We start from the raw sequence: 225,990 nt of genomic DNA on the forward strand, positions 1-225,990 counted from the left end.
CTGGTCGACGCCTCACGCGAGCGTGCGCGTCAACTAGGGCAGAAATCGGACATTTCTAATGAGCCAGAACCGGACATTTCAAAAAAGCCATAACAGCCATAAGTTCGATAATGTTAATTATGTCAAATAACGACTGAATCAAGAGCCAACCATCAAGCCCCACGCCGTCCATCTTTCGTGATAACGCTTCTCATTTACTTCTATCTCAATGACGTGTACCCTGCGAAGCTTGCTGTGAGAAAGCCATTCTTGTCCGAACCAGACTCGCGTATGTCGCGTATGACAGCCCTCCCGTCCGCCATCCACCTCGAAGTCGAAGCGCTTTATCGGGCGCACCACGGGTGGCTGCACGGCTGGTTGCGTCGCAAGCTCGGTTGTGCGCATTACGCGAGTGATCTTGCACACGATACGTTTGCGCGGTTGCTCGATCGCGAAGAACCGATCGAGGCGCGCGAGCCGCGAGCGTTCCTCACGACGGTCGCGCAGCGCGTGCTCTACAACCACTGGCGTCGCGAAGAGGTCGAGCGCGCGTATCTCGAAGCGCTGGCTCAGGTGCCCGAAGCGCTCGCGCCGTCGCCGGAAGAACAGACGGTGCTGCTCGAAACGCTCTGCGAAATCGACAAGCGGCTCGACGGTCTGCCCGTCATCGTCAAACGCGCGTTTCTGCTCGCGCAACTCGATGGCGCCACGCATGCCGAAATTGCGGCGACGCTCGATATTTCACTGGCCACCACGAAACGCTATCTGGTGAAAGCCGCGGCGCAGTGCTTTTTCGCGCTCTGAGCGGGCGGCGCCGTGAATTTCGTTCCGCCCAACGTGGCACCCGAAGTCGCCCATCGCGCCGTGGAATGGTGGCTCGATCTGAGTAGCGGCAGCGTGACGCCCACGCAGCGCGCAGCCTTCGAGGCGTGGCGCGCCGCGCACGCCGATCACGAGCGCGCCTGGCAGCATATCCAGGACGTCTCGGGCCGCTTTCAGTCGATTGGCGATAGCGCCTCCGCGAACGCCGCACGCTCGGCCCTCACGCGGTCGGGACGCGGCGTGTCACGCAGTCGCCGCGCCGGCATCAAGGCGTTTGCGCTGCTGCTTTTCGCAGGCGGCGCGACATGGAGCACGCGCCATCGCTCGGCATGGCCGGGCTGGGCCTCGGATCTGCACACGGCAACGGGCGAAGTCCGAACGGTCACGCTCGCCGACGACACCACGCTGACACTCGATACCGCTACCGCTGTCGACGTGCGCTTCACGCAGGATGAACGCCGCATCGTGCTTCGCCGCGGCGCGATCATGGTCGCCACGGGGCATCGCGACGGCCTCGCGCCGCGGCCCTTCGTGGTGCAAACCGCGCAAGGCACGGCGACCCCCATCGGCACGCGTTTTTCGGTGCGTCAGGCGCAAGACGACACGCGCATCGCCGTGTTCGAAGGCGCCGTGTGCGTCGTGCCGGGCGCCGCGCCCTCCGCCACGCAGACGCTGCGCGCCGGCGAACGCGCGCAATTCACGGAGAACGCGGTACTCGAAAAAGCGCCAGTCTCGAACGACGCCTCCGCGTGGACCAAAGGCATGCTGGTTGCAAACAATATGCGTCTCGCCGATCTGCTCGACGAACTCTCGCGCTATCGCGAAGGTCTGCTGCGGTGCGATCCGCGCGTGGCCTCGCTGCGAGTTTCCGGCACCTATCTGCTCGCCGATACCGATCTCGTGCTCGAAACGCTCACGCGCGCCCTGCCACTACGTGTGGACTATCTCACGCGATTCTGGGTCACTGTCGGGCCCGCTCGCACGTGATGGCGTGAGCGTTGAGACCTGCGTTTAACCGCCGCCTGGTAGCCCCGCCCGGTAGCCCCTTTACGGCTCGATAAAAAAATTCAGAAAAAAGTGAGCTGTTTTCGATTCTCGCGGGACAAGCCAGATGAGAGCAGCACTTCATCCGACTTTTTCCTGCCTTTTCGAACATGCATTCATCTGCCCACGGCGTGGCGTCGCGCGCGTCGCACCCTGCCGCTCCCTCTTTGCGCCAACGCCACTGGATCAGCATCGCGGCGCTCGCCCTCTTCGCCATCAGTGCGACGACGCCCGCCTTCGCCGGCCCGGATGCGCGCGCGACGCGGGAATTGGCATCGGCGCGCCAGCAATACGACATCGCCGCCGGGCCGCTCGAATCCGCGTTGAACCAGTTCGGCCAGCGGGCCGGCGTCATGATTTCATTTCCGGGCGAACTCGCAGCGAGGCGCACGAGCGCGGGATTGCACGGCGAATATGGCGTAGCGGACGGCCTCGCGCACATTCTGCGCAACACGGGACTCGCGGCGAATGCGCAGGCGAACGGCAGTTTCACGCTGATCGAAGACCCGGCCAACGTCGAACCCGATAATCGCGCCGTATTGCCCGCCGTGAAAGTCGGCGCATCGTCGATCAAGGCGGGCAGCTATCGCGCCCCCGCCGAAGCGAACGTCACGCGCTCCGACACGCCCGTGCTCGACACGCCGCAGGCCGTCAACGTGGTGCCCGCCCAGGTGCTGCGCGATCAGCGGCCCCGCAATCTCGACGACGCGCTCGCGAACGTGAGCGGCATCGTGCAAGGCAATACGCTCGCGGGCACGCAGGACACGCTGCTCAAGCGCGGCTTCGGCGGCAATCGCGACGGCTCCATCATGGAAAACGGCATGCCGCTCGTGCAGGGTCGCGCGCTCAACGATGCCGTCGATAGCGTGGAAGTGCTCAAGGGCCCCACGTCGCTGCTCTACGGCATCATGGACCCCGGCGGCGTGGTCAACGTGGTCAGCAAGCAGCCCATGCTTACGCCCTATCACGCGATTTCGGTGCTCGGCTCCACCTATGGCCACGGCCGCAACGGCGGCGGCGTAGCGCTCGACACCACGGGCCCGATCGGCGACACGGGGCTCGCTTACCGGCTCGTGCTCGATCAGGTGAACGAGCAGTATTGGCGCAATTATGGCGAACATCGCGAGACCCTGGTCGCGCCTTCCGTCGCATGGTATGGGAGCGACACGCAGGTGGTGCTCTCGTATCAGTACCGTAAATTTCTCTATCCGTTTGATCGCGGCACGGCACTCGATCCCAAGACGAACGAGCCCCTGGCGATTCCCGCGCGCGAACGTCTCGATGAGCCGTTTAACAACATGACTGGCGAGTCGCATCTCGTGCAGTTGCTCGTCGATCATCAGATCAACGCGAACTGGAAGGCGCATTTCGGCTATAGCTATAACCGCGAGACCTACGATGCGAACCAGTTGCGCGTGCAAGGCGTGAACAGCACGACGGGCGTGCTCTCGCGCAGCAACGACGCGACGCACGGCGCGGTGAGCACGGACAGCTACGCGATTGCCTATGTCGATGGCCACTTCGATATCGCGGGCCTGCGCAACGATCTCCAGATCGGCGTGGACGATGAATACCGTCGCATCTATCGCGCCGATCTCCTGCGCCAGGCCACGCAATATACGTTCAATTATTTCAATCCGGTGTATGGGCGAGAAAGTCCGTCGAGTACGGTGTCGGCGAGCGACAGCGATCAGACCGACACGCTGCACGACACGTCCGTGTTTCTCCAGGACAGCCTGCATCTGACCGACAAATGGATTCTCGTGGGCGGTGCGCGCTTCATTTCATACAACCAGATTGCTGGAAAAGGCCGGCCTTTTGTGGCGAACACCGACCTGAGCGGCAATAAATGGCTGCCGCGTGCGGGTGTGATTTACAAATGGAACGATCGCGTCTCGCTCTACGGCAGCTACACCCAGTCGCTCAAGCCCACCTCGTCAATCGCGCCGCTCAGCACGGGCGTCGTGATCGACTCTTCGGTTCGACCGGAAGAAGCCACGTCGTGGGAACTCGGTGCGAAGATCGCGATGCCGGCGGGTCTCACGGGCACGCTCGCGCTTTTCAACATCGACAAGTCAAATGTGCTCGTTTCTCAGTACAACGACACGACCAAGGAAACCGACTGGCGGACCTCGGGCAAGGCTCGATCGCGCGGCGTGGAGCTTGACGTTTCCGGCCAGATCGGCCAGCACGTGAGTGTCATTGCGAGCTACGCGTATATCGACGCCAAAACGACCGAGGACCCGGAATATGCGGGCAACCGGCTCTGGAACGTCGCGCAGAATACGGCGTCGCTCGCGGCCGTGTACGACTTCGGCACCGTGTTCGGCGGTGACCAGTTGCGCGTGGGCGCGGGTGCGCATTACGTGGGCTCGCGTCCGGGCGACTCGGCCAACAGTTTCACGCTGCCTGCCTACACCGTCGCCGACGCGTTCGCGACCTACGAAACGAAATGGGGCGAGCGCCGCGTCTCGTTCCAGTTGAACGTCAAGAACCTCTTCAACAAGACCTATTACCCGTCGAGCGCGAACCGCTACTTCGTCGCGGTAGGCGACGCGCGCCAGGTCTCACTGCTCTCCACTTTCGAATTCTGATGCGCACACGCACTCTCATGAAACAGCGTCCCTCCTCTTCGGCTCCCCGCACCCTTTCGCGCCGCAATGCGCTATTCGCGCTCGGCGCCATTGCCGCGTCCTTCGCCGCACGCGGCGCGAGTGCACAGGGACCTGACACATCGGGCACCGTCCTGATGGTGGTCCAGCTCAATGGACCGAATCTCGCCGTCGACCAGAAAATTGCGGCGCATCTGCAAGCGCGCGGCTACACCGTGCGGCTCGTCAATCAGGATGTCGACCCCGCGCTCGCGCGCGATGCGCGGCTCGTTGTCATTTCATCGACCGTCTCCGCGAAGGACGTGCCCGCCGGCTGGCGCAACGCGCCGGTGCCGCTGCTCACGTGGGAGAACGACCTGCTCGACGACCTCGCCATGAGCGGCAAGCGGCACGATACCGACTTCGGCGAAGTGGACAAGGAGCGCTATCTGTGGCTCACGAACGCGCCGCATGCCGCGTCGGGGGGATTGCCGGCGGGCGTGTCCAACGTATTTCGCAAGCAGGCGCCCATGAGTTGGGGCAAGCCCGGACTCGGCGCGTCGATCATCGCCACGATCTACGGCCAGCCGGAGAAGGCCGCGATTTTCACCTACGAAAAAGGCGCGACGATGGACTACGAGGCTCTTGCGCCCGCACGTCGCACCATGTTCTTCATGGACAACGATTCGTTTCCCAATCTCTCGGAGGCGGGAATCCGGCTGTTTGACGCGGCGGTGGATTGGACCGCGGCGCGCGCGGCTGGCTAACCTGAGCACTGGCGGGTCTGGGTTCGCTCCCGCCACACCGCGTTCACTTCGCACGCCCCTGAAAAGCACTTGGCGGTCAGTTCGGGATCGCGGCCGCTTGAAAAGCCGATGCCGGGATCACCAATTCGAAGGTGGATCCACCTTGACTGTTTTCCCGGTAGCCTGCTGTCCCGCCGTGCGCCAGTGCAATCGCCCGCACAACCGAAAGCCCGAGGCCGGAGCCGCCGAACTTGCGCGAGCGGGACGCGTCCGCGCGCGCGAACGGCTCGAACATCTGCGCCTCGAATCCAGGCGTAACCCCCGGCCCTTCGTCTTCCACAGACAGCCGCACGTTGTCGGCGTCACCGTCGGCACGAACCACGAGTGTGCCCGGCACGGCGTATCGTCGAGCGTTGTCGAGCAGCGCCAGCAAGGCCTGACGAATTCGCGTGCCGTCGCAATGCACCACGACCGGTGCCAGCATGAGTTCGACCATGATCCCCGCCTCGGACAGTTCCTCGACGATCGAGTCGACGGCGCGGCGGATTTCCACGTCGATGCGCGTGGGCTCCATGCGCATTTCCAGGCGCCCGATGTCCTGAAGCGTAACGATATGCAGGTCGTCCACGAGACGCGTGAGGCCTTCCACCTGAAACAGCAGCCCGCGAATCTGCGCTTCGTCCGACTTGAATACGCCGTCCTTCATGCCCTGCAACCGGCCACGCAGGATCGTGAGCGGCGTGCGCAGTTCATGCGCGATCGCCGCATTCCAGGCGCTCATGTCGGCCGTCATGCGTTGCAGGCGAACGGCCATGGCGTTGAAGTCGTCCACCAGCAGCGCTGTCTCGCCGAGTGAGCGGTCGCCCGGCAGCGCACGCGCCGCGAGGTCGCCCGCCGCGATGCTGCGGGCGCTTTCCGCGAGCGAATTGAGCGGCGCGAGAATGCGCCGCGCGAGCCGCGACGCCATGATCACCGCGACCACGAGCCCGAACAGCAGGAGAATCGCGAAGATCAGATAGTCGCGCGGGTCGGGAATGAAAAGCTCTTTGCCAGTGGGCGGATACGGCGGCGGAGAGAACAGAAAGAGCAGCCCGTAGATGACGATCGACCCGACAAACGCAATGAGCATAGTGATGCAGGACACGAGCCCCATCGACAGGACGATCTGGCGGACGAGCCGCCCGCGATGCTCCACGGACCCGTTCATTCGGCGTCACCCAGGCGGTAGCCCACGCCGCGCACGACCGCGATCACTTCGGATGCGCCCGCCTTGTCGAGCTTCTTGCGCAGATTGCTCACGTGACTGTCGACGGTGCGCTCGAGCGCGTCGCCGCCCGGAAGGCACGCGTCAACGAGTTCGCCGCGCGTGAAAACGCGATTGGGCGACTTCGCCATGTGCGCGAGCATGCGGAATTCGGTGAGGGTCAGCGCAAGCTGCACGCCGCCCTTTTCCGCGCCGCCGACGCCGGGAGCCGAACGCACGCTCGCCATATAGCTTTGCGTGTCGATTTCGAGGCGTCCCACGCGCAACACCGGCTCCGTGCGTGACCCCCCCGTGCGCCGTAACACGGCGCCGACGCGCGCCACCACCTCCACGGGATTGAACGGCTTCGCCACGTAGTCGTCCGCGCCGATGCGCAAACCTTGCAAGCGGTCGATGTCCTGATCGAGCGCCGTCACGATCACCACGGGGGTATCGCCGCGCCGGCGTAATTCGGAGAGCACTTCCCAGCCGTCCTTGCCGGGCATCTTGATGTCGAGCAGCACGAGATCGGGTTTCAGGACCGGCTGCACATCGAGCGCCGACTGGCCGTTAGCGACCTGGTAGGTCCGATAGCCTTCCCGGGTGAGATAGGCGTCGAGTATTTCGGCAATTTCAGGTTCGTCTTCGGCGATCAGGATCAGCGCGTTCATGGTTCATCGCGTGCGTCTGGGCGGGCGTGTCGTCAAGCGGGAGCTCCATCGTGACCGCTTGCGCGTTGCGCCGCAATTTGCTCCATCGAGTCTCCATCATATCTCAACAATTCGCCGCGCCCGCTGCGCATTCCGTCGCGCATTTCCTTGCGATTCGCGCAGCCTGCGCGGCTCGCTCGACACAATCTCCACACGATCTCCATCCTCCCCGAACGGCCGCATGCCAGCATCCAGCCTCCGCCATCGCGCCGCACGCATGCACCGCACACCATGAATACCCACTCGATGAGAACAACCACGCGAACGGCCACGGCCGTGGTTGCCCTGCTGCTCGCGCTCGCAGCGTGCCGCGGCGAACACGACGCCGCCGCGTCGCAGAGCATGCCCAAACCGCAGGTCAGTGTGGTCACGCTCCACCCGCAGACCGTGCAGGTCAGCACGGAGCTGCCGGGCCGCGTTGTCGCGTTTCTAGAAGCCGAAGTGCGCCCGCAGGTCGGCGGCATCATCCAGCAGCGTCTTTTCGTGGAAGGCGCGCAAGTGAAGGCCGGCCAGCCGCTTTACCAGATCGATCCGGCAAGCTACAAAGCCGCGCGTGACAGCGCCGAAGCCGCGCTGCAACGCGCGCTGGCCGCCGTCCCCGCCGCGCAGGCCAGGGCCGATCGCAACAAGGATCTCATCAAGCAAAATGCGATCAGCCGGCAGGACTACGAAGAATCCATGGACACGCTCGCGCAGGCGCGCGCCAACGTATCCGCCGCCAGGGCCGCACTGGAAGCCGCGCGTATCGATCTCGAGCGCACCACGATACGCGCGCCCATCTCGGGGCGTATCGACCGCTCGACGCTCACGCCCGGCGCGCTCGTGAGCGCGAGCCAGAGCGTGGCGCTCACGACGATCCATCAAATCGACCGTGTGAATGTCGATATCACGCAGTCGAGCGCGAGCCTGCTCGACCTGCACGAGGCCATCGACGCGGGCCGCGTGATCACTGCGGGCGGCGCGGTGCCACTGAAGCTCAAGCTCGAGAACGGCTCGCTCTATCCGCTCGAAGGCAGGCTCGAATTCGGCGAATCGAGCGTCGCCACGGCAACGGGCACCTATACGCTGCGCGCGAGCGTGCCCAATCCGCGCCGCCTGCTGTTGCCCGGCATGTACGTGCGCGCGATCGTCGCGGAAGGCACGACGCCCGGCGCCTATCTGCTGCCGCAGCGCGCCGTGAGCCGCAACGCGCGTGGCGAGGCGACCGCACTGTTCGTGCGCGGCGGCAAGCTCGAGGAAGTCGTGCTCGGCCACGCGCGCGAGCACGGCAACGACTGGCTCGTCACCCACGGCGTGCGTGACGGCGACGCGCTCGTCGTGGAGGGCAGCCAGCAGGCGCGCGCGGGCGACGCCGTCGCAAGCACCGAGGTCACGATAGACGCCGCGACGGGCACCGTGCGCAAGTTGCCTGAGCGCGCCGCCGCGCCGTCCGCGAATTCGGCCCAGGCCGCCGCGCCCGGCAACCGCACCTGAGGAACGACATGTCGGCATTTTTCATCAGACGCCCCGTCTTCGCGTGGGTGCTCGCCATCGTCGTGATGCTCGCCGGGCTGCTCGCGCTCAAGCGCCTGCCGGTCGCGCAGTATCCCGAGATCGCGCCCACCACGATCTCGATCTCGGCGAACTACGCCGGCGCCGATGCGCAGACCATCGAGAACTCGGTCACGCGCGTGATCGAGCAAGGGCTCACGGGCCTCGACAATCTGCTCTACATGGCGGCCAGTTCGGACGCCTCGGGCGAGGTCGAGATCCGCCTCACCTTCAGCAACGCCGCCAATCCCGACGTCGCCCAGATGCAGGTGCAGAACAAGCTCCAGCTCGTCACCGCGCAGCTTCCCTCGGTCGTGCAGAGCACCGGGCTCACGGTGACGAAGTCGTCGGCGAGCTTTTTGATGGTGGTGGGCTTCGTCTCCACGGACGGCAAGCTCAGCTCCGTCGATCTCGACGATTACGTGGGCAGCACGTTGCAGGACCAGATTCGCCGCGTGCCGGGCGTCGGCAACACGCAGCTTTTCGGTTCGAGCTACGCGATGCGCGTTTGGCTCGATCCCAACCGGCTCGCCAAGTACGCGCTCATGCCCGGCGATGTGGAAGCCGCGCTGCGCGCGCAGAACGCGCAAGTGTCGGCGGGCCAGTTGGGCGCGCAGCCCGCGCGCGCCGGCCAGCAACTCAATGCGACCGTGACCGCGCAAAGCCGCCTGCAAACGGCGGCGCAATTCGCCGACGTCATCGTCAAGAGCGGCTCGGACGGTGCCATCGTGCGGTTGAAGGACGTGGCGCGCGTGGAAATCGGCGCGGAGAACTACACCTACGCGTCCACCTACAACGGCATGCCCGCTTCCTCGCTGGGCGTGAATCTCGCGACCGGCGCCAACGCGATAGACACCGCGAAGCGCATCAAGGGACTCATCGCTTCGCTCAAGGGCACACTGCCCGCGGGCGTGGAGGTGGTCTATCCGTACGACACCACGCCGTTCGTCACGCTCTCCATTCATGAGGTCGTGAAAACGCTGGTCGAAGCCATCGTGCTCGTGTTCATCGTGATGCTGGTGTTCTTGCAGAACATGCGCGCCACACTGATTCCCACGCTGGCGATTCCCGTCGTGCTGCTCGGCACGTTCGGCGTGCTCGCCGTGTTCGGCTATTCGATCAACACGCTGACGATGTTTGCGATGGTGCTCGCGATCGGCCTGCTGGTGGACGACGCCATTGTGGTGGTGGAGAACGTCGAGCGCGTGATGGCAGAGGAGGGACTCTCCCCGCGCGAAGCTACGCTCAAGTCGATGCGAGAGATTACCGGCGCGCTGATCGGCATTGCCACCGTGCTTTCGGCCGTTTTCGTGCCGATGGCATTTTCATCGGGCTCCACGGGCACGATCTACCGGCAGTTTTCGGTCACGATCGTCACGGCGATGCTGCTCTCCGTGGCGGTGGCGTTGATCCTCACGCCCGCGCTGTGCGCGACGATCCTGCGCAAGCCCGCCGCGCACGGCGCGCAGCGTGGCTTCGCCGCGTGGTTCAACCGTGCCTTCGATCGCGGCTCACTCGCCTATCGCGCGGGCGTGGAAGGCATCCTCACGCGCGGCAAGCGCTTTCTCGCGATCTTTCTGGCGATCGTGGTGGCGATGGGCTGGATGTTCATGCGTCTGCCCAGTTCGTTTCTGCCCGTCGAGGATCAGGGCATTTTGCTGACCGCCGTGCAGTTGCCCGCCGGCGCCATGAATGCGCGCACGCGCGACGTGCTCAAAACCGTTACGGACTACTACCTGACCAAAGAGAAGGATGCCGTGGAAGGCGTCATGGCCATCGAGGGCTACGGCTTCGGCGGCTCGGGCCAGAACGCAGGCATGGTGTTCGTGCGCCTGAAGGACTTCGAAGCGCGCAAGTCCGCCAATCTCTCCGCGCAGGAAGTCGCGCAGCGCGCGAGCGCCGCGTTCGCCGCCATCGGCGACGCGCAGGTCTACGCGCTCCTGCCGCCGGCAATCGACGGCATGGGCACCTCCAACGGCTTCGACTTCTACCTGGAGGACACCAATGGCACAGGACGTGAACAGCTCACGCAGGTCCGCGACGCGTTGCTCGGCTCGGCGGCGCGCAGCGCCCGGCTCGCCAATACGCGCCCCACGGGGCAAGAGCCGACGCCGCAGTTCGCCGTGGACATCGACCAGGCCAAGGCGAGCGCACTAGGCCTGAATCTCGCCGACATCAACAACACGCTGTCGGTGGCCTGGGGCAGCAATTACGTGAACGACTTCGTGGACCGTGGCCGCGTGAAGCGCGTCTATGTGCAGTCCGACGCCGACTTCCGCATGCAGCCAAGCGATCTCGACGGCTGGCATGTGCGCAACGCTAGCGCCGAAATGGTGCCGTTCGCCTCGTTCGCGCATGGCCGCTGGACCTTCGGCCCCACACGGCTCGAACGCTATAACGGTGTCCCGGCACTCGAAATCCAGGGCGAGGCCGCGCCGGGTGTCAGCTCCGGGGCGGCGATGAGCGAGATCGACAAGCTGGTGGCCCGACTGCCGCCGGGCTTCCGGCATGAATGGACCGGCCTCTCCTACGAGGAACGTCTCGCGGGCGACCAGGCGGCAGCGCTCTACGCGATCTCGGTGCTCGTGGTGTTTCTGTGCCTCGCCGCACTCTATGAAAGCTGGTCCGTTCCGCTCGCCGTCATGCTCACCGTGCCGCTGGGCATGGCGGGCGCGCTGCTGGCCGCGATGCTGTGCGCTCAGACCAACGACGTCTACTTCAAGGTGGGCTTGCTGACGACGATCGGTCTCGCGGCGAAAAACGCGATCCTCATCGTCGAGTTCGCGCTGGAGCGCGAGGCACGTGGCGCGACGCTGCTCGAAGCGACGCTCGACGCCGCGCGCCAGCGCCTGCGGCCGATTCTCATGACCTCGTTCGCCTTCATTCTCGGCGTCGCGCCGCTCGCGGTCGCGACCGGCGCGGGCTCGGGGGCACAGAACGCCATCGGTATCGGCGTGATGGGCGGCATGGTCGCGGCCACCGTGCTCGGCATTTTCTTCGCGCCGCTCCTCTACGTGGCGGTACGGCAAACCTTCGGCCGGGGCAAGCGCGAACGCACATGAACGCACTTCAACGCACCAACATGAAACGGCAGCTCAATCGCACATCGCTCTCGAATCGCAAGGCCGGCGTTGCGTCCCTGCTCACGGCCCTGCTGCTCTCAGGCTGTGCCGTGGGGCCCGACTACCGTGCGCCGCACGCGGACGTGCCCGCTCAATGGAGCGGCGGAAAATCGGCGCCCGGGACGAACGGCGCGCAGGCCGCCGAGCGTCCCGACCTGCGCCAGTGGTGGGTACACCTGAGCGATCCGCTCCTCGACACGCTGATCGAAGAGGCTGTCAGCGGCAACCTCGACGTGGCGACCGCCGCCGCTCGCGTGCGCGAGGCGCGCGCAGTGGTGCGTCAGGCCGGCGGCGCGCTTTATCCGTCGCTCAACGGCACGGCTGCGTTCACGCGCTCGGGTGCGGGCTCGCACGCCGTCACCACAACGTCTTCCAGCGCGGGCGGCAGCACGTCCGTACTCGGCGTGGGCAGCCCCGCCAACCTCTTCCAGGCGGGCTTCGACGCCAGTTGGGAGATCGATATCTTCGGCGGAAACCGGCGCTCGCTGGAAGCCGCGCAAGGCGGACTCGACGCTGCGCAGTGGGATCTGCGTTCAACACTGCTTACGCTGGTGGGCGACGTGGCCACGCACTATGTCGAAGCGCGCGGCTATCAGGCGCGCCTTGCGCTGGCGCGCGCGACGGCCGACTCACAGCAGGAAACCGCGCGCCTCACGCGCATACGCTTCGTGGCCGGCTCGAACTCGGGCCTCGACGCGGCGAACGCATCGGGCGAAGCGCAGTCGACGCTCGCCACCATCCCCGCGCTGGAGGCCGCTTATGCGCAAAGCGTGCACAGCCTGGCCGTGCTTCTGGGCCGGGCGCCGGGCGCGCTGCTCGCGAGTATGGAGCACGTGCAGGACGTGCCTGCTCCGCCGCTGCCGGTCATGCTCGGTGTGCCCGCCGACGTGCTGCTCGCCCGCCCCGATGTTCGTGCTGCGGAACGGCGCTACGCACAGAGCACGGCGCGCGTGGGTCAGGCAGAGGCCGCGCGTTATCCGCGCGTCACGCTCACCGGCACGCTCAGCACGTCGGGCACGCAGTTCGGCGACCTTGCGCGGCATTCGTCTATCGGCTGGTCGATCGGACCCGCGGTCACGATTCCCCTTTTCGACGCAGGTCGCCTGAAGGCCGCGGTGGAGATTGCCGATGCGCAACGCGACCAGTCTTTCATCGCGTATCGTTCGGCGGTGTTGACTGCACTGCAAGACGTGGAAAACGCCAGCGTATCGCTCTCGCGCGAAACCGAGCGCGTGCAGAACCTGAAGCGTTCCGCCGATGCCTATGGCGACGCGGCGGCGATGGCGCAATCGCTCTATCGCTCGGGATCGACGGGTTTTCTCGAAGTGCTGACGGCCGAGCGTTCGTTGTATGCGGCGCAAGACACGCTGATTCAGAGCCGCGTGCTCATTGCTACGGATTTCATTGCGCTGAACAAGGCGCTGGGAGGCGGATGGGATGGCACGGAAGCCAATTAGATCTTAACTTTCCGCGCTTACCTCACCACATGGCGCTGTTCACCCAGGCCGGTTATCGCCATATCGATGACATCACCGGCAGCGAGGTACACAGGCGGCTTCATACCCAGCCCCACGCCGGCGGGCGTGCCGGTGATGATCAGATCGCCGGGCCGCAGCGTCATGAACTGGCTACAGTAGCTCACGATCTGCGCCACGCTGAAAATCATGTCCTGCGTGTGACCCCGTTGCCTTGCCTGGCCATTGACGGACAGAGTCAACGCCAGGCCCTGCGGATTCGTGAGTTCGTCCGGCGTCACGATCCACGGGCCGATGGGCGTGTAGGTGTCAAAGCTCTTGCCTTTTCCCCACTGCCCGTTACGCTGCAATTGCCAGTGACGCTCCGAAACGTCATTCACGACGCAATAACCGGCCACGCTTGCCATTGCGTCGTCCTGTCCGAGTTGCGACGCCACGCTGCCGATCACGATACCCAGTTCGATCTCCCAGTCCGTCTGGGCCGATTCCGGCGCGAGCACGATGTCGTCGTTCGGACCGCTTATCGACGAAGTCGATTTGCTGAACACGAGTGGCTCGGCGGGAATCGGCAAATCGGCTTCCAGCGCGTGATCGCGATAGTTGAGCCCAATTGCGATGATTTCGCGCACACGGCGCAAAGGCGGCCCGAGCCGCGGAGCGCCGGGCACGACCGGCAGTTGTGCCACGTCGACGGCAGCAAGGAAGCGGCGGCCCTCGGGCGACAGCACGTCTTCGTCGATGTCGCTCACTATCGGGCGCAGCGCCCGGATGCGGCCTTCACGATCAAGCATGCCGGGCAACTCTTCGCCAGCCGGGCCGTATCGCAGCAGTTTCACAACGCAGTCTCCCTGTTGATGGGTTCATGCGCTCGAATGCCATCCAGCATTCGAGCACCATTGCCTTATCCGGCTTGATGACACGGCGACTACAAGCGCCCTGTCACTGGCCAGCCGACGCGCCCGCCGCCTTCCTTTCGGCGCCCTGCGCGCTTTCCGGATAGTTCGGATCGTATCCACCCGGTTTGTAGCCCGCGCTCTCCAGTTTCTTCAACTCCGCATTCTTCTTCGCGCGGGCCTCCTTGCGAGCGGCCTTGCGCGCGGCTTTCTTCTGGGCTTTCGTCATCGAAGCGGGATTGGCCTGACCCTGCGCCACTGCGTTTGCGGCGTCGCTGGCTTGCTGTCCTTGCGCGAATACGCCTGGTACTCCGAACATCACCGTCATGAGCACTGCCGCCAGGGCGACCTTGAGTGTTTTCACCTGTATTCTCCGTTCTTGTTCGTTGGCAAATTGATTCGCTTGTGATTCGCTTGTGATTCGCTTGTGATTCGCTTGTGATTCGCTTGTGATTCGCTCGAGCGCCCCGCTCGCGAGGCGCGTCAGAAAAACCGTGGTTAAGCCGCCTCGGCGCGGCGTCCCGCGAAATCGCGCTTCGGGTCGCGCATGCCGAACGCCGAGATCAGCAGCCCGAGCACAGCGGAGCCCAGCGCGATCTGCACGATCACCGCTATGCCGACGTGCTGCGCAATGCCGCCCGTGACGGCGGGAGCCACGGCGCCGCCGATGATTTCACCCAGCCCGACGATCATGCCCGTTGCGGTTGCGCCCAACTCCGGCGGCACCGATTCATTCGCGAACGGCCCGACCGTAATGCCGATGACCCCCGCGATGAGAAACGTCACGATAGCGAGCAAAACGAAGAGCCTGACTGGGTCCGCGCCCGTTTGCGTGAGAAACCAGAGGCCGACCACCTCGCATGCAAGCGCAGCCACGATCACGCGCTTGCAGCCGAACCGGTCCGACAACGCGGGCAGCACGACAACGCCAACGCAGCACCCCACGCCGAGTGCGGAAAGCACGAGCCCCATCGAATCCATGCCCAGGTGCAGGTGGTCGGTGAGATAACTGGGCAGGAACGCCGACAGCACCACGAGGCCCGAAAGCGCGCAGAGCATCAGCAGCGTGCCCGACACCACGTTGCGGTAGCGCAGCACCTCGAACCACGACGAGTTTTCCCGCACCTGGGCGTGCGCGGCGGGCGCATCGGCACGCAACGATTTCGCGAGCAGCACTGCGATCACGAAGCCGGGTACGGCGACGATGGCGAAGATCCAGTGCCACGACGGCACGAACTTGAGCATGCCCACGGCGAGCAAGGGGCCGAGGCCAAGCCCCACCAGCGGCGCCGACATCTGCTGAAGCCCCACGTTCAGGCCGATGCGGCTCGGCTTCGACGCCTCGACCGTCGCCACGATGCTCGCGGGTACATAAGCGCCTTCCGCGACGCCCATCAGGGCGCGCAACAGCACCATGCTCATCATGCCAGCAGCGAGGCCGCTGCCGCCCACCAGCAGCGAGAACGCAATCACCGCGGGCACGATCACGCGCTTGCAGCCAACGCGGTCGGTGAGGCGGCCCGTGAGTATCGAGGCGAGGCCCCAACACAGCGAAAGCACGGCGGAAATCAGGCCAAGATCCTGATAATTCATGCCGAGTTCTTTCGCGATCACGGGAAAGAGCGGATAGATGATGTTGCGGTCCAGCCCCACGAGTCCGTAACCCAATGCGAGCAGGAATACCGCCTTGACCTCGTAGCGCAGGTTCCAGTCAGCGCGCCCGCTTGAGGCGGCAGCCGTCGTTTCCATGATGGATGTCTCCAATGTTCTGTAGTGTCCGGGCATTGGCGCGCGGCGTTCGCGAGCCGCGCGCGGGTCTTACCAGGTGTGCATCATCCCGACGCGCACCATGGTCTGGTTGCCCGAAGTCGAGAATGCGCCGGCGCCCGGAATGAGCGCGGGTGCGCCGTCCGAAGCATGCTGGTACACGGCAAACGCATAGACGCTCGTGCGCTTGGACAGGTAGTACGCGAGGTTCAGTCCAACCTGGTGCATCTTCACGTCATTGACAACGTGATTGCCGTCGTTGAACTGATACGCGAAGCCGACGATTGCAGCCGGCGTGAGCGGATACGTGGCGGCGAAGTCGTACACCATCACGCGCGCGTTGTTATAGGTGTTGGTGGCCTGCGCCACCATGGCGGCAACAAAGCCATTGCCAACCGGTATGCGCCCGCCCACGCCCCAGTCGCGCAGACCGCTGTTGCCTTCATTGATGGTGGGGAACTTCGTGTACGTGTATGCGGCATCCACCGCGACCGGGCCGGTGTTGTAGCTCAGGCCAAAGCTCTGCGTGCTGTTCTGGCTGAATGCGCCGGCCACGCCGCCGAAGCCGTACATCGCGCCGAACTTGAAGCCGCCCATGCGCGGGCTTTCATAGGTCACGGCGTTGGGTGTGGAATAGAGGTCGGCTGTGCGCAGAAAGTCCATCGAGCCGAACGCGGGCGCGCCAAGCTGCGGAAACGGGCCGCCCTGGGTGAACGTGGGTTCGAGCGAGGCGAGCATCGGCCCCCAGCGATCGACTGTCATGTAATTGAACATGAAGTCGGTTTGCAGGCCCATCGTCAGGCGTCCCAGGGAATCGTTGTCGAGCCCCACGTATGAGTACCGGAACATCTGGCCGGTGCTATAGAGCGAACCCGTGCCGATGTCGAAGGTGTTGAGCAGCTTTGCGATGGCCCGGGTGCCGCCTCCCAGGTCTTCGATGGCGGAAATGCCGAACCCCGTGTTGTTCGAAATGCCGCCCTGCATGAAGGTATTCGAGTGGCCACCCGCATTCGATACCCAGGTCAGGCCCGCGTCGATGGCGCCGAACAGCGTGACGCTTGTCTGGGCGTGGGCCGTGCCGGCCAGCAACGTGGCCGCCGCGCATGTCATGATTTTCGCTTTCACCGTGTCTCCAAACTATTTTTTCGTATTTGTGATGCGTGTCTCGCAACCAGAAGCGATTCCGGTTGTGGTCTTTCGGTGATGCCGGCGCGCGGGGGCGGCGCAAGACAACGTGACTGCGCCGCCCTTGCGACGCCTTAGTGCTTCAGAAAATCGATGACGAGACGGTTGAACGCTTGCGCGTGCTCCCACTGCGCCCAGTGGCCGCAGCGGTTGAACACGTGGAATTGCGCGTCACGCAGGCCCCAGATCATGCGCAGGCCGTTGTCGAGCGGCACGAAGCGGTCGTCGCGGCCCCAGGTCACGAGGGTCGGCGCGCTGATTTCCGGGAGCCGGCCGCTCAGGTCCGGAAACTGGTTCGGATTCACTTCGAGGCTCTTGACGAAGTTTTCGAGGTGATCGCGGCGCGCCATCATGTTTGCGAAACGGCCTTGAATCAACTCTTCGGTAATCGTCGAAGGATCGAAGACGAACACGTCCAGCATGCGGCGCAGGCTTTCCATCGTCGGGTTCTTGTACGCACCGAACAGCAGCTTGATCCCTTCGAGCGGCATCGGCTGGAAGAGGCTCGGACCTACGCCGCCGCCGCCCATGATGACCATCCTGGCCAGGCGCTCGGGATAGTTCAGCGCAAACGACAGCGCGTTGACGCCGCCCATCGAGTTGCCGAGAATGTGCACGCGGTCGATGTCGAGCACGTCGAGCAGGCCCTTGAGCGCGCGCGCGTTGATTTCAGATCGCGCGCCGCGCGTGACCACAATGGGATCGCTCTTGTTCCAGCCCGGCGAGTCCAGCAGGATCACGCGATAGCCGGCTTCCACGAACGTGTCGATGTTGCGATGAAAGTTGCTCCACCCGGAAGCGCCGGGACCGGAGCCGTGCATCATCACGACGGTTTCGCCCGTACCCGCGTCGTTGTAATGGACCTGCGCGTCGAGGTCACCTTCCTTGATCCGCGCGAATTTGCTCGTTCCTGCTTCGGTCAATGCAGCCATTGCACTCCTCCTTGATCGGATCACTATCCAATGTCACTGTGTTTTCGGCTATCGCGTGATGCCGATAGCCATATGATTAGTATTGCGAATGGTATCGCGTGCGCTATTGCCGAAAAAAGACAGCAAATCCGAACGCTTCATTCGCAAATACCGAAAGCCGTTTCAGGAGGCTTACTCCCATCGACAAAGTCAAACAAAACGGGCCGAGCAATTGCCGATGCCGCCAATCGACACATGAAGGTTGTCGCCCGCCTTCACCGGCACCATCGTTCCAAGCGATCCCGAAAGAATGACTTCACCGGCCTTGAGCGGCACGCCGAGCCTGCCAAGCGTATTGGCCAGCCAGGCAACGGCATTGGCCGGGGAATTGAGCGCCGCGGCGCCCGCCCCCGTTGCGACCACCGCGCCGTTCTTCTCCAGCACCATGCCGCAGGTGCGCAGATCGAGCGAGCGGGGATCGACAAACTGGCTGCCCAGCACGAACAGGCCACAGGAGGCGTTGTCGGCCACCGTGTCCTGAATGCGGATCTTCCAGTCGCGGATGCGTGAATCCACGATCTCGAAGCACACGAGTACGCCTTCCGTGGCGCGCAGCACGTCGGCCACCGAAATGCCCGGCCCCATCAGGTCATGCTTGAGCACGAACGCAATCTCGCCTTCGGCCTTCGGTTGAATGAGCTTCGTGGTATCGATCGGCGCGCCTTCTTCGCGCAACATCGTGTCGAGCAGGTAGCCGAAATCCGGCTGATGCACGTTGAGCAATTGCATGACGGCGTCGCTCGTCACACCGATCTTCTTGCCGACGATGCGCGCACCCGCGCTCACCTGGCGTTCGATCAGTCGCTGCTGGATCCGGTAAGCGTCTTCGACGCTCAGCGTCTCGTGGCGCGAGGTCAGCGGCTCGACGGTGGTCTGGTTGTCGAGCGCGCGCCAGAGTTCGTCGCCGAGGTCCGCAATCAATGAAGGGTCCATTCCGTGGTTCCCGTGTTCCGCATGGGTGATTCAAACCGGCGCGGCTGCAAGCGTGCCGCAGACCGCGCCGTGGATTCGCGCCTTTGCCGGGTTGTGCCCGGATTACGCGGCGGCCTGCCCAGGCAGCGGGTCGCGTGAGTAAAAGAGCGGCGGCAGCGGTTGGCCGAGCAGGTACCCGCCAAGCGTGCCCGCCGTGTCGTCCGCGTTCTGGGTGATGTGATTGGCCGCCGCGATCACGTCGCGCAGAATGCGCTGCAACGGGTTGTCCAGGTAGATGCCGCGCGCGGAAAGCGCCTTGAACAGCAACATCACGGCCTCTTCGCTTTCGCGGCCCACGCGCGCGATGTCGAGCATGGCGGGTACACGGTCGTCGAGCGGCACCAGTTCGCGGCGCTCGGCGTACTGGGTCGTTTCATGCATCATGTGCAGGATGCGGGCGCGTGAAGAACGCACGCGCGCCACCGCATTGCCGAGACGATCCTTCACATACGGGCTGAGCGACGTTTTTGCGCCGCCCGTCGTGTCGCGGCGCGTTTGCATCTGTTCGATGAAGAGGTCGACCGCGCCCTGCGCCATGCCGTTGATCGCCGACGATACCGCCGCGTAAAAGATCTGCGAGAACGGATAGAGATACATGTTGCCGCGATCGCTCATGGTGTAGTCGGCCAGGCTGTGCGTGCGGTAGTCGGGCACGAAGGCGTCCTTGACCACGACGCTCTTGCTGCCCGTTCCGGCGAGACCGAACACATGCCAGTCGTCGAGAATGGTGTAGTCGGTGCGCGGCACGAGAATCGAGAGACGATCCACGGGCTTGCCTTCTTCGTCGAGCAGCATCTGGCCGAGAAACGCCCACTGGCCGTGGTCGGTGCCGCTCGAAGTCGGCCAGCGGCCGTTGATGATGTAGCCGCCTTCCACACGCTTGTACGTGCCGAACGGCGCATACGAGGACGCGATGATCACCGAGTCGTCCTGGCCCCAGACGTCTTCGCAGGCGCGCGGGTCGAGATGGCCGAATTCCCACGTGTGAATGCCGAGGATCATCATGTTCCAGGCACTGCTACAACAGCCGCGGCCCAGTTCCATGAGGACCTTGAAGAACACGGCGGGGTTCATCTCGTAGCCGCCCCAACGGCGCGGCTGGAGAATGCGGAAGAATCCCGCCTCCTTGAACTGCGCGATGATGTCGGCCGGAACCGAGCGGTTCTTTTCGACTTCCGCCGCGCGCTCGCGCAGCATCGGGATCATCGCCCTCGCCCGCTCGACGAGTTCCGCTTCGGTGGGAATGACGCGTTCGACCGACTGTTTCAATACCGTGCTCATGCTGCTCCTCCGTTTGAATTTTCCGAGTCCGCCTGCTCCAGGCGGGCGAATTTCCCGCCGAAATACACGAGCGGCGGCGTCTCCTCTCTCTCACAACTCACTTCGATCACATCGCAAAGAAAAACCGTGTGCGACCCGCCGGGAATTTCTTCGATGACCTGACACCCGAACGACACGATGCTTTGTTCGAGTAGCGGGATGCCGAGCCTGCCCTCACGCCAGTTGCCCGCGCCGAGAAAACGGTCTTCGCCCACCACGTTGATGACCATGCCCGCGAATCGCCGCGCGATGTCTTCCTGATGCTCGCTCAAGACGTTGACGCTCAGGAGTCCCGATTCGCTGATTACCTGGTGGGCGCGCACCGAGCGATTCACGCAAACGAGCAGCCGCGCGGGCTCCGCGCTGACCGAGCAAACGGCGGTCGCGGTCAATCCCGCGCGCAGGTCGCCGCTGCGCGAAGCGATGATCGAGCACGCGCCCGCGAGACGCCGCATGCCCGCGCGAAAGAGCGAAGGGTCTACGCCGTTGATCGGGCATCGGGCCGAAGCGGCCTCGCCCGCGTTGCTTGTGAAAATGGCTGCCATCAGGTTTTCCCCGTCGAAAGAAACGCATGCATGACGGTGTGGAACGCGTCAGGCTGTTTGTACTGCGGCCAATGCGCCGCTGCGATACCGTGAATCATGTTATTCGTAGTCCAGATCATCAGCGCCTCGTTATGTTCGTGCCCGGCTTCGATCGCCGAATCCATCATTCCAGATACTCACTTGCACCCCAGGAAAAAGGGCAAAACTCCTCCCCGCCGGCAACGCGAGCCGGTTCACATCGTCCTGGCGGGGATACGGCGTGGCGGCGTTTCGCGCCGCTACGCTCAGGCGGGTACGGGCGGCGTGCGCTTGTGGCCCCAGTCGCTCATCTTCGAATAGTTGACGACCTTCCACGTCGCGTCGTCGATCACGATGCCGCCGTAGCCGTATTCGAGCGCGAAGCCCGAGGGCGTTTGCACGTAGAACGAGAACATCTGGTCGTTCGGGTGATGGCCGAGATGCAGGAACATCGGCACGCCGGCCGCGGTGCACCGGTCATAGGCGAGACCGACGTCGTCCATCTCCTTGACCTGCACCATGAGGTGATTGAGGCGCTTGGGGCCGGGAATGGCCGCGGTGGCGAGTGAATGGTGGCGGCCCGTTTTCGTGTGCATGAACGTCGCGTCCACGACGATGCCGGGGGCGCGTTCCTCGCGAATGTAGTCGCTCACGCGCAGCCCCATTGCCGAGCGGTAGAAGTCGACGGATTCGCCGTAGTTGTTCGCCGTCGTGAGAATGTGGCCGATGCCGAGCGACCCGGTTTCGAAGCCTGCGCCGCGCATGACGTTCGAGCGGAACGGATTCGTCATCTGCGCAATTTCGGGGCCGAAATAGAACGCGTGGCGATAGCCGTTCGGGTCTTCGCAGTAGTAGAGCTTTTCGACCCGGCGGCGCGCGCGATAATCGCGGTCGCCTTGTGTCACCGTGATACCGCGCTCGCGCAGTTGCGCTGCGTAGCGGTTGAGTTCGTCTTCGGTCTCGAACTCCCAACCGGCTTCCTGAATGTCGTCGGCCTCATTCTTTTCGAGCACGATGCGCTGCATGTACTCGTCCATGCGCAGCGCCAGCGCATTGCCGTCATCGCGAGACGCGATCTGAAACCCCATCAGGTTGTGAGCGAAATCCGCCCATGCACCGAGATCCTTCACCCCCAGCACGACATAGCCAAGGTTAGAAATTGCGGCAGCCGTTTCGGCCATATCTCCTCCGTCCAGCACGTTTTCCGTTAAGAACTTGTCGATTGAGCGAAAGCCAGAAGACTTTCGTGAAGCGCGAGCCCTAATAAGCAAAGGGTATGCCATGCACCTTGGCCATGTGCCCCGTATTCGCGCGCTGCCCTGTCCAGCAAGGCCCCGGCGTGTTTTCAAGCGCGCCCGTCGCACGCGGGCCGTGTGCGCTCGCCCACATTGAAATCCAGAAAATCATGAAATGTCCGTCGCGACGCGAGCCGCCAGTGCGGGATTTCATGAATTTACGGACTGAATGCGCCGCCCGTATCGTTGCGCCTGCATCGATCGTGGCTGGGCAACGAAGGACGAATATGAACACGACCCCCGAACGAAAACAGGCGGAGTGCAATTTGCCCCCTGAATTCGTTTTGCTTGACTCAATGGACTTCAGCGATATCGCTGAGCAACTGCATTTCAATCCGGTTGAAGGACGCATCTGGCTACAGGACCGGCGCATGGCGCTGCTGCCGGTTGAAGTGCTCGGCGCGATGCGGCGCGAAATGATCGATTCGCTCGGGCTCGAAGGCACGCGCCGCCTCATTACGCGTCTGGGCTATACAGCGGGTTCGCGCGACGCCGAACTCGCCTGGAAAGTGCGTGCTCATCGCTCGCAGCTCGACATCATCGTGGCGGGCGCGCAGCTTCATGCCCTGGAAGGCTTCGTGAAAGCCGAACCCGTGCATATCGAAATCGACAATCACCGCGGCTATTGTTATTCGGAATTCTTCTGGAACGACAACTGCGAAGACGAGATCCATATCGCCAACTATGGCGTCGGGCACGAGAGCGCCTGCTGGATGGGGATTGGCTACACGTCCGGTTTTCTCAGCAAGATCATGGGCAAGCGCATCATCGCGCGTGAGGTGGAGTGCCGCGCGATGGGACAAGCCAAGTGCCGTGTGATCGCGCAGCCCGTGGAAAGCTGGGACGACCCCGAGGAAGACCTGCACTACCTGCATGTCGCTCCGCCGCCCGCGCGCGCAATGGTAGGTGCTTCGGGCCTGAAGGCAAGCGTTGCGCCGCCCGAAGCGGCGCCCTCCTCGGCGGCGCAGCCGGAACCCGCCATGCCGATGCTCATCGGCTCGTCGGTCAGCTTCACGGCCATGCTGCACAAGGTGCGGCGCGTGGCGACCACGCGCGCGACCGTGCTGCTGTCGGGCGAAAGCGGCGTGGGCAAGAGCGCGGTCGCGCGCGAAGTGCATCGCTGGAGCAGCCGCGCCGACAAGCCATTCGTGGAAGTCAACTGCGCGGCCATTCCAGAACAACTGCTCGAATCGGAACTCTTCGGCGTGGAGCGCGGCGCGTTCTCGGGCGCGAACGAGTCGCGCGCCGGGCGCTTCGAAACCGCCAACGGCGGCACGCTCTTTCTCGACGAAATCGGCATTCTCAGCTTCAGCGCGCAGGGCAAGCTGTTGCGCGTGCTTCAGAACGGCGAGTTCGAGCGGCTCGGCTCCACCCGCACGATCAAGCTCGATGTGCGCGTCGTCGCCGCCACCAACGAGGATCTGCCCAAGGCCGTGACGGAGGGCCGCTTTCGCGAGGACCTGTTCTACCGCATCAACGTTTTTCCCATTCATATTCCGCCGCTGCGCGACCGTCGCGACGATCTGCCTTTGCTGATCGAGTATTTCACCAAGCGCCTCTCGGCGCTGCATGGCCGCCACGTACCCGGCATCATGCCGCGCGCGTTGCAGGCCGTGCTCAACCATAAGTGGCCCGGCAATATCCGCGAGTTCGAGAACGTGATCGAGCGCGGCATTATTCTTGCCGATGATGGAGAATCGCTCGACCTGCGTCACCTCTTCAGCGTCGATTCGAATTTCGCGCATTCGAGCCTCATGCGCCTCACGGAAGCGGGCACACTCGAAAAGCGCGACGCACTCGCGAGCGCCGCCGCCGAGGCGAATACAGGCGCAAGCGATTCCGGCGGCACGCCGCCCGCTTCATTGGAGGACTGGGCGCGCGCAGCGGTGCGCCAGCAAGGCGCGAATCTGGGCGATGTGGAAGACGCGCTGGTCAACGCGGCGCTCGCGGAGGCGAACGGCAATGTGTCGAAAGCCGCTGCGCTGCTCGGTCTCACGCGCGCGCAACTCGACTATCGCGTGAAGCGTAATGGCAACGCGAACGGCAACGGCGGCGGCCGAAGCCAGACAGTTCACACCGATTAGGGAGCGCATGCGGCGCATCTTTCGTCTTTATCGAAAGGCGAATTCGCCGCCAGGCGCTTTGCCCCGTTGCTCGCGCCCACTATTCTGCGTTCGTGTCTTCACCAGTGAGAGCGAGACGATGGACGAGAATTTTGACGTAGTGGTAGTGGGTTGCGGCGTAGCGGGCCTTTCGGCTGCCGTGAGCGCCGCACAGCGCGGCCTGAACGTGTGTGTGCTCGAACGCGCCACGCGCGCCGAGCGTGGCGGGCAAAGCCGCTTCACGGAAGCTTATTTGCGCATGAAGTCGCTTGACGAAGTCTCCGACGATTTCGAGGAGCATCTCGGGGAAAACGCGAGCCGCTATCCCGACCCGGACCTGATGGCGGAAATGGCGCTCGACCGCTCGTCGTGGTCGCAGACCACGGCATCGCTCGCGCTTGCCGATGCGGACGTGCTCTCCACCTTCGCCGCGCATGTGCCCGGCTCGGTGCAGTGGCTGCGCGACATGGGCGTGCGCTTCGACTTCCTGCCCACGCAGTTCCTCACGCGCTCGCAGCCGCGCCTGTTGCCCGTCGGCGGGGGCGAAGCCATGGTCGAAGCGCTCGCGGCGCAGGCCGAGGCGCTTGGCGTCACCTTCCATTACGAGTGCACGGCGCGCGAACTGATCATCGACACGCAAGGGTCGGTGGCGGGGCTCGCGGCGTGGAAACGCGGTGCGGGCCGCCGCCGCTACGCGGGGGCCGTCGTGCTCGCGAGCGGCGGCTTCGAGGGCAATCCGGAAATGCTCGCCCAGTATCTCGGGCCGCGCTCGGTCTATTTGCGCCCCGTGTGCAAGGGCGGCTATTACAACAAGGGCGAAGGCATCGCCATGGCGCTGCGTGCGGGGGCCGCGCCGTGCGGCGAGTTCGGCAGCTACCACGCGGAGCCTGTGGACCCGCGCTCCGGCGTTTCGGAACCGTCGATCTTCGTATTTCCATACGGCATCCTGATCAACAAGCGCGGGCAGCGCTTCACCGATGAGGCGCCCGGTACGGTCGATGCCTGGTACGAACGCGTGACACGCCGCATCTACGAGCAGGACGAAGGCATTGCTTACGTGATTCTGGATCAGCGCGTGAAGGACATTCCGAACTACCGTCTCGCGATCCGCACGGATCAGCCCGCGATCGAAGCGCCGACACTCGAAGCGCTCGCGGCGAAACTCGGTGTTCCGGCTGATGCGCTGGCCAGCACCGTTGCGGCATACAACGCGGCCTGCCGCGAAGGCCGCTACGATCCGCTCGCTGCCGACGGGCTCGGCACGCACGGGCTCGAACCGCGCAAGTCGAACTGGGCATTGCCGGTGGACCGCGCGCCGTTCTTCGCCTATCCGATCATCTCCGCGAACGTGTTCACGTTCGGCGGTCTGAAGGTGGACGCCGCCGCGCGCGTGCTCAACACGGACGGCGCGCCCATTCCGGGCCTCTATGCCGCGGGAGAAACGATCGGCATGTATTACGGCAACTATACGGGTGCGACGTCGGTGCTCAAGGGTCTCGTGTTCGGCAAACTGGCGGGCGAGACGATCGCCAGCCGTTGCTGAGGGAGGCGCGCGATGACCACACCCGACCTTCTGGTAATCGGCGGCGGCATGGCGGGCTTTTGCGCCGCGCTTGAGGCTGCGAATGCGGGCCTCACCGTCACGCTGCTCGAAAAGCAGCCCGAAACGGGCGGCTCCTCCGCGATGAGCGGGGGGTGCCTCGCCTTCGCGGGCACGGAACTCCAGCGCGAGCACGGCGTGGAGGACAGCGACGCCCTGCTCTTTTCCGACCTGCGCGAAGTCGGCAACTTCGACAACGACGAATCGCTCGTACGCGCCTACGTCGATAACCAGCTCGGCACGTATCACTGGATGCGAGAGCATGGCGTGGTGTTCGGCGCTTCCATCGAGACATCGTCGGGACAGTCGGTGCCGCGCGTGCACTCGGTCGATCCGGCGGACGCCGTGCGACAGCTCGCGCGCGCCTGCGCGGCAACGGGCCGCGTGAGCGTGACGATGAACGCGGCGGCGCGCCGCCTCGTTCGCGCGGCCGATGGCCGCTTCACGGGCGTGCACGCCTTGATTGACGGCGAGCCCGTCACCCTGGAGGCACGGCTTGGCGTGATTCTCGCGAGCGGCGGATTTTGCCGCAATGCGCAGATGGTGCATCACTACGCGCCGCAATACGACGAAGCGGTGTTCATCGGCGGCGACGGCAACGTGGGCGACGGCCTGAAGATGGCGCTGGAATTCGGCGCCGACCTGCGCGACATGGCCTATATCAAGGGCACTTACGGCAAGCACCCGCTCGACGAGACGAATCACCATAGCTGTCTCGCCGTGTACAAGGGCGCGATTGCCGTGAATCAGGACGGCAAGCGCTTTGTCGACGAATCGGTTTCATACAAGCTGCTTGGCGACGCCGCGATTCGCCAGCCCTATGGCGCGACATTCCAGATTCTCGATCAACGCATCATGGAGAGCGGCGACGATCGCGTGCGCATTCTCGACTTCGAGCGACGCCGCGAGGAAGGCCTTTTCATCGAGGCAAACAGTCTTGCCGAACTTGCGCGTCTGATCGAGGTGCCGGAGGAGACGTTGCTCGACACGGTCGCGCGCTATAACGCCGCCGTGGATGCCGGGCATGACGACGCGTTCGGCCGCGCGCATCTCGTCCATCGCCACGGCGAGTTGTGCCGCATCGAGCACGCGCCTTTCTATGCCTACCCTTCCACAGCGGCCGTGTTCGGCACCTATTGCGGCTTGCGCGTGGACGCAAGCATGCGCGTGGTGAATGTATTCGACGAGACGCTCGAAGGGCTCTATGCGGCCGGTGAGATCGTGGGTGGGTTTCACGGCGGCGCGTACATGACGGGCACGGCGCTCGGCAAGGCTGCGATCTTCGGGCGCCTTGCCGCCCGCAGCGCGGCCGGGACGGAGCAATAGCATGCAGATCTGCGTACTGCTCGCGGGCGTGCTCGACCCGAAGTGGCCGCTGCCCAAAGGCGACTGGCTGCATGACGCCGCGTTGCTCGACGGCATCGCGCGCAAGCTCAGTCCGTTCGATGAAGCCGCGCTCGAAGTGGCGCTGCGCCTGCGCGAATCGCTGCCAGACGCCACGCTTGCCGTCTACATGCCCGAGGGCCCCGGCGCGCTCGGCTTGATGCGCGCGGTCGCGGCGCACAAGCCCGAACACGTCGCGCTGCTTGCGGTGGACGACGCGGCGCGCTGGGACCCCGCCGCCTTCGCGCGCGAAGTGGCGGCGGGCGTGCAAGCGGCGAGCGCGGGCACATTGTGGCTCACCGGCCGCGAATTCGGCGATCTCGACGACGGCGCTTTCAGCGCGTGGCTGGCGCGTGAAGCGGGCGCAGCGCTCGTGACGATGGCGGAGGAACTGCGCGTGGAGAGCGACGGCGCGCTGCGGGCCGTGCGCACGCGCAGTCATGTGACCGAACACGTTCGCGTGCCCGCGCACTGCGTTGTGACGCTGACGAACGCGCGCAGCAACCGCTTGCGCCATCCACTCATGAAGAACGTCATGCTCGCAAAGAAGCTGACGATCGACACGATCGCCCGCCAAGGCGGCGGCGAGGTGCGCATTGTGCCGATGCAGCTTGTCGCCGCGACAGGCGTGGAGCGCGCGCGGCGCGCGCCGCTCGACGCCGCCGCCGGACTCGAAGCCCAACTCGACGCCGTTCTCGAACTTCTTGATAGCGCAGGCCCGACGTGACCACGACTTCCCCTTCCCGCCTCGTCGCGTTGCTGCTCGACGAACTCGACGACGTCCAGCAACTCATGCGCCAAGCCACCGACGCGCTGGAATTGGCCCGGCCGCAGGGCCTGGACGTGCACGCCCTATGCGTGACGCGTACGCATCACCCCGATCTCGCGGAGCGTCTGCAACGGTTGCCGCTCGGCAAGATCGTCTGCATCGCCGTCGCGGACTTGCGCGACCCGGTTCAGGCCGCCGATTTCACCAGTGTGCTCATGCGCGCGCTCGAAGCGCAAGCGCTGGATTCCGGCGATTGCGTCTGCGCGCCCGCTGGCGCGCTCGGCGAAGAAGTTGCCGCAAGACTTGCCGCCGCGTTCAATGGTTGCGCGCTCGGGCGCGTGCAAGGCGTGTCGCTCGACGCCAACGGCGTGCACGCCGATCGCGCGGTTTTCGGCGGGCGCAGCACGGTGCGCGTTCGCTCGGAACGCGGCCCCTGGTTTGCGGCGTTGCGCACTTCGGGCGCGGGCAGCGCACCGGTCGCGCCCGCTACGCCTGGTTTGCCGGAATGGCAGGAGGCGTCGAGCGGGCCGCACGACGCCGACGAGATCGTGCTGGTTGCGGGCGACGCCGCGCGAATGCCCGTCGAAACGGCGCGCGTCGTGGTGAGCGGCGGCCGCGGCATGCAGGGGCCGGAGGGCTTCGAGTTGCTCGCGCAACTCGCCTCGCGCCTCGATGCGGCGCTCGGCGGGAGCCTTCCCGCCGTCGACGCCGGGTGGGTGCCCGTCACGCATCAGGTCGGCCAGTCCGGAAAATTCGTGAGTCCTGCTATCTATCTCGCGGTGGGCATCTCCGGCACGCCTCAGCATCTGGCGGGCGTGAGCGCGACGACGCGCATTGTCGCGATCAACAGCGACGAGGAAGCGGACATCTTCCGGGTGGCGGACGTGGGCATCGTGGCCGACTGGGGTGAATTTCTTCCGGCGCTCATCGCGCGCGTGGACGCGAGCCGTAACGCCCGTGCCGACGCGCGCGAGGCAAGCCGGTAAGCGGACAATTTCAACGAGGAAGCATGGACAGACTTTGGGCAATGGAAGTATTCGTGCGCGTGACCGAATGCGGCAGCTTTTCGCGCGCGGCGGAGTCGCTGAATCTAGCGAACGCGACGGTCACGTCGTGCGTGCGCAATCTGGAGAAACATCTGGGCGTCACGCTCTTGCAGCGCAATACGCGGCACCTGCGCCTCACCGACGCCGGCGAGCGCTTTCATTCGCGCTGCCGGGTGCTGCTGGAAGGCGTGCACGCCGCCGAGCAGGAGGCGGCGCAGGCGCAGGCCGAAGTGCGCGGCACGCTCAATGTCGAAGCGCCCATTGCGATCGGTCATGCGCTGCTGTTGCCGGCGCTGCCGTCGTTTCTCGCGCAGTATCCCGGCCTCTCGGTCAATATCAATCTGACCAATCAGCCGCACGCGCTCATCGAGCGCGGACTCGATCTGGCCATCCGTATGGACGCCGTGGAGGATTCGGAACTGGTCGCGCGTCCGCTCTACAGCGCAAGCTATATCGTGTGCGGACGCGCCGATGTCGCGGATGCCGTGCGCGAGCGCTCGCCCGCCGATCTCGATCCGTCACTGTGCCTCGGCCTCCTTCCCGAGGGGCGGCCCGAGCCGCAGCCGTGGCTTTTCGCGCGCGACGGCGAGGAAACCGTTGTTTCGCCGGAAGGCAGGCTCTCGTTCAATAGCTCCGATGCGCTGGTGAGTGCGGCATGCCGGGGTCTTGGCCTCGTTTGCGTGCTCGATATCTTCGTGCGGCAGGAGCTTGCCGATGGCCGCCTCGTTGCCGCCTTCGATGCGTGGGATCACGGCGGCCGCGCGTTTCACCTCGTCTCGGCGAAGGCCAGTTTCGTTTCGCCGAAACTCAAGGCGTTCAGCGATTTCATGCTAGAGGTGATCGGCCCGCAAAGCCGCCCCGATCATCGCGAGCGCATTCCGGTACAGCGCGGGCGGTAGCGTAAGCGCATCAATTACGCCACTCAAAGCACGCCGGCCCATGCTTCGATGCACGGGCGGCGTATTTTTCATTTTGCGTGCAGCTTGTCGAGGCCGTAAAACGCGAGTATTTCCTGTACGCGCGTCGTGTCCGGCTTGCCCGAGAAGTATCCGCGGCGGCAGGTTCCATGCGCGCCCGCCCGGCGCAGATCGACGAGCGTTTCAGCGTCCTTGACCCAGGCGGCCAGCGAATCGACCACGGGCACACCGTCGACTTCGCGCACGCCGTTGCGCGCGAGCAGCACGTTCAAAGGCGCTTCGCCCGGGATGATGACTTCGGCGCCCTGGGCAATGAGGCGGCGCGCGCTTTCCTGAAACGTTGCGATGAGCCGCGAAGGCTCGCTGAATGCTTCGAGCACGTCGCCGAACTGAAAGCCGACATGACGTGCACCGGCGAAGCGCCCGCCAAGTCCGTGGCGCACCGCATTGTCGGCCACGAGTTCCGCGAGTTCGTCGATGAACACGAGCACGCCGAAGCGCCGCCCCAACTGACACGCGCGCAGCATTGCCGATTCGCCATAGCCGACCACCGGAATGTCGAGCAACGCCCGCGTTTCGCGCAACGCGGGCTCCGGCAGCGTGCTGATCGCGTAGGCGTCGAAACCCTCCTCCTGCGCGCGCACGCCGGCCGAGAGAAACTGCAAGCCGTGCAGATACTGGAGCGAGGCATACTTGATGTCGTCGCCGGGATAGTTCGTGCGATACGTCCCCGGCGCCATGCCGTGCATGACGATTTCCGTGCCGGGGCGCGCAATCGCGCGAAAGTGCGCGTCGAGCGCGTCGCTGTACGCGCCGAGGTCGGAGAGGACGGTGAAGCTTTGATGCCAGATACGAAGGCTCATGTTGGCGTTTTCCGTAGGGTGGATCGAAGCCAGCCGGGCGTCCGCTCCCGACCGGCCCGTGGCGCGTTACGCGAACGTCACGCTCTCCGATGTCTCGACGCGGCAAAAGCGCCGGATGCTGTCGATCGAATTCGCGTGCTCCTGCGCGGAATGCGCGGCGCAGCAGTCATCGAGCACCACCACTTCGTAGTCGCGGTCGTGCGCGTCGCGCACGGCGGCCTGCACGACGGCCTGTGTGGAGACGCCCGAGCACACGATGCGCGTGACGCCTTGCGCACGAAGCTGGGCTTCGAGCGTGGTCGAATAGAACGGGCTCACGCGATGCTTGACGATCTGCAAGTCGGTCTCACGCACTTCGATATCCTGATGAATGGCCGTGCCCCACTCCCCGAGCTTGAAAAGGCCCGCGGCGGGCGCGCCGGAAAAGACCGGCGAATTCGGCGGGCATTCATGGTAGTGCGCACTGAAGCCCACTCGCACGAACCCCACCAGAGCGCCGGCGGCACGCGCCTTTTGCAGCGCGAGCGAGGTCCGCGCGATGATCCCGCGTTCGCGCACCTGCTCGCCGAGCGGCCCTTTGCCGCTTGGGCCTTCCGCGTGAATGAGATCGTTCTGCATGTCCAGCACCAGATAAATGGTCTTGCTCACTTCGTATTCCTCTTGGTTAGTCACAGTACATTCCGCCGTTGACGTCGAGTATTTCGCCCGTCACGAAGCCATTGTCCGGCGCGCACAGGAACAGCGCGGCGCGCGCCACGTCTGCGGGCGTTCCCATCCGGCCGGCCGGAATCAGCGCACGCAGCGCGTCGGGAAACCCGCTTGTCATCGAGGTCGCGATCGGGCCCGGTGCGACCGCATTCACGCTCACGCCGTGCGCCGCGAGTTCCTTCGCGAGAAAGAGCGTCAACATGTGCACGCCCGCCTTCGATACGCCATAGGCGACATTGCCCGCCCGCGCCTGTTCGGCCGCGTCGAGCCAGGGCCGCGCGTTGCCCGCGTTCTTGCCCACCACCGAACCGATATTGACGATGCGGCCGAAGCCGTTTGCCTTCATCGGCGCCATCGCCGCCTGGCAGGCGAGAAAAACGCCCTTGAGATTGATGTCGAGCACGCGGTCCCATTCGCTTTCCGCAAGCGTTGCCGCGCTGCCGAACGACACCACGCCCGCCGCGTTCACGAGTATGTCGAGTGCGCCGTGACGCGCGACGATATCGGCGACGAGACGCACGCTATCCTCTTGCGAGGTGACGTCCAACTGCGCCGGGTGAACGCTCGCCTGCTCCGCGTGCGCGGACGGCATTACCTTGTCCGCGCATATGACGGTGGCTCCCGCGCGTGCGAGCGCCTCGGTCACCGCCGCGCCGATTGCGCCCGCGCCGCCCGTCACGAGTGCGACCTTGCCTTCCAGTTCACGCAACATCTTCTCTCCTCGCCGGTTCGTTATGCGTCATGCTCCGGCGGGCCGCATGAGCGCCCGCCGCGCGGCCCACCACCGATCCTGCCGTGAGTCCGATGCCGCCCGCGTATTTCACGTAGTAGAGTCCCCCGACCATCTCGCCTGCCGCATACAGTGCAGGCAACGGTTCGCCGCTTTCGTCGAGCACTTGCCCGTTCACATTCACTTTCACGCCGCCATAGGTGAAGGTGATGCCGCAGGTCACGGCATAGGCGAAGTACGGCCCCGTATCGAGCGCGAGCGCCCAGTTCGACTTGGGCGGGTCGATGCCTTGCGTGCCACGACCGTCACGCTCGGCGGGATTGAACGGCACGCTGTCGTTCACGCCCGCGTTGAACGCGCGCACCGTGTCGAGGAATGCGGGGGCGTCCATGCCGTCCATCTTCGCGGCGAGCGCTTCGAGCGAGTCGGCCGTGATGCGTGTGGCGTGTTTCACGCGATATTCGTCGGGCAGCAGGTCGTGCGTCCTGGCGTCGAACACCTGCCACGCCACTGCGCCGGGTTGTGTCAGCACGTGCGCGCCCATGCCGGAATAGGTGTAGTTGCGAAAATCGCGGCCTTCGTCGACGAAGCGACGCCCTTGCGCATTCACCACGATGCCCAGCGTGAAATAGTTTTTTTGTTGATTGAGCAACGAGATGTCGCCGAACGCGGGCGCGTTCAGGTCGTAGAACACGGCATGACAGCCGCTCCAATTGCCGTGGGCGACGGCGCCCGCGCGCAGCGCCATGTCGATGCCGTCGCCGGTGTTGTAGCGCGAGCCGCGCACGCGCGCCAGGTCCCAGTTGTGCCCCAGATATTGCGCACGCCACGCGAGATTCGCGTGGAATCCGCCGGTGGCGAGCACCACCGCGCCCGCACGCAGTTGCCCTTCGCCTTCGCGCGTGCGCACGCCGACCACCCAGGCATCGTGCTCGCGCGTGAGGCGCGTTGCACGCGTGGCGTAGCGCACTTCCACGCCGGCCGCTTCGGCGCGCGCGAAGAGCGTCTCGACGAGTGCGTAGCCGCCGCCCGACACCTCCACGGTCAGGCCGCCCCAGAAACGATGCTTGCCGCCGACGCGAAACGACTGGCGGCCGTAGATCGGCGCGAAACGCACGCCTTGCTCGCGCAGCCACTTCATGGTCGGCAAGCTTTGGTCGACCACCTGCTCCAGCACGTCGGCGTCGGCGCGATAGCCGCTCATGGTCACCGCTTCTTCGAAGAATTGCGTCGCCGGGTATTCGCCGAAGTCCGCGCTTTCCCGTTCGGCGTCCTGCAAGTCTGGTATGAGTTGTTGTAGATCCTCCACGCCGTCGTAGGCGATGCGAAATGCGCCGCCCGTGAAGGCGGAATTGCCGCCGCGCTGCTCCAATGGCGCGCGTTCGAGCAGCAGCACGCGTGCGCCCTGCTCGCGCGCCGACAAGGCCGCGCACAGCGCCGCGTTGCCGCCGCCCACAACGATCACGTCACAATCATTCACGTCAACGCCCTCCAGGTTGGTGACGATGATCGCGCACGCTCGTTCAGGTCGTACAGGCAGGCAAAGCGAAAAGGATTTTTGAAAATCCTGGTGCGTGTTCGTGGCGTGTTCGTGGCGTGTCCGTAGCGGGTTTGCCCGCTTTGCATGATTGGCGCGGTTTATTCGGCTTTTTCGAATGCGCCGTTCAATGCTGGCGTATCGCGGGCGGCCGTGGCCGCGCATAGAGTGGCATAGCCACACCCGATCAGAACAAGGAGGAGAGACGATGCACGACCCTGCGAAAACAAAACCGGCGGTCAAAGTGGCGCTGGCCACGATGATCGGCACCGCGACCGAGTGGTACGACTATTTCCTTTACGGCACGGCTTCGGCGCTCGTGTTCGAAAAGCTTTTCTTCCCCAACTTCTCGCAGGTAGCGGGATCGATGGCCGTGTTCGCGGTGTTCGGCATCACGCTCGTCGTGCGGCCCGTAGGTGCGGCCATATTCGGCCATTTCGGCGACCGCTTCGGGCGCAAGAGCATGCTTGCGGTATCGATACTCGTGATGGGCGTGGGCACGTTCCTGATCGGGCTGTTGCCCACTTACGCGTCGATCGGCATCGCGGCGCCGCTCGCGCTGGTGTTCCTGCGCGTGCTCCAGGGCTTCGCCGTGGGCGGCGAATACGGGGGCGCAACCACGATGGCCATCGAATACGCCCCGGAAAACCGGCGCGGCCTGTATGCCGCCATTCCGCAAATGGGCAACCCGCTCGGCATGCTGCTCGGCACGATATCGCTCTATCTCTTCGCGAAGCTTCCGCAAGAGCAGTTTCTCGCGTGGGGATGGCGTTTGCCGTTTCTTCTCAGCGCCGTGATGGTCGCCGTCGGCCTGTATATTCGCCTCAACATTGCGGAAACGCCGGCGTTCGAGCGCGCCCAAAAGGCCCAGCACGCCACGCGCGCGCCGCTCGTGACGCTATGGCGCCACTACCGCCGGCCGCTCGTGCTCGTGATCCTCGCGCAGGCGGCGCTCAATGTCGGCTTTTATATCTATTCGACGTGGTCGCTTTCGTATCTCACCCACGAAGTCGGCACGCCGATTCATGTGGCGCTCATTGCTGTGATGGTGGCCGCCGCGATCAATGTGTTCGCCCAGCCGTTCTTCGGCATGTTGTCCGACCGATTCGGCAGAAAGCCGGTGTATGCGGCGGGCGCCGTGTGGCTCGGCGTCGTTTCGTTTCCGTTTTTCTGGCTGCTGCAAACCGGCTCGCCGCTGCTGATCACGCTCGCGATGATCCTCGCCATCACCATCGGGCACGGTGCGACGTACAGCGTGCAAGCAAGCTTTTTCTCGGAAGCGTTCGATACGACGGTGCGCTATAGCGGCTTGTCGATTGCCTACCACTTCTCTGCGGCGTTGTTTTCCGGCCCCGCCACGTTTCTGGCCGCCGCGCTCGTCGCGTGGACGCATAGCACGCTGGCCATTTCGGCGGCGATTTCGTGCGCAACGCTCGTATCGCTCGCGGCGATTGCGGGCCTGAAAGAAACCCGCAATGTGCCGATGGCCGACTCGCCTGAACGCTCCGCAGACGACGCGCAACAACGTTATGCCGGAGAACGCGGACATTCTCCGGCCGCCATCGATGTGAAACTCGATGCCAAGTGAGCCGCACGCTTCGTGAGACGAAGCCCGGCAAATCAATAGCGCATTACTTCGTCGTATACCCGCCGTTGATGAGGATGGTCTGACCCGTCACCCACCATCCGTCGCTCACGAGGTGACGGATGAACGGCACCACGTCTTCGATATCGGTCAGGCCCGTTTTCGAGAACTTCGACAAGGCCGCGGCGGTCTTGTGATAGGCCACCGCGTCCGCGCCCTCGGCCGGATAGAAGAACGGCGTGTCCATCGGGCCCGGTCCCACCGCCGTCACCGAAATGCCCCGCGCGCCGAACTCCTGCGCCGCTGCGCGCGTGAAATGCTCGACGGGCGCCTTGGTGCCCGCATAGGCCGCATAGAACGGTGTGAACGCACCGAGCAGCGACGTCACGAGCGTCAGGATCTTGCCGTTGTCGTTCACATGGCGGCCGGCTCCACGCAGAAAGAAGAATGCGGACTTCGCATTGACGGCGGCCATCTCGTCGTATTCCGCTTCCGTGATCTCGGTGAACGGCTTTTTCAGCACCTTGCCGACCGTGTTGATCGCGATATCGGGTCGCCCCACCGCGTCGATCGTGTCGGCAAACAGTTTCTCGACGGCCGCCGCGCCGGTCAGATCGGCCTGAAACGCGACCGCTTGCGCGCCCGCCGCCTTGACTGCGGCCACGGTTTCTTCCGCATCGGCGCGCGTGCCGGCGCTGTTGTAGTGAATGGCAACCGCGCGCGCGCCGTGGTTCGCCAGATCCCGGGCGATCAGCCCGCCGAGATTCTTCGCCCCACCGGCGATCAGAACGGTCTTGCCTTTGATGCTATGGTCAGACATGGTGCGCTCCAAATATGCCGCGGTCCGGTACGGCCGCAACTCCAGCAATGCTATATTCCGCCCATTGGCGATAGAACCCCTGTTTTCTGACCGCACCTGTCAGCCACGCCGAACAATGACAACGCGCTCGCACGCCACGCATGCGCGATGCGAGCGCCGCACCACCGCTGCACCACCACCGATTGACGCCATGGATCGTATCGATTTGCTGCGCGTATTCGTACGCGTCGTTGAGTGCACGAACTTCACCCGCGCCGCCGACACGATGGGCATGCCACGCTCATCCGTTTCGGCGGCTGTCCAGGAACTGGAAAAGCGGGTCGGCACGCGCCTGCTGAACCGCACGACGCGCACGGTCACGACGACACCGGACGGCGCGGTGTTTTATGAGCGATCCCTGCGGCTGATCGCGGACATGGACGAGACGGAAAACCTCTTCCGCGACTCCGCAACGGCGCCCGGCGGCACCCTGCGCGTTGACGTCCCGGCCCGCATCGGACGCCTGATCGTGGCCCCCGCGCTGCCCGGATTCCTCGAACGCTACCCGCAGATCGACATCGAACTGGGCATGACCGACCGCGCGGTCAACCTGATCGAGGAGCGCGTGGATTGCGCATTGCGCGTGGGTCCGTTGAGCGATTCGCAACTCATCGCGCGCCCGATGTTCGAGTTGCCGCTCATCAATGTCGCGAGTCCCGCTTACCTCGGCGCCCACGGTATCCCGCGCAGCCCAGTCGACCTTGCGCATCATCGGCAGATTGACTATGCGTCGCCGTCCAACGGCCGCGTGGCGCCGTGGGAGTGGTTGCAGGACGGCGAACTGCGGACCCTCGCCGTCGAGGGCCGCGTGACGGTCAACAGCGCCGAAGCGTACATTGCGTGCTGTCTGGCGGGGCTCGGCCTCATCCAGATTCCCGCGTACGACGTTCAGGCGCACCTGAGCGCGGGCGCGCTCGTCGAGGTCATGCCCGCGTACCGTGCGCCGCCCATGCCGATGACTTTGCTCTACCCGCATCGACAGCATGTGTCGCGCCGCATTCTGGTGTTTGCCGACTGGCTCGAACACTTGCTGGCAAGCCACGTTCGGCCAGAAGGTTCACACGCGAAACGCGGAACGCCGCGCGCCGCCACGCGCAAGCGATGAGCGGCATCGGCTTGCGCGAGCCGCTCAGAACTTGTGGCGAATGCCAACGGACACCGCGACCTGCGAAGGGCTCGACGAGGGGCCGCCCGAAGACTGGATATAGGCGAACTTCTGGAGCGTGCTGCCCACGGCGATCGACGCGTCTCCCGCGGCAAGCTGATACTCGGCCGATGCATAGAACTCCGTACGTTTGCTCATCGCATAGTCCACGCCGAGCGTCAATTGGTGCCAGCGCGGTTTCAGATGCTCGCTCGAACCCGCCACGTGGTCGGCGGTGCCGAACGTGAACGTGTAGTCCGCGATCAGGGAAAGCGGCGCGCTCACGCGGTAGCGCAGGTTCGCGTCGAGATTGTTGAGCTTGCGCTGCGCGCCGTCGTTGTAGTCGAGCTGCACGTTGCTGTAGCCAAGGCCAAACTGCGCCGCGCCCACGACATAGCCCACCCCGGTCCCCACCACCTGCTGCCGCGCCACGCCGCCATCCAGGCCATAGAAAAAGGCGGTGCCGTAGTCGTCGCCGTTCGATGACGACGCGCCGCCCAGCGCGCCGCTAGTGTTCGACGTCGAATTCGGGTGATTCATCAGCATGTAGCCCGCGCCGAACGAGAGCGGCCCGTTTGCATAGCTCGCGGCCGCCGACCATTCGCGGTTGTTGGCGAACGCGCCGGCCTGGTTGCTGAAGCCGTAGATGCTGGAGAACTTGAAGCCGGAAATCGTCTCGGTCGTGAGCTTCACCGAGTTGTTGACGCGGAAATACCAGTTCATGTCGTCGTTGTCGCCGATATGCGTCGCCGGGGTCCAGTAGCCCGAGCCGAAGAACGGCGCGACGATATCCGCGAGCGAGTCGGTCTGGCGGCCGAATGTCACCGTGCCCATGCCCTTCTGGCTCAAGCCGACAATCGCGGTGCGCGCGAACATGCGTCCCGCGCTATTGGTGCCGTTGGTCGCGTTGAAGCCGTTTTCCAGATTGAAGAGGGCGCTCAGTCCGTTGCCCAGCGCTTCCTCGCCCTTCACACCCCAACGGCTTCCGCCCAGCTTGCCGGATTGAAGCTGAACCGCCGACGAGCCCTTCTGGTTGCTCGTGTACGTCAAGCCCTCGTCGATGATGCCGTAGAGGATCATGGAGCCTTGTGCGTGCGCCGCTTGCGCGCCGAGTGCCGACACGGCGACACCGCCTGCCAATGCGAACTTCTTCAACATCCTTTTACCCCTTCTTCAGTAGTGGTCTGATTAACAATATTGGTTGTACTAATCAATGCATTGGCTTTTCACACATGGAGTTGCTCTGCGGCGGTGACGTTGCGCGATGCAAGGGACGAGCGTCGCCCGCGCGGTGGTGGTCACCCCGCACATGGATCAGAACCGATGCGTTGGCCGTTCAGGCGCTTTTTTCAGCGTGACCGATGCCGCCGGATTTTCACTGCTTGCGGTGGACGTTCACAGAAGCTTCCCCGTTGTGTGGTTCCGTATTTTGGAACCGTGTTCCAGATTGAAATTTATTCTAAGCGTTAGTTGGCGTCGCAAAAAAACGTTTTGATGCAGCTTCCGGGGTCGTGTGGTTTGGAACACAAATTATTTTTGAAACGCTTTCCGGGTTGCCTCTCCTTCGCTACGATATTCGATAAATTGGAACTCGGTTCCGTAAAATGGAACCGGCGCAAAGAAACAACGACGGTACAGCAGCCAGCGACAAACGACTGAGACACGAATGAGCATTCTCGAAACAGCAACGAGCGTTTTGCGCCTGATGGCGCGCGAGCAGCGCGAAATGTCGATGATCGACCTCGTCGATCAGTTAGGCATGCCAAAAAGCTCCGCCTCGCGGGTGCTCAAGCAGATGAGCGAAGCCGGGCTGCTGGAGCGGGACAAGAAGTCGCTCGCCTACCGGCCCTCTATGCTCCTGCTCGAACTGAGCCATCTCGTGCGCTCGTCCAGCGCGCTGATCGACATGTGCGCGCAGGCGCTCGAAACACTCGGCGAGCGTTTTGGGCATACGGGCTACGTTTCGGTGCTCGAAGGCAACGACGTGGTGGTGCTGCGCGTGCGGCCGGGCTCCCTCGCCTTTCGCGCGATGACGAACCCCGGCCACCGCTCGGCCTCGTGGGCGACCTCCACGGGCCGCGCGCTGCTTGCGCGCGAAACGGATGAACAGATCCGCGCGCGTTTCCCGCAAGGCTTGCGCCCGGAGGGCGCGCAGACGGTGAACGCCAACGCCGCGGATATCGGCGCCGATGCGCCTTTCAGCGACTCGCGCGCCCCGGCGCGCGGACCCGCCACGCTCGACGCCCTGCTCGATGAAGTCGCGCTCACACGCTCGCGCGGCTACGCGCTGGCGCAAAACGAAGCGCTCTACGGCGTGTGCTCCGTGGGCTGCTCGATCGCCGACCCGTCGAGCGGCGAATGCCTGTCGTTCTGCCTGAGCTTCCCCGCGGGCGCACAGGACGATGCGGCACTCGTGGCGCTCGGCGAAGCGGTTCGGGAGCAGGCGCGCACCATTGGCCGCTCGCTCGGCGACCCGTACTGGAGTGCCTTTCCCACGAATTCCACGCCGTAAAACCGGCGCTGAATGCAGTCAATCAGGCGGCGCGCCGCGCGCGCCCGCTCATTCCAATCCGCAGCATCCGCCACCCGCGTCGAGACATCGGCGTGTTTTTGACGAGACCACTCATGCATGCTTCGCACTCGCCTGACCATCAGCCACCCGGCGCGGGAGCGCCCGCGAGCGGCGGCGCCCAGCGCGCGCCGCAGGCGCATCCCATGGCGCTGTCGCCCGCCAATCTGCTGCTGCTCGCCGTGCTTAGCGTGCTTGGCGCGATCATCGGCATTGAACTGCTGGTCAAAGTGGGCGTGACGCCCAACACGGCGATCGTCGGCGCGCTGGCCGCGATGATCTGCGCGCGCGTGCCCCTGCGCTTTTTCCGCGCCTATCGCTCCGTACACGTGCAGAACCTCGCGCAAAGCGCCATCTCCGCCGCGACGTTCGGCGCGGCCAACAGTCTTTTGCTGCCGATCGCCATTCCCTTCCTGTTCGGCCGCGAAGACCTCGTGCTGCCGATGTTCGCGGGCGTCGCGCTCGGCATGCTGCTCGACGGCTACATGCTGTACCGCATGTTCGGCACCAGCGTGTTCCCGGCAACCGGCACGTGGCCGCAAGGCGTCGCGGCGGCGGAGGCGATCAAGGCCGGCGACGAAGGCGGCAAGCAGGCGCGCCTGCTCGGCGTGGGCGTGGGCGTCGGTCTGATCGGCTCGTGGCTCGGCATCCCGATGTCGGCGTTCGGCACGGCCTTCATCGGCAATATCTGGGCGCTCGGCATGCTGGGCCTCGGCTTTCTGATTCGCGGCTATTCCGTGCCGCTCTTTCACTTCGCCATCGACAAGGCCTACATTCCGCACGGCATGATGATCGGCGCGGGACTCGTCGCGCTGATTCAGGTCGGCATCCTCGTGCTGCGCGACCAGAAGGGCAACAAGGCGGCGCGCGGCGGTTCGCGTGACGATTCGCAGCTTGCGGCCGTGCCCACCGTGGCGAGTTCGCTGCGCTTCGGGGCGATCGCCTACATCGGTCTCGCCGCGCTGGTCGCGTTCATGAGCGGCATCTGGGGCGACATGTCGCCGGGCATGCTGGCGGGCTTCATCTTCTATGCGGCGCTCGCGGCCTTCGTGCACGAGTTGATCGTCGGCATCGCGGCCATGCACTCGGGCTGGTTCCCGGCCTTCGCGGTGGCCCTGATCACGCTGCTGATCGGCATGCTGATCGGCTTTCCGACCGTTTCGCTCGTCATGCTGTGCGGCTTTTCCGCCGCCACCGGCCCCGCTTTTGCCGACATGGGTTACGACCTGAAGGCGGGCTTCATTCTGCGCGGGCACGGTGAAGACCCCGAGTTCGAGCTGGCCGGCCGCCGTCAGCAGTTGATCGCGGCGATGCTCGCGTTCGTCGTCGCCATTCCGGTCGTGCTGCTCGCGCACCACGCATTCTTTGCGAACGGCCAGATTCCGCCCGTGGCGAAAGTCTACGTCTCGACGATTCAGGCGGGCGTGGCCCCCGGCATCCTGCATTCCCTGCTGATCTGGGCCGTGGTGGGCGCCGTGTTGCAGTTCGCGGGCGGCCCGAAGCGCCAGCTCGGCGTGCTGTTCGCCACCGGCCTGCTGATCGCGAGCCCGCTCGCCGGCTGGGCCGTGGTGACGGGTATTGCCATCCGGCTCGTGATCGAACGCCGCAACCCCGCCGCGAAAAGCAGCATGGAGGTGTTCGCCGCGGGCGTGATCGCCGCCGACGCGCTCTACAGCTTCTTCGGATCACTAATCAAATCGCGCTGAACATTCCGCCCTCCTGCCCCTGCGCGGCGCGCTGCGTTCAATCGCGGCGCATGCGCCTTCGGGCAGTGGGCTTCCTCACCCGGCATCCTCTTTGCAATCCGAGTTCCATCCTATGAGTCTTGCACAAACCCTACAGGTCTTCGAAGCCTTCGACAGCCGCTACGCCAGCGGCCAAACCGTGGTTGATCTGCTCGCCCCGTTCGCCGACGAAGGCGTGAGCGTCGACGTGACCGAGATCGGGGGCCCGAAGGGCACGACGGATTTCGTCAAGATTGCCATTCCCGGCGACAACGGCAAGCGCCGCGGCGGCACGGCCAAAACGCTCGGCATCGTCGGGCGGCTCGGCGGCATTGGCGCGCGGCCTTCGCGCATCGGTCTCGTGTCGGATGCAGACGGCGCCATCGCCGCCGTCGCAGCCGCGCTCAAGCTCGCGCAAATGCGCCGCAACGGCGACCCGCTGCCCGGCGACGTGTTCCTCACCACGCACGTTTGCCCCACCGCGCCCACGCGCCCGCACGACCCCGTCGACTTCATGGACTCGCCCATCGACACGGAGGACGTCAACGCCCACGAAGTCTGGGACGAGATGGACGCCGTGCTCTCGATCGACACGACCAAGGGCAACCGCATCATCAACCACAGCGGCTACGCGATCTCCCCGACCGTGAAGGATGGCTATATTCTGCGCGTGTCCGAGGATCTCATCCGGATCATGGAGATGACGAGCGGCAAGCCCGCGGTCACCTTCCCCGTGACGACGCAGGACATCACGCCCTACGGCAACGGCGTGCATCACCTGAACAGCATCATGCAGCCGTCCATCGCGACGAGCGCCCCCGTGGTGGGCGTGGCGATCACGACCCAAAGCGTGGTGCCGGGCTGCGGCACGGGCGCGAGCCACGAGGGCGACATCGCGCTCGCAGTCAAGTTCGCGGTGGAGGTCGCCAAGGAATTCGGGCGCGGCACCTGCGCGTTCCACGACGAGAAGGACTACGCGCGCTTGCTCGAACTTTATGGCTCGCTCGCGCATCTGAAGGTGCGTCATCCCGGTCGATGAGGAGGCCCACATGACAACACGAAAGCTCGGCACGTTGACGATCGGCCAGGCGCCGCGCGCCGACATCACGCCCATTCTCGACGCCCACCTGCCCGCCGCGCTGCCGCGCGTGCACATGGGCGTGCTCGACGGCCTCACGCGCGAGGCCATTGAAACGCGCTACGCGCCGCAACCGGGCAACGCCACGCTCGTTTCGCGCCTGCTCGACGGCTCGTCCGTCGTCATCGACAAGCCGGCCGTGCGCGCGGTGTTGCAGGAGAAAATCGATGCGCTCGCCGCGCAAGGCTGCGACGTGGTGCTCGTGCTCTGCACCGGCGAGTTCCACGGTCTCGAAGGCCGCGCCGCGTGGCTCATCGAGCCCGACCGGATCGTGCCGCCCGCGGCCGCCGCGCTCGCGGGCGAGCGGCAGGTAGGCATCGTCGTGCCGCTCGCGAGCCAGATCGACAGCGAGTTCCGCAAGTGGGCGGGGCTGCACCGCGCGCCGATCTGCGCCGCCGCCTCGCCGTACCGGAACGCCGACGAGACCGGCGAGCTGATCGCCGCCGCGCGCCAGTTGCGCGACGAAGGCGCCGACCTGCTGATTCTCGATTGCATGGGTTTCGTCGAGCGCCATCGCCAGATCGTGCAGGAAGCGAGCGGCTTGCCCGTGATCCTTTCCAACGCGCTCATCGCGCGACTGACTGCGGAGGTCCTTCAATGAACGCCCTGCTTCTGAGCAACTCGCGCGGCCCCGACGGCGCTTACCTCGTTCATGCGCTCGACGCGATTCGCGCGCTCACGCCCGGCGGCGGCCGGCAGACCACCGAAGCCCTGTTCGTGCCCTTCGCGGGCGTGACGATGAGCTGGGACGAGTACGCGGCCAAGGTCGCCGCCGCGCTTGCGCCTGCAAACGTGTCGCTGCGCTCGGTGCATACGTTCGCGAGCGCCGCCGAAGCGCAGGCGGCGCTTGCGCAGACGCAACTCATCGTCGTGGGCGGCGGCAACACGTTCCAGTTGCTCGCGCAATGCCGCACGCGCGGCCTGCTCGATCCGATCCGCGAAGCCGTGAAAGGCGGCGCGCGCTACCTCGGCTGGAGTGCGGGCGCGAATCTCGCCTGCCCGACCATCTGCACGACTAACGATATGCCGATCGTCGACCCGAAGGGCTTCGCAGCGCTCGATCTGATCGGCTTCCAGATCAATCCGCATTACACGAACGCGCTGCCCGCCGGGCATCAGGGTGAAACGCGCAACCAGCGGATCGAGGAATATCTCGTGGCCAATCCGCATGCGAGCGTGATCGGGCTGCCCGAGGGCGACTGGCTGCGCGTGGAGCATGATGCCGTCACGCTGCACGGCCCGCACGACGCGGTGCGCTTCGTGCACGGCGCGGCGCCGCAACCGCTTGCGCCCGGCGCGAGCCTTTCGTGAGTGCAACGATGACGCTCGGCATTATTCGCGTGCTGACGACGCAGGACGAGGCGGTGTTGCTGGAGCACGGCCGCCTCATCAAGGCGCAGTACGGCATCGACTCGTTCACGCGCTGTATCGCCGATCAGCCCACCGGCATCTTCGACGCGCACACGGAAGCGCTCGCCGTGCCGAAGATCGTCGCGCTCGGCCGGCAGATGGAAGCCGATGGCGCGCGTGCGCTCTTTCTGAGTTGCGCGGCCGACCCCGGGCTTGCGCTGTTGCGCGAGGCAGTCGGCATTCCGGTGGTGAGCGCGGGCAGCGCGTCGGCGCGCGTCGCGGCGCTCACCGGGCTGCCGGTCGCGGTGCTGGGCATCGGCGCGCAGGCGCCGCTGCCCTTTCGACGGCTGCTCGGCGAGGATGTCGCGTACGCGCGCCCCGAGGGCGTCACGAAAACCAACGACCTGCTCACGCCCGAGGGCCAGGCGGCGGCGCTGCACGCCGTGCGCCGGTTGCACGAGGCGGGTGCGCGGGTGATCGCGTTCTCCTGCACGGGCCTTTCGACGATCGGCTTCGCCGCGACGATCCGCGAGCACATCGGCTGCTTCGCCGTGGACGCCGTGTCGGCGGCGGGCATGTTCGCCGCCGAATTGCTCGGGCCCGCCAGGCTCGCCGCTTAGCTTCGCGGGTCGTCGAGGTAGCGCCATTCAAAGCCGTGCGCTCCCTTGCGCACCGTCCCGGCCGAGGTTTCGGGAAAGTGCGCGGGGAACACGATCGCACCGGTGTTCGCGGCGTGGTCGAGCAACCACTGCCGCGAGGCGCGCGCCTGGGGCAGATCGCGGCAGAACGTCGAATTCCACTCGGGACGATAGACCTGCAACGGGCTATGCATGACGTCCCCGGAGAACAGCGCCGCCTGCCCTGCCGAGCGAATCTCGATCGCCATGTGCGCAATGCTGTGGCCCGGCGTGGGCAGAAAGCGCACGCCGTCCACGAGTTGCGCGCCCGCATCGGGCACGACGCGCGCCTGTCCCGCTTCGATCACGGGCAAGACGCTGTCTTCGAACACCATGCGGCGCGGCTCCCCGGCGGGCGTCGCGAAAAAGTCGCGCTCGCCCTGGCTGAATACATAGGTCGCGTTCGGAAAGACGGGCGTCCAGCGGCCATCTTGCCAGTGCGTGTTCCATCCCACGTGATCGACGTGCAAATGCGTGAGCAGCACGAAGTCCACCTGTTCGCGCCGGAAGCCCGCCGCTTCGAAGCGCGCCAGCACCGGGTTGTCGAGCCGGTCGAACAAGGCGCTGAACGGCCGCGCCTTCGCATTGCCGATGCCCGTATCGACCACGATGGTCAGGCCGTGGACCTGCACGACCCACCAGTGCGTTCGCATCGGCACGCGCTGGCCCGGGAGGTCGAGGCTGGCCGCCGCGAGGCGTTGTTCCAGCGCGCGGCCGGCGTCGGCGTTCCAGTCGGGGAACAGGACGTCGGGCGCCAGCGCGAAGGCGGTTTCGTCGACACGGGTAACGATCGCGTCACCCACGGTCAGGCTAAGGAAAGCGTCTTTCATAACGATGTTCGTGTATTGAAGGCCCTGGAGCGTCTCACTCCGTAGCGAGAGTATGCCGAACCGGCACGCGGCGCATGGCCAGTGCATAGAGTGCGGCGCCGATGAGCGCGGACACGCCGCCGGTCACGGCCAGCGCCACGCCCAGGCTGTTGCCGGTGTGACCCAGGCGCTCGTTCAGGTAGCCGACCGCAAGCGGGCCCACGCCGCCGCTGATCGCGTTGGTCATGAACACGAGCAAGGCAAGCGAGCGGCCGCGCATGCGGTTGGGCACGGCGATCTGCAACGGCACGGGGGCGAGGCCCATGGCGATGCTCGCGGTGAACGCGCAAGCGCCATAGAGCGTGATCGCCACGGTGCTGCTGCCGACGAGCGGCATCGCAATCGCGGCCGGCACCAGCACGGCAACCGCGCCGGCGGAGAAACCGAGCACCTTGCGCAAGGCGCTTTCGTCCGTGACGCGGGTGGCGAGCATGCCCGCGCACGCCACGCCGAGCGTTCCGCCGATCATGTACGCTGGCGCGGCCAACTGGCCCACGGCCTTCGGCGTGAGATGGAAATGCCGCATCAACAAGCTGGGGAACCACGCCGCGTGCGAGTAGAACAACGTGATCAACGCCACATAGGCCGCGAAATACGGCAGGCAAAAGCGATTGCGCACGAACAGTTCGGTCACGACATCGCGCAGCGACGGCATGACATCGTTCGCATGCGCCGCATGCGCATGGGTTTCCCGCCGGGCGGGCTCGCGCACCGTGCAGGCCACGAGCGCCGCCAACAGGAGTCCGGGCAGGCCCACGGCGATGAACACCGCCTGCCACGGCTCGACGCCATGTGCCGCGAGCCACGCGCCGCGCTCGCCGTGCGCGGCGGACAACAGCAGGCCGCCGCCGAACAACGCCACCCCGCCACCGACATAGGGCCCGAGCATGAAGACACTGTTCGCGCGCGTCACGCGGCGTGGCGTGAAGATGTCGCTGAAGATCGATAACGCGGCGGGGCTAAGCGCCGCTTCCGCGATCGCGGTGCCCGCGCGGGCGGCGAGCAGTTCGGGAAAGTTCGAAGCGAAGCCGCATGCCGTGGTCGAGATCGCCCAGATGGCGATGCAGACGGCGATCAGCTTCACGCGATTGCTCCGGTCCACGAGCCGCGCGACGAAAACGCCCGCCGTCGCGTAGCACAGCGTGAACGAGAGACCCTGCAACAGGCCGATCTGCGTATCGGTGAGCGCGAGCGACTGCTTGATCGGCTGCACGAGAATGCTGACGATCTGCCGGTCCAGATACGAAAACGCGAAGCACAGGAAGAACAGCAGCACGACGTAGACCGGATGGCGCACTTCGCCGGAGAGCGGCCGGGAGGCGTGCGCGGGCGGTTCGGTCAACGCAGTCGTGGGCGTCGATGGCGTCGAGGGAGGATAGGGGCTCAAGCGGGGTCTCCTGATGATGAGGCGGCGAGCGGGCAACCTGGTCGGTTGTCTTGTCCGGCGCTCAGTCGACGACGGCGTCGGCGGCGAGCAACGCGATGCAGTCGCCCGGCTCCACGCGTGCGAACGTGCGCAGGCACATGACCTTGGCGTGCGCCTGGAAGCGGAGCTCGCGCGGCGCTTGCCAGGGCTGGTGCGGATCGAACAGGCGTCCGGCCAGTTGACCTTCGCGAACGCGATCGCCCAGTGCGAAAGCCGGTTCGAACACGCCCGCAAGCGGCGCATACACATAGTGGGCCGTGCCTTCCACGCGCAGAAAGCGGGTGTCGCTCGCGGGCGGCGCATCGGGCTCCCGTGTCACGCCGAGCCGGTGCAGCACGCGGCTCAGGCCGCTTTCGACGATCGCGAGATTGGCTGCGTCGCAGCCCGCGTGACCGCCGAACTCGCCGCACAGGAACAGCTTGCCGTGGCGTTCGGCCGCCGCCGCGAACGTGCGGTCTTCGCCGAGCAGATCCATGATCATCGTGTCCGGTGCGCCGAACGCGCGCACGAGGTCGAGATAGAGCGCGCGCTTTTCGCTGGTATTCGCGCCCCGCTCCGGCGGCGAAGCGAGCAGCGTGGGGAGATGGTCGAACGACGCGCCTCCGGCGTGAAGATCGATCACGACGTCGGCGCGCGGCAGCAGTTCCGTTTCGACGTAGTGCGCGATCATTTCGGTCGGCTGGCCGTTGCGCGCGCCTGGGAACAACCGGTTGAGGTTGCCCCGGTCGATGGGCGACGTGCGCGAGCCATTGGCAAAAGCGGGGAAGTTCAGCGCGGGAATCACGATGATGCGCCCGCGGATCTTCATCGACGGCAACCGCTGCAACAGCTTGAACAGGGCGACGGGCCCCTCGTATTCGTCGCCGTGATTGCCGCCCGTGAGCAGAACCGTCGGCCCCGTGTCCGTGCCGGCGTTGAGCACCGCGAGAGGAATGGGAATGTGCCCGTAGGCCGAGCGGTCGTGCGACCAGGGCAGACGGAGGGCGCCGGTCTGGAAACCGGTGCGTTCGAAATCCACATCGGTGGCGATAAGCGAAGCGGGCTGGGTCATGGCGCGATCGGAGAGCAGTGAAAGGCGGGGCAGCGCCCCGGTTGCCTTCACTATCGCCGACGATAAAATGCCTGGCCAATGCCGTTTTCTGCGGCGGGCGATGCCTTGAAGGCATCACCGCGTACGGTTCCTTTTCCCCCGGTGAGCGCGCGACCCTACCGCAGTTGCTCGACGAATCGCTCCAGCGCCACGTTGGCGCCGTTCGCCACGAAGCAGAATTCGAGCGGCAGCGGCACCGAAAGGTCTTGCAACTCGACAAAACGTACGCGCGCGGGCGGCCGGTCGCGATTCGCGGCATTCACGATCGCGGCGCCCATGCCCGCTGAGACGAGCGACAGAATGGCCGTTTCGGTGCTGGCCTCCTGGCGGATATCGAGCGTGAGTCCGCGTTCGGCGCAGGCGGACAGCAGCCGGTCGTAATACGCCGGGTAGACGCGGCGCGGGAACGCGATAAACGGCGTTTGCCGCAGCGTGGCGGCCGCCACGGGCCCCGCCTGGCCGAGCGGCCACGCTTCGGGCACGGCCAGCACGACATTCTGTTCGAGCACGGGCACCCCGGCGATGCCTTCGGGCTGCACGCCCACGCGATAGCAAAAGCCGCCGTCGAGCCGCCCTGCCGCGATGGCTTCGAGTTGCTCGGGCGTGTTCATCGGTTGCAGTTCGAGCGAGACTTGCGGGACGACCCGCTCGAACTCGCGCAGCGCGCGGGAGACCACGCCGCTCCAGGCGGCATTTTCGACGAAGCCGATGCGCAGATGCCCGTGCAAGCCGGAGGCGATTTGCCGGGCGAGGCGATTGGCGGCATCGACGCGCGCGAGGATGTCGCGCGCCTCGGCGAGGTAGGCTTCGCCCGCGGCCGTGAGCGTCAGGCCGCGCGGCGTACGCTCGAACAGCGCCGCGCCGATGGCCTGTTCGAGGTCCTGGATCTGCCTCGATATCGCGGGCTGGGTCACGTGCAGTTGCTCGGAAGCCGCGCGTACGCCGCGCAGTTCGGCGACGGCGATGAAATAGCGGAGATGCCGGAGTTCCATGGGCGATGCGGGACCGGGACGTGGGAGCCTAATGGTAAATCAACGCGTGCGTATCATTCGATCCGCCTGCTTCCTGCCCGCTTTCCGCCCATATCCCGCCCACATCGCGACGACAACCCTCGACAGCCCGCTGCCCCGCTTACGCCGGGAAAATCAGCGACCGGTGCGCGGCCACGCCCGCCATGACGCCCGAGGCGGAGGCGAACGTGGCGTTCGTCATCGCGGACGACATATCGCCTGCGGCGTAGACGCCCGGCACGCTCGTTTCCTTCCAGTCGTTCACGCGAATCACAGGACCGATCGGCCCTTCGTCGATGGCGCAATCCAGTTGAGCGGCCAGATCGCTGGTTAGCTCGGTGCGCGGGCCTACGAACAGCGCGTCGACTGGAACGATGCGCCCGTCGACCAGACGCAGCGCCTCGATACCGGGCGCTTGGCCCAATACCTCGGCCACCGGCGTGCGCTCGATGCTCACGCCGCGCGCCTGCAAGTGCGCGGCCTCAATCGCACCGGGTTCGAGCACGCCCTGCGTGAACCACGTCGTCGGGCCCCAGTCGGGAATCAGCATGGCCTGATGGAGCGAGTGCGCATGCGTGGCCAGCACGCCCAGCCGCCGGCCGCCCACCTCATAGCCGTGACAGTAAGGACAGTGCAGCACGCTCACGCCCCAGCGCTCGGCCAGGCCCGGTATGGCGGGCAGTTGGTCCTTGATGCCCGTGGCGAGAATGAGGCGCGCCGCCGTGCTGCGCGAACCGTCGGCGAGTTCGATCTGAAACGCGCCCTGTTCGCCGGACGCCCGGCGCGCCTCGCCCTTGACCCACGTCACCGTGGGATAGGCGAGCAACTGCTTCGTTGCGGTGGCGGCGATTTCGGCCGGCGGCACACCGTCCTGACCGAGAAAACCGTGTGCATGCGCCGCGAAACGGTTGCGCGGCAAGCCGGCGTCGATCAACAGGACGCGCCGCCGCGCCCGCGCGAGTTGCATGGCGGCCGACAGGCCCGCGAAGCTGCCGCCGACGATCGCGACATCGTAGTGTTCTTGCATGAGTGCTTTTCCGGTTGGGTGGGAGGCACACGTCGCGCGACATGACACCATCATGAAACATCAGGAGTTACATGATAGGTCGAATGGTATCATTCATGCAACTTCAAATGTTTCGAGAGAGAGTGCGTCGATGAGAACGGATAGCCGACTGTCCCGCGTGCTGCACGCGCTGCTGCATATGGAACACGCCGACCACCCCCTGACTTCCGAGGCGATCGCCGAGATGCTGTGCACGAACCCCGTTGTCGTGCGCCGCTTGCTGGCGGGCCTGCGCGAGAGCGGCTACGTCCAGTCGGAAAAGGGGCACGGCGGCGGATGGGCGCTCAGTGTGGCGCTCGACGACATCACGTTGCTCGACGTGTATCGCAGCGCGGGCGAGCCCGCCCTCTTCTCCGATCTCGTGAGCGAGGACGATCCGCAATGTCTCGTCGAGCAGGCGGTGAATGCGCATCTTTCGGCCACCGTGCGCGAAGCCGAAGAAGCCTTGCTCAAGAAGTTCGCCAATGTCACGCTGGGCGACCTGTCACGCGAGATCAGGAAAAAAGGCCGACGCATGCATGCCCCGCGCTAACGCCGCCCGGCGCTCGCTGGTCGCTCATTAGTCGCTCATTGACTGCTCACACGGCGTCCGCGAAATCCGTTGCCACGGCCGCCTCCTTCCAGGCCGCGAGATCCTGCTTCACCGCCGCGATCTTTTGATCGGCCAGGTCCACGGCGATCCTGCCCGCGAACAGGTGCAACGGTGGCGACGCCTCATTGGCGCAATCGACGATCAACGCGGCCAGTTTGTCCGGATCGCCCGGCTGGCGGCCATGCAGCGTGTCGAGGTGCAAATCGAGCGAGGCCTTTGCTTCGGAATATTCATCGATCTGGCGCCTGGCCACCGCGAGCGCACCGTCCGCCAGAAAGTCCGTGCGCACGGGGCCCGGATACACCACGGTCACCTTGATGCCGAGTTCCGCCACGTCGGCCGCGAGTGATTCGCTCAGGCCCGCGAGCGCGAACTTGGTCGCCACATAGCTGCCCCAGCCCGCGTAGCCGCCCTGATAGCCGACGATCGACGCGATATTGATGACGTGCCCGCTGCGCCGGGCTCGCAGGCGCGCGAGCGCATGCCGCAGCACCGTGACCGGCGCGAAGAAGTTCACGTCGAAATTGCGCCGGATTTCATCGTCCGACAGGGCTTCCACGGTGCCTTGCTGCGCGTAGCCCGCGTTGTTGACGATCACGTCGAGCCGGCCAAACGTGGCGAACGCCTGTTCGAGCGCCGCGCGCACGCTGTCGTCCTGGGTCAGATCGACCTCGAGCGGCAAAAATTGCGCCGACGCTTCACCAAACGACTCGACCAGCGATTCGAGCGTTCGCGACGTGGCGGCGACGCAATCGCCACGTTTGAGAAGTTGCGTCACGAGGTGTTGTCCCACGCCCTTCGACGCGCCGGTGACGAACCAGATTTTCGATGTGCTGCCCATGTTCAAGCTCCTGTGCGGGTTTTTCAAGGTGGATGCCGAAGCAGACCGTCTGCTTCCCGCAAAATATAGGCAAGCGACCCGCAACGAACTAGCCCCTGATCGGCGGATTTATAATCACGAAAATCTTGCCAATCGTTTGTGCATCGTTCGTGAGTCGTTTGTGAGTCACACGCTGCCGGACGGGAATCGGGAATCGGAAAAGTGAACGAGATCAGGGCAATCACGGTGTTTCTGCGCGCGGCCACGCTCGGCAGCCTGCGCAAGGCGGCGGCTGATCTGGGCATTGCGCCGCAGGCCGCGAGTCTCGCGCTCGCGCAGCTCGAACAGCATCTGGACCTACGGCTCTTTCATCGCACCACGCGCAGCCTCAGCCTGACCGAAGCGGGCGAACGGTTTCTGGGCGAGGTGCAGCCGGCCCACGAGGGCTTGCTGAAGGCGCTCGCCGACGCCCGGCGCGGCAAGGAAACCATGGCCGGGCCGTTGCGCGTAAGCGCCCCGCAAAGCCTGGGGAAAGCCGTGCTGTGGCCATTCATCCTGCGGTTTCGCGAGCGCTATCCCGAAGTCGCGCTCGACTTGCAGTTCGACGACCGGTTTTCCGACTGGATCGCCGATCGCATCGACGTGGGTTTCCGGGGCGGCCTGCCCGCGGACGGCCGGCTCATCGCCCGAAGGCTGATGCCCGTGCAGCTCATTGTGTGCGCGTCGCCGGACTACGTGGCGCAACGCGGCGCGCCGCAGCATATCGACGAGTTGGCGAACCACGCGTGCACGGGCTACCGGCAGCCGAACACGGGACGCGTCGCGCCGTGGGTGTTCCGCGTCGGCAAGGAGACGGTGTACCGCGACGTGCCTACCGTGCTCTGCACCAACGAACCCGAACTCGAAACGGACGCCGTTGCGAGCGGCGTCGGTATCGGACAACTGGGGAGTTTCAGCGCGGTTCCCCTGATTCGCACCGGTCGTTTGCTGCCCTTGCTGACCCACAACCTGAGCGACGATCTGGGGCTCTACATCTGCTACGCAAGGCGCGCGCAAATGCCCCTGAGGGCGCGCACCTTCATCGATTTCATGGTCGATGCGCTGGCGGGCAACACGGGCTGGGTGCTGACTCGCGAGGAACTTGCGGCGGCGAATTCAGCGAGTGCGGCGAGTGCGGCGAAACGTCGGCCCACTCCCAGGAAAAGCGCCTCGGGAGCGCGCCGTTCGGCGTAGCGGGAACCAGGCGTGATGGCTTTTTGACGGCTACGCGTGCGAGGAGTAGGCAGGCTGTCGCGCCACGCTCTCGCGCGCCATCATGCGCGCATGCCATGCTTGCAGTGCTTCGCATTCCGAAGGAACAGGAAGCTTCACGATCGAGGCAAAGAGCAAACCCGCGATGACCGTGATGTCGGCCATCGAGAATGCCTCTCCGGCGACAAACGGCTGCTGCCTGAGCACACCGTCGAAATAGTGCATGCCCCGCACCGCCTTGTCGCGTTGACGCAAGCCCCACTCGGCGTTCTGGTAAAGCTCCACGTCTGGCCCGAGCCCCGGCGTCGCGTGATGAAAGTACACGCTCACGGCGTCGAGCAACTCCAGCTCGGCGCGCTTGTTCATCATGTGGATCACCCCTCTTTCGCGCGCCGTGCAGCCCGTGAGCACAGGCGCACCGTCGAGCGCATCGAGGTACTCGGTAATCGCCGTGCATTCGGCGATGAGCGTGCCGTCGTCGAGTTCGAGCACCGGCAGCGTGCCCGAATAATTCTTGCGCGCAATGAATTCGGGCCGTTTGTGCTCCCCCTTGTACAAATCGACCATCACGAACCGGACGTGCGATGCCAGGCCCTTCTCCGCCAGCGCAATGCGCACGCGGGTGGGATACGGGCCGCGCGGGAAATCGTAAATCGTCATGGCGGGGTGCCTGGCCGCTGCGCGGTGGGCGGTGCTGGATGTCATTGCCGGCCTCTCTTCGTATGAGCAATGGGTTAGGCGCGGCGATGCGGGAGCCCGCCGCGCTTGCGTAAATTCATCTACCTAACGATCGTTAGGTTAACCATAAAGGCTATAATCGGAGGCGTCAACCACAAATTCGTGTAGGCGGAGGCGAAGGCAGTGAAGAACGACGCGGGCTCAAGTTCCCGGGAGAAGATCCTGCTGGCCGCGACCCGGATCGCGCAGGCGCATGGCTACAACGGGTTGAATGTCCGCGAGCTGGCGGACGAGGTGGGCATCAAGGCCGCGAGCCTCTACCATCACTTCGCGAACAAGGCCGACCTTGGCGCGGCGGTCGCGCGGCGTTACTGGGAGAACACCGCGGCGGCGCTGGAGGCGGAACTCGCCGGGGCCGTGGATGCGCGCGAGTGCCTGCGGCGCTACCCGGCCACGTTTCGCAAGGCGCTTGAGAGCGGCAATCGCATGTGCCTGTGCAGTTTCATGGCCGCCGAATCCGACGACCTGCCCGACGAGGTGATGCAGGAAGTTCGCACCTTCGCCGACGTGAACGTGGCGTGGCTGGCCAAGGTGCTGCGCGCGGCGAACGTGGTCGACGCCGCGCAGAGCGAACAACGGGCGCGCGCCATCTTCGCGGCCATCGCCGGCGCGCAGTTGCTTGCAAGGAGCCGCGCGGACCTATCGCTCTACGATGCGTTGATCGACGGCTATCGCGCGGCGGGCCTGCTGCCGGCCTAGCCGTCGTGCCGTTGCACGCTCACTCGACGGGCGGAACCGCGCCTTCCGACAAGGTCTTGATGAGCCGCGAACGCCGCTTTTCGAGGTCGGCGATCTGGCGATCGATGGCTTCGAGGCGTTGCCGCTGGACATCGGTGATCTGGTCGCAGGAACGCGCGCCGTCGATCAGCAGCATGCAATCGGGAAAGCCGCGAATATCGTCGATGGTGAAGCCGCTCGCGATCATGCGCTGGATCTGCCTGACCTGCGTAAGCGCCTTGGCGGGGAATATGCGGTAGCCATTGCTCGCGCGCACCGAGGCGAGCAAACCGTGCTCGTCGTAGTGGCGGATCGATCGCACGCTGGCGCCGGTGCGTTGTGAAAGCTCGCCAATGGAGAGCATCTCGTTCGAGGGCATCGTGTTCATGAAACGAGACTAGCACAAAGACGCTTGACTCTCACACCAGTGTGAGGGTTGAGACTGGGCGCACTGTCCACTCTTGAGGAACGCACCATGCGCGCCCGAATGCTCACCTCATTGCCGTTTGCCGCGATCACGGCAGCCATGCTGTTCGCCACGCCGCCCGACGCGGCTGCCGCCCCTGCCCCTGCCAGCTACATGGTCACGTCGAACGACGGGGTGAAACTGGCAGTGCAGGAAAGCGGTAACCCTGACGGTCCTCCGGTTATTCTGATTCACGGCCTGCTCGGCAGCCGTCTGAACTGGCAGGCGCAGGTGCAAAGCCCCGAGTTGCGCCAATACCGCATCATTACGTACGATTTGCGCGGCCACGGGCTATCGGACAAACCATCGGGCGCCGAGCCGTACCGCGACGGCCGCCGTTGGGGCGATGACCTCGCGGCGGTCATCAAGGGCTCGCACGCGCGCAAGCCCGTGCTGGTGGGCTGGTCGCTTGGCGGCGTGGTGATATCGAACTACCTGGCGGCGTACGGCGATCGTGAGATTGCCGGGGCCGTGTATGTCGATGGCGTGGTCGAACTCACGCCCGAGCAACTCGTGAGTCACCCGCAGGTCTACGAAGACATGAATTCACCCGACCTGAAAACCCATCTCGACGGCGAGCGCACGTTCGTCGGCCTGTGCTTCAACCGTCAGCCGGAGCCGGACACGTTCGACCGTCTGGTGGCGAACGCGGCGATGGCGTCGTGGGACATGCAGCGCGAAATCCCCACGATGACGGTGTCCGCGGCCGAAGGCATCGGCCAGGCGCGCGTGCCCCTGCTCTTTCTCTACGGCGGCCGCGATGCACTGGTCAATACGCGCGCGACGCTGGAGCGCGCGAGCGCGCTGAATCCGCGCATCGCCACCAAGGTGTACGCCGAGTCGGGGCATGCGCCATTCATTGAGGAATCCGATCGTTTCAATCGCGATCTGGCCGAATTCGTCAGGACGGCGTCCGCGCAATGACGCACGGCGCGACAAGGAGATATTGATGACACCCGAAGCCGAACGCACCACGGTGAAGGACTTCTTTCCAGGCTTCGCCGATCTCGAAGTCGAAACGGACGATGTCTCGTTTCGCGGCAAGATTGGCGGAAGCGGATCGCCGGTGCTGCTGTTGCACGGCTACCCGCAAACCCACGTTGCCTGGCGCCTGATCGCGCCCGCGCTCGCCAGGTCGCACACCGTCGTCGTGCCCGACCTGCCGGGATACGGCGCGAGCCGCACCCGCAACGACACGCCGCGATGGGGCAAACGCCGCGTGGCGGCGGCGCTCACGGCGTTGATGGACACGCTCGGGCACGAGCGCTTCGCAGTCGTCGGGCATGACCGGGGCGCACGCGCGGGGTATCGGCTTGCCCTGGATCACCCCCGGCGCGTCGCCGCGTATGCCTCGCTGACCGTCATCCCGACGATGGATGCGCTCGCCGGCGTGGACAAGGCTTTCGCGCTCAACGCCTGGCACTGGTTCTTTCTGGCTCAACCGGCCGATCTGCCCGAGCGGATGCTGGCGGCCGACCCCGACGCCTATATCGACGCCGCGCTGGCGAAGATGGCGGGAGGGCTCGACCGGATCGATCCGTTGGCGCTTGACGCGTATCGAACCGCGTTCAGGAACCCGGATGTGCGTCATGCGATATGCGAGGACTATCGCGCCGCCGTCACCGAGGATCTCGAACACGACACGAGCGACTTCGCCGCCGGACGCAAGCTCGCCTGCCCGGTGCTCGTGCTATGGAGCGAGCGGGAGCAGAAGGCGCGCAAAACATCGCCGGTCGAAACGTGGTCCAGGTGGGCCGACAACGTGCGGGGCGAGGCCTTGCCTGGCGGTCATCTGCTGCCCGAGGACGCGCCCGGTGAGGTGCTCGCCGCCCTCGGCCGTTTCCTCAGCGACTAAGGCGCGGCGTCACACGCTCAAGTCCACTCGATCGGCGCATCGTGCCGCGCGACGAGTTCCATCCCGCTCGCCGGCAACGGCAGCGCCGTCTTGTAGCGGACCTGCTTGAGCGCGAAGCTCGACCGGATATTCGACACGCCGGGAATTTTCGTGAGCCAGTGCACGATGAAGTGCTCCAGGCTCTGCATGTCGGGCATCACGACGCGCAGCAGGTAATCGGCGTCGCCGGTCATCAGATAGCACTCCATGACCTCGGGCCGTTCCGCGATCGCTTCTTCGAAGCGGTTCAGCGCGTCTTCCACCTGTTTCTCCAGGCTGACCTGGATAAACACATTCAGATGCAGCCCGAGGGCTTCCGCGTCCAGCAGCGTGACCTGCTGGCGGAACAGCCCGAGCCGCTCCAGCGTTCGCACGCGATTGAAGCACGGCGTCGATGAAAGATTGACGGCGCGCGCCAGTTCGGCGTTGGTGATGCGAGCGTCTTTCTGAAGCTGCTGCAAGATCGCGATGTCGATGCGGTCGAGCCGGCGGGGGCCGGACTTCTGTTCTGAAGTCATAGTGCGCAAATTCCTCAAACAAGCCGATTGAAGGAATTTCTACACTATACGGTAACGATTCCGGAGTCAAAAGAGACGCACATTCTGCGGCTCGGCGCGTAAGCTGGCACGACGATCCCAAGCAAGTTCAGACACCCGTTTTCCCCCATCCGGAGTTGTGTCATGACCGATTTATCGAGCGGCGGTGCGTCGCTGCTGGCCCTTACCCAAAGCAAGGAAGACGGTGATCCGCACGAGACCGCCGAGTGGCTCGACGCCCTGGACGGCGTCATCCAGCACGTGGGCCTCGACCGGGCGCAGTACCTGTTCGACCGCCTTGCCGCCCATGCGCTGTCGCGCGGCGTCGCGACGGCCCGCGCTAGCAAGACGCCCTATGTGAACACGATCCCGGTCGAGCAACAGGGCCCGTACCCGGGCGACGTGGAAACGGAAGAACGGCTTGCGGCGGCGTTGCGCTGGAACGCCCTGGCCATGGTGGTTCGCGCGAACCGGGCCTATGGCGAACTCGGCGGACACGTCGCCAGTTACGCGTCGGCGGCCGACCTGTTCGAAGTCGGCTTCAATCACTTCTTTCGCGGTGCGAGCGCCGCGGGCGGAGGCGACCTGGTGTACTTCCAGCCGCATTCGTCGCCGGGTGTCTACGCGCGGGCGTATCTCGAAGGCTTTCTCGACGAAACCCATCTCGAACACTACCGCCGGGAGATCGCGGGGCCGGGCCTGTGTTCGTATCCGCACCCGTGGCTGATGCCGGACTTCTGGCAGTTCCCCACGGGCTCGATGGGGATCGGGCCGATCAATGCCATCTACCAGGCGCGTTTCATGCGCTATCTCCAGAATCGCGGCCTCTCGACCACCGATGAGCGCAGAGTCTGGGGATTTTTCGGCGACGGCGAGATGGACGAGCCCGAATCGATCGGCGCGTTGTCGCTCGCCGCGCGCGAGGGTCTCGACAACCTGGTCTTCGTGATCAACTGCAATCTCCAGCGGCTCGACGGCCCGGTGCGCAGCAACGGCCGCATCATCGACGAACTCGAAGCGCAATTCACGGGTGCGGGCTGGAACGTCATCAAGGTGCTCTGGGGTTCGGACTGGGACGCCCTGTTCGCGCGCGATCGCACCGGTGCGTTGCTGCGCGCCTTTTCCAATACGGTGGACGGCCAGTTCCAGACCTTCTCCGCGAACGACGGCCAGTACAACCGCGAACGATTCTTCAACCAGAATCCCGAGCTTGCGGCACTGGCGGCCCATTTGAGCAACGACGACATCGACCGCCTGCGCCGTGGCGGCCACGACGTTCGCAAGCTCCACGCCGCGTATCACAAGGCGACCGGCCACCGCGGCCAGCCGACCGTCATCCTCGCCAAGACCATGAAGGGTTTCGGCATGGGCCCGATCGGCCAGGGGCGGATGACGACGCACCAGCAGAAAAAGCTCGACGTCGAGCAACTCAAGGCGTTCCGGGACAGGTTCCGCTTGCCCTTGTCGGATGAGGACGTCGAGCAGTTGCGCTTCTACAAGCCCGCCGCCACGAGTGCGGAGATGAAGTACCTCCACGATCGCCGGGCGGCGCTCGGCGGCTACCTGCCCCGGCGGCGACAGGCAGCGTCGTCGGTTCCGGCGGTGCCCGATCTCGCTTCCTGGGCGCAGTTCTCGCTAGATGCCAACGGCCGCGAAATGTCCACGACCATGGCGGTCGTGCGCATGCTGGGCAGTCTCCTGAAGGACCCGACGCTCGGGCCGCGCGTCGTCCCGATCGTCGCTGACGAGGCGCGCACCTTCGGCATGGCCAACCTGTTCCGCCAGGTCGGGATCTATTCGCCGCTTGGTCAGTTGTACGAACCAGAGGACCTCGGCACGATGCTGTACTACCGCGAGGACAGCGGCGGCCAGATCCTCGAGGAAGGCATTTCGGAAGCCGGCGCCATCTCGTCGTGGATCGCCGCGGCGACGTCGTACAGCGTTCACGATCTGCCGATGCTGCCCTGCTACATCTACTACTCGATGTTCGGCTTTCAGCGCATCGGCGACCTGATCTGGGCGGCGGCGGACCAGCGCGCGCGCGGTTTCCTGATTGGCGCCACGGCGGGCAAGACGACGCTCGGCGGAGAAGGACTTCAGCATCAGGACGGCACAAGCCATCTCGCCGCATCGACGGTGCCCAACTGCCGGGCCTACGATCCCGCGTTTGCCTACGAGGTCGCGCTCATCATGGATGAAGGCATGCGGGAGATGGTCGAACGTCAGCGCGACGTGTTTTATTACCTGACCGTCACCAACGAAAACTACGCGCAACCCTCCGCACCGGCCGCCGATCTCGAATCGCTGCGCGCGGGGGTGCTCAAAGGCATCTACCCGCTTCACGACGCACAAGGCACTGAAGCAAGCGTTCAGTTGCTGGGCTCGGGGGCGATCCTCGGCGAAGTGCTCGCGGCCGCGCAACTGCTCAGGCAAGACTGGGGCATCGAGGCGGCGGTGTGGAGTGTCACGAGCTTCACCGAACTGCATCGCGACGGTGTCGCCGCCGAGCGGAATCGGCGCTTCAGTGCGGCGGAGGTTGGAACGCCGCCCTATGTGACGTCGGTGCTCGAAGGCTCCCGTGGCCCGGTCGTCGCGGCGACGGACTATGTGCGCGCCGTGCCCGAACTGATTCGCGCCTACGTGCCACGACGCTATGTCACGCTCGGCACCGACGGCTTTGGCCGCAGCGACACGCGCGCGGCCCTGCGCGAGTTCTTCGAGGTCGATCGAATCGCCATTGCGATTGCGGCGCTCGGCGCGCTCGCGGACGAAGGCGCGATCGAGCGCACTGTGCTCAAGGCGGCGATCGAGCGATATGCAAGGGAAAACACGCCGACGGCGCCGACGTGGGAGCGTTGAACCACCAGGCGAGAGACGGGGCGCAAGGCCCCGCCTTCTGCCAAATCGCGCTGAACAAATCACGATCGCTTGGTTCTAGGCGTGCGCAACAGTCAGTACACTTTTGAGCGTCTTTCCCACCCAGCGGAATCGCAGCGGGCTTCGTGGCATGCGTTCCGCACCCTGCACACTGGAGGAATACGCTGCAATGAGTCGCATCCCCGCCCCCGTACTCGACCACGTCGTCGTCAACGTCAAGGATCAGCTCGACCAGGCGTCGGACATCTATCGCAAGCTGGGCTTTGCCCTGACCGCGCGCGGTCATCACTCGCTCGGATCGAGCAATCACCTCGCGATCTTCGGCGAGAACTATCTGGAACTGCTCGGCTTCGAGCCAGGCAAGCGCGTGAACCGCCCGGACATTGTCGATGCGCCGCCGGGCCTCTCGGGACTCGTGTTCAAGACCGACGATTCGTTCGCGCTGCACGAGGCGATCACCGCGCGCGGCATTGCGGTCGAGCCGCCCGCCGAATTCTTCCGTCCCGTTCAACTGGAAGGCGGCGCACAGGACGCGCGCTTTCGCACCGTGCGTCTTGGCGCGGAACTCGTGCGCAACGGCCGCACGTTTTTCTGCCATCACTTCACGCCGCAGCTCGTATGGCGCGACGAGGACCGGGAGCATCCGAACGGCGTGACCGACATTGTCGGCTTCGTCGTCGCTTCGCCCACGCCGCAACGGATCGCCGATCTCTATGAGCGTCTGTTCGGGCCCGGCGTCATCGAGCCGGTCAGCGAGGATCATTATCGTCTGAAGGCCGGGCGCGCGAGCGTCGAGTTCGTGACGCCGGCCGAGGCCGAGCGCCGATATGGCGCGGTTGCCGTCACCCAGGATGGGAGCGAGCGCTACGTGGCGCTGGATCTGCGCGTGCGTTCGCTCAGCACGTTGCGGCAACTGTTCGCACGCAACGGCGTTGCCTTCGCCACAACTGCGGACGGCGCGCTGCGCGTGGCCGCCGCCGATGCCGCGGGCGTCGCGCTGCGCTTCGTGGAAGGCGGCGCGGCGTGAGGGAAAAGTAATGCGAGGCGGCGCGCGAACGATTTCGCGCGCCGCCTGCTCCCATCGGTTACGACGCCGTTTGTGCCGCGAGCGGGCCGCCCAGGTAGGCGTCGCGAATGCGCTCGTCCGCAAGCAGCGCGGAAGCCTCGCCAGAGAGCACCACACGCCCCGTTTGCAGCACGTAGCCGCGATGCGCGATCTGCAAGGCGAGACTCGCGTTCTGCTCCACCATGAAGAACGTCACGCCCTGGGCGTTGATCGTGCGGATCAGGTCGAGCACCTTGTCGACGTAAAGCGGCGAGAGCCCCATGGTCGGCTCGTCCATGCACACGAGCTTCGGTCGGCTCATCAGCGCGCGCGCCATCGCGAGCATCTGCTGCTCGCCGCCCGAGAGCGTGCCGGCGCGCTGGTTGAGCCGCTCCTTCACACGCGGGAATAAGGTCAGCATACGCTCGTAGTCTTCCGCAATGCCTTCGCGGTCGCGCCGCGTGAAGGCACCCATCAGCAGATTCTCGCGCACGCTCATGTCGCCGAACAGCCGCCGCGCCTCGGGCACGGAGGCAATGCCGCGGCGCACGATCTGTGCGGTATCGAGCCCGTCGAGCGGTGCGCCGTCGAAGCTCACCGTACCGGCGCGCGCCTTGTGCAGGCCGAGAATCACCTTCATGGTGGTCGATTTGCCGCTTGCGTTGCCGCCGAGCAGGCAGACAATCTCGCCGCGCGGCACCGCCACCGTCACGCCGAAATGGACCTGGCTCTGGCCATAGAACGTGTCGATGTGGTCGAGCTTCAGGAGCGGCGTGGTCATGGTGCGGCGTTCGCGGGTCGGGTCGTTGAAAAGTGGAATGACTTGCGCCTCGCTCATACGGCCACCGCGCGCGAAAGGTCGTCGGCGCCCACATGGCGATGGCCGAGATAGGCTTCGATCACGGCGGGGTCGTGGCGCACCTCGTGCGGCGCGCCCTGCGCGATGACGCGGCCCTCGTCGAGCACGAGCACGCGGTCGGACAGCGTCATCACGAGTTCGAGCTTGTGCTCGATGAGCAGAATGGTCAGCCCTTCGCGCTTGAGTTCGAGCAGCAGCGCGAGCATTTCGGCCGTTTCGGATTCGTTCATACCGGCGGTCGGTTCGTCGAGCAGCAGAATGCGCGGGCCGAGCATCAGCGCGCGCGCGATCTCCACGCGCCGCCGGTTCGCATAGGAGAGGCTGTGCGCGGGCTGGTCGACACGCGGCGTGAGCCGCTCGCCAAAGCGCTCGATCACCGCGTGCGCTTCGGCGCGCAGCGCGGCCTCGGCGCGCCGCACGGCGGGCGGCTGAAACAACGCGCGCAGCAGTTCCGCCACCGCGCCCGCAACCGGCCAGCCACGGCGCGCGACTTCGAGGCGCGCATGCGCGCCCATCAAGACGTTGTCGAGCACGCTCAGGTTGCCAAACACGCGGCCATGCTGGAACGTGCGCGCAAGGCCTCGCGCGGCAAGCTGCTCGGGCGCGTAGCCCGTGACGTCCTCGCCGTCGAAGCGGATCACGCCTTCGTTGGGCATGTCGGCGCCCGCGAGCAGATTGAAGAGCGTCGACTTGCCCGCGCCGTTCGGACCGATCACGCTCACGCATTCGCCGCGCGCAATCGAAAAGCTCACCCCCGCTACAGCGGTCAGCCCGTCGAAGCGGCGCGTGACGTTACGCACATCGAAGAGGATTTCGGCATTCGCCGTGGCATTCGTGGACATGGTGTTTCCCCTTCAAACCGAACCGAACAAGCCCTGAGGCCTGAACCGCACGAGCAGCAAAAGCACGACGCCGTACACGAGCATGCGATACTCCGCGGCGAAGCGGAACAGCTCGGGCAGGCTGATGAGCGCCGTCGCGCCGATGATTGCGCCCGCAACATTCCCCAGGCCGCCGAGAATCACCATGGTCAGCCCGAGAATCGAGACCTGCGAGTCGAAGGTCTGGTAGTTGATATAGCTGTACAGGTGCGCGGCGATGCCGCCGCCTATGCCCGCCGCGAATCCGCCCCACGCGAACGCGAGCGCCTTGTAACGGTTCGGTTTGACACCATAGGCGCGCGCGGCCACGTCGTCTTCACGCACCGCGCGCCACGTGCGGCCCAGATGCGAGTGCAGCAGCCGCAGTTGCAGCAGCGCGAGCACGATCAACACGGCGAGCGTGAACCAGTAGACCGAGCGTGCGCTGTCGAGCGTCCAGCCGAACAGCGAGAGCGGCGCGATGCCCGACACGCCGATGGGACCGCGTGTGAGACCATCCCAGTTGAGCACGACGAGCCCCACGATCTCTCCAATGCCGAGCGTCGCGATCGAGACATAATGGCCGCGCAGGCGGAACGACGGATACACGAGCAGCGTGCCGAGCGCCGCCGTCAGCAGCCCCGCGAGCACGATGGTCAACGCGGGCGACCAGCCGAAATCGGCCGAGAGCAGCGCCGAGGCATAGGCGCCGATCAACAGCAGCGCAGCGTGCCCCAGCGAAATCTGCCCTACCGTGCCCGCCACAAGCGTGAGACTCAGCGCAAGCAGGCCGTAGATCCACGCGTTCGTGAGCGTCTGCAATACATAGCCGGAAGAGACCGCGAACGGCAGCGCGGCGGCGATCGCGATGAGGACGGCGATCACAGGTTTGGGCACGTTGATCGCGCGCCGGTTCGAAACGAAGGTGCCCGTAAGCGGCTCGGGCGGCAGGCGCCGGTTCGCGCTGAACAAACCGTTAGGACGCCACACGAGAAACGCCAGCAGCAGCACGAACGCAAACAGGTCGCGGTAGCTCGTGCCAAAGAGCGCCACACCGTAGCTTTCCACGAGGCCGAGAATCAGGCTGCCCGCAATCGCGCCCGGCACGTTGCCGAGGCCGCCTATGAGCAGCGCCACGACGCCCTTGAGGGTGGCCTGGAAGCCCATCGCCGGGTCGATGCTGTTGTAGTACATGCCGACGAGCAAGCCGCTCAGCCCGCCCAGTCCGCACGCGATCGCGAACACCACGCGGTTCACCGCGTTGACGTCCACGCCCATCTGCTGCGCCGCGTCGCGATCCTGCGCCGTCGCGCGCACGGCCCAGCCAAGGCGGCTAAAGCGCAGGAACGCATAGAGCACGGCGGCCGCGCCGATGCCGATCGCCGCGATCAGCACGTCGAGCGAGCCCAGCGTGGCGCCGCCGATCGAGAGCGTCCAGTTCGGCAGCGGTGACGGCACCGGGCGCGGGTCAGGCCCGAACACAAGTTGCGCGAGCTGGTCGAGCACGAAACTGATGCCGATGGTGGCGAGCAACGGTGCGATGCGCGCCGCGCCTTGCAGCGGCCGCAGCCCGATGCGCTCGATCGCCATGCCGAGCACCGCGCAAGCCGCGATGGTGGCGGCGAGCGCGAGCGGCAACGGTAAGCCAAGCCGCGTGAGACACAGCCAGCCGACGAACGCGCCCACCATGTAGACGGAGCCGTGGGCGAAGTTGATGAGATGCGAGACGCCGAAGATCAGCGCCAGCCCCACAGCCAGCAACGCATAGATGTTGCCGACGATCAGGCCGTTGAGAGTGTAGTCAAGCCATGCGCTCATGGTCGCCAGGTTTCCGTTTGGAGGCCTAAGGAGTCGCCACGCTTATTGCGTACGCAGCGCGCTTGCGCCGTCCCAGCGCGCGAACTTGCCGTCCTTCACGACGAGATCCTGATTCTTCGCGCCCGCCACGCGGCGCGTTTGCGCATCGAAGCGGAAGTGCCCGAAAATCACGCTCGGCACATCGTCGATCTTCGCGAGGCCGTCGTGCACGGCGGCGCGCGTCGCGCCGTAGCGGCGCAGCAGTTCGCCCGAGAGAATCATGGCGTCGTAGGCACGCGCGGCGAACGTGTCGGGGTCGGCGCCGTACTTCGCGCGATAGCGCTGCACGAAGCTCTGCACCTCGGGGCGCGGATCGCCGGGGAAGAAGTTCGACTCGGTATAGACGCCGTTCACGGCGTTGCCGCCGAGTTCGAGAAACTTCGGCGAGTACACCGACCCCACTGCCGCGATGGGCAGCGTGACGCCGGCGGTGCGCGCCTGACGCACGATCTGCGCGCCGTCCGAGTAGTACGAGATCAGCACGATCGAATCGGGGTTCGCGCTGCGCACACGCGTGAGCGTGGCGCGAAAGTCCTTTTCGTCGGGCTGGTAGCCTTCGGCGGCCACGATCTGCGCGCCGTTCGAACGCGCGGCCTTCGCGAAGATGTCCTCGCTCGTGCGGCCCCAGTCGGTGTTCAGATAGAGCACCGCAATCTTCTTGAAGCCCAGGCCGCCCGTCACGTACCGCGCGAGCATCGGCTGTTCCTCGGCCTGGCTGATCGCCGTGCTCCACATATAGTCGCCGCCCTTCGTGAAGTCGGGGTGCGAGTTCGTGAAGCCGAACTGCACGAGGCCCGCGCGCTGATAGATGGGCGAAGCCGCCATCGAAGCGCCGCTGGAGAGGTCGCCCAGTTCGAGCAGGATACGGCTGTCGCCCGTGAACTTCTGCGCGATCGCCACGGCCTGGCGCGGGTCGCTGCGGCTGTCCTCGAACTCGTATTGCAACGGATGGCCGTGAATGCCGCCGCTACCGTTGATCTGTTCGAGCGCGAGGTCGAAGCCGCGCTTCCACTGCTCGCCGTACTGCGCGTCCTGGCCGGTGAGCGGCCCGCTCACGCCCACCCAATAGGGATCGGCCGCGTGCGCCGCGTAAGGCAACGCAAACGCGCCGAGGCACGCCAGCGTGCGCAACCACTTGAATGGCGCGAACGCGCCGCCCTCTTTGCCTGACCGGTTCGACATGCTTGATTCCCATACGACGGATTGAAGTGCTGCGATCTAATCACGCGCTAAATACGCGAACCAACCAAGTTTCGAGTTAAAGCTATTAAGTGCGATTGTGAAATGCTTATTCGTTTTGCGGGATTGCGCCGTTGCACGCACTGCGCCCAGGTGTCGCAACGCCTTGCCGTGCGGCACTTTGCGCGCTTTTCGCGCAGCGTGAATGGCGTGCGGAAAACGCGGCTACGTCTCCATCATTTGTCGAACGTTCATTTGGAAAGCTCGATTTATTATAAGAATCGCGCATACAGGCGGCCCTAGAATGCCCACACCACATGAATGGGACGCCGCATGGAGTTGCATCAACTCGAAGCCTTTTCCGCCGTGATTTCAGCCGGCAGCATCACGGGCGCGGGCCGCTTGCTGGGCCGCTCGCAACCCAGCGTGACGCGCGCGATTCAGGATCTCGAACTCGAACTCGGCTACGCCCTGTTCGATCGCAAGGGGCCGCGCGTGACGCCCACGCAACGCGCCTTCCTGCTTTACGCGGAAGTCGAGCGCTCGCTGGTCGGGCTCGACGCGATTCGCGCGAGCGCGCGGGCCATCGGTCTCGACGAAGCGCGGCCGCTGCGCGTGGCAGCCACGCCCGCGCTCGCGGCGGCGCTCGTGCCGCGCGCGCTCGCTCGCAGCGGCCTTGCGATCGACACGCATTTGCGTAGCGCCGCAGCAGAGCAGGTCGTGGACGCGCTGCTCTCGCGTGCCGTCGACATCGGCATAGCCACGCTGCCGCTCGCGCACGGCGATATCGATCTGCATTACGTGATCGAAGCGCCCTGCGTAGCCGTCCTGCGCGAAGACGATCCCCTCGCGCAAGCGGCAACGCTCTCGCTCGCGCAACTCGCCCCGCGCAGCCTCGCGACGGTCGCGAACCGCTATCGCCTGCGGCGCGGCATCGACCGCGCCTTCGAGGCAGCGGGCCAGCGCGCGCACGTCGTGCTCGAAAGCAATGCATCGCTCAACGCGATGATGGCGGCGCAGGCGGGGCTTGCCGTCGCCGTGGTCGATCCCGCCACCGCGTTCGGCACACCGGTCGCGGGCGTGGTGACGCGCGCGCTCGACGTCGACATTCCCTTCTTCTACGGCGTATTCAGCGCGGCGGGCAGACCGCCGCGCGACGATGCGAAGGCGTTCGTGGAAGCCGTGGCGGCCGTCTCGCTCGAACTGCTGCCGGGCGCAACACGCCACGGCGCGCAGCGTCATGACGCGCTGCTCGCCCGCCGCGAGGCGACTGCCTCGCCTCACACCAACGAAGGAGCGACCGTATGAGCGCCACCCTGCACGCCGTCGAGCGTCCAAACGACGCCGATATCACCGCCACCGGTCTTGCCGCGCTCGAAGCCCGCTTGCGCGAAGACCTCGCGTGGCTCGACCTGCCCGCGCCCGCCTGGGTGCCCCCGCGCGAAATCGATGGTCAGCGTGTGCTCGATGTCGCCATTGTCGGCGCGGGCATGGCCGGTCTCGCCATTGCGGCGGAGTTGCGCCTGTTGGGCATCGGCAACGTTCAGGCCTTCGACACCGCGCCTGCCGGTCTTGAAGGACCGTGGCTCACTCACGCGCGCATGCTCACCCTGCGTTCGCCCAAACAACTGGCGGGCCCCGCGCTCCGGTTGCCCGCGCTCACGTTCCGTGCGTGGTACGAGGCGCAGTTCGGGCGCGAGCAGTGGGATGCGCTCTACAAGATTCCGCGCGAGCAATGGATGGCGTATTTGCGCTGGTATCGGAGCGTGCTCGATCTGCCCGTGCGCAACGACGCGCGGCTCGCGCTGCTGCACCCGCGCGCGGACGGGTTGCCCGAACTCGAACTCGCTTCCACGGGCGGCGCGCAGGAGCGCGTGATCGCACGCCATGTGGTGCTGGCCACGGGCCGCGAAGGCACCGGCGGCCCGGCGCTGCCCGCGCTAGCTGCGAACCTGCCGGCCCATCTGCGCGCGCATTCTTCCGATGCCATCGATTTCGCCGCGTTGCGCGGCAAGCGCGTGGGCGTGGTCGGTGCGGGCGCTTCGGCGTTCGACAATGCCGCGTGCGCGCTGGAAGCGGGTGCGGCGCGCGTGGATCTGTTCATTCGGCGCGCCACGCTGCCCGCGATCAACAAGCTCACCGGCATCGGCAGTCCCGGCCTCGTGCATGGCTTCGCCGATCTCGACGACGACTGGAAATGGCGCTTCCTCCACTACGCGGGCCAGTCGCAAACGCCACCGCCGCGTGACAGCGTGCTGCGCGTTTCCCGCCACCCGAACGCGTTCTTTCATCTGTCGAGTCCGCTCGAAACGCTCGGGCTGGAAGGCGAAACGATCATCCTCAGCACGCCGAAAGGTCGCTACGAACTGGACTATGTGACCTTCGCCACGGGCTTTCACACGCACATCGACACGCGCCCCGAGTTCGCAGCCATTGCGCCGCACGTGCGGCGCTGGCGCGAACGCTATTCGCCGCCGGCTTCGCTGCCCGACGACGAACTGGCGAATTCACCCGACCTCGACCGGCGCTTCGCTTTCCAGGAGCGCAAAGCGGGCGCCTGCCCCGCGCTCGCGCGCATTCATTGCTTCAACCATGCGGCGAGTCTCTCGCACGGCAAGGTCGCCGGCGACATTCCGGCGATCAGCGACGGCGCGCAGCGGCTCGCGCGCGCCATCGCCTCGATGCTGTTCGACGCGGACCGCGAACGCCACTACGCGGCGCTGGAAGCGTTCGACAAGGCGGAACTGCTCGGCGACGAATGGACCGACGCCGACGCGCCCGCGCCCACTCCTTCTTTCTGACGCGCTCACCACCATGTCAACCGAATCGACTGAATCCACCATCGCGCGCGACGACCTCGTCGCGCAACTCGCAGGACTCGACGCGCACGGCGAGACCGCCGCCTTGCGCGCGCACCGAGCCGAGGCCACGCGGCACACGCAAGGCAGCCTCGACGCGTTGCTCGACGCCGAGGCCGAGGATCTCCCGCTTGCCGAACGCCTCGCGGCAGCGGCTTATGCCGCCACATTGACGCGCGCCGACGCAACGGCACGCGCTTACCGCGCACGTCTCGCCGCGCTGGGTGCGAGCGGCGTCGAGGCCGCCGCGCTGCTCGACACACTGATGCAATCGACTACAACCGAGGCGAACGCCACATTGAGCGCGCCCCCTGCACGCCTCGCCGCGATTTTCGCCCACGCGGGCGCGGTGACCACCGCACCCGCGCAAACCGCCGAACAGGGCCCCGCCGCCCTCGCGGCGCTGCAAAACGCGGGCCTTTCCACGCGCGCCATCGTCGTGCTGTCACAACTGATCGCTTTCGTCGCATACCAGGTGCGCGTGGTCGCCGCCTTGCGCGCACTGGAGGAACTCGCATGAGCCATACACACGGTTTCACCTCGCAAACGCTCGGCTGGTCGGCATGGCTCGACACGGTCGCGCTCGAAGACGCTTCGCCCGAACAACTCGCCGTGCTCGAAGCCAGTCATCCGCAAGCGAAAACCTCCGATTACTACCTGCTGCTCGTACACGAGCCTGCGGTGCTCGCCGCCCGCTCGGGGGCGTTCAACAGCATCATGTATGCCCCCGGCGGGCTCTCGCGCGCGGAACGCGAACTGGCCAGCACCGTGGTCTCGCGCGTGAACGGCTGCGTTTATTGCGCCTCCGTGCATGCACAGCGTTTCCAGCAACTGGCCAAACGCGACGACGTGATCGAACAGGTTTTCGCCGATCCGCGCACCGCGGGCACCACGCCGCGCGAACGCGCGATCGTGCGCTATGCGATCGACCTGACGCTCGCGCCCGAGGCAGTCAACGGCGCGTCGCTCCACGCGCTGCGCGAAGCGGGGCTCACGAAGGCCGAGATACTCGATCTCAGCCACGCGATCGCCATCTTCGCGTGGGCCAACCGCCTCATGCTCACGCTCGGAGAGCCCGTGTTTCCCGAATGACGCGGCATGCGGCCACGCGCGAGGCGCATATCGATAGCTGAATCGCTTGGTTGTGCAGACGATGGGTGCGTTGGAGACTCGTCACGGCGTCCCTTTCCATTCATTGCGTCACTCAACTCTTACAAGAAGGAAACACAGCGATGACGACATCATTTCGTGCCGTGCGGCGCAAGCTGCTCGCGCGCCTCGCGGCGGCCCTCGTGCTCGCGCCGGCCGGTGCGGGACTGCTCGCGTTCGGTGCGAACGCACACGCGGCGGCGGCGACAGGCGAGCCGGTCTGGTTCGGCGTGAGCGGACCGCTCACGGGACCGAACGCGCAGTACGGCGCGCAATGGCAAGCCGGCTTCGATCTCGCGCTCGACCAGATCAACGCGGAGGGCGGCATCAACGGTCATCCACTGCGCTACGTGTTCGAGGACAGCCAGAGCGACCCGCGCCAGGCCGTGACGATCGCACAGAAGTTCGTCTCCGATCCGCGCATCCTGATCGAACTCGGCGATTTTTCGAGCCCGGCCTCGATGGCGGCGTCGCCGATCTATCAGCGTGCCGGGCTCGTGCAGCTCGGCTTCACGAATTCGCATCCGGACTTCACCAAAGGCGGCGACTATATCTGGAGCCCGTCGGTCAGCCAGGCCGACGCGCAGCCGCTCCTCGCCGATCTCGCCGTGAAGCAAGGCTACAAACGCGTGGCGGTGCTCTATCAGAACACCGATTGGGGCCGCGCGAGCAAGGACGTGTTCGTGAAGGCGGCCAATGCGCGCGGCGCGCAAGTGGTGGCCGCCGAAGGTTATCAGCCCACTGACAAGGACTTTCGCGCGACGCTCGTGCGCGTGCGCGACACGCACCCCGACGCGCTGGTGCTGATCGCCTATTACGCCGACGGTGCGCAAATCGCGCGGCAAGCAAGAGAGAGCGGCATCGGCCTGCCGGTGGTCGCGGCGAGTTCGGTGTATTCGCCGAAGTTTCTCGAACTGGGGGGCGACGCCGTGAACGGCGTGACGACGAACACGAGCTTCTTCCCCGGCGACCCGCGCCCGGAGGTTCAGCGCTTCGTGCAGGGCTTCAAGGCCAAATACCATCGCGAGCCCGACGCATTCAACGCCTTCGCTTACGACGCCGTTGTCATCGCCGCCGATGCCTTGCGCACGGGCGGCACGACCCGCCAGGGCGTGCACGACGCCTTGCCGAAGCTGCACGACGTGCCGAGCGTGGTGTTCGGCAAGGCCACCTTCGATCCGCGCACGCGCCGCATCGATGGCGTGAAGAGCATCGACCTCGTGGTGCGCGAGCGTCAATGGACGCTGCTGCCGACGCAGCAGACCGTTGCCGTCAAGCAGTAAGCGCAAGGACGCGGGGCGTCGCCGCCCCGCGTTGGCCTTACTGGCGCGGCGCGAGCCCGCGCACGACCGACACCAGCGCATCGACCTCGTCGCAGGTGTTGTAGAACGCAAGCGAAGGCCGCACGGTCGCTTCCAGGCCGAAGCGCCGCAAGATCGGCTGGGCGCAGTGATGCCCGGCGCGCACGGCGATGCCTTCCCGGCTCAGCGCCTGCCCCACCTCCTCGGTCGTGTAGCCCTTCAGCACGAACGAGAGCACGCTCGCCTTGTCACGCGCCGTACCCACGAGGCGCACGCCCGGCACGGGCGCGAGCACACTCGTTGCGTACGCAAGCAAATCGTGCTCGTAGCGCGCGATGTTCTCGATGCCGATGCGGCTCACATAATCGAGCGCGGCGCCCAGCCCCACGGCGTCGGCGATATTGCCGGTGCCGGCTTCGAAGCGCGCGGGCGCACCGTGGAACACGGTCTTTTCGAACGTCACGTCCTGGATCATGTTGCCGCCGCCCTGCCATGGCGGCATGGCTTCGAGCACCTCGCGCTTGCCGTACACCACGCCGATGCCGGTCGGGCCATAGATCTTGTGGCCCGAGAACACGAAGAAGTCGGCGTCGAGCGCCTGCACGTCCACACGCATGTGCGAGATCGACTGCGCGCCGTCAACGAGCGCTTTCGCGCCCGCCCGATGTGCGAGTTCCACGATTTCGCGCACCGGCACCACGGTCCCGAGCGCGTTCGACACCTGCGTGACCGAAACGATCTTCGTGCGGTCGTTCAGCAGCTTGCGATACTCGTCGAGCAGCACCTGGCCCGAGTCGTCGACGGGAATCACGCGCAGCTTCGCGCCCTTGAGCGCGGCGAGTTGCTGCCACGGCACGATGTTCGCGTGATGCTCCAGGTGCGAGACGATGATCTCGTCGCCTTCGCCCACGTTCTGCACGCCCCACGTCTTGGCGATCAGATTGATCGCCTCGGTCGTGCCGCGCACGAACACGATTTCCTCGGGCGACGATGCACCGATAAAGCGCTGCACCGTCTTGCGCGCGTGCTCGTAGGCGTCGGTCGCGCGGGCGGCCAGCGCATGCGCGGCGCGGTGGATGTTCGAGTTCTCGTGCGCGTAGAAGTACGCGAGGCGATCGATCACGGCCTGCGGCTTGTGCGTCGTCGCGGCGTTGTCGAACCAGACGAGCGGCTTGCCGTTCACGCGTTCCTGAAGGATCGGGAAGTCGCGGCGCACCGCATTGACGTCGAACGGCGGGTGCGCGCCACCGGCTGGCGTGCGCGGCGCAGCGTTTTCCTTGTCATCGAGGAAATACCGTGCCGAGCTGTCGCGCGTACCGTATTCCGGTCGATTGAGCGTGAGCAGCCCGCGCAGTGCGTCGTCGCCTGGCAGTCCGAATGTCTCGGGGGCGGCGAGGCCGTGCGAGGGCACCACGATCTCCTGCGGTTCGCGCTGCCAGCCGTGTCCGGCCGGTGCCGTGAAATAGTACGGCGAGCGCTCGCTGGCCGATACCGGAGCTTCGCTTGCAGCATGGCCCTGCGGCACGCCGAGCAACGCACCGCCCACGCGCGGCTCCAGCGCGGGGGCGATCGACACCGCATTGTCCGGCAGGCCGTTGGCCGCCGCGGCATGCGGCGCGAGCGCGGGCGCGCGGTTGCCCAGCGCGAGCACGTGCGTGGGCGCGGAAGGCGCGAGGTTCGCGCCCGCCACCTTGCCTTGCGGCGGCGCGAAGCCCGGCACGCCGGTGCCCGTGCCGCCCGGCCCCGCGAGCGGCGAGCCCGCCGGTGCGGGATTGCTGAGCGAGGCGAGGATCGGCGCGGCCGCGGGCAAGGCGGACGGCACGCCGCCCACCGCCCCGCTGCCCGCCGCGACGCCCGGTGCGCCCGCATTGCCCGGCAGCGTGCTGAAGAACTCGTTGGCGAGGCGCGCGAGCGTTGCGGGGTCGGGCAAGCCGCCCGGCAACGGCGTGGGATTAACGGTAGGTGTCAGGGTAGTCATGGTACTTGCCGATCTCCACATCATCGAGAACTGCCAGCGCGTCCGGCGAATGGACCGCGAGCGAGCAATACAGCGAGATCAGATACGACGCGATCGCCTGATTGTTGATCCCCATGAAGCGCACCGAAAGACCCGGCCCCTGCTCGCCCGCCACGCCCGGCTGATAAAGGCCCACCACGCCCTGGCGCTTGTCGCCCACGCGCAGCAGCAGGATCTTGGTCTTGCCGTCGGCAACCGGCACCTTGTCGGACGGGATCAGCGGAATGCCGCGCCACGTGAGGAACTGCGAGCCGAACAGGCTGACCGTGGGCGGCGGCACGCCACGGCGCGTGCATTCGCGGCCAAACGCCGCAATCGCGAGCGGATGCGTGAGGAAAAACGCGGGCTCCTTCCACACCTTCGTGAGCAACTCGTCGAGATCGTCGGGCGTGGGTGCGCCCGTGAGCGGGAAAATGCGCTGATCTTCCTCCACGTTCGCGAGCAGCCCGTAGTCGGGATTGTTGATGAGCTGGCTTTCCTGCAACTCCTTGATCGTCTCGATCGTGAGGCGCAGTTGCTCCTTGATCTGGTCGTGCGGGCTGCTGTAGAGGTCGGAGATGCGCGTGTGCACGTCGAGCACCGTGCTCACCGCGTTGAGGAAATACTCGCGCGGCTGTTCTTCGTAAGGCACGAAGGTCGTGGGCAGCGTGCCTTCGTCTTCACGCGCCGTGCAGGCCGCGCGCACTGCTTCGGGGTCCTTAACGCGGTTCAGACGATAAATGCCCGCTTCGACCGGCACCCATTGCAGCAGATGCGTCAGCCAGCGCGGCGTGATCGTGGAAAGCTGCGGGACGGTCTTGGTGGCGTTCGCCAGTTGCCGCGCGGCGTTATCGCCAAGCGCGGTCTGGCCGCTCAGAGTCGTGGACATGAATGAGGGCTCCGGTTACTTATGAGAAAAACAGCTTTGCTTATGAAGACAACGGATTATGGGAAGCCCTGTTGCGCGGTTCAACCGGCTATAGACGTCAAGGGGCATAAAACGACATGAAGGACAACAAGGACATGCCCTCAGGGATGCAGCGGACTGACCGGCAGCGCCACGGCGTTCGCCACACCCACCGCGCCGCTCACGAGCAGCTCGCCTATGCTCACGCCCAGCGCGTGCGCGAGCTTTTCCACGGTGACGATCGAAGCGATGGCTGTGCCGCGCTCGATTTCACCGACGTAGGTGCGGTTGAGTCCCGCATGTTCGGCGAGGCGTTCCTGCGACCACGCATGCGCCTCGCGCAAACGCCGCACCGTGGCGCCGAAGTCGTGAACGATGGCACTCATCGCGGTGCGCCCGCTGCGATCGCGATCGGCGCAGGCGCATCGGCCTCGGCGGAACGTCCCACCGTGGGCGCGCGCGTTTCGTGGCGCGAGATCGCCTGGGTGATGTGGGCGCCCGGCGGCACGCTTTCGGTCAACCAGACGTTGCCGCCGATGACCGCGCCCCGCCCGAGCGTGACACGCCCGAGTATCGTCGCCCCCGCGTAAATGACCACGTCGTCCTCGACGATCGGATGGCGCGCGAGGCCCTTCTCCAGATTGCCGGCGGCGTCGCGCGGAAAGCGCTTCGCGCCGAGCGTCACGGCCTGATACACGCGAACCCGTTCGCCGATCACGGCCGTCTCGCCGATCACGACGCCCGTGCCGTGGTCGATGAAAAATGCGCTGCCAATGCGCGCACCAGGATGAATGTCGATGCCGGTGGCCGCGTGCGCAAGCTCCGAAATAATGCGCGCGAGCAACGGTAGTCCGAGCAGATAGAGCTCGTGCGCGAGCCGGTGATGCGTGATGGCGAGCACGCCGGGATAGCAGAGCAGCACCTCGTCCACACTGCCTGCGGCGGGGTCGCCATTGAAGGCGGCGAGCACGTCGGTGTCGAGCAGCGCGCGAATCGCGGGCAAACGCTGGGCGAATGCGCGCACCGCGGCGAGCGCGCGCGCATCGATCTCGCCGCGATCGGAGTCGGCGTGCCGGGCCTTGTAGCGCAGTTCGAGCCGCGCTTGTGCGAGCAGGGCATGCAGCGCCGCATCGAGTGCGTGACCCACATAAAAATTCTCGCTCTCCTGGCGCAGATCGGGCGGCCCGAGGCGCATGGGGAACAGCACGCCCTTGAGCGTCTCGATCACGTCGGCCAGCGCCTCGCGCGCGGGCAGGTCGCGCCCGCCCGGCTCCAGCGCGCGCCGCTGCAACTCGCGCCATTGTTGTCGCACGCCCTGGAGCGCGTCGACGATCTCGGCCACATGAAATACGGTCACGCTCGTTCTCTCTTCGTTGTTCGTGTGAATGATCCGGCGCGCGGGATGAACCGTCGCTAGTCCTGCACCCACGGCAGGCCGCGAAAACGCCAGCCGTTGCGCACGCCGCGATGGCCCGCTTCGTCCAGATCGCCTTCGAAGCCTTCGCTGACGTTGAACACGTGCGCGAAGCCCGCCTTGGCAGCGGCCTCGGCGGCCTGTGCCGAGCGGTGTCCGCTGCGGCACAGCAGCACGACCGCCGCGCCCTTGCCGGTCTTTGCCTCCAGCTCGCGCACGAAGCGCGGGTTACGCGTCAAGCTCGTGCCGGTCGCCCAGGCGACATGCAAGGTGTCCGGCACGTGGCCGACGAACTTGCGTTCCTCGCCCGTGCGCACATCGACGATCACCGCCTCGCCCGCCTGGTGCAGCGCCCACGCCTGCTCGGGCGTCACGCTGCCCGCATACGGCAGACCGGCTGCCTGAGCGACGCCGCGCGCGGCTACGAGATCCGCGTGCAGCGGCTTTTCCTGCAATTCCACTGTCATGAGTGTCTCCTTGGCATGTCGGCGGCGCGCATCGGGTTCGTTCGGGCTGCCGCCTTTAGACATCAGGATTCCACTATGCGGGCGCGGCAACGCGCCTCCAACCAATTAAAAATGCTATCCAAATGGGCGCGCGTGTCAGATGCAATTGCAGCTATTTGAAAACCATTGCGGATGGCTGCGACAAAGGCTCATCGCCGGAGCACCCGGTGTCACGATCGGAGGAATTCGCGCGGAGGCAGGACGATTGCCGATGCCGACATCGAAGCCATCGGCACGGAGATTGGGAGGAAGGGAAAGTCGATCGCGAGTGCGATCGTTGGGAGGGCGGCTGGGACGGTGACGTGCGAGGAGCGAGCCGTGTTAATGGCTTACGATCCCCGCTCGCCGCCGCTGGTTGACGTGTTTTCAGGCAACCGCGATTTCGCGCACGAGCGGATACTCGCTCACGAGCGGCGCATCCGCGAAGAACGCCGCGAGATTGCCCCGCACGAGTTCGGCCATCGCGGCGCGTGTTTGCAGGGTCGCACTCGAACGATGCGGTTGCAGCACCACGTTGTCGAGCGAAGCGAAGGCGGGATCGATAGCGGGCTCGTTCCAGAACACGTCGAGCGCCGCGCCGGCAATGCGCCGCTCGCGCAGATAATCGAGCAACACCGGTTCGTCGACAATGCTGCCGCGAGCGACATTCACCAGCATGCCGTCGGGCCCGAGCGCATCGAGCACGCGCGCATCGATCAACGCGCGCGTGCCCTGATCGGCGGCCGCGCAAACGACCAGAAAATCCACCTGCCGGGCGAGATCGACGAGATTCTCGCACCACGCATACGGCACGTCGTCGAAGTGCATGCGGTCGTGGTACATCACCTGCATGTCGAAGCCCGTCGCGCGCCTCGCGAGCGCGCGCCCTACCCGCCCCAATCCGACGATACCCAGCCGCTGGCCGAACACGCGCCGCGTGAGCGCAATCGGCTTGCGGCCCCAGTCGCCGCGCCGCACATAGGCATCGGCTGCGGGAATCTGCCGCGCAAGCGCGAGCAACAGCGCAATGCCCATGTCTGCGACGTCGCCGGTGAGCACGTCGGGCGTATAGGTCACGCGGATGCCCCGCGCCTTCGCGCGTTCGAGGTCGATCGCATCCACGCCCACGCCGTAGCACACGATGATTTCGAGCGCGGGCAGCGCATCGATCAGCGCCGCGCTCGCCCCGCTTTCGCCGTTGGTGGCGAGGGCGCGAATGCGCGGCCCCACTTCGTCGAGCAGACGCGCGGAATCGGCCGCATCGGAAAGAACGTGCAGCGTGTAGTGCTGAGCGAGTGCGTGCATGTCGTCATCGGAATAACGCGTGACGACGAGTAGATCGGGTCGAGTCATGACAATGTGCGCGAGAGAAGGAACGGATGATTGTTGGGATGTCGGGATCAGCGGCTGCTCGCGCCAACGGCGTCGTCAAGGCGCGTGAGGTCGCGACCGCGCGTTTCGGTCGAGAGCAGCGTGCCGATGACGGTGAGCAGCGACAGCGTGGCCATATACACGCCCATCACCCAGAATTTCCCGCCCGAGAGACCGACGAGCCAGAGTCCGAGAATCGGTGCGAGACCGCCTGCCAGCAGCGCGCCGATTTCACGCGAGAGCGCCACGCCGGAATAACGGTAGCGATTGCCGAACAATTCGGCGAAGTGCGCGCACTGCGAACCGAGCATGCTCTGCGCGCCGAACGTGAAGCCGCCCACGAGCGCGACCGTGACGAGGGTGGCGTCGCCGGTGCCGATCATCCACCAGGCCGGCACGGCCCACAGCACCGAGAAAATCGCACCGACGCGATACACGGGAATGCGCCCGACACGGTCGCTAAGCGCGCCAAAGAGCGGCGTGGTGAGGACGCTCAAGAGGCTGGCGATCAAGACGGCGCGCGTACCGACGCCATCGAGTTGAGCGCGCGGCAAATGCTGGTTGAGCGAAACGAAATTCGACAGATAAGCGATGGCGACCGCCGTGTAAATGGTCGACGCCCCCGTTTCACCGAGCCGCATGAGCGACGTCGCCACCAGCGGACGGCGGCCTTGCTTGAGCATCAGGCGCATCGGCGTGCCGATCACTTCGTGCTTTTGTTCGAGCGATTCGAATACGGGGCTTTCCTTGAGCTTGAGGCGAATCCAGATCGCCATGCCGATCAGCACGACGCTGCCGAGAAACGGCAGGCGCCATCCCCATGCGAGCAGGTCGGCTTCGCTCAACGACATTTGCAGGACCTTGAACGTGAGCGTGGCGAGCGCAAGCCCCGTGAAAATGCCGACGAACGGCAACGCCGCGAAATAGCCCCGGCGTTTGACCGGTGCGATTTCCGCCATCAGCGTGGCCGCGCCGGTTTGCTCGGCGCCCGCGCCGAAACCCTGCAACAGGCGCAGCAGGACCAGCATCACCGCGCCGATGGGGCCGGTCGGCAGCGCGCCGATCAGCGTCGTGGCGATACCCATGAGCAGCACGGTTGCGAGCAGCACGAACTTGCGGCCCTTGCGGTCGCCGAGCGAGCCGAAAAACAGGCCGCCGAGCGGGCGCGCGAGAAAGCCCGCGCCGAACGCGCCGAAGCTCGCGAGCAACCCGCCCGTGGCGCCGAAGCTCGCGAAAAAGACGCGATTGAAAACGAGCGCCGACGCGAGACCGTACATCGCGAAGTCGTAGTATTCGAGCGCGCTGCCGACCGCGCCCGTGACGATGGCGCGGCGCAATTGCGCGGCCGAAGGCATGTGCACGGCGTGCGCGCCTTCGGAGCGAGAGAGGTCGCCTGGCGCGACGTTTCCGAGGGGCATTGTCTCCTCCAGTTTGATTCGAAATGGCGGCATGCCGCATGCACCCGCTTTGGGCGCGGATTTGCGCACGCTACCGGTTGTGTGGAACACATTTTGTTATCGGTAACACAGTGCGAAAGATAGCACGTTGAAGTGGATGCCTACAAGGCGTAATGAAGCGGGTTAACCCTGTGGCGTTGCGCACGCGTTGTGCTTGTCGAGCCCGCCGCAGTCTGCGATCCGGCGCGATTGAACGCCTTCGCGACATCATTTTCAATGGCGCAAGCCTATACTCCCTGCCAGTATTGACCTATACTGCCAACCAGTATCCGGAAATCGACCCTGTCATGCCCCATTCCCCCGAAGAAAAGAAGCGTGTCTTGACGCGCGTGCGCAAGGTTCGCGGCCAGCTCGACGCGCTGGAGCGCGCCCTGGTGGAAGGCGCCGAATGCGCACCCGTGCTCCAGCAACTCGCGGCCATACGGGGGGCGATCAACGGTGTGATGGCCGGGGTGCTCGAAAGCCATTTGCGCGAAGAGTTCTCGCATCTCGCGGACTCGGAGCAGACGCCACCCGGATCGATCGACGATGTCGTAACCCTGATTCGAACCTATTTGCGCTAGTTCACCGCGCGGACCCGCAGCGGGTTGTTCGATCTTCTTTTTAACAGGACTGCTATGAAATCACGTGCTGCTGTTGCGTTTGCGCCGGGCAAGCCCCTCGAAATCGTCGAGATCGACGTCGAACCGCCCCGCAAGGGCGAGGTGCTGGTGAAGATCACGCATACCGGCGTGTGTCATACCGATGCCTTCACGCTTTCGGGTGACGACCCCGAAGGCCTCTTCCCCGTCGTGCTCGGCCACGAAGGCGCCGGCATCGTCGTCGAGGTGGGCGAAGGCGTGACGAGCGTCAAGCCCGGCGATCACGTCATCCCCCTCTACACCGCGGAATGCGGCGAGTGCCTGTTCTGCAAGAGCGGCAAGACGAACCTGTGCGTGTCCGTGCGCGCCACCCAGGGCAAGGGCGTCATGCCCGACGGCACGAGCCGCTTCAGCTACAACGGCCAGCCCATTTATCACTACATGGGCTGCTCCACGTTCAGCGAATACACCGTGGTGGCCGAAGTGTCGCTCGCCAAAATCAACCCGCAAGCCAACCCCGAACAGGTGTGCCTGCTCGGCTGCGGCGTGACCACGGGTCTCGGCGCGGTGAAGAACACGGCCAAGGTGCAGGAAGGCGATACCGTCGCGGTGTTCGGGCTGGGCGGCATCGGCCTCGCCGTGATCCAGGGCGCGAAGCTTGCCAAGGCGGGCCGCATCATCGCCGTCGACACCAACCCCGGCAAGTTCGATCTGGCGCGCGCCTTCGGCGCCACCGACTGCGTCAACCCCAAGGATCACGAAAAGCCCATCCAGCAAGTCATCGTCGACATGACGACCTGGGGCGTGGATCACAGCTTCGAATGCATCGGCAACGTCAACGTGATGCGCGCGGCGCTCGAATGCGCGCATCGCGGCTGGGGACAGTCGGTGGTCATCGGCGTGGCGGGCGCGGGTCAGGAAATCTCCACCCGCCCCTTCCAGCTCGTGACCGGACGCCGCTGGCTGGGCACGGCCTTCGGCGGCGTGAAGGGCCGCTCGCAGCTGCCGGGCATGGTGGAAGACGCGATGGAAGGCAAGATCCAGCTCGCACCGTTTGTGACGCACACGAAGCCGCTCGCAGGCATCAATGAAGCGTTCGACTTGATGCACGAAGGCAAATCGATCCGGACAGTCGTTCATTACTGACACTGAAGGAAGGAGAGACACCATGGCCTCAGCTATTCATCCGACGGTTGACCGCGGCATCCAGAAAGGCGCCGAAAACTTCGCGGGCGGCACGTTGCGTTGCCAGTGCGCGCAAGACCCGGTCGAAGTGCGCATCGACTCGCAGGTGGCGTTCAATCACGCCTGCGGGTGCACCAAGTGCTGGAAGCCCGCGGGCGCGCTGTTCTCCGTCGTGGGTGTGGTACCGCGCGACAAGGTGACGGTAACGGCGCACGGAGAAAAGCTGAAGGTCGTGGACGACAAGGCCGTGATCCAGCGGCACGCCTGCACGGCGTGCGGCACGCACCTTTATGGGCGCATCGAGAACAAGGATCACGCGTTTTACGGTCTCGACTTCATTCACACGGAGCTTTCGAAAGATGCCGGCTGGGACGGCCCCGGATTCGCGGCCTTTGTTTCCTCGATCATCGAGAGCGGCACGCCGCCTTCAGCGATGGCCGATGTGCGTCAAACGCTGCGCGATAAGGGCCTGGAGCCGTACGATTGCCTGAGCCCGCCGCTCATGGACCTTCTGGCCGCGCAGGCGGCCAGGGCCAAGGGGACCTATCGGGAAGCTTGATGGCGGTGGCGTACCTTGGCTTTGCCTGTGATGCGGCGCAAGACGGCCGGACTCAGGCGAAGCTGGGGCGCGGTCGTTTCGTTCACTCTGTGTTCCTTCCGCGAATACGCTCAGGCGTTAGCGCCCATCAACCGGGGTTCGAATCTGCATCGCCGCGAAATCGCATTCTTCAAATCGTCTGCATTCCTTCATTTCTATTCCGTCCGTTCGGTCCTTTGACCAGGAATATGGCCGTCCTGTGCCGCCTCGCCTGTCTCATCATGATGGTGCGTTACCTGAACCCGACAACGAAAATCAGGCAGCGTATCAACGGATTCTTTTGAGATCGGATTAGTATCGAGGGCCGCTTACACAGCAGAGGTCAACATGTTCATGAAGGCATGGCGCGGTGAGGAACGGTTATGGAAGGTGTGGTGGCTATTCGGCCTGCCCTATGGCATCGCGGCCGGATTTATCCTGCGTACGTGTGTGCAACGCGAGGTATCCACACTCGCGTTGCTGGCCGTTGTGATGCTCTACGCCGCAGGACTGTTTCTATGGATGGTCTGTGCCTGGCGGTGCGCGCCCAATGTTCGAAAGTCAGTGTGGACCTCCACTTCCCGCGCGCTGATCGTGCTTCAGACGGTTGCGCTGGTCTGGCAGGCAGCCGACGCTTGAAACGCTTGCCGCCTGCTGGCGTTGGCGCTCGCCAGCGCCAGTGGGCGCGCGTGGCGCGACCTTCGATCCGGTTGCCAACCTCGCGCGCGGCCGGCATCGCGATGTGAGGCCTTCTACCGCACTGGGCCCCGCAGCAACACCCGCCTGATCCGTGGCGCCTATCCATGGATGTTCCTGTTCCAGACTGAGCGGAGCCTTACGCTTCGAGGTCAGTTTGAAGCCGCTATCAGCGCTTCGCGCACCCAGCGCTGGCCATTGTGGGTGTGGTTACGCTCGTGCCACACCATACCCACTTCGAATCCTTCCACTGGAAACGGGCATTCGACAATCTGCAACTGACTGGTGCGATCGCGCACCAACCGTTGGGGCACCAGCGCGACGAAGTCCGATTGCGACACGATCTCCGGCAGGAACAGGAACGACGACGCCGATAGCACCACGTTGCGCCGGTGTCCCAGCGTGGCCAGCACGTCGTCTACCGGCGTGACGAAATCACCGCCGCGCAACGAGACAATGACGTGCTCCAGTTGGGCGAACTGCGCCACGGTGATGCTTTCGCGTAGCCCCGGATGGCCGTGTCGACCGATCAGCACATAGCGCTCGTCGAACAGATGTCGCGTGCGCAGACGGGGCGCTGCCGCGCTCTGCGTCATCAGCGCAAGGTCCACTTCGCCACGCGCCATCTGCGCCTCCAACTGCGGGATGTCCAGGCTGCGCAGTGCCACGCGCACGCCGGGTGCCAGTTTGCGCAACCGAAGCACCAGCGGCTGAACCAGCGCAACCTGAAGGTAGTCGGTGCAGGCGATGACCACCGTTAGACTCGCCCGCTCGTGGTCGAAATCACTGTGCCGGGACACCGTGGCGCGGACCTGGTCGAGTGCCTGACGCAGCGGGTCCAACAACTCCAGCGCCTTGGCCGTGGGCGTCATGCCTCGTTGCGCCGGAATCAGCAGCGGGTCGTCGAATAGATCGCGCAAGCGGCTTAGCTGCGCGCTCACCGCCGGCTGACTCAGGTGCAGGCGGCTCGCCGCCCTGGTGACGTTCTGCTCCACCAGCAGGGCTTCCAGCGTGACCAGCAGATTGAGATCCAGACGTGTGGTATCCATAGAACGGATAGTGGGTCAAAAGAATTCCAATTTTACAGATACCCGCCACCGACCGAGACTAGGGGCTGATTCGCGAGCGCGAACTGCTCGCCCATATTCGGAGAAACCGCATGTCCAGCAGCTCACAAAGACCTTTGATCACCGTGGTCGGTGCGTCCAGCAAACAGGGCCGCAGCGTGGCTACGGCTTTGCTGGCCAGTGGACGCTACCGGGTGCGTGCGCTCTCCCGGCGTGCGGACAGCGCACCGATGCGCCACCTGGCCGAGCAAGGCGCCGAGATCGTCACGGTTGCGCTGGAGCTGGGTCGTCAAGCCGAGTTCACCGCGGCGATGCGTGGCTCTCACGGCGCCTTCCTGATGACGCCGCCGACCACACCGATGCCGCCCCCTGGTCAGCCCGAGCTGGCGCTGGGTCGCGAGCTTGCCGATGCGGCGTGCGCCGCAGGCGTGCAACATGTCGTGTGGAGCGGTCTGGAAAACGTCGAGGAACGCACCGGCGGCTGCAAGTGGGCGCCGCATTTTACTGAGAAGGCGCGGGTGGAAGCGCATATCCGCACGCTGTCGCTGCGCAGCACTTTCATCTATCTGGCGTTCTTTTACAGCAACTTCCTGGAGTACTACGTGCCCCGGCGCGGCGCCGATGGCAGCCTGACCTTCGCCATCTACTTGCCGCCGGACGTGCCCATGCCATTCGTGGACCCGCTCACTGCGGCCGGCCCCGCAGTGCTGGAGATATTCGACCATCCGGAGCAATACGCAGGCAAGGCCCTGCCCGTGATCGGCGAGATCCTGACCGCGCGGCAAATGGTGGACACGTTCGCCCGCGTGGCAGGACAGAAGGCGCAGTATGCCTCGGCCTACTCGCGCGACGCGCTGCTGCGGCACTTCCCCGCATTCGGCACCAGTGAATACGTTGTGCGTGAACTGGTGGGGATGGTTGAGTACGCGGTCGAATACGGCTACTACGCCCCCCAGCGCGATCTGGAATGGAGCCGAAAGATCGATCCTGGCGCTTTGACCTGGGCGCAGTTCCTTAAGCGAAGCGAATGGTATGGACAACCAATGAGCTACGGTGCCTGATCCGAGGTGATGTGGCCCGGACGGCTGGCGTACGCGAATAAGACACAAAGGGGCTGAAATCGAGGGAGTCGAGTCTTATGTTCGAAACTGAAACAGTGGAACTGATCCACCGTTCGCCGTTACACGGGATCCTGCTCCCCACCGGATGATTTGACATGCCCGCTGCCGGCCGCGGGAAATGAATCGTGCGCCTGGCGCAGCACCGTCCACAGCGGAATCCAGTTCTCTTCTCGCGGGTCAAGGCAACCAGGGCCATATGAAGCGAAGTCGTCAGCGCGAACCGATAGAACATTGCCAGTACCCCGGTCAAAGAGATACCACTGTTCGACCGTCGGATCATCCCAGTATGGCGATGTCCGCAGCATGCCGCCAGGATCAAAGGAAAACGCCCATGCCCCAACGTGGGTGTCACGCGTCACAGCGACCAGCTTTTGCCCGTCAAGTCGCGAAGCGGCAAAGGCGATACGGCCGTCAGGTGATTCACTATGAGCGGCCAAAGTGCCATTGAGTGTGATTTGCCAATTGCAGCAATATATCCGGAGATGCCAATAGCCCGTCACGGTGACCAGCCTTCGGGCGCATCGCGCTCTTGTTTTTGCGCTGGCGTCGGGCGGCGCGACCACGGGTTCGCGAATGCGAAGCTCAGGCTGACCGAATTCGAGCGTGAGAAAGCTCCCGTGCCCCTGCTTCACTCCCCAGGCTGGATAGTCATGAATCGGGCTCCACAGCCGATCAAATTCGACGGCATCCATTTCGGGCGTTTTGTCATCTGAGCGCATAGGAGGCAACGCGTGTTTGTGGAGTACGTGATTATCGGCGCGGCTATCCTCTACCTATCCCGCAATTGACTGTCCCAGCAATCTCCGGCGCAACCGATAGACCATAGACCTATCGTGCAAGGAATGCCTTCGGCCTCGCCGCTGCCCGCCCAACGCCATATAGCGCGACCAGCCAGAGTCCATGATTCTCCAAAACTCAACGCATAGTGCGTCCATTTAGATAAGCCCGATTATCATAAGGCACTCATTCATGTTGTAAACTATCCACCATGAAATCGCGCCCCATCCCACTGCCCGCCCCCGCCCCGTCCTCCTCGGCCGGTTTTCCCGACGCCGATGAACTCGCCGTGCTGCGTGCCTGGTATGAAGGACTGCCGGTGAGGCGAGCCGTGGCGCGTTATCTGCCCGCCGCGCTCGGCGACGGGAAATCGGCGCGCGGCGTGCTCGGCCGCATCCGGCGGCGCTTGCAAGCCATCGCACGCGCTGCGCATCGCGACGATCTCGCGGCACTGCTCGCGCATCCCGTGGATGAACGCATCCAGCACGCCAAAGCCGTGGCGCAGGCCGTCGAAGCCTTGCGCGGCGCAAAAGCGCCCGAACCGCAAATCGCCGATGAAATTGCGCAGTGGTTCGCCCCGCGCGCCGTACGCGTGCTGCACGCGCACGGCATCACCACCCTCGCCGACCTCACGGTGCGCATCCCGCGCCGCCGCCAATGGTGGAAGGCCGTGCCGGGACTGGGCGCCGCGAGCGCGCGCGCCATCGAGGCGTTCTTCGCCGCCTGGCCCGCGCTCACCGAAAAGGCCCGCGCGCTCGTGGTGGCGAGCCAGCGCGGCGACATCGCGCCGTGGGAAACGCTGAAGCTGCCGCACGAGGTGGACGGCTCCGAAGGCACGTTCCGCGCGCCGCGCGCGACCTGCACGCTCGACGCCTCCAACGACTACGAGGCCGTGCAGACCTGGCTGGCACTCCATGAAACGCCCGCCACGAAGCGCACCTACCGCAAGGAGGCCGAGCGCCTGATTCTCTGGGCGATCGTCGAACGCGGCCGCGCGCTATCCTCGCTCACCACCGAAGATGCGCTCGCCTATCGCGCGTTCCTGCGCCATCCGTCGCCGCGCGGCCGTTGGGTCGGGCCGGTGCGGGCGCGCACGTCGCCGGAATGGCGGCCGTTCAACGGCAGTCTTGCCGCGCGCTCGGTCGCGCATGCGCTGACGGTGCTCGGCGCGCTGTTCCGCTGGCTCGTCGAGCAGCGCTATGTGCTTGCCAATCCGTTCGCAGGCGTGAAGGTGCGCGGCGGCAACGCTGCGTCGGTGCTCGACACCTCGCACGCCTTTACCGAAGGCGAATGGGCGTTGACACGCACCATCGCCGACGGCCTGGAATGGTCGTACGGCTGGGCCGCGCCCGCCGCGCAGCGACTGCGTTTCCTGCTCGACTTCGGCTATGCAACGGGGTTGCGTGCGAGCGAACTGGTGGGCGGCACGCTCGGCCACGTGGAAACGGATGTGCGCGGCGATCACTGGCTGCGCGTGACGGGCAAAGGCGGCAAGGTGGCGCGCGTCGCGCTGCCGCCGCTCGCGTGGGAGGCGCTCGCGCACTATCTGGCCGAGCGTGGGCTGCCGGTCACGCAGGCGCGCTGGCGCCCGGAAACACCGATCATCGGCAACCTCGATGCCGATAGCGGCGCGGCCATCAGCAGCGTGCGGCTATGGGGCGTGTTGCGGCGCTTCTTCCGTCTCGCGGCAGATGCGATCGAGGCCGACCACCCGCCCCTCGCCGAAAAGCTGCGCCGCGCGAGCCCGCACTGGATGCGCCACACGCACGCCACGCACGCGCTGGGTCGCGGCGCGGAGCTGACGACTGTGCGCGACAACCTGCGCCACGCGTCGGTTTCGACGACTTCCATTTACCTGCACAGCGACGAGGTCAAGCGCGCACGGCAGATCGGCGATGCGTTCGCCGCGAAGAAATAGCCTCGCGCGCCGCGCACGCATAAGCTATGCCCGCGATGCCCAGGCACGCAATTCGCTACGCTGGCCCCGGGCAGAACACAGGAGCATTCATGAACCCGCACCGCGCGCGCTTGCGATACGATATTGCCATTGCGCCGCTGCCGTCATCGCCGCCATCGCCGCGGTCATCGCCGGTGGCGCGCGGGCGCAGACTTCCACGCCGATGGCGAAACCGCCGCATTCCGCTTCGGACGCGCTGAGCGCGTCAAACCCGGACCCCATGCCCGTGAAAAAGCCCCGCAAGCCCACCGACGACGATATGCTGCGCCGCGAGCCGGCGAGCGCGGCCACGGCGAAATAGCGCGACGGCATTCGCCCCGCCCCAAGAGCACTTCCAGGGCCAGTTCACGCTGATAGCGGACCCTGGCCATTTGCCAACGAAGCACACGGAGGACCGAGATGAGAATCGAATTTACGAGCCGCCGCCACGCCGTGGCGGCCGCGCGCGTGGCGTTCGAGGCACACGTCGACAACCACCCCGTATGGTGCAGCGTCTCGCTGGACGCGCTGAACGACCGGTTCGGCAACACCGGCACGTCGGCGCGCGCGCTATTGAGCGCCTTCGAGGCCAACCGTCCGAGCATCGAGAAAGCCGCTCGAAACGTGCTGGAGAAAAACGGCGGTCAATCGTTCGAACTGGAGACGCGCGACCTCGAATGACACAGGCGGGCGCAGCCATTGCGCCCGCTTCAACCTCGCCTGAAACGCTACTTGGGGGCACACCCCATCAAGCGAAGCGTTCTAGGCATCACAAATCCCCTCCACACCCGCCTTCCGGAACAGATGCGGTGACGCGCACACCGAGGAAGGATAAGCCGCGAGGCTGGAGCGGAACGCCGGGTGCGAAAACGCCGCCCGAAAGTGCGCCGTCGATTCCCATACCGCGTAATTCAGATACGTCGCGTTCTCACCGAGTGCGCGATGAAGTTGCGCGGAAATAAACCCGGGTTGTTGCTTCATGAACGCCGCGTCGTTTCGCCAGGCGTCGAGGAACTTCGGCTCATCGTCCACGGCCAGCGTGAAGAGGTTCACGAGCACGGCGGGCGCCGCGTCGGTAGCAAGCTGACGTTCGATCGGGAACGACGGATCGAGGGGTCGTAACTGCAACATGATTCGCTCCTTGGTGCGCAGGCCCTATATTCAAACTGAGTTCAACCTGACCTGATCGATTTATAGTAAATTGACATGATGATGTCAATTTGAAATGATCATGACCTATGCGCAAGACAGCGAGAACACCCGCCGGTGAGTACCTCACCGGCATCATCATGGATCTCTTCCGTCTCAACGGGGGGCTGTTGACCTCGGGGGATCGTCTGGTCGCGGGACTCGGGCTCACAAGCGCACGCTGGCAGATGCTCGGCGCCATCGCATCGGCGCAGCAACCGCAACCCGTGGCATGGATCGCGCGGGATCTGGGAGCCAATCGCCAGAACGTGCAGCGGATCGTGAACGACCTGGCGCAGGACGGCCTCGTCCGTTTCGAGGCGAACCCGCACCATCGCCGCGCGCAGCTAGTCGTTTTGACCGACGATGGAAGGCAAGCCTTCAACGCCGCGATGAAACTTCAGGGCCCCTGGGTCAACCGCCTCTCCGATGGGTTGACCGTGAAGGAAATCGAGGCCGCGCATCGCGTCATCATGACATTGCAGGCGAACCTTGAAGGCATGGCGCAAACCGATGACGTGGATTGATCGCCGCCCGGGCATTACTTCGATATCCGAATCAATGGAAAAGATGATGGAATTCAAGGCGTCGCGAGCATGCGCGACAACATCTTCGCCAACTCCTTGACGACCTGATCCGCCGTGGGCCGGTGCAGCAATGCAATGTCCATCGTCTCGATCGCAGGCAGCCCGCTTTCCTGTGTCAGAACGGCGTGCTCGGCGGTCACCGAGCGCGCCGGCAGCAGGCTGATACCAAGGCCGTCGGCCACCGCGGCCTGAATGCCGCTCAGGCTCGAACTGATGAAGCTCATGCGCCAGCGTCGCCCGAGCCCCTCGATCGCATTGGTCATGTCGTCGCGATAGAGCCCGCGCGGCGGGAAGGCGACCAGAGGAACCGGATCGAGCAGGATCGACGGATACTTCGCGCTGTCGATCCAGCGCAGTTGCTCCGGCCAGCTCGCCACCGCTTCGCGGCTGTTGCGCCGCTGCTTCACGAGCGCGATGTCGAGATCGCCGCGGTCGTAGCTGCTGGCGACGTCGCGGCTCAATCCGCTCGTCACTTCGAGCTTCACCTGTGGATGCTTGCGATTGAACGCCGCGAGCATATGCGTCGTCGGTCCGCCAACGAAGTCCTCCGGCACGCCCAGGCGCACCGTCAAGCCCACGCTCGCGCCCGCCAACGATTCGATCATTTCGTCGTTGAGCGCCAGCATGCGCCGCGCGTAGGCGAGCAGCGTCTCGCCCGCGTCGGTCGGCTGCACTTCGCGGCTGCCGCGCTCCAGCAGCTTGTGCCCGGCCATGTCTTCCAGGCGGCGCACTTTCTGGCTCACCGTCGACTGTGTGGAGTGCAGTCGCGCCGAAGCGGCCGTGAACGAACCGCAGTCCGCCACCATGACGATCGCGCGCAGCAGATCCAGATCGAACAGCGGCCTATGTCCTTTCGCGTTGCCTTTCATTGGATGAATTGTCTGTCGAATGCCTATGCCGTCTTCCGTCGCGCGGCATGAATGCGGGCAGTCTCGCCGCCTGCGAAATGCCCCAATGTATTCAATTGTGCACTGGTATGCATTAGAACATTTAACTTCTGCATGCCGCGAGTCGCCGCTAACATGGCACCGTGCCCGCGGCGACCTGTCGTGGCGCGCCTCAACGCTTCTCGGCAGCCGCAAAGCATCGCGCGCTGCGCGACCCCATGATCATTTCAGTGGAACCGGCATGACCTCCGCCACTCGCCCTCTCCTGCTTTCCAATGTCCGCCTGCCCACGGGCGAGGCCGTGTCCGTTTCGATAGCGAACGGTCACATCGAGGCGCTCGGCCCGAACCTGACACCGCCGCCGGGCGCGGCGACCGAAGACGGCGGCGGCGCGCTGCTGCTGCCGGGCTTCGTCGAAGGCCATACCCACCTCGACAAAACCCACTGGGGCCGTGCCTGGTATCGCAACGAAGTCGGCCCCAATCTCGTCGATCGCATCGAGAACGAGCGCGCATGGCGCAAGACCTCGGCGCACGATGCGGGCGTGCAGTCGCTCGCGCTTGCGCGCGCGTTCGTGGCGGCGGGCACCACGCGCCTGCGCACCCATGTGGACATCGACACCGACGCGGGCCTGCGCTACCTCGAAGGCGTGCTCGAAACGCGCCACGCGCTGCGCGACGTGCTGGACATGCAGATCGTCGCGTTTCCGCAGTCGGGCATGCTGGTGCGCCCCGGCACCCAGGAATGGCTTGAGCGCGCGCTCGCGGCCGGCGCCGACGTGCTCGGCGCGCTCGACCCCGCCTTGATCGACGGCGATCCCGTGGCTTCGCTGGACGCCACCTTCGCGCAGGCGGTGCGTCACGGCAAGCCCATCGACATTCATCTTCACGAGCCTGGCGAAGTTGGCGCGTTCACGTTGAAACTGCTGCTCGATCGCGTGGAAGCGACGGGCATGCAAGGGCGGGTCGTGGTAAGCCATGCGTTCTGTCTCGGCGCGCTGCCGCAGCCCGAGCCGCTGCTGGAGCGCCTCGCGCGTCTCGACGTGGCGCTGCTCACGAGCGCGCCGCCTTCGCGCCCCGTTCCGCCGCTCAAGCGCTGCCGCGAACTGGGCGTGACGATCTTCGGCGGCAACGATGGCATCCGCGATACGTGGACGCCGTACGGCACGCCCGACATGCTCGAACGCGCGATGCTGATCGGCATGCGCTACGATCTGCGCCGCGACGACGAGCTGGCGATGGCGTTCGACTGCGTGAGCACGGCCGCCGCGCGCGGCTGCGGTTTCGCCGACTATGGCCTGCACGCGGGCGCGCGCGCCGACCTGGTGCTGGTGGAAGCCGAAACCGTCGCGCATGCCGTGGTCGCACGGCCACCGCGCAAGCTGGTGGTGGCCGGCGGGCGCATCGTTGCCCGCGATGGTGCGTTGGTCGGTGCGTTGATCAGCGCAACGTAACCGCGCCGTGGCTATTTGCCCCGGTTCCCACCCGCCGCACCGAGCGTGAGCTTCATGTGCCGGTTCACATCCTTGTACAGCAGATACCGGAAGCGCGACGGCCCGCCCGCATAGCAGGCCTGCGGGCAGAACGCGCGCAGCCACATGAAATCGCCGGCTTCGACCTCGACCCAGTCCTGGTTGAGCCGATAGACGGCCTTGCCTTCCAGCACGTACAGGCCGTGCTCCATCACATGCGTTTCCGCGAACGGAATCACGCCGCCCGGCTCGAACGTGACGATATTGACGTGCATGTCGTGACGCATGTCGCTCATGTCGACAAAGCGCGTCGTCACCCAACGACCCTCTGTGCCGGGCATGGGAACCGGCTCGACGTCGCGCTCGTTCGTCACGAACGACTCGGGTGCGGGCACGCCCTCCACTTCTTCGTAATGCTTACGAATCCAGTGAAAGCGCGCGCAGTCCGCACCGCGATTACGCAACGACCAGTTCGCGCGCGGCGCGATGTATGCATAGCCGCCAGGCACGAGCCGGTGCTCGACGCCGTCGAGCGTCAGCACGATCTCGCCTTCTACGACGAAAAGCACGCCTTGCGCCGCTTCATCGAGTTCCGGGCGCTCGCTGCCGCCGCCGGGCCCCACTTCCATGATGTACTGCGAAAACGTTTCGGCGAAGCCGGAGAGCGGACGCGCGAGCACCCACAGGCGCGTCTGCTCCCAGAACGGCAGATAGCTCGTGACGATGTCGCGCAGCACGCCTTTCGGAATGACCGCATACGCTTCGGTGAACATGGCGCGATCGGTCAGCAGTTCGGTCTGGGGCGGATGCCCGCCGTGCGGTGCATAGTAGGGACGCGATGACACTCGGTACGCTCCGTGTAGTGGGATGACGCGTTTTCAGAAAGAGCGCCGCGCGTGGGCGGCGCCGGGGATAATCAGCCGTGCTGCGCGCACGCGAGCGTCGCGGGTTCGAATTGCAGACGGGCTGCGTCGCTCTCGAACCGCCCGCGTCGAACGATGACGCGCTCGGCTGGCGCGGCTGCCACAGCCGCCGCCGCGTTCTCAGCCTTCAGGATAACGAACGATGCTTCGTTGCCGGCCTTCAGGCCATAGCCTGGCTTGCCGAGCACGGCCGCGCCGGCCTCGGTCGCCATGTCCAGCGCGACTAGCAGCGCTTCGTCGGTATAGAAGCCGGAGCGATAGCCCACCAGCATGGCGCGCTGGAGCATGTCGCCGTTGCCGTACGGCCACCAGGCGTCCTGGATGTTGTCGTTGCCGGTGAACACGCGCACGCCCGCCGCGCGCAGCGCCAGCACCGGCGGAAAGGCGCGGTCGCCGGGCGCGTTCGTCATGATCGAAACGCCCGCTTCGGCCAGCGCGTCGGCCACGCGCCCAAGCGGCGCGGCGTCGACATCGCCCAACGCGTAGGCGTGGCTCACCGTCACCTTGCCCGCCAAGCCCCCCGCGCGGGTGCGCGCGGCGATGCGATGCAACTGCTCAACGCCCTGCTCGCCCGGCTCATGCAGATGAATGTCGATCTTCACGCCGTGCTTCTGCGCAATGCCAAAGACGATATCGAGCTGGCGCCCGGCGTCGCCGTCGAGCGTGGTCGGGTCGATGCCGCCCACGACCTCGGCGCCCTCGCGCACGGCGGCCTCGAGCAGATCGGCGGTGCCGGGGCACGACACCACGCCCGCCTGCGGAAAGGCAACGAGTTCGATGTCCACGACATCGCGCCATTTTTCGCGCGCTTCCATGACGGCATGGAGATGGGTCAGCCCGGTCGTCGCATCGACATCGACATGACTGCGCATGGCCATGGTGCCGAACGACGCGGCCTGGCGGATCAGCGCTTCGGCGCGCTGCGCGATGGGCGCCGCGCTCGCGAGCGCCTCTTTTTCGGCGGCGAGGCGCTCGCGCAGCGTCGCGGCGGCGTGATGCGCGCGCCAACGATCGCCCACGAAGCTCTTGTCGAGGTGGATATGGCCGTCGACGAAACCCGGCAGCACGAGGCGGCCCTTCAGGTCCACGACCTCTGCGCCGCCCGTCTCAACGCGCTCCGGGCCGATGCTGACGAAGCGCCCGTCGCGCACCGCGAGATTGATGGGCTTGCCGTCAGCGCCCACGGCGTTGACGAATACGCGGTCGATCATGAATGTGCCTCGGCGGGTGGGGGCCACACTGCGCGCCCCTGGGGGAATGGACCTCCATAAGCTATCGGATCCCGCCACCATCCACAAATTAAATGTTGGAATGGGTCACATTCATTTTCCCGATAGGTGCGGCGCCGCCCGCTCAGCCGCCGGGAGGAGCGCCTAGCTTCGCCCGGCTACGCGCCACCGGCGGCAAGAAGCGCCAGATGAGCAGCAGCAACGCCAGCAGCGCGGGACACCAGCGCAGGTCCGTCGGCACGGGTTCGCGGTGGGCGAGGCGCGCGTCCAGCATGGCGTCGCGCAACGAATCCGCCCCCGTCAGCCGGCGGTAGCGAAAGCCGATGTGCCCGGCAACCGACTCCAGGTAGTGGCCCTGCAAAGCCGACAACTCCTCGTGGCTCGGCCCGGTCGTGGCCGCGCGATCCTGCTCCGGCACCTGGATCACGTCCTCGGCGCGCCAGTAGCCCATGCGGCGGCCGTTGTCGTCCGTGCGCGGAATCGGCACGGCCTCGTCGCCGCCCACGCCGATCAGCCAGCCTTTGACGCCGCCCGGATTGATGTCGCGCGCGAGCGTGTCGGCGTGCAGGAGCGGCGGCGCTTCCTGGCCGTCGGTGACGAACAGCACGGCCGCGCCGTGTCCCACGTCCTGCGCCGCGCGCACCGCCGAATAAACGCCGCCCTCGGCAATGCGGCTCCAGTTGGTCCAGCGCATGTGCCCGTCGATGCGCTCAAGCGACGACAGCAGCGCGTCGTAGTTGCCGCAGACTTCGACGGGCGGCAGCAGCAGCATCGTCCGCTGTCCCGTGAACGCGCCCCAGCCGACTTTCGAGCCGCATGGCAATTGCCCCAACGCGTCGCGCATCGCCGCGCGCGCGAAGGCAATGCGGCTCGTCGGCACGCCGTCCATCGCGACGTCCTCGACGCTCATGCTTTGCGTGATGTCGAACGTGACGATGACGCTCGACGTATCGCGCGGCACGGCCACGCTGGGCATGCTCACCGCTGCGGCCAGCAACAGGCACGCGGCCGGAATTTTCCAGTGAGGCCCCGCGAAAAGCCCGCGCACGCGCGCCGCGAAGCTCACGGCAGATCCTTGCTCTGCGGGTCGTGCACCTTCACGTCGTGCTGCTCCGTGATGTTGGGCTTGTCGGCGGCGGTGCGCGTTTCGGGCGCGAGCCACAGCGCGCGTTCGAGGTTATAGCGCGCGTCCCAGTCGTCCGGATCGTCGCGCAGTAACGCGCGATAGCGCGCCTTGGCCTCCTCGATCATCGGGGGCGCGACGATCGTGCCCGGCGTGCCGTGGCCAATTCCTTCGCGCAGATACAGGTTGCCGAGATCGAACAGCGCCGCGCGGCCGGCCGCGTCGAGCGGGCCGTCGCGAACCAGCGATTCGAACAGCGGAGCCGCCGCATCGTACGCGCCCTGCTTCGAGAGCGCGACCGCGTGCGCGAGCCGCACTTCGCGCGCTTCGCCCTGTGCTGCTTCGCCTTGGGCCGCCACGCGCGGCGCGCCCTTCGCCTGCGCGGAATGCGCGGCAGCCGTCACCGCCTCGTTGATCTGCTGCGCGCGCCGCAGGCGCAGCCCGTCGTAGGCCGCCACCCCGGCGCAGGCCAGCGCGAGCGCCGCGAACATGAGGTGAACCGACGCGCGCTTCACGACCAGCCCCGCACCTGAAACACCCGCAGCAAGACGAGCAGCGCGCAGGCCGCGAGCGCCACGGCGAAGCAATACGGACTCAGATCCTGGCGCGGCACATGCTCAACGAACGTGGTCCGCGCATTTTGCTGCCGGTTGATTTCGGCCATGGCGTCCTTCATCGCCTTCGCGTTGCCAGCCTGAAAAAGACGGTAAGGCGTACTCAGGGAGGAAAAGTAGCGATGCAGTTCGGCCTCGGCCGATGCCCCGCTCGCGGGCGCGGCGGCGTTCAGGTCGGGGCTGTACACGCTGCTGCGCAAATAGATGAAATAAAGCGCGATCTGGTCGCGCAGCAGCCCGTCGCGCACGAGCCGTTGCACGCGCTCGTCGAGCCGCGCGCCGCCATCGGACACGAGCACGATCGCGCGGCGGCCCGACGAGTGCCGCCCGTCGAACTCGCCGATGGCCGTGAGGAGCCCGCGATCGAGTTGCGTATCCGGCATGCCGCGCCCCACCGCCGTGCCCGCGATCGCCGCGTCGATCACCGGGTGATCGTAGGTGAACGGCATGACCAGCAGCGCGCTCGTGCCGAACATCATGAAGGCCAACTGGTCGTGCGGGCGCTGGGCGACGAATTGCGTGAGCGAAGCGCGCGCGACATGGCTTTTCGATTCGCCCACGGGCGCGCCCACGCCCTTGCTGTTCATCGTTTCGTCCATGCTCGCACTGCGGTCCATCAGTATCAGGATCTGCGCGCCGCTGCCGGTGCGCAGCACTTGCCGGTGCGGCCGCCCAGGACCGGCAAGCCCGACGATGATCGCCAGCATCGCGATGACCGCGCCGCCCTGTGCGATCCAGCCCATCCAGCACCCGAGGCGATCGGCGGGCAGCCATGCGAGCGAGGGGAACACCAGCGCGTCGCCGCGCCTTGGCAACAGCGGCAGCAACGCGAGCGGCAGCAAGGCCAGCAGCCACGGCAGGGAGAAGTCGGGCAAGAAGCTCATCGCTGCTGACGGCGCTCGGCGCGGTACAACGCCTCGCTTAGCGTGCGCAGCGCGGCGGCGCCCTCAAGCGGCGCGGGTGCGGCCGTCGCTACAGGCGAGGGCGTGAAAAACCGCGCGGCCGAGCGGCCATAGAACTGCTCAAGTTGCGCGCGCAACGGCTTCAGGTACGGCGCGCGCTCGAACAGACCGGGCAGCGAGCCCGCGTGGACAACGCGTCCAGCCGTTTCGTTGAGCGCGCGATGCAGGTGGACCCAGGCATCGGCGGACGTGTCGGCGTTCGCGCCGTCGAGCTTGCGGATACGACGCCACGCGCGTGCGAACGGCAACTTCGCGGCTTCGCGCCGGTTGCGCCAGCGCCACCACCCGGCCCACGACAGCAGCGTGAGCCCCAGCAGCGCGAGTGCGACGCCCGCCCGGCGGCGCAACGGCTCGACAGGCACGGCGGGCGCCAGACGGTCGGCCCGCATCGCTTGCAGGTCGCCGGCATTGAAGGCATCGAAAGTATCGGCGGGCGTCATCGGGCCCACGCTCACGGGCCACTCGGGCACCTGCAAGGTCGCGCCGGACGCCGACGTCAGCGTCAACGCGGGCAACGCGATGCGCGTGAGCGTCGGATCGACGTTGACGACCTGGTACTCGATCGCCATCCACGAGCGGCCTTCGGCGTCACTGTCGATTCGAACGCGCCTGCGATCGAGCCAGGCGCTGGCGCGGCCGATAGAGGGCGGCGCCACCGCATCGCGATCGCCGTCCGGAAGCAAGATGCGCTGCGTGAGGATGTCGCCAAGCTGATAGCCGAACGCGCGCGGCTCCTGCACCGTCGCTTGCGCCGCGCTGTTCGAAGGGGCGGCATCCGCTGGAGTCGTGGCGAACGCCTGCGCAGCGGCAAACGCGAGCGCAAGCGCGAGGCGAAGGCCGCGTGCAGCGCCCGCGCTCATGCGGCCGCCTCCAGAAAGTAGCGCGACATCGCCTCCGGATCGAATTCGTCGTGCAGATAGAACGGCCGGATGCCGCGCGGCGCGAACGCCCGCGCGAGGTCGGTACGCCGTTGCGCGACCGCTTCCAGCCAGCGCTCGCGCACGCCGCGCCGCAGCCACAGCGTGCGGTGCCGCGCCGCTTCCGCATCGCGCACGGCCAGCAGTCGCCCGGCTTCGGGCGGCGTGATCTCGGCGCGGTCCCACACCACCACGGGCACCACATACGCATTGACCAGCAGATCGAGCACCAGCGCCATGCCGGAGAGCGGCCAGTGGAAATCGGAGACGAGAAAAACGAGCGCCTGCCGCCCGGCCAATCTCGACGCGACGCGTTGCAGCCCCGCGATCGTCGCCCCGTGGCCTGGCGCGCCGGCAAGATCCGCCGTATCGGCGTGCTCGCGCAGCATCGTTGCATATACGTTGCCGACGCCGCGCCCGGTTCGCGCCGGCATGAACAGGTCGTCGCGCTTGTCGTGATCGAAAGCAAGCATGCCTAACGGATCGCCCGCGCGAAACGCGCTATACCCCAGCGCCTCCACGAAGTCGGCCGCCACCTGCAATTTCGTGCGGCGCGCGCCGAAGCGCATCGACGCGGAGACGTCCACCAGCGCCTGCACCGGCACGGCGGAGCGTTGCAGGTGCAGCCTCACGAGCCATTCGGAGCGCGCCGCGCGCACGCTCGCGCGCAAATCCAGCCGGCGCGGGTCGGGGTGATCGAACAGGCGCCCGTGCAGCGCGAACGTGTCGCCCGCGCCCACACTCGTTCCCGGATGCGAGCCGGGGCGATGCCCCGAGGCACGCAACGCAAAGCGATAGTGAAATGGCGCCGTCGCGTTCATGGCTCAGGGCACAGCCACCCGGTTCACGATTTGCGCGATCAGCGCTTCGGCCAGTTCCTGGCGGCGCAATTCGTAGATCGGCGTGAAGAACACGCGATGCCCGAGCGCGGGCAACAGCACGCCGTGGATGTCCTCGGGCACGAGGTGCGAGCGGCCGTCGAGCCACGCCACCACGCGCGCCGCGCGCAACAGCGCGCTCATGCCGCGCGGGCTCGCGCCCGCGAGCACGAGCCGCTCCATTTCCACGCCTTCGAGCGCGATGCCGAAGTGCTGCGGCATTTCCGTTGCGCGCCAGATGTCCAGCACGTAGCGCTCGATAGTCGGGCTCGACTGCACGCTCTGCTGAATGATCGCGCCGATGTGATTCAACTGCTCCCACGGCACGACGGCGGGCGAGAGCCTCGCGAGCAGCGTGTCGACGTCGTGGTACGCGGCGTCGAAAATCAGCGCGCGCCTCACCTCGGCGTCGTCCGGCGTGGGCATGCTCAATTCGAACAGAAAGCGGTCGCGCGCCGCCGATGCCAGTTCGAACGTCTCTTCCTGTTCGACCTTGTTGCGATCGGCGAACACCGTCATGTGCGGAAAGTGATGTTCGCGGTCGAAGGCCCAGACCGAACGCTCGGCCATCGCCCGCAGCAGCAGCGACTGCACCTGCGGGCGCGCGCGGTTGATTTCGTTGAAGAAGAACGTGGTGAGGCGTTCACCGTGGCGCAGCAGCGGGCCGGGGTCGATGCGCGGCTTGCCTTCGGCGTCGACATAGGTGTGATAGACGAGGTCGCCCGGCATCATGTCGATCGTGCCTTCCACGCGCTCGAACGCGCCGCCCACCACGCGCGCGAACGCACGCAGCACGGTCGTCTTGCCGACGCCCACGCCGCCTTCGAGCAGCACGTGGCCGCGCGCGAACAGCGCCACCGTGATGAGGCGAATGACCTGCGCCTGACCGATCACGACGCTCGCGACTTCCTCCTCGATCTGCAAGGCACGCAGGCGCCAGTCCTGAAGCGGCTCGCTGGAATCCATCGATACCCTCTCTCCTATCCCGGCAACAGGCAGCGGCATGGCTCAGGCCCACACCTGCGACTTCGCGGGCGACGGCACGAACACCGCATATTCGCTCTCCAGAAACGCGGCGGTGTGTTCGAGCAGATACTGCCGGAACACGCGGCAAGTGGGCGAAAGCTGCTTGGCCCCGAGATGCACGATCTGCCAGGTGCGCTCGATCGGCGTGCCGTTCACCTTGAGGAGCGCGATCTCTTGCGTGCGCAACTCCAGCAACAGCGTATGCAGCGAAATCAGGCTCACGCCCATGCCCGCCATGACCGCCTGCTTGATCGTTTCGTTGCTGCCGAACGTCACGACCTTCGCGGGCGTGAAAAGATGCTGTCTGAACATTTCCTCGGCGGCCATGCGCGTGCCCGAACCCGGCTCGCGCAGCAAGAAGGTGTCGCCGCGCAATTCCTGTAGATCGAAGCCGCTCGCCCCGTGCAGCGGATGGTCGAGCGGGGCGATCAGCACTTGCGGGTGCCACGCGAGCGCCTCGCTCGTGGTGCTCATTTCCGGCGGCGGGCGGCCCATGATGGCGAGGTCGATCGCGTTGTCCTGCAACAGGCGCAGCAGTGCATCGCGATTGCCCACGGACAGATGCACGTCCACCTTCGGGTACAGATGCGAATACATCGCCAGCAGCTTGGGCGCGAAATACGTGGCGGAACTCACGATCCCCACCGAAATCGAGCCGCTGTCGGCCTGCGTGAGCGACGTCATCGCATCTTCGGCATCCTTGATCTCGCCAAGAATGCGGCTCGCGTGGTGCGTGAGCTTTTCGCCGGCCTCGGTCAGCGAGAGCTTGCGCCCGATGCGCTCGAAGAGTTGCAGGCCAACCGCCTCTTCGAGCTGGCGTATCTGCATCGACACGGCGGGCTGGGTCAGATGCAGTTCCTCCGCCGCGCGCGCGAAGCTCGTGTAGCGGCTCGCGACGACGAAGATCTGCAATTGGCGCAAGGTCAGCGAGCGGACAAAATTCACGGCTGGCCCACCCGTTCAACGATTCGCGCGCGGCGCGTTCGGCGACTTCGCGGGACCGTTTTGCGGCGTCGGCAGCTTGCGCACGACGGTGTCGAAGCGCAGGGTTTGCGTTTGCAACGGATGCGCGAAGTCGTCGTTCGCACCGGGCACGTCGGTGCGGATCAGCGCGACCTGACCCGGCACGCTGTCGGCGATCAGGAACGTGTAGCGCTTGCCCGTGTACTGCGCGAAGCGCTCCGCGTTGGGGTCGTTCTTGTATGGCTGGATCACGATCTGCTGGGCCTTGACGGCCTTGCCGTTGATCTGGCTCGTGACCGTCTCGATCTTCGGGTTGGCGGCGAGCGCGAGACGCACGCGCTGCTGGAAGTACCGGCGCTTGCCGCCGGTCGCGCGCTCCATGTCCGCAATGTCGCGTTCGAGAAAATAGATGATGACGGGATTGCACGCCAGGCCCGCGTTCGGCAAGGGCACGGCCCCGCTGTGGTCGGACACCTGCGCGTCGCCCTTGGCGTTGCCGGGGCTCGACACGAGCACGCGCACGGTGTCGGCGCCCTGTTCGGGAGCTTGCGAACCCGCTTGAGAACCCGATTGAGAACTGAGCAGCGCGTAGTCGAGTTCGCTTTGCTGCGCCACGTCGTGCAGATGATCCGTCATGAAGATGAGCCGCTCGGCGGGCGAAATCTCGTCGTTGCCCGTGGCGCGCGCCGGGCTTTGCAGCAGGCACGCGCAGCACGCGAGGCACACGGCGAGCGCCCGCCGCCATGCGCGCGGCGCCCGCATGGCCTGAACACCGGAACCGCGCCTCATTGAGCCGCGTCCGCGGGCTTCGCGGCCGGTGCGTCAATGGGCTTGAGCAGCGGCACCTGGTAGCTCGTGAGGATGCTGTCGATCTTGTCGTGGTTCGCGCCGATCCATTGATCGATCTTGTCCTTCCACGCTTTCTCGCCGTAGCGCACGCCCATCGAGATCGTGTAGTCGAAGCGAATGCCCGGTGTGCTCGGGAACGGCACGAGCTTCACCGTGTCGCCTGAGCGGCTCGCGAAGTAGCCCGCAATCGGCCCCCAGAGAAACACGACGTCGACGTTGCCCGCCTGCAAATCCTTTTCGATCATCTGGCCGGGATACTCCTGCGGATCGCCGCTTTGCACGCGGTACGACACGGCCTGGTCGATCAGGCCGTGGCTGAGGAGCCAGTCGACGGCGGGCGTTTGCGAGAAGATGCCAAAGCGCAGCTTGTGAAGCTGGTCGGGCGGCAGCTTGAGCAGGTCGTCGGGCGTGTTGATGCCGGCGAGCTCGGGCCGCTTCGTGAATACCATCGCATAGGTCGAGCGCAGATAAGGCTGCGTGGTCGACGTCATGTCATAGCCCTTGGGCACGCCGATCACCAGATCGCACTTGTAGCGATCGGAGTCGGGCGCCTTTTCGCGCAGCGTGTGGCGCACGAACCCCATGCGCTGCGGAAAATACGTGTATTCGAGCTTGTAGCCGAAATCACTCGCCATCTGGCTCGCGATGCGGTTCTCGTAGCCCTCGCCCTTGCTGTTGGACAGCGGCATGTTGTTCGGGTCCGCGCACACCCGCAGCACGCCGTCGGCGCCGTCGTTGTTGGGCAGCGCGGCCTCGCCCTGGGCGCGCACCGCGCTAAAGGAGAGTGCCGCGTATCCCAGTGCGGCGGCTACGAGCGCGCCATACACGTGCATTCGGTTGCCATGACGCATCGATCACCTCCTCAGGTCGGCCCGCGGACTTATTTCGGATCCATCGATTGCAGGTCGCCCGGCTTGATCTGGCCGTCCGAGCGCCCCTTTAGATAGGCATACAGATTTTCCCAATTCTTCTGCATCATCTGGCTCGAACTGAAGTCGGGCATACCCTTGGCCACGCGGCCGCCGAACACGGTGCGGTGAAATTCGGTCTTGTCGAGCGTCTTGAACGCGTCGACGAGCGACGGGCCCACCAGCCCCTGTTGCTGCGCGCCGTGGCAGCGTTCGCAGTCGAGCGCGCGCCAGGTTTTCCAGCCCAGGAACGTATTGCCGTCGACCTTGGTGCCGTCGACCACCTTGTACGCCACCTGGGCGATCGCGGGATTGGTCTGGGCGTACGCGACGGGCAGCACGAGAAAAGCCACGGGCAGCGCCGCACGCAACAGGATGGATGGGCATTTCATTTGCAGATGTCTCCCTGAAAATAAGGCTGCGCCGCGATGCGTTGCATCGGCTTCATGCCTGAAACGGCGCAGTGTGCACAAGCTGGACGGCGCATGAACAGGGCGTCCAGGGGAAGGCGCGGCCGACCGCCGTCATGCGACTGGCGGCGAGAGGCTCGCGCGCTTCGGTCCGACCCAGCCGCTTAGCTGTGGCTGTCGGGAATGGCGAAGACAAAGAGCGTGCCGCCGAGCGCTGTGTACTTCGCGAGCTCGCGATACCCGCCCACCGCGCCCAGGCCTTCGGTCGACTTCTGGAGCCCGGCCGCCATGCCGATGCCGGCCCAGCCGCCAATGCCCGAGTAGACGCCGATGAACTGCTTGCCCTGATACTCGTAGGTGAACACGTTGCCGATGATCCCCGAGGGGGTCTTGAAGCGCCACAGTTCCTTGCCGTCGCTGATGCGAACCGCCTTGATGTAGCCTTCGAGCGTGCCGTAGAACGCAATGCCGCCCGCCGTGGCCAGCGCACCCGACCACACCGAGAAGCGTTCCGGCTTGGACCAGACGATCTTGCCCTTCGAAGCGTCCCAGGCGATGAAGTTACCCATCGAGTTGTTGTCGTTCGGACCGGGGTACATCGAGAGCGTCGCGCCCACGTACGGCTGGCCCGACACATAGTCGACATCGAATGGTTCGTAGTCCATGCAAACGTGATTGGTCGGCACGAGGAAGAGATGCGACTTCGGATCGTACGCGGCCGGTTGCTGGTCCTTCGAGCCGAGCGCCGCGGGGCAGATGCCCTTCACGTTGTGGTCCGCGCCCGCGGCCTGGGTCGAATACGCCGCGTTGCGAATCGGCTTGCCGCTGTGCATGTCGATGCGGTCGGCCCAGTTCACCGCCGGATCGAACTTCTGCGCCACCAGCAGTTGCCCGGTCGCGCGGTTGAGCGTGTAGCCGAAACCGTTGCGGTCGAAGTGAACGATGGCGGGCACGTTCTTGCCGTCGATCGACAGATCCGTGAGGATCATTTCGTTCACGCCGTCGTAGTCCCATTCGTCATGCGGCGTCATCTGGTAGACCCACTTCGCCTCGCCGGTGTTGAGATCGCGCGCGAAGATCGAGAGCGACCACTTGTTGTCGCCCGGCCGCTGCGTGGGGTTCCACGTGCCCGGGTTGCCCGTGCCGTAGTAGACAAGGTTCAGCTTCGGGTCCCACGCATACCAGCCCCACGTGGTGCCGCCGCCCAGCTTCCACTGGTCCCCCTTCCACGAGTTCAGCGACGAATTCGCGCCCACGGGCACCATCTTGCCGTCGGCGTAGGTCATCGTCTTGTCGGGGTCCATCAGCATGTCCTTGTCGGGCCCGGTGCTATAGGCCGTCCACGCGGGTTTGCCGGTCTTGATGTCGTAGGCGATGAGACGCCCGCGCACGCCGAACTCGCCGCCCGAGATGCCGGTGAGCACCTTGTCGCCGAAGACGTGCGGCGCGTTGGTGTTGGTTTCACCCGCTTTCGGATCGCCGTTCTGCGCGGTCCACACCACGTCGCCGGTTTTCGCGTTGAGCGCGACGAGCTTGGTGTCGGCCTGTTGCAGGAAGATCTTGCCGTCGCCGTAGGCGAGCCCGCGATTGACCGTGTCGCAGCACATCACGGAAACCACGGCGTCGTCCTGCTTCGGCTGGTACTGCCAGAGGAAGGTCTGGTCCTTCAGGTTGACGGCGATGACCTTGTTGGGAAACGGCGAATGGATGTACATGGTGTCGCCGATCACGAGCGGCGAGCCTTCGTGGCCTCGCAGCACGCCGGTCGACATGGTCCATGCCACCTGTAGTTTGCCGACATTGTTTTCGTTGATCTGCTTGAGCGGACTATAGCGGTGATTCGCGTAGTCGCCCGCTTGCGACGCCCAGTTGGACGGATTTTTCATGGCTCCGTCAAGCTGGGGATCGGCTTGTGCAACGATAGCGCTCAGGGCTGCCGACGCGAGGATCGCGAGCCCAAGAACCGCGGTGCGTAAGTTCATGTCTCCTCCAGAATGGTCTTGCAGTGCAACTCACAAATGACCCACGCTACCTCGTCGCATCGAGCGCGCCTCATCGAATGCAGGGTAACGAACCCGCGCACGTTCCCGATCGTTGTTGTCGGGCTTTATTCGGCGCACGGTGCCCAATGCAGGTTTCATGCCGGAATGGCCGGGCCGTGCGCGTTTGCCGTGAATTCGTCATGCATGGCCAATGGCGGCGCGGGTGTGCGCGCGAGCCGCGCCGCCCTCGCATGGGCCGGGCGGCGCGCGGGCGTGCGCTCGCCGGTGTCACACGTGTGAACCGTCGCGCCGCGGGGTGGGACATACTGTGTCACCGGCCGGAACGAAACGTGCCCGCCGCGAGGCACGACAGCGACCACGGGCACGGCGCTTCGTTGCCGGCGCACCGGCTGCTGGCTCGCCAATTGCAAATCAAATCGGCAACTCACCTGGCGATGCCTCTTCGGCAGCGCAGCATCGCCGACGTCCCTGCAACCCGCGCGGAGCAACGCTCATGGCAAACGCAACCCAGGTTTATACCGACGACGAGGTCCGTCAACGCCTCACCGGCCCTTTGCAGCACTGGTATCTGGAGGACGGCTGGCTGCGCCGCAAGTACCGCACCGAAGGCTGGAAAGGCACGCTGATGGTGGTGAACGCCGTGGGCCACCTTGCCGAGGCGGCGTGGCATCACCCCGATCTCACGGTCTCCTATGCATTCGTGATCGTGAAGCTCAAGACGCATTCCGCAAAGGGCATCACCGATAAAGACTTCGCGCTCGCCGCGAAAATCGAATCGTTCATTCAGTGGCAGCCGGGCGCGGAAGGCGGCCCGCTCGAAGGCACGCCCAGCGACGACCCGCGCTTTCGCTATATCAAGTACGACGCGCCCGGCGGCTGAGGCGCATACGTTGGGCGCGATGGTGCCTGGTGCAGTGCCAGGCGCAGCGCCTGGTACAGCTTTTGCGTCTGCGTTCGCGTGAAACCGTTCGCCGCGTGACGGCACGCGCCGTCGCTGCGGCGGCCCTCCGGCACCCGCCAAGCACGAGGACTCTCGCGATGCAGCTCCACGTTCGCCGCCTTCCCCCCGACGCCAGCGTGAGCGTCGACGCCCCCGCGCGCCTGCACCTGGGCTTCCTCGATCCGAACGCCTCGCTCGGCCGCGCGTTCGGCAGCCTCGGGCTCGTGATCGAGGGCGGCGGCACCCGCATCGAAGCGCGGCTCGCCGAGCGCGACAGCATCGAAGGCGCGGCGAGCGAGGCGGAGCGCGAGCGCATCGCGATCTGTCTCGCGCGGCTGCATGCGGCCTATGACCCGGCACCTGTGGCGATCGAGGTGATCCGCACGCCGCGCGCACACACGGGACTCGGCTCCGGCACGCAGCTCGCGCTCGCCGTGGGCAGCGCCTTCACGCGCCTGCTCGACCACGCGGCGACGAGCGCGGAACTCGCCGCGCTGCTCGGGCGCGGCGCGCGCTCGGGCATCGGCGTGCTCGGCTTCGAAACGGGTGGCCTGCTGGTGGACGGCGGCCCGTCACGCGGCTTGCGCGAGGGCGTGCCGCCGCTGCTCGCGCGCCAGCCGTTCCCGGAGAGCTGGCGCGTGCTGCTCGTGAGCGACAACGCGCGCGAAGGGCTGCATGGCGACGCGGAACGGCGCGGCCTGGCAGCGCTCGCGCCGTTTCCGCAAGCGCTCGCCGCGCATCTGTGCCATCTCGTGCTGATGCAGATCCTGCCGGGCGCGGCCGAAGGCGACATCGCCGCATTCGCGCGCGGCCTCACGCAGTTGCAGCAAACCATCGGCGAATACTTCGCGCCCGTGCAGGGCGGCGTGTTCGCGAGCCCCGACGTCGAGCGCGCGTTGCGCGCCGTGGCGGCACAACGGCCGGCCGGCATCGGCCAGAGTTCGTGGGGCCCCACGGGCTTCGCGATCGTCGCGAGCGAATACGACGCGGCCTGCGCGCTGGCCACGGCGCGCGCCGCCACGCGCGGCATGCCGCATATCGAATGCACGGTCGTCGCGGGACGCAATCGCGGCGCCGACGTGCGGCGCGCCGCCTTGTGCGCGCAGCGGCGCGTCGACGCCGCATGAGCGGCCCTGCGCGCGCCGCGAGGTCTTGAGCCCCGGCAGCGCGCGCCGCGCCCCGACTCTCAACCCTGCCCAGCCATGCGTGGCCACGAGCCCTTCCCTTGCGCAGTCCACGAGATCGCCACCGAAACGAGCCCCCTGCCATGTCGACCAGCCCTGAAAAACCCACCGAAAAGCCCGCCGAGCGGCCCTATATCCTGCACATGTTCACCGCCACGCCGCAGATGAGCCCGTTCGACGTGAACATGGCCGCCGACGCCGGCTACCAGGTCATCGTGCCGTACTGCAACGTCGAAGCCGCGATGGTGGCGAACCTGACCCAGGACGCGATTTTCTCGCGCGGCCCCAAGGGCGTGTCGCGCACCGGCATCTTCATCGGCGGGCGCGACGTCATGCTCGCCGCCGACATGCTCGACGCCGCGCGCAAGGCCATGGTCCCGCCGTTCGAGGTATCGGTATTCGCCGATCCGAGCGGGTCGTACACGACCGCCGCGGCGCTTGTCGCGCTGGTCGAACGGCATCTGGCCAAGGCCTACGGCATGGAGCTGGGCGGCAAGCGCGTGCTGATACTCGGCGGCACCGGCGCGGTCGGGCGCGTGGCGGCGGCGATGGCCGCCTCGCTCGGCGCGGACGTCTCGATTGCGAGCCACGGCGGCCAGGCGCGCGCCGCGCGCGTGAGCGACGAAATCAACGCGCGCTTTCGCATTCCGACCAAGGGCGTGAGCACGGCCACGCCCGCCGAAACCCGCGACGCGCTGGGCGAGGCCGAGATCGTGTTCGCCACGGCGCTCGCGGGCGTACAGGTGGTGAGCGCGCAGGACCTCGCGCACGCGCGGCACCTGCTCATCGCCGCCGATGTCAACGCGGTGCCGCCCGAAGGCATCGCGGGCGTGAACGTGGTCAACAACGGCAAGCCGATCACGGGCCTGGCGAATGCCACAGGCGCGGCCGCGCCGATCGGCATCGGCGCGCTTGCGATCGGCAACGTCAAGTATCAGGTGGAGCACCGGCTTTTTATCCGCATGCGCACCGGCGGCAAGCCGGTCTACCTGGGCTTCCCCGAAGCGTTCGACGAAGCCCGCGCCGTGGCGGCGGGCCTCGATTGACCTCGATTGCCTCGATTGAGCGCGCCGCCTTCGCGACCGGTCATGAAGCGCCCATGAGACCCACCACGCCGGCGCCTTGCATCGCGGTCGCGGGACTGTCCGCGCGCATGCTGGCGCAGTCCGCCGCGCGCTCGGGCCTGCGCGTGTTCGCGCTCGACGCGTTCGGCGATCGGGACACGCGCGCGGCCGCCGCGCAATGGACCGACATCGGCGGCGGCGCGCCGTTGTCGATCGACGGCGAGCGCCTCGCCGAAGCGCTCGCGCGCGCGGCGCAAGCGCCGGGCTTGATCGGCTGGATCGCGGGCAGCGGGCTGGAACCGTTCGTCGCGCGGCTATGCGGTGCACCGGGGCTGCCGCGCTTCATCGGCAATCCTGTTGCGGCGAGCGCGGCGGTGCGCGAGCCACGGCGCTTTTTCCCGCTGCTGGACGCGCTCGCGATCCCTCACCCTCCCGTGCGCTTCGCGCCGCCCGCCGCGCCGCAAGGCTGGCTCATCAAGCGCGCGGAAGGTTGCGGAGGCACCCATATCGAACGCGCGGAAAGCGTCGGCGATCTGCACGCGTTGGCCGGCTTTGGCGAGCACGATCCCTCGCCGGCCTATTTCCAGCGGCACATGCGCGGCCGCCCGCTCTCCGCGCTGATCATCGCCGCGCACGGCACGGCGCGCGTGATCGGCTTCGCGGAGCAACTCGTCTGCGCGATGGGGCGCCTGCCCTTCGTGCACGCGGGTTCGATCGGGCCGATCGACCTCGCGCCCGCTATCGCCGCGCGCGTGTGCGCGGCCATCGCCGCGCTTTGCGCGCAAACCGGCCTCACGGGCATGCATAGCTGCGACTTCCTGCTGGACGGCGACACCTTCGCGCTGCTGGAGATCAACACGCGCCCTTCCGCGACGATGGCGCTCTACGAAACCGCCGCGCCACGCACGTGGCCGCGCGGGCTGCTCGCCTGGCATATCGAAGCCTGCCTGCATGACCGCCTGCCGCCCGCAACCGCGACCTACGCGGCCTGCGCAGCCCCCCACGCGCGCGGGCGAGCGGGTCAGCGCGCGCGCGGCCGAGCGGGTCAGCGCGTGTTGTTCGCGTCGCACGCGTTCGACGTCTCGCCAGCCTTCAGCGACGCCTGCCTGCGCGACCCGCGCTGCCGCGACGTGCCGATGCCCGGCACGCGCATCGAAGCGGGACAGCCCGTCTGCACGCTGCTCGTGCGAGCGCCCTCCGTGAAGGCCGTGCTGCGCTTGCTCGACGCGCAGCAAACGCGCGTTCTGCAACGCATCGAACCCAGCCCGGCGTACCCAACCGGGCAAAAAACCGAGCCCGACCATGACCGACTCTCCTGCAACGCCTGACACCCCGCCGCCCGTCGGCCCCAATGCGCCGAGTGTGAACGCGCTGAGCGAGCGCCTCGTCGCCCGGCTCGTGGACGACGCGCCGCGCTTCGGCGCCGCCGTGAGCCACACGGCGCACGGCACCGTGCTCGTCGACGCCGGCGCGCAAGCGCCGGGCAGCGTCGCGGCAGGCGTGCTGATCGCGCGCATCTGCATGGGCGGGCTTGGCCACGTCACCGTTCGCGAAAGCCTGGACGCGCAGCCGCTGTGGCCGAGCATGATCGAAGTGCGCACCTCGTGGCCGGTGCTCGCGTGCCTGGGCAGCCAGTACGCGGGATGGAGCCTCTCGGCCACGCGCGAGCAGACCGGCGGCAAGAAGTTCTTCTCGCTGGGCTCGGGGCCCGCGCGCGCGCTGGCCGTGAAGGAGCCGCTCTATGCGGAACTGGGTTACCGCGATCGCCACGCGCGCGGCGCGCTGGTGCTCGAAGTCGAGCGCCTGCCGCCCCAGGTGGTGATCGACAAGGTGCTGCACGACTGCGGCCTCACGCCCGCGCAGCTCACGCTCATCGTCACGCCGACGCACTCTGTCGCGGGAACGGTACAGGTGGTGGCGCGCGTGGTCGAAGTCGCGCTGCACAAAACGCATGTGCTCGGCGTGCCGCTCGACGAAGTGGTGGAAGCGGGCGGCTCCGCGCCCTTGCCGCCGCCCGCGCCCGACGGCCTCCAGGCGATGGGCCGCACCAACGACGCGATCCTCTACGGCGGCCGCGTGCATCTCACCGTGAAGCATGACGCCGTGGCGAAGCGCCTCGCGGCCGAACTGCCCGCTTCGACCTCGCGCGACTACGGCCGCCCGTTCGCGGACATCTTCACCGCGTTCAACCACGACTTCTACCAGATCGATCCCGCGCTGTTCGCCCCCGCCGAGGTGTGGGTAAGCAGCCTCGAAAGCGGCGCGACCTGGCACGGCGGACGCGTGGACGCGGCCGTGCTGCACGGCCAGTGGAGCGCCGCGTCATGAGCCTCGATTTGCCCGGCTTGAGCGACTTGAGCGACTTGAGCGCCCCCCGCGCGCAGACGTCGCTGCGCATCGCCATCATGACCGACGAGACCGGCTGGCATACCGCGCGGCTCAAACGGGCCTTTCGCGCGCGCGGTGCGCAGGCGCGCTGCGTCGATCTCGCGCAATGCCGCATCGACACCACGTGGACGCCTCACGGCCTGATGCTGCCCGGCTTCGGCCGCACGCTGCCCGACGCCGTGTTCGTGCGCGGCATTGCCGGCGGCACCTTCGAGCAGGTCACGCTGCGCCTGGGCATTCTGCACGCGCTGCGCGAAGCGGGCGTGCCCGTGTATAACGACGCGCGCGCGATCGAGCGCAGCGTCGACAAGTCGATGACGAGCTTTTTGCTGCATCGCAGCGGCGTGCCGACGCCCGCGACGTGGGTGGGCGAATCGGCGGCCTTTGCGCAGCGCGTGCTGATGCGCGAGGCGGCGGCCGGGCGCAGGGTCGTGCTCAAGCCGCTGTTCGGCTCGCAAGGCCACGGCCTCAGGCGGCTCGGCCCCGCGGGCGCGCGCCCTCGTGCGCTCGCGCCGCTGCCCTCGCTCAAACCGTACCGCGACGTGGCCTATTTGCAGCGTTATGTCGATGCGGGGCGCGCGGGCTTCGACTGGCGCGTGCTCGTGATCGGCGGGCGGGCCGTGGCGGCGATGCGGCGCACGGGCGGCAAGGGCTGGATTCACAACGTCGCGCAAGGCGCGAAGTGCGAAGCGGCCGAACTCGACGCGGCCCTCGCCCGCACGGCGATACGCGCGACCGAAGCGCTCGGACTCGACTACGCTGGCGTGGACCTGATCCCCGATCCGGACGACGCGGCGCGTCCGCTCGTGCTGGAGGTCAACGGCGTGGCGGCGTGGCGCGGCCTGCAATCGGTCACGGCTATCGATATCGCGGCGGCGCTCGTCGACGATCTGCTTGGGCGCAGGCTGCCCGCGCAACGCGAAGCGCTCGCGCGCGCCAGCGACGCGAGCACCGCCGCCGTGGTGCCGCTGCACGAACGCCGTGGCTGAGCCGCCGGGCGACCCGACGCCGGCCGCCATCGCGCGGGCGCGGCAAGCTTTTCTCGACGCCTGCCGGCTCGACGTGGAAACACCCAAGCCGGGCAACGTGAGCGAGCGCAGCGCGGGCCACGGCATGCGCGCGGCGCAGTTCCTGGCCAGCGCCGAAGCCGCCGCGGGCGCGCTGTTCACGCCCGGCGTGCCCGTGGGCAGCCGCGTGCTCGACGCGGTCGCGCGCACGCGCGACGCCGCCGGCTGCAATACGAACCTCGGCATCGTGCTGCTCGTCGCGCCGCTCGCCGCCGCGCTGGAAAACACGGCGCTGCCACTGGCTGAGGGCGCGTGGCGCGAAGCGACCGAAAGCGTGCTGGCGCGGCTCGATCTCGACGACGCGCGCCTCGCCTATCGCGCGATCGCACTCGCCAACCCTGGGGGCCTGGGCGACGCGCCCGAGCAATCGGTGCACGCCGCGCCCACGATCGCGCTGCGCGAGGCGATGACGCTCGCCGCCGCGCGCGACAGCATCGCGCGCCAGTACGCGAACGGCTTTCGCGACGTGTTCGAGACCGGCCTCGCGGCATGGCGCGAGATGCCCGCCGGGGAGCCGCAGCTGGCCACGCTCCACGTCTTTCTCGCCTTCCTCGATCGCTGGCCCGACTCTCACATTGTGCGTAAGCAGGGCGACGCCGTGGCGCACAGTGTCACGCTTGCGGCACGCGAGCGGCACACCCAATGGCTCGCGGCGCTGCGCGGCACGGGCCCGATCACGTTCGATGCGCACGCACCGTTCGACCCGTTCGCCGGGTTCGACGCATGGGATGCCGACCTGAAGGCACGCGGCATCAACCCCGGCACGAGCGCCGACCTCACCGTGGCGACGCTGTTCGTCGCGGGCTGCCTCGCCGCGGCGCGCGCAGCGTGAGTCTGTGCATGCGCTGGCACGGATCCTGTTAGTCAATGCCACCGTGTCACAACCCGCCGCCCGTCGATCGCCGTCCTGCGCCGACCTGGACGGCAACTCAGTCGGCAAGTCCCTAGTCCATTCATCGGAGGAACAGCATGGCCAAGATCAATCGCGTCCTGATAGGAGAGTCGCTCGTCGGCGATGGCAACGAAGTCGCGCACATCGACCTGCTGATCGGACCGCGAGGTTCGGCTGCGGAAACCGCATTTTGCAACGCGCTCACCAACAATAAGGATGGCTTCACATCGCTGCTTGCAGTCGTCGCACCGAACCTGCTCGCCAAGCCGAACACGATCCTGTTCAACAAAGTGACGATCAAGGGCGCGCGCCAGGCCGTGCAGATGTTCGGACCGGCGCAGCACGCGGTCGCGCTCGCGGTGGCGGACAGCGTGGAGGACGGCACGATCCCGCAGGCCGAAGCCGACGACCTGTTCCTGTGCGTGGGCGTGTTCATTCACTGGCAGGCGGAGGACGACAAGAAGATTCAGGAGTACAACTACAAGGCCACGCGCGAGGCGATCCAGCGCGCGGTGAACGGCGAACCGAGCGCGGCCGAAGTGGTGGCGAAGAAAGGCAGCGTGGCGCATCCGTTCGCGCCGAACTGAGCGCGGCGAGAGAGAGCATGGCGGCTTGCGCCTCGCGCGGGCCGCCGCCTGATGCGACTCCATTCATGAAGGCGTGAAATGAACCTACGATGTTTTACGCTGGTGGCTTGTGCCTGTTTCGCGTTCGCTGTGCCGCTCGCCCGCGCGGACGACGACGCGCCTAAATCGCCCGCGCCGGCGAGCGGGTACAACTACCCGACACAAGGGCGCGTGGAATACGTGCTGGGATGCATGGACGATAACGGGCACGATTTTGCAAACGTCTATAAGTGCTCGTGCGTGATCGACAAGATGGCCGCTGTGCTGCCCTATGATGAGTTTGTCGATCAGTCGACGTTTGCCAAGTACGCGACGCTGGGTGGTGAAGGTGGGTCGGAGTTTCGCGTCGATCGCGCGAAGGCGCAGGCCAAGCGGTTTCGGACTTTGCAGACGGAGGCTTATCGGAGTTGTGGGTTGGGGAAGGATAAGACGGCTTCGGCGCCTTGAAGTTTAGAGGGCTTTTTTGTTTTTTCGTGGTTTTTTGTTTTTTCGCGTTTCCTTGTTTTCGTGTCGGTCTGCGAGCGTTGCCCCTGTGCGGGGCGGCACCTACTTTTCTTTGCAGCGGCAAAGAAAAGTAGGCAAAAGAAAGCCGCTCAAACCGCTAGTGCCCGCCACCGTTCACCCCGCACCACGCCAGCTAGTGGCTCCGGAGCGTCTGTCACCTCGCACCTTTTAACTGAGTGACAAAGGGCTCATCCTTCCGGCGGCGCTACGCGCCCCGAAGGGCATAGCCAAAACCACCAACCCCGCGTGACGCAAGGCGGGTTTCCCATGCAGATCTTTCCGCAGCGCGCGAAGCGAGCAGCGGGAAGTATGACTGCCTTGTCACTACGTTCAAAGGTGCGGGGTGCCGGATGCTCCGGAGCCACTACCTGGTGCGGTGCGGGGTGAACCGTGGCAGGCATTGGCGGTTTGAGCGGCTTTCTTTTGCCTACTTTTCTTTGCCGCTGCAAAGAAAAGTAGGTGCCGCCCCGCACAGGGGCAACCCTGGCAGACCGACACGAAAACAAGGAAACGCGAAAAAACAAAAAACCGCGAAAAGCAAAAAAACCACCCCAAAACCTAATTAGGAAAAAGCCCTTCCCCAAGCCCCGCATACCCAGAAATCGCCCCCCCCACCTTCCCCCTACGCCTCTCAATCACCACCCCAACCGCCGCCACATCCTCAAACTTATCCGGCTTGGCAATCGCCACCCGCACCCAGTGCGCACCGAACTCCACAATCAGCAACCGCGCCACCGCTTCAGCAAGCGCTTCAAGCAACCTCACCCCATGCGAAGCGAGCAACGCATGCAGTGCGCCACGCACGGCCGCGTAATTGACGGTGTCTTCGATGCGATCGGTGCTGCACGCCCGAAGCACGGGCACGCCGATGGCAAGGTTCATGCGAACGGGTTGGGCAACGTCCTGCTCGCTGCTGTCGATGCCAATCACCGTCTGTCCAATGAAGTTCTCGATGAACACGATGTCCATGCGCGCAGGCAGCGTCTCGCGAGCGGGCAAATCGGGCCCATCGAGCGCCCCGGCGCCGGCGCAAGCGCTGGAGAAACCATCAAGGCAGGCGTTGTCGATCGGGTTTCGATACATGGTGTCCTCCGCCGCAATGCGGCAAATGGCGAGTTGATGCGAATCGGATCGGCGCAAAGCGGTACACGGTGCCCAGGAAGCGAAGCACTTTGCGCCAAAGCTGCAACACCCGGGTCCGCCGCCGCGTCTATCCGTGTGTTTAAGTACATCGGTCCGTACGCTGCGGCACGGCATGGCGCGAGGAGAAGCAAAAAGCGGGCGCACCCGCGCAAGTTGTTGAGATTGCTTATTGAACGGAACCGGCATCGGGCGTAAAGTTTTAAGCCAACGCCGGATGACAGGGCGGGACACTCAGCGCGCACGCAGCCTCAGAAGTCGCGGCGCCAGGGGAAACAGAAGTTCGATAAAGCGGCGATGATCGTCGCGCATGGTTCAACAGGGTGATGCAACGAAGGGCTGTTCCTTCGTCGCAATGCCTGCCCGTGCGCACGGCATTGACGCAACGGAGACAAACCCCATGTCGTTGCTCACTGACAGCAATTTGCACGTCCGTGAAGTCATGAATGTCGTCAACCGCCAACTGGCGACCCGTCCCACGAGCGAGCCGGTTGCGCAGTCGTGGGCGCGCTGTGTCAACGAGTTCAAGCTCGATCCTTCACGTTTCTCGCCTCCGCCCGTTCTAACGGACTACGAACTCAGCCAGCGCCGCGAAGCCGTGAGCGATCTGATCGCCTGCGCGCGGCTCGAAATGACCACGCTCTATCAGCAACTGGCCGACCCGGAGCTGGCCGTCGCGCTCGTCGATGCGGGCGGGGTCATCGTGCACCAGGTCTCGTCGATGCCGTTCGCCGAAGCGGTCGCCGCCGACGGCTTTCGCGTAGGCGCGATGTGGAGCGAGCGCGAAGCAGGCACCAACGGTATGGGCACATGTCTGGCCGAGCGCGAGTGCATTGCCGTGTGCCAGCACGAGCACTTCTATCCGCGCTATACGTCGCTCACCTGCTCGGCCGCGCCGATTTTCGACGACCGGGGCGAGATCGCCGGCGTGCTCGACGTGACGAGCCGCTCCAAGCTCTTGCAGCAGCATTCGCTCGTGCTCGTGGGCATGTCGCGGCAAATGATCGAGAATCGCCTGCTCGATGCGCGCTACCGGCACGCGAACATGATTCATTTTCATAGCCGCCCGGAATTCGTCGGCACGCTGCATGGCGGCAAGCTGGCCGTGGCCGACGACAGCACGGTGCTCGCCGCCAACCGCAGCGCCCTCTTCCAGCTCGGCTTTCGCGAGCTGAGCGAGTTGCGCGGCCGGCGCATCGAGGAGGCGTTCAACGCGTCGCTCGAAGACATGATCGCGCGCAGCATCCGCGGCTCGTTCCACCCCATCACCGTCTATAGCGCGAATGCGAGCAACCGCTTCTTCCTCGTCGCGCAAACGCCCCAGAACAGCGCGGGCCTGAGCACGCGCATCGCGGTTTCCGCGCCCGTGCCGCGCAGCCGTGCGCCCGAAAAGCGCCCGCCGCCGCGCATCGACGAGATCGCGCACCTCGAATTCGGCGACCCGCTCATGGCTTCGCAAATCCAGCTCGCCGCACGCGTGGTGCAACGCAAGATTCCCATCGTGCTGCGCGGCCAGACGGGCACCGGCAAGGAAGTGTTCGCGCAGGCGCTGCACAGCATCAGCCCGCACGCATCGGGCCCGTTCGTGCCGGTGAATTGCGCCTCGCTGCCCGAAAACCTCATCGAGAGCGAACTGTTCGGCTATCGCGCCGGGGCGTTCACCGGTGCGCAGCGCGAAGGGCGGCGCGGCAAGATCGTGCAGGCCAACGGCGGCACGCTCTTTCTCGACGAGATCGGCGACATGCCGCTCGCGTTGCAGGCGCGCCTGCTGCGCGTGATCGAGGAGCACGAGGTCACGCCGCTCGGCGCGGAAACGACCGTCAAGGTCGATTTCCAGCTCGTGAGCGCGAGCCACCGCAATCTGCTCGAACTCGTGCACGGCGGGCAATTCCGCGAGGATCTCTATTACCGGCTCAAGGGCGTCGAGCTGACGCTGCCGCCGCTGCGCGAGCGCGTCGACAAGCTCGCGCTGATCCACCATCTGCTCGCGAACGAAACCGACAACGATCCGCCCGAGCTCTCGCCCGAAGCGCAGCACGCGCTGCTCACTTACCCGTGGCCCGGCAATATCCGCCAGTTGCGCCACGTCTTGCAGATGGCGATCGCGCTGTGCGACGGGCAACTGATCCGCAGCGAAGACCTGCCCGCCGAAATCACCCAACGCGGGCCGCAGATCGAGGCCCCCGCCGCCGCGCACGCGCCGGCGCAGGCGGCGCTGCAACACCAGGCCGACGACGCGGACCTGTCCGCGCTCAATGCGCTCCAGCTAAAAGAGCGCGAGACGGTGCTCTCGCTGCTCGACGAGCATCGCTGGAACGTGAGCAACGTGGCCAAGGCGCTCAGCATCAGCCGCAACACGCTGTACCGCAAGATGCGCCGGCTGCATATCCGGCTCTCGCACGACAGCGCGGCGCCCGATGACGACGACGCATGATCCACGGGTGATCCACGCATAACGCACGCATAACGCACGCATGAAAAAACCGGCATGACCCAGGCGCCCGCCCGCCGTCTCACGGACTTTCGCGCCGACGCCCGCTTCGCGTGGTGCGTGACCGGCTCCGGGCATCTGCTCGAAGAGTCGCTCGCGCTCGCCCTCGCGTTGCCGTGCGTCGATCTCTTTCTTTCGGCGGCCGCCGAGGAGGTGCTGCCGCTCTATGGCTGGACCCTGGCGAAGCTGCGCAACCACTTTCGCGTGCTGCGCGACAACAGCGCGAGCGGCGTGCCGGTGGGCATGCTCTACCAGGGCATCTATCACACCGTGGTGATCGCGCCCGCCACGAGCAATACCGTGGCCAAATGCGCATTCGGCATCTCCGACACCTTGCCCACCAACATGTACGCCCAAGCCGGCAAGCAATGCATCCCCGGCATCGTTTTTGCGTGCGATACCGAGCCGACCGTGGTCACGCACAGCCCGAACGAATGGGTCGAGCTGCGCCCGCGGCGGATCGAACTCGACAACGTTGAGCGCCTGTCGCGCTTCGAACACACCACGCTCGTGCGTTCGCTCGACGAGCTCAAAACGGCGCTCGACGCCCGCCTGTCGACATTCGGTCTCGCATGGATCACATCGTCTTCCTGACCGGCCGGCTCGCCGAAAAGAGCCTCACGCGCGTGCTGGACAGCATGGCGCCCACACCGTTCAGCTGGGAGATTCGCGAAATCGGCCTTCAGGTCGCCGCGCTGATGACGGCCGACATGATCCGCCGCCGCGTGAGCGCGCCGCTCGCCGCGCAGCGCGTGATCGTGCCGGGCCGCTGCCGGGGCGACCTCGCCGCGCTGAGCGAACACTACGGCGTGCCGTTCGAGCGCGGCCCCGAGGAGGTGAAGGATCTGCCGCAATACTTCGGCCGCGCCGCGAAGCCGTTCGATCTCACGCACTACGAAACAGCCATTTTCGCGGAGATCGTCGATGCGCCGCATCTCGACCCCGACGCCATTGCCGCGCGCGCACGCATATATGCCGCGCAAGGCGCCGATGTGATCGACATCGGCTGCCTGCCCGATACACCGTTCCCGCACCTCGAAGACGCGGTTCGCCGGCTGAAGGAAGAAGGCTTTCGTGTAAGCGTCGATTCGATGCGCAGCGAGGAACTGCTGCGCGGGGGGCGTGCGGGCGCGGACTACCTGATGAGCCTGAACCTCGACACGCTATGGATCGCCGACGAGGTGCCCGCCACGCCCATTCTCGTGGCGCGCCAGCCGGGCGAGCCCGCCACGCTCGACGCGGCGATCGAGCATTGCGCCGCGCGCGGCCGCGCGTTTCTCGCCGACCCGATTCTCGACCCGATCCCGTTTGGCCTTGCCGCCTCCATCGCGCGCTATGTGCAACTGCGCGAACGCCACCCGCAGGCGCCGATCATGATGGGCATCGGCAACGTGACGGAGCTGACCGAGGCCGACACCAGCGGCATCAATGCGGTGCTGCTCGGCATGGCGGCCGAGTTGCGCGTGAGCGCCGTGCTCACCACCTCGGTGAGCCTGCACGCGCGGCGCGCCGTGCGCGAAGCCGACGTGGCGCGGCGCGTGATGCATGCGGCGCGCGAGGCGCAGGTGCTGCCCAAGGGCATCACCGCAGACCTCGCGACCGTGCACGCCAAACGCCCGTTTCCCTACAGCGCCGACGAAATCGACGAACTGGCGAGCCAGGTGCGCGACCCGAACTTCCGCGTGCAGGTCAGCGCCGAGGGCATTCACGTGTACAACCGCGACGGCCATCGCCGCGCCGTCGACCCGTTCGCGCTCTACCCGCAACTGCAACTCGAAGCCGATGGCGGTCACGCCTTTTATATGGGCGTGCAACTCGCGCGCGCGGAGATCGCGTGGCGTCTTGGCAAACGCTTCGATCAGGATCAGCCGCTGGACTGGGGCTGTGCCGTCGAGCGCGATGCGCACGATCTCTCGGCATGGTGCGCTCCCGGCGAGACCATGAAGAAACGTTGAGGGCGCAACGGTGGTGGCGCGCGCAAGATCAGCGCGCCATCGCCGCCCTCTCCTCCGCCACGTGGCCCGCGCGTGACCTGAGCGCGCCGCGCAACGCGCCGATGGCCTGCGCGTAGTCGTTGGCGCCGAACACGGCGGAACCGGCCACGAACACGTCGGCGCCCGCCTCGGCGATCTGCGCGATATTGGCCGCTTTCACGCCGCCGTCCACCTCGATCAGCAAGCGCCGCCCGGTGCGCTGCATCGACGCGTCAACGCGCTCGCGCAAGGCGCGCAGCTTGTCGAGCGTTTCGGGAATGAACGCCTGGCCGCCAAAGCCGGGATTCACCGACATCACGAGCACCACGTCGAGCCGGTCGATCACGTGGTCGAGCACCGCGAGCGGTGTGGCCGGGTTGAGCGCAAGCCCCGCGCGCACGCCGCTCGACTTGATGAGCTCGAGCGTGCGGTGCACGTGCAGCGACGCCTCCGAGTGAAACGTGATCACGCTCGCGCCCGCCTCGGCGAAGCCCGGCACGAGCGCGTCGACCGGCGTCGTCATCAGATGCACGTCGAGCGGCACGCTCGCATGCGGGCGGATCGCCGCGCACACGCACGGTCCGACCGTGAGGTTCGGCACGTAGTGGTTGTCCATCACGTCGAGATGAATCCAGTCCGCGCCCGCCGCCGTGACGTCGCGAACTTCGTCGCCGAGACGGGCGAAATCCGCCGACAACAGCGAGGGGGCAATCAGGGTGTCGCGCATGGCTGTCTCCTTCGCGGCGGCTCAGTGGTAGCGGCGCGCCATCGCCTCCAGCGGCAACGGCTTGATGCGCGGCGCCTGGCCCGCGCAGCCGAACGCCTCGAAGCGCTCCACGCACACGGCGCTCGCCGCCGCCGTGGCCGCCTTCAACGCGGCGCGCGGATCGAACTCGGCGCGCGCGTGCGACATCGACCGGCGCATCGCGCCGCTCATCGCGAGGCGGATATCGGTGTCGATATTGACCTTGCGGACGCCATGCGCAATGCCGCGCCGGATTTCCTCGACCGGCACGCCATAGGTCGTCGGAATCTCGCCGCCGTATTCGCGGATGATCGCCAGCCACTCCTGCGGCACCGACGACGCGCCGTGCATCACGAGATGCGTGTTCGGCACGTGCGCATGAATATCGGCGATGCGGTCGATGGCGAGAATGTCGCCGGTCGGCTGGCGGCTGAACTTGTACGCGCCATGCGAGGTGCCGATGGCGATGGCGAGCGCGTCCACGCCTGTCGCGTCCACGAAACGGCGCGCCTCGTGCGGGTCGGTGAGCAGGCTTTCGCGCGTGAGCAGGCCTTGCGCGCCCACACCGTCCTCCTCGCCCGCCGAGCCGGTTTCGAGCGAGCCGAGGCACCCCAGTTCGCCTTCCACCGAAACGCCCACCGCGTGCGCGGCCTCCACCACGCGGTGGCTCACGTCCACGTTGTAGTCGTACGTGGCGGGCGTTTTCTGGTCGGGCATGAGCGAGCCGTCCATCATCACGGAGGTGAAGCCCGAGCGGATCGCCTGCTGGCACACCGCCGGGCTCGCGCCGTGATCCTGGTGCAGCACGAGCGGAATGTCGGGGTGTGCCTCCAGCGCGGCCAGCACGAGATGCCGCAAGTACGGCTCGCCCGCGTATTTGCGCGCGCCCGCCGACGCTTGCAGGATCACCGGGCTCGCCGTGGATTCGGCGGCCTGCATGATCGCGTGGATCTGCTCCATGTTGTTGACGTTGAACGCGGGCACGCCGTAGCCGTGCTCGGCGGCGTGGTCGAGTAATTGACGCAGTGCCATGAACGCCATTGCAAACTCCTTGAGGTCGAATCGGAAACGGGTTGCCGCGCTCGCCTGGGCTTCAGGGCGCGCGCCGGGTGATGTGCCGGGTCACGCGCCGCGCTTCCTGCACCACCGCGTTCGCATTCAGTTGGAAATGCTCGAACAGCGCGGCGGCGGGCGCGGATTCGCCGAAGCGGTCGATGCCCACCACGCCGCCCTCCAGCCCCACGTATTGCCGCCAGAACGCGCGCACGCCTGCTTCGACCGCCACGCGCGGCACGCCCGGCGGCAGCACCGCATCGCGCCACGCAGGCGGCTGGCGCTCGAACGCGCTGGTGCATGGCATCGATACGACGCGCGCGGCGACTCCCGCTTCGGCGAGCAGCGTGGCGGCTTCGAGCGCCAGCGCGACTTCCGAGCCCGTGGCGATCAACACTACGCGCTCGCCTTCAGCGCGCGGCCAGTCGCGCAGCACGTAGCCGCCGCGCTCGATCGCGTCGATCTGCGCGTCGTCGCGGGCGACGAACGGCAGCGTCTGGCGGCTGAGCAGCAGGCAGGTCGGGCCTTCGCGCTCCACCGCGCTCGCCCACGCGCGCGCGGTCTCGACGGTGTCGCACGGCCGCCAGACGTCGAGGCCCGGAATGAGCCGCAGGCTCGCCGCGTGTTCGACCGGCTGATGCGTCGGGCCATCCTCGCCAAGGCCGATCGAATCGTGCGTGAACACGAACACCGCGCGCGTTTTCATGAGCGCCGCCATGCGCAGGGCGTTGCGCGCGTAGTCGGAAAACGTGAGAAAGGTCCCGCCGAACGGTATGTGTCCGCGATGCAGCGCCACACCGTTCATCACCGCGCTCATGCCGAATTCGCGCACGCCGTAGTGCAGATAGTTGCCGCCTTGCAGGCCGCCATCGTCGGCGTGGATCGCTTGCGCCGCGGGCCAGTCGGTCAGGTTCGAGCCGGTGAGGTCGGCCGAGCCGCCCAGCAGTTCCGGCAATACGCGCGCGAGCACGGCGATGGCCTGCTGCGAAGCCTTGCGCGTGGCGAGCGATTGGGCCGCGCCGTTCGCGTCGCGCAGCATCGCCTGCACGGCGTCGCGCCAATGCGCGGGCAACGTGCCCTCCATCCGGCGCGCGAACTCGGCCGCTTCGTGCGGATAGTGCCGCCGATACGCCGCGAAACGCCGGCTCCAGTCCGCCTCGGCCGCCTCGCCGCGCTCCTGGGCATCCCAGCTCGCGCGAATATCGTCAGGAATGCTGAACGGCGGATACGGCCAATCGAGCGCTTGCCGCGTGGCGGCGACCTCCGCTGCCCCGAGCGGCGCGCCGTGCACGTCGTGCGTGCCCGCCTTCGAAGGCGCGCCCTTGCCGATCACCGTGCGGCAGCAAATGAGCGTCGGGCGACCCGCCGCGCGCGCGCCGCGCAAGGCGCGGTCCACCGCTTCCACGTCGTGGCCGTCCACATCGCGCACCACATGCCAGCCGTAGGCGGCGAAGCGCGCGGGCGTGTCGTCGGCGAACCATTGCGCCACGTGCCCGTCGATCGAAATGCCGTTGTCGTCGTAAAGCACGGTGAGTTTGTCGAGCTTGAGCGTGCCCGCAAGTGAAGCCGCTTCATGCGAGACGCCTTCCATCAGGCAGCCGTCGCCCGCGAAGACATAGGTACGGTGATCGACGATCGTATGCGCGGGCCGGTTGAATTCGCGTGCGAGCAGCGCTTCGGCGAGCGCCATGCCGACCGCATTGGCGAGTCCCTGCCCGAGCGGCCCCGTGGTGGTTTCCACGCCCGGCGTGACGCCCACTTCGGGATGCCCCGGCGTCTTGCTGTGCCACTGGCGAAAGCGCCTGATTTCGTCGATCGGCAGGTCGTAGCCCGTGAGATGCAGCAGCGCGTAGAGCAGCATCGAGCCGTGGCCGTTCGAGAGCACGAAGCGGTCGCGGTCGGGCCACGCGGGGTTGCGCGGGTTGTGCTTCAGATGCCGGTCCCACAGCGCCACGGCAATCTCGGCCATGCCGAGCGGCATGCCCGGATGACCGGACTTCGCGGCTTCGACCGCATCGACGGCCAGCATGCGCAGCGCGTTGGCCATCGGGCGGGTCTCGCACGCGGCGGATGAGGTAACGGCGGAATCAGCGACGTCGCTCATGGCAAGTCTCCTGGTAAGCGATAAGCGGTGTTGCACTGCGCGCTAGAAGCGCCCCAAGCGCGCTAAGCGCTTCAGGCACGCGCGCGCCGGTCGATCAGTTGCAGGATCATGGGCGTGAAAATGAGCTGCATGGCGAGCCCCATCTTGCCGCCCGGCACGACGATCACGTTGGGACGCGACATAAACGAGTCGTGCAGCATGGTCAGCAGATACGGGAAGTCGATGCCCTTGGGCCGCGCGAAACGGATCACGACAAAGCTTTCGTCGGGCTGCGGAATCTCGCGCGCCGTGAACGGATTGGAGGTGTCCACGGTGGGCACGCGCTGGAAATTCACATGCGTGCGCGAGAACTGCGGGCAGATATAGTTCACGTAGTCGGGCATGCGCCGCAGGATCGTGTCCACCACCGCTTCGTGCGAATAGCCGCGCATGGTCTGGTCGCGATGCAGCTTCTGGATCCATTCGAGGTTGATGATCGGCACGACGCCGATCAGCAGGTCCGCGTGCCGCGCGATATCCACGCCTTCGCTCACGGCCGCGCCATGCAGACCCTCGTAGAACAGCAGGTCGGTGTCCGGGCGCACGTCCTCCCAGGGCGTGAAGGTGCCCGCGTCCTGCTTGTAGCGCTGCGTTTCGGCTTCGTCGTGCACGTAGTGGCGCAGCTTCCCCGCGCCGTTTTCCGCGTAACTGGCGAACAGCGTTTCGAGTTCCTCCAGCAGGTTCGCCTCCGGGCCGAAGTGGCTGAAATTCGGCATGCCGTCGCGCTCGTGCTGCTTCATGGCATCGCGCATGCCGTGGCGGTCGTAGCGATGGAACGCGTCACCCTCCACGATCTGCGCATCGATCTTTTCGCGGCGGAAAATATGCGTGAAGCTCTTCATCACGGTCGTGGTGCCGGCGCCGCTCGAGCCGGTCACCGCGATGATCGGGTGCTTGATGGACATGCGCGTGTCTCCTGATATGAGTATTCGAATCGGTCGCGGGGCGAGGCCTTATGCAGAGAACCCCGGCAGGAACAGCGAGCGCCGGCCAAAAAGCGGCGACGTGAAGGGCTGATCCGTGCCGCGGTCGTATTCGTCGTGGTAGCGGCCGATGCGCTCCACCTCGTTGCGCGAGCCGAGAATCACGGGCACGCGGCCGTGCAGCGTGCGCGGCGTGACGTCCAGAATGCGCTCGCGCCCGGTAATCGCCAGTCCTCCCGCCTGCTCGACGAGAAAGCTCATCGGGTTGGCTTCGTAGAGCAGGCGCAGACGCCCTTCCATGACCGGCGTTTTCGAGTCGCGCGGATACATGAACACGCCGCCGCGCATGAGGATGCGATGCACCTCGGCCACCATCGAAGCGATCCAGCGCATGTTGAAGTCGCTCGTGCGGCAGCCGCTGCGGCCGTCCTTGCACTCCTGCACATAGCGGCGCACGGGCGGCTCCCAGAAGCGCTCGTTCGAGGCGTTGATGGCGAACTCGCAGGTATCCTCAGGAATACGAATGTTGGAATGCGTGAGCACGAAGTTGCCGATGTCGCGCTCCAGCGTGAAGCCGTGCGTGCCGTTGCCGACCGAGATCACGAGCATGGTCGCAGGCCCGTAGACGGCGTAGCCCGCCGCGACCTGCTCGCAGCCGGGCCGCAAAAACGCGCTCTCATCCACCGACGTGTCCACCGACCCGTCCTCATGGCGCAGCACCGAAAATATCGAGCCCACCACGCCGTTGATGTCGATGTTCGAGGAGCCGTCGAGCGGATCGAAAGCGAGCAGATAATCGCCGCGCGGGTAGCCCGGCGGAATCGGATAGATGTCCTCCATCTCTTCGGAGGCCATCGCCGCGAGCAGCCCGTCCCACTCGCATTGCTGCACGAAGGTTTCGTTGGTGGTGATGTCGAGCTTCTTTTGTTCCTCGCCGTGCGTGTTGATGCTTTGCGCCGAGCCGTAGTGGCCGCTCAGCGCGCCCTTGGTGAGCATGGCCGAGATCGACTTGATCGCGGCGGCCACGTCGATCAGGAGCGCGGCGAGCCCCGCATTGCGCGCCGGGCCTGCGCCGCCCGGCTGACGATCGAGCGTGTCGATCAGGAATTTGGAAAGGGTCGTGCGGCCGTCTTGCATGGCGATCTCCTGAGATGGGTGTTCGGTCAGCCCGGCGGCGCGCCGGGTTGCTCCGCGCGCGGCGGGGCAAACACGCGGCTCGCGCGTACGTCCACGGCGCCGATCAGCGTGAGCGCGGCGGCGTCGATCGGCGCGCCGTGCTGCATGGCCGTGGCGAACAGGCGATTGGCCTGGCGCAGCCGCGAGCGGTCGAGCGCGTTGCGCACCGAGCGCGCGTTGGCGAAATTCGGTTGGCGGATGCGCAGCGCGAGATAGTCGGCGAAGGCCCGGCGCGAGTCGGCGTCGAAGCGGTAATGCATCGTGGCGAGCATGCGCTCGGCGATCTCGAGCAGTTCCGTTTCGCCGTAGTCGGGAAACGTGAGGTGATGCGCAATCCGCGAGCGAAAGCCCGGATTGCTCTCGAAGAACACCTCCATGCGCTGCTCGTAACCGGCGAGTATCACCACGAGGTCGTCGCGCTGGTTCTCCATGGTCTGGAGCAGGATCTCGATCGCCTCCTGCCCGTAGTCGCGCTCGTTTTCGGGGCGATACAGGTAATACGCTTCGTCGATGAAGAGCACGCCGCCCATGGCGCGCTTGAGCACGTCGCGCGTTTTCGGCGCGGTGTGGCCGATGTACTGGCCAACCAGATCGTCGCGCGTGACCGAAACGAGATGATTGCGCCGGATGTAGCCGAGCCGGTGCAGCACTTCGGCCATGCGCAGCGCCACCGTGGTCTTGCCCGTGCCCGGATTGCCGCTGAAGCACATGTGCAGCGTGGGCGGGCCCGCCGCGAGTCCGAGCGAGGCGCGCGCGCGCTCCACCAGAAGATGCGCGGCGACTTCGCGAATGCGCGTCTTGACGGGCGCAAGCCCGACGAGATCGCGGTCCAGCTCGGCCAGCACCTCGCCGATGCCGGAGTCGCGATAGAGCGCGGCGAGATCGATCTGCCCGGGTTGCGCATCTTGCTCGCGCTCGCGCGGGTTCCCGCTCTCGCTCCCGCGCGCGACGGTGACTGCCTCGGCTTCCATGGTGGTCGCTTCGTTCATGGCCCCTCCCTGGGCGAATGTCGCCGGATGTCCCGATCCGGCTATGCGGGCTCAATCTCCCCTGGTCAGCGCTCGCCGCCGTAGCGCTCGCCGGCGGGCCGCTCGCTCGCATAGCCCGCAAGCCCGTAGCGCTGCGCGCGTCCCGGCCCGTCCTCGCGGGTCAGGCGAAAGCCCGGTTCGTGGTCGGGACGGTTGACGATGAACGACAGGCGCATCGTCTCGAAGCCGCGCACCGAATCGAACGCGTTGACCTTGATGTAGTGCTGCGCGCGCGCCGCGCGGCATGCCCGCACCTCCTGGAGCACGCCCGCCGCGTCGTGCAGGTCGAACATCGGCAGCCCCCACATTTCCCAGTAGGTGTTGCGCGGATGCGGGTCGTCGGTGAACTCGACCGAACAGGCCCAGCCCTGGCCGAGCGCGTAGTCGATCTGCAAACGGATTTCCTCGTCGGTCAGATCGGGCAGAAAGGAAAACGTACCTTGGGTAAGACGCATGACGCACCTCGTCGGTAAGGGCGGCGCTCAGGCCGGGGTGGGCGTAACGGCAAAATCGGGCGTATCGGTCGAGGCGTAGTTGAACGTCACGTCGCGCCAGGTGTCGAGCGCCTGCTTGAGCGGCGTGCAATGGCGCGCGGCGGCATCGAGAATGTCGGGACCTTCGTGCACGATGTCGCGGCCTTCGTTGCGCGCCTTCACCATCGCTTCGAGCGCGACGCGGTTGGCCTGCGCGCCCGCCTGAATGCCGCCGGGGTGGCCGATCGTGCCGCCGCCGAACTGAAGAATCGCGTCGTCGCCGAAAAGGTCGAGCAACTGGTGCATCTGCCCCGCGTGAATGCCGCCCGAGGCCACCGGCATCACCTTGCGCAACCCGGCCCACGGCTGGTCGAAGAAGATGCCGCGCGAGAGATCGACTTCGTTGTGCGCCTCGCGGCACACGTTGTAATAGCCCTGCACTGAGAGCGGATCGCCTTCGAGCTTGCCCACCGCCGTGCCCGCGTGCGCATGATCGACGCCTGCCATACGCAGCCACTTGGCGATCACGCGAAACGAAATGCCGTGATTGCGCTGGCGCGTGTAGGTGCTGTGCCCCGCGCGATGCAGGTGCAGAATCATGTCGTTCCTGCGCGCCCAGCGCGCCATCGACTGGATCGCGGTCCAGCCGATCACGAGGTCGATCATGACGATGCACGAGCCCAGCTCCTTCGCGAATTCCGCGCGCTCGTACATGTCCTCCATCGTGCCCGCCGTGACGTTCAGGTAGTGGCCCTTGACCTCGCCGGTTTCCGCCTGGGCACGGTTCACGGCCTCCATCGAGAACAGATAGCGGTCGCGCCAGTGCATGAACGCCTGCGAGTTGATGTTCTCGTCGTCCTTGAGAAAGTCGAGCCCGCCGCGCAAGCCCTCGTACACCACGCGCCCATAGTTCTTGCCCGAGAGGCCGAGCTTGGGCTTGACCGTCGCGCCAAGCAGCGGACGTCCATACTTGTCGAGACGCTCGCGCTCCACGACGATGCCCGTGGGCGGCCCCTGAAACGTCTTGAGATAGGCAACGGGAATGCGCATGTCTTCGAGGCGCAGCGCCTTGAGCGGCTTGAAGCCGAACACATTGCCGATGATCGACGCCGTGAGGTTGGCGACCGAGCCTTCTTCGAACAGATCGAGTTCATAGGCGATGTACGCGAAATACTGCGGCTCGCTCGCGCTCGATGCCGGCACCGGCTCCACGCGATACGCCTTTGCGCGGTACATGTCGCACGCGGTGAGGCGGTCGGTCCACACCACGGTCCAGGTGGCCGTGGACGATTCGCCCGCCACCGCCGCCGCCGCTTCCTCGGGATCGACGCCGGGCTGCGGCGTGATGCGAAAGAGCGCGATGATGTCGGTTTCCTTAGGCGTGTAATCGGGCTGCCAGTAGCCCATCTCGCGGTACTTCATGACCCCCGCGGCATAGCGCTCGCGCGGGTTGGCCGCATTGCGCTGCGGGGCAAGAGAGTCGATCACCGGCTGGCTGAAGTCGTTCATGACGTTTCCTCGTAGGTGGACTGGCGCGCTACCGGAAGAACGAAGCGCTTGTGTTGCACTCTAGGCAAGGACGTCCCCCTTGAAAATTCACGATTTCATTTGGGAGAGTTAACCGATCCCTTATCGATCGATCGTGCTGTCACACGCGTGGGCGGTGCGCGAGGCACGCATGGAACACTTTGCTGCGTTCCGGGCACAGTGACGGCATGGCGCGGCGGCCGCGACCCTCGCGAGACGAGGCCGCGCGCCCGGCATGGAGCTTGCATGGCAAGCCGGGCCCATGCAGCCAGGCGCCACGCCGGGCCGAAGGCACCATGCCGTATCAACTTATGGAGGATGCATCTATGCAGTGGACGACTCCGAGCTACACCGATATGCGTTTTGGTTTTGAAATCACGATGTATATCGCTACGCGGTAAGCCCCGCGTGGGCCGCGCCATGCGGCCCTTCCGTTGAAGCTGCGTTACCCATGGACATGCGCGCTCACCCATGATTCACGAAACGATCGTCACGACGGCGGCGGCCGACGGCCGGGTTCATATCGCGCCAATGGGCGTCCGTTACGAGGACGACTTCGTGATCCTTGCGCCGTTTCGTCCATCGGTCACGCTCGACAATATCGTCGCGTCGCGTGCGGCCGTGCTGAACTTCACCACGGACGTGCGCGTCTTCGCGGGTTGCGTCACGCACTGCGCCACCGACTGGCCCACGCTCGCGGCCACGCGCGTGGCGAGCGTGCGGCTTGCCGGTTCTCTTGCGCACGCCGAACTGGAACTGCACGAACTGCGCGACGACGAGGAACGCCCCGTGCTGCGCATGCAATGCGTACACCGCGAAAACCATGCGCCGTTCACCGGCTTCAATCGCGCCCAGGCGGCGGTGGTGGAAGGCGCGATACTCGTGAGCCGCCTCTTCATGCTGCCGGCCGACAAGGTCGACCGGGAAATGGCGTATCTCCAGATCGCCATCGACAAAACCGCGGGCGACGCCGAGCGCACGGCCTGGCAGTGGCTCACCACCGCCATCGAGCGCCATCGCGCCGGCGCGCAAACGCCGGGGCACGCCGCGTGCGCGCCCACACCGCGCTGAACCTGACTTTCCTCTGTTGCGCCCGCAATTTTTCGGAGAACATCGATGACCGCATTGCTCGCGAGCGTTCGCTCGCATGACGAAGCGCTCGACGCCGTCGCGGCCGGCGCCGAACTGATCGACCTGAAGGAGCCGGACGCGGGGGCGCTTGGCGGCCTGGCGATCAACGACATCGCGCACATTGTCCGGACGCTGCGCGCGCGCTATCCGGTCAAGCCGATCAGCGCGACGATCGGCGACGTGCCCGCGCATGCGCTGGACGAGATCGCCGCGCGCGTGATCGAGGTGGGCGATGCCGGGGTGGACTATGTGAAGGTGGGCGTGTCGCCAGGACCTGCGGCACGGCGCTGTCTCGACATGCTGGCGAGCCTTCCCGCCGCGGTGGTGCCCGTGTGGCTGTGCGACGGCGAGATGAACGCGGAGTTGGTCGAGCATGCGCTGGAGCTGGGGTTCGTGGGCATGATGTTCGATACCGGCGGCAAGGACGGCAGCACGCTGTTCGATCACGTGGAGGCGCAGACGCTCGCGCAGTGGCTGCGGCTCGCTCGCGAGCATGGCGTGATGGGTGGGATTGCGGGGTCGCTGGGGTGGGAGCAGCTTGAGCAGATTCGTGCGCTCGCGCCTGATGTGGCTGGGTTTCGGACGGCGCTTTGTGTTGATGGGCGGCGGTCGAGGATTGATCCTCAGCGGGTTGCGCAGTGGGTGGGGGCGTTGCACTCTGGGAGTCGTGATGGTGGGTATGCCGGTGGGCGTGCTGGGGTGAGTTTGCAGTCGGCGGCGGGGCTTGGGGCGCGGGGTTGATTGGCTGGTTTTTTTGCTTTTCGCGGTTTTTTGTTTTTTCGCGTTTTCTTGTTTTCGCGTCGGTCTGCCAGGGTTGCCCCTGTGCGGGGCGGCACCTACTTTTCTTTGCAGCGGCAAAGAAAAGTAGGCAAAAGAAAGCCGCTCACACCGCCAGTGCCTGCCACGGTTCACCCCGCACCGCATCAGGTAGTGGCTCCGGAGCATCCGTCACTCCGCACCTTCGAACTGAGTGACAAGGCAGTCATACTTCCCGCTGCTCGCTTCGCGCGCCGCGGAAAGGTCTGCAAGGGAAACCCGCCTTGCGTCACGCGGGGTTGGTGGTTTTGGCTATGCCCTTCGGGGCGCGTAGCGCCGCCGGAAGGATGAGCCCTTTGTCACTCAGTTAAAAGGTGCGAGGTGACAGACGCTCCGGAGCCACTAGCTGGCGTGGTGCGGGGTGAACGGTGGCGGGCACTAGCGGTTTGAGCGGCTTTCTTTTGCCTACTTTTCTTTGCCGCTGCAAAGAAAAGTAGGTGCCGCCCCGCACAGGGGCAACCCTGGCAGACCGACACGAAAACAAGAAAACGCGAAAAAAAAGAAAGCACGAAAAACAAAAAAATCAAGCCACAGGCGCATTAAGCAACCGATCCCGCATCAACTCCACATGATCCTTATTAAACAGCTCAACCACATAATTAGCCTCCCTAACATAATCGACAAACCGCCGATCCACCACCCCCGAAGCGGCAAGCGCCTCCAGCCCCTCATCCCCATCCAGCGGACAAGACTTCACCACAATCAACCGCTCGGCATTGAGCATGGTAGAAAGCCAGGCGGCGAGGCTATCCGACGTGGTATCCCAGTTGCTCATCGCATCGGGCGTCTCGCGCATGAGCGCGGTCGGCACCCACACTGCCACATGCCCATCGCGCAACGCACGCCGGATCTTCGCCTCACTCGTGGCGAGCACCAGCTCGGGCAACAGCCCTTGCATAAGCAGCGCGTACTGCGCCATGGCAAGCAGACACATGTTGTGCGCAGCCAGATCGTCGAAGCGCCACTCGCTCTGATATTGCCGCACCCTGTCCGCGAAATCGCCCCCGCCGGGCACAATGACGATACGTCCGCCCCCCACTTCGCACAGTTCGGTGAGCCACTGGCGTAGCATCGGCTCGTGACTCAGGCTGCCCCCGATCTTGACCACCCACATGATCGTTGTCCTCATTTCCGGTTAACCGCGGATGGCCCGCGTTTGCCTGCCTGCTTGTCCGTATCCTCATGCGGCCCGCGACGGCGCAGCGCCACTCGCGTGTCGATCTTGCACCGCAAGCAGCGCAACAGCCACGCTCGGCGCGCACGTCGCGGCCCACTGCGCTTCGTCCGCGCGCTCGCCCGCTCCCACGGCAAGCGCGCCGAAATCCACATAGCCGCGCGCCGCCTCGCGCGCCAGCGCCGCCGCGAGATAGCGTCCGCAACCCGCGCCGACCAACGGCGCGTGCACCAGCGCCGGATGCTCCGCCGTCACGCGCGCGAGATTCGCGCCGATCTCGCGCATCTGCTGCTCGCGCCAGCGCTGCGCGAACGCGCGCCATTGAATGTCGCTCGCCTCGTCGGCGTCGCGCCCGATCATGCGCGCGATGCGCGTGCGGCTCGCGGCCTGCGTCTTCGCTCCGTTGTCGGCGGCCGGGTACTGATCGTAGTGCGCGGCCAGTTCGCCCGTGAGCCGGTAGACGTCGGCCGTGGTCGCGAACCATTCGTTCATCACGTTCACCTGCGCCCCCGCGAATTCGATGCGCTGCGCGAGCGCGCACAACGGCGTGCGCACCACGCCCTGGTAGACGAGTTCGCCGCTGGCGAGCCGCCCGGCGTCGGTCGCGGCGCGCGCGGCCACGCGGCCGTCCACGATCGGAATGAGGTCGGTCGTCGTGCTGCCGATGTCGACCAGCAGCGCGTCGGGCACGCGCGTCGCGACCCAGCACGCGGTGGCGAGCCAGTTCGCCGAGGCAACACTGCGCCAGCCGGCCGCGCAGGCGCTCGCGCCGAGCCAGCCCGCCTCGCCCGCGTAGAACGAGAGGTTTGGGCCGAGCCGCTGCGCGAGCGTCGCAACGATTTCGCGCACGCCCTGCGCGCGGCTCTCGAACAGATCGACCATCTCGCCCGTCATCGTCACCGCGTGCCGCGCGCCGCGCGAGCGTGCGGCGGGCCAGCGCGCAAGCACGAGGTCGATGGTGTGCGCGAGATGATCGAGTCCCTGCCACAGTGGACACGCCCATTGCGCGACGTCGAGCACGCCGCCGCCGGCGTCGGTCATCGCCACTTTCACATGCGCGCCGCCCACGTCCCAGCCGAACGTCGCCGCGGCGGTCCCGGTCTCCATGCTCGCCTCGCCCGTCTCGACCGACGCGCTCATGGCCGCGCTCCACACATCGGCTGCGCGACGGCGCAGGCGTGCGCGTCGTCGCGGGCATTGAGGCGCACCCCGTGCGTCGCCAGCAGGACGGGCGCGAGATTCGTGCCGAGCGTCGCCGAAAGCCCCGCATAGGCCACCGTCAAGCGCGGATTCACCTCGATCACCACCGGCCCGCGCGCCGGATGCCACACCACGTCGATCCCGGCGAAGCCGCGCAGGCCCGGCAACGCCTGCGCCACGCGTTGCGCGAGCGCGGCAAGCGCGCGTCCCTTGTCGCTCGACACCGCGATCTCGTTCAGGCTCACGCCGTCGAACTCCACCACCGAAGCGGCGCGCGAGCCCGGTTCACCCGATCCACCCGCTTCGCCTGCGTCGCACATCGGGCTCACGCCGATCTGCTGCCGGTTGATGCTCACGACTTCCGCGCGCCCGTTCCCGCAGATCAGCGAGAGACTGAGCGGCTCGCCATCCACCCAGGCCTGAAGCACGGGGTTGCGCGCGGCCGCGGCGCGCGCTTCGTATTCGGCGCAGGCGTCGGCGAAGTCGTCGAAAACGAAGGTGTCGAGGCCGCCCGCGCCGTCGTCGGGCTTCACCACCCAGCGCCCGCCCTGGTTCGCCGCGTGCTCGACGGGTTCGCCGGGCTCGCCGGGCTCGACGGCGGGCGTCGTCGCAATGCCATGCGCCGCGAGGCACGCGGCCGTGGCGCTCTTGCTCGACGCCACGCGAATCGCCTCCTTCGCGCAGCCAAGCCAGCGCGCCGCGCCCACGGCGTCGTGCAGGCGCAGCAGCAAGCCGTCGCATTCGGGGGCGATGACCCAGGCATAATCGTGCTCGCGCGCCGCGCGGGCGACGAAGGCGGTCATCGACTCGCCCGGCGCCGCCTTGCAGTGCGCAAGCGCGGGGGCGAGCGTTTCGAAGCGCGAGCTCGCCACGCTCACCGTCACGCCGTCGAGCGCGCGCAGGTCGTTCGCGAGCGCGTCGCGCATCACCCGCCCCTCGACGATCAGCGCGCTCAGGTCGGCGAGGCTGCCCGCGCCCGCGTGCGCCGGGTCGATGCCGCCGCCGGTGAGATACTCGAACACAAAGATCTTGGTCAAAGGATGCGTCCTCATGCAGGTGATACCGGTTCTCGATCTGCTCGACGGCCACGTCGTGCGCGCGGTGCGCGGCGAGCGCACGCGCTATCTGCCCGTGCGCTCGGCGCTCGCGGCCACCAGCGCGCCGCTTCCCGTCGCCCGCGCGCTCCTTGCCGCAAGCGGCGCGCGCACGCTCTATGTCGCCGACCTCGGCGCAATCCTCCTGCGCGGCGCGCACGTCGAAGCGCTCGCCGCACTGCGCGCCGCCCTGCCCGGCGGCGAAATCTGGCTCGACGCGGGCTATGCCGATTACGCGTCGATGCAGGCGCTGTTCGAGCGCATCGAGCAGCACGTCCAGCCCATCCGGCGCGATCGCGACAACTCGCACGACGACCCGCGAACCGCCGATCCCGCCACGCTCGTCCCGGTGTTCGGCACCGAGTCGCTGCGCGACGCGCAAGCGCTGCGTAGCGCCGAAGCCGCCGGTCTCGCGCCCATCCTCTCGCTCGACCATCGCGCGGGCCGGCGCCTAGACGCCGGCGTCGAACTCGCGCCCGCCGCGTGGCCGGGCCGGGTCATCGCCATGACGCTCGACCAGGTCGGCAGCTACGACGGTCCCGACTTCGCCACCTTCGAACGCATTCGCGCCGCCGCGCCCGCGCATACCGGCGTGATCGGCGCGGGCGGCGTGCGCCATCGCGACGACGTGGCCGCGGCGGTGCAAGCGGGCGCATCGGCCTGGCTCGTGGCTTCCGCGCTGCACGACGGCCGCCTCGGCGCGTCGCTCGCCGGTTTCGCCTAGCCGATCCATACAAATTCCATGCCACTCTTGCAGCACCTTGCTTGTGTAAGCCTGTAGCAAGCCGCTGTGACACTCTGTTGCAGAACGGCACACACGCGTTGTGGAGTGCAACACCTCGCGCGAGGTCGCACCGTGCAAAAGCGCGCGCTCGTGCGGATTCGATAAGGGACGCGGCGGGCTAACGGCACGGCCGCCTGCGGGCCGGGTGCGAAGCACAATTCGCCCGCGCGTCTTGTGTCATCGCCCGCGAGCGAGGCACAACGTCCCGCCCGGCGCGCCTCGCGTGCGGGCCGCCTCGCTCGCGGCAGCGAGCGCCGCATCGGCATGGAGCTTGCTTGAAGGGCCCCATGCATCTCTCGCCCACCGCCCCTTCGTCCACGCGCCTATCGGATGCCGCCAGACCCGCCGCGTCGATCACGCGCGACTGGACCTGCCCGTTCTGCGCGCTGCTGTGCGACGACCTCGCGATCGAGTCGCACGAGGGCGGCAGGCTCGCCGCGCCCGCCGCGAACTGCCCGCGTCTCGCGCAGGCGCTCGCGTGCTACGGCGAGGCGGACGCGCGCGGCCGCTGTAGCGTGGGCGCGAACGACACCGATCTCGACACCGCGCTCACGCACGCCGCCCAACTGCTCGCCAGGGCCCGGCGGCCCCTGTTCGGCTCGCTCGCGACCGACGTGGCGGGCGCGCGCTCGCTCTACACGCTGGCCGCCGGATGCGGCGCCATCCTGGACCATCTGCACGGCGACGCGCTGAGCGCGGCCACCCTCGCGTTGCAGGATCGCGGCGCCTTCTTCACGACGCTCTCCGAAGTGCGCACGCGCGCGGACCTGGTCGTGTTTTTCGGTTGCCAGCCTTCGCGGCGCTATCCGCGTTTCTTCGAGCGCACGCTGGCGGCAAGCCCGATGGCGCGCGATCTCGTGTTCGTCGGCTGCGAGCCGGACGTGGCGGCGCTCCGCCTTGCGCAGGCACGCGTCGAAGCGATCCTGCCCGGCGCCGATCCCTTCGATACGCTCGCGCTCTGGTCCGCGCTCAGCGAAGGGCGCGCGCCGGGTGCGCTGCGCGGCGCGCATCCGGCCGACGCCGCCGGCACGCTCGCCGCGTTGCAGGCGCGCATCGCGGCGGCGCGTTACACCGTGCTCGTGTACGAGCCCGCCGCGCTGCCCGGCCCGCATGCGGCGCTGTTGATCGAGGGCTTGCACCGTATCGTCAAGGCGGCCAATCGCACGGTGCGCGCGGGCTGTCTCGCGCTCGGCGGCGACGACGGCGCACTGAGCGTGAACCAGACCGTGACCTGGCTCTCGGGCCTGCCGCTGCGCACGCACGTAGCGGCGCCGCTGGATCACAACCCTCACCGCTATCGCACCGCGCGGCTGCTCACGAACGGCGAGATCGACGCGCTGCTGTGGGTGGCGAGCTTCGCGCCGCCCGCCGCGCTGCCCGAGATATCCGGCGACCTTCCCGCGATCGTGCTCGGCCATCCCGCGCTGGCGCAAGCGGCGAAGGCGCGCGGCGGCCCCACCGTCTTCATTCCGGTCGCCACGCCCGGCATCGACTGCGGCGGCCATCTGTTTCGCACCGACGGCCCGGTCGTCACGCCGCTCGCCGCCGCGCGCCGCGCCCCGCTCCCCTCGGTGGCCACGGTCGTCGCGCAACTCACGGCGAGGCTGAACGCAGAGCGCCCCGCTCAGGAGCAGCCATGAGTCTCGTGCGACTCAAGGGCGGCACGCTCTACGACCCCGCCAACGGCGTGAACGGCGAACGCCGCGACCTCGCGTTTCGCGACGGCCGCATCGTCGATGTCCCCGCCGCCATGCCCGCCGCGCGCGAATTCGACGCCACCGGCATGATCGTGATGGCGGGCGGCATCGACATGCATTCGCACATCGGCGGCGGCAAGACCAATCTCTCGCGGCTGCTGCTGCCCGAGGATCATCGCGACAGTGCCTCGCGCGAAGCGGGCGACACAAGCGGCCGCTATCTCAAGCTGCCCTCGTGCGGCACCTGCGCGCCGGGCACGCTCGCGACCGGCTACCGCTATGCGGAAATGGGCTACACGGCCGCGTTCGAGCCCGCGATGATGCCCTCCAACGCGCGCCACACGCACCTCGAAATGGGCGACACGCCGATCATCGATCACGGCGCTTACGTGATGCTCGGCAACGACGAACTGTTCCTGCAACTGCTCGCCACACGCGACAGCTTCGAGCGCCTGCGCGACTACGTGGGCTGGACGATGCACGCGAGCAAGGCGCTCGGCGTGAAGGTGGTCAATCCGGGCGGCATCTCGGCGTTCAAGTTCAACCAGCGCTCGCTGAACGTGGACGAGCCGCACGTGCACTACGGCGTCACGCCGCGCGACGTGCTGTTCACGCTCTCCCGCGCGCTCACCGAACTGCGCGTGCCGCATCCGCTGCACGTGCACGCGAGCAACCTGGGCGTGCCCGGCAATATCGATTCGACCATCGCGACCATGGACGCCGCCGACGGTCTGCCGATCCACCTCACGCACATCCAGTTTCACAGCTACGGCACGGAAGGTCCGCGACAGTTTTCGTCGGGCGCGCAGCGCATTGCCGAGGCCGTGAATGCGCGGCCGAACGTGTCGATCGACGTGGGGCAGATCATCTTCGGGCAAACCGTCACGGCCTCGGGTGACACCATGATGCAGTTCCGCAACACGCCGCTCGCCCGGCCGCACAAGTGGGTGGTGGGCGATATCGAGTGCGACGCGGGCTGCGGCGTGGTGCCGTTCCAGTATCGCGAGCAGAGCTACGTCAATGCGCTGCAATGGATCATCGGCCTCGAAATCTTCCTGCTGGTGGACGACCCGTGGCGCGTGGCGATGACCACCGATCATCCGAACGGCGGCCCGTTCACGAGCTACCCGCACCTCATTCGTCTGTTGATGGACAAGACGTTTCGCGACGAGCAGCTCGCGCGCCTGCACGCCGACGCGCAGGTCGCGAGCGCGCTGCCGCAACTGCAACGCGAGTTCTCGCTCTACGAGATCGCCATCATCACGCGCGCGGGCCCCGCGCGCCTGCTCGGCCTGCGCGATCGCGGCCATCTCGGCGGGGGCGCGGCGGCGGACATCGCCGTCTATCGCGACGAAGCGGACCGCGAACGCATGTTCACGTCGCCCGCCTATGTGTTCAAGGACGGCGAACTGGTCGCGCGCGACGGCGAACTGGTCGCCGCGCCCACGGGCGGCCTCCACTACGTGAAGCCCGAGTTCGACAGCGGCATCGAAAAGACGCTGCGCGCGTATGGCGAGGCCAATCTCACGAGCAATTTCGCGCATGCCGCCATCAGCGACGACGAAGTCTGCGACTGCTGCCGTGGCGGACGGCTGCTGCCCGTCGCCTGTTTTTCGCGCTGACACGAGACCGGAACCCGACACGATGAGCGACCCGGCCACCTTGCAGATCAACGGCACCCTGATCGACGCCACCTTCGCGGAAGCCTTTCCGATGAAGGCCACGCGCCTCGTCATCACGGCGCGCACGGCGGCGTGGGCCATGCATGCGGCCCACTCGCTCACGGGCTTCGCGACCTCGGTGATCGGTTGCGGCTGCGAGGCGGGCGTGGAGCGCGCGCTGGCGGCCGAGGAAACGCCGGACGGGCGGCCAGGCGTCGCCGTGCTGCTGTTCGCGGTGTCGTCGAAGGAATTGGCCAAACAAATCGAGCGGCGCGTCGGGCAATGCGTGCTCACCTGCCCGACCAGCGCCGTGTATGGCGGCATTGATCCGCACACGAGCCAGGCGCCGCTTTCGGATCGCGCGCCGCTTGGCAGCGGACTGCGCTTTTTCGGCGACGGCTGGCAGATCTCCAAGATGCTCGGCACGACACGCTACTGGCGCGTGCCGGTGATGGACGGCGAGTTCGTCTGCGAGGAAGCGACGCAGACCGTGAAGGCCGTGGGCGGCGGCAACCTGATCCTGCTCGCGCGCGACGCCGACGCCGCGCTCGACGCCGCCGAAGCCGCCGTTGCCTCCATGCGCAAGCTGCCCAATGTGATCATGCCGTTCCCCGGCGGCGTGGTGCGCTCCGGATCGAAGGTCGGCTCGAAATACAAAGGCGCCGGCGCCTCCACCAACGACGCGTTCTGCCCCACGCTCATCGGCCTTTCGGCGCGCAGCGAATTGAGCGAGGACGTGGGCTGCGTGCTCGAAATCGTGATCGACGGGCTCACGGACGCGGACGTGGGCGCGGCCATGAGCGCGGGCATCGCGGCGGCGGCCGGGCTCGGCAAGGCGGCGGGCCTGCTGCGCATTTCAGCGGGCAATTACGGCGGCAAGCTCGGGCCGTACCACTTTCATCTGCATGCGCTCGCGAACGGAATCGGGCTCGGGCTCGACGGAGGCCGCGCATGAGCCTCATCACCACCTTGCGCGTGAAGGCGGCCCCTGGTCCGCGCGTGGACGCTGGCGCTTTGTTGCCCGCGCAACTTTGCGCACTGCCGGTGGCCGCGATCGAGCGCATGACGCTGCCCGCCGGCAACGAGCGGTGCATGGTGGGTGACCTGTTCGAGGTCTCGCAATCGTCGCGCGCTCCGGACGTCACTGGAGGCACGGACGCCTCGAACGACGAAGCCACGCTGGTGATCGACGGCGACGCCCCGTGGCTCGACCACGTCGGCGCGCGCATGACGCACGGGAACCTGCTTGTGCGCGGCTCGGCGGGCGACGCGAGCGGCTTCCAGATGACCGGGGGCGCGTTGCGCATAGAAGGCAATGCGGGGCACTTCACCGCATGCGAAATGCGCGGCGGCCGGTTGACGGTGCGCGGCCACAGCGGCGACTTCGCCGCCGGTGCGCGCGCGGGCGAAATGGAAGGCATGACGGGCGGCGCGCTGACGATTCACGGCAACGCGGGCGCGCGCCTGGCCGACCGCATGCGGCGCGGCCTCGTGCTGGTGGGCGGCGACGCGGGCGAGTTCGCCGCGTCCCGGCTCGTGGCGGGCACCGTGGGCGTGGCCGGGCGGCTGGGCGCGCACTACGCGTACGGCATGCGGCGCGGCACGCTGTTGCTCGCGCAACGGCCCGATCGCCTGCCACCCACCTTCACCGAAGGCGGGCGTGGTTTCGAGGTGTTCTGGGCGCTGCTCGTGCGCAGCCTCGCCAACGAAATCGCGCCGTTTTCGCAGTGGCGCGCGGCCCGCCCGCCCACGCGATACACCGGCGACCTCGCGGTCGACGGGCGAGGAGAAATACTGCTCGCCGGTTAGCAAACCGGAGTTGCACAGAAGTACGAAACAAACACCAATAGAAAGGAGACAAGCATGACGATGGCGCATTCCCGCACGGCGGCGCGCTACACCGGCTCGATGATCGCGCTGCACTGGCTGATTGCGCTCGGCATTGTCGGCCTGCTCGCGCTCGGCCTGTATATGGTCTCGCTGCCCAAAGGGCTGCCGCTCAAGTCAACGCTCATCAATCTGCACAAGTCGCTGGGACTGACGATTTTCCTGCTCGTGCTTCTACGCATCATGGCGCGGGCGGCGCACACATCGCCGCCCCTGCCGCCGATGCGTGCGTGGCAACGCGCCGCCGCGCGCACTACGCAGGGCCTTTTATATCTGGCCATGGTCGCGATGCCGCTGAGCGGCTACCTCGGCTCGTCGTTCAACCGCTTCGGCACGCGCTTCTGGGGCATCGCGCTGCCGAAGTGGGGCTGGGACGACGCGGGCTTGCGCGAGCGCTTCTTCGGTCTGCACGAAGTGCTCGCCTGGGTGCTGATCGCGTTGATCGTTCTACACGTGGCCGGTGCGCTCAAACATCAATGGATCGACCGCGACAATCTGCTTGCAAGGATGCTGCCATGACGGGCCAACACACGCGACGCAACATGAAGATCAAGGTGCTCGGCTCCGCCGCGGGCGGCGGCTTTCCGCAATGGAACTGCAATTGCCGCAACTGCGACGGCGTGCGCCGCGGCACGGTGAAGGCGACGCGGCGCACGCAGTCGTCGATCGCGGTGAGCGCGAACGGCGAGGACTGGCTGCTCGTCAACGCTTCGCCCGACCTGCTCGCGCAGATCGCGGCCAACCCGGAGTTGCAGCCCGCGCGGCGCGTGCGTGACAGCGGCATTGCCGCCGCGCTCGTGATCGACGCGCAGATCGACCACGTGACCGGCCTGCTGATGCTGCGCGAGCGCGACACGCCCCTGCCGCTCTACGCCACCGACGCGGTCTGGCAAGACCTGTCGAGCGGCTTTCCGGTGACGAAGATGCTGTCGCACTATTGCGGCGTGGCGCATCGCCGCATCGCACTCGACGGCGCGCCGCTCGCCGTTGCGGGGCTGGAAGGCATACGCATCGACGCGTTGCCGCTGTCGAGCAAGGCGCCGCCCTACTCGCCGCATCGCCACGCGCCGGAGCGCGGCGACAACATCGGCCTGCTTTTCACGAACCTGCACACGGGCAAGCGCGTGTTCTACGCGCCGGGACTCGGTGAGGTCGAGGACCATGTGCTCGCGGCCATGCGCGAGGCGGATTTGCTGCTCGTGGACGGCACGATGTGGACCGGCGACGAAATGATCCGGCTCGGCCTGTCGAGCAAGACCGCGGCCGAAATGGGGCATCTCGCGCAAAGCGGCCCCAACGGCATGATCGAGGTGCTCGATTCGATCGGCGGACGTGATGGACGTGATGGACGTGACGTGCGCAAGGTGCTCATTCATATCAACAACACCAATCCGATACTCGTCGAGGACAGCCCGGAGCGCCGCGTGCTGATCGAGCACCGTATCGAGGTAGCCCATGACGGCATGACATTCGAGCTTTGAGGCGCGAAAGATGAAGTGATGTAGTTCGGTATACGAAGTTTATTCATGAAAAGAATCGGAGACGGCATGAACGCAAAAGACATCCTGCACGCGGCAACACCGGGCGAAGCGCAGGCGACGGAACACGACAGCGGGTCCGCATGGACGCGCGAAGCGTTCGAAGACCGCCTGCGCGCAAAGGGCGTGGCGTACCACATTCACCATCCGTTCAACGTGAAGATGAATAGCGGCGGCTGCTCGCCCGAGCAGATCCGCGGCTGGGTGGCCAACCGCTTCTACTACCAGATCAACATTCCGCTCAAGGACGCCGCGGTCCTCTCCAACTGCCCCGATCGCGAAACGCGCCGCCGCTGGGTGCAGCGCATTCTCGACCACGACGGCTACGGCGACGAGGAAGGCGGCATCGAAACCTGGGCGCGTCTCGGCGACGCGGTCGGCCTCTCGCGCGACGATCTCTGGTCGCTCAAGCTCGTGACGCCCGGCGTGCGCTTCGCCGTGGACGCCTACGTGAATTTCGCGCGCCGCGCGCCGTGGCAGGAGGCCGTGTGTTCGTCACTCACGGAGATGTTCGCGCCGCAGGTGCACCGCGACCGGCTGGCGAGCTGGCCCGGGCACTACCCGTGGATCGAACCCGCCGGACTCGCGTATTTCCGCTCGCGCATCACCCTCGCGCAGCGCGACGTGGAGCACGGGCTCGAAGTCACGCTCGCGCATTTCGTGCGCCGCGAGCAGCAGGAGCGCGCGCTGGAGATCCTCCAGTTCAAGCTCGACATCCTGTGGACCATGCTGGACTCGATCGAGAAGGCCTTTCCGCAATGAACCTCACGCTCAGCAAGCGCTTTCGCCTGCAATGGGAACCGGCGCAGAACGCCCACGTCCTGCTCTACCCCGAAGGCATGGTGCAACTCAACCCGAGCGCCGCGCAAATCCTCCTGCGCTGCGACGGCTCGCGCGAGATCGACGCGCTGATCGACGACCTGGAACGCGCCTTCGAGACGACCGGCATCGGCCCCGAAGTGCGCGCGTTCGTGAGCCACGCCCAGCAGCGCGGCTGGCTGGAGTAACACCATGACCGACCTCTCGCATCCCATGACTGTGGCCGGGACCGCACCCGCAACCGCGCCCGCCGTGGCGCCCCCGCTCTGGCTGCTCGCGGAGCTGACTTACCGCTGCCCGCTGCACTGCGCGTTCTGCTACAACCCGCTCGACTACACCTCGCACAACCGCGAACTGAGCACGGAGCAATGGGTCGGCGTGTTGCGCGAAGCGCGCGCGCTGGGCGCGGCGCAACTGGGTTTCTCGGGCGGCGAGCCGCTCATGCGCGACGACCTGGAAGTGCTGGTGGCAGAAGCTCACACGCTCGGCTTCTACACGAACCTCATCACCTCGGGTGTCGGTCTGACCGACCAGCGGCTCGGCGCGCTCAAGGCCGCGGGCCTCGACCATATCCAGCTGTCGTTCCAGGACTCCACCCAGGCGCTCAACGACTTTCTCAGCAGCACGCGCACCTTCGACCTGAAGCAGCGCGTGGCCACGGCGATCAAGCAGCACGGCTTTCCCATGGTGCTCAACTGCGTGCTGCATCGCTACAACCTCCCGCATGTCGACAAGATCATCGACATGGCGCTCGCCATGGGCGCGGAATATCTGGAGCTGGCGAACACGCAGTACTACGGCTGGGCGCGCCAGAACCAGGCGCAGCTCATGCCCACGCGCGAGCAGCTCGAAGAGGCCGAGGCCGTGGTGGAGCGCTACCGCCGCACGCACGGCGATCGCTGCCAGATTTTCTTTGTCGTGCCCGACTACTTCGAGCGCCGCCCCAAGCGCTGCATGAACGGCTGGGGCGCGGTGTTTCTCGGCGTCGCGCCCGACGGCGCGGCGCTGCCCTGCCACGCGGCGCGCGGCCTGCCCGGCCTCGTGCTGCCGAATGTGCGCGACATGTCGTTGCGCGAGATCTGGCAGGAGAGCGACGCGTTCTCGCGTTTTCGCGGCCTCGACTGGATGAAGGAGCCCTGCCGCAGTTGCAGCGAGAAGGAGCACGACCTCGGCGGCTGCCGCTGCCAGGCGTTTCTGCTCACGGGCGACGCGGCCAACGCCGACCCGGTCTGCGACAAGTCGCCCGCCCATGAAGCCGTGGTGAAGGTGGTGAACGCGGCCCGCCGCGCGGCCTCCGGGGAGCAAGCGCGCGAGCAACCCATCCTGTTTCGCAACGACGCCAACTCACGCCAGCTGGCCGCCGCCCACGCGGGCGGCGAGCCGTGCGGGCGCAGCCACACGGAAGGTTGACCATGACACCGGGAGACATCGCCGTTCTGCTCGTCGACGATCATGCAGTGGTGCGTGAAGGCTATCGCCGCCTGCTCGAACTGGGCACGGACGTCCGCGTATGCGGAGAAGCGGCCGACGCGGCCCAGGCCTATCAGCGCTTTTGCGCGCTGCGCCCCGACGTGGTGGTGATGGACGTTTCATTGCCGGGAGCAAGCGGCATCGAAGCGATGCGGCGCATGCTCGCCAGAGAGCCCGACGCGCGCGTGCTGATTTTCAGCGCGCACGAAGAAGCGATCTTCGTGCGGCGCGCGCTCGACGCGGGCGCGCTCGGCTACGTGACCAAGGCAAGCGCCCCCGACGTGCTGATGGAGGCGGTGCGCACGGTTGCGCGGCGCGCGAGCTATCTGAGCCCGGATATCTCGCAGGCGCTCGCGCTGCGCAACGCCTATAGCGAAGGGCCGCCGGGGCGGCAATTGTCGGCGCGCGAGTTCGAGGTAATGCGCCTGCTCGTGCAGGGCTACACGCTCGTGAGCATTGCCGAGAAGCTCGGGCTGAGCCAGAAGACGGTGGCCAACCACCAGTCGGTGATCCGCCAGAAGTTCGGCGCGGACAATGGCGTGCAGCTCGCACAAATGGCGAGCCGCCTGGGCCTTCAGTTCACGGGCTCGGCCAGCCCCGCCTGAGAGGGCACCCGCGCGCAGATCAGGAAACCGCCCTCGGGCTTGCTCGCCACGTGAAATTCGCCGCCGAGCGCTTCCACGCGCTCGCGCATGCCGATCAGGCCCAGCCCGCGCCGCGGCTTCTCCAGATCGACGCCGGGACCGTCGTCGGCCAGCGTGACGACGATCTCGTCGATCTGCGCCGCGAGCGGCGGCTGCCCTTCCTGGACCTCGCGCGGCGCGCGCACCATGAACACCTCCACGCGCGCGGCGGGCGCGAACTTCGAGACGTTCGTGAGCCCTTCCTGCACCAGCCGGTAGAGCGTGATGGTGAGCGCGTCGCTCAGGCCCGTGAAATCCCCTTCGATCGTGAGCTGGAACGACGCCTGCGGCAGCCGCTCGCGCCAGCCGTCCACACAATGCTCCAGCGCGCTCGGCAAACCGAATTCGTCGAGCCCGATGGGCCGCAGCCGCCGGATCATCCCGCCGATCTGCCGGTAGACGTGGCTCGCGCTCTGCATGAGCGCCACGGCGATACGCTGGATTTCCGGCTCGCGCGTCTCGGCCAGATCGCGAATGCGCGCCGCGTCGAGCGAGATCGCGTTCAGGTACTGCCCCAGTTCGTCGTGCAGTTCGCGCGCGAGATGGCGGCGTTCGTGCTCCTGCACCTGCAACGCCTGGTTGGCGAGCCGCCGGTTGTCGGCAAGGAGACGCTCGGCCTGCTCCTCGAGCGCCCGGCGATAACACAGTTCGCGGCGCGCCTCGCGATAGCGGCGCCATGCGAACCACGCGAGCCCCACCGAAAGCACGCATAGCGTGCCCGGCAATTCGTCGACCTGGAAGCGTTCGAGACCGCGCGTCCAGCGATAGGCGCGCTCGCTGAAATCGAAGGTCGAGCCGAGCACGGCGGCGAGCACCGCGAACGCCAGCACCCACGCAAGATCGCGCCACACCGTGGAGTGCGGCGGCTCGGCTCGCGCGTTTGCTCGCGAAGAAGAAGGGGTTGGGAAGTCGCTTGCCATCGCTTTGCATTCTACTCAGGCCACACGCGTACCGACGATGCCGCGACGCCCTCAGGAAGCTTTCCCTTTCATTTCGGGAAAAGGTCCCGGGTCATGCGCCGCGCCGTATGCGAAGCTTTACACACACTGAAAGAAAGCGCCACGTACACCCGACGCACACCGTCACACCGTCACGCAGCCGCGCTCACGCACCGATAAAACCCATAAAGCAGGAGACACGACCATGAGCATGCCATCGCGCGCGCGCCGCGTAAAACGCTTCCCCCACTTGCGCAAACGGGCGGGCATCACGCTCGGCTTCGGCAGCGCCCTCGCAAGCCTTTCCGTCACCGCGTGGGCGCAGGCCGAGCCCGCCGTGGCGGCTTCGGCCGCCGAAGCCGCGCCCGCGCCCGCCGCCGCGACGACTCCCCCCGTCACCACGCTCGCGCCGATCGTCGTGGTCGGCACCACGCCGCTCCTTGGCATCGGCACGCCGCTTTCGCTCGTGCCCGCCAACGTGCAGACCGTGCACGCGAAGGACCTCGAACAACAGCACCGCAGCACGCTCACCGAATACTTCGAGCGCAACCTGCCGAGCGTCGATATCAACGACGCGCAGGGCAACCCGTATCAGGTCAACGTGAATTACCGGGGCTTCACGGCTTCGCCGGTGCTCGGCACGCCGCAAGGCCTTTCGGTGTTTCTCGACGGCGTGCGCGTGAACGAGCCCTTCGGCGACGTGGTGAACTGGGATCTGCTGCCGCAGCAGGCGATCGACACGATCCAGCTGATTCCCGGCTCGAACCCGACCTACGGGCTCAACACGCTGGGTGGCGCGCTCGTCATCACGACCAAGAACGGCAAAACGAGCCCCGGCGGCGAGGCCGAGGTGGCGCTGGGCTCGTGGGGCCGCAAGACCGCGCAGATCGAACAGGGCGGCACGATCGGCCAGAACCTCGACTACTACGTGACAGGCACCGCCACCAACGACAACGGCTGGGCGGAGCAGAACGCAAGCCGCGTGCGCCAGGGCTTCGGCAAGCTGCGCTACACCGACGCCGACACCACGCTCTCGCTTTCGGCGGGCGGCGCGGACAACGACCTGTACGGCACGCAGACGATCCCGAAGTCCTTCCTCGACAATCGCAAGCAACCCTACACGTATCCCGACCTCAACCAGAACAGCGCGGCCTTTGTGACGCTCTCGGGCGACCGCTATATCACCGACAACGTGCAATTGAGCGGCAATGCGTACTATCGCCATTTCCGCAACCGCAACGTGAGCAGCAACACCAACCCGAATTACGGCGAGGTGGAAGACGACGGCGACATCGACACCACGCAGGCCACCAACGAGCAGTCGGTGGTCTCGACCGACAGCTACGGCGCGAGCCTCCAGCTCACGCTGCTCGGCAAGCTGGGCGGCATGGACAACCAGTTCGTCGGCGGCATTTCGGCCGATATCGCCAACTCCAGCTACACGCAGTCGTCACAGGACGCGTACTTCACCCCGACGCGCGCGACCATCGGCATTGGCGACTTCGAGCAGGAAACGGCCGCCAACACGCACAACTCGACCTACGGCATCTATCTTCAGGATACCTTGTCGATCACCAAGCAACTGTCGATCATGCTGGCCGGGCGCTACAACTGGGCAAGCGCCACCATTGGCGACGCGAGCGGCACGCAGCCGCAGCTCGACGGGCACCATACGTTCTCGCGTTTCAATCCGGCCGTCGGCATCAACTGGAATCCGAACAACGCCTTCACGGCCTACGCGACCTATAACGAAGGCATGCGCTCGCCCACGGCGATCGAACTGGCCTGCGCCGACCCCGCCGCGCCCTGCTCGCTGCCCAACGACTTCGTCTCGGACCCGGACCTTCAGCCGGTGATCTCAAAGACCTTCGAAGTCGGCGCACGCGGACGCGTCGGCGCCTCCACGACCTGGAGCGCCGCCGCGTACAGCACGACGCTCGACAACGATATCCAGTTCATCGCCAGCAACGGCGCCACAAGCAATCAGGGCTACTTCCAGAACGTGGGCCGCACGCTGCGCCAGGGCTTCGAGCTTTCGGGGCATACGCAAGTCGGGCCCGTGGCCGTCACGGCGAGCTACAGCTATGTGAACGCGACTTACCGTTCGACCTGGACCGAAAACAGCCCGAGCAACTCCAGCGCCGACGCCGACGGCAATATCACCGTGAAATCCGGCGACCATATTCCCGGCATTCCGGCGAACACGGTCAAGCTGCGGCTCGACTACGCGCCCTTCCCGAAGTGGAATATCGGCACCAACCTCGTGTGGCGCGGCAGCATCTACGCGCAAGGCGACGAGAACAATCAGGACGTGAACGGCAAGATTTCCGGCTATCTGCTGGTCGACCTCGACACCACCTACCAGGTCACGAAGCAGTTGCAGGTGTGGGCCAACATCACGAACCTGCTGGACAAGCGCTATGCCACCTTCGGCGCGCTCGGCGAAAACTTCTTCAATGGTCCGAACCATTCGTTCGACGGCTCCAACCCGACCAACGAGCAGTTCATCGGTCCGGGGGCGCCGCGCGGGTTCTGGGTCGGGCTGCGTTACGCCTGGAAGTGAGCGAAGCGGCGTGAGCGGAAATGAACGCGGCGCGCGGGCGATGAGCCCGCGCGCCGCGCTGCATGGTGAACGGCTTAGCGCGATTCGATCGAGCCGTCGCTGTGCGGCCAGGTCACGATGCCCCAGGCAAGCGGCAGATCGCCGATCTGCTTGATCGGCTGGTAGCTGCGCGCGTCGAGCACGTAGACGGCGTCGGAGCGCCCGCAGGCCACGAGCAGCTTCGCGCCGTCGGGCGTGAAGCTGAAGTGCCAGCAACGCTGGCCGACCGGCACGTCGGCGACATGCTCGTAGCTGTGGCCGTCGAACACCTGCACCGTCTTGTCCCGTGCGGCGGCGACGAAAAGCCGCCGTCCCTCGGGGCCGAATGCCACGCCATAGGGGCCAAGCCGCGTATCGACGGTCTTTAGCACTTCGAAGGTGTGCGCGTCGAGCACGACGAACTTGCTGAGCGATTCCAGCGTCACCACGTAGACCTTGCCGTCAGGCGACAGCCGAATGCCACGTGGACGGCCACCCGCCGCGAGCTTCACTGTGCGCACGGGCGCGCCGGTCTGGGCGTGATAGACGGAGACCGTGTCGTCGCCCTCGTTGGTGACGAGCATCGTCTTGCCGTCGCGCGAGAACTCGATGCCTTCGGTTTCGTGGCCGCTCGTCACCGAGCGCACCACGTGCCATGTCTTCATGTCGACGATGGCGATTTCCGCGGGCGGCTGGCTGGCGTCGTCGTCATCGGCACCGGGCTTGCCGCCGGGTTTGCTGTCGGCCTGCTTTTCCCCGTGCTTTTCAGCCTGCTGTGCGCCTCCCGCGCCCGGCGGCGGGCCGCCTGTTTCGCCGGGCTCGTAGGTCACGTACGCAAAGCCGTTGCGTACGCGCACATATTCCGGGTTCTTGCCGATCTTCACGCGCTGCACCACGTCTCCCGAGGCCGTGTCGATCACCGATAGGTCGCCGGTGTTCTTGTTGGCCACGAGCAGCCGCGAACCGTCCGCGTTCAGACTCAGGCCGCGCGGGCCCGCCGCGCCCACGGGGAACGTTTTCGTGAGCGTCATCTGCGTGAGGTCGATCACACCCACGCCCGCTTTCTCGCTCGTCACGTAGGCCGTGGGCGTCGACGCCGCGGCCGTGCCGGCGGCGAACGCCAGCGCGGCCGCGCCGGCGCACGCGCTGAGCGCGTGGACGAGAAAGCGCCGTGGCCGCCTGGGCAAGCCGGGAGGGACGTGACGAAACCGTGTCTCCTGCATGGTTATGCTCCGTAGTGAATGCACTGCGCGGCGCACGCGCGCGCCATGCAAGCAAAGTAGTCCATCGAGGGATCGTTTGACAACGAAAGGCGGCCGGGAGATTTTCCCGAATTGATGCGCCAGCGCCGCGCGGCGGTTCTCAAGCGCCACCCCGAGGGAGACAATGCCTGTGGAGGTGGCCAATACGTGCTGTACGTGCTGTACGTGCTGTACGTGCAGTATGTGCAGGACGTATCGAAACGTGGCCAGAAGCATGATGCGGCAGCTTGCATTGACGACGACCGGTGAATGGCGCGCAGGCGCGACGTGCGACAGGACGCGCGCGCGCCGGTTCGCCGCGACGCTCGGCGCCGTGATCGCCTTGCATGCGGGGCTGCTCGCATGGGTGTTGATGCCGCGCGAGCGCACCGTCGAGCGAGAAGTCGAAGCGCCCGCGATCGTGGCGGCGTTGCTGAGCGAAACGCCGGATGCGCCTGCGGCTGTACCTCATGCGCAGACGCATGCGAGCGCCGCGCCCTCCGCGCTTCCCGTGCCCGCGCCCGCCCCGCCGCACAATCAGGCGGCGCCGCACCCCAAACCATCGCGCAACAACGCTCCGGCTCACGTGCCGCCCGCGCCTGCGCCATCGGCCACGCCCGCCGCCGCGTTGCAACCGTCTGCGGCTGTGCAAACCGCCCCGGCCGCACCCGCCACGCCGCCCGCGAACACGACCGCAAGCACAGCCGCCCCCGCCGAAGCGCGCCAGGCGCCCGCGTCGAGCGAGCCCAAGACCGTCTCGCATGTCGACTGCGCGATTCCCGCCCCCGACTATCCCGACGTCTCGAAGCGCCGCGGCGAAAGCGGCACCGCGCTGGTTCGCTTCGTGGTGGGCCTGAGCGGGCGCATCGAATCCGTTCAACTGCAAAAGAGCAGCGGCTATGCGCGGCTCGACGAAGCCGCGCTCGCCGCCATTCACGCCGGCACGTGCCAAACGTACCGCGAAAACGGCGAACCAGTGCGCGCCGCATACTCGCAATCTTTCGTGTTCGGCTTGAGCGACTAGCCTTGCGCCGATTCCGTCACCGGATCAAAGGAAACGATCATGCAACACTACGGTCTCGCGAATGTCTGGCAAACCGGCGACTTCGTCACGCGCGGCATACTGGGCGTGTTGATGCTCATGTCGGTGCTCTCGTGGACCGTCATGATCTTCAAGCTGTTCGCGTTCATGCGCATCAGGCGCGCGAGCGGGCGCACCGACGCGCAATTCTGGCGCGCGCCCAGTTTCGCGCAGGCGCTCGGCAATCTGCGGGAACTGGCGGAGCGCGCACCGGAAACGGCCGCGCGCGACAATCCGCTGCTCGCGCTCGCGCTGGCCGGTGCGGAAGTGGTGCAGCAAAGGCCGACGCAAACTCAAACACAAGCGCAGGACCGCGCCGAGTTGTCCGAGTGGATCACGCGCCGCCTCCAGCACAGCATGGACGACACCATGGCGCGCCTGCAAAGCGGACTCGCGGTGCTGGCATCGATCGGCAGCACCGCGCCGTTCGTCGGGCTGTTCGGCACGGTCTGGGGCATTTATCACGCGCTGATCGTGATCGGCGAAACCGGGCAAACGTCGATCGACCATGTGGCGGGACCGGTTGGCGAGTCGCTCATCATGACGGCCTTCGGTCTTTTCGTGGCGATCCCCGCAGTGCTCGGCTACAACGGCCTGACGCGCGCGAACCGGACGATCGCCACGCGCCTCAAGCGCTTCGCGCATGGCCTGCACGCGGCGTTCGTGACGGGCGCGCCGTGGCCCGCGAGCGCCGTGCGCGATGCCGCCACGCGGCACCCGGCGCGCGACACGGGCAGCCACGTCAAGTCGAACGCCGACGAGAACGCGAGCGCAAACGAGAGCGAAGGCATGAGCGAAAGCGCGAACACCGGAGCACTCGGATGGCAATGACACCCTTCTCCGACGACGAAGACGCGCCGATGAGCGAAATCAACATGACGCCGCTCGTCGACGTCATGCTCGTACTCCTGATCATTTTTCTCGTCACGATTCCGGCGATGCAGCACGCCGTGAAAATCGACCTGCCGCACGCGAGCAGCCAGCCCGATGTCGTGAAGCCCGCGCATCTGGACATTTCCGTGCGCGCGGACGGCTCGATGCTTTGGGACGACCATCCCGTGACCGACGCCGCCTTGCGCGCGAAGATCGCTGCGGCGGCGCGCATGCAGCCGCAGCCCGAACTGCATTTGCGCGCCGACCGCCTGGTGCCGTACGAGCGCGTGGCGAACGTGATGTCGGCCGCGCAGGCCGGTGGCCTGACGAAAATCGCCTTCGTGACCGAGCCGCGCACGAAGCCATGAACCCGCGGCAACCGCGCCACGACTAAGGCATCCCTTAGCGCAACCCAAAGAATCTCTGAGTTCAGCTTCGCGTGCGCTTTCGCTATCGTGGCCACATGAGCCACAGCGAGGAGCGCACCATGGAGGCCCTGATATTCGACGTCGACGGCACGCTCGCCGACACCGAAACCGCGCATCTGCATGCATTCAACGCCGCATTTGCCGAGGTCGGACTCGACTGGTACTGGGACGAAGCGCTCTATACGCGCCTGCTGAACGTGGCGGGCGGCAAGGAGCGCCTGCTGCATTACTGGCACGTTGCCGACCTGGAATGTGCGAACGGTTCGTGCATCCACGACGTGATCGAGGCGGTCCATGCGGTGAAGACGCGCCACTACGCGGCCCGCGTGAGCGGCGGCGGCTTGCCGCTGCGTCCGGGCATTGCGCGCCTGATGGCCGAGGCGCATGCCGCCGGTCTGCCCGTTGCAATCGCCACGACCACCACGCCCGCCAATCTCGACGCGCTGCTGCGCGCGCCGTTCGGCCCCGCGTGGCGCGAACGATTTGCCGCCATCGCGGACGCGGGCACGACCCAGGTGAAAAAGCCCGCACCCGATGTCTATCTCGACGTGCTGCGCCAGCTCGGCCTGCGCGGCGCGAACTGCATGGCCTTCGAAGACTCCGCGAACGGCCTGCGCGCCGCGCGCGCGGCCGGCGTGCCCACGGTGGTGACGCCCACCGCGTACACCGCGCACGATGCATTCGAAGGCGCGCTGGCCGTGCTGCCGCACCTGGGCGATCCGCACACGCCCATCGCTTCGCCGGTCGAAGGCGAGGCGCCCGGCTGGGTGGATCTCATGACTTTGCGGCGCTGGCATCGGCACGCGCTGAGCGCGACGGCCTGAGCATGCGTACGCCTCAATCAACCGGGAGCGAGCCGGTGCGGGCCGTGTTGCTCGATCTCGACGGCACGATGGTCGATACCGCGCCCGATCTCGCCGAAGCGCTTGCCCGCACGCTCGCCGCATTCGATGCGCCGCCCTTGCCGCTCGCGACGGTGCGCGGGTTGATCGGCCATGGCGTTGCCCAACTCGTCAGGCAGGCGCTGGAGGTCGCCGGGCTCGCCGCTGAAATCGACGGCACACGTGCGCTTGCGGACTTTCAGCGTCACTACGCCGAAACCAATGGCCGCTACGGCCGTGTTTTCCCAAACGTCGTCGCGGGTCTCGATGCATTGAAGCAGCGGGGCTACCGCCTTGCCTGCGTCACGAACAAGCCGCGTGCGCTAGCCGGGCCGTTGCTGAGGGAAACGGGCATCGCCGCGTATCTCGACGCGCTGGTAGCGGGCGACACCATCGCCAGCATGAAACCCGCACCCGAGCCCCTGTGGCACGCCTGCCGCTTGCTCGACGCACCGCCGCAGCGCGCGGTGATGGTGGGCGACTCGGCCGTCGATGCCGAGGCGGCGCGCGCGGCGGGCGTGCCGGTGTTCATCGTGGACTATGGCTATGCCGGGCCACAAGGCGCGAGCGCGCTGTCATGCGACGCGCTGATCGATTCGCTCGCGGTGTTGCCTGCGATGTTGCCCGCGTAGCTGGCCTCGCGTGCCACGGCGTGACCACGTGGCCGCGCGCCTTATAAAACAGCCTCCAGCCGGTCGATGACGCCGGGCCAGCCGCCGCTCATGCCGTGGAACGCGGCCTTGCCGAGCGGCGAGTCGAGGTCGAAGCCGCGATGTTCGAGCGAAAGGCGCGTGCCCTCGCCTTCGGCGGCCAGCCGCCACGTGATCGTCGTGTTCAGCGTGCCGGGCGCGAACGAGTACGACAACAGCCGCTCGGGCTCGACGGCGACGACCTCGCAAGGCTGCAAACCCCATTGGCCCATATCGAGTGTAAAGCGATGCCCGAGCACCGCCCGCACATCGCCGGCGGCCCACCAGCGCGCGTGAATGGCCGGGTCGGTCAGCGCCGCCCACACTTTGGCCGGTGCATGCGGAATAAAACGGGTGAGCTGTATCAGGCCGGGTTCGGTCATCACTTGTCCTTGTCCAGTGCTTCAGTGAGTGCATCGAGGCGTTGCCCCCAGTACTGCTCGAAGGGATGCAGCCATTGCGCGAGCGCGCCCAACGCCTGCGCGTTGAGGTGATAGACACGCTGCCTTCCACGCGCCTCTTCGCTGACGAGGCCCGCGAGACGGAGCACCTGCAAGTGCTCGGAAATCGCCGGGCGGTTCGCGGCGAACGAGGCGGCGATCTCCCCGGCCGCGCGCGGGCCGTCACGCAGCATCTCCAGGATCTGCCGCCGCGTCGGGTTGGCAATCGCGCCAAAGATGTCGGTCGTGGCCATGCGCGCAGTATATGTCGGAACTCTCCGACGCGTCCATTTTTCCCGCCGTCGCCGCAGACCAACCCGGCGGATTCGCGTACGCTTGGCGCGCTGCGCAACCCGCACCGATCCTGCGCGGGCGGGGGCTTCGCCGCCCGCTGCGATCCGGCCCGATTCAACCTCATCGAGCACGCTCACGCAACGCGTAAACCCTTATTTTTGCTGAGTCTATTATCAACCTATACTGTGTCTACAGTTTGTAGACAGATGAGCTATGCCAAAACCCAAGCTTCAGCTGGCCGCCGCGGACACCGAGTCCGGCGCGTCGGCAGACCGAAAGAACGTGATGGCGGAAACGCTTCGGCGCCGCATCGTGAGCATGGAGCTCGCGCCTGGCGCCGCCGTTGACGAGCTGGCGTTGAGCGAGGAGTTCGGGCTCTCGCGGCCGCCCGTGCGCGAGTTGCTGCGCCAGATGGCCGCCGAAGGCTATCTGGAGCTCGAGCCGAACCGTCCCGCCCGCGTCTCGCCGATGAGCTATCAGTCGCTGCGCAGCTTTTTCCTTGCCGCGCCGCTCATCTACGTCGCGACGACGCAACTGGCCGCAAGCCACGCCACGCCCGAGGAAGTGGAACGCCTCAAAGCCATCCAGGCGCAGTTCCGCACCTCGATCGAGGAGAACGATCTGGTGGCGCGCGTGCTGCACAACGACGAGTTTCACCACGAGATTGGCCGGATCGCGCGCAACACATACTTGATGCCGAGCCTGCGCCGCGTGCTGATCGACCACGCGCGCCTTGGCAAGATCTTCTACCGCGCGCCCGCCACGAGCGACATGCAGCGCGATCTGGAAAAGGCGGTGGAGCAGCACGACCAGATCATCGAGGCCATCGCGCGGCGCGACCCCGAAGCCGCGGGTGAGCTGGTGCGCAGCCATATGGAGCTGTCGCGCCGGCGCATGGCGGAGTACGTGATTCCGGAAGGTCTGAACGTAGCCATCCAGTTTTAAGGGCCGCGCAGGGCGGCGCACGTAGTCTGTCGTGCGCCGTCGGTCGCATCACGCGGCGGTCGGTTCACAGGCGACATGGGATTTAGGAATGCAAAACGTTACATCGCTTCCCGCGGACGACAGGATGTGCGGCTGGTATCACACGAGCCCGCAGCGCCACCCAAGGCCGAGCCACGCGGGGCAAACGAAGGCGCGCTGGGCCGTGGTGGGCGCAGGATTCACGGGACTGGCCGCCGCGCGTCAGCTCGCCCTGAATTTTCCCGACGACGAGATCGTGCTCGTCGAAGCGCAGGAGGTGGGCTTCGGCACCTCGGGGCGCAACGCGGGCTTTGCGATCGACCTGCCGCACGATATCGGCGCCGACGACTATATCGGCGACATCGCCACGGCGAAGACCACGTTGAAGCTCAACGTGCTCGGCCAGACGATCCTGCGCGACATCGTCGCGACGCATGGCATCGACTGTCATTTGAGCGCTTCCGGCAAGTATCAGGCGGCGGTGGCCGAGCGCGGCGTGGCGGTGCTCGACGCCTACCGGCGCGGCCTCGACAAGCTCGGCCAGCCGTACGAGGTGATCGAAGGCAAGGATCTGCCCTCGCACATTGGCACGTCGTTCTATCGCAAGGCCTTGTTCACGCCCGGCACCGTGCTCGTGCAGCCTTCGGCGCTCGTCAAGGGTCTCGCCGATGCGTTGCCGTCCAATGTCACGCTGCACGAGCACACACCCATTACCGATGTCGAGTATGGCGAGAAGATCGTGCTCGCGCATCGCGGCGGCCGCATCACGGCGGACAAGCTCGTGCTCGCGAACAACGCGTTCGGCATGCGCTTCGGCTTTCTTCAGCGCACGATGCTGCCCGTGTTCCTCTATGCGAGCCTCACCCGGCCGCTAACCGAAGCCGAACAGGCGCAGCTCGGCGGCAAGCCGTTCTGGGGCGTGATACCGGCGGACCCGTTCGGCAGCACGCTGCGCCGCACGCACGACAACCGCATCCTGGTGCGCAACAGTTTCAGCTTCAACCCCGACGGCCGCCCGAAGGAACAGTACCTCTCGCGCTTCGCCGAGCGCCATCGCCGCTCGTTCGAGCGGCGCTTCCCGATGCTGCCGGATGTCGGGTTCGATTACACGTGGAGCGGTTCGCTGGCGCTCTCGCACAATCACAAGGGGTTCTTCGGGCAGCTCGCGCCCAATGTCTATGGCGCGCTGTGCTGCAACGGTCTGGGCATCACGCGCGGCACCGTCACGGGCACCCTGCTCGCCGACTGGCTCGCGGGCAAGCGCGGCGATCTGATCGATTTTCTGCTGGCGACATCGGGCCCGAACAAGACCCCGCCGGAACCTTTCCTCTCGATGGGCGTGAACGCCACCCTGTGGTGGGGGCAACGCAAGGCGGGACTGGAAAGCTGAACGTATTCCGGCCACGCGAGGCCGGGCAAAGCGGCGACAAGCCCGCTATTCGACTGAACATATTGCATTCGATACATTCAGGATGCCGAACCAATATACAGGGTTCGCGCCGGAATGTAGCGCATCCCATTTCATGGAAGGAGACAGGCAATGTCGAAGAATCACGTGACCATAGAGGACGTTCCGCTCAATGGATTCCACCAGTTGCTCACCATTCGTTCCAGCGGCGGCTGGCTCATGGACGGCTATGTGCTGAATATCATCGGCGTGGCCATGGTGCAGTTTTCCGCGGCGCTCGGGCTCACCAGTTTCTGGGAAGGCATGGTCGCCGCCTCGGCGCTCATTGGCATTTTCTTCGGCGGGTTCCTCGGCGGCTGGCTCTCCGATCGCCTCGGGCGCCAGAAGCCCTACTTCTTCGGCCCCGTGATCTTCCTGGTGTGTTCGGTCGCCCAGTTCTGGGTCCAGTCGGGCGAAGCGCTGTTTTTCCTGCGCTTTCTCATCGGCATCGGCGTGGGTATCGAATATCCTGTGGCAGGTTCGCTGCTCGTGGAATTCATGCCCCGCAAGTATCGCGGGCCGCGCCTTGCCATGCTCACCATCATCTGGTTCCTGGGCGCGGCGCTCGCCTATATCGTCGGCAACCTCATTCTGAGCAGCGGCAGCCCCGACGCGTGGCGCTGGGTGCTGGCCAGTCCCGCGGTGATCGGCCTCGTGCTGTTCGTGGTGCGCATCGGCACGCCCGAGTCGCCGCGCTGGCTGCTCAGCAAGGGCCGCGCCGCGGAGGCTGAGGCCGTCATCAAGCAAGTCTACGGTCCTTCGTTCTCCTTGAAGAACCTGCCCGAAGAGCAAACCGAAAAGAAGATCTCGCTGTGGGCGCTGCTGCATTCCGGCTACGGCAAGCGCATGCTTTTCGTCTCGCTGTTCTGGAGCTGCTCCGTGATCCCCGTGTTCGCGGTCTACTCCTTCGCCCCGCGCGTGCTCGAAGCGCTGCACCTCACGGGCCAGTGGGAATCGCTCGGCTCGGTGGCGATCACGCTGCTGTTCGTGGTGGGCTGCATCATCGCCACGCGCATCATCAACGAACTCGGCCGCCGCGCCATGGTGATCCACAGCTTCCTGTGGTCGGGCCTCGCGCTGCTCGCGCTCGGCGCCTGCTCGAACAGCTCGGCCATCCTGATCCTCGTGCTGTTCGGCGCGTATGCGGTGCTGATCGGCGGCGCGCAGGTGCTGCAACTCGTGTACCCGAACGAAATCTTCCCCACCGACATTCGCGCCTTCGCCGTGGGCATGGGCGCCTCGCTCTCGCGCATCGGCGCGGCCGTCGGCACCTGGCTCGTTCCCATCGGACTGCAAACCATCGGCATCGGCAACACCATGTATGCGGCGGCGGCGGTTTCGTTCATCGGTCTCGCGGCTTCGCTCGCCCTCGCGCCGGAAACCCGCTCGCTGAGCCTGCAAGAGGCCGCTTCGCTCAACCACTGACACCGGGCGGCGCGCCGCCATCGAACCGGAAAACGGCGCGCTTTTCGTCAATCCATTGGTTTTCCACCCATTCGTTTCCCTCTTTCGCGGAAGAACATCATGAAGTTTGAAGGCATCTACACCCCCGCTATCACGCCGTTGAACGCCGAAGGGCAAATCGACAAGACAGCGTTCGCCGATGTGCTCGAATCGCTGATCGCGGCGCGCGTGCACGGCATCATCATTGGCGGCTCAACCGGCGAGTATTACGCGCACACCGCGCAGGAGCGCTTCGACCTGGCCGCGTGGGCGAAGGAAGTGATCGGCGCGCGTGCTCCCCTCATCATCGGCACGGGCGCGGTGCGCACCGAGGATTCCGTCGAATACGCCAAGGCGGCGAAGGCCATCAAGGCCGACGCGATCCTGGTCGGCTCCCCGCCCTACGCGCTGCCCACGGAGCAGGAAAACGCCGCGCACGCGCTGGCGATCGACCGCGCGGCCGGCCTGCCCGTCATGCTCTACAACTACCCCGGCCGCATGAGCGTGGCGATGGGCCGCACGTTCTTCGAAACCGTGTTGCAGGCTTCGAAGAACTTCGTGGCCATCAAGGAGAGTTCCGGCCAGACGGGCCAACTGCACATGCTCGCGCGCGAATTCCCGCAGCTCGACCTGTCGTGCGGCTGGGACGACCAGGCGCTGGAGTTCTTCGCATGGGGCGCGCGTAGCTGGGTGTGCGCCGGCTCCAACTTCCTGCCGGGCGAGCATGTCGCGCTGTACGAGGCGTGCGTGATCGAGAAGAACTTCGACAAGGGCCGCCGCATCATGTCCGCCATGCTGCCGCTCATGGACTTCCTGGAGGAAGGCAAGTTCGTGCAGTCCATCAAGTACGGCTGCGAGCTTGCGGGCCTGCGCGCCGGCGGCGTGCGTGCGCCGCTGCAAGGGCTCGGCGAGCAGGAAAAGCAGAAGCTCGCGGGCGTGGTCGCCGCGCTCAAGCGCGAGGTAGCGTTGGTTGCGGGAGGGCAAGCCTGATGGCTGAACTGCTCAGCGCGCCCGAGTATGCGGCGCTGGCCGCCAACCTGCGGCTACCTTCGCAGGCGTTCATCGACGGCGCATTCCAGCCCTCGCGCTCCGGCGCAACGTTCGCCACGGTCAATCCCGCGACGGACGCGGTCCTCACGGAAATCGCCGCCTGCGACGCCGCCGATGTCGACTTCGCCGTAGCCAAGGCGAGAGCCGCGTTCGAGGACGGCCGCTGGCGCGCGCTCGCGCCCTCGCGGCGCAAGGCGATCCTGCTGAAGTTCGCCGATCTGCTCGAAGCCCACGCGCACGAACTCGCGACCATGGAGAGCCTCGACAGCGGCAAGCCGATTCGCGAGTGCCAGAACACGGATGTGCCGGAAACGATCCATACGATCCGCTGGCACGCCGAGCTGATCGACAAGATCTACGACAACACCGCGCCCGTGGGTGCGAATGCGCTCGCCCTCGTGGTGCGCGAGCCGATTGGCGTGGTCGGCCTGGTCCTGCCCTGGAATTTCCCGTTGCTGATGCTCGCGTGGAAAATCGGCCCGTCTCTCGCGGCCGGTTGCTCCATCGTCGTGAAGCCCGCGAAGGAAACCACGCTGACCGCGCTGCGCGTGGCGCAACTCGCACACGAAGCGGGCGTGCCAGCAGGCGTTTTCAACGTGCTGCCGGGCGGCGGCAAGGAAGTGGGCGAGCCGCTCGGGCTGCACATGGACGTGGATATGGTGAGCTTCACGGGCTCGACGGAAACGGGCCGCCGCTTCCTGCGCTATGCCGCCGACTCCAACCTCAAGCGCATCGTGCTGGAATGCGGCGGCAAAAATCCCGCAGTCGTGTTGCGCGACGCCAAGGATCTCGATACAGTCGCACAGCACGTCGTCAACGGCGCCTTCTGGAACATGGGCGAGAACTGCTCGGCGTCGTCACGGCTGATCGTCCACGCCGAGATCAAGGATGCCCTCCTGCAACGTATCGGCGTGCAAATGCGCGAATGGCGCATGGGCGATCCGCTCGATCCGGCGCACCGCGTGGGCGCGCTGGTGAGCAAGGCGCACTTCGAGAAAGTGCGCGGCTACCTCGTGCATGCCGACGCGGAAGGCTTGCGCGTGGCGTACGGCGGAGACACCCGGGGCGGCGTTTTCGTCGAGCCGACGGTGGTGGACGGCGTGAGCCCGGCGAGCCGCCTGTTCCAGGAAGAGATCTTCGGCCCGGTGCTTTCGGTGACAACGTTCACCCACATCGACGAGGCCATCGCGCTGGCCAACGACTCCGTCTACGGCCTCGCCGCCTCGGTCTACACGAGCGACCTGAACCACGCCATGCGCCTGTCGCGCGAGATCCGCGCAGGGGTGGTGACGGTCAACTGCTTCGGCGAAGGCGACGTCACGACGCCGTTCGGCGGCTACAAGCAGTCCGGGTTTGGCGGCCGCGACAAGTCCGTGTGGGCGCACGACCAGTACACCGAGATCAAGACCATCTGGATCGACGTGCCCGCGAGCGCCGGTTAAGGGCATTGTGCCGTTGTGCCGTTCGGGGCCGTCCGTTGTGGTGTCCCCGAACGCGGTATCGCATGTGCCACGTCGGCGCGCGTGACGGGGTTGAATCAATTTGAGCGAGTGGGAAGGATGAATAGCAAGAAGAAGGCAACGCTGATCTGGGCCGCCTATTGCACGGTCACGGCGCGCATTGCCAACGGCAAGAACGGCGTGACGCTGTTTTTCATGCTGGTTTCGCTCGTCCTCTGGATCAAGCTCGGCATCGAGGGGCCCGGCGTCATGACCTTCAGCGTCCATGCGATTGTCTATCTCGTGCTGGCCGCCTGCGCCATGGGCTTCGGCTACGCCGCGTGGAACGTGGGCATCCTGCACGGCAACGTCACCGTTCTCGCCGGTGCGTCGTATTTCATTCCCGTGCTCTCCGCCGCCCTCGCGGCGGCTCTCCTGCACGCGCCGCTTTCCGTGCAGTTCTGGCAAGGCGCGGTGATGGTGTGCGGCGGCTCGATCCTTTGCTGGATCGCCACGCGCACCCGCCAGGCCAAAACGGCGACGCCCGTTCGCACGAGCGAAAGCGCCTGACGAGAAATGCCCCGGCACGCGAGTGCCGGGGCGAAATGCTTGCCACGCTACAGGCAAAAGAAGAGCCGCAAGCTCTGCGGGTTTAGGCGATGAACCGGGCACTCGCGCAGTAATCCCGACGCATCCCGGGAGAACAGACCCGGACTTCGATGCGCGCTGAACGCAATGATCGGCGCTGGCGCTCGCGCCGTACAGAAGCAGTCGCGGACAAAAACAGCGCAGCAGATTGCTGCCCAGGCGGCTTCCCAAGCGCGGCGAGACAGACGAAAATCGACCCCATCGGCGCCGCCCTCCGCCCACGCCCCCTTCGAATACCGCAAGCGCATGACCCGCTACGAACGCCTCGCGCAGAGCATGGCCACCGAGATTCGCTCCGGCAATCTGACGCCAGGCTCGCGCATGCCGTCGCTGCGGCAGATCATCGCACAGCATGGCGTGAGCCAGTCCACGGCGGCGCGCGCCTACTATCTGCTCGAACAGTGGGGTCTCGTGCGCGCCGAGGAGCGTTCGGGCTACTACGTCGCCCCGCCGCCCGCGAAGGCGGCCGGTGCGGCCTCGCGCGCGGCGGCCGGCGAGTCGGCCACGGTCGATATCAGCGAGCTGGTTTTCTCGGTGCTCGACGCCGCCAAGCGGCCCGGCATCGTGCCGCTCGGCTCCGCGTTCCCCTCGCCGCTGCTCTTTCCGCTCTCGCGGCTCGCGAAGTCGCTCGGGCAGGCCGCGCGCAACGTGAGCCCGTGGAGCACGGTTGTCGACCTGCCGCCGGGCAACGAAAACCTGCGGCGGCAGATCGCGCTGCGCTACATGCGCGTGGGCATCTCGCAGCCGGCCGAGGACATCATCGTGACCAACGGCGCGCTCGAAGCGCTGAACCTGTGCCTCATGGCGGTCACGCAGCCGGGCGACATCGTCGCGGTGGAGTCGCCGGGCTTCTATGCCGCGCTTCAGGCGATCGAGCGCCTCGGCCTGCGCGCGGTCGAAATTCCCGTCGACACGGCCACGGGCCTCGACCTCGACGCGCTGGCCGAAGCGCTCGACAAGCACCCTATCCGCGCCTGCTGGTTCATGACGAACTTCCAGAACCCCACCGGCGTCACGTTGCCGGCGCAGAAAAAGCAGGCGCTCGTCGAGCTGCTCGCGAAGCACGACGTACCGCTCATCGAAGACGACGTGTACGGCGAGCTGCACTACGCGCCGAACTACCCGCCGCCCGCCATGGCCTTCGATAAGCGCGGGCTCGTCATGCATTGCGGCTCGTTTTCGAAGAACCTCGCGCCCGGCTACCGCGTGGGCTGGGCGAGCGCCGGACGCTTCGCCGCGCGCGTGCAGCGTCTGAAGCTCATGACGACGATCTCGGCAAGCATTCCCGTGCAGGCCGGCATTGCCGACTACCTGGAGCACGGCGGCTACGAGCGCCACCTGAAGAAAATCCGCCTCGCGATGCAAAGCCAGCGCGACGCGATGATCGACGCGATCCGCCGCTGGCTGCCCGAAGGCACGCAGCACACCTGCCCCGAAGGCGGCTACTTTCTCTGGCTCACCTTTCGCGAGGCTGTCGACGCCATGGCGCTGCACCGGCTCGCCATCGAACGCGGCATCAGCGTGGCGCCGGGGCCGCTCTTTTCGGCCTCGCACGCGTTCGAGAATTGCATCCGGCTCAACTACGGCCACCCGTGGTCGCCGCGCATCGACGAGGCGATCCGCACGCTCGGCGAACTGCTCGTGCATCCCGAGGTGCGTGCGCGAGCCTGAGCGACGCGGGCGCAAGCCGCCGTATCCCGCCCGGGCCATGCGCGATGAGTCGCGCCCGCGCATTCGCCTTCGTTCGCCGGCATACCCTGGTGCTTTCCCGCCGCTTGATTGTCACCGGCCACGGTGTACGATCCAGCCATCGATAACCAGAAAGACGGTGGACCCCATGGACACGACCGTGCGGCACGCGGCGGCCATCACAGTGATCGCACTGGGCTGCGGATTCTCGGTGACGTCTCACGCCTATAGCAAGGAAGATGACGCCCACGCGCAGGACCGTGAAGTGCAGGCCGCGTACGACCGCGGCTACAAGGCGGCCAGGGAGGAGATGGCGCAGGCGTCCGCAACCCATGCACCGGCCGCTGCCGCGGGTAGCACTTCGGGTAACACCTCGGCCAACGCATCAACCAACGCATCGGCCGCCGCGCCGAAAAAAGCCGCGGGCGCGCCCAAGCCCATTCTCGACTTCAAGCATACGTACAGCGACGCAGGCGACACCAGCGACGTCACGACGGTCATGACCGTGCCGGTCGTGGTCAAGCCGCTCGCCGAAGGCGGCGACGCCCAGGCCGCGCCCGTTGCCGCCGCACAGGCGCCTGCTCCTGCCCAACCTGCTGCGACCCGCGCCTACGCGCAAACGCCCGCCAACCATCGCCCGGTCGCGGCGGCAGCGCCCGCGCAGCAGGACATCGCCCCGCCCGGGTCGCTGGCCAGCGACGAAACCGAGGAAGAGGCGCAGCCGCCGCGCGCCGCGCAGGTGTACTCGACCGGCAATGGGCAGTACGCGCAAGCACCGGCACAGTACGCGTCGTCGCAGCCGCGTGGCTATGGCCAGCCGCGGCCTCAGCCGCAACCGCAGCAACCGGTCTACGAGCAGCAACAGCCGGCTTTCGAGCAACAACAGGGCGGCCAGCAGTACGGCCAGCGATACGAGCAACAGGACGACCGGGAATACGGTCAAGCGTACGGGCAGGGGTACGGACAACAATACGGGCAACAAGACGCTCAACAGTACGCCCAACAAGACGGACAACGCTACGGACAGCAGTACGCACAACCACCCGCACAGCAGCCCTACGCCCGACAGTACGCGCAGCAACCTTACCCGCAGCAATACGCGCAGCAGTACGCCCAACTGCCCGCCCGACAACCCGCTTACGCGCCGCCCCGCCCCGGGTACTACCCGCCGCCCGCGCCGTGGAACGCCCAGTACGCACCGCAGCCCCAGGCGCGCTGGGTGTACTGGTCGCCGCAGTACGGCCGCTGGATGTACTACTGATACCGGACGCGGCCGCGCCGGTAACGCCACGCAACCTCAAGCCACCATCGCCACGCTGGGCCGCCCGGGCAGCGGCTCGGGCAAGCCGACGCAGTAGCCCTGCGCGTAATCGATGCCGATCCCGCTCAGGCGGCCGATGATCGCCTCGCTTTCCACGAACTCGGCGATGGTCGCCTTGCCCGCCGCATGCGCCACCTGATGGATCGACTGCACGATCGTGCGATCCAGCTCGCTGCTGGTGATGCCGCGCACGAAGCTGCCGTCGATCTTCAGGTAATCCACGGGCAGCGTCTTCAGGTAGTTGAACGAGGACATGCCGACGCCGAAATCGTCCAGCGCAAAGCGGCAGCCCAGCGCGCGCAGGCTTTCCATGAGCGCGATCGCCTTCGACAGATTGGTGATGACGGCCGTCTCCGTAATTTCGAAGCAGACCTGCTCGAAACGGATTCCACACCGCCTTTGCTGCTGCACGATATAGGCGAGCAGGCTCTCGTCGCCAAGCGAAGCGCCCGAGAGGTTGATCGACCAGACGCTCGCGGCGAGCTGGCCCTGGGCGATGGCGTCGAACGCGTGGGCGATCACCCAGCGGTCGACGAGCGGCATCAGGTTGAAGCGCTCCGCCGCGCCGATGAAGCGGGCGGGCGCGATCAGCGCGCCGGATTCATCCACCATGCGCAGCAGCAGCTCGACGTGCGACTCCTCGCCGGAGGCATCGGGCTTGAGCGACTTGATCTGTTGCGCATACAGGCAGAAGCGGTCGTGATCGAGCGCCGCCTTCACGCGCGCGACCCACTCCATCTGCGTATGCGTGGCGGACTGCAACTGGTCCTCCACCGAGTAGCGGTGCACCCGGTTGCGGCCCTTTTCCTTTGCCATGTAACAGGCCACGTCCGCCGCCTTCATGATGTCCCAGGCCGAAGGGAGCGTCGCGTCCACGCCGACCACGCCGATGCTCACGCCCGTGGTGAGCGCGCGCTGGTCCCACGGCAGCCGCAGTTGCGTCACCGCGAGCCGCAGGTCCTCGGCAACCTTCAGGGCGTGGTCGATGCCGCTTTGCGGCAGCACCACGCCGAACTCGTCGCCGCCAAGACGCGCGAGGATATCGTCGCGCGTGAGGCGCTGCTGGAGCACCGCGCTCACGTGGCGGATCATCTCGTCGCCCGCGGCGTGTCCGCACGTATCGTTGACAACCTTGAACTGGTCGAGGTCGAGGAACATCACCGCCTGCTCGCGCGAGGCCGCCTGTGCGAGCAGGCCGGCAAGCCGCCGCTCGAACTCACGCCGGTTCAGCAGGCCCGTGAGGTGGTCGTGCGTGGCCTGATACTCCAGCTCCGCCGCGTGCTTGCGCGCCATGCTGGCGTCGCGCAGCACCATCACCGTGCCCATCGACTCGCCTTCCGTGTCGCGCATCGTGGACACGGAGCAGGCGACCGGCAGCAGCGACCCGTCGGGCCGCGCCACGGACAAGTGCCGCTCCACATCGTCGGCGTCCGCCGCGCGGTTCTTCAGGCACTGGCTGGTGACGACGTCGCCGCTGCGGTCGTCGTAAATCTCGCATACGTCGAAAAGCGATCGCAGATGCACCTGGCCGGCCGTGCGTCCGAGCATGCGCTCGGCGGCGCCATTGCAGTAGGTGACGTTTGCCTGCGTGTCGAGCCGGATCACGCCGTCGTCGATCGAGGCGAGCGTCGCGTCCGAAAGGCTTCGCTCCGTGGCCACGCGCGCTTCGGCGCGCTTGAGGTCGGAGATGTCGAAAATGCACCCGACGATGCGCGTGGCCCGGCCGCTCTCGTCGCGGATGGCTGTGCCGCGCCCGCGGCACCAGAGGTACGCGCCGTCCACCATGCGCAGGCGGTACTCGATGTCGTAGACGCTGCGATGTTTCAGGTGGCCGATGATGGACTCGCGCACGCGCGCGAGATCGGCGGGATGCACGAGCGCGTTGAACTCGGCGGTGTCCATGGCCAGATCGCCGTCGCGATAGCCGAGTTGGCGGTAGAGGTAGCTTGAGTAGTAGGCGCGGTCGGTGAGGAGATCCCAGTCCCAGAGCCCCGCGTTGATCCCCTCGAAACCGAGGCTCAGCCGTTCTTCGCTTACGCGCAAGCGGGCAACGAGACTGTCGCGCTCGCCGAGCGCCTGCACGTTGACGAGCGCCGAGACGCAAAGCACGAGAATCGCGGCCGAAGCGAGCGCCGCGAGCAATCCCATGGACGGGCCGCTCGCGGGCAGCATGAGCGAAGCCACGAGCATGGCCAGCAGCCCCACAGGCGCGAATGCGAGCGCGATGCGACGGCCGCGTGAGCTACCGGAAAATCCCCTGAATGCGCGTTTTATCAGTCTCATGGCTGATTTGTGTTGTTGTTTGCCTTGGGTCTTGCGCTGGGCGTGCAACGCCCGCGATGACGATCATCGCAGAGCCCGTGCACTGTACCGGTTTGCAGCGGCACAGAGGCATCGGGATTACCCTTAGTTGCAAAGTCAACCAGATTTCGCGGCAGGAGCGCGCGGAAAAAGCAAAGGTTTGCGCGCGCGTTGGCGTCACATGGGAGGGGCGTGAACAGGCGTAGCGGGGTTTGGACATTCACCGGCCGTCCAACCGGCCGGCCGGTGAAACTCACGGCCGGGGATCGCGCCGCGCGTCATGGTCACGCAATGCCAGTGCGAATGCGGCCGGCTCCAGGTTCTCGTCGAGCGCGCGCAGCATGAGCGCCTGCTGGCTCGGCGGCGCGAGGCCGCCCACGGGCGGATCGCGGTCGAGATTGGTGGGAAACGGATAGCCCTCGGCGCACGCCGCAAGCGCTGCGAGCGTCGCGGCTCGATCGATTCGGCCGCTCGCCCGCCGCTCGCGCAGCACGGGGTAAATCGCTTCGCACATGCTCGTGCGGTCGAGCGCTTCCATCGCGCGCCCCATGGCCGACGACACCTGCAACAGATTGGCCATGCGCTGCACGCCTGCGGTCCGGTTGGCGCCCGCCGCGTGAAAGAGCGCGGGGCTGAAGAACACGGCGTCGCCCTTGGCGAGCGGCAACTGCACGCAGTGCGCCTCAAAATATTCGCGAAAGTCGGCGCGCCGCCATGCGAGATAGCCCTCGGCATATCGCTGCGAATAAGGCAGGAGCTTCGTCGGCCCGCTCTCGACCGGCATGTCGCCATGTGCCACGGCCCCCTGGAGCGTGAGGAACGCGGACAGCCGGTGCACATGCGCGGGGTAACGCTCGGCCGCCTCGATCGTCTGGAATCCCAGGTGATAGTCGCGATGCGCCTGTTGCGCCTCGCCGCCCGGCCGCACCACGTTGACCTGCGCGGTCATCTGATAGCACGGACCGAGCCACGCCTCGCAAGCGGCCATGAGCGCCGCATTCGAAAAGTAATCGACGAAGACGTCCGGCGCCTTCAGGCACAGTTTCTGTTGCGCGTTCCAGATGCGATCGTTCGCGCCCGCCTTCGCGAAGTGGTCCGCTCCGCTCACGCCCTCCTCGCGTTCCGCGCGGATGATGGCCTCGAACACGGCGGTGGCCGCGTCGATCGGCCGTGTGTCGGCGTAGGCGCGTTCGAGCACCAGCACGCCCGCGCCGTCGCGAAGCACGTGCGCCCACTCGGCCTGCAACTGCGCGCGCCGCGCGCCATCGTGCAGCATGCCTTCGAGCGGCACGCAGTCGTACACGGGAATGCGCCGCCGCACGTCCGTCGCGTAGCGTAGCGCGTCGCCGTCGTCGCGCAGGCAGTCCTTGAACGCTTCGAGCGAGCCATCCCGCTCGCGATACCATTGCCGCCCCATTTGGGTCGTACGCGCCTCGCTCTGTTCCATGTCTATGTCTCCGGTTTGCATCAAGCATAGCGTTCGCGCCCGGCGGCGAGATACCATAAATCCATCAAAAACACCTCAAGACGGCGGCGGCATGGCTCATCGCTTTCTGATCAAGGAGATCGCCCTGCAAGCGGGGCTTGGCGTCGCGACGGTCGATCGCGTGCTCAACGGTCGGGCGCACGTGCGCGAGCACACGCGCCGGCGCGTGGAGCAGGCGATCAAGGAACTGGAGCAGCAGGCGTTTCAGCTCGCGAGCGCCGGGCGCAAGCTCATGATCGACGTGGTGGTGGAAGCGCCCGCGCGCTTCGCCGACGAAATCCGCCACGCGCTCGAAGCGGAATTGCCGGGCCTGCACCCCGCCGTGTTCCGGCCGCGCTTCGTGATGCGCGAAACGATGACGACGGCCGAGGTGGTCGACACGCTCCATGCCATCGCTCGCCGGGGCAGCCACGGCGTGCTGCTGAAGGCGCGCGACGTGCCCGAGATCGCGGGCGCCATCGGCGAGTTGAAGCAGCGCGACATTCCGGTGATCGCGATCTTCACCGACATTCCGCTTTCCGGGCGCATGGCCTATGCCGGGCTCGACAATCGCGTGGCGGGCGCCACCGCCGCCTACCTAATCGGCCAGTGGGTGGGCGCGCGCGCGGGGCAGGTGCTGGTCACGATGAGCGACGAACGCTTCCGGGGCGAGGAAGAACGCGAGATAAGCTTTCGCCGTGCGCTCAGAGCCGGCTGGCCGCAACTCGCGCCAGTCGACGCGAGCGGCGGCCACGGCCTCGACACGCAAACCGAAGCGCGCGTGCGCAAGGTGCTTGCCGCGCATGGCGAAGTCGTCGCGGTGTACTCGATGGGCGGCGGCAATCCGGCCATTCTTCGCGCGCTCGAAGCGCAGGGGCAAACGCCGCATTGCTTCATCGGACACGACCTGGACCGCGACAACATCGCGTTGCTGCGCGCGGGCAAGGTGCAGGCGATTCTGCATCACGACCTGCGCCAGGACATGCGCTCGGCGTGCCAGCATCTCATGCACTTCCACAAGCTGCTGCCGGCTTCGGCTGTCGCGCCCTCCTCCCCGGTCGTCGTGGTCACGCCTGAAAATATTCCGGAGTCCATGGCAAGCCGGTTCCGGTGAGCGCACGAGCGCGCATTGCCGCCTCACTCCAGCGGAAAGCCGTCCTTGAAAGCTTGCCGCAAGAATTCCGCAAAGTGCCTGACCGCGCGCGGCACCTGCGCGCCATACGGGCGCACGACGTGCAGTTGTGAAGCGAACGCCTCCACCGGCCGCCAGTTGGGCAGCAGCACCACGAGCTTGCCCGCCTGTAGCGCGGCCTGCGCGGTGAAGTCGGGCAGCAGCGCGATGCCCAGGTGTTCCAGCGCGGCGTCGCGCAGCGCCTCGCTATTGTTGGCCGAAACCGGGCCGTTCACCGTCACGCTCTCGCGCGGGCTCTCCGCGCGCCGTCCCGCCTTCTCGAACGACCACACGGCCGCGCCCAGCGTACGCGGATAGAACAGGCAGTCGTGGCGCGCGAGATCGGCGGGCGTTTGCGGCGTGCCGCGCTGCTTCAGGTACGCGCGCGTGGCGACGATCACCGAGCGCGTGTCGCAAAGCTTCCAGGCCACGTGCGTTTCGGGCACCTGGGCGCTGTGGCGGATCGCCAGATCGAACCCCTCGGTGGCAATGGAGGTGAGGCGGTCGGACAGTTCCAGTTGCACGCGCACCTCGGGGTGCGCGCGAGAGAACTGGGCGAGGCGCGGCACGAGTTGCTGGCGCGCGAACGCGACGGGCGCCGTGACGCGCACGGTGCCGCGCGCGACGTCGGCCATTTCGCGCACACTCGCGAAACTCGCGGCGATGTTCTCGAACTGGGCGCGCGTGTCCTCCACGAGCCGCCGCCCGGCCTCGGTAAAGCGCACGCTGCGCGTGGTGCGCTGCACCAACGGCACCCCCGCCACGCGCTCCAGTTCCGCAATGCGCTGGCTCATGGCCGCCTTGCTCACGCCCAGCCGCGCCGCCGCGGCGGTATAGCTGCCCTGCGCGGCGAGCACGTTCAACCAGTGCAAATGTGTCCAGAGCGCTTCGACTCGCTGCGTATCCATCAATGAAAAGTCCGCTTCAGTCCGGTCATACCCGCTTCGATACTAGCAATCTTTCAGGCTCCGCACTACCGATTGTTCACCATGGAAAACAATCAATTCAGCGCCGGAGCCTTTGCACGCCCCCGCGCGCTTCGTACACTGGGCACCACTAACCCCATACCCGAGGAGATGACATGCAGGCCTATACCGACTCCGCAGACGTAATCCACTTCATTGGCGGCAAGACCGAGCGCGGCGCGGGAGACCGCACGCAAGCCGTGTTCAACCCCGCGACGGGCACCGTGGCGCGCCGCCTGGTACTGGGCGAAGCCGCCGATGTGGACGCCGCCGTGGCGAGCGCGAAAGCCGCGTTCCCGGCCTGGCGCGACACGCCGCCCATTCGCCGCGCGCGCGTCATGCTGCGCTTTCTCGAACTGATGAACCGCCACAAGGACGAACTGGCGGCCATCATCACGGCCGAGCACGGCAAGGTGTTCGCCGACGCGCAGGGCGAAGTGGCGCGCGGCATCGACGTGATCGAATTCGCCTGCGGCATTCCGCAACTGCTCAAGGGCGACTACACCGAGCAGGTTTCCACGGGCATGGACAACTGGACCGTGCGCCAGCCGCTGGGCGTGGTGGCCGGCATCACGCCGTTCAACTTCCCCTGCATGGTGCCGTGCTGGATGTTCCCGGTGGCGCTCGCGGCGGGCTGCACGTTCATCCTCAAGCCCAGCGAGCGCGACCCGTCGGCGGCGCTCTTCATGGCGCGCCTGCTCCAGGAAGCCGGCTTGCCGGACGGCGTGTTCAACGTCGTGCAGGGCGACAAGGTCGTGGTGGACGCCCTCCTCGCGCATCGCGACGTGAAGGCCGTGAGCTTCGTGGGCTCCACGCCGATCGCGAACTACATCTACGAAACGGGAGCGAAGCACGGCAAGCGCGTGCAGGCGCTGGGCGGCGCGAAAAACCACATGGTCGTGATGCCCGACGCCGACATCGACCAGGCCGTGGACGCGCTGATCGGCGCGGGCTACGGCTCGGCGGGCGAGCGCTGCATGGCGATCTCCGTGGCGGTGCTGGTGGGCGACGTGGCCGACAAGATCGTGCCGCGTCTCGCCGAGCGCGCGCGCACGCTCAAGGTAAAGAACGGCATGGAAGCCGATGCGGAAATGGGCCCGATCGTCACGAAGCAGGCGCTGGAGCGCATCGAGGGCTATATCGCGACCGGCGTGGAAGAAGGCGCGACGCTCGTGGTGGACGGACGCGGCCACAAGGTGGCTGGCCACGAAAACGGCTTCTTCACCGGCGGCACGCTGTTCGACAACGTCACGCCGGAAATGCGCATCTACAAGGAAGAGATCTTCGGGCCGGTGCTCGCCTGTGTGCGCGCGAAGGACTTCTCCGAAGCCGTGCAACTGATCAACGACCATGAGTTCGGCAACGGCGTGGCCTGCTTCACGCGCGACGGCAACGTGGCGCGCGAATTCGGCCGTCAGATCGAAGTGGGCATGGTGGGCATCAACGTGCCGATTCCGGTGCCGATGGCATGGCACGGTTTTGGCGGCTGGAAGCGGAGTTTGTTCGGCGATATGCACGCCTACGGCGAAGAAGGCGTGCGCTTCTATACGAAGCAGAAGTCGATCATGCAACGCTGGCCGGAGAGCACGGAAAAGGGTGCGGAATTTACGATGCCGGTGGCGAAGTAAAACCGGTTGGCGCGGCGGCTTTGCATCGCCGCCGCGTCGATCGTCAGATCTCAGCGCCGCGTCTTCGCGCGCGGACGTTGGTCATGCAGACTCCTCGACGCGCTGCGCCCGACGAGGATAAACAGCGAAAGGATCGCGATTCCGGTCAGCACATTCTGGGCTATTTCTCGCAGTCCCATAACCGGCTATCACCTTTTCGAACTCGTCTTGCAACATGGACGGGAGGTTGTTCCTCGCGCTCCAGTCCGCCAACGCGAACAGAGAGAGAACCACCATGGCTGCCAGCAGGTATCCGGCAAACTGGAGATATTCCACGATGCTTTGCCTCCGGAGAGTGCACTCGCAAAAAAGAAAGGCGCACCGCAAAGATGCGCCTTGAACTTGCCTTTCGTAGCCGGGAGTATTCGGCCGGTATTTCAGGGGAAGGACTTCAACGGCCAGCCGATGATACGACAGGAAAAACGCGCACTGGGCATGTGCGGTTTAATCGGCGTCAAGCTAGCGCAATGAAATGCGACGATTAGGATATTTCCTAAGGAGAGCGGATCGATGGGTGTTCTTAAGCTGCCTCATCGACGTAGCCAATTGTGAGCTTTCCGCAGTGGTGATACCAAACCCTTCAGTCCACATCAACGCGATCAATCTTCAAGCCGCTTCAAGCGCCTCGCGTAAATAGCCCATGCTCGCGCCAAGCCGCTGCTCGATATCGTCGGCCTGGGCGATGTCATCGGCGAACGGTTCGAACGACGCATCCCCGCGATAGCCGCCCGCACGCAGCACCCCAAGCTGTCGCACGTTGCCGAGGCGATCGTCGCGGCCCACGAGCACGCGATGGCAGTCGCGCATGTCACTGGCTTCGAGCGCGGCGTCTTCCACACCCGAGATGTGCACGAGCCCCGTACGCTCAGGAAAGAAGCGATCCTCCCCGGCCAGGTGATGATGAAACGTGTCGTGCACGAGCTTGAAATGGCCCTCGCCGTCAGCGTCGTCAATGCCCCGCACGGCGTCGGACTTGCGGCGCAGCGCGCACGCCTCGAAGCCCAGCGTTTCAATGAACCCGAGCAAGCCGTGGTCGTCCAGGATCGGTTTGAGCTGCTTGAGCGCGGCCACCAGATCGGCGTGGCGCCCGGCCGGCGTGCGCGTGTCGAGCGGCGTGTTGGTGGGGCACAGCACCAGCGCCCGCGCGCCGCATGCGGCGGCATGGCGCGCGAGCGTCACCGCTTCGCTCAGGCGCGTCGCGTCGAACTGCTCGAAGCGCTGCAACGCGTTGATCGAGAGTATCGCGAGCCCGGCCGCCTCGCACGCCTGCCTGATTTCCACGGCCGGCGTGCCGTCGGCGATCTCGATACCGGGTAGATCGTTGCGCAGTTCGATCGCACGGATGTCCAGACGCTGGCACAGCGCGACAAACCCGGCGAGGCCAAGCCTCGGCGCGCTCATGCGGTTGAGGGAAAACTGCGGCGCTTCTCTCATCGTCGTCTCCTGTCTTTTTCTGTTCGATTCGTCGCCTGCGTGATGTCGAAAAGGTAAGCGCCCCATTGACTCGGCTCAACGAAAAGGTTGATGATTTTTCGTCAGCGCCGCGCGCGGCTTTCGCGCGCCGGCCAGGAATCGAAAACAACGGAGATAGCGCATGACGAACCCCGCTTCGCCGCGCCGCAAGCGCACGGCGCGTTTCGTCGAAATTGCCGAGGCGGCGGGCGTGAGCCCGGCCACGGTCGATCGCGTCCTCAACGAGCGCGGCAGCGTTTCCGCCGCCATGCGCGCGCGCGTCGTGGCGGCCGCACGCCAGTTGGGCGTGCCGCGCGTGCTGCCCGAAACGCATCACGGGCTCGTGCATATCGACGTCCTGCTGCCGCACAACCCGACGCCGTTTTTCCAGCGCCTGACGCTCGGTCTTGAACGCTCGATGCAGATGCTCGACCGGCGCATCGTGCTGCACCGGCAGTTCCTGCCCGAAGCCGACGACGACGTGATCACGCGCGCCATCCTGCGCCCCGGCTACAAGCGCGCGGCGCTGATCGTCACGACCCATGACACGGCCGAGGTCCGCGACGCGCTGCGCACGGTGATCGCACAAGGCGAGCCCGTGGTCACGATGGTGACCGACATCGACGCGGTGGAGCGCGTGCACTACGCCGGCATCGACAACAGGCTGGCAGGCCGCACAGCGGGCTATTTCGTCGGCAGGCTCGCCACCCGGCCGGGCCGCGTGCTGCTGATCTGCTCACGCAACGACTATCACGCGCATAGCGAGCGCATCAGCGGTTGCCGCGAGCAACTGGCCGAATCGTTCCCGCACCTCGTGTGCGATGAAGAAGCGATCGAATCGCTGGACAACGACGATCTATGCCACCGCGCCGTCCTCAAATCGCTCAAGCGCGGCGACGTGGTCGGCATCTACAACAGCGGCTATGCGTCGGCGGGAATCGAGGCGGCGTTGCGCAAGGTGGGCGCGACGGGAAAGATCGTCTGGGCGGGCCACGAAATGCTCGACCTGCACCGCCAGTATATCGAGGCAGGCACGATGGATATCGCCATCGACCAGGACCCGGACGGACAGGTCATCTCGGCGTTGCAGCATGCGCTCAACGCATGCGGCGTGCTGGAAACGCCCGCGCCGCCGGGGCCGGTCGAGTTCCGGATTTTCTGCTCGGCGAATGTGCGGCGCAACCCGTATCTCGTCGTCGGGCATTGAGCGCCCTGCTCCACAAGCAAACAATTAGGTATCCGACTGGATTGCCGACTCCCATACCTCGCGAATCCAGTCGCGCATCAGCAGCGATTCGGCCCAGCGGTCGGTCGTGTCGTTGCCGTCGGGCCCGATGATCGCGTACGGTTGCGGCCCAAGCTCGCAAGTAAACGCGAGCGTGTCGTCCGCGCCCGCGCGGCGTCGCCACGAACGAAACCCGTAGCCCCACCAGTCGAGAAAGAGATCCACCCACTTTCGGTGCGGCGCGAATGAAAGCTCGATCTGCACCTGCTCGCGGCTCGCCACACGGCCATGAAACGCCCACGACGAATCGAGAATACGCTGCATATACGCATGATTTTCCTGCGACACGGGCCAGGCGAACTCGCGCCCCACGAGGTAATGCGAGATGTCTCCAAGCAGCTTGAGATCGGGCCGCGCGTCGAGCAGATCGAGCGTGAAATACAGGTCCGTCGTCATGCGGTCGCGATGCGTTTCGATATAGACGGGCATCTCCACCTGCTCCGCGAGACGCTGCCAGCCGTCCAGCAACGCGAGCGCTTCGGCCAGCGTGCGCGGGCGCACGTCGGGCTGAAGGTCCACGTGGTGCAGGCCGAATTCCGTCGCGAGTTCGAGCACGGGTTGCAGATCGTCCACGGTCGTGGGAAAGCACTGCCCTTCCGCCGCGAGTCCGTAGTCCTTACGCAACCGGGCGAGCCGCCGCACGTCTTCGCGGTTCGTGCAATGCGCGCTCACGCCGTCGAAACCCGCTTCGGCAATCATCCGTACGTTCTCTTCGAGCGAGCGCTCGAAGCCGTCGGTATGTCGACGCTCCATCGCCCAGAGCGACTGGAACACCAGCAGTCGTTGCGCCATCATGTCTCCGTTGTGTGGGTCGCTGCGCGGGCGGCGTAATCGCACATCAAAGCAGGCTCTTTAGCTTGACTTCGGGATTCGCCAGCGACTGCGGATCAATCGCCGCCCCTCGCTCCACCAGCATGCGCGCAAGCTTCATCTCCCTCGCAAACGCGCCGGTCGGGCCAAAGCCGCTCGCGCCGACCAGCCGCCCCTGCTCGTCCAGATCGAAGTGAATCTCCGCCCCGCCGCCGGGGATGCGTACGATCGAACGTGCGCCCAGCGCCGGCTCGCCCGCCACCTGCAACTGATGGTCGTACTGATCGGACCAGAACCAGGGCAACTCGCGATACGCGTCGCGCCCGCCCAGCATGTTGTGCGCCGCCACGCGCGCCTGCGTTTCGGCGTTGTGCCAGGTCTCCTGGCGAATGCGATGCGCGCCGAACCGGCTCGGAAACACGGCCACGTCGCCCGCCGCAAAGACGCCGCGCGCCGAAGTGGCCAGCGCTTCGTCCACGAGAATGCCGCGCGCCACCTCGATGCCGGCCGCACGCGCAAGCTCGTCCGCGGGCTCGATGCCTATGCCGACGATCACCGTGTCGGCGTGCAGCGTCTCGCCGCTTTCCAGCATCACGTCGAGCGTCGAGTCGGCGCGCTTTTCGAAGGCCTGTGGCGCGCGCTTCAGCAGGACGCGCACGCCGTTGCGCTCATGCAAGGCGTGCGCCCGCGCCGCGATGGCCGCGGGCACGGCGCGGCCCAGCAGGCGCGCGCCGCCTTCGATCAGCGTCACGTCGCAGCCGCGCGCGCGGGCCGACGCCGCGACCTCCAGGCCGATAAATCCGCCGCCCACCACGACGATATGCGCGCCCGCCGCGAGGCGTGGGCCGATCATCGCGGCGTCGTCGAGCGTGCGCAGGCAGAGCACGCCCGCGTGCGATGCGCCCGGAATCGCCAGCCGCCTCGCGTGGCCGCCCGTCGCGAGCAGCAGCGCTTCATAGTGGAGCGTCGCGCCGTCGCCCAGTTCGAGCGTGCGCCGCGCAGGGTCCAGCGCGCGCACCGTCGCGACGATATGCTCGACGCCGTCGTCGCGCCATGCCTCGGGGGATCGTAATCCGCATTGCTGCGCGCTTCGCTCACCCGTGAGGAGTGCTTTGGATAGCGGCGGCCTTTCGTACGGCAAATGCGGTTCCGCACCGATCAGCGCGATACGGCCGCGCCAACCGGCCTCGCGCAAGGTCTGCGCGGCGCGGCCGCCCACGTGCCCCGCCCCGACGATCGCCATCACCCGCTCCGTGGCCGGCATCTCGCGTCTCCTGTGTTTGACGCGTGGCTTTTCCGCCGCGCCGCGCGTCAGTTCGCTCCTGGGATCAAACATAAGCGGCGCGGCGCAATCGCTCAACGGAAACGTTGATGAAATTTCGTCAATTGCGCGGCAGACGCTCTTCCAGAAACGCGAGGAAGGCGCGCACACGCGGCGCCAGCACGCGCCCTTGCGGATACAGCGCGTAGAAGACGTCTGCTGACGGCTCCTGAAACGCTTCGAGCAGGGGCACGAGCGCACCGCGCCGGATGTCTTCGGCAATATGAAATCGCGCGAGGCGCACCACACCCAGCCCGTTGATGGCGAAGGTCCGGAGCAGTTCGCCCTGGTCGGCGCTCAGATGCCCCGTGGTCGCGATCGTGGTCAGCGCGCCTGCCTCGCGAAACGTCCACGAATTCCACTGCGTGCGGATCGTGAAGTTCAGGCAGCGATGTTGCGCGAGTTCGTCGGGTGTTGCGGGCACGCCGAACTTCTGCAAATACGCGGGCGCGGCTGCGACAACCCAGGGCCTGGGCATGAGCGGCTTCGCCACGAGAGAGAGTTCGGTGGGCTGCTCGCTGTGAATGGCGACATCGATACTCTGTCTTGCGAAGTCCGCGCGCTCGGTTCCGAGCATGAACTTGAGCTTGATCCTGGGGTAGCGCTCCAGAAACTCTTCCAGTAAGGGAGCCAGCAAGTATTTTGCGGTGGTGAGCGCCGTGTGGATAGTCAGTTGGCCTGATATTTCCGCATCCGACGAAATCACACTGTTTTCGGCGTCATTCATGGCGTCCACCACGCGCTGGCTGGCCTGCCTGAAGGCGAGCCCTTCCTGCGTGAGGTGAATGGACCCGGCAACGCGCTCGAACAAGCGCACGTTCAGGCGCTGCTCCACCCGCGCGATCAGCTTGCTCACGGCCGAGGGCGACAACTGCAAGCGCCGGCCCGCCGCCGAAAAGCTGCCTTCCTTTGCGACGCACAGGAACACGGTCATCTCGCCGAATTTGTCCATGCAGTTTGCTCGCTTTCTTTATGAATCGAATTCACAGGCGGTGTTCCGCCAGAGTCATTGGTAAGCGCCGGTGAATTGTACAAAATGGACCGACAATCACCACGGGAATGGATAGATGAGCCATAGCATTCGCATCGGGTCGGGTAGCGGTTGGTGGGGAGACCGCATCGAACCCGCCGCCCTTAGCGCCGAACACGGCGCACTCGATTACCTGTGTTTTGAAACCATGGCGGAGGCGACCGTGTCGGCGGCGCAGGTTCGCGCGCGCCGCGATCCGGCGTTTCCTGGCTACGACACGTATCTCGACGAACGCATGCGCGCCGTGCTGCCCGCGTGCATGCGCGGCAATACCCGCATCATTTCGAATCAAGGCTGGATCGATCCGACGCGCGCCGCCCGGCGCGTTGTCGAGTTGCTGAGCGAAATGGGCATACACGGCGTAAAGGTCGCCGCCGTCAACGGCAGCCTGATCGGCAAACGCGTGCTCGACATGGCCGACTCCATCATGGAAACGGGTGCACCGCTGCGCGAACTGGAGCCCACGCTGATCTCGGCGGAAGCCTATATGGGCGCCGAACCGATCGCCGATGCGCTGCGTGACGGCGCGCGCATTGTCATCACGGGGCGCGTGGCCGACCCCTCGCTTTTTCTCGCGCCGCTCATGCACGAGTTCGGCTGGGAGGCGAACGATTACGCGCGCATCGGCGCGGGCAGCGCGATAGGCCACCTGCTCGAATGCGGCGCGCAGATCACGGGTGGCTACTTCTGCGATCCCGGCTTCAAGGACGTGCCCATGCCGTGGAATCTGGCCTTCCCGATTGCCGAAGTCGAACCGAACGGCGACGTCGTGATTTCCCGAGTGGCGGGCACAGGCGGCGCCATCACGCTGCAAACCGTAAAAGAGCAAATGCTTTACGAAGTCCACGATCCCGCCAACTACATCACGCCCGACGCCGTTGTCGACTTCACCCAGGCGAAGCTCGAACAGATCGACGAGCAACGCGTGCGCGTGACCGGGCTCACCGGCAAACCGCGCACCGACACGTTGAAGGTATCGATTGGCTGCCTCGAAGGCTTCATCGGCGAGGACATGTTCTTCTACGCGGGACCGGGCGCATTGCGGCGCGCGAAGCTCGCAAAGCAAGTGCTGGAGGAACGCTTCAAGCTCGTCAAGCTCGACGCCCAGGACCTTCGCATCGACTTCCTCGGTCTCAACGCGATTCATGGCGCGGCGACACCGGAAGATGCACCCGAACCGTACGAGATCGCCGTGCGTGTCGCCGCGCGCACGCGCACGCGCGCGGAAGCGGCCAAGGTCGGCCGCGAGGTGGACGGCATGGCCGTCTCGGGCATCGCTCACACGGGCAAGCGTGTGCCGCATCAGGACCGCACGCGCGAAGTCATTGGTGTGTGGTCGGCGCTCGTCGCGCGCGAGCAGGTGCAGGCTTCAATTGAATACTTCGAGAGCTAAATTCCATGAAAGTCCTTCTTCAGCATCTGGCCCACACGCGCTCGGGCGACAAGGGCAATACGTCGAATATCGCCGTGTTCGCCTATGAACCGGCGTTCTACGCGCTTTTGAAAGATCAGCTCACCGCGCCGCGCTTCAAGGCGTTTTACCGAGGCGCGATTACCGGCAGCGTGACGCGTTACGAAATGGACAACATCCACGCATTGAATTTCGTGGCGAATGGCGCACTGGGCGGCGGCGTTTCGCGAAGCCTGTGCCTCGACAATTACGGCAAGGCGCTCGCAAGCGCCGTGCTCGGTTTCGAAATCGAGGTGCCCGAGGCGCTCGCGTCGCGCCTGGCAGGCAAGGCGGTGCTGGCCGCGGCCTGATCGATCCACCCACGAGGAGACAAACAATAATGTCATACGAACAGATCGATCTCGCTGCGCCATTGGACGCCACTGCGGCGTCCTCTGCCGATGTCTACGCAAGGGTCACGCGACGGCTGCTGCCCTTGCTGATGATGTGCTACATCGTCGCCTATATCGACCGCCTCAACGTCGGCTTCGCCAAGTTGCAGATGCAGGCGGACCTGGGGCTGAGCGACGCGATGTACGGCTTCGGCGCGGGCATCTTCTTCATTGGCTACGTGATGACCGAGGTGCCTGCCAACCTGCTGCTCCAGAAGTTCGGCGCGCGCAAGACGCTCACGCGCATCATGGTGCTGTGGGGCCTCATGTCGATGGGCACCGCGTTCGCCCAGACGCCTGGCCAGTTCTACGTGATGCGCTTTTTTCTCGGCGTATTCGAAGCGGGCTTCTTTCCCGGCATCGTCGTGTATTGCACGCGCTGGTTTCCGGACGCCTGGCGCGGCCGCTTTCTCGGCAAGTTCCTCACCGCCATTCCGATTGCGGGCATCGTGAACGGCCCGCTTTCGGGCTGGATCATGAGCCGCTTTCATGGCCAGTGGGGATTCAACGGCTGGCAGTGGCTGTTCGTGCTCGAAGGCTTGCCGAGCGTGATGCTCGGGCTGTTCATTTACTTCAGGCTCGACGAAAGCCCCGAGGAGGCGCGCTGGCTCAGCGCCGCGCAAAAGGCGCGCATCCGCCAGGATCTGCTGCTGGAAGCCGGTACGCAAGGCGGCAAGCGCGAACGCCACGCCACCTCGTTCATGGCGGCGATTCGCGACATCAAGGTCTACGCGCTCGCCCTCGCCCTGTTCTGCTTCTCGTGCGGCAGCAATCTGATCGGTTTCTGGATGCCGACGATCATTCGCGGCATCGGCGTGACCGACGTTTTCCATGTCGGGTTGCTCACTGCCGTGTCGTATGGCGTCACGTGCGCCGCGATCATCGCCAACGGTCATCACTCGGACCGCAAGCTGGAGCGCCGCTGGCACTGCGCGATTCCCGCCTTCATCGGCGCTGTTTCGCTCGTCGCCATGGTGTATCTGCAAGGGCACATGCTGCTCTCGTTCTGTCTGTTGTCTGTCGCGGCGGCGGGCTCGATCGGGATCTTTCCCGCCTATTGGTCGATTCCGCCCGCGTACCTGCGCGGCGCGGCTGCCGCCGGGGGCGTGGCGCTCATCAACAGTCTCGGTCAGCTTGCCGGGTTCGTCAGTCCGTTCGTGCTCGGCTTGATCCGCACGAAAACGGGTAGCCTCACGCTCGCGAACTGGCTGGTGGCGGCGGTGATGATCCTGGGCGGATTGACGATTCTGCTCTTCGTGAAACCAGCGGCGCTTCGCCAGGGCGAGGCCGCGCGGTGAGATAACGTGGGAGGCGTTCGCCGGACTTCTCAATCCGGCGAACCGCGTCTCAACCCTCCAGCGCAACAAAGCGCAGCAGCGTGCGCTCGCCATGCGCGAAATAAGTGGCGGCAACGCGATCGCCGATACGAAGCCCCTTCGCACCATGCCCCATGACCCGCGCGCCCTCATCCAGCTCAACGATAACGAGCACATAAGGCGCGAGCGCCGCGAACGCTTCGGAAGGTGCGCGCGTGACGGTTGTGGTCGCAACGACATTACCCTGTGCGTTCGAGTCCTCCCAGACCAACGTCGATTTTCCGCAGCCCGAGCAGGCGTAGCGCGCCAGCGTTTGCGCGCGGGCACAGGAGGTGCATCGCTGGAATCGAAGCACGCCGTGGCGCAGCCCTTCCACATGCGCGAGCGCACCGTCCGAACGGGAAACAAGTTCTTCTTGCATGACTACCCCTCGCGAGACAGGATCAGGCTCACGTGCGACGACAACACGCCGCCGTCCGCATGAATGAATGCGTGCCGTGGCGCACGGATTTGGCGCGCCTGTGCGCGCTCCGCCATTTGCAGCCAGGCTTCGACGGCGTGCGCCATGCCCCCTGCCACGCCGCAATGACCGAACGAAAGCAGACCGCCGTGCGTGTTCAATGGCAGACCGCCGCCGGGGTCGAATTCGCCCGCGCGCGCCAGGCGAGCGGCTTCACCGCGTGGCGCGAAACCAATTTCTTCGAGCAGCGACACCAGCGTGATCGTGAAGGAGTCGTAGATGCCGAGATAGTCGATGTCACTGCATTCGAGGCCCGCCGACGCGAACGCGCGTGCCGACGCCTCCTGCGCGCCGCAAGCGAACACGTCGTCGATCGCCGTGAGATGCTGATGGCGGTGCGCCTGCCCGCTTCCCGTCACGGCGATGCGCGCGTTCGCACCCGGCTTCGCGCTCACGACCAGCGCCATCGCGCCATCCGAGATCGGGCAGCAATCGAGCAGCTTGAGCGGCGCGGCAATCGCCTTCGAAGCGAGCACGTCCTCCACGGAAATCGGCTCGCGCAGTTGCGCGCCTTCATGGCGGCTTGCCCGCGCACGCATGAGCACGGCGAATTCCGCGAGATCGCGCTCCGTCACGCCCGCCCGATGCATGTATTGCGACGCGAATAGCGCGTAGTAAGCGGGAACCGACCCGCCATATACCACTTCGTAGTCCGGATCGCCAACCTGCGCCAGCGTCTGGATCGACGCGTCGCGTGATTGCCCGCTCAAGCGGTTTTCGCCCGCCACCACAAGCACGTTGCGGCAGCGTCCCGAGCCCACGAGTTCGGCGGCGAGCATGAGCATGGCCGCGCCCGATGCGCCGCCCAACTGAAGGCTGTGCGCATAGGACGGTCGCAGCCCGAAGCGCTCCGCAAACAGCGTGGAAAGCATGAGATGCGGCAAGGTTGTGGCGTAGCCGCAAATGAGCCCGTCGATGTCGCCGCGCTCGAGCGCGGCCGCTTCGAGCGCGCCGGTGCCCGCCTGCGCCATCAGGTCGAGCGCGTTGCGGCCGGGAAATTTACCGAACGCGGTGCCGGCCGCGCCCGTGATCCACGCCTGGCTTCGTTCGCTCATCGCTGCCTCCCTACGCCAGTGCTCGCTCCGTAAAATTGCCTGGTTATGCTTACCATCTCAACTTCGCTCCCGTCTTCGCCTGCATCTCCTCCTGCGTCACGCCTTCGGCCAGTTCGACCACGCGCAGGCCGTCCGCACTCACGTCGATCACGCCCAGGTCGGTGATGATCCGGTCGATCACGCGCACGCCCGTGAGCGGCAAGGTGCATTCGGGCAGGATCTTCCATTCCCATCCGCCGTCCTTCTTGGGCACCACGTGCTCCATCAGCACGACGACACGGCGTACGCCGGCCACCAGATCCATCGCGCCGCCCATACCCTTCACCTTCTTGCCGGGTATCATCCAGTTCGCCAGATCGCCGCGCTCGCTCACCTGTAGCGCGCCGAGAATTGAAAGGTCGAGCTTGCCGCCTCGCACCATCGCGAAGCTCTCGTGCGAGCCCACGATGCTCGTGCCCGGTATCGTCGTCACCGTTTCCTTGCCTGCGTTGATGATGTCGGGGTCCACCTCCGCCTCGCCGGGGTAGGGTCCGATGCCCAGCATGCCGTTTTCGCTGTGAAACCAGACTTCCTTGCCCGCGCTCACGTGGTTGGCCACCAGAGTGGGAAGGCCAATGCCCAGGTTCACGTAGTAGCCGTCCTCCAGTTCCTGCGCGGCGCGCTTCGCCATCTGTTCGTGCTGCCATGCCATGCTCAGTCTCCTGCGTGGGCGGAAATCATGCGCCGTTCAATGCGCTTTTCGGGGGTGGGATTCACGACGATGCGATGCACGTAGATGCCGGGCAAATGAATCTCGTCCGGATCGAGCACGCCGCACTCCACCACTTCCTCCACCTCGGCCACCGTCGTCTTGCCCGCCATCGCCACGGCCGGGTTGAAGTTGCGCGCCGTGCGGCGAAACACCAGATTGCCCGCGCGATCGGCCTTCCAGGCCTTCACGAGCGCAACTTCCGGCACGAGCGCGCGCTCCATCACGTAGGCTTCGCCGTCGAATTCGCGCACCTCCTTGCCTTGCGCGACCATCGTGCCCACGCCGGTCTTCGTGAAGAACGCGGGAATGCCCGCGCCACCCGCGCGCAGCCGCTCGGCCAGCGTGCCTTGCGGCGTGAATTCGAGTTCCAGTTCGCCCTCCAGGTACTGGCGCTCGAACTCCTTGTTCTCGCCCACGTAGCTCGCGATCATCTTGCGGATTTGCCGCGTTTGCAGCAGCTTTCCAAGGCCGAATTCGTCGACGCCCGCGTTATTGGAGATCACCGTGAGCCCGCGCACGCCGGTCTGCACGAGCGCGTCAATCAACATTTCGGGAATGCCACACAAACCGAATCCGCCGACCGCCAGTAGCTGCCCGTCGCGCAGCAGTCCATCGAACGCGCTTGCCGCGTTCTCGTATAGCTTGCCCATCCGCTTAGTCTCCTGCTCCAGGTCTCGTTGATGCGCTCGCGCTGCGCGCGGCGTCGTAGCGCTGTGCGCACTGCCATCCCAGCGCGGCCAGCGGCGCGGCCTTCGCGCCGGTTTCGCGGGCGTCGGCCGAGGCCGCGTTGCCCTGCCGCGCGCGCTCGCCTATGCCGTGCAAAATGGCGGCCATGCGAAAGAGGTTGTAGGCGAGGTAGAACTCCCAATGCTCGCTCAAGCGTCGCCCGGTAGCGGCCTCGTATTGCCGCATATAGGCCGACTCCTCAGGAATGCCAAGTTCATTGAGATTCAGGCCTGCAATGCCGCGCCACACGTCGGGCGCGATCCTCCAGCTCATGCAGTGGTAAGCGAAATCGGCAAGCGGGTGGCCTAGCGTCGCCAGTTCCCAATCGAGCACCGCGACCACGCGATCCTCCACCGGATGAAACACGAGATTGTCGAGCCTGAAGTCGCCGTGCACGAGCGTCGTCTCGTCGTCGGCGGGCACGCGCTCGGGCAGCCATTCCATCAGCCGCTGCATGTCGGCGCTAACGGGCTGCGCCGCGTCGCGGCACTGCCGCGTCCAGCGCGCGATCTGCCGCTCGAAATAATTGCCTGCCTTGCCGAAACCGGCGAGCCCCACCGCCTCGATATCGATGCCGTGCAGCGCCGCGATCACATGGTTCATCTGCGCGTAGATTTCGCCGCGCCGCGCGGGCGTCATGCCGGGCAGCGACTGATCCGCGAGCACGCGGCCTTCGACGAACGCCATCAAATAAAACGGCGTCCCGACGATGGATTCGTCGTCGCACCACGCGAGCATTTCCGGCACCGGCACCGCCGTGCCGCGCAGCGCTTTCATCACGCGGTACTCGCGGTCGATCGCGTGCGCGGAGGCGAGCAGCACGCCCGGCGGCTTCTTGCGCAGCACGTAGCGGCCCGCCGCGCAATCGATACGGAAGGTAGGATTCGACTGGCCGCCCGTGAGCGGCGCGATGGCAATCGCGCCAGACCCCGCATACCCTTGCTCGCGCAACCAGGCTTCGAGGCGCGCCTGAAACGGAACATGCGTCATAGCGAACTCACGAGATGTGCGCGATCCACGGCGACGGCCGAGCCCGACATGGCGCGCCCCGCGTCGGACACGAGCAGCAGCAGCGGGCCGTCGAGGTCGGACATCGTGCTGAAGCGCCGGCTGGGAACACGCATGCGCAGCTTCTGGCCGGGCTCGCTGTTCAGGAAGTCGCGATTCAGGTTGGTCTCGACATAGCCCGGCAGCAGCGCGTTGACGCGGATGTCGTAGCGTGCGAGTTCGAGCGCCATCGAACGGGTAAGCTGAATGACGGCCGCTTTCGAGGCCGCATAAGGCGCCACGCCGTTCGCCACCCGCTCGCCGAGAATCGACGCGATATTGACGATCGCGCCGCGCGTTTGCGCCGCGACCATCCGGCGGCCCGCTTCGGTCGCGACGTTCCAGCATCCCTTGAAGTTGGTATCGATAACGTGCTCGAAGTCCTCGCCGGTTTGCTCCAGCAGCGGCTTCGTGACGGTCACGCCCGCATTGTTGACGACGATGTCAGGCGCACCCCACGCGCCCAGTTCGTCGAAGCAGGCGCGCACGCTCTGCGCGTCGGTCACGTCGAGCCGCAAGGCGCGCGCCTCCCCGCCCGCCGCCTCGATCTCCCCCACGAGTTCGTCGAGGCTGCCCACGTTGCGCGCCGCGACGGCAACCCGTGCCCCCGCCGCAGCAAGTAGTTGTCCAAAATGACGGCCAAGGCCGCTCGATGCTCCGGTCACCAGCGCCGTGCGCCCTTCCAGCGAAAAGCGCTTTGCGATATCCGTCATCACGCTTTTCCCTCGCTGGCTTCGACAATCTTTCGGGCCATGCTCCAGCGGTGCACCTCGCTCGGGCCGTCGTAAATCCGGAACGCGCGCATGTCCATGAAGATGCGCATCACGGCCGTTTCCGCCGTCACGCCCTGCCCGCCAAGCATCTGCACGCAGCGGTCCACGGTGCGCCACAGCGCTTCGGAGCACACCACCTTCGCGCGGCTCGACTCGAAGTTGCCGCGCTGGCCCTGATCGAGCAGCCATGCCGTGTGCCAGATATGCAGGCGCGACGTTTGCAGATCCATGTCATTGTCGGCCAGCATGAAGCCTACGCCCTCGTGCGCGCCGAGCGGCTTGCCGAACGCCTGGCGCTCGCGCGCATAGGCCGTGGCAATGTCGTGAGCGCGCCGCGCCTGGCCCAGCCAGCGCATGCAATGCGTGAGGCGCGCGGGCGCAAGACGCACCTGTGCGTAACGAAAGCCCTTGCCGACTTCGCCGAGCACGTCGCTCGCCGGAATGCGCACGCGCTCGAACGCGAGCACGCCGTGCCCGCCCGTGAAGCAGCGGTCCATCGCCTCCATGCTGCGCTCCAGCCGGATGCCTTCGCGGTTCATGTCGGTGAGGAACATCGTGGCCGTGCCGTCTTCCATGCGCGCCATGACGATGGCGTAGTCGGCGCCGCTCGCACCCGTGATGAACCACTTGCGTCCGGTGATGAGGTAGTCGTCGCCGTCACGCACGGCCGTCGTGGCGAGCATCGACGGATCGGCGCCCGCGCCCGGCGAGGGTTCGGTCATCGCGAAGCACGAACGCGTGCGCCCCTCCACCTGCGGGCGCAGCCAGCGCGCCTTTTGCGCTTCGGAGGCAACGGCTTCCATCAGATGGATGTTGCCTTCGTCGGGGGCGTGAATATTGAGCGCGGTCGGGCCGAGCCACGAATAGCCCGCCTCTTCGAATACCACGGCCTTCGCGACATGGCTCAGCCCGAGGCCGCCCATGGAAGTCGAGGCATGCGGCGTGAGCAGACCCGCAGCGCGCGCGCGTTCGATCAGCTCGCGGCGCAGCGCCTCGCTCGGCCCGTGCGAGTCGTGGCGCGCGTCGGACTCCAGCGGAATGACCTGCTCGGCGATGAAACGCCGCGTGCGGTCTCTCAGTTCCAGCAGTTCAGGCGAAAGATCAAAGTTCATGATGTCGATACCGTAGAAAACGCGATTACCCAGGGCGCATGCGCCTCGTCAAAGCAGTCGGCTCAGCGCCGGCACGCTCAGTACGGCTACGTAATAGCCCATGAACTGAACGCCTGCGTTGAACGCGAACACGCGCGAAAGCAGCCCTCCGAACAAACCGACGGTGAGGATCACACCAAGGCCGAGCCACTGCCCTTCCCAAACGCTGATCAGCACGATAAGCCCGGCAAACGTCGCGATGATCGCCTCGTGACTCAGCTTTCTCGAAACGAACAGCGCGGCGCGCCGTGCATGATTCATGGCGAGCGGATACGAAACGAGCGCGGCGAGCAGCACGCCGAGCAAGCCGAACACGAGAAACTCCCAACCCGAGAGCATCGAATGCAGATTGTGCACCTCGCCCGTTGCGCTGTTGACGAAGAACCGGGGCGGCGCGTTGAATAGCGGCGCGGCGGGACCGGCCGCCACGGGGCTAAGCGGCAGGCCGAGCGCGATGAGAGGAATCAGCGTCTCCGCGATATAAGTGGCCTCGGTCACGCCGTTGCGCACGGCAATGACGGTGGTGAGGCGCTCATACGCGTGCTTGATCCGGGCGCCGACCAGTTCGCCCATCACCACGGTCATCGCAACGGGGCTGAACACGAAGGTCGCGCTGGAGATGGCGGCGGTGGCGGCCGTCCAGCCCAGTTGGCGCCGGTCCAGCACCTTGAGCGGATTGGGGAAGTAGCCGCTCCATTGCTTGACGTCGGGCGCGAGCACGAAAGTCGATGCGCGCGGGCGACGCATGCGGCGGCGCTCGGCGGGCGCGAGCAGCGAGAACACGTCGGCGATCAGCGGGCCGATGGCGATGCCGAGGAAATAGCTCACGCCGAGCTTGACGCCATAGTGGCCGGTCAACGCCTGCAAGCCCACGATCAGCATGACGAACGGCACGAGCAGCACGACGGCGGCCCAGCGCGCCGGTGAAAGATAAGCAATGCCGATGGCCACGACGAGAAAGACCCACGGCGCGGCCTTCGTGATGACACCGGCCACGGGCGCGAGCAGCACCGCGAACAGCACGGCGAGCGGCAGCGCGATGAAGGCCGCGACGATGGCCCCGGAAATCATCTTGCGCAGCGCGATATGCGGCACGCCGATCGCGCGCAGCATGGTGGCCTGCTGGAGCAGCGGGGCCGCCATCGCATCGCCCGGAATGCCGAGCAGCGCGGTGGGAATCGCGTGGGTCATGTGCTTGGCGACGGCCCCCGCGATAAAGAACGTGAAGACGCCTTCGGGCGGCACGCCCAGCAACGCAACGAGCAGCGTGAGCGGCGCGATGGTCGCCGTTTCGTCGGTGCCGGAAATCACGCCGAGCGCCGCGAACACGACCGCGCCGAGCAAGCCCATCGAGAGGGCGACGAGAAACGAATGGAGCAGCGCATCCATCAGCAGGCCTCCGTTCGCGTTGCGTGGGGGCCTTGCGCGCCGCTTGCCGCGCTTGTTCCGTGCGTTCCCTGCATCTCGGGGCTTTGCGACTGCGCGTGCGCGAACATGTCGAGAATACCGAGTTCCTCAAGCTCGGCGCGCCCGGCTGGCGAAAGATCGGCGATCGTGCCGATGCCGCCGGCCTGTGCGCCCAGCATGCGCAGCACCTCCGCGCGGCCCGCCGCGTCGATGGCCTGCTCGGCCACCACGCGCTTGGGCTTGAACAGGCGCGCGCAAATCACGCCGGCCAGCAGGCAGCCTGCGAGCCCCGCGAGCATCGATCCGGCGTGCGCCAGTTCGTGATCGTGCACCCATGAAGCGAGCAGCGATTTGCCCAGCGTGAAAGCGCCCATGCTCATCGCGACGCCGATGGCGATCGAGGCGCCGAGATGGCGAATATCCACCGTATCGCCCCACACCTGCGCGAGAAACGGCACGTCTGCGTCGTCTCCCGCAACGATGGTCGATCCGCTCGCACCGGGCGATGGCGCGCCGACACTGTCCTGTCGCATTGTTGTCTCCTCCTGATCTGAAGTTCCGGCCTGACCTTCTGGTTATCGAATGGTTTTGCTCTCGCCTGCTGCGCCGCGCCTCACGGCGCCACGGCCACCTCCATGAGCGCGTCGACCACCACGGCGCCGCTTGCGCTCACCATCACGGGATTGAGGTCGATCGAGCGGATCTGCCCGCCGGCCTCGTGCATGATCCTGCCCACCTGCACGGCGATCTTCGCGAGCGCGTGCGTGTCTACGGCCGACTCGCCACGCACGCCCGCAAGCAGCGGCGCGATGCGCAGACGCGAGAGCGCGCGCAGCACGGCATCTTCGCTGCATGGCGCGAGCAGCACGGCCGTGTCGCGCAGGATTTCCACGTACTTGCCGCCATCGCCCACCACCACGACCGCGCCGAATTCGGCGTCCCAGTGCGCGCCCACCATGCACTCGCGCGGCGCGCGCTCCATGCGTGCGATCACGATGCCTTCGCTTGCCGCGCCCAGCCGCTCAAGCGTCGCGTTCTGGTCGAGCCACGCGCGCGCCACACTTTCCTCGTCGTTGCAATTGAGCGCCACGAGGCCATGCTCGCTCTTGTGGGGCACGTCGGGCGAGCTTGCCTTCACGGCCACCGGGCCGCCCAAGGCGCGCCATGCCGCGACGGCCTCCTCCGCGCTGTGACACGCCTTGTGCGCCACCACCGGTATGCCGCTCGCGGCGAGGCGAGCCAGGCTCGCGGCCTCGCTCAGCGTGCGCGTGGGCGCGTTCGCGTGAGCGGTTGCTAGACGCAGTGGGGGCGCACCGTTCGCGCTGTCCGCAATGCGCGCCGCTTCGGCGGCGACTTCGCGCAGCAAGGCGCGATGCGCGGTCAATTGGGCCAGCGATGCGATCGCATGCGCGGCGCTCTCGTAGGTAGGCACGTTCACGGCGCGAAACGCCGCCGCGACCGGCGGCTGCCAGGCGGCCACGACGATGGGCTTGCCCGCCGTATCGGCAAATGCGGCCGCGTCGCGCGCGAAGCGCTCCACGTCGTAGCCCAGGCCCGCTACGGGAATGTCGAGCAGCACGAGGTCGCTGGCCGGGTCGGTGGCGACCACGGGCAGCACGTCGCCGAACAGACCGCTGTTGGTGAGCAGCGCCGCCGTGACGTCCACGGGATTGCCGGTCGCGGCAAAACCGGGCAGACGCTTTTCCAGCTCGGCCTGGGTGTGCGGCGCGAGCGGCACGAGCGCGAGGCCGTGGCGCTCGGCGGCGTCGGCGGCCATCACGCAGCTCGCGCCCGAGTTGCTGACCACGACGAGTTGCGCGCCCTGCGGCTGCCACTCGCGCAGGTAGAGCGGCGCGCAACGCGCGAGCGCATGGGCGTCGTCCACGCGATAGATGCCGTGCCGCTCGAAGAAGGCCGACACGGCCCGGTCCTCATTCGCAATCGCCCCCGTGTGCGAAGCCGCCGCGCGTTGCCCGGCGCTGGAGCGGCCCGCCTTCACCGCGACGATCGGCACGCCGCGGCGGCGCGCCACAGCCGCCGCCTGCGCCAGCACCTCGGGCGCGGTGAGGCTTTCGAGGTACAGCAGGATCAGCTTCACGTCGGGGTCGTGCGCGATCGCCAAAGCGAGGTCGCTCACGGTGACGTCGGCTTCGTTGCCGGTCGCGTGCATGTGCCGAACGCCGATGCCCTGGCCGCGCAGCAGGCCGTACACCATGGCGCTCACGCCGCCGCTCTGGCTGATGACCGCGACCGGGCCGTCCGCGGGCGGCACTTCGATGAACATCGTCGAGAAGCTGGCGATGGTGCCGTTGCCGAAGTTCGCGAGCCCCTGGCTGTTCGGCCCCACGAGACGCATGCCCGCCTGCGCCGCGATCGCGACCATCTCGTCCTGCATGCGCTTGCCGGCCTCGTCCGCCTCGCCGAAACCCGAGGCGATCACGATCGCGGCCCCCACCCCGAGGCGCGCGCAGTCGCGCACGGTCTGCACGGCCGCCTCGCCGCTCACGACGACAATGGCCAGCTCCGGGATTTCAGGCAGCGCGTCGAGAGAGGGAAAAGCCGGCAGCCCCTGAATCTCGGCGCGCTGCGGATTGACGGGATAAAGCTTGCCCGCATAGCCCTGCTGGCGCATGTAGTGCAACGGACGGCCACCGATCTTGTGAATATTTTCCGAAGCGCCGATCACGGCAATCGAGCGCGGCGACAGCAAGGCCTGAAGTGTCTGATTCATGTTTCCGGATTTCATTTAACTATGGAGTCCTTTGTAATATTCATCGATCCTGTCCGCTCGGCCGAGCGCGCCTCAGCCGATGCAGGGTCGCCCTGTGCTCAAACGTTGGAGAGTTCTCTGGCAGCGGGCGCTTTCGATGTGCGTTTCGTGCCAGGTTTGAGCCAGGCTTCGCTCACTGCGGCGGCTTCGCGGCGTAACGCAAGCGCGAGCGTTTCCTCGCGCTCGCTAATCCGGTCGCTGAGCGCGGCAATGCTGATCGCGCCAATCGGGTAGCCGTCGGGGTCATGCAGCGCCACGGCAATGCCGCCCATGCGCTCGACCACCACGTCGAGCAGCAACGCATAGCCTCGCGCGCGCGTTGCCGCCACTTCGCGGCGCAGCATGGCGGCGCTGAAATGCGGGTAGCGCCTGAGCGTGGGGATGATGGCCGCAAGCGTCGCCTCCATCTCGGCGTCGGGCAGCGCGGCCAGCAGCGCGAGACTGCCCGCGCCCACACCGAGCGGGCGGCGGCTCCCCACGTTCAGATAGTTCGCGCGAATGGGAAAGGTGCCCGGACGCATCTCGATGCAGACCGACTCCTGGCCGCTCGGCACGGAGAGGATCACGCTGTCCTCGCAGCTTTGCGCGAGGCGGATCAGCGCCGGGCGCACCACGGCGCGCAGGTCGATGCGATGCACGCTGGTGGCGCGCAGCACCAGCCACTCGGGCCCCACGGAATAGGCCTTCGAACTCTCGTCGCGCACGACGAAACCTTCGGCCACGAGCGTGTCGAGCAGGCGCAGCGCCGATGCCTTGTCGATGCCGGCCGCGCCCGCGAGATCGGTCAAACGGGTATTGCGCTGGTCGGACAGCACACGCATCAGCCTGCAAGCTTTCTGAACCGACGTCGACAGCGCCATTGCAGCGTCTCCGGAATCTGGAATTTTATGGAACGAAACAAGCAAAACTTCGCTTTCTGGCTTTATAGCGGCTGACCGCCCGCCCTGTCATTGCGCATTGCACAAAAGTTTTGCGGAGTGAAACTCTTGCCGCGCGCGACGCCATGCTCGCCAGCGCTTCGGGAAGCTTCAGTCGAGCGACGCCGCGAGCATGCGCGAAACGTCCGCAACGAGCGCATCGACCGCCACCCGCACCTTCGAAGGCATGTGCCGCGACGTCAGCCGCACGACATGCACCTCGTCGCCCAGCACAGTGTTGCTGTCCATCACGAGTTCGAGGCGGCCGTCGTTCAGGTACGGGCTCATGAGCCAGCACGGCAGCCACGCAAGACCGGCCCCGGCGGCGGCGGCGTCGGCAATCGCCAGCAGGTCGTCGAAGCACAGGCGCGAGGCGAGGCGGCATTCGCGCACCTCGCCGCCCGGATCGCGCACGCGCCACGACGCGGTTTGACCCGCGCGGCCATAGGCAATGCCCGCGTGCGTGGCGAGCGCCGCCCAGTCGGCGGGCTTGCCATGCCGCGCGAGATACTCGGGCGAGGCGCAAATGCCCATGTGCTGCACGCCCAGCCGCCGCGCGACGAGCGTGCCGTGATCGGGCAGCGCGCCAATGCGCACGGCGAGGTCGAAGCCGTCTTCGGCGAGATCGGCCACGCGGTCGCTGAACGAAAGCTCGACATTGAGCCGCGGATACTGCTCCACGAGCCGCCTCACCACGGGCGCGACGCACTGGCGCCCGAACAGCACGGGCGCGGTGATGCGCAGCCGCCCCGAGGGCTCGCGCCGCCCGTGGTCGAGCGCGGCCTCCACGGCGCTCAGGTCGCTCAGCACGCGGCGGCATTGCTCGTAGTAGGCGTGGCCTTCGTCGGTGAGGCTCAGGCTGCGCGTGGTTCGCTGCAAGAGCCGCACGCCCAGGCGCTGCTCCAGCCGCGCGACGATCTTGGCGACCGCCGAGCGCGTCACGCCAAGGCGCGCGCCCGCCGCCGCGAAGCTGCCCGCGTCCACCACGTCCACGAATTCCGCCACGCCGCTCAGCCGATCGCTCATGCTCATACTCCCTTTTTTGTATCCTTGATGGCGACAGTGGATCGCCTGAATCTCACCAATGTCGCCCTGCGAGCAACATTATCATGGCTGCTCCAACTCGTACCGGAGCAGTCATGAAGGCATGGAAACTCAAGGCCGGCGGTGGCGTGGGCGCACTCGCGCGCGCCGACTTCACGCCGCGCGCGGCCGGCCCGCACGATGTGGTGGTGAAAGTTCACGCGGCCTCGCTCAACTATCGCGACCTGATGTTCGCGCGCGGCGACTATCTGGGCCTGGGCGACGCCTCGCTCGTGCCGCTCGCCGACGGCGCGGGCGAAGTCGTCGAGGTCGGCGCGGCCGTGACGCGCTTCCAACCCGGCGAGCGCGTCATCAACACCTATTTCCCGCACTGGATCGACGGCGACGCCACTCCGTCGAAGGTAAGCGGAACGCCGGGCGCGCAGTTCGACGGCGTGCTGGCCGAGCGCTTCGTCGCCACGGAAAGCTCGCTCGTCGCGATCCCGTCGCACCTGAGCTACGAAGAAGCCGCAACGATCTCGTGCGCCGGCATCACCGCATGGAACGCGATCTTCGCCGACGGCCGCGCGCAGCCGGGCGCGACCGTGGCGCTGCTCGGCACCGGCGGCGTGTCGATCTGGGCGTTGCAGCTCGCCCACGCGGCGGGGTTGCGCACCATCGTCACCTCGTCGAGCGATGCGAAGCTCGAACGCGCCCGCGCGCTCGGCGCGAACGCAACCATCAACTACCGCACGCAGCCCGAGTGGCAGAACGAAGTGCTGCGCGTAACGGGCGGCGAAGGCGCGGACATCGTGGTCGAGGTGGGTGGCCGCGATACGCTGCCGCGCTCGGTGGCGGCGGCGAAAATGGGCGGGCTCGTTTCGATCATCGGCGGTGTGACGAGCTTTGCGGGGCCGGAGCTGGGCTTGCTACCTGTGATCGGCGGCATGAAGCGGCTGCACGGCGTGATGGTCGGCAGCCGGGCGATGCTCGAAAGCGTCACGCGCTTCGTTGAGGCGCAGCAGATCCGGCCCGTGGTGGACCGCGTGTTCGGCTTCGACGAAGCGCCCGAGGCTTACGCGTGGCTGGAAGCCGGCAAGCACTTCGGCAAGGTCGTGATCCGCGTGGCCTGAGCGACGTGAGGGACGTGAGCGACCCGAGCGCCGTGGTGCATCTGCGGCACAAAAGCAAAGCGGGCCTCAATGGGCCCGCTTTGCGCACCTTACGGCATAGGCATCAGAAAACCGGATGCCCGTTGATCAGGCTCGGCAGCCAGGTCGAAAAGAGCGGCACGTAGGTGACGAGATTGATCGCGCTGAAAATCGCCAGATAGTACGGCCACGCCACCTTGGTCGTATCGCCGATCGACACGTCGCCGATGGCGCAGCCGATGAACTGCACCGAGCCGATGGGTGGATGCACGAGCCCCAGCGCGCAGTTCAGCAGGATCATGATGCCGAACTGCACCGGGCCCACGCCGCTATGCATGGCGAGCGGCAGGAACAGCGGCGTCGTGATGAGAATGTGCGCCGCCATGTCGATGAATGTGCCCAGAAACACCTGGATGATGTTGATGTACAGAAGCATCAGCCAGGGCACCGTGGTGGCGTGTTCGAGCACGCGCGAGATCGCCTCCGGAATCTCCAGGTAAGCCATCTGGTAGCGCAGCATGTTCGACACCGCGATCAGCAGCAGCACCACACCCGTGGTCTTGGCCGCACGCGAGAGCGCGTAGAACAGCTTCTCCTTCGTCATCGTGCGATACACGAGCACGGTCAGCGCGAGCGAGTAGATCACCGCAATGGCCGCCGCTTCCGTGGCGGTCGCAATGCCGCGCGCCACGCAAAAGAGAATGATCGCGATCACCAGCAGCCCCGGCAGCGCGCCGAGAAAGGCCCGCAATACGGCGAACCAGCCCGGGAACGCCTGCACTCTGGTGGTGCCGTCGGCGCTGCGCGGGTAGCCGAAGCGGCGTGCCTGCCAGTACGCGGCGATCAGCACGAAGCCCATGACCCACAGCACCGGCAACAGGCCCGAGAAAAGCAGGTCTCCTATCGAAACGCCGCTCATCTGCTGGCCGTTGAGCGTGCCCGTGATCCCCTGCGCGGCGAACGCGTAGATGATCATGTTCGTCGACGTGGGCATCAGTGCGCCCGCGAGCGACGAGTGGGTCGTCACGTTCACCGCATAGGCCGCGCTATAGCCTTCGCGCTTCATGAGCGGAATGACCACGCCGCCCATGGCCGAGGTGTCGGCCGAAGGCGAACCCGAAACGCCGCCGAACAGCGTGCAGGCCACCACGTTGGCCATGCCGAGGCCGCCGCGAAAATGCCCCACGGCCGCCTGGGCAAAGCGCAGGATGCGGTCGGCGATCCCGCCGTGCAGCATCAGCTCGCCCGAGAAGATGAAGAACGGCACCGCGAGAAACGAAAACGCGTTCATGCCCGAGATCATCGACTGCATGGCGGTCGCCGCCGGGAGTCCCTCGTAAAGATACGTGAGGACGCAGGCGAGGCCCAGGGAGAACGACACCGGCACCCCGACGGCCAGGAGCACCAGAAAACTGAGGGAAAGAATTGCAAGTTCCATGTTTGCCCTACTTTGCCTTGCGTACGAACAGCGCGAGCAGATGCTCGAGCGAAAAGAGCATGATGCACAGGCTCGCCACCAACGGAATGGCATAGCGCAGCGCTTCCGGCACGCCGAGAATCGCGATGCGGTCGTCCATCGTCGTTTCCGCCATTTGCATGCAGCCGAAGAAAATCGCGGCGCCGAGCGCAATCAGGCAGAGGTGCTGAAACGCCTCCGCGATCCGCTTGCCCCTGGGAGAAAGATTCTTCACGAGCGAATCGAGGCCGATATGGCCGCGCTCGCGCACCTTGAGCGCCGCACCGAACATGGCGATCACGATCACCAGCAGCAACGCGATCGGCTCGACGAAATCGGGCGCGCTCGCGAACACGTAGCGCATGATCACGCCGTAGAACACGAGAATCGTGAGCGAGGCCAGCGCGATCGAGGCGACGATCGTCAGCAGGCGAAAGAGAAGATCGTTGGGGAGTTTCAGGAAGGTCATGTTCCATCCTTGCGTGGGACACATTTCGCGGCCGCGCGCGCATGCCATGTGTTGCGCGGCTCCACGCCCGCTGCGGGCATGGAGCCGCGAAGCGTTAATGGATCGCCTGGATTTCGTCGACGATCTGCTTCATCTGCGGCGTGCGCTCATACTTCGTCCAGACCGGCTGCATGGCCTTCACGAAGGCCGCGCGATCGACCTGGGCCGCCGGAATGATCGTTGCCCCGCCCTTTTGCACCGTCTTGCCCGCCGTGTCCTCGCGCGCCGTCCAGAGCTTCACGTAGTACGGCACCGAGTCGGCCGCCGCCTTCTTGATGACTTCCTGTTCCTGCGGCGAGAGCGTGTCCCACACCTTCTTCGAGAACACCAGCACTTCGGGCGTCATGGCGTGATCCGTTTCAGAGAACACCTGCGCCACTTCGTAGTGCTTGGTTTCCTCGTACGACGGCAGGTTGTTTTCTGCCGCGTCGACGAGACCCGTCTTCAGGCCCGTATAGACTTCGGCGAACGGCATGGGCGTGGGCGTGCCGCCCATCGCCTTGATCTCGTCGACCATCAGGTCAGAAGGTTGCACGCGCACCTTCAGGCCCTTCATGTCGGCCGGGGATTTGATCGGATGCTTCGCGTAGATCGAGCGCGCGCCGCTCTCGTAGAACGTGAGCGCGATCATGCCCTTGGCCTTGAACGCGTCGAGAATCTTCTGGCCTTCCGGGCCGTACATCACCTTGCGGAAATGGTCGATGTCGCGAAACAGGAACGGCAGCGAGGGAATCATCGATTCCGGCACGATTTCGTTGAACGCCGCGCCATTGGCGCGCACCATGTCGAGCGCGCCAATGCGCACCTGGTCGATCGTGTCGTTTTCCGAACCGAGCGCGCTATTGCCGAACACCTTCACGGAGTCCTTGCCGTCCGTCGCCTTCGAGATTTCCTCGCCCATGTGCTTGAGCGCCATGTTGGTCGGGAAGGTGTCGCTGTGCACGTCGGCCACGCGGAACACACGCGCATGCGCGGCTCCCGCGGTGAGCGCCAGCGCTGCGGCCAGCGCCGTCATTGCGGTTTTTGCCATGCCTGAATGGCGAATGGTCCTTTTCATCGCTTGTCCCCAATATTGAAGTGTCGTGTTTGAGCGTGGGCCACACTGTGTCAGAAGCGGTGGATGATGCCCGCACCCACTGCCACCATGCTGCGCGACGAAGACGGCGTGGACTGGAAGCCGTCGCCGATCGTCGCGGTCGCGTTGATGATCTGCGTACCGTTGCCCGCCGGTGCGAGCGTCTGGCCGTTTGCGCGCTGGAATGCCTGCAACGCGTAAAGGCCCGTGCGCTTGGAGAGCGAGTAGTACTCCGAGAGGTTGACCTGCTGGTACTGCGCGCTGCTCGTGATGCCGTTGGCCTTGGTGGCGCGCGTGTAGCTGTAGCCGGTCGCGAAGTCCCACGACGTGGTCGGCTTCCAGTGCAGCACGAGGCCGCCCGTGTTGAAGATCGCGGTGTCGCGGAAACCCGAGCCCACGCCTGCGATGTACTGCACGTTCGTGTACGTCGCGGTGATGTCGAACTGGTTGTTGAACGTGTAGCCCGCGCCCACGGCGAAGCGCTGCTGCGCGCGTGCCGACTGGTAGCCGTTGGTCACCGCCGAGATGCCCGCCTGCGCGCCCGCGTTGGAGGTGGTGGTGTCGGTGCCGAACACGCCGCCGTTCACGTTCGAGTTGTTGATGCGCGAGAAGCCGACGGCGAGACCCACCGGGCCCATGGCGTACTGTCCGGCGAGGGCCCAGGTGGAGCCCTGGGTCACGCTGCCGGGTACGCCGGCCAGCGAATACGAGCCGCTGAAAGTGAAGCCGTAGATCTTCGGCGACATGTACAGCAGCGTGCTGTTGGCGCGGTAGATCGTGTCGAGCCCGTCGAGGTCGCCGGGATGCGCGCCGTAGAAGCCGGTGAGCCACGTGGTCGGGCTATACGGCGAAAGCAGTTGGTAGTACGAAGCGTACTGGCGGCCCGCCGTCAACGTGCCGTAGGTGGCGTTCGACACGCCCACGTAGGCCTGGCGGCTGAACATGAGCCCGCTCGTGGACTGCGCGCCCGTCGCACTGTTGAAGCCCTGTTCGAGCTGGAAGATGGCCTTGGTGCCGCCGCCCAGGTCTTCGGCGCCTTTCAGGCCGAAGCGGCTGCCCGCCCACACGCCGTTGATCATCTTGACCGCCGAACGGCCGCCGGAGGTCGAACCGAGCGTCGTCTGGCTCGACTGCCAGCCGATCCCGCTATCGACGATCCCGTACAGCGTGACGCTGCTCTGCGCGAAAGCGGCGGGCGCGGCGCCCGTGATCGCCACCCCGACAACGACGGACTGCAAACGGTGCTTGCTTCTCGACATGCTTCGATCTCCTTTTGTTCTTCGCATACCGCTTCTGTAATCGAGCTGCTGCTGGACTGGCGCATGCCGGCGCGACCGCTACCCGCTTTGCCAGGCTTTCCAGAGGACGGCGCAGGCATCGCTGCCAACACCATCTTTGGAAAACGTTTTCTCAAATTTAATCGGATCCTTTCGAAATGGCTAGTAGGTAGTTACGCGAATCGGCGGCGCGCGGCGAACGCAGGAAACGAAGCGAGCGGGCGCGCAAAGGCCGCCTGCCGCCCTTGCGCAGGCGGCAGACGAGAGAAAACGAAGATCAGGAATTCAGCGGCAGGCGACGGTCGAATCGCGCACGACGAGGCGTGGCTCCAGCACCACCTGCTCGACGTCGGGGCGCCCGGCGAGCACATCGATGAGCTTTTGCATGGCCAGCTCGCCCATTCTTTCGCCCTGCCCGTCGATGGTGGTCAGGCGCGGCTCCACATATTCGCCATAAGGCACGTTGTCGATGCCCGCCACCGACACGTCCTGCGGCAGGCGAAAGCCCAGCGACTTGGCCTCCTTCATGAAGCCGAGCGCGATCAGGTCGTTGTAGCAGATCACGGCCTGCGGGCGGTTCGGGCCCAGCAGCACGCGCGAGCAGGCTTCCTCGCCCGCCTGCGCGGTGGGCGCATGCGTTTCATGCACGTCGAGCGTGAGGCCCGCTTCGGCCAGCGCCTCGCGCGCGCCCGCAATGCGCTCGTCGTTGATGGTGGCCGCGTCGAAGCCGAGGTAGGCGATCTTGCGGTGGCCGAGGTTCAGCAGATGGCGCACCAGCATATAGGTGGCAAGGCGATTGTCGAAGCCGACGGTGGGAATGTCGAGCCCGCGCACGGTCCTGAGCATGACGACCGGTTTGTCGAGCTTGAGCGTCCATTTCGCGATTTCCTCGGACGCCCGCGAACTGACGATGAGCCCGTCCACGCGCGGCGCGAGCGCCTCGATGAGCGAGCGCTCGCGCGAGAGATTCTCTTCGGCGTCCACCAGCAGCAGCGTGTAGTCGTGCTGGAGCGCCACGCGGTTGGCGCCCTTCACCACCTTCGTGAAGTGCGGGTTGGTGATGTCGAGAATGGCGATGCCGATGGTGCGCGTGCGCCCGGTGATCATCGAACGCGCGAGCGGATTGGAGCGGTAGCCGAGCGATTCGATGGCGTCCTTGAGTTTCGCCTCGACCGGGGGCGAAAAACGCTGCGTGCCATTCACGTACTTCGAAACCGTGGCGACCGAGACGCCGGCCATGGCGGCGACATCGCGAATCGTCGGAGGACTGCTTTTCATAGAGGCAACGTTTGGCGGGGGCGACGGCGAGCATTTTCGCAGAAACGGACACCAGGTGAACCACTGCCCTCGCCGCACGTATTCCTCCATTGACGCTGTGACGGCCGATGGCTATATTCGGAAAACGTTTTCCACAACTTTTCACAATAATTACCAGGAAGCCCGGATGTCCCAACACTCACTTTCAGGCAAGCCATTCGGTCGTCTGCTGCTCACCGGCGCGGGCGGCAATCTGGGCCGTCAGCTACGCGGGGCGCTGGCCGACTGGGCGGATACCGTGCGCATCAGCGACATCACCGAGCTGGGCGAGACCGCGCCGCACGAGGAAGCGCGCCGCGTCGACCTGGCGGATCGCGAGGCGGTCATGGAGATGGTGGAAGGCGTCGACGCGATCGTGCACCTGGGCGGCATCTCGATCGACGCGCCGTTCGACGACCTGCTCGAAGCGAATATTCGCGGAACGTACAACCTCTACGAAGCCGCGCGCAAGCATGGCGTGAAGCGCATCGTGTTTGCGAGCTCCAACCACGTCACGGGCTTTCATCCCGTCACGAGCGTGCTCGACACCGACGCCCCGCACCGCCCGGACAGCCTGTACGGCGTGACGAAATGCTTCGGCGAGTCGCTTTCGCGCTATTACTTCGACCGTTTCGGCATTGAAACAGTGTGCCTGCGCATCGGCTCGTCGTTCGAGGAGCCGAAGAACGCGCGCATGCTCGTCACGTTCCTGAGCTATGGGGACTTCATCGAACTCGTGCGCTGCTCGCTGTTCACGAACCGCGCCGGGCACGCGGTCGTCTACGGTGTGTCGGACAACCCGGCGTGCTGGTGGGACAACGCCAAGGCCCGTTTTCTCGGCTACCGGCCGCGCGACAGTTCGCAGGCCTACGCGGACCGTTTCGCGGCTAGCGCGCCGAACGCCGGATTCGCTGGCCCGGCGCAGCAGTTCCAGGGCGGACCGTTCGTGCTCGGCGAGCCGATGCCGGGCGCCGAACGCTGATCGCACTCCTGATAAAGCGCTGGCAGCGCGACTTCGCCAATGGAAGTCGCGTTGCCATCGTCAGGCAGGTTGCGCCGCCCTGAACGGTTCGAGCCAGCCAAAACTCTCCACGCTCGCGCCGGAAGGCAGATATTCGCAGCCAATCAAGCCGCTATAGCCGCTGCGCGCGAGCTCGGCGAACACGCTCTCGAAGCGGATTTCGCCCGTGCCCGGCTCGTGGCGGCCCGGATTGTCGGCGATCTGCACGTGCGCCGCATGCGGCAGCGACGCGCGCATGCGCTCGATCAGATTGCCTTCGCCGCGTTGCACATGGTAGAGGTCGAGCATGATCTTCAGGTTCGGCCGGTTCAGCGCGCCCAGCAGTTCGAGCGCCTGCGCCTGCGTATTGAGAAGATAGCGCGGGCGGTCGATTGCATTGAGCGGCTCCACCATCACCGTGAGACCACGCGCGGCCGCACGGTCCGCCGCCGCGCCCATGCACTCCACATAGTGTTCCCATGCGCTCTGGCGCGGCGCACCGGCGTCGATCTGCCCGGCCATCACGTGCACGCTCGGGCAGCCGATTGCCTGCGCATAGTCGAAGGCCTGCTCCACGCTTGCGTCGAATTCGGCACGCCGCGCCGGGTCGGCGGCCAGGCCCCAGTCGCCGCGCGACACGTCGCCCGCCGCGGAGTTGATGCCCACGCAGCGCAGCCCATGCGCCGCGAGCCGTTCGCGCATTTGCGCGGCGGGAATTTCATAGGGGAACCACAGTTCGACGGCATCGAAGCCGGCGCGCGCGGCCGCTTCGAAACGCTCGGCGAGCGGCAATTCCTGGAACAGCGTCGAGAGATTGGCAGAAAAACGCAACATGTAAGGTTTCCTGAATATAAGTCGGCGCGCGGGTCGCGCGTTCACCACTTCGCGTTGAACGTCGTGCGCAGCTCGTCGATCTGCGCCTCGGTGAGCGGCGCGGGCCGGGGCGTGGTCATGAGCCACAGGCGCGCGGTTTCCTCAAGTTCCTCGAGCGCCCAGGCCGCCTGCGAGACGCTTGCGCCCCACACCACGGGCCCGAGGCGTTCGAGCAACACGCCGCGCACGTCGTTCGCCAGCGCGCGGATGCGTGCGGCCACTTCCGGGTCGCCGGGGCGGCGATACGGCACGAGCGGCACGTGGCCCACCTTCATCACGTAATACGGCGTGATGGGCGGCAACACGTCGTCGGGCTGCCACACGCCCGCGAGCGTAAGCGCGACGAGATGCGTGGAATGCGTGTGCACCACGCCGTTCATCGAAGGATTCACTTCGTAGACGTTGCGATGCAGCGCCAGGGTTTTCGACGGCTTGTCGCCACTCACCCACTGCCCGCTTGCGTCCACCTTGGCGATGGCGGCGGGATCGAGATGACCGAGACACGCGTCGGTGGGCGTGATGAGCCAGCCGTCAGCCAGCCGCGCGCTGATGTTGCCCGCCGAGCCGACCGTGTAGCGGCGCGCGTAAAGATCGGCGCCGATGCGCGCGATCTCTTCGCGCGCGCGATTCTCGGCGGCATGATCCGCCGGAAGGATCGCGCTCATGGCGCCGGCTCCATGATGCGCTCGCACTGCGCCAGCGCCTTCTCGAAGAAGTCGACCGAGCCGAAGTTGCCCGACTTGAGCGCGAGCGCATGGCGCGCGCCGTCCGAAACCGTCCAGGGCACGCCGGGATCGATCTGCGGGCCGATCGCGAGCGAACTCACGCCGAGCGCGTTCACGACCGAGCCCGAGGTTTCCCCGCCCGCCACGACGAAGCGCCGCACGCCCATATGTTCGAGCCCGCGCGCCACGTTCGCCAGCGCCTCCTCGACCAGCGCGCCGGAGGCGGCCGTGCCGAGCGTTTGCTGCGCCTGCGCCACTTCGTCGGGCGCGCTCGTGGCGTAGATCAGCACCGGCTCGCGGGCCACGCGCTCGCGCGCGAAGGCGAGCGCGGCGTCCACCACGGCCTGGGCGTTGGCGGCGAGCGCGAGCGGCTCGATGCGGAACGCGGGGCGGCCGTGCTCGCGCCAGTGCGCGACCTGACCTTGCGTCGCGCGCGAGCAACTGCCTGCCAGCACGGCGGCCAGGCCCTGCACTGCCGGAAGCTGCTGCGCCGCGCCGGTCGTGTCGAGCAGGCCTGCGCGGGCGAAGTTGGCGGGCAAGCCCTGGGCGAGACCCGAGCCGCCGGTGACGAGCAGATCGTCGGCGCACGATTCGCCCAGCGTGTGCAGGTCGGCGTCCGAAATCGCGTCGGCAATGGCCACGCGCACGCCCTGCGCGGCCAGTTGCGCGCGCGCTTCGGCGAGCGCCGGCACGCCGCGCTGGATCGCGTCGTAGCGCAGCAGGCCGACCTTCGAAGGCGTTTGCCGCTGGAGCGTGCGCACGAGATTCGCGTCGGTCATGGGCGTGAGCGGGTGGTTCTGCATGCCCGACTCGTTGAGCGGCACGTCGCCCACGAACAGATGCCCGCGATACACCGTGCGGCCGCTCTCCGGAAACGCCGGGCACGCCACCGCGAACGATGTGCCGAGTGCCTGCATGAGCGCGTCCGCGACCGGGCCGATGTTGCCTTCGTCGGTGGAGTCGAAGGTCGAGCAGTACTTGAAGTAGAACTGGCGGCAGCCGAGCGAGCGCAGCCATTCGAGCGCGGCGAGCGATTCGGCTAGGGCTTCGTCGCGCGGCGCGGTGCGCGACTTCAGCGCGACGACCACGGCTTGCGCGGGCGTGTCGAGCGGCTCGGCGGGCACGCCGATGGTTTGCACGGTGCGCATGCCGCCGCGCACCAGCATGTTCGCGAGATCGGTCGCGCCCGTGAAATCGTCGGCAATGCAGCCGAGCAGGACGGAAGAGGAAGACATGGCGAGGGAGTCCGGTTGCGCGAGCGCGGCGCGCGCCAGCGGGCTAGTGCTGGCCGCGCGTCGTGACGTGGGTCGTGGCGTATCAGCGTACGAGAGCGTCGCGCTCGATGAATGCGCGTACGACGTCGTCGAAGTTCGCGTCGAACACGAAGCCGAGCGAGCGCGCATAAGGCGCGGAGAAGTTGCCGGGCCACGAATTGACGATCTTTTCGATGGCCGGGTCGCGCTCGAAGCGCACCCGGTCGGCCACGGTGTCGCCCGCAATGCGGCGCAGCGAAGCGAGCATCTCGCTCACCGTCACCGAAAGCCCCGGCATGTTGATGACGCGCCCTTGTTCGAGACGTTCGGCAGGCAGTTCATGGCCGTGCACGAGGTTTTCCACGGCGCGGTCCGGCGACATGAGCCACAGCAGCGTTTCGGGCGCGACGGGGCACACCGCTTCCACGCCGTTGACCGGCTCGCGGATGATGCCGCTCGCGAAGCTCGACGCCGCGCGATTCGGCTTGCCGGGACGCACCACGACGGTGGGCATGCGCAGGCTGCGCCCGTCGAGGTAGCCGCGGCGGCTGTAGTCGGCGAGCAGCAGGTCGGACAGCGCCTTTTGCGTGCCATACGAGCTTTTCGGCGACCAGACGTGCGTGTCTTCGACGGTGGCCGGCAGATCGCCGCCGAACACGGCGACCGAACTCGTCATCACGAAGCGCGCGCGTGTTTCCAGTGCGCGAATGCGCTCGAACAGCGTGCGCGTGGCGTCGAAGTTGATGGTCATGCCAAGGTCGAACTCCTGCTCGGCCTGGCCCGAAACGATCGCCGCGAGGTGGAACACGCTCGCGGTGCGCGGACCGATCAGCGCTTCGATCTGCTGTGCGTCGCTGATGTCGCCTGTGAGCACCTCGACGCGCGCGTCGTCGATGCCTTGAAGCGCGACCACGTCGAACGCGCGAATTTTCTCGATGCGCTGCGCGCGCCCATCGGCGCCCGTCAATTCACCGCGTGCGAGCAGCGTACGAATCAGGCGTTGGCCCAGAAAGCCGGCGGCGCCGGTCACCACGATTTCCATCGTCGTCTCCTTCGTTCTACGGGATGGCGGCGGATGCTTCCGCTAAAAAGTTGTATGATGATCTTACCTTTTAGCGAATCGCGCAAGTCCGCTGTGCAGCCCCCGCCGCCGCGCCGCGCCGGAAACGTCAGCGGGGGGTGCGTTTGCGCGCCACGCGCTTGCCTTCCTCCAGCAGCGGCTGGGCGGCGGTGCTGCCCTCGCCCGCCCAGAACGCCGGGCCGGCCACCTGGATGCGCGCGCCCGCGTTGTCGATGTGGGTGATGACGGCCTGGCGCGCCGCAACCGGATCCTGCGCGGCGATCGCGTCGTAGATCGCCTTGTGCTCGGCGCGCACCTGCTCGGAAAAGTCGCCGCGCCGCGCTTCGTTGGTGCGCGTGAGGAGGATCGCCGCGCGCACGAACTGGCCGAGATATTCGAGCATGGGCGGATACAGGGAATTACCGGTGGCGTGCGAAATGGCCATGTGGAACGCCTGGTCCTCCTCCACGCCGTCGCGCTGCTGCTTTGCGGCCGTGTCGATCGCGGCGAGCGCGCGCTTGATTTCGGCGAGTTGCGTGCGCGTGCGCCGCTCGGCGGCGAGCGCCGCCGCTTCGGCCTCGATGCCGCGGCGCAACTCCGTCACCCGCAGGACCGCCTCCACGGAATCGTTGACCTCGACGGGCAGCCGGAACGTGGCCGCCCGGCTGGCCTCGCGCACGACCATACCGCTGCCCTGCCTCACCTCCACGAGCCCTTCGGACTTCAGGCGCGAGATCGCTTCGCGAACCACGGTGCGGCTCACGCCGAAGCGCTCGCAGATGACCTGTTCGGTCGGCAGCCGCGCGCCCGGCGGGAAGTCGCCGCTCGTGATCTTTTCGAGCAGCACCGCGGTGACCCGGTCGGCGAGCGTGCCCGCGCTCGTGATGTTGGGGGCCTCGAACGCGACCGTGCGCGACGGCGTGGATGTGGGGTTGTTCATGTGTTTGAGCTTCAGGAAAGACCCGAAAACGGCGTTGATCGGTGACGCGTTGACACCTTACCGCCTTTTAACCTAACATCCAACCGGCAAAAGATATTACATATGCTCATCATACAAATTTTGCGCTGAATGCCGGTTGCGCTGCCCGCGGCACACCGGCCTTTCGCGCAAGCGAACTTAAGGAGACAGCCGTGCTGCAAGAGTCGGTCGGGATCATCGAAACAGGCGAGAAGCGCGAATTCGAAGCGCGCACCTACGCCAAAGTCACGCGGCGCATCGTGCCGTTCCTGATGCTGTGCTACCTCGTCGCGTATCTGGATCGCGTGAACGTGGGCTTCGCGAAGCTGCAAATGTCGTCCGACCTGCACTTCTCGGACACGGTCTACGGCCTGGGCGCCGGCATCTTCTTCATTGCCTACTTCCTCGTCGAAATTCCCAGCAACATCATCCTGCACCGCGTGGGCGCGAGGCTGTGGATGGCGCGCATCATGATCACCTGGGGCATCATTTCCTCGGGCATGGCCTTCGTGACCACGCCCACCCAGTTCTACGTGATGCGCTTCCTGCTGGGTCTGGCCGAAGCGGGCTTCTATCCCGGCGTGATTCTCTACCTCTCGTACTGGTATCCCTCGCACCGGCGCGGCAAGATGTTCGCCGCGTTCGCGATGGCCGTGCCCGTTTCGGGCCTCATCGGCGGGCCGCTTTCGGGCTACCTGCTGCATGCGTTGAGCGGCGCGATGGGTTACGCGGGCTGGCAGTGGCTCTTCTTCGTGGAAGGACTGCCCTCGATCGTCGTTGGCATCGCCGCGTTCGTGGTGTTGACGGACGGCATCAAGAAGGCGAAGTGGCTCACCGGGGAAGAACGCGCGCTGCTCGAAGCGCAGATCGCCGCCGACTCCGCGCACAAGGCGGACCATTCAATGCGAGAAGTGTTCACGAACCGCCGCGTGTGGCTGCTCACGGCGATCTACTTCTGCCTGATCTGCGGGTTCTATACGGTGGGCTTCTGGCTGCCCACGCTGATCTCCTCCACGGGCGTGAAAGACCCGCTCATGATCGGCCTGCTGACCACGATTCCCTACGCGGCCGCCGTCGTGACGATGGGCCTCGCCTCGCGCAGCGCCGACCGGCGGCGCGAACGCCGCTGGCACCTGGCGTTCGTTTCGGTGCTCGGCGGCGTGGGCCTGATCGCCTCGGCCATGTTCGGCGACCAGCCGGTGCTCGCGATGGTGGGCCTCACGCTCGCGGCGGCAGGCGCCCTCTCGACGCTGCCGATGTTCTGGAGTCTGCCGACCGCGTTTCTCGGCGGCTCGGCCGCGGCGGCCGGCATTGCGCTCATCAACTCCGTGGGCAATCTCGCGGGCTTCGCGGGGCCGTATTTCATCGGCTTCATGAAGGATCTCACGCATAGCACCAATACCGGCCTCTATACGATGGCGGGGGCGCTCATGCTCGGCGCGCTGCTCACGTTCCTCGTGCCGGCGCGCATCGTGAATCGCTGATACTGCTGCACCGTTTGTCGTTCACACGCGGGGAATGAGGCCGAAAGGCTTCATTCCCCGCGTGCGTTTTTGCCCTTCGGCTCGCCGGTTCGCGGCGTTGCCGGCCTGCCCGGCAAGGCGCTCTGGCCGCGAAGCGGCTGTGGGGTGCGCATGCCGCGGCAGGCTGTTAGTTGCGTATGTGGACCCCACCCTGTCATCCCGTCCAGCACCCTCATACAAACCATAGCCTGTATTCTCCGGTTACAGCCTGTGGTTTGTATTTTCACTTTACAACGTATAGACTGTATTCACTTGCGCCATGCGGGCCGCCGCCCCGAAATCCCGTGGACTACCCTGTCAAGACACTGAGCCAGTTGCGCCCGATCCTCGTCGGCTTCCGGAAGAAAGCGGGCCTCACCCAGGAGGCCTTGGCCCGGCGGCTCGGCATCTCGCAGCAAAGCTACGCCGCATTCGAGGCCAACCCCGAGTCCGCCAGCGTCGAGCGGCTGTTTCGCGTTCTGCGGCTCGTCGATGTCGAAATGAAATTCGCCGCGCCGCAAGCGCAGGCAGCGCCCGTCGTCGCCGCCAAAATATCCAGCGCGGCGGCGCCAGCGGCCGCAAAACCGCGTCGCCGCGCTACACCTGCCGCTACACCTGCCGCTCCATCGTCCGCTACACAAACCGCCAGGCCGCCGCGCAAAACCACCGCCCGCAGCAAGTCGAGGGAAGACTGGTGAGCACACGCCCCCGCCTTCCGAGCCGCCTCGACCTGTGGATGAACGGCCTGCCTGTGGGCTACTGGGAAAGCGCGCGCGGCAGCGAGCGGCTCGTGTACCTCGATAGCTGGATCGACGACGAACAAGGCCGCCCGCTCTCCCTCTCGCTGCCCTTCACGCCCGGCAACCAGCCGTATCGCGGCCGCGTCGTGGCCGACTATTTCGACAATCTGCTGCCGGACAGCGACCGCATTCGCAGGCGCATCGCCGCGCGCTACCAGACAGGCGGCACCTCGCCGTTCGAACTGCTCGCCGCGCTCGGCCGCGACTGCGTCGGGGCGTTGCAGATTCTTCCGGCGGAGGAAACGCCCGCCAGCCTCAGGACCATCAAGGGCCGCGCGTTGGGCGAGCCCGACATCGCCCAGTTGCTGCGCGACACCACCGCCACCCCGCACGCGGGCGAGCACGACTCCGTGGACAGCCTGCGCCTGTCGATTGCCGGGGCACAGGAAAAGACCGCGCTGCTGCGCCATCGCGGCCAGTGGCTGCTTCCCGAGGGCAGCACGCCCACCACGCATATCCTCAAGCTGCCGCTCGGTCTGGTCGGCAACATGCGCGCCGACATGCGCACTTCGGTGGAAAACGAGTGGCTCTGCACGCAGATCATCGCGGCGTACGGCCTGCCCGTGGCGCCATGCGAGATCGCGCACTTCGAGGACATGAAGGCGCTCGTGGTCGAGCGCTTCGACCGGCGCCCGGCGCGCGACGGCAAATGGATCGTGCGCCTCCCGCAGGAGGACCTGTGCCAGGCGACCGGCACGTCCGGCCTCGCCAAGTACGAAGCCGACGGCGGCCCCGGCATCGACGCGATCATGGAAGTGCTCGACGGTTCCGCGCAGGCCGCGCTCGACCGCCGCAACTTCTTCGTCACGCAAATCCTCTTCTGGCTGCTCGCGGCCACGGACGGCCACGCGAAAAACTACAGCATCGCGCTCCTGCCAGGCAGCGAATATGCCGCCACGCCGCTCTACGACGTGCTCTCCGTGCACCCCATCATCGGGCGGGGCCGCAACCATATCGCGCCACAGCGCGCGAGTCTCGCGATGGCCGTGCGCGGGCGCAACCGGCACTATCGCATCGAGGAAATCTACCCCCGGCACTGGATCGAGCAAGGCCGCCGTGTGGGGTTCGCCGCCGCGCAGGTCGAAGCGATGCTCGCGCAGGTGGCGCAGCACACGCCTCGCGTGATCGAAACGGTCTCGAAGCAGATCCCCGCCGGCTTTCCCGAAGATATCGCCGACGCCGTGTTCGCCGGCATGCGCAGGCTCGCCGCGCGGCTCATGACTACCACCGCCCCCCTCGCCTGAACGTCATCCCGAGCGCCATCACCCCGCCACGAGCGATTCGTCGTCGATCGCACGCGTGAGCAGGTCCAGAAACGCCTGCACGGCTTGCGGCAGCGTTCGGCCCGCCATGGTCTGGACCTGCAACGTGCGCTGATGCAGTTCCGGGTTCGCCAGCGGCACGGCGGCGAGGCCCTCCGCCTCGAGACGGCCGCGCACGGTGAGGTAGCCCGTGAGCGTGACGGCATCGGTCAGTCGTACGAAGCTTTGCAGCGCCACATGATAGTTGCTCACGAGCACCGGCTCGAAGACCACCCCTTCCAGGCTGCACGAGATATCGAACAGTTGCCGGATCGTCACGCCCTGGTTGTGCATCGCGACCGGCCACGCGAGCAGATCGCGCAGCGACACCGATTCGCGCGCCGCCAGCGGATGATCGCCGCGCATGAGCGCGAAAATCGGCGCGCGCTGCGAATAGTGCACGGTAATCTCCTTCTCCGGCGCGAGGCTGAAGCACAGCGCGATATCCGCCGTGCCCTCCCTCACGCGCTGCGTGGCGACGGCGGGCGCCGACACATCGAGCTGAAAATGCGTTCGCGGATACATCCTGAGAAAGTGCGCGAACACCTGTGGCAGAAAATGCGGCGCGAGACCTTCGGAACTCGCCACGCGTATGGTCGCGCGCCCGCCTTCGTTGAGCCCGCGAATCTCGCCGATCACGCGCTCGCTTTCAAGCAGGCTGCGCCGCGCGTGCTCCGCGAGCAGGCGCCCGGCCTCGCTCAGCACCATGCCGCGCGGGCGCCGCTCGAATAGCGGCGTGCCCAGTTCCTCTTCGAGCCGGGCAATCTGGCGGCTGAGCGCCGAGACGGCCACGAAAAGCCGCTCGGACGCCTTGCTCAGCGAGCCGCTGCGGGCCACTTCCAGAAAATAACGGAGTGCGGTGTTGTCCATGTCGATGGGCGCGGGATGCGCGCGCTTTGCCGTTTCGGCAACGATAGGTCGCAAATATTGTAATTGTGCAGAAATATCGGCGACCGCAGGATCGTTGCAGGGTTTCGGACCGGGTATCAGCCCCGGGTATCAGCCATCGGAGACGCGCATTGACCCGCGACATCGCCATTCAAACCGCTGCCGGCCACTACGATTCGGGCCGCTTCCTCGACGACCTGCGCCGCCGCGTGGCGTACCGCACCGAGAGCCAGGAGCCGGACAGCGCCGGCCGCCTGCGCGCCTATCTGGACGACGAACTCACGCCGCTGCTTACCCAGTGGGGCTTCGTCTGCCGCGTGGCGGACAATCCCGCGCAGGGCGCGGGCCCGTTCCTCATCGCGCACCGCCATGAAGGCGACGCGCTGCCCACGGTGCTGAGCTATGGCCACGGCGACGTGGTGCGCGGCTACGACGCCCAGTGGCGCGCGGGCCTCACGCCGTGGGACGTGACGATCGACGGCGAGCGCTGGTACGGCCGCGGCACCGCCGACAACAAGGGCCAGCACAGCATCAATCTCGCCGCGCTCAAGGCCGTGCTCGACGCGCGCGACGGCAAGCTCGGCTTCAATCTCAAGCTGCTGTTCGAAACGGGCGAGGAAGTCGGCTCGCCGGGCCTGCACGAACTGTGCACGCAACTGCGCGACGAACTCGCCGCCGACGTGCTGATCGCCTCCGACGGCCCGCGCCTGAGCGCGCACCGCCCGACGATCTTTCTCGGCTCGCGCGGCCTCGTCAATTTCAAGCTCGAACTCACGCTGCGCGAAGGCGGCCATCACTCCGGCAACTGGGGCGGGCTGCTGCGCAATCCGGGCGTGGTGCTCGCCAATGCGATCGCCACGATGGTCGATGCGAACGGCAAGATTCTCGTGGAAGGTCTGCGCCCGCCGCCTGTTCCCGAGTCGGTGCGCCGCGCGCTCGCCGATATCGCCGTGGGCGGCAATGCGGGCGAACCCGAAGTCGACCGCGACTACGGCGAGCCGGGCCTCACGCCCACCGAACGCGTGTTCGGCTGGAACAATCTCGAAGTGCTCGCGTTCCGCACGGGCAACCCGGAAAAGCCCGTGAACGCGATTCCGCCGCACGCCATCGCGTACATGCAGATCCGCTTCGTGGTGGGCACGGACTGGCGCAACCTGGAGCGCATCGTGCGCGATCACCTCGATGCGCACGGCTTCGGCATGGTCGATCTGGACGTGGAGCGCGGCGCGCCCGCCACGCGCGTCGATCCCGACAACGCCTGGGTGCAGTGGGCGCTGCGCTCGCTGCGCGAAACCACGGGAGAAGAACCCGTGCTGCTGCCGAACCTGGGCGGCACGCTGCCCAACGACGTGTTCGCCGACGTGCTCGGCATGCCCACGCTCTGGGTGCCGCATTCATACCCCGGCTGCTCGCAGCACGCACCGAACGAGCACCTGCTCGGCCCGGTCGTGCGCGACGGGCTGCGCATCATGGCCGGTCTCTTCTGGGACCTCGGCGCAACCGGCGCCTCCAACCCCGCACCGCAGGTTTCTACAACGCTTGCATGAGGACGTGGCAATGAGCATCGATTCCGTAGCCGAACATGCAGAACACGCAAAACACGCCGCACACGCCACGCACGCCACGCACGCCGCATCGGGCAAGAGCGTCTCGCGGCTGATCATCGCCACTTCCATCGGCAACGCGCTCGAGTTCTACGACCTGATCGCGTACGGCTATTTCGCGTCCACGCTTTCGAAGCTCTTTTTCCCCGTCCACAACGCCACGATGTCGCTGCTGCTCACGCTCGGCACGTTCGCGCTCTCGTACCTCGCGCGGCCGGTCGGCGCGCTCGTGCTCGGCTCGTACAGCGACCGCAAGGGCCGCAAGGCCTCGCTCACGCTCTCCATCACGATGATGACGATCGGCACCGCCATGGTCGCGCTGATGCCCACCTATGCGACGATCGGCATCCTCGCGCCTATCGGCATTTTCGCGTCGCGCCTGCTGCAAGGCTTTTCGGCGGGCGGCGAGTTCGGCAGTTCCACGGCCTTCCTGATCGAGCACGCCCCGCAACGCAGCGGCTTCATGTCGAGCTGGCAGTTCTCGAGCCAGGGCGCGAGCACGCTGCTCGCCTCCCTGTTCGGCGCGGTGCTCATGGGCGCGCTCACGACGCCGCAACTGGAAAGCTGGGGCTGGCGCGTGCCGTTCCTGTTCGGCATGCTGATCGGCCCGGTGGGCCTTTATATCCGCCGGCGCATCGACGAAACGCCCGAATTCGAGCGCAGCGAAAAGGCCGAGTCGCCCGTGCGCGAGCTGCTCGCCACGCAAAAAGCGCGCGTGCTGGCTTCCATCGGCGCGCTGGTGCTGACCACCTCCGCACAATACGTGCTCCTCTATATGCCGACCTATGCGGCGCGCCAGCTCGGCCTCGCGCCTTCGTCGGGCTTTATCGCCACGCTCATGGCGGGCCTGATCGCCTTCGTGCTCACGCCGATCGTCGGCCACTGGTCGGACAAGGTGGGGCGCACGCGCATCATGTTCGTGGCGGGCGTGCTGTTCTTCCTGACCGTCTACCCCGCGTTCATGTTCGTGAACGCGCATCCGTCGCTGCTCACGCTGCTCGTCGCCGTGATGTGGGTCGCGGTGCTCAAGGTCACCTATTTCGCGCCGATTCCGGCGTTGATGGCAGGATTCTTCCCAACCCGCACGCGCACCACGGGCATGGCGCTCGCCTATAACATCGGCACCACGCTGTTCGGCGGCTTCACGCCGCTCGCCGTCGCCTCGCTCATCGCCGCCACGGGCAACAATCTCGCGCCGGGCCTCTGGCTGATGTTCGCGGCGGTGCTGAGCCTTGTCACGCTGGTCTGGGCCCGCGCACGGCTCGGCGCGCGCTGAAGCCCTCGATATCGAAGCACACGCAAGGAAACCCGTACCCATGCAACACGATCTGCCGCAGGAAGTGCAGGACGCCATCCAGTTTTCCGTCGATCACGAATCGGCCTGGGACCGCAACGCCAGCGGCAAGTTCGGCGTGCACGTGAACGACCCGCCGCCGTGGAACCGACTGCTCGGGCCCATCCACGATCGCGGGCCCGTGTCGGGCGCGATTGCCGTGGACGGCCGCATGCTCGCGCGCTGGGGCGAACCCGATCGCCCCGATCTGACCTTCAGCATCGCGAAGACGTATCTCGCGCTGCTCGCGGGCGTCGCGCACGACCGCGGCCTCCTGCCCGACCCCGACGAGCCCGTGCGTGCGCGCGTGCCCGGCATCGGCTTCGAGAGCGAGCACAACGCGCCCATCACGTGGACGCAACTGCTGCAACAGACGAGCGAATGGCAAGGCACGTGCTTCGGCCTCTCCGACCAGGCGGACCACTACCGCGCCGTCACGTTCGGCGAACCGCCCGACGGCAAGAAAGGCGACTTGCGCCCGTTGCGCACGCCCGGCGCGTACTGGGAATACAACGACGTGCGCATCAACCAGCTTTCGCTCGCGCTCCTGCATCTGTTCGGCCGCTCGTTGCCCGAAGTGTTTCGCGAAGCGATCATGCGGCCCGTTGGCGCAAGCGAGAACTGGCAATGGGTCGGTTACGACGCGGCGTGGATCGACATCGGCGGCCGCCGCGTGCAGTCGGTGCCCGGCGGCTCGCACTGGGGCGGCGGCATGTCGGTGAGCGCGAACGATCAGTTGAAGGTCGCGCAAATGCTGCTTGACGACGGCGTGGCCCAGGGCCGCCGCGTACTCTCCGGCGAATGGATCGCGCGCATGCGCACGCCCTGCCCGATCGCGCCGTTCTATGGCGCGCTGGTCTGGCTCAACACCCAGCGGCGCGTGTTTCCGAGCGTGCCGGAGTCGAGCTATTTCGGCGTGGGCGCGGGCAGCTCGTTCATGTGGATCGAGCCCGAGCGCAGGATCGCGATGATCGTGCGCTGGCTCGATTCGCAGTTCGCCGACGCGTTCTTCGGCAAGATGCTGCACGCCGTGGACGCCGTGTGCTCGCGATAGCCCGGCGGCGTCACGAGAGCGCCATCTCCAGCACGCGCGCCACGTGGAGCGCCGTGGCGTTCGCGCCGTCGTGAATCTGGTGGCGGCAGCTCGTGCCGTCCGCCACGATGAGATCCGCGCGGTCCGCTTTGCGCACCGCCGGCAACAGCGACAGTTCCGCCATGGCCTGCGAGGCTTCGTAGTGCTCGGCCTCGTAGCCGAAGCTGCCCGCCATGCCGCAGCACGACGATTCGATCGGCTGCACGTCGAGCCCCGGAATCCAGCCGAGCACCGTGAGCACCGGCCGGAAGGCATCGAACGCCTTCTGGTGGCAATGGCCGTGCACCCACGCGCGCGGCGCGCCGAGCTTGTGCAGCGGCAGATCGAGCCGGCCCGCGCGCTGCTCGCGCACGAGGAACTCTTCGAACAGGAATGCCGCGTTCGAGAGTTCGCGCGCCTCGTCGCCGTAGCCGTATTGCAGAAACTCGTCGCGCATCGAAAGCAGGCACGAAGGCTCTAACCCGACGATCGACACGCCGCGCGCCACGAACGGCGTGAGCGTATCGAGCAGTCGCCGCGCCTCGCGCTTCGCCTGATCGACCAGGCCCGCGGCGAGGAACGTGCGGCCGCAGCACAGCGGGCGCTCGTCGCCGCGCACGTTCAGGTGCACGACATAGCCGGCGGCTTCGAGCACGTGCTGCGCGGCGCGGGCGTTTTCGGGTTCGAAGTTGTCGTTGAAGGTGTCGACGAACAACACCACTTCTTTGTGCATCGCGGCGGCGCCCGGCTTCGCGCCCGGATCTTTCGCCATGCCGGACAGGAACGAGCGGCGGAACTGCGGCAGCGTACGTTGCGGCGCGAAGCCGATAGCGCGCTTCGCCCACGCCGAAGCGAGCGGAATGCGTTCGAGCGCCGCCGCGAGTCCGCCAGCCTGCGCGGCGCGATGCGCGTAGTGCGGCAGGAACGCGATCATCCTGTCGCGCAGCGTCACGCCGTGCGTCGCGCTCCACGCCGCGCGCGCCTCGATCTTGAACTTGGCCATGTCCACGCCGGTCGGGCAGTCGCGTTTGCAGCCCTTGCACGAGACGCACAGATCCAGCGTTTCCTTCACCTCCGCGCTCGCGAGGCCCTCCTCGCCCAGTTGTCCGCTGATCGCCAGCCGCAAGGTGTTGGCGCGCCCGCGCGTCACGTGCTGTTCGTCCTTTGTCACGCGGTAGCTCGGGCACATCGTGCCCGCGTCGAACTTGCGGCAGTGGCCGTTGTTGTTGCACATCTCGACCGCTTTCGCGAGGCCGCCGGTCAGATCGTCGCCGCTGCCGGGCGGCGTTTGCACCCCGGTCAGCGGATCGCGCCCCACGTCCCACGCGGACCAGTCGAGCACGGGCCGCATCTGGCGCTCGCGATAGCCCGGCGCGAAACGGAACAGCTTCGCGTCGTCCATCTTCGGCGGACGCACGATCTTGTCGGGATTGAAGCGGTTTTCGGGGTCGAACAGCTGCTTGATCTCCGCGAACGCCTGGTTGATCTTCGGTCCGTACTGCCAGGCAATCCATTCTCCGCGGCACAGGCCGTCGCCGTGCTCGCCCGAGAACGCGCCTTTGTACTCGCGCACGAGCTCCGCGGCCTGCTCGCCTATCGCGCGCATTTTCGCCGCGCCGTCGCGGCGCATGTCGAGAATCGGGCGCACGTGCAGCGTGCCGACGCTCGCATGCGCGTACCACGTGCCTTCGGTGCCGTGCCGGTGGAAGATTTCGGTCAGGCGGCTCGTGTACTCCGCGAGATGTTCGAGCGGCACGGCGCAATCTTCGATGAACGACACGGGCTTGCCGTCGCCCTTCATGCTCATCATGATGTTCAGGCCCGCCTTGCGCACTTCCCACAGGGCCTTTTGCTCGTTCGCATCGGTCATCTTCACGACCGAGTCCGGCAGGCCGAGGTCGCCCATCAGTTCGACGAGCCCATTAAGGCGGCGCACCTGATCGTCGCGGTTATCGCCCGCGAACTCCACCAGCAGGATCGCGTCGGGCCTGCCCACGAGCGCCTTTTCGATCACCGGCTTGAAGCCGGGATTGCCGAGCGCGAGTTCGATCATCGTGCGATCCACCAGCTCGACGGCCGTGGGCTTGAGCTTGACGATGTGCTGCGCCGAGTCCATCGCCTGCCAGAACGTCGGAAAGCTCACCACGCCCAGCGTTTTATGCGCGGGCAGCGGCGCGAGCTTCAGCGTGATCTGCCGGCTGAACGCGAGCGTGCCCTCCGAGCCCACCAGCAGATGCGCGAGATTCGCCACGCCGTCGTCGGTATAGGCAAGCGGGTTCTGGCAGTCGAACAGGTCGATGTTGTAGCCGGCCACGCGGCGCAGCACCTTCGGCATGCGCTCGGCAATCTCGCCGCGCTCGCGCGTGGCGATGCGCTGCACGCCTTCGAGCAGCGCCGCCAGCCGCGCGCCCTCGTGCGGCTTGCTCAGCGACTGGAAGCGCGCCTCGCCGCCGTCCGCGAGTATCGCGTCGATGCCGAGCACGTTGTGCACCATGTTGCCGTATTCGATCGAGCGCGAGCCGCAGGAATTGTTGCCCGCCATGCCGCCGATCGTGCATTGCGCGGCCGTCGACACATCCACGGGAAACCACAGCCCGTGCGGCTTGAGCCACGCGTTCAGATGATCGAGCACGACGCCGGGCTCGACCGTCACGGTACGCGCGCCTGCGTCGAAATCGACGATGTTGTTGAGCCACTTCGACGTGTCGATCACGAGCGCTTCGCCCACCGTCTGGCCGCACTGGCTCGTGCCCGCGCCACGCGCGAGCACCGGCGCGCGCTCGACGCGGGCAATCTCCAGCGCCGCGCGCAGGTCGTCCTGATCGCGCGGCACCACCACCCCGATGGGCATGATCTGGTAGATCGAGGCGTCCGTCGCGTAACGGCCGCGACTGGCCGCATCGAAATACACGTCGCCGCGCAATGCCTCACGCAAGCGCCGCGCGAGCGGCGAGCCATGGCCCGCGCTCGACGGCACCAGATGAACCGGCTTGACCAGCATGCCCGAAGTCCGTGCGCCTTCCATGATCGTTCACGCTCCCTGACGGGAACCCGTGGGTTCTTCGGCCTGCTGGCCCAGATCGAAGCGGCTTTCGGGCTGCATGCGGAACGCGAGAATCACGCCGCACCCCATCAGCACCATGCTGCCCACGAACGGCAGGTCCCAGTTGCCGAAGCGGTCGATCAGAAAGCCGCCCACCACCGGCGAGATGATCGCCGCGAGCGCCGAGCCCGTGTTCATCATGCCGCTCGCCGTGCCCGAGAACTCGGGCGCGATATCCATGGGAATCGCCCACATCGGGCCGATCGTCATTTCGGCGAAGAAGAAGCCCGCCGCGAGGCACGCCATCGAAATGACGGGATCGTGCACGAACATGAGCGGCACGAGCACGATCAGCGTGATGAGCATGCACACGGAAACCATCCAGCTACGCGCACGCCTGAGGTTGCCCGTGCGCTTGAGGAGCCAGTCGGTCACGAGGCCGCCGAGCGTGTCGCCCACCACGCCCGCGAGAAACACCACCGAGGCGAAGATCGCGGACTTGCTCAATTGCAGGTGGTAGTTGTGCAGGAAGTATTGCGGAATCCAGCTCAGAAAGAGCCACAGCGTCCAGCCGTAGCAGAAGTAGACGATCGTCACCGGAATCATGCGCCTGAAAAGCGCCATCCACGGCAGGCCGGTTGCGCGCGGCTTGGGCGGCGGCAAGATGGCGAGTTCGGCCTCGGTAATACGCGGATGATCCTTGGGATGCTCGGTGAACGTGAATGCCCACGCCACGACCCACAGCAGGCTGAGCGCCCCGCACACATAGAACGACTGCCGCCAGCCATAACGCGCCATCACCAGCACCACCACGGCGGGCGCCACCGCATTGCCGATGCGCGAGGCCGAGTGCGTCACGCCCTGCGCGAAGCCGCGCCGCTCTTTGGCGACCCAGCGCGACATGGCCGAAGTCGAAGCGGGAAACGTTGCGCCCTCACCGAAACCGAGCAGCAGGCGCGCGGCGAGCAGCGTGGCGAGCCCCCCCGCCATGCCGGTGAGCACCGTGGCCACGCCCCACAGCGCGCCGCAGAAAAGCAGCGTGCGGCGCGCGCCGAAACGGTCGCTCACCCAGCCGCCGATGATCTGAAACACGAGATACGGGTACGCAAAAGCCGAGAACACCAGCCCCACCTCGGTATGCGAAAGATGGAACTCCTTGCCGAAGCCCGCCGCCGCCGTGCTCACGTTCACACGGTCGAGGTAGGTGATGAAGTACATGATGCAGAGCATGATCAGCACGATGCTGCTCGCGCTCGTCAATCGATACCGTTTCATCGTCTGTCTCCGTTGCTGGTTTTATCGGCCGCGTCGCCCTTCTCGAAGTGGCGTCCGGCATGGGTACACCCTGAAACAACCTGGAAACCCGGGCCGCGAACGGCCCCTCATGCCGCGCCCCGCGCGCGGCATGTACAAAAAAGCCCCTGTTTCAGGCAGCTTTGAGCGACACCACGTTGGGCTGCGCCGCGAGATATTCCATGGCGGCGGGCAAGCCGCTGTCCTTCAAGGGCACGCCCGCAATGCGCAGGCCCATCTCGCAACCGGCCAATGCCGCCAGCAGCGTGAGGTCGTTGCAGTCGCCCAGATGCCCGATGCGGAACATGCGCCCCTTCACCTTGCCGAGGCCCGTGCCGAGCGAAAGGTCGAAGCGCTCGTAGATGATCTTGCGCACCGCGTCCGCATCCACGCCCTCGGGCATCATCACGCCCGTGAGCACCGGGCTATAGACAGCGGGATCGGCGCACTGGATCTCGAGACCCCACGCACGCACCGCGCGGCGGCACGCCTCGGCGAGGCGCTGATGCCGTGCGAATACGTTGTCGAGCCCTTCGTCCTGCAACATGTCGAGCGCTTCGGAAAGGCCGTAAAGCAGGTTCGTGTTGGGCGTGTACGGCCAGTACCCGCTCTTGTTCATCTCGACGATCTCGGCCCAGCCCCAGAAGCTGCGCGGCAGCTTGGCATGCTCGCTCGCGGCGAGCGCCTTCGCCGAAACCGCATTGAAGCTGATGCCCGGCGGCAGCATGAGGCCCTTCTGCGAACCGGAGACGGTCACGTCCACGCCCCACTCGTCGTGCCGGTAGTCCGCGCTCGCGAGACCGGAGATGGTGTCCACCAGCAGCAGCGCCGGATGCCCGGCGGCGTCGATCGCGCGGCGCACCGCCGCGATGTCCGAGGTCACGCCGGTGGAGGTTTCGTTGTGGACGACGCAAACGGCCTTGATCGCGTGCTGGCTATCTTCACGCAGGCGCTTTTCGATCATGTCGGCCTGCACGCCGCGCCGCCAGCCTTCAATGCCGGGCAAGCCGAGAAATTCGGGCTTCAGGCCAAGGCGTTCGGCCATCTGCTTCCATAACGTCGCAAAATGACCCGTTTCAAACATCAGCACCGTGTCGCCCGGACTCAGCGTGTTGGTGAGCGCGGCTTCCCAAGCGCCGGTGCCCGATGCGGGGTAGATCACCACGGGTTGCTGCGTCTTGAAGACCTTCTTGATGCCCTCCAGCACCTTGAGCCCGAGCACGCCGAACTCGGGGCCGCGATGGTCGATGGTGGGATAGCTCATCGCCCGCAGGATGCGATCTGGCACCGGGCTCGGCCCGGGGATCTGCAAGAAGTGGCGACCGGCGGGATGGAAATCGAGCTTCAGCATGCAATCGCTCCTGTTTTGAATTTTGCATGCAAAAAACTATAATCCAACCAGCCTTGACGCTAAAGGTGAATTCCGGCGTGGTTTACCCCAATCGTTTCAGGCCTCTTTGGGGCCGTGTCCTTAAGCTAGAATTCGCTGGAAATCGATGAAAATGCCTTTTGCATGCAAAACCCGAACCTGAACCCCTCCGTCGTCAGCCCGGCAAGCAGCCAGGAGCTGCCGCCCATTGCGCGCCAGCAACTCCACGACACCGTCGTCGACCATCTGCGGCGGTTCATCGTGGAAGGCGTGCTCGAACCGGGCCGCAAGCTCAATGAACGCGAGCTGTGCGAAACCCTGGGCATTTCGCGCACGCCCTTGCGCGAGGCGCTGAAGGTGCTCGCGTCCGAAGGGTTGATCGATATTTCGCCCAATCGCGGCGCCTCGGTTTCGAAGATGTCCGAGGCGGAGCTGCGCGAGACCTTCGAGCTCATGAGCGGGCTAGAGGCGTTTTCCGGCGAGCTGGCCTGCGAGCGCATCACCGCGGCCGAGATCGCCGAGATCAAGGCGCTGCACTACGCCATGCTCGCCTGCCGGGCGCAAAACGATCTGGCCGGCTACTACAGCCGCAACCAGGCCATTCACGACAAGATCAACGAAGCGGCGCGCAATTCGGCGCTGCGGCAAACCTATATCGCCGTGAACCGGCGCTTGCAGGCGCTGCGCTTTCGCTCGAACTTCGAAACGCCCAAATGGGACCGCGCGATCGACGACCACGCGCACATGCTGGAAGCGCTCGACGCGCGCGACGGCAAGCGGCTCGCGGCGATCTTGCGTCAGCACCTGCTCGCCAAACGCGACGCGGTGCTCAGGATCGGCGACACGCCAACGACGCTCGAATAACAGCGAAAACACGCGGCAAGCGCTGAATTCGCTGCGCGCGCAACGATAGACGGCCGCGGCCTGGCTACTGCGTGGTCGCTTCCAGAAAACTCTGCGCGAGCTGCTTCCTCAGATGATCGGCGGCGGGCGAAAGCCTGCGCCCCACGCGCGTGACCATCTGGCTTGAAAAGCCCGCCGCGATCGGATGATCGATCGGCACGGCCACCAGTTCGCCCAGGTCGATGCCGCGCCGCGCCGTGATCGACGACATGAAGGCCACCCCCAGCCCGGCGGCCGCGAGCGTTTGCGCCGTATTGAAGAGATCCACGCGATAGGCGGGAATCACGTTCAGGCGGGCGTCGTCAAATAGCGACTGCACGAAATGCTGCACGCCGAACGCTTCGGTCATGAAGATCAGACGCTCGCTCACGAGTTCGGCGGGCGGCACCTTTTGCATCGTCGCGAAGCGGTGCGACGGCGCGACGAGCGCGCAAAGCGGCCGCGCCGCGAAGGGGTGAATGCGCATGGCGGGGTCGTTGGCGGTGCGCGTGCACAGGCCGATATCAACCACGTCGTCGCGCACGAGCGAAAGCACGGCGGGCGTGGGCCCCGAGCGGATCTCCACGAGAATGTCGGGGTACGTCATCGAGAAACGCTGAAGCGCCCGCGCGATCAGGTTGCCGATGAAACCTTCGCCCACGCCGAGCGCCACCCGCCCGCGCCGCAGATGCCGGTACTCCTCCAGGCGCGCGGCCAGGTCGCGCTGGCGCCGCTGGCCGTCGCGGTAGTGGTCCACGAGTACCTGGCCGATCTCGGTCACGACCACGTTGCGCCCGCGCCGCTCGATCAAGGGAAAGCGCAGCCGCCGCTCCAGCGCCGCCACCTGGCGGCTGATGACCGAGGCGTTGATGCCCAGCGCTTCGCCCGCCATGCGCACGCCGCCCGCCGCGGCGATCTCGGCCAGATAGCGCAGCGGCCGCTCGCCGATATCGTCGATCGCGCCTGCCGCCCCGCCTTCACGCTCGCCCTTTTCCCGCACTGCACGACTCCTTTCGTGGCTTTGCCTCGCCTTGCATCCGGCAGTTCCAGACCGGCGAAAGGCTGCTATCAAAGCCTGGAATTTGACCACAGCTCAAGATGTTTGAAAAAAAGCGCTGCCGCGCCGGCTCGCGCATGAGGGTTTTCCATAGCGTCGCGCACGGCAACAATGCCAATGGTTGGCGGCCTGCGGACATGCTAGGCTTTCTTTCAAACCACTTCGGAGACTGTTATGCCGTTCATCTGCGAAAACGTTGAATGCCGCGCCGTCCTGGCTCGCGGGCAGGTCAGATCCAGTCACGAAGACAACGGGTGGTGCTTCTACTGCCCGGACTGCAATACCCGGAACGAATTGAAGAATATCGGTGCGCCCGACGGTCCTGTCGAACTGGTTCAGCCCGAAAGATCGCAGCCTCCGCACAGGGTCATTGCAACGGCCCGCGCACTGGATGACGGCAGATATGCAGCGCAATTACGCGTTCAGCGAGCGCTGGCCGTAAAAGGAACGTATGCAGTCGAAGAGCACTGGGACGAACTCGGCGTATTCCCCGACGCTCAAGCGGCCGTAGCGCACGCGAAGTCGTTCGCGACGGATTTACTGGAGCGCCGGGCCTGAGTCAAGCCTGACCTCGCGCCATGCATGTCAAATCCGCGGACAGACGCACCTGCTGCCGCCTGTCCGCACGACACCAGCTGCGATTCGCCTGAATTCCAGCAACCTTCGCTCACGAAACGCCGCTGGCCGCGAGCTTCACAAACAGCCGGGCCGCGTCGTTGCTATACGACAGGGCGCGCAACGCCAGTGAGAGCGCCAGTTGCGCGTCGTGGGAAACCGCGCTCCGATCCTGATCGAATATCTTGACGGCATGGCGCATATGCTGCGCTGCCTGCATGTGAAGCTCCACGGCCGCTGCATGATATTTGGCCACTTCCGCGCCGCTTACGCCCGAGCCTGTCGATGACGCTACCGGTGGCGCAGCGGGTTGCGTATTGCTGCCGTGCGCACCCGCCTCGTGCGCCTGATCGATCGCATGCAAGGTGTGGCCGTGGGCCATCAACGCCTGATGCGCGGCGTGGCCAAAGTCTCGACCCTCCTCGAAATGCCGCGATGCCTCACGGTGATGCTGCGCGGCGTGCTCGTGGTGCGACGCGGCTGCTTCGATATGCATCTTCTTGCTGTGCTTCGTGTTCATGCTGGCTCCTGTGCTCCGTCAGGCTACCCTCAAGGCGCCCCGTTCCACGACACATTGGCGGGTCACAACAAAAAACTAATCTACACGCTGGCGCGCCTTCTGTGGCTGTGAATCTCCGGGCAGGCGAAGGCGTGAGACAAGAAAACTATGGCGCCCAATCCTAAATGCCGATTGCCGGTTTGCCGTATTGTGCGATTGAAAGGCACAGACCTGCGCCGACGATATTTCGTGTGAATAATCACGCCGCGAACCTCCGGGCGCGACGGCATTCCCCGCCCCGCTCCACACGAGGCGGATCGCGCGCCACGCACTCACGGCACCATCAAATTCCCTTGCTATTATTTTGGATGACTTATGAATTTACTCGCAGGATACGATTTTGAAGATTTGACGCCGGGCATGAGTGCGAGCTTTGCAAAAACCATTACCGATGCCGATATCGTATTGTTCGCCGGCGCGTCAGGAGACAACAACGCGGTCCATATCGACGAGGAATTTTCCCGCACCACGCCCTTCAAGGGACGCATTGCGCACGGCATGCTCAGCGCCAGCATCATCTCGGCGGCCATCGCCGGCCGCCTGCCCGGTCCCGGCACGATCTATCTCGGCCAGAATCTGCGTTTCAAGGCGCCGGTCAGACCCGGTGATACGGTGCAAGCAACCGTCACGGTGCGCGAACTGCTTCCCGCGAAGCGCCGGGTCGTGCTGGACACCGTTTGCACGGTGCGCGGCAAAGTGGTGATCGACGGCGACGCGCTCGTCATGCCGACCTCGCGCGCGGATCGCACTGCCGAAGCCCCTCAGGCGCGCGACCTCGCGACCGCCGAACGGGAGTGACCATGCGCAACCACTTCAATATTCCAGACGAGGTCGCCCATGGCGTTTCCCGCTCGGCGCAAGACTTTCTCAACGCGTTGGCGGGCATTCCCAAAGCCACCGCCGTTGCACCGGCCATATTGCATGAGGCCGGCAGCCGCTACTGGCAGCGCCAGTGGGCAATGTGGACCCGCTTACCCGGCGCTTCGACCGATGAAAACGCCCAGCCCGCGAGCCGGGACCCGCGCTTTCTCGCGCAGGAATGGTCCAGCAACGGTTGGTACAGCATGCTCAGGCAAAGCTACCTGGCCAACGCCGGCTTGCTCGAAGACATGGTCGGGGCGACGGGATACAGCGAAAGCGACAAGCACAGACTGCGCTTTTTCATGCGCCAGTTCATCGATGCGGCCAGCCCGACAAACTACCTCACGACCAATCCCGAGGTCATTCAGGCGGCGATCGAATCAAACGGCGAAAGTCTTCGCACGGGCATGACCAATCTGTTCGGAGACCTGAGTCGCGGCACCATCACGATCACCGACGAGTCCGCCTTCGAAGTGGGCCGCAACGTCGCCGCCTCGCCGGGCGCGGTCGTCTTCGAGAACGACCTCTTTCAGTTGATCCAGTACGCGCCCTTGACCACGCATGTCGCAAAACGCCCTTTGCTGATCGTGCCGCCCTGCATCAACAAGTTCTACATTCTCGACCTTCAGCCGGAAAACTCGTTTGTGCGGTTCGCGGTCGAGCAGGGCCAAACCGTGTTCATGATTTCATGGCGCAACCCCGACGCGGAAATGGCGCAGACGACGTGGGACCAGTATCTGGAATCCGGCGTCATGAAGGCCATCGACACCGCGCTTGCCATCAGCGGCGCGGACAAGGTCAACACGGTGGGATGGTGCGTCGGCGGCACGATCCTGTCGTCGGCGCTCGCGGTCATCCGCGCGCGCGAAGAAGACAAGGTCGCGAGCCTTACGTTGCTCACGACCATGCTCGACTTCACCGATCCCGGCGATCTCGGCGTATTCATCGACGAGCAAACCGTGTTGCAGCGTGACCTGGCGATCGGCCACAGCGGCATTTATCCGGGGCGCGAACTCGGCTTCGTGTTCCAGATGCTGCGCGCCAACGATCTGATCTGGCCGTATGTCATCAACAACTATTTGAAGGGCAAAAATCCCGCCGCGTTCGACCTGCTCTACTGGAACGCGGACAGCACCAACCTGCCGGGACCGATGTACACCTGGTACCTGCGCAACATGTACCTGGAGAACAACCTGCGCGTGCCCGGCAAGCTCACCATGTGCGGCACGCCGGTGGACCTCGGCCGCGTCGACATGCCGGCCTACGTGCTCGCGACCCAGGAGGATCACATCGTGCCGTGGAAGTCCGCGTGGTGCAGCACGCGCCTGCTTGGCGGGGACGTGCGTTTCGTGCTCGGCGCAAGCGGGCACATTGCCGGCGTCATCAATCCGGCCACCAAGAACCGGCGTTGCTACTGGGTCGACGACAACAGTGGCAACAGTGGCAACGGCGGCAACGGTGGCGCCGATGGCACCGGCAGCGACGACGCCGAAGGCTGGCTCGCTAACGCGCACAAGGCTTCGGGCACGTGGTGGAACGACTGGAATGCGTGGCTGCAACCGCATTCGGGCGACAGGGTGAAGGCGCGCGCGAACCCCGGCAACCGCACCTTCCGGCCGATCGAACCGGCGCCGGGCCGCTACGTCAAGGTCAGGGCGGACTGATTCCTGCGCCATCCCTGCTGCGCCGCGACAATCGAACGTTGACTTCAGGTCAACACTTTCGATGCTTTTCCGTCATGGGTCGCGTTTTTCGTCGGTGCAATACTCGCCACTTGTCTCTCACTCCCTATTCCAACAAAAGGAGCCCCCCGTGAGCGAGCGTTGCTACTGCGAAGTCGCCGACCTGGACGAAGCCCGATCCGAACTCGACGAGATCCGCCACCACCTTCACAAGCACCCCGAGCTGTCCTACGAGGAGGCCGACACCTCGCGCTTCGTCGCGGACAAGCTCGAAGCCTGGGGCTACGCCGTCACGCGCAACGTGGGTGGCCACGGCGTCGTGGCGTCCCTGAAGGTGGGCACGGGCGCACGCACGGTGGGCGTGCGCGCGGACATGGACGCCCTGCCGATCCAGGAACTGACCGGCCTCGACTACGCGAGCGTTCACGAGGGCAAGATGCACGCGTGCGGCCACGACGGCCATACCACCGTGCTGCTCGGCGCCGCGCGCCAGCTCGCGAAAACGCGCCACTTCGACGGCACCGTGCACCTGATCTTTCAACCCGCCGAGGAAGCCGGCTCGGACAGCGGCGCCGTGCGCATGATCGCCGACGGCCTGTTCGAGCGCTTTCCCTGCGAGGCCATCTTCGGCCTGCACAATCATCCGGGCGTGCCCACCGGCACCTTCGGCTTTCGCGCCGGGCCGCTCATGGCCGCGTGCGACACCGTCAAGCTGCGCATTCACGGCAAGGGCGGCCACGCGGCGCGCCCGCACCTGGCCGTCGACCCGGTGCTGGTGGGCAGCAGCATCGTGATGGCGTTGCAGTCGGTGGTGTCGCGCAACGTCGACCCGAACGAAGCCGCGGTCGTGACCGTGGGCGCATTCCGCTCGGGCCACGCGCCGAACGTGATTCCCGAAGACGCCGTGCTCGAAATGAGCGTGCGCTCGTTCTCGCCCGACGTGCGCGCAACGCTCGAAGCGCGCATTCGCGCGCTGGCCGAGTCCCAGGCGCAAAGCTACGGCGCGACGGTGGAGATCGACTATATTCGCGGCTATCCCGTGCTCATCAACAGCGAAGCCGAAACCGCGTTCGCGCGCCAGGTCGCCGAGGAGCTGGTCGGGCCGGAGCATGTGATCGCGCCGTTCCCGCCCATTGCGGGCAGCGAGGACTTCGCGTACTACCTGCAAAAGATTCCGGGATGTTTCGTACGCCTTGGCAATGGCGAAGGCAAGCCCATGCTGCACAACGCGCGCTACGACTTCAACGACGAGAACCTGACCATTGGCGCCGCGTTCTGGACGCGCCTCGTCGAACGCTTTCTCGCCCGGGACCGTACATGAATCTCGCGACCGAAACCCGTCTGAACACGGTTGAAGAGACACAAGCCGCGCCCGTCCAGGAGCGCAAGATCATCGTCGCGGCGGTGATCGGCAACCTGCTGGAGTTCTTCGACTTCACCGTCTACAGCTACTTCGCGCTCACGATCGGCCATCAGTTCTTTCCCGCCGACAGCCCCGTCACGTCGCTGCTGCTCGCCTTCGCGGTGTTCGCCGTGGGCTTCGTGATGCGCCCGCTCGGCGGTATCGTGCTCGGCCGCTATGCGGACCGCGCGGGCCGCAAGCCCGCGCTCACGCTCACCATCCTGCTGATGGCGCTCGGCTCCGCCTCCATCGGACTTGCGCCGACCTACGCGCAAATCGGCATGGCCGCGCCGGTTCTGATCGTCGTGGCGCGCCTCGTGCAGGGCTTCGCGCAGGGCGGCGAGTTCGGCGCGGCCACGGCCACGCTGCTCGAAATGGGCGGCCAGGCAAGCCGCGGCTTTCGCGCGAGCTGGCAGCTTGCGAGCCAGGGCGCGGCGGCGCTGCTGGGCTCGGGCCTCGCCGCAAGCCTCGGCTTTCTGCTCTCCACCGAGACCATGCATAGCTGGGGCTGGCGCATTCCCTTCCTGCTCGGCACGCTGATCGCGCCGGTCGGCATCTACCTGCGCCGGCACATTCGCGAGGAGCCGCCCGCGCAGCGCGCCGTGGCCGATCGCGACGACCCGAAGCGCGGCCTCTACGTGCGCAACTGGTTTCTCACGATCTTCGCGATCATGGGCATGTCGGTGTCGACGTACG

Annotated in this window: 209 protein-coding genes and 2 pseudogenes (1 of these 211 only partly in view); 103 read left to right on the forward strand and 108 right to left on the reverse strand. The window is 66.2% G+C overall.

The annotated features are described in order from the left end of the window. Nucleotides 1–279 precede the first annotated feature (279 nt). From C7402_RS28235 to C7402_RS28250, 4 genes are all read left to right on the forward strand, one after another. Entirely contained in the window at nucleotides 280–783 is a 504-nt protein-coding gene (locus tag C7402_RS28235) for a sigma-70 family RNA polymerase sigma factor (protein ID WP_112176614.1), read from the forward strand. A gap of 12 nt (nucleotides 784–795) precedes the next feature. Further along, nucleotides 796–1,788 (forward strand): FecR domain-containing protein, encoded by a 993-nt coding sequence (locus C7402_RS28240; protein ID WP_224041646.1) that lies wholly within the window; start codon nucleotides 796–798, stop codon nucleotides 1,786–1,788. Nucleotides 1,789–1,955: 167 nt separating this feature from the next. After that, on the forward strand, nucleotides 1,956–4,439 hold the full coding sequence (locus C7402_RS28245) for a TonB-dependent siderophore receptor (RefSeq protein ID WP_116612952.1): 2,484 nt from the start codon (nucleotides 1,956–1,958) through the stop codon (nucleotides 4,437–4,439). Between the two features lie 17 nt (nucleotides 4,440–4,456). Beyond that, nucleotides 4,457–5,203: a hypothetical protein gene (locus C7402_RS28250; RefSeq protein WP_116612953.1), complete on the forward strand. Its 747-nt coding sequence runs from the start codon at nucleotides 4,457–4,459 to the stop codon at nucleotides 5,201–5,203. Nucleotides 5,204–5,279: 76 nt separating this feature from the next. Here the strand turns inward: C7402_RS28250 and C7402_RS28255 are convergent, their stop codons facing one another. Continuing rightward, nucleotides 5,280–6,389, reverse strand: coding sequence for an ATP-binding protein (locus C7402_RS28255; protein ID WP_116612954.1), 1,110 nt, complete (start codon nucleotides 6,387–6,389; stop codon nucleotides 5,280–5,282). Then, entirely contained in the window at nucleotides 6,386–7,096 is a 711-nt protein-coding gene (locus C7402_RS28260) for a response regulator (RefSeq protein WP_116612955.1), read from the reverse strand. The genes C7402_RS28255 and C7402_RS28260 overlap by 4 nt, the downstream gene beginning before the upstream one ends. A gap of 285 nt (nucleotides 7,097–7,381) precedes the next feature. Between C7402_RS28260 and C7402_RS28265 the strand changes: the two genes are divergently transcribed. Genes C7402_RS28265 through C7402_RS28275 form a run of 3 tightly spaced genes read left to right on the forward strand, consistent with a single transcriptional unit; the run spans nucleotide 7,382 to nucleotide 13,244 of the window. Next, a complete protein-coding gene (locus C7402_RS28265) occupies nucleotides 7,382–8,608 on the forward strand; it encodes an efflux RND transporter periplasmic adaptor subunit (protein WP_244314960.1) in 1,227 nt (408 codons plus the stop codon). Between the two features lie 8 nt (nucleotides 8,609–8,616). Continuing rightward, nucleotides 8,617–11,727, forward strand: coding sequence for an efflux RND transporter permease subunit (locus tag C7402_RS28270; protein ID WP_116612957.1), 3,111 nt, complete (start codon nucleotides 8,617–8,619; stop codon nucleotides 11,725–11,727). Beyond that, nucleotides 11,724–13,244 carry an efflux transporter outer membrane subunit gene (locus tag C7402_RS28275; RefSeq protein ID WP_244314961.1) on the forward strand — a complete coding sequence of 507 codons (1,521 nt, stop codon included), beginning with the start codon at nucleotides 11,724–11,726 and terminating at the stop codon, nucleotides 13,242–13,244. Before C7402_RS28270 ends, C7402_RS28275 begins: the two co-directional genes overlap by 4 nt. Before the next feature lie 17 nt (nucleotides 13,245–13,261). Here C7402_RS28275 and C7402_RS28280 read toward each other — a convergent pair whose 3' ends face one another. The 10 genes from C7402_RS28280 to C7402_RS28320 all read right to left on the reverse strand — a co-directional run bounded on the left by C7402_RS28280 (nucleotide 13,262) and on the right by C7402_RS28320 (nucleotide 22,114). Further along, entirely contained in the window at nucleotides 13,262–14,098 is an 837-nt protein-coding gene (locus tag C7402_RS28280) for a fumarylacetoacetate hydrolase family protein (RefSeq protein WP_116612958.1), read from the reverse strand. A 103-nt stretch (nucleotides 14,099–14,201) separates the two neighbouring features. Further along, nucleotides 14,202–14,519, reverse strand: a complete 318-nt coding sequence (locus tag C7402_RS28285) for a hypothetical protein (protein WP_224041659.1) — start codon at nucleotides 14,517–14,519, stop codon at nucleotides 14,202–14,204. Nucleotides 14,520–14,653: 134 nt separating this feature from the next. Further along, a complete protein-coding gene (locus tag C7402_RS28290; RefSeq protein WP_112176600.1) occupies nucleotides 14,654–15,904 on the reverse strand; it encodes an MFS transporter in 1,251 nt (416 codons plus the stop codon). 69 nt (nucleotides 15,905–15,973) lie between these two features. After that, the gene (locus C7402_RS28295; RefSeq protein ID WP_112176599.1) at nucleotides 15,974–17,047 is read right to left on the reverse strand and encodes a porin; all 1,074 of its coding nucleotides are present in this window, start codon (nucleotides 17,045–17,047) and stop codon (nucleotides 15,974–15,976) included. Nucleotides 17,048–17,181: 134 nt separating this feature from the next. Beyond that, complete coding sequence (locus tag C7402_RS28300) at nucleotides 17,182–18,039, reverse strand: alpha/beta fold hydrolase (protein ID WP_112176597.1); 858 nt, start codon at nucleotides 18,037–18,039, stop codon at nucleotides 17,182–17,184. Nucleotides 18,040–18,228: 189 nt separating this feature from the next. Further along, complete coding sequence (gene dmpE, locus C7402_RS28305; protein WP_112176595.1) at nucleotides 18,229–19,011, reverse strand: 2-oxopent-4-enoate hydratase; 783 nt, start codon at nucleotides 19,009–19,011, stop codon at nucleotides 18,229–18,231. A 102-nt stretch (nucleotides 19,012–19,113) separates the two neighbouring features. Beyond that, nucleotides 19,114–20,331, reverse strand: a complete 1,218-nt coding sequence (locus C7402_RS28310) for an acyl-CoA dehydrogenase family protein (RefSeq protein ID WP_112176593.1) — start codon at nucleotides 20,329–20,331, stop codon at nucleotides 19,114–19,116. After that, on the reverse strand, nucleotides 20,328–20,915 hold the full coding sequence (locus C7402_RS28315) for a flavin reductase family protein (protein ID WP_116612959.1): 588 nt from the start codon (nucleotides 20,913–20,915) through the stop codon (nucleotides 20,328–20,330). The genes C7402_RS28310 and C7402_RS28315 overlap by 4 nt, the downstream gene beginning before the upstream one ends. Continuing rightward, nucleotides 20,915–21,079, reverse strand: coding sequence for a hypothetical protein (locus tag C7402_RS47110; RefSeq protein WP_208949013.1), 165 nt, complete (start codon nucleotides 21,077–21,079; stop codon nucleotides 20,915–20,917). The genes C7402_RS28315 and C7402_RS47110 overlap by 1 nt, the downstream gene beginning before the upstream one ends. Before the next feature lie 120 nt (nucleotides 21,080–21,199). Then, entirely contained in the window at nucleotides 21,200–22,114 is a 915-nt protein-coding gene (locus C7402_RS28320; RefSeq protein ID WP_116612960.1) for a VOC family protein, read from the reverse strand. A 410-nt stretch (nucleotides 22,115–22,524) separates the two neighbouring features. Between C7402_RS28320 and C7402_RS28325 the strand changes: the two genes are divergently transcribed. From C7402_RS28325 to C7402_RS28350, 6 genes are all read left to right on the forward strand, one after another. Beyond that, on the forward strand, nucleotides 22,525–24,312 hold the full coding sequence (locus C7402_RS28325) for a sigma 54-interacting transcriptional regulator (RefSeq protein WP_116612961.1): 1,788 nt from the start codon (nucleotides 22,525–22,527) through the stop codon (nucleotides 24,310–24,312). Between the two features lie 118 nt (nucleotides 24,313–24,430). Further along, nucleotides 24,431–25,873: an FAD-dependent oxidoreductase gene (locus C7402_RS28330; RefSeq protein ID WP_116612962.1), complete on the forward strand. Its 1,443-nt coding sequence runs from the start codon at nucleotides 24,431–24,433 to the stop codon at nucleotides 25,871–25,873. A gap of 12 nt (nucleotides 25,874–25,885) precedes the next feature. Beyond that, nucleotides 25,886–27,256 (forward strand): FAD-dependent oxidoreductase, encoded by a 1,371-nt coding sequence (locus C7402_RS28335; RefSeq protein ID WP_112176584.1) that lies wholly within the window; start codon nucleotides 25,886–25,888, stop codon nucleotides 27,254–27,256. 1 nt (nucleotide 27,257) lies between these two features. Beyond that, nucleotides 27,258–28,040, forward strand: coding sequence for a hypothetical protein (locus C7402_RS28340; RefSeq protein WP_116612963.1), 783 nt, complete (start codon nucleotides 27,258–27,260; stop codon nucleotides 28,038–28,040). After that, entirely contained in the window at nucleotides 28,037–29,068 is a 1,032-nt protein-coding gene (locus C7402_RS28345; RefSeq protein WP_116612964.1) for an electron transfer flavoprotein subunit alpha/FixB family protein, read from the forward strand. Before C7402_RS28340 ends, C7402_RS28345 begins: the two co-directional genes overlap by 4 nt. 23 nt (nucleotides 29,069–29,091) lie before the next feature. Then, nucleotides 29,092–30,027 carry a LysR family transcriptional regulator gene (locus tag C7402_RS28350; RefSeq protein ID WP_116612965.1) on the forward strand — a complete coding sequence of 312 codons (936 nt, stop codon included), beginning with the start codon at nucleotides 29,092–29,094 and terminating at the stop codon, nucleotides 30,025–30,027. A 68-nt stretch (nucleotides 30,028–30,095) separates the two neighbouring features. On the opposite strand, the gene C7402_RS28355 is transcribed toward C7402_RS28350, so the two are convergent. The 4 genes from C7402_RS28355 to tcuA form a co-directional block, all read right to left on the reverse strand. After that, a complete protein-coding gene (locus C7402_RS28355; protein WP_112176576.1) occupies nucleotides 30,096–30,908 on the reverse strand; it encodes an aspartate/glutamate racemase family protein in 813 nt (270 codons plus the stop codon). A 66-nt stretch (nucleotides 30,909–30,974) separates the two neighbouring features. Beyond that, nucleotides 30,975–31,556 carry a cysteine hydrolase family protein gene (locus tag C7402_RS28360; RefSeq protein ID WP_116612966.1) on the reverse strand — a complete coding sequence of 194 codons (582 nt, stop codon included), beginning with the start codon at nucleotides 31,554–31,556 and terminating at the stop codon, nucleotides 30,975–30,977. A gap of 16 nt (nucleotides 31,557–31,572) precedes the next feature. After that, entirely contained in the window at nucleotides 31,573–32,328 is a 756-nt protein-coding gene (locus C7402_RS28365; protein WP_116612967.1) for an SDR family NAD(P)-dependent oxidoreductase, read from the reverse strand. Beyond that, nucleotides 32,318–33,826, reverse strand: a complete 1,509-nt coding sequence (gene tcuA / locus C7402_RS28370) for an FAD-dependent tricarballylate dehydrogenase TcuA (protein ID WP_208949014.1) — start codon at nucleotides 33,824–33,826, stop codon at nucleotides 32,318–32,320. Before tcuA ends, C7402_RS28365 begins: the two co-directional genes overlap by 11 nt. A 265-nt stretch (nucleotides 33,827–34,091) precedes the next feature. On the opposite strand from tcuA, the gene C7402_RS28375 reads away from it, so the two are divergent. Then, complete coding sequence (locus C7402_RS28375) at nucleotides 34,092–35,471, forward strand: MFS transporter (RefSeq protein WP_165842015.1); 1,380 nt, start codon at nucleotides 34,092–34,094, stop codon at nucleotides 35,469–35,471. A gap of 43 nt (nucleotides 35,472–35,514) precedes the next feature. Here C7402_RS28375 and C7402_RS28380 read toward each other — a convergent pair whose 3' ends face one another. Next, nucleotides 35,515–36,288: an SDR family oxidoreductase gene (locus tag C7402_RS28380; RefSeq protein ID WP_116612970.1), complete on the reverse strand. Its 774-nt coding sequence runs from the start codon at nucleotides 36,286–36,288 to the stop codon at nucleotides 35,515–35,517. Between the two features lie 190 nt (nucleotides 36,289–36,478). On the opposite strand from C7402_RS28380, the gene C7402_RS28385 reads away from it, so the two are divergent. After that, nucleotides 36,479–37,432 carry a LysR family transcriptional regulator gene (locus C7402_RS28385; protein WP_116612971.1) on the forward strand — a complete coding sequence of 318 codons (954 nt, stop codon included), beginning with the start codon at nucleotides 36,479–36,481 and terminating at the stop codon, nucleotides 37,430–37,432. Between the two features lie 24 nt (nucleotides 37,433–37,456). On the opposite strand, the gene C7402_RS28390 is transcribed toward C7402_RS28385, so the two are convergent. Then, nucleotides 37,457–38,629, reverse strand: coding sequence for a porin (locus C7402_RS28390; protein ID WP_116612972.1), 1,173 nt, complete (start codon nucleotides 38,627–38,629; stop codon nucleotides 37,457–37,459). Nucleotides 38,630–39,137: 508 nt separating this feature from the next. Between C7402_RS28390 and C7402_RS28395 the strand changes: the two genes are divergently transcribed. From C7402_RS28395 to C7402_RS28420, 6 genes are all read left to right on the forward strand, one after another. Continuing rightward, the gene (locus tag C7402_RS28395; protein WP_116612973.1) at nucleotides 39,138–39,983 is read left to right on the forward strand and encodes an IclR family transcriptional regulator; all 846 of its coding nucleotides are present in this window, start codon (nucleotides 39,138–39,140) and stop codon (nucleotides 39,981–39,983) included. Nucleotides 39,984–40,096: 113 nt separating this feature from the next. Then, nucleotides 40,097–41,746 (forward strand): OPT/YSL family transporter, encoded by a 1,650-nt coding sequence (locus C7402_RS28400; RefSeq protein ID WP_208949015.1) that lies wholly within the window; start codon nucleotides 40,097–40,099, stop codon nucleotides 41,744–41,746. Nucleotides 41,747–41,858: 112 nt separating this feature from the next. Further along, nucleotides 41,859–42,803 (forward strand): DUF1177 domain-containing protein, encoded by a 945-nt coding sequence (locus C7402_RS28405; RefSeq protein WP_116612974.1) that lies wholly within the window; start codon nucleotides 41,859–41,861, stop codon nucleotides 42,801–42,803. A gap of 10 nt (nucleotides 42,804–42,813) precedes the next feature. Then, the gene (locus C7402_RS28410) at nucleotides 42,814–43,503 is read left to right on the forward strand and encodes an AroM family protein (protein WP_116612975.1); all 690 of its coding nucleotides are present in this window, start codon (nucleotides 42,814–42,816) and stop codon (nucleotides 43,501–43,503) included. After that, on the forward strand, nucleotides 43,500–44,213 hold the full coding sequence (gene pepE, locus C7402_RS28415; RefSeq protein ID WP_116612976.1) for a dipeptidase PepE: 714 nt from the start codon (nucleotides 43,500–43,502) through the stop codon (nucleotides 44,211–44,213). Before C7402_RS28410 ends, pepE begins: the two co-directional genes overlap by 4 nt. Then, complete coding sequence (locus C7402_RS28420; protein ID WP_208949016.1) at nucleotides 44,210–44,872, forward strand: aspartate/glutamate racemase family protein; 663 nt, start codon at nucleotides 44,210–44,212, stop codon at nucleotides 44,870–44,872. The genes pepE and C7402_RS28420 overlap by 4 nt, the downstream gene beginning before the upstream one ends. Here C7402_RS28420 and C7402_RS28425 read toward each other — a convergent pair. The 5 genes from C7402_RS28425 to C7402_RS28445 all read right to left on the reverse strand — a co-directional run bounded on the left by C7402_RS28425 (nucleotide 44,869) and on the right by C7402_RS28445 (nucleotide 50,351). Then, nucleotides 44,869–45,759: an MBL fold metallo-hydrolase gene (locus tag C7402_RS28425; protein WP_116612978.1), complete on the reverse strand. Its 891-nt coding sequence runs from the start codon at nucleotides 45,757–45,759 to the stop codon at nucleotides 44,869–44,871. The genes C7402_RS28420 and C7402_RS28425 overlap by 4 nt on opposite strands. 34 nt (nucleotides 45,760–45,793) lie before the next feature. Next, nucleotides 45,794–47,140, reverse strand: coding sequence for an MFS transporter (locus tag C7402_RS28430; RefSeq protein WP_116612979.1), 1,347 nt, complete (start codon nucleotides 47,138–47,140; stop codon nucleotides 45,794–45,796). A 106-nt stretch (nucleotides 47,141–47,246) separates the two neighbouring features. After that, nucleotides 47,247–48,275 (reverse strand): succinylglutamate desuccinylase/aspartoacylase family protein, encoded by a 1,029-nt coding sequence (locus C7402_RS28435; RefSeq protein WP_116612980.1) that lies wholly within the window; start codon nucleotides 48,273–48,275, stop codon nucleotides 47,247–47,249. Nucleotides 48,276–48,430: 155 nt separating this feature from the next. Next, complete coding sequence (locus C7402_RS28440; RefSeq protein ID WP_112176547.1) at nucleotides 48,431–49,306, reverse strand: LysR family transcriptional regulator; 876 nt, start codon at nucleotides 49,304–49,306, stop codon at nucleotides 48,431–48,433. 139 nt (nucleotides 49,307–49,445) lie between these two features. Further along, entirely contained in the window at nucleotides 49,446–50,351 is a 906-nt protein-coding gene (locus tag C7402_RS28445; protein ID WP_116612981.1) for an NAD(P)/FAD-dependent oxidoreductase, read from the reverse strand. A 130-nt stretch (nucleotides 50,352–50,481) separates the two neighbouring features. Here C7402_RS28445 and C7402_RS28450 point away from each other — a divergent pair, with 130 nt between their 5' ends. Further along, nucleotides 50,482–50,922 carry an Rrf2 family transcriptional regulator gene (locus tag C7402_RS28450; RefSeq protein WP_112176544.1) on the forward strand — a complete coding sequence of 147 codons (441 nt, stop codon included), beginning with the start codon at nucleotides 50,482–50,484 and terminating at the stop codon, nucleotides 50,920–50,922. A gap of 46 nt (nucleotides 50,923–50,968) precedes the next feature. Here C7402_RS28450 and C7402_RS28455 read toward each other — a convergent pair whose 3' ends face one another. Continuing rightward, nucleotides 50,969–51,823 carry an SDR family oxidoreductase gene (locus tag C7402_RS28455; protein ID WP_116612982.1) on the reverse strand — a complete coding sequence of 285 codons (855 nt, stop codon included), beginning with the start codon at nucleotides 51,821–51,823 and terminating at the stop codon, nucleotides 50,969–50,971. Here C7402_RS28455 and C7402_RS46430 point away from each other — a divergent pair. Both C7402_RS46430 and C7402_RS28460 read left to right on the forward strand, forming a co-directional pair. Then, entirely contained in the window at nucleotides 51,822–52,028 is a 207-nt protein-coding gene (locus C7402_RS46430) for a hypothetical protein (RefSeq protein ID WP_133254568.1), read from the forward strand. The two genes, C7402_RS28455 and C7402_RS46430, sit on opposite strands and share 2 nt — an antisense overlap. Beyond that, nucleotides 52,025–53,035: a LysR family transcriptional regulator gene (locus C7402_RS28460; protein WP_116612983.1), complete on the forward strand. Its 1,011-nt coding sequence runs from the start codon at nucleotides 52,025–52,027 to the stop codon at nucleotides 53,033–53,035. The genes C7402_RS46430 and C7402_RS28460 overlap by 4 nt, the downstream gene beginning before the upstream one ends. Nucleotides 53,036–53,065: 30 nt before the next feature. On the opposite strand, the gene C7402_RS28465 is transcribed toward C7402_RS28460, so the two are convergent. Next, nucleotides 53,066–53,758, reverse strand: coding sequence for a glutathione S-transferase (locus tag C7402_RS28465; RefSeq protein ID WP_116612984.1), 693 nt, complete (start codon nucleotides 53,756–53,758; stop codon nucleotides 53,066–53,068). Between the two features lie 156 nt (nucleotides 53,759–53,914). Here C7402_RS28465 and C7402_RS28470 point away from each other — a divergent pair, with 156 nt between their 5' ends. After that, complete coding sequence (locus C7402_RS28470) at nucleotides 53,915–54,490, forward strand: TetR/AcrR family transcriptional regulator (RefSeq protein WP_116612985.1); 576 nt, start codon at nucleotides 53,915–53,917, stop codon at nucleotides 54,488–54,490. A 19-nt stretch (nucleotides 54,491–54,509) separates the two neighbouring features. Here the strand turns inward: C7402_RS28470 and C7402_RS28475 are convergent, their stop codons facing one another. Then, a complete protein-coding gene (locus C7402_RS28475; RefSeq protein WP_112176534.1) occupies nucleotides 54,510–54,896 on the reverse strand; it encodes a MerR family transcriptional regulator in 387 nt (128 codons plus the stop codon). A gap of 87 nt (nucleotides 54,897–54,983) precedes the next feature. Between C7402_RS28475 and C7402_RS28480 the strand changes: the two genes are divergently transcribed. Together C7402_RS28480 and C7402_RS28485 are read left to right on the forward strand one after the other, a co-directional pair. Beyond that, a complete protein-coding gene (locus tag C7402_RS28480) occupies nucleotides 54,984–55,898 on the forward strand; it encodes an alpha/beta fold hydrolase (protein ID WP_116612986.1) in 915 nt (304 codons plus the stop codon). 25 nt (nucleotides 55,899–55,923) lie between these two features. Next, nucleotides 55,924–56,829 (forward strand): alpha/beta fold hydrolase, encoded by a 906-nt coding sequence (locus C7402_RS28485; RefSeq protein ID WP_116612987.1) that lies wholly within the window; start codon nucleotides 55,924–55,926, stop codon nucleotides 56,827–56,829. A gap of 17 nt (nucleotides 56,830–56,846) precedes the next feature. On the opposite strand, the gene C7402_RS28490 is transcribed toward C7402_RS28485, so the two are convergent. Then, a complete protein-coding gene (locus tag C7402_RS28490; RefSeq protein WP_112176529.1) occupies nucleotides 56,847–57,386 on the reverse strand; it encodes an Lrp/AsnC family transcriptional regulator in 540 nt (179 codons plus the stop codon). A 162-nt stretch (nucleotides 57,387–57,548) separates the two neighbouring features. On the opposite strand from C7402_RS28490, the gene mdeB reads away from it, so the two are divergent. Together mdeB and C7402_RS28500 are read left to right on the forward strand one after the other, a co-directional pair. Next, entirely contained in the window at nucleotides 57,549–60,263 is a 2,715-nt protein-coding gene (gene mdeB / locus C7402_RS28495) for an alpha-ketoglutarate dehydrogenase (protein ID WP_116612988.1), read from the forward strand. Between the two features lie 187 nt (nucleotides 60,264–60,450). Beyond that, nucleotides 60,451–61,308 carry a VOC family protein gene (locus C7402_RS28500; RefSeq protein ID WP_116612989.1) on the forward strand — a complete coding sequence of 286 codons (858 nt, stop codon included), beginning with the start codon at nucleotides 60,451–60,453 and terminating at the stop codon, nucleotides 61,306–61,308. Between the two features lie 58 nt (nucleotides 61,309–61,366). On the opposite strand, the gene C7402_RS28505 is transcribed toward C7402_RS28500, so the two are convergent. Genes C7402_RS28505 through C7402_RS28520 form a run of 4 tightly spaced genes read right to left on the reverse strand, consistent with a single transcriptional unit; the run spans nucleotide 61,367 to nucleotide 66,084 of the window. Continuing rightward, nucleotides 61,367–62,164 (reverse strand): ABC transporter ATP-binding protein, encoded by a 798-nt coding sequence (locus tag C7402_RS28505; RefSeq protein ID WP_244314962.1) that lies wholly within the window; start codon nucleotides 62,162–62,164, stop codon nucleotides 61,367–61,369. After that, the gene (locus C7402_RS28510; RefSeq protein ID WP_112176524.1) at nucleotides 62,161–63,027 is read right to left on the reverse strand and encodes an ABC transporter ATP-binding protein; all 867 of its coding nucleotides are present in this window, start codon (nucleotides 63,025–63,027) and stop codon (nucleotides 62,161–62,163) included. Before C7402_RS28510 ends, C7402_RS28505 begins: the two co-directional genes overlap by 4 nt. A gap of 12 nt (nucleotides 63,028–63,039) precedes the next feature. Then, nucleotides 63,040–64,863 (reverse strand): ABC transporter permease, encoded by a 1,824-nt coding sequence (locus tag C7402_RS28515; protein WP_116612990.1) that lies wholly within the window; start codon nucleotides 64,861–64,863, stop codon nucleotides 63,040–63,042. 42 nt (nucleotides 64,864–64,905) lie between these two features. Then, nucleotides 64,906–66,084, reverse strand: coding sequence for an ABC transporter substrate-binding protein (locus C7402_RS28520; protein WP_116612991.1), 1,179 nt, complete (start codon nucleotides 66,082–66,084; stop codon nucleotides 64,906–64,908). A gap of 330 nt (nucleotides 66,085–66,414) precedes the next feature. Here C7402_RS28520 and C7402_RS28525 point away from each other — a divergent pair, with 330 nt between their 5' ends. The 5 genes from C7402_RS28525 to C7402_RS28545 all read left to right on the forward strand — a co-directional run bounded on the left by C7402_RS28525 (nucleotide 66,415) and on the right by C7402_RS28545 (nucleotide 71,371). Then, entirely contained in the window at nucleotides 66,415–67,389 is a 975-nt protein-coding gene (locus C7402_RS28525; RefSeq protein ID WP_112176518.1) for a LysR family transcriptional regulator, read from the forward strand. Beyond that, nucleotides 67,386–68,882 (forward strand): SidA/IucD/PvdA family monooxygenase, encoded by a 1,497-nt coding sequence (locus C7402_RS28530; RefSeq protein WP_116612992.1) that lies wholly within the window; start codon nucleotides 67,386–67,388, stop codon nucleotides 68,880–68,882. The genes C7402_RS28525 and C7402_RS28530 overlap by 4 nt, the downstream gene beginning before the upstream one ends. A 13-nt stretch (nucleotides 68,883–68,895) precedes the next feature. Next, nucleotides 68,896–69,459, forward strand: a complete 564-nt coding sequence (locus C7402_RS28535; RefSeq protein ID WP_116612993.1) for a hypothetical protein — start codon at nucleotides 68,896–68,898, stop codon at nucleotides 69,457–69,459. Beyond that, on the forward strand, nucleotides 69,456–70,031 hold the full coding sequence (locus C7402_RS28540; RefSeq protein ID WP_112176512.1) for a peroxidase-related enzyme: 576 nt from the start codon (nucleotides 69,456–69,458) through the stop codon (nucleotides 70,029–70,031). Before C7402_RS28535 ends, C7402_RS28540 begins: the two co-directional genes overlap by 4 nt. Before the next feature lie 140 nt (nucleotides 70,032–70,171). Then, on the forward strand, nucleotides 70,172–71,371 hold the full coding sequence (locus C7402_RS28545) for an ABC transporter substrate-binding protein (protein WP_112176510.1): 1,200 nt from the start codon (nucleotides 70,172–70,174) through the stop codon (nucleotides 71,369–71,371). Between the two features lie 37 nt (nucleotides 71,372–71,408). Here the strand turns inward: C7402_RS28545 and C7402_RS28550 are convergent, their stop codons facing one another. From C7402_RS28550 to C7402_RS28580, 7 genes are all read right to left on the reverse strand, one after another. Further along, the gene (locus C7402_RS28550; protein WP_244314963.1) at nucleotides 71,409–73,367 is read right to left on the reverse strand and encodes a family 2A encapsulin nanocompartment cargo protein cysteine desulfurase; all 1,959 of its coding nucleotides are present in this window, start codon (nucleotides 73,365–73,367) and stop codon (nucleotides 71,409–71,411) included. After that, nucleotides 73,342–74,274 carry a family 2A encapsulin nanocompartment shell protein gene (locus C7402_RS28555; RefSeq protein WP_110382762.1) on the reverse strand — a complete coding sequence of 311 codons (933 nt, stop codon included), beginning with the start codon at nucleotides 74,272–74,274 and terminating at the stop codon, nucleotides 73,342–73,344. Before C7402_RS28555 ends, C7402_RS28550 begins: the two co-directional genes overlap by 26 nt. A 140-nt stretch (nucleotides 74,275–74,414) precedes the next feature. Then, entirely contained in the window at nucleotides 74,415–74,678 is a 264-nt protein-coding gene (locus C7402_RS28560; RefSeq protein WP_112176506.1) for a helix-turn-helix domain-containing protein, read from the reverse strand. Then, a complete protein-coding gene (gene epsC, locus C7402_RS28565) occupies nucleotides 74,675–75,649 on the reverse strand; it encodes a serine O-acetyltransferase EpsC (RefSeq protein WP_116612995.1) in 975 nt (324 codons plus the stop codon). The genes C7402_RS28560 and epsC overlap by 4 nt, the downstream gene beginning before the upstream one ends. A gap of 56 nt (nucleotides 75,650–75,705) precedes the next feature. Then, nucleotides 75,706–76,173 (reverse strand): rhodanese-like domain-containing protein, encoded by a 468-nt coding sequence (locus C7402_RS28570; RefSeq protein WP_116612996.1) that lies wholly within the window; start codon nucleotides 76,171–76,173, stop codon nucleotides 75,706–75,708. A gap of 405 nt (nucleotides 76,174–76,578) precedes the next feature. Continuing rightward, nucleotides 76,579–77,544 carry a 2-hydroxyacid dehydrogenase gene (locus C7402_RS28575; protein ID WP_116612997.1) on the reverse strand — a complete coding sequence of 322 codons (966 nt, stop codon included), beginning with the start codon at nucleotides 77,542–77,544 and terminating at the stop codon, nucleotides 76,579–76,581. 47 nt (nucleotides 77,545–77,591) lie between these two features. Beyond that, nucleotides 77,592–78,980 (reverse strand): MFS transporter, encoded by a 1,389-nt coding sequence (locus C7402_RS28580; RefSeq protein ID WP_112176498.1) that lies wholly within the window; start codon nucleotides 78,978–78,980, stop codon nucleotides 77,592–77,594. A 326-nt stretch (nucleotides 78,981–79,306) separates the two neighbouring features. Between C7402_RS28580 and frmR the strand changes: the two genes are divergently transcribed. From frmR to C7402_RS28600, 4 genes are all read left to right on the forward strand, one after another. Continuing rightward, the gene (gene frmR, locus C7402_RS28585) at nucleotides 79,307–79,582 is read left to right on the forward strand and encodes a formaldehyde-responsive transcriptional repressor FrmR (protein ID WP_112176622.1); all 276 of its coding nucleotides are present in this window, start codon (nucleotides 79,307–79,309) and stop codon (nucleotides 79,580–79,582) included. Between the two features lie 54 nt (nucleotides 79,583–79,636). After that, complete coding sequence (locus C7402_RS28590; RefSeq protein WP_116612998.1) at nucleotides 79,637–80,746, forward strand: S-(hydroxymethyl)glutathione dehydrogenase/class III alcohol dehydrogenase; 1,110 nt, start codon at nucleotides 79,637–79,639, stop codon at nucleotides 80,744–80,746. A 22-nt stretch (nucleotides 80,747–80,768) separates the two neighbouring features. Next, nucleotides 80,769–81,344 (forward strand): S-(hydroxymethyl)glutathione synthase, encoded by a 576-nt coding sequence (gfa, locus tag C7402_RS28595; RefSeq protein ID WP_116612999.1) that lies wholly within the window; start codon nucleotides 80,769–80,771, stop codon nucleotides 81,342–81,344. Between the two features lie 366 nt (nucleotides 81,345–81,710). Next, entirely contained in the window at nucleotides 81,711–82,001 is a 291-nt protein-coding gene (locus tag C7402_RS28600) for a hypothetical protein (protein ID WP_112176493.1), read from the forward strand. A gap of 209 nt (nucleotides 82,002–82,210) precedes the next feature. Here the strand turns inward: C7402_RS28600 and C7402_RS28605 are convergent, their stop codons facing one another. After that, nucleotides 82,211–83,107 carry a LysR family transcriptional regulator gene (locus C7402_RS28605; RefSeq protein WP_116613000.1) on the reverse strand — a complete coding sequence of 299 codons (897 nt, stop codon included), beginning with the start codon at nucleotides 83,105–83,107 and terminating at the stop codon, nucleotides 82,211–82,213. Between the two features lie 110 nt (nucleotides 83,108–83,217). Here C7402_RS28605 and C7402_RS28610 point away from each other — a divergent pair, with 110 nt between their 5' ends. Beyond that, complete coding sequence (locus tag C7402_RS28610; RefSeq protein ID WP_116613001.1) at nucleotides 83,218–84,186, forward strand: NmrA/HSCARG family protein; 969 nt, start codon at nucleotides 83,218–83,220, stop codon at nucleotides 84,184–84,186. Nucleotides 84,187–84,305: 119 nt separating this feature from the next. Here C7402_RS28610 and C7402_RS46435 read toward each other — a convergent pair whose 3' ends face one another. Further along, nucleotides 84,306–84,938, reverse strand: a complete 633-nt coding sequence (locus tag C7402_RS46435; RefSeq protein ID WP_133254569.1) for a hypothetical protein — start codon at nucleotides 84,936–84,938, stop codon at nucleotides 84,306–84,308. A gap of 296 nt (nucleotides 84,939–85,234) precedes the next feature. Between C7402_RS46435 and C7402_RS28615 the strand changes: the two genes are divergently transcribed. After that, on the forward strand, nucleotides 85,235–86,941 hold the full coding sequence (locus tag C7402_RS28615) for a site-specific integrase (protein WP_116613002.1): 1,707 nt from the start codon (nucleotides 85,235–85,237) through the stop codon (nucleotides 86,939–86,941). Nucleotides 86,942–87,028: 87 nt separating this feature from the next. On the opposite strand, the gene C7402_RS47115 is transcribed toward C7402_RS28615, so the two are convergent. After that, complete coding sequence (locus tag C7402_RS47115; protein ID WP_165842016.1) at nucleotides 87,029–87,292, reverse strand: hypothetical protein; 264 nt, start codon at nucleotides 87,290–87,292, stop codon at nucleotides 87,029–87,031. A gap of 87 nt (nucleotides 87,293–87,379) precedes the next feature. On the opposite strand from C7402_RS47115, the gene C7402_RS28625 reads away from it, so the two are divergent. After that, entirely contained in the window at nucleotides 87,380–87,640 is a 261-nt protein-coding gene (locus C7402_RS28625) for a DUF1488 family protein (RefSeq protein WP_112176486.1), read from the forward strand. A gap of 81 nt (nucleotides 87,641–87,721) precedes the next feature. On the opposite strand, the gene C7402_RS28630 is transcribed toward C7402_RS28625, so the two are convergent. Further along, nucleotides 87,722–88,090, reverse strand: a complete 369-nt coding sequence (locus tag C7402_RS28630) for an antibiotic biosynthesis monooxygenase family protein (RefSeq protein WP_112176484.1) — start codon at nucleotides 88,088–88,090, stop codon at nucleotides 87,722–87,724. A gap of 107 nt (nucleotides 88,091–88,197) precedes the next feature. Between C7402_RS28630 and C7402_RS28635 the strand changes: the two genes are divergently transcribed. Further along, on the forward strand, nucleotides 88,198–88,674 hold the full coding sequence (locus C7402_RS28635; protein WP_116613003.1) for a MarR family winged helix-turn-helix transcriptional regulator: 477 nt from the start codon (nucleotides 88,198–88,200) through the stop codon (nucleotides 88,672–88,674). Between the two features lie 53 nt (nucleotides 88,675–88,727). On the opposite strand, the gene C7402_RS28640 is transcribed toward C7402_RS28635, so the two are convergent. Continuing rightward, entirely contained in the window at nucleotides 88,728–89,603 is an 876-nt protein-coding gene (locus C7402_RS28640; RefSeq protein ID WP_116613004.1) for a LysR family transcriptional regulator, read from the reverse strand. Nucleotides 89,604–89,862: 259 nt separating this feature from the next. On the opposite strand from C7402_RS28640, the gene C7402_RS28645 reads away from it, so the two are divergent. Beyond that, nucleotides 89,863–91,074 (forward strand): amidohydrolase family protein, encoded by a 1,212-nt coding sequence (locus C7402_RS28645; protein ID WP_116613005.1) that lies wholly within the window; start codon nucleotides 89,863–89,865, stop codon nucleotides 91,072–91,074. An 11-nt stretch (nucleotides 91,075–91,085) separates the two neighbouring features. Here the strand turns inward: C7402_RS28645 and C7402_RS28650 are convergent, their stop codons facing one another. From C7402_RS28650 to C7402_RS28710, 13 genes are all read right to left on the reverse strand, one after another. After that, complete coding sequence (locus C7402_RS28650; RefSeq protein WP_116613006.1) at nucleotides 91,086–91,937, reverse strand: bifunctional allantoicase/(S)-ureidoglycine aminohydrolase; 852 nt, start codon at nucleotides 91,935–91,937, stop codon at nucleotides 91,086–91,088. A 71-nt stretch (nucleotides 91,938–92,008) separates the two neighbouring features. Continuing rightward, nucleotides 92,009–93,226: an amidohydrolase family protein gene (locus C7402_RS28655; protein ID WP_116613007.1), complete on the reverse strand. Its 1,218-nt coding sequence runs from the start codon at nucleotides 93,224–93,226 to the stop codon at nucleotides 92,009–92,011. A 142-nt stretch (nucleotides 93,227–93,368) separates the two neighbouring features. Continuing rightward, the gene (locus tag C7402_RS28660) at nucleotides 93,369–94,310 is read right to left on the reverse strand and encodes a vWA domain-containing protein (protein WP_372460425.1); all 942 of its coding nucleotides are present in this window, start codon (nucleotides 94,308–94,310) and stop codon (nucleotides 93,369–93,371) included. After that, nucleotides 94,307–94,882 (reverse strand): tetratricopeptide repeat protein, encoded by a 576-nt coding sequence (locus C7402_RS28665; protein WP_116613008.1) that lies wholly within the window; start codon nucleotides 94,880–94,882, stop codon nucleotides 94,307–94,309. The genes C7402_RS28660 and C7402_RS28665 overlap by 4 nt, the downstream gene beginning before the upstream one ends. Continuing rightward, the gene (locus C7402_RS28670) at nucleotides 94,879–95,865 is read right to left on the reverse strand and encodes a vWA domain-containing protein (protein ID WP_116613009.1); all 987 of its coding nucleotides are present in this window, start codon (nucleotides 95,863–95,865) and stop codon (nucleotides 94,879–94,881) included. The genes C7402_RS28665 and C7402_RS28670 overlap by 4 nt, the downstream gene beginning before the upstream one ends. Further along, nucleotides 95,862–96,803 carry a calcium incorporation protein MxaA gene (locus tag C7402_RS28675; RefSeq protein ID WP_116613010.1) on the reverse strand — a complete coding sequence of 314 codons (942 nt, stop codon included), beginning with the start codon at nucleotides 96,801–96,803 and terminating at the stop codon, nucleotides 95,862–95,864. Before C7402_RS28675 ends, C7402_RS28670 begins: the two co-directional genes overlap by 4 nt. Next, nucleotides 96,800–97,681: a DUF58 domain-containing protein gene (locus C7402_RS28680; protein WP_112176467.1), complete on the reverse strand. Its 882-nt coding sequence runs from the start codon at nucleotides 97,679–97,681 to the stop codon at nucleotides 96,800–96,802. Before C7402_RS28680 ends, C7402_RS28675 begins: the two co-directional genes overlap by 4 nt. Before the next feature lie 3 nt (nucleotides 97,682–97,684). After that, entirely contained in the window at nucleotides 97,685–98,704 is a 1,020-nt protein-coding gene (locus tag C7402_RS28685; protein ID WP_116613011.1) for an AAA family ATPase, read from the reverse strand. 42 nt (nucleotides 98,705–98,746) lie between these two features. Then, nucleotides 98,747–99,709 carry a LysR family transcriptional regulator gene (locus C7402_RS28690; RefSeq protein WP_116613012.1) on the reverse strand — a complete coding sequence of 321 codons (963 nt, stop codon included), beginning with the start codon at nucleotides 99,707–99,709 and terminating at the stop codon, nucleotides 98,747–98,749. Nucleotides 99,710–99,724: 15 nt separating this feature from the next. Further along, nucleotides 99,725–100,516, reverse strand: coding sequence for a hypothetical protein (locus tag C7402_RS28695; protein WP_112176460.1), 792 nt, complete (start codon nucleotides 100,514–100,516; stop codon nucleotides 99,725–99,727). After that, the gene (locus tag C7402_RS28700) at nucleotides 100,513–101,427 is read right to left on the reverse strand and encodes a substrate-binding domain-containing protein (protein ID WP_116613013.1); all 915 of its coding nucleotides are present in this window, start codon (nucleotides 101,425–101,427) and stop codon (nucleotides 100,513–100,515) included. The genes C7402_RS28695 and C7402_RS28700 overlap by 4 nt, the downstream gene beginning before the upstream one ends. Nucleotides 101,428–101,456: 29 nt before the next feature. Continuing rightward, entirely contained in the window at nucleotides 101,457–101,876 is a 420-nt protein-coding gene (locus C7402_RS28705; protein WP_112176456.1) for a c-type cytochrome, read from the reverse strand. Between the two features lie 182 nt (nucleotides 101,877–102,058). Continuing rightward, complete coding sequence (locus tag C7402_RS28710) at nucleotides 102,059–103,876, reverse strand: methanol/ethanol family PQQ-dependent dehydrogenase (protein ID WP_116613014.1); 1,818 nt, start codon at nucleotides 103,874–103,876, stop codon at nucleotides 102,059–102,061. A gap of 514 nt (nucleotides 103,877–104,390) precedes the next feature. On the opposite strand from C7402_RS28710, the gene C7402_RS28715 reads away from it, so the two are divergent. The 9 genes from C7402_RS28715 to C7402_RS28755 all read left to right on the forward strand — a co-directional run bounded on the left by C7402_RS28715 (nucleotide 104,391) and on the right by C7402_RS28755 (nucleotide 112,505). Then, complete coding sequence (locus C7402_RS28715; RefSeq protein WP_116613015.1) at nucleotides 104,391–104,777, forward strand: 4a-hydroxytetrahydrobiopterin dehydratase; 387 nt, start codon at nucleotides 104,391–104,393, stop codon at nucleotides 104,775–104,777. A 158-nt stretch (nucleotides 104,778–104,935) separates the two neighbouring features. Next, entirely contained in the window at nucleotides 104,936–105,964 is a 1,029-nt protein-coding gene (locus tag C7402_RS28720; RefSeq protein ID WP_116613016.1) for a beta-ribofuranosylaminobenzene 5'-phosphate synthase family protein, read from the forward strand. A gap of 140 nt (nucleotides 105,965–106,104) precedes the next feature. Then, the gene (locus tag C7402_RS28725) at nucleotides 106,105–107,067 is read left to right on the forward strand and encodes an NAD(P)-dependent methylenetetrahydromethanopterin dehydrogenase (protein WP_116613017.1); all 963 of its coding nucleotides are present in this window, start codon (nucleotides 106,105–106,107) and stop codon (nucleotides 107,065–107,067) included. A gap of 53 nt (nucleotides 107,068–107,120) precedes the next feature. Beyond that, the gene (locus C7402_RS28730) at nucleotides 107,121–108,413 is read left to right on the forward strand and encodes an ATP-grasp domain-containing protein (protein WP_116613141.1); all 1,293 of its coding nucleotides are present in this window, start codon (nucleotides 107,121–107,123) and stop codon (nucleotides 108,411–108,413) included. Next, on the forward strand, nucleotides 108,388–109,413 hold the full coding sequence (gene mch / locus C7402_RS28735) for a methenyltetrahydromethanopterin cyclohydrolase (RefSeq protein WP_116613018.1): 1,026 nt from the start codon (nucleotides 108,388–108,390) through the stop codon (nucleotides 109,411–109,413). Before C7402_RS28730 ends, mch begins: the two co-directional genes overlap by 26 nt. Continuing rightward, nucleotides 109,410–110,462, forward strand: coding sequence for an ATP-grasp domain-containing protein (locus C7402_RS28740; RefSeq protein ID WP_116613019.1), 1,053 nt, complete (start codon nucleotides 109,410–109,412; stop codon nucleotides 110,460–110,462). The genes mch and C7402_RS28740 overlap by 4 nt, the downstream gene beginning before the upstream one ends. Continuing rightward, nucleotides 110,455–111,372 (forward strand): triphosphoribosyl-dephospho-CoA synthase, encoded by a 918-nt coding sequence (locus tag C7402_RS28745; RefSeq protein ID WP_208949017.1) that lies wholly within the window; start codon nucleotides 110,455–110,457, stop codon nucleotides 111,370–111,372. Before C7402_RS28740 ends, C7402_RS28745 begins: the two co-directional genes overlap by 8 nt. 137 nt (nucleotides 111,373–111,509) lie before the next feature. After that, nucleotides 111,510–112,019, forward strand: coding sequence for a formaldehyde-activating enzyme (gene fae, locus C7402_RS28750; RefSeq protein WP_116613020.1), 510 nt, complete (start codon nucleotides 111,510–111,512; stop codon nucleotides 112,017–112,019). Between the two features lie 78 nt (nucleotides 112,020–112,097). Then, nucleotides 112,098–112,505 (forward strand): hypothetical protein, encoded by a 408-nt coding sequence (locus tag C7402_RS28755; protein WP_116613021.1) that lies wholly within the window; start codon nucleotides 112,098–112,100, stop codon nucleotides 112,503–112,505. A gap of 615 nt (nucleotides 112,506–113,120) precedes the next feature. Here the strand turns inward: C7402_RS28755 and C7402_RS28760 are convergent. Continuing rightward, on the reverse strand, nucleotides 113,121–113,645 hold the full coding sequence (locus C7402_RS28760) for a dihydroneopterin aldolase (protein WP_112178291.1): 525 nt from the start codon (nucleotides 113,643–113,645) through the stop codon (nucleotides 113,121–113,123). A gap of 457 nt (nucleotides 113,646–114,102) precedes the next feature. Here C7402_RS28760 and C7402_RS28765 point away from each other — a divergent pair, with 457 nt between their 5' ends. From C7402_RS28765 to C7402_RS28775, 3 genes are read left to right on the forward strand one after another with little or no spacing between them, the layout of a single operon-like run. Beyond that, nucleotides 114,103–116,136, forward strand: a complete 2,034-nt coding sequence (locus C7402_RS28765) for a sigma-54-dependent Fis family transcriptional regulator (protein ID WP_112178292.1) — start codon at nucleotides 114,103–114,105, stop codon at nucleotides 116,134–116,136. A 54-nt stretch (nucleotides 116,137–116,190) separates the two neighbouring features. Beyond that, nucleotides 116,191–116,787 carry a flavoprotein gene (locus C7402_RS28770; RefSeq protein ID WP_116613022.1) on the forward strand — a complete coding sequence of 199 codons (597 nt, stop codon included), beginning with the start codon at nucleotides 116,191–116,193 and terminating at the stop codon, nucleotides 116,785–116,787. Continuing rightward, nucleotides 116,766–118,148, forward strand: a complete 1,383-nt coding sequence (locus C7402_RS28775) for a DUF6513 domain-containing protein (RefSeq protein ID WP_116613023.1) — start codon at nucleotides 116,766–116,768, stop codon at nucleotides 118,146–118,148. The genes C7402_RS28770 and C7402_RS28775 overlap by 22 nt, the downstream gene beginning before the upstream one ends. 28 nt (nucleotides 118,149–118,176) lie before the next feature. On the opposite strand, the gene rpe is transcribed toward C7402_RS28775, so the two are convergent. The 8 genes from rpe to C7402_RS28815 all read right to left on the reverse strand — a co-directional run bounded on the left by rpe (nucleotide 118,177) and on the right by C7402_RS28815 (nucleotide 127,216). After that, a complete protein-coding gene (gene rpe, locus C7402_RS28780; protein ID WP_116613024.1) occupies nucleotides 118,177–118,893 on the reverse strand; it encodes a ribulose-phosphate 3-epimerase in 717 nt (238 codons plus the stop codon). Nucleotides 118,894–118,914: 21 nt separating this feature from the next. Continuing rightward, nucleotides 118,915–119,952: a class II fructose-bisphosphate aldolase gene (fba, locus tag C7402_RS28785; RefSeq protein ID WP_116613025.1), complete on the reverse strand. Its 1,038-nt coding sequence runs from the start codon at nucleotides 119,950–119,952 to the stop codon at nucleotides 118,915–118,917. A 52-nt stretch (nucleotides 119,953–120,004) separates the two neighbouring features. Next, nucleotides 120,005–122,068, reverse strand: a complete 2,064-nt coding sequence (gene tkt, locus C7402_RS28790; protein WP_116613026.1) for a transketolase — start codon at nucleotides 122,066–122,068, stop codon at nucleotides 120,005–120,007. A 71-nt stretch (nucleotides 122,069–122,139) separates the two neighbouring features. Next, nucleotides 122,140–123,012: a phosphoribulokinase gene (locus C7402_RS28795; RefSeq protein WP_112178298.1), complete on the reverse strand. Its 873-nt coding sequence runs from the start codon at nucleotides 123,010–123,012 to the stop codon at nucleotides 122,140–122,142. Between the two features lie 48 nt (nucleotides 123,013–123,060). After that, nucleotides 123,061–124,167 carry a class 1 fructose-bisphosphatase gene (locus C7402_RS28800; RefSeq protein WP_116613027.1) on the reverse strand — a complete coding sequence of 369 codons (1,107 nt, stop codon included), beginning with the start codon at nucleotides 124,165–124,167 and terminating at the stop codon, nucleotides 123,061–123,063. A 26-nt stretch (nucleotides 124,168–124,193) separates the two neighbouring features. Further along, on the reverse strand, nucleotides 124,194–125,195 hold the full coding sequence (gene cbbX, locus C7402_RS28805) for a CbbX protein (RefSeq protein WP_208949018.1): 1,002 nt from the start codon (nucleotides 125,193–125,195) through the stop codon (nucleotides 124,194–124,196). A 65-nt stretch (nucleotides 125,196–125,260) separates the two neighbouring features. Next, nucleotides 125,261–125,689 (reverse strand): ribulose bisphosphate carboxylase small subunit, encoded by a 429-nt coding sequence (locus tag C7402_RS28810; RefSeq protein ID WP_112178300.1) that lies wholly within the window; start codon nucleotides 125,687–125,689, stop codon nucleotides 125,261–125,263. A 27-nt stretch (nucleotides 125,690–125,716) separates the two neighbouring features. Continuing rightward, nucleotides 125,717–127,216 (reverse strand): ribulose-bisphosphate carboxylase large subunit, encoded by a 1,500-nt coding sequence (locus C7402_RS28815; RefSeq protein ID WP_112178301.1) that lies wholly within the window; start codon nucleotides 127,214–127,216, stop codon nucleotides 125,717–125,719. A gap of 344 nt (nucleotides 127,217–127,560) precedes the next feature. On the opposite strand from C7402_RS28815, the gene pqqA reads away from it, so the two are divergent. The 3 genes from pqqA to C7402_RS28830 all read left to right on the forward strand — a co-directional run bounded on the left by pqqA (nucleotide 127,561) and on the right by C7402_RS28830 (nucleotide 129,106). Beyond that, nucleotides 127,561–127,635, forward strand: coding sequence for a pyrroloquinoline quinone precursor peptide PqqA (gene pqqA / locus C7402_RS28820; RefSeq protein ID WP_013342881.1), 75 nt, complete (start codon nucleotides 127,561–127,563; stop codon nucleotides 127,633–127,635). Nucleotides 127,636–127,705: 70 nt separating this feature from the next. Continuing rightward, on the forward strand, nucleotides 127,706–128,305 hold the full coding sequence (locus C7402_RS28825) for a DUF447 domain-containing protein (protein ID WP_116613028.1): 600 nt from the start codon (nucleotides 127,706–127,708) through the stop codon (nucleotides 128,303–128,305). A 45-nt stretch (nucleotides 128,306–128,350) separates the two neighbouring features. Then, nucleotides 128,351–129,106 carry a (5-formylfuran-3-yl)methyl phosphate synthase gene (locus C7402_RS28830; protein WP_116613029.1) on the forward strand — a complete coding sequence of 252 codons (756 nt, stop codon included), beginning with the start codon at nucleotides 128,351–128,353 and terminating at the stop codon, nucleotides 129,104–129,106. A gap of 598 nt (nucleotides 129,107–129,704) precedes the next feature. On the opposite strand, the gene C7402_RS28835 is transcribed toward C7402_RS28830, so the two are convergent. From C7402_RS28835 to C7402_RS28845, 3 genes are all read right to left on the reverse strand, one after another. Next, on the reverse strand, nucleotides 129,705–130,295 hold the full coding sequence (locus C7402_RS28835; RefSeq protein WP_116613030.1) for an amino acid kinase family protein: 591 nt from the start codon (nucleotides 130,293–130,295) through the stop codon (nucleotides 129,705–129,707). Nucleotides 130,296–130,361: 66 nt separating this feature from the next. Next, a complete protein-coding gene (locus C7402_RS28840; protein ID WP_244314964.1) occupies nucleotides 130,362–131,495 on the reverse strand; it encodes a hydantoinase/oxoprolinase family protein in 1,134 nt (377 codons plus the stop codon). Further along, nucleotides 131,492–132,592: an ATP-grasp domain-containing protein gene (locus tag C7402_RS28845; protein WP_116613031.1), complete on the reverse strand. Its 1,101-nt coding sequence runs from the start codon at nucleotides 132,590–132,592 to the stop codon at nucleotides 131,492–131,494. The genes C7402_RS28840 and C7402_RS28845 overlap by 4 nt, the downstream gene beginning before the upstream one ends. 13 nt (nucleotides 132,593–132,605) lie before the next feature. On the opposite strand from C7402_RS28845, the gene C7402_RS28850 reads away from it, so the two are divergent. The 11 genes from C7402_RS28850 (at nucleotide 132,606) to C7402_RS28900 (ending at nucleotide 143,110) form a co-directional block, all read left to right on the forward strand. Further along, complete coding sequence (locus tag C7402_RS28850) at nucleotides 132,606–133,373, forward strand: HisA/HisF-related TIM barrel protein (RefSeq protein ID WP_116613032.1); 768 nt, start codon at nucleotides 132,606–132,608, stop codon at nucleotides 133,371–133,373. 347 nt (nucleotides 133,374–133,720) lie between these two features. Then, a complete protein-coding gene (locus C7402_RS28855; protein ID WP_116613033.1) occupies nucleotides 133,721–135,073 on the forward strand; it encodes a molybdopterin-binding domain-containing protein in 1,353 nt (450 codons plus the stop codon). After that, the gene (locus C7402_RS28860) at nucleotides 135,070–136,752 is read left to right on the forward strand and encodes a formylmethanofuran dehydrogenase subunit A (protein ID WP_116613034.1); all 1,683 of its coding nucleotides are present in this window, start codon (nucleotides 135,070–135,072) and stop codon (nucleotides 136,750–136,752) included. The genes C7402_RS28855 and C7402_RS28860 overlap by 4 nt, the downstream gene beginning before the upstream one ends. Nucleotides 136,753–136,774: 22 nt before the next feature. Then, a complete protein-coding gene (gene fhcD, locus C7402_RS28865; protein WP_112174389.1) occupies nucleotides 136,775–137,746 on the forward strand; it encodes a formylmethanofuran--tetrahydromethanopterin N-formyltransferase in 972 nt (323 codons plus the stop codon). Continuing rightward, complete coding sequence (locus tag C7402_RS28870; protein WP_112174390.1) at nucleotides 137,743–138,600, forward strand: formylmethanofuran dehydrogenase subunit C; 858 nt, start codon at nucleotides 137,743–137,745, stop codon at nucleotides 138,598–138,600. The genes fhcD and C7402_RS28870 overlap by 4 nt, the downstream gene beginning before the upstream one ends. Before the next feature lie 54 nt (nucleotides 138,601–138,654). Beyond that, on the forward strand, nucleotides 138,655–139,197 hold the full coding sequence (locus tag C7402_RS28875) for a cytochrome b (protein ID WP_116613035.1): 543 nt from the start codon (nucleotides 138,655–138,657) through the stop codon (nucleotides 139,195–139,197). 23 nt (nucleotides 139,198–139,220) lie between these two features. Then, nucleotides 139,221–140,159 (forward strand): pyrroloquinoline quinone biosynthesis protein PqqB, encoded by a 939-nt coding sequence (gene pqqB, locus C7402_RS28880; protein WP_116613145.1) that lies wholly within the window; start codon nucleotides 139,221–139,223, stop codon nucleotides 140,157–140,159. Between the two features lie 66 nt (nucleotides 140,160–140,225). After that, complete coding sequence (gene pqqC / locus C7402_RS28885) at nucleotides 140,226–140,978, forward strand: pyrroloquinoline-quinone synthase PqqC (RefSeq protein ID WP_112174392.1); 753 nt, start codon at nucleotides 140,226–140,228, stop codon at nucleotides 140,976–140,978. Further along, the gene (gene pqqD, locus C7402_RS28890; RefSeq protein WP_112174393.1) at nucleotides 140,975–141,223 is read left to right on the forward strand and encodes a pyrroloquinoline quinone biosynthesis peptide chaperone PqqD; all 249 of its coding nucleotides are present in this window, start codon (nucleotides 140,975–140,977) and stop codon (nucleotides 141,221–141,223) included. Before pqqC ends, pqqD begins: the two co-directional genes overlap by 4 nt. 4 nt (nucleotides 141,224–141,227) lie before the next feature. Next, nucleotides 141,228–142,445 (forward strand): pyrroloquinoline quinone biosynthesis protein PqqE, encoded by a 1,218-nt coding sequence (gene pqqE / locus C7402_RS28895; protein WP_112174394.1) that lies wholly within the window; start codon nucleotides 141,228–141,230, stop codon nucleotides 142,443–142,445. Between the two features lie 2 nt (nucleotides 142,446–142,447). Next, nucleotides 142,448–143,110: a response regulator gene (locus C7402_RS28900; RefSeq protein WP_112174395.1), complete on the forward strand. Its 663-nt coding sequence runs from the start codon at nucleotides 142,448–142,450 to the stop codon at nucleotides 143,108–143,110. On the opposite strand, the gene C7402_RS28905 is transcribed toward C7402_RS28900, so the two are convergent. Further along, nucleotides 143,080–144,108 carry a histidine kinase gene (locus tag C7402_RS28905; protein ID WP_116613036.1) on the reverse strand — a complete coding sequence of 343 codons (1,029 nt, stop codon included), beginning with the start codon at nucleotides 144,106–144,108 and terminating at the stop codon, nucleotides 143,080–143,082. The genes C7402_RS28900 and C7402_RS28905 overlap by 31 nt on opposite strands. A 223-nt stretch (nucleotides 144,109–144,331) precedes the next feature. On the opposite strand from C7402_RS28905, the gene C7402_RS28910 reads away from it, so the two are divergent. Then, nucleotides 144,332–146,689, forward strand: a complete 2,358-nt coding sequence (locus C7402_RS28910; protein WP_112174397.1) for a TonB-dependent receptor — start codon at nucleotides 144,332–144,334, stop codon at nucleotides 146,687–146,689. A gap of 74 nt (nucleotides 146,690–146,763) precedes the next feature. On the opposite strand, the gene C7402_RS28915 is transcribed toward C7402_RS28910, so the two are convergent. Further along, on the reverse strand, nucleotides 146,764–147,930 hold the full coding sequence (locus tag C7402_RS28915) for a YVTN family beta-propeller repeat protein (protein ID WP_112174398.1): 1,167 nt from the start codon (nucleotides 147,928–147,930) through the stop codon (nucleotides 146,764–146,766). Nucleotides 147,931–148,183: 253 nt separating this feature from the next. Here C7402_RS28915 and C7402_RS28920 point away from each other — a divergent pair, with 253 nt between their 5' ends. The 5 genes from C7402_RS28920 to gph all read left to right on the forward strand — a co-directional run bounded on the left by C7402_RS28920 (nucleotide 148,184) and on the right by gph (nucleotide 151,843). After that, nucleotides 148,184–148,972: an energy transducer TonB gene (locus C7402_RS28920; RefSeq protein WP_116613037.1), complete on the forward strand. Its 789-nt coding sequence runs from the start codon at nucleotides 148,184–148,186 to the stop codon at nucleotides 148,970–148,972. Nucleotides 148,973–149,011: 39 nt separating this feature from the next. Continuing rightward, nucleotides 149,012–149,860, forward strand: coding sequence for a MotA/TolQ/ExbB proton channel family protein (locus C7402_RS28925; protein WP_116613038.1), 849 nt, complete (start codon nucleotides 149,012–149,014; stop codon nucleotides 149,858–149,860). Beyond that, on the forward strand, nucleotides 149,851–150,270 hold the full coding sequence (locus tag C7402_RS28930; RefSeq protein ID WP_116613039.1) for an ExbD/TolR family protein: 420 nt from the start codon (nucleotides 149,851–149,853) through the stop codon (nucleotides 150,268–150,270). Before C7402_RS28925 ends, C7402_RS28930 begins: the two co-directional genes overlap by 10 nt. A gap of 119 nt (nucleotides 150,271–150,389) precedes the next feature. Continuing rightward, entirely contained in the window at nucleotides 150,390–151,154 is a 765-nt protein-coding gene (locus C7402_RS28935) for an HAD family hydrolase (protein ID WP_116613040.1), read from the forward strand. Between the two features lie 2 nt (nucleotides 151,155–151,156). Further along, nucleotides 151,157–151,843, forward strand: a complete 687-nt coding sequence (gene gph, locus C7402_RS28940; protein ID WP_116613041.1) for a phosphoglycolate phosphatase — start codon at nucleotides 151,157–151,159, stop codon at nucleotides 151,841–151,843. A 41-nt stretch (nucleotides 151,844–151,884) separates the two neighbouring features. Here the strand turns inward: gph and C7402_RS28945 are convergent, their stop codons facing one another. Beyond that, entirely contained in the window at nucleotides 151,885–152,283 is a 399-nt protein-coding gene (locus C7402_RS28945) for an SRPBCC family protein (protein ID WP_116613042.1), read from the reverse strand. Further along, complete coding sequence (locus tag C7402_RS28950) at nucleotides 152,283–152,594, reverse strand: metalloregulator ArsR/SmtB family transcription factor (protein ID WP_116613043.1); 312 nt, start codon at nucleotides 152,592–152,594, stop codon at nucleotides 152,283–152,285. Before C7402_RS28950 ends, C7402_RS28945 begins: the two co-directional genes overlap by 1 nt. Before the next feature lie 253 nt (nucleotides 152,595–152,847). Here C7402_RS28950 and C7402_RS28955 point away from each other — a divergent pair, with 253 nt between their 5' ends. The 8 genes and pseudogenes from C7402_RS28955 to C7402_RS28990 all read left to right on the forward strand — a co-directional run bounded on the left by C7402_RS28955 (nucleotide 152,848) and on the right by C7402_RS28990 (nucleotide 162,574). Then, on the forward strand, nucleotides 152,848–153,579 hold the full coding sequence (locus tag C7402_RS28955; protein ID WP_112174406.1) for a GntR family transcriptional regulator: 732 nt from the start codon (nucleotides 152,848–152,850) through the stop codon (nucleotides 153,577–153,579). 88 nt (nucleotides 153,580–153,667) lie between these two features. After that, nucleotides 153,668–154,987, forward strand: a complete 1,320-nt coding sequence (locus C7402_RS28960) for an NAD(P)/FAD-dependent oxidoreductase (protein WP_112174407.1) — start codon at nucleotides 153,668–153,670, stop codon at nucleotides 154,985–154,987. Between the two features lie 150 nt (nucleotides 154,988–155,137). Beyond that, nucleotides 155,138–156,469 carry an MFS transporter gene (locus tag C7402_RS28965; protein ID WP_116613044.1) on the forward strand — a complete coding sequence of 444 codons (1,332 nt, stop codon included), beginning with the start codon at nucleotides 155,138–155,140 and terminating at the stop codon, nucleotides 156,467–156,469. Between the two features lie 99 nt (nucleotides 156,470–156,568). Beyond that, a complete protein-coding gene (locus tag C7402_RS28970) occupies nucleotides 156,569–157,477 on the forward strand; it encodes a dihydrodipicolinate synthase family protein (protein ID WP_116613045.1) in 909 nt (302 codons plus the stop codon). After that, nucleotides 157,477–158,979, forward strand: a complete 1,503-nt coding sequence (locus tag C7402_RS28975; protein ID WP_116613046.1) for an aldehyde dehydrogenase — start codon at nucleotides 157,477–157,479, stop codon at nucleotides 158,977–158,979. The genes C7402_RS28970 and C7402_RS28975 overlap by 1 nt, the downstream gene beginning before the upstream one ends. 141 nt (nucleotides 158,980–159,120) lie before the next feature. After that, a pseudogene (locus C7402_RS28980) lies at nucleotides 159,121–159,546 on the forward strand (drug/metabolite transporter permease); the annotation flags it as partial. A gap of 324 nt (nucleotides 159,547–159,870) precedes the next feature. Continuing rightward, nucleotides 159,871–161,295 carry an aminotransferase-like domain-containing protein gene (locus C7402_RS28985; protein ID WP_116613047.1) on the forward strand — a complete coding sequence of 475 codons (1,425 nt, stop codon included), beginning with the start codon at nucleotides 159,871–159,873 and terminating at the stop codon, nucleotides 161,293–161,295. A 166-nt stretch (nucleotides 161,296–161,461) separates the two neighbouring features. After that, entirely contained in the window at nucleotides 161,462–162,574 is a 1,113-nt protein-coding gene (locus C7402_RS28990; protein ID WP_116613048.1) for a hypothetical protein, read from the forward strand. Between the two features lie 36 nt (nucleotides 162,575–162,610). Here C7402_RS28990 and C7402_RS28995 read toward each other — a convergent pair whose 3' ends face one another. Together C7402_RS28995 and C7402_RS29000 are read right to left on the reverse strand one after the other, a co-directional pair. Further along, on the reverse strand, nucleotides 162,611–164,917 hold the full coding sequence (locus tag C7402_RS28995; protein WP_116613049.1) for an EAL domain-containing protein: 2,307 nt from the start codon (nucleotides 164,915–164,917) through the stop codon (nucleotides 162,611–162,613). Between the two features lie 271 nt (nucleotides 164,918–165,188). Beyond that, nucleotides 165,189–166,382, reverse strand: coding sequence for a phytanoyl-CoA dioxygenase family protein (locus C7402_RS29000; RefSeq protein WP_116613050.1), 1,194 nt, complete (start codon nucleotides 166,380–166,382; stop codon nucleotides 165,189–165,191). A 91-nt stretch (nucleotides 166,383–166,473) separates the two neighbouring features. On the opposite strand from C7402_RS29000, the gene C7402_RS29005 reads away from it, so the two are divergent. Next, on the forward strand, nucleotides 166,474–167,514 hold the full coding sequence (locus tag C7402_RS29005) for a LacI family DNA-binding transcriptional regulator (protein WP_116613051.1): 1,041 nt from the start codon (nucleotides 166,474–166,476) through the stop codon (nucleotides 167,512–167,514). Nucleotides 167,515–167,537: 23 nt separating this feature from the next. Here C7402_RS29005 and C7402_RS29010 read toward each other — a convergent pair whose 3' ends face one another. After that, nucleotides 167,538–168,479 (reverse strand): LysR family transcriptional regulator, encoded by a 942-nt coding sequence (locus C7402_RS29010; protein WP_112174417.1) that lies wholly within the window; start codon nucleotides 168,477–168,479, stop codon nucleotides 167,538–167,540. Between the two features lie 173 nt (nucleotides 168,480–168,652). On the opposite strand from C7402_RS29010, the gene C7402_RS29015 reads away from it, so the two are divergent. Continuing rightward, nucleotides 168,653–170,164, forward strand: coding sequence for a CoA-acylating methylmalonate-semialdehyde dehydrogenase (locus C7402_RS29015; protein WP_116613052.1), 1,512 nt, complete (start codon nucleotides 168,653–168,655; stop codon nucleotides 170,162–170,164). Nucleotides 170,165–170,245: 81 nt separating this feature from the next. Here the strand turns inward: C7402_RS29015 and C7402_RS29020 are convergent, their stop codons facing one another. Further along, the gene (locus C7402_RS29020; RefSeq protein ID WP_133254570.1) at nucleotides 170,246–170,479 is read right to left on the reverse strand and encodes a hypothetical protein; all 234 of its coding nucleotides are present in this window, start codon (nucleotides 170,477–170,479) and stop codon (nucleotides 170,246–170,248) included. Nucleotides 170,480–170,809: 330 nt separating this feature from the next. After that, nucleotides 170,810–171,637 carry a TIM barrel protein gene (locus C7402_RS29025; RefSeq protein ID WP_116613053.1) on the reverse strand — a complete coding sequence of 276 codons (828 nt, stop codon included), beginning with the start codon at nucleotides 171,635–171,637 and terminating at the stop codon, nucleotides 170,810–170,812. Between the two features lie 160 nt (nucleotides 171,638–171,797). On the opposite strand from C7402_RS29025, the gene C7402_RS29030 reads away from it, so the two are divergent. Beyond that, nucleotides 171,798–172,862: a LacI family DNA-binding transcriptional regulator gene (locus tag C7402_RS29030; RefSeq protein ID WP_116613054.1), complete on the forward strand. Its 1,065-nt coding sequence runs from the start codon at nucleotides 171,798–171,800 to the stop codon at nucleotides 172,860–172,862. 24 nt (nucleotides 172,863–172,886) lie between these two features. Here C7402_RS29030 and C7402_RS29035 read toward each other — a convergent pair whose 3' ends face one another. The 3 genes from C7402_RS29035 to C7402_RS29045 form a co-directional block, all read right to left on the reverse strand. Beyond that, nucleotides 172,887–173,732 (reverse strand): sugar phosphate isomerase/epimerase family protein, encoded by an 846-nt coding sequence (locus C7402_RS29035; RefSeq protein WP_112174422.1) that lies wholly within the window; start codon nucleotides 173,730–173,732, stop codon nucleotides 172,887–172,889. 46 nt (nucleotides 173,733–173,778) lie between these two features. Beyond that, on the reverse strand, nucleotides 173,779–175,014 hold the full coding sequence (locus tag C7402_RS29040; protein WP_244314965.1) for an NAD(P)/FAD-dependent oxidoreductase: 1,236 nt from the start codon (nucleotides 175,012–175,014) through the stop codon (nucleotides 173,779–173,781). 118 nt (nucleotides 175,015–175,132) lie between these two features. Further along, the gene (locus tag C7402_RS29045) at nucleotides 175,133–176,023 is read right to left on the reverse strand and encodes a LysR family transcriptional regulator (RefSeq protein WP_116613055.1); all 891 of its coding nucleotides are present in this window, start codon (nucleotides 176,021–176,023) and stop codon (nucleotides 175,133–175,135) included. Between the two features lie 115 nt (nucleotides 176,024–176,138). On the opposite strand from C7402_RS29045, the gene C7402_RS29050 reads away from it, so the two are divergent. The 3 genes from C7402_RS29050 to C7402_RS29060 are packed head-to-tail and all read left to right on the forward strand — an operon-like array spanning nucleotide 176,139 to nucleotide 179,241. Beyond that, nucleotides 176,139–177,494: an acyclic terpene utilization AtuA family protein gene (locus tag C7402_RS29050; RefSeq protein ID WP_116613056.1), complete on the forward strand. Its 1,356-nt coding sequence runs from the start codon at nucleotides 176,139–176,141 to the stop codon at nucleotides 177,492–177,494. A 5-nt stretch (nucleotides 177,495–177,499) separates the two neighbouring features. Beyond that, a complete protein-coding gene (locus tag C7402_RS29055) occupies nucleotides 177,500–177,862 on the forward strand; it encodes an AtuA-related protein (RefSeq protein ID WP_116613057.1) in 363 nt (120 codons plus the stop codon). A gap of 29 nt (nucleotides 177,863–177,891) precedes the next feature. After that, complete coding sequence (locus tag C7402_RS29060; protein ID WP_116613058.1) at nucleotides 177,892–179,241, forward strand: MFS transporter; 1,350 nt, start codon at nucleotides 177,892–177,894, stop codon at nucleotides 179,239–179,241. A gap of 49 nt (nucleotides 179,242–179,290) precedes the next feature. On the opposite strand, the gene C7402_RS29065 is transcribed toward C7402_RS29060, so the two are convergent. The 12 genes from C7402_RS29065 to C7402_RS29120 all read right to left on the reverse strand — a co-directional run bounded on the left by C7402_RS29065 (nucleotide 179,291) and on the right by C7402_RS29120 (nucleotide 191,402). Then, nucleotides 179,291–179,680, reverse strand: a complete 390-nt coding sequence (locus tag C7402_RS29065; RefSeq protein WP_116613059.1) for a Zn-ribbon domain-containing OB-fold protein — start codon at nucleotides 179,678–179,680, stop codon at nucleotides 179,291–179,293. Nucleotides 179,681–179,682: 2 nt separating this feature from the next. Continuing rightward, nucleotides 179,683–180,834 (reverse strand): thiolase family protein, encoded by a 1,152-nt coding sequence (locus C7402_RS29070; protein WP_116613060.1) that lies wholly within the window; start codon nucleotides 180,832–180,834, stop codon nucleotides 179,683–179,685. Between the two features lie 49 nt (nucleotides 180,835–180,883). Next, the gene (locus C7402_RS29075; protein WP_116613061.1) at nucleotides 180,884–181,525 is read right to left on the reverse strand and encodes a 3-oxoacid CoA-transferase subunit B; all 642 of its coding nucleotides are present in this window, start codon (nucleotides 181,523–181,525) and stop codon (nucleotides 180,884–180,886) included. Between the two features lie 2 nt (nucleotides 181,526–181,527). Beyond that, nucleotides 181,528–182,235: a CoA transferase subunit A gene (locus tag C7402_RS29080; protein WP_116613062.1), complete on the reverse strand. Its 708-nt coding sequence runs from the start codon at nucleotides 182,233–182,235 to the stop codon at nucleotides 181,528–181,530. Between the two features lie 4 nt (nucleotides 182,236–182,239). Continuing rightward, a complete protein-coding gene (locus C7402_RS29085; RefSeq protein ID WP_116613063.1) occupies nucleotides 182,240–183,301 on the reverse strand; it encodes a phosphotransferase family protein in 1,062 nt (353 codons plus the stop codon). Next, the gene (locus tag C7402_RS29090) at nucleotides 183,298–184,071 is read right to left on the reverse strand and encodes an SDR family NAD(P)-dependent oxidoreductase (RefSeq protein WP_116613064.1); all 774 of its coding nucleotides are present in this window, start codon (nucleotides 184,069–184,071) and stop codon (nucleotides 183,298–183,300) included. Before C7402_RS29090 ends, C7402_RS29085 begins: the two co-directional genes overlap by 4 nt. Continuing rightward, the gene (locus C7402_RS29095; protein ID WP_116613065.1) at nucleotides 184,071–185,243 is read right to left on the reverse strand and encodes an acyl-CoA dehydrogenase family protein; all 1,173 of its coding nucleotides are present in this window, start codon (nucleotides 185,241–185,243) and stop codon (nucleotides 184,071–184,073) included. The genes C7402_RS29090 and C7402_RS29095 overlap by 1 nt, the downstream gene beginning before the upstream one ends. 48 nt (nucleotides 185,244–185,291) lie before the next feature. After that, the gene (locus tag C7402_RS29100; protein ID WP_116613066.1) at nucleotides 185,292–186,671 is read right to left on the reverse strand and encodes a tripartite tricarboxylate transporter permease; all 1,380 of its coding nucleotides are present in this window, start codon (nucleotides 186,669–186,671) and stop codon (nucleotides 185,292–185,294) included. Next, a complete protein-coding gene (locus C7402_RS29105; RefSeq protein ID WP_244314966.1) occupies nucleotides 186,671–187,222 on the reverse strand; it encodes a hypothetical protein in 552 nt (183 codons plus the stop codon). Before C7402_RS29105 ends, C7402_RS29100 begins: the two co-directional genes overlap by 1 nt. Nucleotides 187,223–187,302: 80 nt before the next feature. Next, nucleotides 187,303–189,420, reverse strand: coding sequence for an acetate--CoA ligase family protein (locus C7402_RS29110; RefSeq protein WP_116613067.1), 2,118 nt, complete (start codon nucleotides 189,418–189,420; stop codon nucleotides 187,303–187,305). A gap of 98 nt (nucleotides 189,421–189,518) precedes the next feature. Beyond that, the gene (locus C7402_RS29115; protein ID WP_116613068.1) at nucleotides 189,519–190,319 is read right to left on the reverse strand and encodes an IclR family transcriptional regulator; all 801 of its coding nucleotides are present in this window, start codon (nucleotides 190,317–190,319) and stop codon (nucleotides 189,519–189,521) included. A 168-nt stretch (nucleotides 190,320–190,487) separates the two neighbouring features. Then, on the reverse strand, nucleotides 190,488–191,402 hold the full coding sequence (locus tag C7402_RS29120; protein ID WP_116613147.1) for a LysR family transcriptional regulator: 915 nt from the start codon (nucleotides 191,400–191,402) through the stop codon (nucleotides 190,488–190,490). A 113-nt stretch (nucleotides 191,403–191,515) separates the two neighbouring features. On the opposite strand from C7402_RS29120, the gene C7402_RS29125 reads away from it, so the two are divergent. Further along, nucleotides 191,516–192,532 carry a zinc-dependent alcohol dehydrogenase family protein gene (locus C7402_RS29125; protein WP_116613069.1) on the forward strand — a complete coding sequence of 339 codons (1,017 nt, stop codon included), beginning with the start codon at nucleotides 191,516–191,518 and terminating at the stop codon, nucleotides 192,530–192,532. Nucleotides 192,533–192,635: 103 nt separating this feature from the next. On the opposite strand, the gene C7402_RS29130 is transcribed toward C7402_RS29125, so the two are convergent. From C7402_RS29130 to C7402_RS29150, 5 genes are all read right to left on the reverse strand, one after another. Next, nucleotides 192,636–193,988: a TRAP transporter large permease gene (locus tag C7402_RS29130; RefSeq protein ID WP_112174439.1), complete on the reverse strand. Its 1,353-nt coding sequence runs from the start codon at nucleotides 193,986–193,988 to the stop codon at nucleotides 192,636–192,638. 7 nt (nucleotides 193,989–193,995) lie between these two features. Then, complete coding sequence (locus tag C7402_RS29135) at nucleotides 193,996–194,475, reverse strand: TRAP transporter small permease (RefSeq protein ID WP_112174440.1); 480 nt, start codon at nucleotides 194,473–194,475, stop codon at nucleotides 193,996–193,998. Between the two features lie 94 nt (nucleotides 194,476–194,569). Beyond that, nucleotides 194,570–195,544, reverse strand: coding sequence for a TRAP transporter substrate-binding protein (locus C7402_RS29140; protein WP_224044391.1), 975 nt, complete (start codon nucleotides 195,542–195,544; stop codon nucleotides 194,570–194,572). Between the two features lie 77 nt (nucleotides 195,545–195,621). Beyond that, entirely contained in the window at nucleotides 195,622–196,848 is a 1,227-nt protein-coding gene (locus tag C7402_RS29145) for a porin (protein WP_112174442.1), read from the reverse strand. Nucleotides 196,849–197,151: 303 nt separating this feature from the next. Further along, complete coding sequence (locus C7402_RS29150) at nucleotides 197,152–198,144, reverse strand: LacI family DNA-binding transcriptional regulator (RefSeq protein ID WP_116613070.1); 993 nt, start codon at nucleotides 198,142–198,144, stop codon at nucleotides 197,152–197,154. Between the two features lie 166 nt (nucleotides 198,145–198,310). Here C7402_RS29150 and C7402_RS29155 point away from each other — a divergent pair, with 166 nt between their 5' ends. Next, nucleotides 198,311–199,144 carry an NAD-dependent epimerase/dehydratase family protein gene (locus C7402_RS29155; RefSeq protein WP_116613071.1) on the forward strand — a complete coding sequence of 278 codons (834 nt, stop codon included), beginning with the start codon at nucleotides 198,311–198,313 and terminating at the stop codon, nucleotides 199,142–199,144. Nucleotides 199,145–199,204: 60 nt separating this feature from the next. Here C7402_RS29155 and C7402_RS29160 read toward each other — a convergent pair whose 3' ends face one another. The 5 genes from C7402_RS29160 to C7402_RS29180 all read right to left on the reverse strand — a co-directional run bounded on the left by C7402_RS29160 (nucleotide 199,205) and on the right by C7402_RS29180 (nucleotide 204,013). After that, nucleotides 199,205–199,996 (reverse strand): hydroxypyruvate isomerase family protein, encoded by a 792-nt coding sequence (locus C7402_RS29160; RefSeq protein WP_112174445.1) that lies wholly within the window; start codon nucleotides 199,994–199,996, stop codon nucleotides 199,205–199,207. 41 nt (nucleotides 199,997–200,037) lie between these two features. Continuing rightward, entirely contained in the window at nucleotides 200,038–200,700 is a 663-nt protein-coding gene (gene otnC / locus C7402_RS29165; protein ID WP_112174446.1) for a 3-oxo-tetronate 4-phosphate decarboxylase, read from the reverse strand. Continuing rightward, complete coding sequence (gene otnK, locus C7402_RS29170) at nucleotides 200,697–201,995, reverse strand: 3-oxo-tetronate kinase (RefSeq protein ID WP_116613072.1); 1,299 nt, start codon at nucleotides 201,993–201,995, stop codon at nucleotides 200,697–200,699. The genes otnC and otnK overlap by 4 nt, the downstream gene beginning before the upstream one ends. Nucleotides 201,996–202,077: 82 nt before the next feature. Next, complete coding sequence (gene denD, locus C7402_RS29175) at nucleotides 202,078–203,055, reverse strand: D-erythronate dehydrogenase (protein WP_112174448.1); 978 nt, start codon at nucleotides 203,053–203,055, stop codon at nucleotides 202,078–202,080. Between the two features lie 127 nt (nucleotides 203,056–203,182). After that, nucleotides 203,183–204,013, reverse strand: coding sequence for a FadR/GntR family transcriptional regulator (locus C7402_RS29180; protein WP_116613073.1), 831 nt, complete (start codon nucleotides 204,011–204,013; stop codon nucleotides 203,183–203,185). Between the two features lie 191 nt (nucleotides 204,014–204,204). Here C7402_RS29180 and C7402_RS29185 point away from each other — a divergent pair, with 191 nt between their 5' ends. From C7402_RS29185 to C7402_RS29195, 3 genes are all read left to right on the forward strand, one after another. Beyond that, the gene (locus tag C7402_RS29185; RefSeq protein WP_224044402.1) at nucleotides 204,205–205,515 is read left to right on the forward strand and encodes an MFS transporter; all 1,311 of its coding nucleotides are present in this window, start codon (nucleotides 204,205–204,207) and stop codon (nucleotides 205,513–205,515) included. A gap of 323 nt (nucleotides 205,516–205,838) precedes the next feature. Then, nucleotides 205,839–206,231: a helix-turn-helix transcriptional regulator gene (locus C7402_RS29190; RefSeq protein WP_224044404.1), complete on the forward strand. Its 393-nt coding sequence runs from the start codon at nucleotides 205,839–205,841 to the stop codon at nucleotides 206,229–206,231. Continuing rightward, on the forward strand, nucleotides 206,228–207,577 hold the full coding sequence (locus C7402_RS29195) for a type II toxin-antitoxin system HipA family toxin (RefSeq protein ID WP_425273808.1): 1,350 nt from the start codon (nucleotides 206,228–206,230) through the stop codon (nucleotides 207,575–207,577). The genes C7402_RS29190 and C7402_RS29195 overlap by 4 nt, the downstream gene beginning before the upstream one ends. Nucleotides 207,578–207,595: 18 nt before the next feature. On the opposite strand, the gene C7402_RS29200 is transcribed toward C7402_RS29195, so the two are convergent. Further along, nucleotides 207,596–208,504 (reverse strand): LysR family transcriptional regulator, encoded by a 909-nt coding sequence (locus tag C7402_RS29200; RefSeq protein ID WP_112174535.1) that lies wholly within the window; start codon nucleotides 208,502–208,504, stop codon nucleotides 207,596–207,598. Nucleotides 208,505–208,653: 149 nt separating this feature from the next. On the opposite strand from C7402_RS29200, the gene C7402_RS29205 reads away from it, so the two are divergent. Genes C7402_RS29205 through C7402_RS29215 form a run of 3 tightly spaced genes read left to right on the forward strand, consistent with a single transcriptional unit; the run spans nucleotide 208,654 to nucleotide 212,513 of the window. Further along, nucleotides 208,654–210,069: a M20 family metallopeptidase gene (locus C7402_RS29205; RefSeq protein ID WP_116613076.1), complete on the forward strand. Its 1,416-nt coding sequence runs from the start codon at nucleotides 208,654–208,656 to the stop codon at nucleotides 210,067–210,069. Between the two features lie 10 nt (nucleotides 210,070–210,079). Next, complete coding sequence (locus tag C7402_RS29210; protein WP_116613077.1) at nucleotides 210,080–211,402, forward strand: MFS transporter; 1,323 nt, start codon at nucleotides 210,080–210,082, stop codon at nucleotides 211,400–211,402. A 40-nt stretch (nucleotides 211,403–211,442) separates the two neighbouring features. After that, nucleotides 211,443–212,513 (forward strand): serine hydrolase domain-containing protein, encoded by a 1,071-nt coding sequence (locus tag C7402_RS29215; RefSeq protein ID WP_116613078.1) that lies wholly within the window; start codon nucleotides 211,443–211,445, stop codon nucleotides 212,511–212,513. Nucleotides 212,514–212,523: 10 nt separating this feature from the next. Here the strand turns inward: C7402_RS29215 and C7402_RS29220 are convergent, their stop codons facing one another. From C7402_RS29220 to C7402_RS29230, 3 genes are all read right to left on the reverse strand, one after another. Continuing rightward, nucleotides 212,524–215,556 (reverse strand): FAD-binding and (Fe-S)-binding domain-containing protein, encoded by a 3,033-nt coding sequence (locus tag C7402_RS29220; protein ID WP_116613079.1) that lies wholly within the window; start codon nucleotides 215,554–215,556, stop codon nucleotides 212,524–212,526. Between the two features lie 6 nt (nucleotides 215,557–215,562). Beyond that, nucleotides 215,563–216,849 carry an MFS transporter gene (locus C7402_RS29225; protein ID WP_116613080.1) on the reverse strand — a complete coding sequence of 429 codons (1,287 nt, stop codon included), beginning with the start codon at nucleotides 216,847–216,849 and terminating at the stop codon, nucleotides 215,563–215,565. A gap of 151 nt (nucleotides 216,850–217,000) precedes the next feature. Next, the gene (locus C7402_RS29230; protein ID WP_112174457.1) at nucleotides 217,001–218,218 is read right to left on the reverse strand and encodes a pyridoxal-phosphate-dependent aminotransferase family protein; all 1,218 of its coding nucleotides are present in this window, start codon (nucleotides 218,216–218,218) and stop codon (nucleotides 217,001–217,003) included. Between the two features lie 162 nt (nucleotides 218,219–218,380). On the opposite strand from C7402_RS29230, the gene C7402_RS29235 reads away from it, so the two are divergent. After that, nucleotides 218,381–219,100, forward strand: a complete 720-nt coding sequence (locus tag C7402_RS29235; protein ID WP_116613081.1) for a GntR family transcriptional regulator — start codon at nucleotides 218,381–218,383, stop codon at nucleotides 219,098–219,100. A 64-nt stretch (nucleotides 219,101–219,164) separates the two neighbouring features. On the opposite strand, the gene C7402_RS29240 is transcribed toward C7402_RS29235, so the two are convergent. Then, nucleotides 219,165–220,118 (reverse strand): LysR family transcriptional regulator, encoded by a 954-nt coding sequence (locus C7402_RS29240; RefSeq protein WP_244314967.1) that lies wholly within the window; start codon nucleotides 220,116–220,118, stop codon nucleotides 219,165–219,167. A 231-nt stretch (nucleotides 220,119–220,349) separates the two neighbouring features. On the opposite strand from C7402_RS29240, the gene C7402_RS29245 reads away from it, so the two are divergent. Continuing rightward, nucleotides 220,350–220,733 (forward strand): hypothetical protein, encoded by a 384-nt coding sequence (locus C7402_RS29245; RefSeq protein WP_112174460.1) that lies wholly within the window; start codon nucleotides 220,350–220,352, stop codon nucleotides 220,731–220,733. A 109-nt stretch (nucleotides 220,734–220,842) separates the two neighbouring features. Here C7402_RS29245 and C7402_RS47120 read toward each other — a convergent pair whose 3' ends face one another. Then, nucleotides 220,843–221,310 carry a hypothetical protein gene (locus C7402_RS47120; protein ID WP_165842018.1) on the reverse strand — a complete coding sequence of 156 codons (468 nt, stop codon included), beginning with the start codon at nucleotides 221,308–221,310 and terminating at the stop codon, nucleotides 220,843–220,845. A gap of 354 nt (nucleotides 221,311–221,664) precedes the next feature. Here C7402_RS47120 and C7402_RS29255 point away from each other — a divergent pair, with 354 nt between their 5' ends. The 4 genes and pseudogenes from C7402_RS29255 to C7402_RS29270 all read left to right on the forward strand — a co-directional run. After that, on the forward strand, nucleotides 221,665–222,147 hold the full coding sequence (locus C7402_RS29255; protein ID WP_116613083.1) for a MaoC family dehydratase: 483 nt from the start codon (nucleotides 221,665–221,667) through the stop codon (nucleotides 222,145–222,147). Nucleotides 222,148–222,149: 2 nt separating this feature from the next. Beyond that, entirely contained in the window at nucleotides 222,150–223,874 is a 1,725-nt protein-coding gene (locus C7402_RS29260; protein ID WP_116613084.1) for a PHA/PHB synthase family protein, read from the forward strand. Nucleotides 223,875–224,022: 148 nt separating this feature from the next. Beyond that, on the forward strand, nucleotides 224,023–225,213 hold the full coding sequence (locus tag C7402_RS29265) for a M20 aminoacylase family protein (RefSeq protein ID WP_244314968.1): 1,191 nt from the start codon (nucleotides 224,023–224,025) through the stop codon (nucleotides 225,211–225,213). Continuing rightward, nucleotides 225,210–225,990, forward strand: a pseudogene (locus tag C7402_RS29270) (MFS transporter) (its annotated part continues 35 nt past the right edge of the window); the annotation flags it as partial. The gene C7402_RS29265 and the pseudogene C7402_RS29270, both read left to right, overlap by 4 nt.

It is taken from the genome of Paraburkholderia unamae, from assembly GCF_003096875.1.
Classification (GTDB): Bacteria; Pseudomonadota; Gammaproteobacteria; order Burkholderiales; family Burkholderiaceae; genus Paraburkholderia; species Paraburkholderia unamae.

Coding starts and splice junctions, on each gene's coding strand:
- C7402_RS28755 (WP_116613021.1), top strand. CDS start 112,098: ATGAACCTACGATGTTTTACGCTGGTGGCTTGTGCCTGTTTCGCGTTC.
- C7402_RS28600 (WP_112176493.1), top strand. CDS start 81,711: ATGTTCATGAAGGCATGGCGCGGTGAGGAACGGTTATGGAAGGTGTGG.
- C7402_RS28515 (WP_116612990.1), bottom strand. CDS start 64,863: ATGAGCGCATGGCTTGACTACACTCTCAACGGCCTGATCGTCGGCAAC.
- C7402_RS47110 (WP_208949013.1), bottom strand. CDS start 21,079: ATGGATTCGGCGATCGAAGCCGGGCACGAACATAACGAGGCGCTGATG.
- C7402_RS28365 (WP_116612967.1), bottom strand. CDS start 32,328: ATGTTGCGTGAACTGGAAGGCAAGGTCGCACTCGTGACGGGCGGCGCG.
- C7402_RS28710 (WP_116613014.1), bottom strand. CDS start 103,876: ATGAACTTACGCACCGCGGTTCTTGGGCTCGCGATCCTCGCGTCGGCA.
- C7402_RS28275 (WP_244314961.1), top strand. CDS start 11,724: ATGAACGCACTTCAACGCACCAACATGAAACGGCAGCTCAATCGCACA.
- C7402_RS28635 (WP_116613003.1), top strand. CDS start 88,198: ATGCGCAAGACAGCGAGAACACCCGCCGGTGAGTACCTCACCGGCATC.
- C7402_RS28400 (WP_208949015.1), top strand. CDS start 40,097: ATGCATGCTTCGCACTCGCCTGACCATCAGCCACCCGGCGCGGGAGCG.
- C7402_RS28795 (WP_112178298.1), bottom strand. CDS start 123,012: ATGTCCATCAAGCACCCGATCATCGCGGTGACCGGCTCGAGCGGCGCC.
- C7402_RS28590 (WP_116612998.1), top strand. CDS start 79,637: ATGAAATCACGTGCTGCTGTTGCGTTTGCGCCGGGCAAGCCCCTCGAA.
- C7402_RS29220 (WP_116613079.1), bottom strand. CDS start 215,556: ATGGAAGGCGCACGGACTTCGGGCATGCTGGTCAAGCCGGTTCATCTG.
- C7402_RS28315 (WP_116612959.1), bottom strand. CDS start 20,915: ATGGCAGCCATTTTCACAAGCAACGCGGGCGAGGCCGCTTCGGCCCGA.
- C7402_RS29040 (WP_244314965.1), bottom strand. CDS start 175,014: ATGCCGGCCACGGAGCGGGTGATGGCGATCGTCGGGGCGGGGCACGTG.
- C7402_RS28535 (WP_116612993.1), top strand. CDS start 68,896: ATGTCAACCGAATCGACTGAATCCACCATCGCGCGCGACGACCTCGTC.
- C7402_RS28340 (WP_116612963.1), top strand. CDS start 27,258: ATGCAGATCTGCGTACTGCTCGCGGGCGTGCTCGACCCGAAGTGGCCG.
- C7402_RS29065 (WP_116613059.1), bottom strand. CDS start 179,680: ATGCAAGAAGAACTTGTTTCCCGTTCGGACGGTGCGCTCGCGCATGTG.
- gfa (WP_116612999.1), top strand. CDS start 80,769: ATGGCCTCAGCTATTCATCCGACGGTTGACCGCGGCATCCAGAAAGGC.
- C7402_RS29150 (WP_116613070.1), bottom strand. CDS start 198,144: ATGAAAAGCAGTCCTCCGACGATTCGCGATGTCGCCGCCATGGCCGGC.
- C7402_RS29015 (WP_116613052.1), top strand. CDS start 168,653: ATGCAGGCCTATACCGACTCCGCAGACGTAATCCACTTCATTGGCGGC.
- C7402_RS29035 (WP_112174422.1), bottom strand. CDS start 173,732: ATGGCGCAACGACTGCTGGTGTTCCAGTCGCTCTGGGCGATGGAGCGT.
- C7402_RS28500 (WP_116612989.1), top strand. CDS start 60,451: ATGAGTCGCATCCCCGCCCCCGTACTCGACCACGTCGTCGTCAACGTC.
- otnC (WP_112174446.1), bottom strand. CDS start 200,700: ATGAGCGCGATCCTTCCGGCGGATCATGCCGCCGAGAATCGCGCGCGC.
- C7402_RS28265 (WP_244314960.1), top strand. CDS start 7,382: ATGAGAACAACCACGCGAACGGCCACGGCCGTGGTTGCCCTGCTGCTC.
- C7402_RS29120 (WP_116613147.1), bottom strand. CDS start 191,402: ATGAGCGATCGGCTGAGCGGCGTGGCGGAATTCGTGGACGTGGTGGAC.
- C7402_RS28580 (WP_112176498.1), bottom strand. CDS start 78,980: ATGCCCCTCGGAAACGTCGCGCCAGGCGACCTCTCTCGCTCCGAAGGC.
- C7402_RS28955 (WP_112174406.1), top strand. CDS start 152,848: ATGCCAAAACCCAAGCTTCAGCTGGCCGCCGCGGACACCGAGTCCGGC.
- C7402_RS29055 (WP_116613057.1), top strand. CDS start 177,500: ATGAAAGTCCTTCTTCAGCATCTGGCCCACACGCGCTCGGGCGACAAG.
- C7402_RS47115 (WP_165842016.1), bottom strand. CDS start 87,292: ATGCCGTCGCGCTATTTCGCCGTGGCCGCGCTCGCCGGCTCGCGGCGC.
- pqqD (WP_112174393.1), top strand. CDS start 140,975: ATGAACCTCACGCTCAGCAAGCGCTTTCGCCTGCAATGGGAACCGGCG.
- frmR (WP_112176622.1), top strand. CDS start 79,307: ATGCCCCATTCCCCCGAAGAAAAGAAGCGTGTCTTGACGCGCGTGCGC.
- C7402_RS29090 (WP_116613064.1), bottom strand. CDS start 184,071: ATGACGGATATCGCAAAGCGCTTTTCGCTGGAAGGGCGCACGGCGCTG.
- C7402_RS28540 (WP_112176512.1), top strand. CDS start 69,456: ATGAGCCATACACACGGTTTCACCTCGCAAACGCTCGGCTGGTCGGCA.
- C7402_RS28720 (WP_116613016.1), top strand. CDS start 104,936: ATGCAGCTCCACGTTCGCCGCCTTCCCCCCGACGCCAGCGTGAGCGTC.
- C7402_RS28760 (WP_112178291.1), bottom strand. CDS start 113,645: ATGTATCGAAACCCGATCGACAACGCCTGCCTTGATGGTTTCTCCAGC.
- C7402_RS29225 (WP_116613080.1), bottom strand. CDS start 216,849: ATGAAACGGTATCGATTGACGAGCGCGAGCAGCATCGTGCTGATCATG.
- C7402_RS28425 (WP_116612978.1), bottom strand. CDS start 45,759: ATGAAAGACGCTTTCCTTAGCCTGACCGTGGGTGACGCGATCGTTACC.
- C7402_RS28905 (WP_116613036.1), bottom strand. CDS start 144,108: ATGGCAAGCGACTTCCCAACCCCTTCTTCTTCGCGAGCAAACGCGCGA.
- C7402_RS28810 (WP_112178300.1), bottom strand. CDS start 125,689: ATGCGTCTTACCCAAGGTACGTTTTCCTTTCTGCCCGATCTGACCGAC.
- C7402_RS29260 (WP_116613084.1), top strand. CDS start 222,150: ATGCGCAACCACTTCAATATTCCAGACGAGGTCGCCCATGGCGTTTCC.
- C7402_RS28900 (WP_112174395.1), top strand. CDS start 142,448: ATGACACCGGGAGACATCGCCGTTCTGCTCGTCGACGATCATGCAGTG.
- C7402_RS28255 (WP_116612954.1), bottom strand. CDS start 6,389: ATGAACGGGTCCGTGGAGCATCGCGGGCGGCTCGTCCGCCAGATCGTC.
- C7402_RS28465 (WP_116612984.1), bottom strand. CDS start 53,758: ATGACATCCAGCACCGCCCACCGCGCAGCGGCCAGGCACCCCGCCATG.
- pqqE (WP_112174394.1), top strand. CDS start 141,228: ATGACCGACCTCTCGCATCCCATGACTGTGGCCGGGACCGCACCCGCA.
- C7402_RS29060 (WP_116613058.1), top strand. CDS start 177,892: ATGTCATACGAACAGATCGATCTCGCTGCGCCATTGGACGCCACTGCG.
- C7402_RS28480 (WP_116612986.1), top strand. CDS start 54,984: ATGCGCGCCCGAATGCTCACCTCATTGCCGTTTGCCGCGATCACGGCA.
- fba (WP_116613025.1), bottom strand. CDS start 119,952: ATGGCGTTCATGGCACTGCGTCAATTACTCGACCACGCCGCCGAGCAC.
- dmpE (WP_112176595.1), bottom strand. CDS start 19,011: ATGGACCCTTCATTGATTGCGGACCTCGGCGACGAACTCTGGCGCGCG.
- C7402_RS29100 (WP_116613066.1), bottom strand. CDS start 186,671: ATGGATGCGCTGCTCCATTCGTTTCTCGTCGCCCTCTCGATGGGCTTG.
- C7402_RS28975 (WP_116613046.1), top strand. CDS start 157,477: ATGGCTGAACTGCTCAGCGCGCCCGAGTATGCGGCGCTGGCCGCCAAC.
- C7402_RS28490 (WP_112176529.1), bottom strand. CDS start 57,386: ATGACTTCAGAACAGAAGTCCGGCCCCCGCCGGCTCGACCGCATCGAC.
- C7402_RS28765 (WP_112178292.1), top strand. CDS start 114,103: ATGTCGTTGCTCACTGACAGCAATTTGCACGTCCGTGAAGTCATGAAT.
- C7402_RS46435 (WP_133254569.1), bottom strand. CDS start 84,938: ATGGATGCCGTCGAATTTGATCGGCTGTGGAGCCCGATTCATGACTAT.
- C7402_RS28835 (WP_116613030.1), bottom strand. CDS start 130,295: ATGTGGGTGGTCAAGATCGGGGGCAGCCTGAGTCACGAGCCGATGCTA.
- C7402_RS28850 (WP_116613032.1), top strand. CDS start 132,606: ATGCAGGTGATACCGGTTCTCGATCTGCTCGACGGCCACGTCGTGCGC.
- C7402_RS28290 (WP_112176600.1), bottom strand. CDS start 15,904: ATGGAAACGACGGCTGCCGCCTCAAGCGGGCGCGCTGACTGGAACCTG.
- C7402_RS29030 (WP_116613054.1), top strand. CDS start 171,798: ATGACGAACCCCGCTTCGCCGCGCCGCAAGCGCACGGCGCGTTTCGTC.
- C7402_RS28325 (WP_116612961.1), top strand. CDS start 22,525: ATGGACTTCAGCGATATCGCTGAGCAACTGCATTTCAATCCGGTTGAA.
- C7402_RS29200 (WP_112174535.1), bottom strand. CDS start 208,504: ATGGACAACACCGCACTCCGTTATTTTCTGGAAGTGGCCCGCAGCGGC.
- C7402_RS29110 (WP_116613067.1), bottom strand. CDS start 189,420: ATGAATCAGACACTTCAGGCCTTGCTGTCGCCGCGCTCGATTGCCGTG.
- C7402_RS28300 (WP_112176597.1), bottom strand. CDS start 18,039: ATGGCTGCATTGACCGAAGCAGGAACGAGCAAATTCGCGCGGATCAAG.
- C7402_RS29010 (WP_112174417.1), bottom strand. CDS start 168,479: ATGGATACGCAGCGAGTCGAAGCGCTCTGGACACATTTGCACTGGTTG.
- C7402_RS28695 (WP_112176460.1), bottom strand. CDS start 100,516: ATGAGGCGCGGTTCCGGTGTTCAGGCCATGCGGGCGCCGCGCGCATGG.
- C7402_RS28555 (WP_110382762.1), bottom strand. CDS start 74,274: ATGTCCACGACTCTGAGCGGCCAGACCGCGCTTGGCGATAACGCCGCG.
- C7402_RS29125 (WP_116613069.1), top strand. CDS start 191,516: ATGAAGGCATGGAAACTCAAGGCCGGCGGTGGCGTGGGCGCACTCGCG.
- C7402_RS28870 (WP_112174390.1), top strand. CDS start 137,743: ATGAGCCTCATCACCACCTTGCGCGTGAAGGCGGCCCCTGGTCCGCGC.
- C7402_RS28670 (WP_116613009.1), bottom strand. CDS start 95,865: ATGAGCTTCTTGCCCGACTTCTCCCTGCCGTGGCTGCTGGCCTTGCTG.
- mdeB (WP_116612988.1), top strand. CDS start 57,549: ATGACCGATTTATCGAGCGGCGGTGCGTCGCTGCTGGCCCTTACCCAA.
- C7402_RS28550 (WP_244314963.1), bottom strand. CDS start 73,367: ATGACTACCCTGACACCTACCGTTAATCCCACGCCGTTGCCGGGCGGC.
- C7402_RS28405 (WP_116612974.1), top strand. CDS start 41,859: ATGAGTCTTGCACAAACCCTACAGGTCTTCGAAGCCTTCGACAGCCGC.
- C7402_RS29155 (WP_116613071.1), top strand. CDS start 198,311: ATGTCCCAACACTCACTTTCAGGCAAGCCATTCGGTCGTCTGCTGCTC.
- C7402_RS28525 (WP_112176518.1), top strand. CDS start 66,415: ATGGAGTTGCATCAACTCGAAGCCTTTTCCGCCGTGATTTCAGCCGGC.
- C7402_RS28740 (WP_116613019.1), top strand. CDS start 109,410: ATGAGCCTCGATTTGCCCGGCTTGAGCGACTTGAGCGACTTGAGCGCC.
- C7402_RS28575 (WP_116612997.1), bottom strand. CDS start 77,544: ATGACTCGACCCGATCTACTCGTCGTCACGCGTTATTCCGATGACGAC.
- C7402_RS29160 (WP_112174445.1), bottom strand. CDS start 199,996: ATGTTGCGTTTTTCTGCCAATCTCTCGACGCTGTTCCAGGAATTGCCG.
- C7402_RS28680 (WP_112176467.1), bottom strand. CDS start 97,681: ATGAACGCGACGGCGCCATTTCACTATCGCTTTGCGTTGCGTGCCTCG.
- C7402_RS28530 (WP_116612992.1), top strand. CDS start 67,386: ATGAGCGCCACCCTGCACGCCGTCGAGCGTCCAAACGACGCCGATATC.
- C7402_RS28235 (WP_112176614.1), top strand. CDS start 280: ATGACAGCCCTCCCGTCCGCCATCCACCTCGAAGTCGAAGCGCTTTAT.
- C7402_RS29025 (WP_116613053.1), bottom strand. CDS start 171,637: ATGAGAGAAGCGCCGCAGTTTTCCCTCAACCGCATGAGCGCGCCGAGG.
- pqqC (WP_112174392.1), top strand. CDS start 140,226: ATGAACGCAAAAGACATCCTGCACGCGGCAACACCGGGCGAAGCGCAG.
- C7402_RS28725 (WP_116613017.1), top strand. CDS start 106,105: ATGTCGACCAGCCCTGAAAAACCCACCGAAAAGCCCGCCGAGCGGCCC.
- C7402_RS28330 (WP_116612962.1), top strand. CDS start 24,431: ATGGACGAGAATTTTGACGTAGTGGTAGTGGGTTGCGGCGTAGCGGGC.
- C7402_RS28450 (WP_112176544.1), top strand. CDS start 50,482: ATGAGAACGGATAGCCGACTGTCCCGCGTGCTGCACGCGCTGCTGCAT.
- C7402_RS29215 (WP_116613078.1), top strand. CDS start 211,443: ATGCAACACGATCTGCCGCAGGAAGTGCAGGACGCCATCCAGTTTTCC.
- C7402_RS28445 (WP_116612981.1), bottom strand. CDS start 50,351: ATGCAAGAACACTACGATGTCGCGATCGTCGGCGGCAGCTTCGCGGGC.
- C7402_RS28260 (WP_116612955.1), bottom strand. CDS start 7,096: ATGAACGCGCTGATCCTGATCGCCGAAGACGAACCTGAAATTGCCGAA.
- C7402_RS28775 (WP_116613023.1), top strand. CDS start 116,766: ATGGATCACATCGTCTTCCTGACCGGCCGGCTCGCCGAAAAGAGCCTC.
- C7402_RS29005 (WP_116613051.1), top strand. CDS start 166,474: ATGGCTCATCGCTTTCTGATCAAGGAGATCGCCCTGCAAGCGGGGCTT.
- C7402_RS28390 (WP_116612972.1), bottom strand. CDS start 38,629: ATGTTGAAGAAGTTCGCATTGGCAGGCGGTGTCGCCGTGTCGGCACTC.
- tkt (WP_116613026.1), bottom strand. CDS start 122,068: ATGAGCGACGTCGCTGATTCCGCCGTTACCTCATCCGCCGCGTGCGAG.
- C7402_RS29000 (WP_116613050.1), bottom strand. CDS start 166,382: ATGGAACAGAGCGAGGCGCGTACGACCCAAATGGGGCGGCAATGGTAT.
- C7402_RS28930 (WP_116613039.1), top strand. CDS start 149,851: ATGGCAATGACACCCTTCTCCGACGACGAAGACGCGCCGATGAGCGAA.
- C7402_RS28675 (WP_116613010.1), bottom strand. CDS start 96,803: ATGAGCGCGGGCGCTGCACGCGGCCTTCGCCTCGCGCTTGCGCTCGCG.
- C7402_RS28910 (WP_112174397.1), top strand. CDS start 144,332: ATGAGCATGCCATCGCGCGCGCGCCGCGTAAAACGCTTCCCCCACTTG.
- C7402_RS28625 (WP_112176486.1), top strand. CDS start 87,380: ATGAGAATCGAATTTACGAGCCGCCGCCACGCCGTGGCGGCCGCGCGC.
- C7402_RS28730 (WP_116613141.1), top strand. CDS start 107,121: ATGAGACCCACCACGCCGGCGCCTTGCATCGCGGTCGCGGGACTGTCC.
- C7402_RS28310 (WP_112176593.1), bottom strand. CDS start 20,331: ATGAGCACGGTATTGAAACAGTCGGTCGAACGCGTCATTCCCACCGAA.
- C7402_RS28920 (WP_116613037.1), top strand. CDS start 148,184: ATGATGCGGCAGCTTGCATTGACGACGACCGGTGAATGGCGCGCAGGC.
- pqqB (WP_116613145.1), top strand. CDS start 139,221: ATGAAGATCAAGGTGCTCGGCTCCGCCGCGGGCGGCGGCTTTCCGCAA.
- C7402_RS29105 (WP_244314966.1), bottom strand. CDS start 187,222: ATGCGACAGGACAGTGTCGGCGCGCCATCGCCCGGTGCGAGCGGATCG.
- C7402_RS29210 (WP_116613077.1), top strand. CDS start 210,080: ATGAGCATCGATTCCGTAGCCGAACATGCAGAACACGCAAAACACGCC.
- C7402_RS28655 (WP_116613007.1), bottom strand. CDS start 93,226: ATGATCGACCGCGTATTCGTCAACGCCGTGGGCGCTGACGGCAAGCCC.
- C7402_RS28560 (WP_112176506.1), bottom strand. CDS start 74,678: ATGAGTGCCATCGTTCACGACTTCGGCGCCACGGTGCGGCGTTTGCGC.
- C7402_RS28520 (WP_116612991.1), bottom strand. CDS start 66,084: ATGTCGAACCGGTCAGGCAAAGAGGGCGGCGCGTTCGCGCCATTCAAG.
- C7402_RS28700 (WP_116613013.1), bottom strand. CDS start 101,427: ATGCGTCATGGCAACCGAATGCACGTGTATGGCGCGCTCGTAGCCGCC.
- C7402_RS28945 (WP_116613042.1), bottom strand. CDS start 152,283: ATGACCGAACCCGGCCTGATACAGCTCACCCGTTTTATTCCGCATGCA.
- C7402_RS28875 (WP_116613035.1), top strand. CDS start 138,655: ATGACGATGGCGCATTCCCGCACGGCGGCGCGCTACACCGGCTCGATG.
- C7402_RS28570 (WP_116612996.1), bottom strand. CDS start 76,173: ATGACAGTGGAATTGCAGGAAAAGCCGCTGCACGCGGATCTCGTAGCC.
- C7402_RS28435 (WP_116612980.1), bottom strand. CDS start 48,275: ATGACCCAGCCCGCTTCGCTTATCGCCACCGATGTGGATTTCGAACGC.
- C7402_RS28640 (WP_116613004.1), bottom strand. CDS start 89,603: ATGAAAGGCAACGCGAAAGGACATAGGCCGCTGTTCGATCTGGATCTG.
- C7402_RS28350 (WP_116612965.1), top strand. CDS start 29,092: ATGGACAGACTTTGGGCAATGGAAGTATTCGTGCGCGTGACCGAATGC.
- C7402_RS29075 (WP_116613061.1), bottom strand. CDS start 181,525: ATGGCATGGCAGCACGAACAGATGGCGAAGCGCGCCGCGCAGGAACTG.
- C7402_RS28990 (WP_116613048.1), top strand. CDS start 161,462: ATGGACACGACCGTGCGGCACGCGGCGGCCATCACAGTGATCGCACTG.
- C7402_RS28320 (WP_116612960.1), bottom strand. CDS start 22,114: ATGGCCGAAACGGCTGCCGCAATTTCTAACCTTGGCTATGTCGTGCTG.
- C7402_RS28245 (WP_116612952.1), top strand. CDS start 1,956: ATGCATTCATCTGCCCACGGCGTGGCGTCGCGCGCGTCGCACCCTGCC.
- C7402_RS29130 (WP_112174439.1), bottom strand. CDS start 193,988: ATGGAACTTGCAATTCTTTCCCTCAGTTTTCTGGTGCTCCTGGCCGTC.
- C7402_RS28355 (WP_112176576.1), bottom strand. CDS start 30,908: ATGAGCCTTCGTATCTGGCATCAAAGCTTCACCGTCCTCTCCGACCTC.
- C7402_RS28705 (WP_112176456.1), bottom strand. CDS start 101,876: ATGAAATGCCCATCCATCCTGTTGCGTGCGGCGCTGCCCGTGGCTTTT.
- C7402_RS28610 (WP_116613001.1), top strand. CDS start 83,218: ATGTCCAGCAGCTCACAAAGACCTTTGATCACCGTGGTCGGTGCGTCC.
- C7402_RS28965 (WP_116613044.1), top strand. CDS start 155,138: ATGTCGAAGAATCACGTGACCATAGAGGACGTTCCGCTCAATGGATTC.
- C7402_RS29135 (WP_112174440.1), bottom strand. CDS start 194,475: ATGACCTTCCTGAAACTCCCCAACGATCTTCTCTTTCGCCTGCTGACG.
- C7402_RS28545 (WP_112176510.1), top strand. CDS start 70,172: ATGACGACATCATTTCGTGCCGTGCGGCGCAAGCTGCTCGCGCGCCTC.
- C7402_RS46430 (WP_133254568.1), top strand. CDS start 51,822: ATGTTCAAGCTCCTGTGCGGGTTTTTCAAGGTGGATGCCGAAGCAGAC.
- C7402_RS29050 (WP_116613056.1), top strand. CDS start 176,139: ATGAGCCATAGCATTCGCATCGGGTCGGGTAGCGGTTGGTGGGGAGAC.
- C7402_RS28375 (WP_165842015.1), top strand. CDS start 34,092: ATGCACGACCCTGCGAAAACAAAACCGGCGGTCAAAGTGGCGCTGGCC.
- denD (WP_112174448.1), bottom strand. CDS start 203,055: ATGGAAATCGTGGTGACCGGCGCCGCCGGCTTTCTGGGCCAACGCCTG.
- C7402_RS29115 (WP_116613068.1), bottom strand. CDS start 190,319: ATGGCGCTGTCGACGTCGGTTCAGAAAGCTTGCAGGCTGATGCGTGTG.
- C7402_RS29180 (WP_116613073.1), bottom strand. CDS start 204,013: ATGAACAACCCCACATCCACGCCGTCGCGCACGGTCGCGTTCGAGGCC.
- C7402_RS28615 (WP_116613002.1), top strand. CDS start 85,235: ATGAAATCGCGCCCCATCCCACTGCCCGCCCCCGCCCCGTCCTCCTCG.
- C7402_RS29045 (WP_116613055.1), bottom strand. CDS start 176,023: ATGGACAAATTCGGCGAGATGACCGTGTTCCTGTGCGTCGCAAAGGAA.
- cbbX (WP_208949018.1), bottom strand. CDS start 125,195: ATGAACGAAGCGACCACCATGGAAGCCGAGGCAGTCACCGTCGCGCGC.
- C7402_RS28830 (WP_116613029.1), top strand. CDS start 128,351: ATGACCGCATTGCTCGCGAGCGTTCGCTCGCATGACGAAGCGCTCGAC.
- C7402_RS29140 (WP_224044391.1), bottom strand. CDS start 195,544: ATGGCAAAAACCGCAATGACGGCGCTGGCCGCAGCGCTGGCGCTCACC.
- C7402_RS47120 (WP_165842018.1), bottom strand. CDS start 221,310: ATGAACACGAAGCACAGCAAGAAGATGCATATCGAAGCAGCCGCGTCG.
- C7402_RS28645 (WP_116613005.1), top strand. CDS start 89,863: ATGACCTCCGCCACTCGCCCTCTCCTGCTTTCCAATGTCCGCCTGCCC.
- C7402_RS28510 (WP_112176524.1), bottom strand. CDS start 63,027: ATGTCCACGAATGCCACGGCGAATGCCGAAATCCTCTTCGATGTGCGT.
- C7402_RS28855 (WP_116613033.1), top strand. CDS start 133,721: ATGCATCTCTCGCCCACCGCCCCTTCGTCCACGCGCCTATCGGATGCC.
- C7402_RS28995 (WP_116613049.1), bottom strand. CDS start 164,917: ATGAGACTGATAAAACGCGCATTCAGGGGATTTTCCGGTAGCTCACGC.
- C7402_RS28915 (WP_112174398.1), bottom strand. CDS start 147,930: ATGCAGGAGACACGGTTTCGTCACGTCCCTCCCGGCTTGCCCAGGCGG.
- C7402_RS29255 (WP_116613083.1), top strand. CDS start 221,665: ATGAATTTACTCGCAGGATACGATTTTGAAGATTTGACGCCGGGCATG.
- rpe (WP_116613024.1), bottom strand. CDS start 118,893: ATGCGCGACACCCTGATTGCCCCCTCGCTGTTGTCGGCGGATTTCGCC.
- C7402_RS29230 (WP_112174457.1), bottom strand. CDS start 218,218: ATGCTGAAGCTCGATTTCCATCCCGCCGGTCGCCACTTCTTGCAGATC.
- C7402_RS28950 (WP_116613043.1), bottom strand. CDS start 152,594: ATGGCCACGACCGACATCTTTGGCGCGATTGCCAACCCGACGCGGCGG.
- C7402_RS29070 (WP_116613060.1), bottom strand. CDS start 180,834: ATGAGCGAACGAAGCCAGGCGTGGATCACGGGCGCGGCCGGCACCGCG.
- C7402_RS29245 (WP_112174460.1), top strand. CDS start 220,350: ATGCCGTTCATCTGCGAAAACGTTGAATGCCGCGCCGTCCTGGCTCGC.
- C7402_RS29085 (WP_116613063.1), bottom strand. CDS start 183,301: ATGACGCATGTTCCGTTTCAGGCGCGCCTCGAAGCCTGGTTGCGCGAG.
- C7402_RS28335 (WP_112176584.1), top strand. CDS start 25,886: ATGACCACACCCGACCTTCTGGTAATCGGCGGCGGCATGGCGGGCTTT.
- fae (WP_116613020.1), top strand. CDS start 111,510: ATGGCCAAGATCAATCGCGTCCTGATAGGAGAGTCGCTCGTCGGCGAT.
- C7402_RS28455 (WP_116612982.1), bottom strand. CDS start 51,823: ATGGGCAGCACATCGAAAATCTGGTTCGTCACCGGCGCGTCGAAGGGC.
- C7402_RS28685 (WP_116613011.1), bottom strand. CDS start 98,704: ATGGATTCCAGCGAGCCGCTTCAGGACTGGCGCCTGCGTGCCTTGCAG.
- C7402_RS28380 (WP_116612970.1), bottom strand. CDS start 36,288: ATGTCTGACCATAGCATCAAAGGCAAGACCGTTCTGATCGCCGGTGGG.
- otnK (WP_116613072.1), bottom strand. CDS start 201,995: ATGTCTTCCTCTTCCGTCCTGCTCGGCTGCATTGCCGACGATTTCACG.
- C7402_RS29095 (WP_116613065.1), bottom strand. CDS start 185,243: ATGAACTTTGATCTTTCGCCTGAACTGCTGGAACTGAGAGACCGCACG.
- C7402_RS28715 (WP_116613015.1), top strand. CDS start 104,391: ATGGCAAACGCAACCCAGGTTTATACCGACGACGAGGTCCGTCAACGC.
- C7402_RS28815 (WP_112178301.1), bottom strand. CDS start 127,216: ATGAACGACTTCAGCCAGCCGGTGATCGACTCTCTTGCCCCGCAGCGC.
- fhcD (WP_112174389.1), top strand. CDS start 136,775: ATGAGCGACCCGGCCACCTTGCAGATCAACGGCACCCTGATCGACGCC.
- C7402_RS28630 (WP_112176484.1), bottom strand. CDS start 88,090: ATGTTGCAGTTACGACCCCTCGATCCGTCGTTCCCGATCGAACGTCAG.
- C7402_RS28395 (WP_116612973.1), top strand. CDS start 39,138: ATGAGCATTCTCGAAACAGCAACGAGCGTTTTGCGCCTGATGGCGCGC.
- C7402_RS28605 (WP_116613000.1), bottom strand. CDS start 83,107: ATGGATACCACACGTCTGGATCTCAATCTGCTGGTCACGCTGGAAGCC.
- C7402_RS28410 (WP_116612975.1), top strand. CDS start 42,814: ATGACAACACGAAAGCTCGGCACGTTGACGATCGGCCAGGCGCCGCGC.
- C7402_RS28485 (WP_116612987.1), top strand. CDS start 55,924: ATGACACCCGAAGCCGAACGCACCACGGTGAAGGACTTCTTTCCAGGC.
- C7402_RS28270 (WP_116612957.1), top strand. CDS start 8,617: ATGTCGGCATTTTTCATCAGACGCCCCGTCTTCGCGTGGGTGCTCGCC.
- C7402_RS28800 (WP_116613027.1), bottom strand. CDS start 124,167: ATGCAAGACGGCCGCACGACCCTTTCCAAATTCCTGATCGACACGCTC.
- C7402_RS28960 (WP_112174407.1), top strand. CDS start 153,668: ATGCAAAACGTTACATCGCTTCCCGCGGACGACAGGATGTGCGGCTGG.
- C7402_RS28250 (WP_116612953.1), top strand. CDS start 4,457: ATGAAACAGCGTCCCTCCTCTTCGGCTCCCCGCACCCTTTCGCGCCGC.
- C7402_RS28925 (WP_116613038.1), top strand. CDS start 149,012: ATGCAACACTACGGTCTCGCGAATGTCTGGCAAACCGGCGACTTCGTC.
- pepE (WP_116612976.1), top strand. CDS start 43,500: ATGAACGCCCTGCTTCTGAGCAACTCGCGCGGCCCCGACGGCGCTTAC.
- C7402_RS28475 (WP_112176534.1), bottom strand. CDS start 54,896: ATGAACACGATGCCCTCGAACGAGATGCTCTCCATTGGCGAGCTTTCA.
- C7402_RS29235 (WP_116613081.1), top strand. CDS start 218,381: ATGCAAAACCCGAACCTGAACCCCTCCGTCGTCAGCCCGGCAAGCAGC.
- C7402_RS28505 (WP_244314962.1), bottom strand. CDS start 62,164: ATGAGCGAGGCGCAAGTCATTCCACTTTTCAACGACCCGACCCGCGAA.
- C7402_RS28860 (WP_116613034.1), top strand. CDS start 135,070: ATGAGTCTCGTGCGACTCAAGGGCGGCACGCTCTACGACCCCGCCAAC.
- C7402_RS28825 (WP_116613028.1), top strand. CDS start 127,706: ATGATTCACGAAACGATCGTCACGACGGCGGCGGCCGACGGCCGGGTT.
- C7402_RS28840 (WP_244314964.1), bottom strand. CDS start 131,495: ATGAGCGCGTCGGTCGAGACGGGCGAGGCGAGCATGGAGACCGGGACC.
- C7402_RS28385 (WP_116612971.1), top strand. CDS start 36,479: ATGGATCGTATCGATTTGCTGCGCGTATTCGTACGCGTCGTTGAGTGC.
- gph (WP_116613041.1), top strand. CDS start 151,157: ATGCGTACGCCTCAATCAACCGGGAGCGAGCCGGTGCGGGCCGTGTTG.
- C7402_RS29145 (WP_112174442.1), bottom strand. CDS start 196,848: ATGTCGAGAAGCAAGCACCGTTTGCAGTCCGTCGTTGTCGGGGTGGCG.
- C7402_RS28935 (WP_116613040.1), top strand. CDS start 150,390: ATGGAGGCCCTGATATTCGACGTCGACGGCACGCTCGCCGACACCGAA.
- C7402_RS28770 (WP_116613022.1), top strand. CDS start 116,191: ATGACCCAGGCGCCCGCCCGCCGTCTCACGGACTTTCGCGCCGACGCC.
- C7402_RS29080 (WP_116613062.1), bottom strand. CDS start 182,235: ATGGGCAAGCTATACGAGAACGCGGCAAGCGCGTTCGATGGACTGCTG.
- C7402_RS28970 (WP_116613045.1), top strand. CDS start 156,569: ATGAAGTTTGAAGGCATCTACACCCCCGCTATCACGCCGTTGAACGCC.
- C7402_RS28440 (WP_112176547.1), bottom strand. CDS start 49,306: ATGGAACTCCGGCATCTCCGCTATTTCATCGCCGTCGCCGAACTGCGC.
- C7402_RS28985 (WP_116613047.1), top strand. CDS start 159,871: ATGACCCGCTACGAACGCCTCGCGCAGAGCATGGCCACCGAGATTCGC.
- mch (WP_116613018.1), top strand. CDS start 108,388: ATGACCGACTCTCCTGCAACGCCTGACACCCCGCCGCCCGTCGGCCCC.